The following is a 228410-nucleotide window of genomic DNA, read 5'->3' as shown; positions in this document are numbered from 1 at the left end:
TGTTGCGCACGCCGATCGCGGTCCGCGGCCACAACATGACAACGATCGCCGATTTCGAGGTCAGGGCCGGCGATGTCGTGCCGTTCGTGCTGAGCTACCAGGTGTCGCATCGTCCGGTGCCGCCGCCGGTCGACGCGGTTCAGGCACTCGTCGACACCGAGGCATTCTGGACGGAATGGTCGAGCCGCAGCAGCTACCATGGCAAGCGGCGTGAACTGGTGCAGCGTTCGCTGATCACGCTGAAGGCGCTGACCTTCGCGCCGACCGGCGGCATTGTCGCCGCGCCCACCGCATCATTGCCGGAAAAGATCGGTGGTGCGCGCAATTGGGACTATCGCTTCTGCTGGTTGCGGGATGCGACCTTCACGCTGTTCTCGCTGATGAACAGCGGCTACTACGCCGAAGCCGGCGAGTGGCACAACTGGCTGCTGCGGTCGGTGGCGGGATCGCCCGCCGACCTGCAGATCATGTACAGCATTACCGGCCGGAGGCGGCTGTTGGAATGGGAGGCCGACTGGCTGCCGGGTTACGAGGGCTCGAAACCGGTGCGGTTCGGTAATGCCGCGCACGCACAGCTGCAGCTCGACGTCTACGGCGAGCTGCTCGACACCTTCCATCATGCCCGCAAGGCCGAGGTCGAGCTCGACGGCGGCACCTGGGCGCTCGAATGTGCCATCCTCGATCATGTCGCCGATGTCTGGACCGAGCCTGACAGCGGCATCTGGGAGATCCGCGGACCGGGGCGGCACTATGTGTTCTCCAAGGTGATGTGCTGGGTGGCATTCGACCGCGGCATCAAGAGCGCGGAAGCCTTCGGCTTCGAGGCGCCGCTGGATCGCTGGAAGATGCTGCGCGCCCGCATCCATGCCGACATCTGCGCCAACGGTTTCGATCGAGATACCGGCACCTTCGTCGTCGCCTATGGCGCAACGACCCTGGACGCCAGCCTGCTGCTGCTGCCGGCGGTGGGCTTCCTGCCCGCGACCGATCCGCGGATGGCTGCGACGATCGCGGCGATCGAACGACACCTGATGCGCGACGGCTTCGTGCTGCGCCACGATCCCCGTGAGCCGCGGCCTGACGAGACCGAGCCGGTCGAAGGCGCATTCCTCGCCTGCACCTTATGGCTTGCGGACACCTATGTGATGCGCGGCGACATTGAACAGGCGCGCGAGCTGCTGCTGCGCGTCGCGGCGGTTGCCAACGACGTCGGCCTGATCTCGGAACAATATGATCCGGTGGTGCGGCGGCAGACCGGCAACTTCCCGCAGGCTCTGACCCATATTGCGCTGATCAACACCGCCCACAACATCTATGAGGCGGTGCACTCGACCAAGAGGCCGGCGATGCAGCGGCCAGGTTGAGGTCGTCACTCCTCGTGACGAGGAGGCGTTCACTCGCCGATGTGCAAAATCTCGTCCATCGCTCTGGCAAAACCGTCTTCGGTGTTGGTCGCGGTGATGCGGCCGGCCTTGGCCTTGACCGCATCGCTGGCATTGCCCATGGCGAACGACAGCCCGCTGACGCCAAACATCGGCACATCGTTGGGCATGTCGCCGATGGTCGCGATGCGCGCGGGCGGCAGGCCGAGCCGGGCCCCGAGTGCGGTGACGAAGGTGCCCTTGTCGCGGTCGGGGGGCGTGATATCCAGATAATAGTTCTGCGAGCGTGCCACATGCGCGTGCGCGCCGATCAAGGCCTGCAGCTCAGCCTCGCCTTCGGCCAGCTTGGCATAGTCATTGCTGACGCCGACGATCTTGCAGGCCTGATCGACGAAGGGGGTGCTGTCGGCGACGAAACGCGGCGCGGTGCGGATGGCATGCTGCTCGCGCGGGACGTAGCGGTCGTCGTCGCGATGCGCGATCCATTCGCGGTTGGTGAACAGCCAGATATCGAAGCCTTTGCGGGCGAGAAACGAAAGACTCTGCCGGGCGGCGTCCGGCGGCACCACGTGCTGCTCGATGACCGTGAGATCCGGGGCGACGATGGACGAGCCGTTGAACGGTCCGATCGGCAGTTGCAGGTCGAGTTCCGTGATCAGCGCCTGCATGCCGTAGCTCGGGCGGCTGCTGGTCAGCGAAAAGCCGATGCCGCGCTGGCGCAGGGCTGCGACCGCGGCCCGCGCCGCCGGTGTGATGCGCTTGTCGGGGGTGACCAGCGTGCCGTCGATATCCGAGACCACGAGAGCGATAGGCAAGGCAGCAGTCATGACGGTGCGCTTTCGGTTAAATCGAGCCTGCGGATGATATCGTCGACGACTGTCTCGACGCTTGCGTCGATGCCGACAGTGATCGCCGGCTCGTCCGACGTCGGCTCCTCGAGCGTGGCGAACTGGCTGTCGAGCAGGGAGGACGGCATGAAATGATCACGCCGCGCGGCGAGGCGCCCGGCGATCAGCGCCTGAGAACCCCTGAGGTAGACGATCCGCACGTCACGGCGGCCATGCACCAGCAGATCGCGATAGGCGCGCTTCAGCGCCGAACAGGCGATGATCAGTGGGCCATCCGCCGCCGCATGATGGTCGATCGCGGCAGCGATGGCGCGCAGCCACGGCCAGCGATCCTCGTCGGTCAGCGGAATCCCGGCGTGCATCTTGGTGATGTTGGCCTGCGGATGGAAGCTGTCGGCGTCGGCACAGGTCAGCCCGGTGCGCTGTGCGAGCGCGGAGGCGACGGTGCTCTTGCCCGAGCCGGACACCCCCATCAGGATGATGGCGGCGAGGGTGTCAGGCGACGAAGTGGTCATTGATCATCGTTCAGGTTGAGAGGCCTGGCGGCCCGGTCGATCAGCCAGAGCGTTTCGCCGTCGGCGGCGTGGGCGTGGCTGGCCGGCAAGTCGGCGCCGGACAGGATTTGCTGCAGAATAGCCTGCTTGTCAGGTCCGGCTACCAGAAACAGCATCTCGTGGGTCGAGGCAAGGCCGGGCAGCGTCAGGCTGACACGCGGCACGAACGGCGCGACATTGGCGCGGGGCACACCGACCACCCGGCGAATGCGCTCGGTGAGCGCGGCGTGGTCGTTGGGAAAGAGCGACGCTACATGGCCATCCGGGCCGATGCCGAGCAGTACGAGATCGAACAGCGGCCGTCCGGTGCGCTGACCGGCCTGAAAGGTCATCAGAGTGTGTTCGTAGCCGTTCGCGGCGTCGCCGGGGGTCGCAGCATCCGTGGGAACCGGATGGACGGTGCCCGGGGCCGCACAGGCGTCGAGGAAAGCGCGCCGCGCCATGCCGATATTGCTCAAGGGATCGTCCGGCGGCACGAAGCGCTCGTCGCCGACGAACCAGTGCACCTGCGGCCAGGGAATTTGCGCGCGCCAGCGCGGCGTCGCCAGCAATTCATACAGCCGTTTCGGTGTCGAGCCGCCGGTGAGGCAGATGGCCACCGGGGCGGTGCTGGCCGCGATGCGGTCCACCAGCCGCTGCGCCGCGGCTTCGGCCAATGCCGCCGCGTCCGGTTGCACGATCACGCGGTGGGGCATCGACGTCATTCGCCGTTGAGCCGGCGCCAGCGGCGGCCGTCGCGCTCGATCAGGCCGTGCGCTTCACGCGGGCCGTCGGTGCCCGCACGATACAGCGCAAGCCCGTCACCGCCCGCCTGCTGCCAGGCATCGAGAAACGGCTGCACCGCCTGCCAGCCCGCTTCGACGCTATCGGCGCGTTGGAACAGGATATTGTCGCCGATCATGCAGTCATAGATCAGCGTCTCGTAGCCGGTGCTCGGCGCCGCCTTGAAGTAATCCTTGTACTTGAACCGCATCTCGACGCCGTCGATGGCCACCGTGGGACCAGGTACCTTGGTGTTGAACTGCAGTGTGATGCCTTCAGTCGGCTCGATGCCGATCACGAGATAGTTTTGCGACAGCCGCTCGACCTCGGTGGCGCGGAACATGGCGAACGGCGCCTGCTTGAAGCGGATCGCGACCTCGGTGCGCTTGGTGGTCAGCGCCTTGCCAGTGCGCAGGTAGAATGGCACGCCAGCCCACCGCCAATTGTCGATGGTCAGCTTCATCGCCGCATAGGTCTCGGTAATGCTGGCCGGATCGACGTCGGGAGTGCTGCGATAGTCGGCGATCTGCCGGTCGCCGCTGCGTCCGGCGACATACTGGCCGCGCACCGAGTTGTGCAGTGCCTCTTCCGGCGACTGGATCTGGATCGCCGACAGCACCTCGCCCTTTTCCGAACGCACCGAATGAGCGTCGAAGCGTGATGGCGGCTCCATGGTCACCAGCGACAACAGCTGAAACAGGTGATTGGGCACCATGTCGCGCATCGCGCCGGTCGCGTCGTAGAAGCTGCCGCGGCTGCCGACATCGATCACTTCGGAGACCGTGATCTGCACATGGTCGATATGGTTGCGATTCCAGATCGGCTCGAACATGCCGTTGGCGAAGCGGAACACCAGGATGTTCTGCACCGTCTCTTTTCCGAGATAGTGGTCGATCCGGTAGATCTGGTGCTCGTCAGTGATTCGCAGCAGGTCGTGGTTGAGTTGCTGCGCCGACGCAAGATCGGTGCCGAACGGCTTCTCCACCACCAGGCGGCGCCAGCCGCCGTTCTGTTCCTTGAGGAGGCCGGTGCGGCTGAGCTCCTCGCCGATCAGCTTGAAGGCGGTTGGCGGCACCGCCATGTAGAACAGCACGTTGCGGATGCCGCGCTTGGCGATGTCCTCGAGGTGCACCTTGAGACGATCGAACGAGCCATGGTCGCGTGGATCGGCATGCACGCTGGTGACGCAGTCGAACAGCTTGCCCGCGATGTCCTTGTCGATGGGGCGGGTCGCGAATTTCTGCAGGGCGCCCAGCAGGTCGTCACGCAGCGAGCGGCTCTGCATTTCGGTGCGGGTGACGCCTACGACACAGAACTGGTCCGGCAGCAGGCCGGCTTCGGCGAGGTTGTAGAGCGCGGGCGTCACCAGGCGGTGGGCGAGGTCGCCGGTGACGCCAAAGATGACGAAACAGCAGGGGTCCGGAATTTTCGGCTTCGCCGTCGTGTCTGAACTCATGATGGTCCTGGTCGGCCTCGCAGGCTGGGGAATATGCGGATCTCAGGTGGATTTCGGCGGCTCGACATGGCCGCCGAAGCCGTGGCGCATGGCGGACAGCACCTTCTCGGCGAAGGTATGATCCTTGCGCGAGCGGAAGCGGGCGTAGAGCGCCGCGGTGATCGCCTCGGCCGGAACAGCCTCGCTGATCGCCGCCTCGATGGTCCAGCGACCTTCGCCGGAGTCTTCGACAAAGCCCGAATAGGCATCGAGCGCCGGATTGCCGGCGAGCGCGGTCGCGGTCAGGTCCAGAAGCCACGACGTGATGACGCTGCCGCGTCGCCAGACCTCGGCGACGTCGGCGAGGTCGAGGTCGAGGCGGTGCTCGGCGGGAAGGGCGTCGATGCCGGCGTTCTTCAGGATATCGAAGCCTTCGGCATAGGCCTGCATCACGCCGTACTCGATGCCGTTGTGGATCATCTTGACGAAATGGCCGGCGCCGCTTGGTCCGGCGTGGAGATAACCCTGCTCGACGCGTGGATCGCGGCCGTTGCGGCCCGGCGTGCGCGGGATCGTGCCGGCGCCCGGCGCGAGCGTCGCGAAGATCGGATCGAGGCGGTCGACGATCACCTTTTCGCCGCCTATCATCATGCAGTAGCCGCGCTCCAGCCCCCAGACGCCGCCGCTGGTGCCGACGTCGACATAGTGCAGGCCCTTGTCCTTGAGCGCCTTGGCGCGGCGGATGTCGTCCTGCCAGAAGGTGTTGCCGCCGTCGATGATGACATCGCCCGGCGCCAGCGCCGCACTGAGCGTGGCGATGGTGGTTTCGGTGATCGTGCCCGCGGGCAGCATCACCCACACCACCCGCGGCGCCCGCAGTTTTTTCACGAGATCTTCGAGCGATGCGCTGGCGGTGGCGCCGGCGGCGGCGAGATCGCCGACCGCCTTGGGGTTCTGGTCATACACCACCACCTGGTGCTGGCCCTTGGTGATGAGGCGGCGCGTGATATTGCCGCCCATGCGTCCGAGCCCGACGAGGCCGATCTGCATCTTGACTATCCTCGTTACGACAGTGCGGCGTCGATGGCGGCACGGATGGTGGCGAGCCCCTTGGCGAGGTCGCCCTTGACGTGCAGTCGTAACGCCCGCCGGCCGCGCTCGGTAAGCACGTCGAAGTCGCCGCGCGCCTGCGCCGCCTTGATGACGCCGAAGCTCGCCTTATGGCCGGGCACTGCAAGGTCCGCCGCGTCGTCCGCGGTGATCTGCAGAAATACCCCGCTGTCCGGCCCGCCCTTGTAGGCTTGGCCGGTCGAGTGCAGGAAGCGCGGGCCGAAGCCGACGCAGGTCGCGACATGCTTGCGGTCACGGACCGCCATGCGCAGGTCATGTGCGGCATCGAGGTGAGCGGTATCGCGGTCGAGATAGGCGAGCAGGGCGGCGTAGTCGCCGGGCCGGATCCGGCCGAGATGCGCCTTGAGCCAGGAGTGCAGGCTGCCGTCGGCACCGGCCTTGCGCAGCGCCGCGGCGTTGGCCTCGTCGGTATAAACGGCGATCGCGCCGTCGGTAATGACGGCGGCCTCGGCCGGAAGAGCGCCGCTCCGATCGAACGCCGCGATCAACTCGCGGGTCTTGATCTTGGCGGCCTCGACGTCGGGCTGGTCGAATGGGTTGATGCCGATGACCGCGCCGGCGACCGCAGTCGCAATCTCGAAGCGGAAGAACTCCTGGCCGATGTGCAGGGGATCGGTGACGGTGATCCGCACCACCGGATGGCCGGCGTTTTCGAGCGCCGCGAGTGCCGCCTCGCGGGCGCTGTCGTCCTTCAGGCTGAGATCGACGAAGATGCGGTCGTGGCCGTAGACCTCGGGTGCACCGAGCGTTTCGCCGTCGAGCGGGATCAGCGCCTTGCCATTCTTGCCGGTGGATTCGGCCACCAGTTGCTCGACCCAGGCGCTGAAATCGGCGATCGCCGCCGACGCTGTGAGCGTAACCTTGTCGCGGCCCTGCTGCGCCGCGGCACCAAGCGCGAGGCCGAGCTGCACGCCGGGATTCTCGTCCGGCGGCACGTCCGGCCCGCAGGCGCGCACCATGCCGGCGGCGGCGCTGAGGAAGCGGCCGAGGTCGAGGCCCGTGGCGGCCGCCGGCCCGAGGCCGAACGGCGACAGCACCGAATAGCGGCCGCCGATGCTGGGATCGCCGTGGAAGATATGGGCGAAGCCGCGGGCCTTCGCGGTTGTCTCCAGTGACGATCCCGGATCGGTCACGGCCACGAAATGCTGGCCGGCTTTATCGCCGCGCACCTCGCCGACACGGGCGAAGAAATAGTCCATCAGCACGTTCGGCTCAGTCGTACCGCCGGACTTGCTGGCGACGATGAACAGTGTGGTGGCGAGCTTGACCGCAGCTTCCGTCCGCCGGATCTGGGCCGGATCGGTCGAATCCAGCGTGGTGAGGCGCGGGAACCCGTCGGCGTGGCCGAACGTGGTCGCGATCACCTCCGGTCCGAGGCTCGATCCGCCCATGCCGAGCACGACGGCGTCGGTGAAGCCCTGCTGTTTCACCCATTGCGCGAACGCTTGATAGCTCGACAGCGCTGCCTCGCCGTGTGCGGCGGCGTCGAGCCAGCCGAGCCACCTGCCTTCGTCCTGGCCGGTCCACAACGCAGCGTCCCGCGCCCACAGGCGGCGGATCAGGCCGCCCGCCCGCCACGCGTCGGCAAGCTTCCTGAACGGCACTTCGACGTCGGCGGCGAGGCGGATCGACTGGCCGTCGATGCGCGCGGACAGCAGTGCCGCGCGCTTGTGGGCGACCGCGCCGAGCAGCTTGTCGAAGGCCTCGGCGAACAGCGTCACCCCCTCCTCGACCAGGCGGTCCGTGATCGCCTCCAGCGAGATCCCGGCCCGCGCCAGTTCAGCGAGCACATGCTCAGCGTCCGGCACGTTCTCTTCCAGGCTGTCGCGCAGTTGGCCATGGTCGCGGAAGGCGTCGAGGGTTGCCGGCGGCACGGTGTTGACGGTGTCCTGGCCGATCAGCTCCTCGACATATAGCACGTCGCTGTAGGCCTTGTTCTTGGTGCCGGTCGAGGCCCACAGCAGGCGCTGCACCCGCGCGCCCTTGTCGGCGAGCCTGGCCCAGCGCTCGGTTCCGATCACGTTCTTGTAATGCTGGTAGGCGAGCTTGGCGTTGGCGATCGCCACCTTGCCCTTGAGCGCTTGGAGCGCGGCCTTCTTGTCGGCGTCGTTGGCCGCAGCGATCTTGTCATCCAGGTCCTTGTCAACCGCGGTGTCGATGCGGCTGACAAAGAAGCTCGCGACGCTGGCGATCTTCTTCGGATCGCCTCCGCCAGCAACCCACTTCTCGAGGCCGGCGATATAGGCGTCGAGCACGCTGGCGTAGAGCTGCTGTGAGAACAGCAGGGTGACGTTGACGTTGATGCCCTGGCCGATCAGCGCCTCGATCGCCGGCAGGCCTTCCGGGGTGCCAGGCACCTTGATCATCAGGTTGTCGCGGCGCACCGCGCGCCACAGCCGTTCGGCTTCGGCAATGGTGCCGGCGGTGTCACGGGCGAGATAGGGCGACACTTCGAGGCTGACATAGCCGTCGTCGCCATGGAGCGCGTCATAGACCGGACGCAGCACGTCGGCGGCGCGCTGGATGTCCTCGACGGCGAGGGTCTCGTAGAGATCGCCGACGGAGCGGTCGTGCTCCCTGAGGAGGCCGGCGATGCTGTCGTCATATTCGGTGCTGCCGGCGATGGCTTTCTCGAAGATCGACGGGTTCGAGGTCACGCCGCGGACGCCGTCCTGGTCGATCAGGCCCTTGAGGTCCCCCTTGGCGATGAAGTTGCGGGCCAGGAAGTCGAGCCAGATCGCCTGGCCATGCTGGTGGAGCGCTTTGATGGGATTCATGATGCCTGTCTGTTGAGCTGGCAGGAGGGCGCCGATGCCCGGGGAGGGTAACGCCGGGAACCCGGAAAGTATCCCGAGTTTGAAGACCTTATCGACGTTTTTATGAACAGAAGGCGACAACGGGCGAAAACGCGCCGTGGCATTTGGTCCGCTACGGGCCAGTTGGACTGGAAATGGCTGTTTGAGAGCGAAAACGCGGCCGCTCAGGCCTGTTCGTAGTCCCGCGGCGCGGCGGGGAGATCCTCAGCCTGGACCAGCTCAAGGCTTTTTTCGATCTTGGACAGGACCGCCTCGAACTGCCGCAGTTCCGCCGGGGACAGCGCGGCCAGGATCTCACGCTCCCGGTTCAGGAGCCGCGGGATCAGGCCCTGGTAGAGGGTCTCGCCCTCCCGGGAGAGCTGCAGGGCGTATTCGCGCCGGTCGATCGGGTTTTCGATCCGTTCGATGAGACCCTTCTCGAGCAGGCTCGTCACCGCGCGGCTGATGGTGGATTTGTGGGTGCTGGTGTGCTGCACGATGAACTGGGCGGTGCACGGCTCCTCGCGAAAGCCGAGGGTCGCGATCACCCGCCATTCCGGCACCTCGATGCCGTAGCGGTCGCGGTATTCGCTCGACAGCGCGGTGCTGATTGCCGCCGACAACCGGTTCATCCGGAACGGGACGAATTTGAGAAGGTCGAGCTTGGTCATGACCACGATCTCACTGCAAGCGGCCCCTCCTGATCGTCTCGGGCGACGGGAGGGCCTGAAGCGGGTTCCGCAGCATCAGTCGCACGACGATCCCGATTCGTCTTGAATCAGGCCAAACTTCTGGAACCAATTCGAAGTTGGTTCCGGATGGCTGTCAAGCGACCGTGCACATCGCGCCTTGACCAGTTGACGGCTGCCGCAAGCGAAGCGTATATAGTTGCATATGAGACTAATTTAATGTCCGGCGTCCGGGAACGCCAGCACAATCACCATAATTAGAATGAAACGAGCGGGAGGGCGTGATGACCGGCGGTGCAGCGACCCAATTCGGCTATCTGCGACATGCGGACCAGGAGCGTCCGGCCGCGGCGATTGCCCATCATCCGGTGGTCGTGGTCGGGGCGGGCCCGGTCGGTTTGTCGCTTGCGATTGATCTCGCCGAGCGTGGCCATCCCGTTGTGCTGCTCGACGATGCCGACCGGATCGGTGAGGGCTCCCGCGCCATCTGCTTCTCCAAGCGTGCACTGGAATACTGGGACCGGCTCGGTGTCGGCAGCCGCATGGTCGACAAAGGCGTGGTGTGGAGCGTCGGCAAGATTTTTCACGGCGCCGCCCAGCTCTATCAGTTCAACCTGCTGCCCGAGGACGGCCACAAGATGCCGGCCTTCATCAACCTGCAGCAGTTCTATGCGGAAGCCTATCTGGTCGAACGCGCCGCCCAGCTTCCCGGCATCAGCCTGCGCTGGCGCAACAAGGTCACGGCGCTCGAGCAGCGCAACGACCATGTGGTGCTGACCATCGAGACGCCGGAGGGGCCCTATCGCCTGTCCGCTTCGCATCTCATCGCCTGCGACGGCGCGCGCTCGTCGCTGCGCGGCATGGTCGGGGCGGAGTTTTCGGGCAAGGTATTCGAGGACCAGTTCCTGATTGCCGACGTCAAGATGGCCGCGGATTTCCCGACCGAGCGCTGGTTTTGGTTCGATCCGCCGTTCCATGCCGGTCGTTCGGCGCTGCTGCATCGCCAGCCCGACAATGTCTGGCGCATCGACCTGCAGCTCAGCCCTGATGCCGATCCCATCGTCGAGCGTCGTCCCGAGAACGTCCGTCCGCGCATCGCGCGCATGCTCGGCCACGACAATTTCGAGTTCGAGTGGATTTCGCTCTACAAATTCCAGTGCCGGCGCATGGACCGCTTTGTCCACGGCCGGGTGATTTTCGCCGGCGACTCCGCGCATCAGGTGTCGCCATTCGGTGCACGCGGCGCCAATTCCGGGCTGGAGGATGCGGAGAACCTCGCCTGGAAGCTGTCGCGGGTGCTCGACGGACGCGCGCCGGAAGCACTGCTCGACACCTATCACACCGAGCGTAGCGCGGCGGCCGACGAGAACATTCGCGAATCGACCCGTGCCACTGATTTCATGGCGCCGGCCTCGCGCGAGGAAGAGCGGCTGCGCCGCGCAGTGCTGGCGCTCGCCAAGGACACCGATTTCGGCAAGCGCATGGTCAATGGCGGTCGCCTGTCGGTGCCCTCGGTGTACGATACGCCGCTGTCGACGCCGGATGCCGATGCCTGGAATGGCGGTGTCGTCCCCGGAATGTCGATGCGTGATGCGCCGCTGGTCGCGCGCGCCGGCGGCACGTCGTATCTGACGGATGCCTTCATTGCGCAGGGGCGTCGTTTCACATTGCTGGAGTTTGCCAACGGCGCGGCCGCGCCGGCCCCCGACGGCGTCGGCGTGATCCGTATTGGCGCCGATGAAGCGCTGATCGACCAGGCCGGGCTTGCGAAAACGCGCTATGATGCCGCTCCCGGAACGGCCTATCTGCTGCGCCCCGACGGCTATGTGGCCGCGCGCTTCCGCCACCCGACCCGCGCAGCACTTGACGCGGCATTGTCGCGTGCGGCCGGCGCCAACTGAGAGGTCCGATCATGGCTGTGTCGACCACTTCCAATTTCGCCAGGCCGGACGATGCATTCCGGCTGATTGTGGAGGCCCATCGCGGCCTCAGCGACGAGGACAGCGCGACGCTCGATGCGGCGCTGGTGCTCGTACTCGCCAATCACATCGGCGATATCGATGTGCTGCGTGATGCCATCACGCTGGCCAAGCGCGGCGTTGCCCACCCGGCAGCGCCGCAGTCGTAAAACCAAGACTTCAAGACGACGCGTAGACAGGAACAACCGACGATGAGCGCCAAAGGCTTTGCCTCCACCAACGATCTTTCGGAAAAGAAGGTTACCTTCTCGGAGATCGGCACCGATCTCTATGCCTTCACGGCGGAGGGCGACCCCAACACGGCGGTGATCGTCGGCGACGACGGCTGCCTCGTGTTCGATGCCCAGGCGACCCCGGCGATGGCCAGAAGCGTGGTCGAACGCGTTCGCACCGTCACCGACAAGCCGATCAAGTATGTCGTGCTGTCGCACTATCACGCTGTGCGTGTGCTCGGCGCCTCGGCCTACAATGCCGAAGGCATCGTAGCCTCGCAGGAAACCTATCGCCTGATCCAGGAGCGCGGCCAGCAGGACTGGGATTCCGAATACGGCCGCTTCCCGCGCCTGTTCCGCGATGCCGAGAGCATTCCCGGCCTGACCTGGCCGACGCTGGCGTTCGAGGGCGAGATGTCGATCTTCCTCGGCAAGCGCGAAGTCAAGCTGATGCAGCTCGGCGCCGGCCACACCTCCGGTGACATCGTCGCATGGGTGCCCGATGCCGAGGTGATGTTCTCCGGCGACCTGATCGAATATCACTCCGCCTGCTACTGCGGCGACGCGCATCTGCGCGAGTGGCCGATGACCCTCAACGAGATCCGCGAATTCAATCCCAAGGCGATCGCGCCGGGTCGCGGCGATGCGTTGCAGGGCACTGCGACCTGCCGCGAAGCCATTGCCATGACCCGCGACTTCGTCACCTCGCTGTATGGCGCGGCCGAGACCTCGGTCGCCAAGGGCCGCTCGCTCAAGGAGAGCATGGCGGCGACCCGCGAAGTAATGGATCCGAAGTTCTCGAGCTTCGCCATCTACGAGCACTGCCTGCCGTTCAATGTGTCCCGCGCCTATGACGAAGCGTCGGGCATCGACGATCCGGTGATCTGGACCGCCGAGCGTGACCGCGAGATGTGGGCAGCCCTGCAGGGAGAGTGACCATGAATTACAACGCAGCTCCTGATGCGATTGCCAGGTCGGTGAGCAACATCACGCCGGGCTACATGTCCGGCTTCGGCAACAGCTTCGAGACCGAAGCGCTGCCCGGCGCGCTGCCGATCGGCCGCAACTCGCCGCAGCGTGCCGCCTACGGGCTCTATGCCGAGCAGCTCTCCGGCTCGCCGTTCACGGCGCCGCGCGGCACCAACGAGCGATCCTGGCTGTACCGCATTCGCCCGTCGGTCCTGCACTCCGGCCGCTTCAGGAAGGTCGATGGCGGGCTGTGGCGGACCGCGCCGTGCTTCGAGACGGAGATGCCGATCGGCCAGCTGCGCTGGGATCCGACTCCGATCCCGTCGACGGAGCTGACCTTCATCGACGGCGTGCAGACCATGACCACCGCCGGCGACGCCAACACCCAGGCGGGCATGGCGGCGCACGTCTACCTGATCACCAAGTCGATGGTCGACCAGCACTTCTACAATGCCGACGGCGAGATGATGTTTGTGCTGCAGCAGGGCAAGCTGCGCTTCGTCACTGAGTTCGGTGTGATCGATGCCGAGCCGGCCGAGATCGTGGTGATCCCGCGCGGTGTCAAGTTCCGCGTCGAGCTCAATGGCGGTCCGGCGCGCGGCTATCTCTGCGAGAACTACGGCGGCGCATTCACGTTGCCGGAGCGTGGCCCGATCGGTGCCAACTGTCTCGCCAACGCCCGCGACTTCCTCACCCCGGTCGCGGCCTATGAGGACAAGGACACCCCGACCGAGCTGTTCGTGAAGTGGGGTGGTGCGCTGTGGGCGACCACGCTGCCGCATTCGCCGATCGATGTCGTCGGCTGGCATGGCAACTACGCGCCCTACAAGTACGACCTGCGCACCTTCTCGCCGGTCGGTGCGATTGCGTTCGATCATCCGGATCCGTCGATCTTCACGGTGCTGACCTCGCCGTCGGAGACCGCCGGCACCGCCAACATCGACTTCGTGATCTTCCCGGAGCGCTGGATGGTCGCGGAGAACACCTTCCGTCCGCCGTGGTACCACATGAACATCATGTCGGAGTTCATGGGCCTGATCTACGGCGTCTACGACGCCAAGCCCCAGGGCTTCACGCCGGGCGGCATGAGCCTGCATAACTGCATGCTGCCGCACGGCCCGGATCGTGACGCCTTCGAGCACGCCAGCAACGGCGAGCTCAAGCCGGTGAAGCTGACGGGCACCATGGCGTTCATGTTCGAGACGCGTTTCCCGCAGCGGGTCACGGCGCATGCCGCCTCCTCCGCCACCCTGCAGGACGATTATGCCGACTGCTGGAAGGGCCTCGAGAAGAAGTTCGACCCGACCAAGCCGTAACCTTCGATCCAGTCCCCGCCGCGTGTCCGCGTGGCGGGGCTGTTCGCTTTTCATCCGGTGCCAGATGTCCGACCACGCCACGCTTTATGGCTACTACCGCTCGACCGCGGCCTACCGCGTTCGCATCGCCCTCGGCCTCAAGGGGCTGAGCGCCGACAACAAGTTCATCCATCTGCGCAAGGGCGAGCAGACCGGGCCGGAGTATCTCAAGGTCAATCCGGCCGGCCTCGTGCCGTACTGGATCGACGGCAGCTTCCATCTCGCCCAGTCGCTCGCGATCATCGAGTATCTCGACGAGACCCATCCCGAGCCGCCGCTGCTGCCGGGCAATGCCGAGCAGCGTGCCATCGCCCGCGAGATCGCGCTTACCGTCGCCAGCGACATCCATCCGATCGGCAACCTGCGGGTGCTCAACCGCCTGAATCAGATCGGCGTCGACGAGCCGACCCGTAATGCCTGGTCGCAGCACTGGATCAAGCTTGGCTTCGACGCCATCGAAGCGCGGCTCCGGGAGCTGCCTGGGCCGTTCGCGCTCGGGGATCGTCCGACGCTCGCCGACATCTGCATCGTGCCGCAGGTGTTCAACGCCCGCCGCTTCGGCCTCGATCTCGCGCCCTATGAGCGCATCCGCGGCATCGATGCCGCCTCTGCCAAGCTCGAAGCCTTCGCTGCTGCCGAACCCGGCCGCCAGGCCGACGCCGAATAACCCTCCGTTCTGTCGAAAGCACTCCGATGAGCCATCCCAACGATCCCAAGCTCCGTTCCTTCGTCGACGTCGATCCGGCGTCCGATTTCCCGATCCAGAACCTGCCGTACGGTGTGTTCTCGACCAAGGCCGACGCCGCACCCCGTGTCGGTGTCGCTATCGGCGATCAGGTGCTCGACCTTGCGGCGCTGGAAGCCGCAGGCGTCCTGACGGCGAGCACCGCCAAGGGCGTGTTCGCGCAGCCGTCGATCAACGCCTTCATGGCGCTTGGTCCTGCGGTGTGGAGCAAGACCCGCGCCCGCATCAGCGAGCTGCTGCGCCACGACAATGCGGAGCTGCGTGACAACGCCGAGCTGCGCAAGCGCGCGCTGCATCCGCGTCGCGACGTGCAGCTCTATCTGCCGCTCGCGGTCGCCGGCTTCACCGACTTCTACTCGTCGAAGGAGCACGCCACCAATGTCGGCGCCATGTTCCGCGACAAGTCGAACCCGCTGCTGCCGAACTGGCTGCACATTCCGATCGGCTACAATGGCCGCGCGTCCACGGTGGTGGTGAGCGGCACGCCGGTGCGCCGCCCGCACGGCCAGCTCAAGCCGCCGACCGCCGAAGTGCCGAGCTTCGGCCCCTGCAAGCGCCTCGATTTCGAGCTCGAGATGGGCGTCGTGGTCGGCCAGCCCTCCGAGATGGGCAAGCGCCTCTCGGAAGCCGAGGCCGAGGCGATGATTTTCGGCTTCACGCTGCTCAACGACTGGAGCGCCCGCGACATCCAGCAGTGGGAGTATGTGCCGCTCGGCCCGTTCCAGGCCAAGGCGTTCGCCACCTCGATCAGCCCGTGGATCGTCACCCGCGAGGCGCTGGAGCCGTTCCGCGTCCACGGCCCGGCGCAGGATCCCAAGCCGCTGCCCTACCTGCAGCAGGCCGGCGCCAACAACTACGACCTCACCCTCGACGTCACGCTGCGGACCGCCAAGATGGCGGCGCCGCAGCGCATCTGCCGCACCAACTTCAAGTACATGTACTGGTCGTCGGTGCAGCAGCTCGTCCATCATGCCTCGTCCGGTTGCGCCATGAATGTCGGCGATCTGCTCGGTTCGGGCACGATCAGCGGCGCGGAAAAGGATCAGCGCGGCAGCCTGCTCGAAATCAGCTGGGGCGGCGCCGAGCCGCTCGACGTCGGCGGCGAGCGCCGCACGTTCATCGAGGACGGCGATTCCCTTGCCATCACCGGCTTCTGCCAGGGCGACGGCTATCGCGTCGGCTTTGGTGAGGTCGAAGGCACCATCCTGCCTGCGGCCTGATCGCAGTACCGGCGGTCGCCGGTGCCTCGTCCGGTGCGGTGACGACACAATCGGCCACGCTGGATCCGGACAGATTGTCAATTCCTCCGCCGCAGATACACTTTGCGGCGGGAGGAGGCGCGCCCGTGACGACGGGCCGTCGAGGCGATCATGTTCGATGGACACGATCCTTTTCTCGTCGCGCTCTCGGTGGGGATCGCGATCCTGGGCGGCTATACCGGTTTCAGCCTTGCGGCACGCATTCGCGCCGTTCCGGGCGCGAGCCGTCGCCTGCTGCTGGCCGGTGCCGCCGGCTTTTTCGCCGTAGGTATCTGGACCATGCATTTCATCGGCATCCTGGCGGCGCCGATGCCGGCCGACACGGTCTATCTCGTCCTGCCGACGGTCATCTCGTTCCTGATCTGCGCCCTGGTGGTCGGCGTCTCGCTGTTCTTCGTCAGTATCGGCGAGCCGACCCTGCCGCGGCTCGCGTCGTCGGCGGTTTTGCTCGGTGCCGGCATCGCCAGCATGCACTATGTCGGCATTCACGGCCTCGCCGGGCGTTTTACCATCATCCATGACCTGCCGATGATCGTGCTGTCGGTGCTGATTGCGGTGCTGGCCGCCTATGGCGGGCTGCGCGCCTTTCTTGCACGACAGGAGGGGGTCCGCCTGGCGGCGAGTGCGGTGGCCTTTGGCATCGCGGTATCGGGCATGCACTACACCGCCATGATGGGCATGCATTTCGCGCCCGCGGCCGGTGGCGACCACCACATGGGCGGGCTCGCCGTGTCGCAACAATGGCTGGCTGTGATCGTCTCGGTGCTGAGCTTCGTCATTGCCGGCGGCTTCCTGCTGTCGCTCGTGCCGGACCCGCGCGGGCGTGCCGTGGACGCAGCGGCTGGAGCGGTCTCCGAGGGCGGGATCGGCCTGTCCGTCGGCACGGAGGTTACGGAACGCAGTCCCGCGGTGCAGCGCCTGATGCCGACCCCGCTCGGTGGGATCGGTCAGCCACGGATCGCGCCGGTGTCTCGCGTACCGGTCGAGGGGGCGGAGGGGACCCACCTGATCGATGTCGCAGAGGTCCGCGGACTGCGCGCCAACGCCCACTACACCCTCGTCCACGACGGAACGCGCGAGCGGATGTGTGTGTGGTCGATCTCGGAAGCGGAGGCGCAGCTCGACCCCATGCAGTTCGTCCGCGTGCATCGCAGCCACATCGTCGCCATTGCCCATGTCACCTTCGTGCGCAAGGAAGGTGACGGCGCCGTTGTCGAGCTCGATGGTGCGGTGCCGCACCGCGTGCCGGTCAGCCGTGCCAAGCTCGCCGAGCTGAAGGCGATGCTGGGGCTCGCCGGTCGTCGCGGCGTCTCCCATCCGCTGTCCGAAGCCCAGACAGGTCATAAAGGCTGACGCATTTCGTGCGCATAGCCCGTCATTCGTGGGAATTCCGGCCCTTCGTGCGGCTCTGACCGCTGTCGTCTTGCACGCCGCAGCCGTGAGGGGGAGCCTTTGTGCAGCGTCTGCGTGCCCCCCGCGAACAAGACGGATGGAGGACGTTCATGATCCCTGGCCCGTTCAGCTACCACCGGCCGGCGAGCATCGCCGACGCGGTGAAACTGCTGTCGTTGCTCGGCAGCGAAGCCCGTCCGCTCGCCGGCGGCCACAGCCTGATCCCGATGATGAAGCTGCGGCTCGCCACCCCCGAGCATCTTATCGACCTCCATGGCATCGCCACTCTAAGGGGCATCCGGCGCGACGCCGGTGCGGTCGTCATCGGGGCCATGACCACCCAGCACGATCTGCTCGCTTCGGCCCTGATCGGCGAAGCCCTGCCCATCCTGCATGAAGCCGCGCAGCTGATAGCCGATCCGCAGGTGCGCTATCTCGGGACCGTCGGCGGCAATGTCGCTAATGGCGATCCCGGCAACGACATGCCGGCGCTGATGATGACCCTGGGGGCGAGCTACCGCCTGGAGGGCGCGCAGGGCGCCCGAGACGTTCCGGCCGCCGAGTTCTATCAGGGGGCCTATTTCACCGCGCTGGAGCCGGGCGAGATCCTCACCGCGATCACTGTACCCGTGCCGCCAGCCGGACATGGCTCCGCCTACGAGAAGCTCAAGCGCAAGGTCGGCGACTATGCCACCGCCGCCGCAGCGGTCGTGCTCACCATGGCCGGTGGCAAGGTCGCAACCTGTGCCATCGGGCTCACCAACCTGTCGGAGACGCCGCTGCTCGCCGACGACGCGGCAAAGGCGGTGATAGGGACGAGCCTCGATGGGGCCGCACTGGCGAACGCCGCGGCGGCGGCGCGGGCGATCATGACCCCGGCAGCCGATGCCCGCGGCCCTGCCGAATACCGTAAGCATGTCGGCGGCATCATGGTGATGCGGGCGCTGCAGCGCGCCGCCGCCCGCGCGCGCTGAGGGAGGATACGATGGCGAAGACCCACGTCACGATGAAGGTCAATGGCACCGAGGTCGAAGGCCTCGTCGAGCCGCGCACCCTGCTGGTGCATTTCATCCGCGAGCAGCTCCAGCTGACCGGAACCCATATTGGCTGCGAAACCACCCACTGCGGTGCCTGTACGGTCGACTTCAACGGCATGTCCGTGAAGAGCTGCACCGTGTTCGCGGTCCAGGCCGACGGCGCCGATCTCACCACCATCGAGGGGATGGCCAGCGCCGACGGCTCGCTGTCGGCGCTGCAGGAAGGTTTTCGCATGATGCACGGCCTGCAGTGCGGCTACTGCACGCCGGGCATGATCCTGCGGGCGCATCGCCTGCTGCAGGAAAACCCGGCGCCGACCGAGGCGGAGATCCGCATAGGCATCTCCGGCAACATCTGCCGGTGCACCGGCTACCAGAACATCGTCAAGGCGATCCAGTACGCCGCGGCGAAGATCAACGGCACGGAATTCCGGGAGGCTGCAGAATGAACGACATGACTCCCACGCGGGAAGAACGCGAAGCCCGGCTCGAAGGCATGGGCTGCAAGCGCAAGCGGGTCGAGGATATCCGCTTCACCCAGGGTAAGGGCAACTACGTCGACGACGTCAAGCTGCCGGGCATGCTGCATGGCGATTTCGTGCGCTCGCCGCACGCCCATGCACGGGTCAAGGCGATCCGGACGGAGGAGGCGCTCAAGGTGCCGGGCGTGCTGGCGGTGATCACGGCCGAGACGCTGAAAACGGTCAATCTCGCCTGGATGCCGACGCTCGCCGGTGATGTGCAGATGGTGCTGGCCGACGGCAAGGTGCTGTTCCAGAACCAGGAGGTTGCCTTCGTCGTCGCCACCGATCGCTATGCCGCCGACGACGGCATCGGCAAGGTCGAGGTCGACTACGAGCCGCTGCCGGTGCTGGTCGATCCGTTCAAGGCGATGGATGCGAATGCGCCGGTGCTGCGCGAGGATCTCGCCGGCAAGACCTCCGGCGCGCACGGCCCGCGCAAGCATCACAACCATATTTTTGAATGGACGGTCGGCGACAAGGACCTGACCGACGCCGCCTTCCGCAAGGCCGATGTCACCATCAAGGAGCTGATCTCCTATCACCGCACCCATCCGTCGCCGCTGGAAACCTGCCAGTGCGTGTGCTCGTTCGACAAGATCAAGGGCGAACTGACGATCTGGGGCACCTTCCAGGCGCCGCACGTCATCCGCACGGTGGTGTCGCTGATCGCCAAGCTGCCGGAGCAGAAGATCCATGTCATCTCGCCGGATATTGGCGGCGGCTTCGGCAACAAGGTCGGCGCCTATCCCGGCTATATCTGCGCGGCAGTCGCCTCGATCGTGACCGGCAAGCCGGTGAAATGGGTCGAGGACCGCATCGAAAACCTCACGGCGACCTCGTTCGCCCGCGACTACCACATGACGACGGAGATCGCGGCGACGAAGGACGGCAAGGTGACGGGGCTGCGTGTCCATGTCCTCGCCGATCACGGCGCGTTCGACGCCTGCGCCGATCCGTCGAAGTGGCCCGCGGGCTTCTTCAACATCGTCACCGGCTCCTATGATTTTCCGGTCGCGCACCTGGCGGTGGACGGCATCTACACCAACAAGGCGCCGGGCGGGGTGGCCTATCGCTGCTCGTTCCGTGTCACCGAGGCCGCCTACTGCATCGAGCGGGGCATGGACATCCTGGCGCAGAAGCTTGGCATGGATCCGGCCGAGCTACGGCTGAAGAACTTCGTGAAGCCGGAGCAGTTTCCCTATCACTCGGCGCTCGGCTGGGAATATGACTCCGGCGATTACCACACCGCGATGCGCAAGGCGCTGGAGACCACGCACTATGCCGATCTGCGTAAGGAGCAGGCGGAAAAGCGCGCGGCGTTTCAGCGCGGCGAGACGCGCGAGATCATGGGCATCGGGGTGTCGTTCTTCACCGAGATCGTCGGCGCGGGACCGTCGAAGAACTGCGACATTCTCGGGATCGCCATGTTCGACTCCTGCGAGATCCGCCTGCATCCGACGGGCGCGGGCATCGCGCGCATGGGCACCAAGAGCCAAGGGCAGGGCCACGCGACGACATGGGCCCAGATCATCGCCACGGAGATCGGCATTCCCGCCGACAACATCATGGTCGAGGAGGGCAATACCGACACCGCGCCCTATGGGCTCGGGACCTACGGGTCGCGCTCGACGCCGGTCGCCGGCGCAGCCATCGCCATGGCCGCACGCAAGATCAAGGCCAAGGCGCAGATGATCGCCGCCTACAAGCTCGAGGTTCACGAGGACGATCTGGAGTGGGACATCGACGGCTTCCGCATCAAGGGCCTGCCGGAGAAGTCGATCACCATGAAGGACATCTGCTGGGCGGCGTATAACTCGGTGCCGCCGGGCATGGAGCCTGGCCTCGAGGCGGTGAGTTATTATGATCCGCCGAACATGACCTATCCGTTCGGCGCCTATATCTGTGTCATGGACATCGACATCGATACCGGCGTCTACAAGGTCCGCCGCTTCTATGCGCTCGACGATTGCGGCACGCGCATCAATCCGATGATCATCGAGGGCCAGGTCCATGGCGGCCTGACGGAGGCGTTCGCCATCGCGATGGGGCAGGAGATCCGCTACGACGATGGCGGCAATGTCGTCACCGGCTCGTTCATGGATTTCTTCATGCCGACTGCGGTGGAGACGCCGCACTGGGAGACCGACTTCACCGTCACGCCGTCGCCGCACCACCCGATCGGCGCCAAGGGTGTCGGCGAAAGCCCCAATGTCGGCGGCGTGCCGGCATTCTCCAACGCCGTCAACGACGCGTTCTCGTTCCTTGGCAGCACCCATATCCAGATGCCGCACGATTTCTGGCGCAACTGGCGGGCGGCGGAGCGGCTCGGAGTGTTCGCGACGTCATGAAACAGCAGCAGCGGATCGCGGAGCGTCTGGCGGCCACCGGCTATATCGCCGATGGCGAGCTGGCGACTGCGATCGCGCTGATGCAGTTGTTGTCGCGCCCACTGCTGCTGGAGGGCGAGGCGGGCGTGGGCAAGACCGAGGTCGCCAAGGCGCTCGCGGCCGTGCACGACACCGAGCTGATCCGCCTGCAGTGCTATGAAGGGCTGGATCAGTCGGCGGCGCTCTATGAGTGGAACTACCAGCGCCAGTTGCTGGCGATCGAGGCCCATCGCGGTGTCGGTGGGGCCAGTGTCGAGGACGCGATCTTCTCGGAAAAGTATCTGCTCGAGCGCCCCCTGCTCGCGGCGATCCGCCACGAGCAGCCGGTGGTGCTGCTGATCGACGAGATCGACCGGGCCGATGACGAGTTCGAGGCGTTCCTGCTCGAGTTGCTGTCGGATTTCCAGGTCTCGATCCCGGAACTTGGCACCGTCAAGGCGCGCACGATTCCCCATGTGGTGCTGACTTCGAACGCCACCCGCGAACTGTCGGACGCGCTGCGCCGGCGCTGCCTCTATCATTATCTCGACTACCCGGACGTCGACCGCGAGGCGCGCATCATCCTCGCCCGGGTTCCAGGCGCCAGCGCCGCGCTGGCCCTGCAAATCGCCCGGATGGTTGATGGCGTGCGCAGGGAGGACCTGCGCAAGGTGCCGGGCGTCGCCGAGACGCTGGACTGGGCTGCGGCGCTGGTCGGACTCGACGTCCGCGATCTGCGCGACGCGCCCGAAACGGTTCACGAGACACTGATGTGCCTGTTGAAGACCCGCGAGGACAAGGCCGCCTTCCGGCCTGAAGTCACCGCACGGCTGCTGGGAAAGGTCGCATGAGCTGCTGCGGCACACCCTGTACGGCGGAGGAGATGCGCGACGCCTCGCGTGCGATGGCGCAAACACTCGCCGCCTTCCTGCGCACGCTGCGCGACAATGCCTTCACTGTCGGCCTGCAGGAGGGACAGGACGCCGCGGCGCTGGTGGCGGCGGGCTATGCCGAACGGCCGGGGCTGCTGCGCTCGGCGTTCAAGCACCTGTTCTCGGCGCGCAAGGCGGACTGGGATCGCTTCGACGGTCTGTTCGACGCGTTCTGGCTCGGGCAGCGGGTGCGTTCGCGGTCGCTGGCGACGGGGCCGGCGAAGCCTGCGAACAATCCGTCGCTCAAGAGCCTCGATTCCGCGGCGCGGATGCAGGCCGGCGGATCGGCACCGGTCGATCAGATGGCCGGAGACGATGGGACCGCACCGCCGGCGGGTGGGGAAGGGCGCAGCGAGGGTGCGACCCGCGGCGAGACGCTGGCGGAGGTCGATTTTCGCCACATGGCCGATCCGGAGCAGATCGAGGCCGCCCATGCAGTAGCGGCGAAGCTCGCGCGTGCGATGCGCACCCGCCTGACGCGCCGCGATCGGGTGCGCAGCCGCGGCCGGCGGCTCGATCTGCGCCGCACCATTCATCACAGCATCGGCCGCGGCGGCGTGCCGATCGAGCTGATGCGGCGGCAACGCAAGACCAAGCCGCTGCGTCTGGTGATTTTGCTCGATGCTTCCGGCTCGATGAATCTGTACACCGGGATCTTCCTGCGCTTCGTCCACGGCGTGCTCGACGCGTTTCGCGAGGCCGAGGCCTTTCTGTTCCACACCCGTCTCGCGCATGTCTCCGACGCGATGAAGGAGCGCGATCCGGCGCGCGCGCTCGATCGCCTGGCGATGATGGCGCAAGGCACCGGGGGTGGCACACGGATCGGAGAATGCCTGCAGACATTCAACCGCAGCCATGCGGCACGGGTGATCCACGGACGGACCTGCGTGATGATCGTCTCGGACGGCTATGAGACCGGCGACGCGGTGCTGCTCGGCCGCGAGATGGCGGCGCTCGGCCGGCGTTGCCGCCGCATCGTCTGGCTCAATCCGATGCTGGGCTGGAAGGATTATGCACCGGAGGCCGCAGGCATGAAGGCGGCGCTGCCGCATGTCGACCTGTTTGCGCCGGCCCACACGCTCAACAGTCTCGCCGATCTCGAGCCCTATCTCGCGGCGCTGTGATGGAGGCGGTGATGACCGTCCATGGCGAAGTGATGGATCTGGTGGCCCGCCTGCAGGCGGCGGAGGAAGCGTTCGTGCTCGCGACCGTGGTGCGTACCGTCTCGGTGACCGCAGCGAAGGCCGGCGCCAAGGCTGTGATCCGTCCGGACGGGACCATCGTGGCGGGCTGGATCGGCGGCGGCTGCGCTCGCGGCGCCGTCCTGAAAGCGGCGCGCGACGCGCTTGCCGACGGCGAGCCGCGCATGGTGTCGGTGCAGCCGGAAAACCTGCTGGCGGAGCTCGGCGTGCAGCCCGGCGAAAGCCGCGACGGCGTGCGCTTCGCCAGCAACATGTGTCCCAGCAAGGGCACCATGGACATCTTCGTCGAGCCGATGCTGCCGCATCCGGCACTGGTCATCATCGGCGCAAGTCCGGTGGCGCTGGCGCTTGCTGTCCAGGCGGGCAGCCTTGGCTATCATGTGACCGTCGCGGCTCCGGCGGCCGATCTCACCGAGATTCCGGATGCCGATGTCGTGGTCGATGGTTACAGGCCGGAGCATCTGCATGCGGCGAAGCGTTTCGTCGTTGTTTCGACGCAGGGGAAGGGTGACGAGGCGGCGCTGCGGGCGGCGCTGTCGATCGACGCGTCCTACCACGCCTTTGTCGGCAGTCGCCGCAAGATGGCCGCGCTGCGTGATAAGTTGATGGCGGCGGGGAGCACGGCCGGCCTGCTAGACCAGGTCAGAGCTCCGGCCGGGCTCGATCTCGGCGCGATCACGCCGGAAGAGATCGCGATGTCGATCATGGCGGAGATCACGCTCACACGTCGCCGTGGCCAGCGTGCCTCCGTGTTCACTTCAGGTGCGCGAGATAGTGGGCCAATGCCTTGATCTGGTCCTCGCTCAGCGGGTAGGCCACCTCGGCCATTGCCGCCATGGCGCCACCGGAGCGGACGCCGCTCTTGTAGTCCATCAGCGCCTTGAGCAAGTAGTCCTCGCGCTGGCGGGCGAGCCGCGCCACCGCCTTGGTGCCGGCGAAGTTGTCGGTATGGCAGGAGGCGCAACGGTTTTGCGCCGCGATCTTCGCCCCTGTTTCCGACAGCGCCGGATTGTCGTCGGCGGGCGGCGACGCGGGCGGCTCGAGAGCGGCGAAATGGCCGGCGAGGTTGCGGATATCCTCGTTGCTGAGATCGGCTGCGACTGGCGACATCTGTTCACTCTTGCGCGTGCCGGCGCGGAAGAACACCAACTGCCATTGCAGGTACTGATCGGGCTGGCCGGCGAGCGAAGGGGTGTTGGGCAGCACGGACATGCCGTCCTTGCTGTGGCAGCTTTCGCACAGCGGCAGCTTGTCCTGGATGGCAGTGTCGGCGGCCGCGGCCGGTGCGACGACACTGAGCAGCAGCAACGTGGAGACGGCGGAGAGGACGTGGAGATGCATGACGGCAGGTCCTGTCTGGCAACAACGAAGCGCCGCGGCTCCCGTAGAGAGCCGCGGCGGTCGGGTGTGGATCACATCACTTGCTGTAGCTGATGCGATAGATCGCGCCCGCCCAGTCGTCGGCGACCAGGATCGAGCCGTCCTTCGCCAGGATGATGTCGTCGGGACGGCCGAGATAGCTCTGGTCGCCGTTGATCCACCCGGAGGCGAACACCTCCTCCTTGGCGTTCTTGCCATTGACGTCGGCGGTGACCACCACGATCCGGCCGCCCTGGTATCTGTGGCGATTCCATGAGCCGTGCTCGGCGATGAACATGGCGTTCTTGTACTTCGCCGGAAACTGATCGCCGGTGTAGAACTTCATGCCGAGCGGCGCGACGTGATTGCCGAGCTTGAAGGCCGGTGGTGAAAACTCCGCACACTTGTGCCCCATGGCGAACTTCGGATCGGGAATGTCGCCCTGGTGGCAGTAGGGATAGCCGAAGTGCTCGCCGAGCTTGTTGATCACATTGAGCTTGTCGCTGGGGCTGTCGTCGCCCAGCCAGTCGCGCGCATTCTCCGTGAACCAGTACTTGCCGCTGCGCGGATCGATGTCGCCGCCGACGCTGTTGCGCACGCCGAGTGCCACGATCTCCGCATTGCCGGTCTTGGGATCGACGCGGCGGATCTGCGACAGGCTGGTTGGCGGGATGCCGATATTGAATGGAGGTCCAAACGGGATGTAGAACCAGCCGTCCTTGTCGGTGACGAGATACTTCCAGCCATGGGCTGCGTATGACGGCATGTCGTCATATACCACCTTGCCTTCCGGCATCTTGTCGAGGTTGGCCTCCGCATTGTCGTAGCGGATCAGCTTGTCGATATCGATGACATAGAGCGCGCCATCCTTGAAGGCGAGGCCGGTCGGCATCTTCAGGCCTTTGAGGATGGTCTTGACCGTCTTCTTGCCGCCGTTGTCGGTGATGGCATAGACATTGCCAAGCCCGAACGAACCGACGAACAGCGTGCCCTTGTCGCCCCAGGCCATCTGCCGCGCGGCCAATACGCCGCTGGCATAGACCTCGATCTTGAAGCCCGGCGGTAGCTTGATTTTGGTGATGAGGTCGGCGAGCTCCTTGTCGGACGCGCCGGTCGGCGGACCGGACGGCGGTGCCAGCCCCTTCTGTCCTTCGGTTTCGTCGCCCAGGAACCAGTCATCCGGTGGATGAGTCCAGAATTCCTTGGTGCCGGATTGGTAGCTCTTCAGTCCGGCGGCGCTGGCCGCGCCGCTCATCACGATCATCGAAACGAGTGTGAGGGTCGAAAACAGCCGAGTGGGTTTGGAAACCATCGTTTCACTCCTCAGCAGCACGCAAGGCTGCGTTCTTGTTCGATCGAGCGATCTTCTTTGGCCTCGACGAGGCAGCGCATTATATCACGCGGAACATGGTGGGGCCGCGCTCAAATTGTCTTCCATGTGATCGACGCGCCGCAGCGTGATTTGCTGCGATCGCAAAACGAGATGCAGCGCGCGCAAGCCGCATGCACCCGCGGAGCAGGGCTCGGTTGGCGCTGCAGCAACGCCGGGATCCGAATGAACAGGAATGGAAACAATAAGTTTCAGCTGTTTCTATTTCATCGCTGCGGGTTGGCTTCTACATCATTGCCGACAGGTGAAGCCGCCGGCAATGCGGCAGGTGATATGGAGCGATTCCGATGATCGAGCGCAAACCCTTCGATACGCTGGGCGGTGGCGACCATGGCTGGCTCAAGGCCAAGCATCATTTTTCGTTCGGCGACCACTATGATCCGAACAATCTTGGCATCGGGTCGCTGCGGGTCTGGAACGACGACGAGATCGCGCCGAACTCGGGCTTCCCGCCGCACCCCCATGCCAACATGGAGATCATCACCTATGTGCGCGAGGGTGCGATTACCCATCGCGACAGCCTCGGCAACACCGGACGCACCGAAGCCGGGGACGTCCAGGTGATGAGCGCGGGATCTGGCATTCGCCATGCCGAGTACAATCTGGAAACGAAGACGACCAAGATCTTCCAGATCTGGATCATCCCGACACAGACCGGCGGCCAGCCAGCCTGGGGAGCCAAGCCGTTTCCCAAGGCCGATCGCTCCGGGCGCTTCGTGACGTTGGCGAGCGGCTTTGCCGATGACAAGGATGCGCTGCCGATCCGGTCGCAGGCTCGCGTGCTCGGCGCCACCCTCAGGGCCGGCGAGACCACGACCTATCCGATCGGTGCCGAACGGCATGGCTATCTCGTGCCGTCGTCGGGCGTGGTCGAGGTCAACGGCGAGCGGGTCGAGGCGCGTGACGGCGTCGCCATCCGCCAGGAGGACGTGGTAACGGTCAAGGCGCTCGCCGATGCGGAGATCGTGCTGGTCGACGCGGCGTAAAGGCGGCGGAGGATGCCCTCCGCCAGCCGCCGCTGAGCCGTATCACACCCGCATCTGGATCAGCTCGTTGCGTGCGAACAGGTCGGCGATCCAGTCGACGAACACGCGCAGCTTGTTGCTGAGGTGGCGGTTCGGCGGATACACCACATAGATGTTGGCCGGCTCCGAGCTCCACTCCTGCAGGATGCGCACCAGCTTTCCGGCCTCGATGTATTTGTGCAGCATGAACATCGGCGCCTGAACGATGCCAAGTCCCGCGGTCGCTGCCGTCACATAGGCGAGGCTGTCGTTGACAGCGATCAGGTGCGGCCCGGTGGTCTCGAAGGTCTCGCCGTTGGCGGCGAAATCGAGCGGCGAAATGCGGCCGGAGCGCGGATGGAAATAGTTCACGATATGGTGGCCGCTCTTCAGCTCGGACGGATGCCGCGGCTCGCCATGGCGTGCAAGGTAGGACGGCGCGGCACAGGTCACGAAGGTCATCTCGGCGATGCGTCGCGCGATCAATGACTGGTCGCTGAGGTTGCCGCCGCGGATCACGCAGTCGACATTCTCCCCGATGAGGTCGACAGGCCGGTCGGTGACCCCGAGATCGATCTGGATCTCGGGGTAACGGGCATAGAAGTCGGGCAACGCCGGAATGATCACCAGGACCGCGAGTGAGGTGCCGACGTCGACGCGGAGGCGGCCTTTGGCATGGGCTTGTGACAGCGCCATGCTGCCGTCGAGCTCGTCGAGTTCGCCCAGCAGCCGGACCACGCGTTCGTAATAGGCAGCGCCGTCCGGGGTCACCGTCACCCGGCGGGTGGTACGGTTGAGCAGCTTGGTGCTGACATGGGTCTCCAGCGACTGGATCAGCTTGGTGACGGTGGGCTTGGGCATCCGCAGGGATTCGGCAGCTTGGCTGAAGGTGCCGGCCTCGACCACCCGGATGAACGCGCGCATGGCGGCGAGTTGATCCATTTGAGGGCCTTTCAGTGATGCGATCGCACGAACGTCCGGCCGCGGGGGCCCGCGACATCTGGTTTCGTTTTTGTGCAGCGCAAAAAAATTTTCTTCTGTTGGGTCTTCTGAGTGAGTGATTATTCATATGCAGAAATAATGAAATCACAAGACGCGCACTTATTCTTGAAAAGATAGTCATTAGTTCCCCGCAACGTTTGCGAGCTTCCGCAGCGCAATAGCTGCAGTGCGAACGGGGGAATTTGGGCCATGGCCACCGGCTGGAGCGATACCGCAATCGAGACGGGAGAGACCGGCGACCTGCCGGTCCGCGTCTACCGCGATTCCAGGGTGCAGGGGTCGGCGCCGCTGGTGTTTCACCTCCATGGCGGTGCCTTCAGCGCCGGGACGCTGCAGACCTGCGACATCGTGCCGGAGCTGCTGGCCGAGGCCGGTGCTGTGGTGGTGTCGGCGGACTATCCCCTGGCGCCCCTGCATCGCTTTCCCGAGGCGCTGCGCACCCTGTTCGGCTCGCTGACGACGCTGCGCAGGACCCGTGCCCGCTGGGCCGGCCGGCTGTCGCGGCTGTTCGTCGCTGGCGAGGAGGCGGGTGGCAACCTTGCTGCATCGTTGGCACTGATGGCGCGCGATCAGCGTGCGCCGGAGCTTGCGGGCCAGATCCTGCTGTCGCCGATGCTCGACCCGTGCCTCGCCACCACCTCGATCCGCAGCGCCGATGTCGGCCCGGCCGGCTGCAAATGGTCGGTCGGCTGGCAGAACTATCTGGGATCGCCCGAGATCGCCGCGCATCCCTATGCCGCACCGTCGCAGTCGAGCAGGCTTGCCGGGCTGCCGTCGACCCTGATGGTGACGGCGCAGGACGATCCGATGCGCGACGAAAGCCTGAGCTATGCGGCGCGGCTGCGGGAAGCGGGTGTCGCGGTGCGTGAGCACGTGCTGTCTGCGCCGACGGCATGGCCCGATGCGCTGTGCAGCGATGTTGTCGACTCGCGCGACTGGGCGGCAGGGCTGCGCGGTCAATTCAAGGAATTCCTCGCGGACTTTGCGGCCCCGCCGCGCCGGTCCGCGTCTCGTCAACTGGTTGAAGTCTGAACTGCAGGGGTTAAGTCATGTCGTTTTCCTCCCAATATCGCGCGGTTGCCTTGGGGACCGTGTTTGCCGGCGCGCTGATCAGCGCAGGGGTGGTGTTCGCGCTGCAAGACAGCCCGGCGAAGGCCAATAACTCCGCCGCAGCGGCTGTGCCGGCCGTGCCCGTGTCCGTCGCGACCGTCGAGCAGCGCAGCGCGCCGACCTGGGACGAGTTCTCCGGACGGCTCGAGGCGGTGGAGCGTGTCGAGGTCCGTCCGCGCGTTGCCGGCGTGATCGAAGCCGTGCACTTCCGTGAGGGCGCGCTCGTCAAGCAGGGTGACCTTCTGTTCAGCATCGATCCTGCGCCCTACGCGGCGGAGGTCGAGCGCAACAAGGCTCAGGTGCTCGCCATTCAGGCGCGCATCGCGATGACCAGAAACGACCTCGAGCGCGGCCAGCAGCTGTGGGATTCTCGCACGATTTCCCAGCGCGATCTCGATCAGCGTCTCAACGCCCAGCGCGAGGCGGAGGCGAACCTGCGGGCGGCGGAAGCCGCACTGACCGCGGCGCAGCTCAACCTCGACTACACCAGCGTCAAGGCGCCGGTGGCCGGCCGGGTCGGGAAGATCGAGATCACCGTCGGCAATCTCGTCGCCGCAGGCCCCGGGTCGCCGGTGCTGACCTCGCTGGTGTCGATCAACCCGATCTACGCGAGCTTCAATGCCGACGAGCGCGTGGTGATGCGGGCGCTGAAGGCGCAGCCCGCCGGCCCCAATGGCCTCGTGGCGCTGGACCGCATTCCGGTGCAGATGGGCACGGTGCTGAGCGACGGCACGCCGTTCGCAGGTCACCTGCAGCTGATCGACAACCAGGTCGATGCGCGCAGCGGCACGGTGCGGGTGCGCGCGGTGTTCGACAACGCCGACGGCAAGCTGATGCCGGGCCAGTTCGCCCGCGTCCGCATGGGCCACGCCGAATCCCAGCAGGCGCTGGTGATCAGCGAGCGGGCGATCGGCACCGACCAGGACAAGAAGTTCGTCATGGTCATCGGCGCCGACAACAAGGCGAACTACCGCGAGGTGAAGCTCGGCGAGACGTCGGAGGGCCTGCGCATGATCGCCGGCGGCCTCAAGGCTGGTGAGCGCATCGTGGTCAACGGCCTGCAGCGGGTGAAGCCGGGCAGTGTCGTCGAGCCGACCCAGGTGTCCATGGATGGATCCGGTGAGCGCTCCGCGGACGCGGCGGCGGGGGCGTCGGTGCGATAAGCGCGCCGTCTCCTTTTCTTCCAACAGATCGAGCCTGAGATAACGAACCGCAGCACGGCTGCGTGGGGCGAGCCATGAATATTTCCCGTTTCTTCATCGACCGGCCGATTTTCGCCGGCGTGTTGTCCATCCTCATCTTTCTCGCCGGCCTGCTGGCGATGCGGGTGATGCCGATTTCCGAATATCCGGAGGTGGCGCCGCCCTCGGTGGTGGTGCGGGCGCAATATCCCGGTGCCAACCCCAAGGTCATCGCCGAGACCGTGTCGACGCCGATCGAGGAGCAGATCAACGGCGTCGAGGGCATGCTCTACATGAGCAGCCAGGCCACGACCGACGGCCTGATGACCCTGACCGTGACCTTCAAGCTCGGTACCGACCCGGACAAGGCGCAGCAACTGGTGCAGAACCGCGTCTCCCAGGCGGAGCCGCGGTTGCCGGAGGACGTTCGCCGCCTCGGCATCACCACCATCAAGAGTGCACCAGACCTGACGATGGTGGTTCACCTGCTGTCGCCCAACGATCGCTACGACATGACGTACCTGCGCAACTACGCGGTGCTCAACGTCAAGGACCGTCTCGCGCGCATCAACGGCGTCGGCCAGGTGCAGTTGTTCGGCTCCGGCGACTATTCCATGCGCATCTGGCTCGACCCGCAGAAGGTTGCCGAGCACGGCCTGTCCGCCAGCGACGTGGTGCGCGAGATCCGCGCCCAGAACGTCCAGGCGGCGGCCGGCGTGGTCGGCGCATCGCCGGGCCTGCCAAGCATCGACTTCCAGTTGCCTGTGAACGCGCAAGGCCGCCTGCAGACCGAGCAGGAGTTCGGTGACATCATCGTCAAGGGCGGCGCCAACGGCGAGGTGACGCGGCTGCGCGACATCGCCCGGATCGAGCTCGGCGCCTCGGAATATGCGCTGCGCTCGCTGCTCGACAACAAGTCGGCGGTCGCGATCCCGATATTCCAGGCGCCCGGTTCGAACGCCATCCAGATCTCGGACGAGGTCCGCAAGACCATGGCCGAGCTCCAGAAGAACATGCCGGAAGGGGTCGACTACAAGATCGTCTACGATCCGACGCAGTTCGTCCGGGCGTCGATCGAGGCGGTGATCCACACCCTGCTCGAGGCCGTCGCGCTGGTCGTGCTGGTGGTGATCATGTTCCTGCAGACCTGGCGTGCCTCGATCATCCCGCTGCTGGCCGTGCCGGTGTCGATCATCGGCACCTTCGCGGTGATGTACCTGTTCGGATTCTCGATTAACGCACTCAGCCTGTTCGGCCTCGTGCTGGCGATCGGTATCGTCGTCGACGACGCCATCGTCGTCGTCGAGAACGTCGAGCGCAATATCGAGGAGGGCCTGTCGCCACGCGAAGCGACCTACCGCGCGATGCGCGAGGTGTCGGGGCCGATCATCGCCATCGCGCTGGTACTGGTGGCGGTATTCGTGCCGCTCGCCTTCATCACCGGCCTCACCGGCCAGTTCTACCGCCAGTTCGCGCTGACCATCGCGATCTCGACGGTGATCTCGGCGATCAACTCGCTGACGTTGTCGCCTGCGCTCGCGGCCCAGTTGCTCAAGGGCCATGATGAACCCAAGGACGTGCTGACGCGGCTGATGGACCGTTCCCTCGGCTGGTTCTTCCGCGGCTTCAACGCCGCCTTCGGCTGGCTCGGCAACTCCTACAGCGGTGGCGTCAAGGGCGTGATCTCGCGCAAGGCGGTGATGATGGGCGTCTACCTCGCCCTCGTCGGCGTCACCTGGGGGCTGTTCAAGTCGGTGCCCGGCGGCTTTGTGCCGGGCCAGGACAAGCAGTATCTGGTCGGCTTCGCCCAGTTGCCGGACGGCGCGACGCTCGACCGGACCGAGGACGTGATCCGCCGCATGAGCGAGATCGCGCTCAAGGAGCCGGGCGTGGAGAGCGCCATCGCGTTCCCGGGTCTGTCGATCAACGGCTTCACCAACTCCTCGAACGCCGGCATCGTGTTCGTGTCGTTGAAGCCGTTCGACGAGCGGCGCAGTCCGGCACTGAGCGGCGGCGGGATCGCCAAGAGCCTGAACGGCAAGTTCGCCACCATCCAGGAGGCGTTCATCGCCATGTTCCCGCCGCCGCCGGTCCAGGGCCTCGGCACCATCGGCGGCTTCAAGCTGCAGATCGAGGACCGGGCAGGTCTCGGCTACGAGGCGCTCAACGACGCCACCAAGGCGTTTCTCGCCAAGGCGGCGCAGGCGCCGGAGATCGCGGGGCTGTTCTCCAGCTACCAGATCAACACGCCACAGCTCTACGCCGACATCGACCGTACCCGCGCGCGGCAGCTCGGCGTGCCGGTGACGGACGTGTTCGACACCCTGCAGATCTACTTGGGCTCGCTCTACGTGAACGACTTCAACAAGTTCGGGCGAACCTACACGGTGCGGGTACAGGCCGACGCCAAGTTCCGCTCGCGTGCCGATGATATCGGCGAGCTCAAGGTTCGCTCGACTTCCGGCGACATGATCCCGCTCGCGACGCTGCTGCGGGTGAAGTCCAGCGCGGGCCCGGAACGGGCCATGCGCTACAACGGCTTCCTGACCGCCGATATCAATGGCGGCGCCGCGCAGGGCTATTCGTCCGGCGAGGCGCAGGCCGCGATCCAGCGCATCGCCGACGAGACCCTGCCCAAGGGCGTCGGCTTTGAGTGGACCGAGCTGACCTACCAGGAGGTGCTGGCGGGCAACTCGGCGATCCTCGTGTTCCCGCTTGCGCTGCTGCTGGTGTTCCTGGTGCTGGCGGCGCAGTACGAAAGCCTGACGCTGYCGCTCTCGATCATCATGATCGTGCCGATGGGACTGATGGCGGCGATGTTCGGTGTCTGGGTATCCGACGGCGACAACAACGTCTTTACCCAGATCGGCCTCATCGTGCTGGTCGGCCTGTCGGCGAAGAACGCGATCCTGATCGTCGAGTTCGCCCGCGAGCTCGAGTTCGCGGGGCGCACGCCGGTGGCTGCCGCCATCGAGGCGAGCCGCATGCGGCTGCGTCCCATCCTGATGACGTCGATGGCGTTCATCATGGGTGTGGTGCCGCTGGTGACGTCGACCGGCGCCGGCGCCGAGATGCGCCATGCGATGGGCGTTGCGGTGTTCTCGGGCATGATAGGCGTCACCGCGTTCGGCATCTTCCTGACGCCTGTGTTCTATGTGCTGCTGCGCCGCGCCACCGGCAACAAGCCGCTCAAGCTCCATGGCGAGATCCCGCACGGCTCGGAGCTCGGCAGCAACCCCCACAACCCGATCGGCCAGGCCGCAGAGTAGCGTATTTGCGCCAGGTCGATCCGATGACGGCCCGTGCCCCCTCACGGGCCGTCATTGTTTTGGGGGCAACGCGTGCGGCGGCTATCGCCCGGCGATGCATGATGCGTTCCTCCTCATGGTGAGGAGGCGCGCCAGCGCCGTCTCGAACCATGAGGCCAGCGCACGGGCTCTCATCCTTCGAGACGCGGGCGAAGTCCGCTCCTCAGGATGAGGAGAGAGCTTCGCCGAAAGTGCCTCAGATTGCTGCGCTACCGCACCATGCACGGCCGCTTGTTGTCGAACTTCCAGCCGGGGATCAGGAACTGCATGGCGATGGCGTCGTCGCGGGCGCCTAAGCCATGCTTCTTGTAGAGTTCGTGCGCGGCCTCGATCTCTGCCATGTCGATCTCGATGCCGAAGCCCGGACGATCGGGCACAGCGACCTGCCCGCCCACGATCTTCAGCGGCTCCCTGGTCAGGCGCTGGCCGTCCTGCCAGATCCAGTGGGTGTCGATGGCGGTGATGCGGCCGGGGGCTGCGGCCGCGGCGTGGGTGAACATCGCCAGCGACACGTCGAAGTGGTTGTTGGAGTGCGAGCCCCAGGTCAGGCCGTGGTCGCGGCAGGTCTGCGCGACGCGGACCGCACCCTGCATGGTCCAGAAGTGCGGATCGGCGAGCGGAATATCAACGGACTGCAGCGCCAGCGCGTGGGTCATCTGCCGCCAGTCGGTCGCGATCATGTTGGTCGCGGTCGGCAGGCCGGTGGCACGGCGGAACTCGGCCATGATCTCACGGCCGGAGAAGCCGGCCTCGGCGCCGCACGGATCCTCGGCGTAGGCGAGGATGCCGTGCATGTCCTTGCACAGCCGGATCGCCTCCGCCAGCGACCACGCGCCGTTGGGGTCGAGGGTGATGCGGGCGCGCGGGAAGGCCTCCGCCAGCGCGTGGATCGCCGTAATTTCCTCGTCACCGGCGAACACGCCGCCCTTCAGCTTGAAGTCCTGGAAGCCGTAGCGGGCGTAGGCTGCTTCGGCGAGGCGGACGATCGCCTCCGGTGTAATCGCTTCCTCATGGCGCAGGCGGCCCCAGTCGTCGGCAGCGCTGGGCTCCTCGCGATAAGGCAGGTTGGTCTTGCGGCGGTCGCCGACATAGAACAGATAGCCGAGCATCTCGACCTTGTCGCGCTGCTGGCCTTCGCCCAGCAGCGCTGCGACCGGCACGCCGAGATGCTGGCCGAGCAGGTCGAGCAGCGCCGCCTCGACGGCCGTGACGGCATGGATCGCAATCCGCAGGTCGAAGGTCTGCAGGCCGCGGCCGCCGGCGTCACGGTCGGCGAAGCTGCGACGCATGGTGTTCAGCACGGCGTTGAAGCGGCCGATCGGCTGGCCCACCACCAGGTCGCGGGCGTCTTCAAGCGTCTGGCGGATGCTCTCGCCGCCCGGCACTTCGCCAACTCCGGTGTGGCCGGCACTGTCGGTCAGGATCACGATGTTGCGGGTGAAGAAGGGGGCATGGGCGCCGCTGAGGTTCAGCAGCATGCCGTCGTGCCCGGCGACGGGAACGACTTTCATGTCGCGGACGACAGGAGATCCCGTCACGATGGTGGTTGGCGTCGTCATGGCATCATCCGTGTTCAGGCGGGAAGTCGGCTGACCAGCGTGGTCAGCTCGGCCATCTCGGCGGCGTCGAGGTCGATCAGCGGCGGTCGCACCGGACCGGAGTCGCGGCCGATCACCCGCATGCCTGCCTTGATGATCGAGACCGCATAGCCCCTCTTGCGATTGCGGATCGCGACCAGCGGCAGGATGAAGTCGCGCAGGCCCGCCTGCACGGCCGCGCGGTCGCCACGGCGCACCGCGGCATAGAAGCGGGTCGAGAAGCCCGGCACGAAGTTGAACACCGCGGACGAATACGTCGTCACGCCCATGTCGAGATAGGGCAGGGCGAAGGTCTCGGCCGTCGGCAGGCCGCCGATATAGGTGAGGCGGTCGCCAATCTTGCTGTGGACGCGGGTCATCAGCTCGATGTCGCCGATGCCGTCCTTGTAGCCGACGAGATTGGGGCAGCGCTCGCACAGCCGAGCCAGCGTGTGCTCGTTCACGATCGCATTGTCGCGGTTGTAGACGATGATGCCGAGCCTGGTTGCCGCGCATACCGCCTCGATATGGGCGGCAAGGCCGTCCTGCTCCGAGTGGGTGAGATACGGCGGCAACAACAGGATGCCATCGGCGCCGGCGCGTTCGGCCGCCGCCGCCATGTCCTTCGCGATCGCGGTGCCATAGCCGGCGCCGGCCAGCACCGGCACGCGCCCGCGGGTCTCGTCGACCGCGACCGTGACCACGCGCTCGACCTCAGCAGGCGTCAAAGAGAAGAACTCGCCGGTGCCGCCGGCGGCGAACAGGCCGGCGACGTCATAGCCGCACAGCCAGTCCATGTTGGCGCGGTACTGGACCTCGTCGAACGAATAGTCGGCGCGGAACGGGGTCACGGGAAACGACAGCAGCCCATCGCCGATCCGGTGCGCCATCTCGTTCGGGGTCATCTTGCTCATGCGCGGATCGTCCTTGTCGTCATGGTTTTCGTCTTCGTCATTTCAGCACCATCCGGGGCAGCCAAAGCGACAGCTCGGGAAGATAAGTCACCAGCATCAGCACCGCGAACATCACCCCATAGAACGGCCAGATCTTGCGCATCACCTGCTCGATACTGACCTTGCCGACCGCGCAGCCCACGAACAGGATGGAGCCGACCGGCGGATGGCACAGGCCGATGCCGAGATTGAGCATCATGATCATGCCGAAGTGCACGGGGTCGACGCCGAAATTCACCATCACCGGCAGCAGGATCGGCGTGGCGATCAGGATCGACGGCGCCATGTCCACCAGCGTGCCCAGCACCAGCAGCAGGATGTTGATCAGGAACAGGATGACGTACTTGTTGCTGGAGATCGACAGGAAGAACGCGGTGATCTTCGCCGGCATCTGGTTCAGCGCCATGACGTAGCCGACGCTGGAGGCGCAGGCGATCAGCGTCATCACCATGGCGACCGTGCGTAGCGTCCGGTGCAGCAGCACCGGCAGGTCCTTCCAGCGGTAGTCACGGTAGATGAACATGGTGACGAAGAACGCCCACACGCAGGCCACCGCGCCGGCCTCGATCGCGGTGAACACGCCGCCGAGGATGCCGCCGAGAATGATTACCAGAGTGATCAGGCCCCAGGCGGCGTCTACTGTGATCCTGACGGCGTCCTTGATCTCGACCACGTCGCCCTGGGGATGGTTATCGCGATAGGCGATCACCAGGCAGAGGATGATCAGCGAGAAGCCGAGCAGCAGGCCGGGGAACACGCCGGCCATGAACAGCGCCGAGATCGAGATGGTGCCGCCGGTGGCCAGCGAGTACAGCACGGCGTTGTGGCTCGGCGGCACCAGCAGAGCCTGCACCGAGGAGGTGATGGTGAGGTTGGTGGCGAATACCCGGGGATAGCCGGTCTTCTCCATCTGCGGGATCATCACCGAACCGATCGCCGAGGTGTCGGCGACCGCGGAGCCGGAGATGCCGCTCAGGAAGGTGGTGGCAACGACGTTGACGATGGACAGGCCGCCGCGCAGCCGGGTATAGCCGACCAGCACGTTAGCGAAGGCGACGAGGCGCTTGGCCATGCCGCCTTCCGCCATGATGGCGCCGGCCAGCACGAAGAACGGGATGGTCAGCATCGCGACCTTGCTGACACCGTCGGAGATTTTCAGCATCACGGCTTCGAGCGGAATGCCGAGCGAGATCGCGCCGACGATCGCCGCGGTGGCGAGCGCATAGGCGATCGGCATGCCGATCAGGAAGCAGAAGATCATGGTGGCGAGGAGAACGAAGATATCCATGACGGCAATGTCCTGTCAGTGCGCCGAGACGTGGCCGTCGTCATGGGCGACCGGATCCGGCGGCGTGCCGATCAGCAGGCGCTCGATGATGAACAGCAGCAGGCAGACGCCGCCGATCGGGATCGGCAGGTAGGTCACGCCCACGGACAGCGACGGAAAGTCGGGAATGGAGTTGTGCCAGGTGACTTCAACCAGGCGCGCCCCCCAGATGGTCATGAACAGTGCGATCCCGGCCATCATCAACTGGGTGATCAGGTCGGCGAGCACGCGCAACCGTGGCGGCAGCATGTCGGCGAAGAACGACAGGTTCATGTGGACATGAAAGCGGTAGCCAGCGGCGGCGCCGATGAAGGTCAGCACGATCGTAAGCAGCACGGCAGTCGCCTCCGGCCAAGAGGCGGCGCTGTTGAGCGCGTAGCGGGTGAACACCGCCCAGGGGATCACGGCGGAGATCATCACCATCGCAATGCAGCCGACCAGCACGCATGCGTAGTAGAGCAAATCCATCGCCCGGCGAAACAGGTGGGCCATCATGCATCTCCCTGCCGCGCCGGGCTGCGGCCCGGCCGGCGTCGGACTAGTGTGGTGGATCTGACATTCGCTTCAGAATTGCCGCGAGTTCTTCAAGCGAATGTCAGATCCAAAACCACACGAGAAATTTATATTTGCTCGTGTCCCTATGGTTCTAACATTCGCAAAAGAGTCTGCCGCAAAGGGATGCGAATGTTAGAACCGGGACACTAGTGATCGGTCACGGTGCGGGCGGAGCTTCCGCCCGCCTGGTTTACTCGGCCTGGATGCGCTTGATCATCTCGGCGTATTTCGGGCCGTACTTGTCCCACACCGGCTTCACCGCGTCCTGGAATGGCTTCTTGTCGGCCACCTCGATGATCTGGCTGCCGGCCGCCTTCGCCTTCTCCATCGCCTGCTGTTCGTACTTGTTCCACAGCACGCGTTCCTCAGCCTGGGCTTCGCGCGCGAATTTCTTGATCAGGTCCTGGTCGTCCTTGGACAGCGTGGTCCAGACCCGCTTGGAGAACACCAGCATTTCCGGCACGATCAGGTGCTCGGTGAGGGTGTAGTACTTGGCGACGGTGTAGTGATTGTCGAACACGTAGCTCGGCGGGTTGTTTTCTGCGCCGTCAATGACCCCGGTCTGCAGCGAGTTGAACACCTGATCGTAGCCCATGGCGACGCCGTTGGCCCCCAGCGCGTTCGCCATGTCGACGAACATCGGATTGCCGATGACGCGGACCTTGAGGCCGTGCATGTCGGCGAGTGTCTTGATCGGGTGCTTGGTGTTGTAGAAGCTGCGTGCGCCCGCATCCATCCAGCATAGGCCGACGAGATTGGCGTTGGCGTTGTTGGTGACCTTGTCGAGCAGCTCCTGGCCGATGGCGCCGTCGAGCACCTTCTGCATGTGTGCGGTATTGCGGCACAGGAAGGGAATGTTGAGGACGTTGAGGTCGTCGACCACCGGGCCGAGCGCGCCGACGCTGACGCGCACCATCTGGATGGCGCCGAGCTGGGTCTGCTCGATGGTCTCCTTCTCGCCGCCGAGCGTCATCGACGCGAACATCTGCACCGACAGGCGGCCATTGGTGGCGGCTTCCAGCTTCTTGCCGAGAGCTTCGGTCGCGGCGACCGTCGGGTAGCCGGCCGGGTGCACGTCGGAGGCCTTGAAGGCCATTTTGCCTTGCGCGCGCGACGGCGACAGGCCGGCACCGATCCCGAGACCGGCTGCACCGAGGCCGGCGCCAAGCTTGATGAACTCACGGCGTTTCATGGCGTGTTCTCCCTTGTGTTGGCGTGCGGCCATTGTTTGACCTGTTCTGTGCACGTCGCAGTCGCGTGCGGCGCGTCGGGGATTGCGCAGGGCGCGCAACGCTGTTGCCCGGGCCGCCGGCCTGTGTTATCCAACTTGTACGATGACCAGACAAGAACCGTCAAGCCCTTCGACGTCCGCTTCACCCGCCCGCAGTGGCGCCGACGCGCTGCTGCGACCAGTGCAGCCGATGCGCAGCCTGAGTGATGAGGTGTGCAACCGCCTTGCCGAGGAGATTACCTCCGGCAAGCTGAAGGGCGGAGAGAAGCTGCCGTCCGAGCAGGAGATGATGACGGCGATGGGCGTCAGCCGCACCGTGATCCGCGAGGCGGTTGCTGCGCTGCGGGCGCGGGGCCTGGTGGTGACGCGGCAGGGTGCGGGTGCGTTCGTCAATCCCGATCCCAGTCGCCAGCCTTATGTGATCGATCCCGACGGACTGGGCTCGCTCACCGGTGTGATCGAGGTGCTGGAATTGCGCATGGCGGTGGAGGCGGAAGCCGCGGCCATCGCCAGTGAGCGCGCCACGCTCCGGCAGATCAAGGACATTCGCGCCGCCCATGAAGAGCTCAATCGGGTGATCGAACGTGGCGACCGCGGCATCCGCGAGGACCTCGCCTTTCACCGTGCCATCGCGGTGGCGACCCACAACAACCGCTTTGTCGAGTTCCTCGAATATCTCGGGCGGCTGATCATCCCCCGGCAAAGCATCCGCTCGTTCGAGGGCGAGCCGGAGGAGATGCGCCGCTACCTGCAGCGCATCGAGAGTGAGCACGACGCGATCCTGCAGGCGATCGAGGCGCGTTCCCCGAAGAAGGCGCGGGACGCCATGCGCAAGCATCTGTTGAATTCGCGCGAACGATATCGTCAGCTCGCCTCGGCAAACGAGACGCGCTGACCGCGAACCCATCATCTGGGATCAGTGACGAGAGGAAACACCCATGCGTATTCTGTTGACCGGCGCGGCCGGAGGAGTCGGGGCGCGGCTGCGCAAGCTGCTGCCGGCCATTTATCCGGACCTCGTGCTCAGCGATCTCAGGCGCCCGGACGACCTGTCGGCGAGCGAGACCTTCGTCACCGCCGATCTCGCCGATCTTGATCAGGTGAAGAAGGCGGTCGCGGGCATCGACGGCATCATCCATCTCGGCGGCTTCTCCGTCGAAGGACCCTGGGAGACCATCCTCAACGCCAACATCATCGGCACCTACAACCTGTTCGAGGCGGCTCGGCTCGCCGGCGTCAAGCGCGTAGTGTTCGCCTCGTCGAACCACGCCATGGGCTTCCATCCGCGCGGCGAGACCATCGGCACGGAAGCGATCATCCGGCCCGATACCCGCTATGGCGTCAGCAAGGCGTTCGGCGAGGCGCTCGGCGCGTTCTATGCCTTCAAGCATGATATCGGCGTGCTCTCGATCCGTATCGGCAATGTCGGCGAGGAGCCGCTCGACGAGCGGCGGCTGGCGATCTGGCTGAAGACCGAGGATCTGGTGTCGCTGATCCGCATCGGGCTCGAGCGCGCAGGTCTGATCTATGAGGTGGTGTACGGCATGTCCGACAACAAGCGGGCGTGGTGGGACAATGCGCGAGCGCTCGAGCTCGGCTACCGGCCGACCGGTCGCTCGGAAGATTACGCGGCGGGCATTCTGGCGGCGCAGCAGCCGAAGAACGACCCCGTCGGCGACTTCTTCCAGGGCGGGCCGTTCTGCACGGATGAATTCGCCGGCGACCTCTCGAAGATCAAGCAGGCCTGAAACGGGCGAACGGGAACGCCATGCAACACGCGCCATTCACCATAGCGAAGCTCGATGCCTATGCGCTGCGCATTCCGTTCGGCGATTTCGTCGCCGGTCCGCGCACCACGCCGCAGGGCTGGCGCGATTTCGATATGGTGCTGGTGCGGGCCGAGAGCAGCGACGGCGTGGTCGGCTGGGGCGAGTGCTTCGCCTACAGCTGCCTGCGGCCGGTGTGGACTGCGGTGCAGGACATGGTGTTCCCGCTGGTCGCTGGCCGGGAGGTCAGAAACATCGCCGACCTCAACGCCGAGCTGCAGTTCAAGCTGCATATCTTCGGCCGCTACGGCATCACCATGTTCGCCATTTCAGGGCTGGACATGGCGCTGTGGGACATTGCCGCACGCCAGCAGGGCCGCTCGCTGGCCGACCTGATCGGCGGTCGCCGGCGCGATCGCGTGTCGGCCTATGCCAGCCTCGTGCGCTATGGCGAGGGGCGGCTCACGCGTGAGATCGCGGCCCGCGCCGCCGCCGAAGGCTACCGCGAGATCAAGCTCCACGAGATCGCGTTCGATCCGATCGCCGCCGCGCGCGATGCGGTCGGGCCGCAGATCAGGCTGATGACCGATGTCAACTGCAGCTGGAGCGTGTCGGAGGCCGAGGCGATCCTGCCGAGGCTGAGGGCGCTCGACCTGCTCTGGGTCGAGGAGCCGGTGTTTCCGCCGGAGGACTTTGCCACCATCGGCAGGCTGCAGCGCTTCGGCGTGCCGCTCTCCGCCGGCGAGAACGCCTGCACCGCGGTGGAATTCGCCCGGCTGACCGAAGCCGTGACTTATCCGCAGCCCAGCGTCACCAAGGTCGGGGGGATCACCGAGTTTCTGAAAGTGGTCGCGCTGGTGCGGGCCGCCGGCAAGACGGCGATGCCGCACTCGCCGTATTTCGGTCCCGGCTATGCCGCGACGCTGCAGCTCGCCGCGCTGCAGGCCGATCCCGGGCTGTTCGAATTCCTGTACGTAACGCCGGAGGCCTGGCTCGATCCGGCACTCGCGCGGCCGAGAGACGGCCTGCTCGACGTGCCCTCGGCGCCCGGGCTCGGCTTCACCCCAGATCCCGCGCTGCTCCGCCGCTTTCAGGCGCACTGAGCCGCGCATCACCACTTTTCCGGGAGATCCTCATGCAACGCCCCCTGACCGGACGTCCGCCCAAGCTCCAGTACAAGGGGCTGTGCGACACCCACATCCATATCTACGACAGCCGCTATCCGGTGTTGCCGGGCACGCCGTCGCCGCCGGATGCCAGCGTCGCCGATTACAAGCAGCTGATGACCTGGCTCGGCATCGAGCGCGTGGTGGTGGTGCAGCCCAACGCCTATGGTGACGACAATCGCTGCACAATGGAGGCAGTGAAGGAAATCGGCCCCGCGGCGCGCGCGGTGGTGGTGGTCAAGCCGGGGGTCAGCGACGACGAGATGGTGCGGCTGACCCGCGAGGGCGCGCGCGGCATCCGCTTCATGTCGCTGCTCGGCGGCACGCTATCATGGCCGCAGATGGACGAGATGGGGCGGCGCGCCCACGAGCACGGCTGGCACGCGCTGGTGCAGCTCAACGGCCGCGACCTGCCGCAGTATGAGGCGCAGATCCGGCGGCTGCCCGGGCCCTTCATCATCGACCATATCGGCAAATTCATCGATCCAGTGCCGCCGGATCATGAGAGCTTCAAGACGCTGCTGCGCCTGCTCGACACCGGCCGCTGCTATGTGAAACTGGCCGCAGCCTATGAGTTCTCGAAATCGCCTGCGCCGCATTTCGAGGATGTCGCCGCCCTGGCCAAGGCTCTGATCCGCCATGCGCCGGAGCGCATGATCTGGGCGAGCAACTGGCCGCATGCCCAGGCGCATGTCGTCGGCTACCCGGACGACGTCAACAATCTCGATCTGCTGCTCGACTGGGCGCCGGACGCCGCCGTGCGCGAACGCATCCTGGTGACAACCCCGGCGGAACTCTACGGGTTCTGATTGGAGCGCAGCCGCCTCCGCCGCCTGATAGGTCACGGGAATGCCAATTGACCGCGGCGCGGGCGCCGTGACAGCTTGGCAAAGCCCCATGGGGCAGTGGCCAACGGCACGGTGTGACAGGAGGAGCCTGGCGATGACGGCGCAGGACTCGCGAGGCGATGCGGCAGCTGCGCGGGCACGGCCGCCTCTGCAGCAATTCCTGATCGATGGTCACGCACGGTTCGCCGGCGACCAGCGCGGCGAGGCCGCCTCCTACATCCCGGAGCTGTCCAAGGCCGACCCCGATCATTTCGGCGTCAGCGTCGCCACCATCGACGGCCATCTCTACGAGGTCGGCGACAGCCTTGTGCCGTTCACGATCCAGTCGATCTCCAAGCCGTTCGTGTTCGCGCTGGCGTTGGATAGCCTCGGTCCGGCGGTGGTCGAAGCCGTGATCGGCGTCGAGCCGAGCGGCGATGCCTTCAATTCCATCCGCCTCAACGCCGACAACAAGCCGTTCAACGCCATGGTCAATGCCGGCGCGATCACCTGCTCGGGGCTGATCGTGGCAGCCAAGGGCGAGGGCGCCTTTGAATTCATCCGGCGTGGCCTCAACCGCTTCGCCGGCCGCGAACTCGGTGTTGACGAGGCGGTGTACCAGTCGGAACGCGTGACCGGCGATCGCAACCGTGCCATCGGCTATTTGCTGCGCAACGCCACGGTGATCGGCGGCGACGTCGGGGCCGTGCTCGACGTCTACTTCCGGCAATGCGCGATTTTGGTGACGGCGCGAGATCTCGCCGTGATGGCGGCGACGCTCGCCAACCGCGGCCTCAATCCGTTGACCGGGGAGCAGGTGGTCGCGCCCTATGCGGTTGCCCGCACGCTGTCGATCATGACGACGGCCGGGATGTACGACTATGCCGGCGCCTGGATCTATCGGGTCGGGATCCCGGCCAAGAGCGGCGTCGGGGGCGGCATCCTCGCCGCGCTGCCGTCGCAGTTCGGCTTCGGCAGCTTCTCGCCGCGCCTCGATCCGCACGGCAACAGCGTGCGCGGCATCGCCCTGTGCGAACTGCTGTCGACGCATTTCGATCTGCATATGCTCAACCGCAACGGCAACTCGCGCACCAGCGTGATCGCCGACTACGACATCGGCCGGGGCGAATCGCGGCGCAACCGCCGCGCCGAGCAGCGGCGGATTCTCGAAGCGCACCAGGACGAGGTGCGCATCATCGAGCTGGTCGGCTCGCTGTCTTTCGTGACGGTGGACTACATCTCGCGCCAGATGATCGGCAAGCCATTGCCGCAGATCCTGGTGATTGACTTCCGCCGTGTCGCCGACGTCTCCAGCGCCGCGGCGAGGCTGCTGGCCGACGGCCTGCGCGAGCTGGAACAGCGCCATGTCACCACCGTGCTGTCCGGGCTCGCGGAAACGTCGCTGACCTGGGAGGCGATCAGCCGCTGGACCGAAGGCATGACAAAGGTTCGCAACTTCGTGGTGCTCGACGAGGCAATCGAGTGGGCGGAGGACCAGATCGTTCATCGCTATGGCGGGCGCGTTGCGGAGGCCGACTCTGTGCCGATGGCCGAGCAGGCGCTGCTGGCGGATCTGTCCGAGGACGGCATTGCCGCGCTTACCGAGCTCGGCAGGGAGCGCCATTTCCAGGCGGGTGAAACCCTGATCCACGCCGGCGAACCCGGGACATCGCTGTTCCTGTTGCGGAGTGGAGAGGTCAGCGTCCGCCTGCCGAGCGGGGTGCGGCTTGCAGTGCTGGCCGGGGGCATGGTGGTCGGCGAGATGGCGCTGCTGGGCGACCGGCGTGCCGCCGATGTGTTCGCCGATACCGTCGTCAGCTGCATCGAGATTCCGATCGAGGACTTTCGCGAGTTTACCGAGCGTTATCCGTCCGTCGGACGGCAGATCATGCATAACCTCGCCGCCCTGCTGGCCGGTCGGCTGCGCAAGGCGAATGCCAAGGTGGATCTGCTGAGCGCGGATTAGGCGCTTCGCAATCCATGCGTGACCTCGATGGCTTGGCCTTGCTGGGCGCAGCGTCCATCATCATATTCCCGCTGCGATCAATCCATGCATGTCCAACCACCGGTTGACGAACAGTTTTTCATCTGTTGACGTGGTTCCGGCGCTTGTCGTCTCGATCAGGCGGACCACAACGAAACAGGCTAGGCCATGACCGGTTCCCACGACCATTCTCATCCGCACGATCACCATGATCATGATGACCACGATCACGGTGATCACGACCGCTGGAAGCATGATGGCGTGCGGGTCATTCCGGGCAATCAGCTCGATCCCAATGTGCCGTCCACGGCGGGGATGGACCGCAAAGCCGCGATCAACTTCGCGCGCGTCGGCGCGCAGAAGCTGTGGGCCGGGACGGTGACGATCAAGCCGGATGCCAAGACCGGCGCGCACCATCATGGCCATCTCGAGAGCATCATCTATGTGGTGCGTGGCAAGGCGCGGATGCGCTGGGGCGAGCACCTGCAGTTCACCGCGGAAGCCGGGCCCGGCGATTTCATCTTCGTGCCGCCCTATGTGCCGCACCAGGAGATCAATGCCAGCCCCGACGAGGTGCTGGAGTGCGTCCTGGTGCGCAGCGACGGCGAGGCGGTCGCGATCAATCTCGACATCGAGCCGGTGGAGAAGCCGGAAACCGTGCTGTGGGTCGATCCGGTGCATCCCGATCCGGCGCAGCGCTAGCCGGCCGCCGCGCGGGATGGCGCGCACAGCTATGCGGGACACGACATGAAAACCATCAGGCTGGGAGCAGGCGCCGGCTATGCCGGGGATCGGATCGAGCCGGCGGTCGAACTCGCCGAACACGGCGACATCGGCTATCTGGTGTTCGAATGTCTCGCCGAACGGACCATCGCGCTGGCGCAGCAGGCGCGCCTGAAGGATCCCGCCGGCGGCTATGATCCGCTGCTGCGCGAGCGAATGAAGGCGGTGCTGCCGATCTGCCAGGCGAAAGGCATCCGGATCGTCACCAACATGGGGGCGGCCAATCCGGTGGCCGCCGCGGAGCAGACCCGGGAGGTTGCCCGCGCGCTCGGCCTCTCTGGCATGAAGATCGCGGCCGTGACGGGCGACGATGTGCTCGAGGTGATCAAGGCGGGCGATTATCGCATCGAGGAGACCGGCGGCGCCGTCAGCGACCTCGGCAATCGCATCGTGTCGGCGAATGCCTATCTCGGCGCCGCGCCGATCCGCGACGCCCTCGCAGGGGGCGCCGATGTCGTGATCACCGGCCGCGTCGCCGATCCCGCGCTGTTTCTCGGCCCGCTGCTGTACGAGTTCGGATGGAAGCTCGACGACTGGGATGCGCTGGGGCGTGGCACCGTCGCCGGCCATCTGCTCGAATGCGCCGGCCAGATCACCGGCGGCTACTTCGCCGATCCCGGCGTCAAGGATGTCGCCGGTCTTGGCCGGCTCGGTTTTCCGATCGGCGAGGTCGGCGCCGACGGCAGTCTTGTCGTCACCAAGGTCGATGGCTCCGGGGGCGCGGTGACGCTTGCGACCTGCAAGGAGCAGCTGATCTACGAAATCCACGATCCCGCCCGCTATTTTCAGCCGGATGTGGTGGCGGATTTCTCCGATGTGTCGATGCATGTCGTCGGGCCGGACCGTGTCCGGGTCGAGGGCGGCCGCGGCGCGCCGAAGACGGGCCTGCTCAAGGCTTCGATCGGCTATCTCGATTCCTATGTCGGCGAAGGTCAGATCTCCTATGCCGGGCCCGGCGCCGTGGCCCGTGGTCGCCTCGCCCTCGATATCGTGCGCGAGCGTTTGGCGCTGACCGGCGTCACCACCTCGGAAACGCGCTTCGAGCTGATCGGCGTCAATGCGCTGCACGGCGATGCGCTGTCCGGGCAGGGCGAGCCCTATGAGGTGCGGCTGCGCGTGGTCGGCCGCACCGACAGCCTCCGCGAGGCGATGCGGATCGGCAACGAGGTCGAGACGCTCTACACCAATGGACCGGCCGGTGGCGGTGGAGTGACCAAATCGGCGCGCGAGGTGATCGGCGTGGTTTCGGCGCTGGTGCCGGAAGCGCTGGTGTCGCCGGCAATCCGAGTGCTGGAGGCCTGACCATGAAGCTCCGCGCCATTGCCCATGCGCGCACCGGCGACAAGGGTAACACTTCGAACATTTCGCTCATCGCGTTCGACGAGGCGGACTTTCGGCGGCTGCAGACCCATGTCACGGCGGAGCGCGTGAGAGCGCACTTCGCCGAACTCGTGCAGGGCGATGTGGTGCGCTACGAGCTGCCGAAGCTCGGCGCGCTGAATTTCGTGCTCGCCGGCGCGCTTGGCGGCGGCGTCACGCGCTCGCTCGCGCTCGACGCTCATGGCAAGGGCCTGAGCTCGGCGCTGCTCGATATGGAGATCCCGGACGAAGGATGACGCCTGGTGCGCAAGCTGGGTGGTTAGAATATGAAGTGGTTAGACCCGTTTCACGCTAGCCAGCATGATGTGCATGCCAGTGTCTTGCGATTTCGGCACGGGTCGCAACCCACACGCGCGGCTTTTTCGCGACATGGTCGAGAAACCGTGCCAAGGCAGCCGTTCGGCCGGGGCGCCCCGCAATTCGGCAATGCAAACCAACCGACATCATTTTCGGCTGTCCCCTTCGCCCCTCGTCATACAGGACATCGAAGGTGTCTGTCAGATAGGACAGAAACTGATCTCCCGAATTGAAACCTTGTGGGGATACGAAACGCATGTCATTCGCGTCGAGGGTATAGGGAACGATCAGGTGGCGTTTGCCGTGGCGATGAACCCAGTAGGGCAGATCATCGCAATAGGAGTCTGAAGAGTAGAGCAGCCTGCCGTCGTTCATCACGATATCGAGGGTCTGCTCGGAGAGACGGCCGGTATACCATCCGAGAGGACGTGATCCGCTCGTCTGTTCGTGGATATCCAGCGCGGCCCGGAAATGTGTTTCTTCCTCGGCGCGGTCGAAGTCCTTGTAGTCGATCCACCGCAGGCCATGCGAGGCAACCTCCCATCCGGCCTCGACCATCGCTTTCACCGCGGCCGGGTTGGCGGCCATGGCCGTAGCCACGCCGAAAACCGTCAGCGGCACGTTGCGTTCCTTCATCAACCGCAGAAGCCGCCAGAATCCAGCCCGCGAGCCGTATTCGTAAAGCGACTCGATATTGAGGTTGCGCTTCCCGACATAGGGCGCGATCCCGACGAGTTCGGATAGATAGGCCTCCGACGCCGCATCGCCATATATCGGCGAGTTTTCGCCACCCTCCTCGTAGTTGAGCACAATCTGAAGGGCGAGATAGGCGTCGCCGGGCCATCGCGGGTCGGGCAGCGTTTCGCCATATCCAATCATGTCGCGATGAGAGCTCATCGGTCCCGAAGTCTTCGGCATCGGTGTCAATTCCGCAGCTTCGGGGCGCTGCCGGTGAAATCGATCCACGGATTTGTTCCCAGAATATCGGCGCCGGCAATGCTTCGGTCATCGTAGCGCATGCGGAAGCTCTGCGGTCCGATCGCATAGGCCACGGTCAGCCCATCAGGCGCATTGAGGAATGCAGCATGTGGAACGAGGCCGGCGTAGCTGACACGAACGGCCCTGCCGCCGACGCGCAGAGGGCCGACGGTCAGCTTCACTGGTTCGCCGTCCGGCAGCCGGAAAAACCAGATCCAGGGACCGCCGGATACGACGGTCATCAGTTCATCGAGCCCGAAGCCGTCATCCGACGTATTGACGTGGAATTTGCCGTATTTGGCCTGGGCGACAGGCATGACATCGGTTGGAATGGCCTTCATGTCGAACAGTTTGGGATAAGGCGTATCGCCGACGTCGGATGTCGCCAGATAGCCGCCGCGATGAGCCTCCGGCTGACGGCCGGCTTCGGCAATTGCCTGCAGCAACTGTCCGCGATGCAGGGCGAACAACGCCATGACGCGCTGGCCTTCATCTTCAGTCAGCTTTCGCGTCTTGGAGGCCGCGATGTACGGCGCCGCGTCCGCGGGAATCGGCGCCAGGCTGATGTGCGTGCCGATCGTGGCGAGGACCTTGTTGACCTTGTCGATGCCCACCGTCGCCGGCTTGCCGTCGAGGTACGACAGCTTCAGGAGCTCTTCCTCCTCGTTCGCGCGAGCGATCGCGGGAACAAGAGCGGACGCAATGAACGACGCCGCAATTAGGTTGAACAACGATTTCATCATGATGATGTCCTTCCGTTGGCGGGCGAAGCCGCTGTGGCCACCTCTGTGAGGCGACATAGAAAATCGATCCCGAAGGGAATGGCCGCATCGGCAAAATCGAATGTTGGCGCGTGAAGCGGGGAGCTTGGTCCATTGCCGATGAAAGCAAAGGCCCCCGGCCGTTCAGCCAGGAAGTACGCGAAGTCTTCGGACGCGAGAATCGGCCTCGCCGAGCTGTCGACGGCCTGATCTCCGACCACTGAGCGAGCAGCTCCGACGGCTAGCGATACTTTTTCCGGATCGTTGATGGTGACCGGATATTCACGCCGATAGCTGACGGTCGCCTCGACGCCGAACCCCGCCGCAACCTGCGGCACCATCCGGCGCAGCTCCAGTTCGATACCCTGCCGCGCCGCTTCGTTCAAAGCCCGGACAGTGCCCCTGATCGTCGCCTTGGCCGGCATGACATTTTCCCGCTCACCGGCCTGGAAGCAGGTCAGCGACACCACCGCCGGCTCGATCGGGTCGCGCGTGCGGGACGTGATCCGCTGCACGGCCTGCACGATGGCGGCCCCAGCCAGAACCACATCGTCCGCCAGGTGAGGCGCGCCGGGATGACCGCCCCGGCCATCCAGGTCGATCGCGATGAGGTCGGAGGAGGCCATCAGTGCTCCCGGCCGGGTCGCAAAATGACCGATGGGGAGCGCCGGCATCGCATGGAGGCCGTAGATCTCCGCGATCCCGAAGCGATCGAGCACACCATCGTCGATCATTGCCTTCGCCCCGGCGCCGCCTTCCTCGGCAGGCTGGAAAACGAGCGCGATCGTGCCGGAAAAGGCACGGGTCGCGGCAAGGCGCCAAGCGGCGCCGAGCAGCATCGCCATATGCCCGTCGTGGCCGCACGCATGCATTCGTCCCGGCGTGCGAGAGGCGTAGGACAGACCCGTCTGCTCGTGGATCGGCAGCGCGTCCATGTCGGCGCGCAGGCCCACGACACGGTCGGACGGACTGCGTCCATGGATCAGTGCGACAATTCCGCAGCGCCCGATCCCGGTTTCGAGAACGTCGACACCTGCTTCCGCGAGGCGTTCGGCGATGAAGCGCGTTGTGTCCGGCAGGTCATAGAGAATTTCAGGATGAGCATGGAGATGGCGGCGCCAGCCGATGGCGCGTTCGATATCCTCAGTCATGGGGCGCACCACCAGCCCGCGCGCGGAATTCTGCCTCGATGCAGCCCCGATCGCATCCAGACATCAGCAGAAGGGCCATGAGCAGCCGGGCCTTGAGGCCGCAAAGCTCCCCGGCGTGCAGCAGGCCTGCGGAGAGGAGGTCGACTTCGGAGCCGGGGTAGGTGTACGTGTTCCGAAGGACAGGTCCGCTCGAGCAACGGCTGGCGAGAACGACAGGCATCTGTGTGGCCAGCTCGCGTATCGCCGACATCATCGCCGCGGAGACATGCCCGCCGCCCGCTCCTTCGATGACAAGGCTGCCATAGCCGAGATCGGGCAGGCACCTCAGCAAGCGATCATCCTCGCCCATGGCAAAGCGGAACAGGGCGACCGGTCGCTCTCGTGCGAGATCAACGGAAAGGATGGCCGGTGAACGTTCCGTGCGACCGTGAAAACGCACCTGGCCTTCAACCACGGCCCCGACAGCTGCCCGACCAACGGACTGAAAGGCCGACAGACTGACCGTGTGGATCTTGCGGACGAATCTCGCAGCATGAATCTCCCCGCAAAAGACCGCGAGCGTCCCGCGTCCGTGGCTTCCATCGTCCGCGGCGACGCGCAGCGCGTCCGCAATATTCGCCGGGCCATCGGCCCCCGGCGCATCACTGCCCCTCATCGCCCCCGTCACCACCACGGGGTGAGTTTCGGGAATCAGGCAGTCGAGGAGAAAGGCCGTTTCCTCCAGGGTGTCCGTGCCCTGGACGATAACGGCGCCGTCGTATCCCTCGGCGAACCGATCGCGCAGGCCCCGCGCGACGTTGATGATCTCAGCGAGACTTAATGAGGCGCTGGGCAGCATCGCTGGTGACCACGTCTCGATGTCCGCCAGGGATGCAATCTCCGGCGATCGATGCAGGAGATCGTCCGCCGAGAGTTTCGGCAGGAGCCCCGACGACGTTGTCTTGACCATGGTAATGGTTCCACCGAGTGAAACCAGCAGGATGCGTTTTTTCATGATCATCGCCGTGTGATATGGCTGGACGTGCGGCTGCGTTATGAGGCGCTCGTCACCGCTTCGACCTCGACGAAGCGAGCAACCGCGCGATGTCCTTCAACCTCCATAGGGGTACCCATGTTCGCGGACATGCGGCGGAAGCGTTCAAGGATCGGCCGCGACGCTTCCTCACTCGCGATGAGATTGGGCATGCCCTGGGCATCGCATTCCGTGGCGCGAAACTCGATCGACCGCACGCCGGCCTCGCCGAATTCGATGCGGCACACCAGCGACCACGGATCGATCTGGGAGAATATCTCCTTCTGAACAGGTGTGGCGTTAGCCCAGTCCTGCTGCGCGACATGGTTGCCGAGGCTGTAAAGGATCGGCCGTCCGCGATGGGTCTCGAGCCCTGCCGGACTGTGAGGGTGGTTGCCCAGGACCATGTCGGCGCCGGCATCGATGATCGCGTGGCCGAGAGGGCGCTGATATTCCGCCTGCGGGTCGCCGCGTCCGTAACCCCAATGAACGCTGACGACGAGATGATCGACGCTCGGACGCAGCTCGCGGATGGTTTTCACCAGGCTTTCCAGATCCTCGGGCCGCACACGACTGCGCATCTTCAGCGGAGCTCCGGGCTCGGTGGCGAGCATGACCGGATGAAATTCGGCCCATTGATCGACTCTGAGCGGGGCGATGCCCGGACGCTGGTCGGTCGCCGCATAGTCCGGCGGCAGAAGGCAGGAGACCGCGAGAAAGCCGATGCGGCGCCCCGCGATGTCGCGCACGACCGGCGCCATGGCCTCGTCAACGGTGCGGCCACCTCCGACCGGCGTGATCCCGGCGCCGCGCAGATGGTCGAGCGTCTCCAGGAACGCCTCGGGACCAAAGTCGCAGGTGTGGTTGGTGGCAACCGTCATGATCCCAAATCCCGCCCGGCCGAGATCCCCAGCGATTGCGGGATCGGAGAGATAGGCGATGGGCGCGTCGGTTCTGTAGCCCTTGCGCGCGAACTGCACTTCGCACGACCCCCAGACGAGATCGGAACGCCGAAGGTATTCCAGTGTGCGTTCGTAACTGGGGTGGGCGATCCCCCCTTCGTTGAAGAGCTTGTGTCTGATGACGATGTCGCCAGCCGCCGCCAGCACCGGATAACGATCCATTGAATGTCTCATGTTTTTTTGATGTTTCAATAGAAGGGCAATTTATGGTCGAAAATCAAGAGCAATTCTCGGAGTTGTGCCCAGTTGGCGTTGCTCTTGTGAGTGGCAATGATCGTAAAGTTGACTAAATGAAACTTTTTTGATGTTTTATAACTTGGGCGCGCTGGAGCGTCCCCAAAGACCGACGTCACCAGGGGAAGGAAGCCAAGGATGAGCAGTGTTGCCGATTGTGCCGCCGTCACGGGCGCGGCTGACCATGTCGGCCCGATTTATCGGAAGATCGCCGTTCGACTGATCCCGATCCTGATGCTGCTTTGGGTCCTTGCATGGATCGATCGCGTCAATGTCAGCTTCGCCAAACTCCAGATGATGGACGAGCTGGGCTTCAGCGATGCCGTCTATGGATTGGGCGCCGGGATCTTCTACATCGGCTATCTGCTGTTCGAAGTTCCGAGCAATCTGTTGCTGCAGAAGATCGGTGCACGCGGCACTATCGCGCGGATAGCGATCGGGTGGGGCATCACCTGCACGCTGATGGCGCTGGTCGCAACGCCTGCGACATTCTATGTGCTGCGCTTCTCGCTTGGTGCCTTTGAGGCCGGCTTTTTTCCCGGCGTCATCCTCTACCTGACGCTCTGGTTCCCGAGCGATCGAAGGGCCAAGGTGTTCGGCATCTTCATGTCTTCGGTGGCGCTGTCGGGCGTCATCGGCGGGCCGCTCGCGGGCCTGATCATGAGCGTGCTCCACACCCATCTCACGCTCTCGGGATGGCAATGGCTCTTCATCATCGAGGGGGTGCCGACGATCCTGATCGGCATCTTCTGTCTTTTCTATCTCACCAATCGGCTCGAGGAGGCGCACTGGCTCTCGCCCGAGGAGCGCGCAGCCGTTGCCGCGGATCTCAAGCGCGATCGCGATCTCCTCGGAAGCCGGGAGAATGCTTTCGGCTCGGTGCTTCGTGACCGGCGCCTGTGGGCTTTCACGTCCATCTATTTCTGTGTGATCGTCGCAAACGCCACCGTCGCCTTCTGGGGCCCGACCGTCATCCGGGAGGCGGGCATTGCCGATATTTCGGCCATCGGGTGGATCGTATCCGGGGCATCCCTGCTCGGATCGGCCTGCATGATCCTGAACGGATTTATAGCGGATCGAACCAAGCGCCCGCTGATTCTGTGCGTGCTGTCCCTTGTGGCTGCGAGCGTCGCGCTGTGCACTATGGCGATTTTCCTCCACAGCTCGGCGAGGATCACCATCGTCGCCTTCGCCTTTGCATTGGCAGGCGCCTATGGGGCGATCCCCGTCTTCTGGCAGATGCCCAATCGCCTCTTCGCGGGCGCCGCGGCGGCAGGCGGCATCGCCGTGATCAACTCGTTCGGCAACCTCGGCGGCTTCCTTGCGCCTTACGGCCTGGGGATGACGGCGAGCCAGACCGGCGACATTTCCGGAGGCCTGATGGCTGTCAGTCTCGTCACGCTGATCGCCGCCCTCGGAGTTGCGGTCACCCGGCGATTTTTCACCCCGGGCGCCGTATGATGGCGCCGAATCCGAACCCAGCCTTCGCTCCGGATTCGCCGTTGTCGCTAGAGTTCTGGCGACCACGCTTCACTGAGGGAAACGGGTCAGATCATTCGATGAACAACAGCAAGGCGGGCGCCAAACTTTCGCTGGGGGAGCGTGTCTACGAGGATTTGCGCATTGCGATCACCCTTGGCGAGATCCCTCAGGGCCAGGTTTTCAATGAGGCGGATCTGATCGCACGATACAAGGTCAGCACCTCTCCGCTGCGCGAGGCATTGACCAGACTTCGGCAGGATGGGCTGGTCAAGGTCATTCCGAGGCGGGGCTACGCGGTCGTCGAACTGACCCTTCGCGACTTTCACGAACTCGTCCAAATGCGCATGATCAACGAAGGGGCCGCAGCGGAACTTGCGGCCCCGCGGATCACCGACCAGCACATCCGCGAGATGCAGCGCCTGTCATCCGTATCCCTCGCGATTGGAAACACGCAGAGCTATCGGAATTTCATGCAGGCCAACCAGGCCTTTCATGAATTGATCGCGTCGATTTCCGAAAATTCGCGCCTCGTGAAGGCAACGAAGCAGACATTCGATGAAATTCAGCGGGTTCTTTTTGCCGGGCTGAGCGAGATCGAAGACGGCGATCTCAAGCATGATCACGACGACATCATCGCGGCCCTCGCAAGGCGGGATGGGCCGGCGGCGCGCAAGGCCGTCATCGAACACATCAAGCAATCCCGGGACCGTGTCGTGCAACGGATGCTGCGCCACGACCGGCCGTTGGAGAACATCAGCCTGGCGGACTGATGCCGTTGGAGTTCGGGCCGTCGCGCTCAGACGCCGTCCGGCTTCGGTGGATGGATGAAGCGCCACGGGCTGCTCTCGGAATCGCGGGGGACCTCGATCGAGATCAGGGTGGGTCCGCCATCCGCCAGCGCTTTTTCCAGCGCCGGACGAAACGCCTCCGGGGAGCTGACCTTGGCCGCGCCGACGCCGAACGACTCCGCCAGCTTGACGAAATCCGGATTGACGAGGTCCGCTGCCACCACGCGGCCGTCGAACACCGTCTTCTGGTCGCGCCGCACGTTGCCATAGGCGCTGTTGTTGAACACCAGCGTGACCACGCCGATCTTGTACTGCACGGCGGTTGCGAGTTCCTGCACGCCGAACATGAAACCGCCGTCGCCGGTGATCGCGACCACGGGCTTGTCCGGGTTGGCGACCTTGGCGCCGAGCGCGGTCGGGAAGCCCGAGCCGAGCGTGCCCTGGTAGCCGGAGGAGATGAAGGTGCGCGGCTTGTAGATCGGCAGGCCGTACCACGAGGCGAAACCAACCTGGGACAGCTCGTCGGTGACGATGCCGTCGTGCGGCAGCACATCGCGCAGCACGTTGAGGTAGTCCATCTGCGGCTGCACGGACTGGATCTGCTGCTGCGCGGCGAGGGTGGCCTCGCGGATTCTGTCACGTCGGCCGCCCTGCCTGGCGTACCCCTGTTTGCGCACGGCGGCGAGCAGGGCATTGGTGCCGTCACGGGCGTCCGAGACGATGCCGACGTCGGCGGTGAAGCGCCGCATCTCGACCGCATCGATATCGATGCGGACGGATTTCTGGCCGGCGGGTCGATACGGCCAGCGCCATGACGGCAGCTCAAGGCGCGTGCCGATGCCGATGATCACGTCGGTCTGCGGCCACAGGCCGTAGGCGGCGGCCATGGTGAGGCCGAGCTCGTGGGCGTTGCTGACAATGCCGCGGCCGCTGCGGAAGGCGACCACCGGGGCGTCGATCAACTCGGCGAGCTCGAGAATCTCGTCAGCGGCGTGGATCGCGCCGGCGCCGACAAAGATCATCGGCGCCTTGCTGCCGGCGATCAGTTTCGCGGCCGCCTGGACGTGGTCCGGGTCGGGCTCGGGCGAGGGCAGCGGCGCAAGCGGCGCCAGTGGGGAGGCCGCCGCGCGCTGGGTGAACACATCCCAGGGCATTTCGACCGAGGCGGGGCCCCGTCGTCCCGACATCATCTCCTGAAACGCGCGGGCGATGGTGGCGGGCGCCGCGCCGGGATGTTCGACCCGCTCGGCCCATTTGACGAAGCTGCGCAACGTTGCGAGCTGGTCCGGCATCTCATGCAGATGGCCGCGCCCCTTGCCGAGGAACTGGGTCGGCACCTGGCCGGTGAGGCAGAGTACAGGTTCGTTGCAGCCGAACGCGGTGAGCATGGCGGCAGAGGCGTTGAGCACCCCCGGGCCGGGGACGACGCTGAACACGCCGGGCTTGCCGCTGGCGCGGGCATAGCCGAAGGCCATGTAGCCGCAGGCCTGCTCATGGCGGGCGCCGATCACCTTCAGGCGCGGCTCCGCGCGCTTGAAGGCATCGAACAGGCCGTAGATCTGGGCACCGGGCAGGCCGAAGACGGTGTCGACATCGTGTGAAAGGAGACCATCAACAATGGCCTCGCCACCTGTCCGCACCGTCATCGCCTGTTCCTTCCCGTTTCTTGCCTGCTTTATGTCTGCTCGTCGATGACGCCGTTGCGCAGCGTACCGATGTTGTCAGCCTCGACCTCGATCACATCGCCGGGCTTCAGATACCGCGGTGGATCGAACCGCGCCCCCGCGCCCGTCGGCGTTCCCGTGACAATGATGTCGCCGGGCACCAGGGTCGTGAACGTCGAGATGTAGTTGATGAGGTAGCGGAAGCCGAAAATCAAGCGGCTGGTGCGGTCATCCTGCCGCAACTCGCCGTTGACTTTCGTCGTGAGACGCACGTCGGCGATCTGGGCCTCTCCGGTGAAGGGAACGATCCAGGGACCGAGGCTGCCGGTGGAGTCGAAGTTCTTGCCCTGCGTCACGTTGAACTTGGCATGCCGCACCCAGTCGCGGATGGTGCCCTCGTTGCAGAGCGTGACGGCCGCGACGTGGTCGAGGGCGTCCTTCTCGGCGATGTGACGGCCGGCCTTGCCGATGACCAGCACCAGCTCGCCCTCGTAGTCGAGCTGCGGCGACGCCTTCGGGCGCACCAGCGGCGCACCGTGGCCGACAAATGACCGCGGCGTGCGCATGAACATGCTCGGATATTTCGGTGCGTCCTGGCCGTCCTTGTATTCGGCGTTGCGGTCCGGATAGTTGACGCCGATGCAGATGATCTTTTCGGGCGCCGGAATCGGCGGCCGCAGGCTGGCGTCGGAGAGCTTGAGGTCGGCGCTCGCGCCGACGGCTGCGTCGGCGAGGCGGGGCAGCGCATCTGCTGCGATCACCTCGCGCAGGGTCGGATACTCGTGTCCGAAACGCGACGAGAGATCGACGATGTTATCGTCGATCACCGCGCCATAGCGTTCCGAACCGTCCTTGAGATAGGTGGCAAAGCGGACGGCCTGGGTCATGTGTCCGTCCCGTCAGCTTGCGACGATGACGTCGGCGACGAACAGCGGGTCGTGCACCTCCTGGCCGGTGAAGGCGGAGCCTTCTTCGAACCATGAGCGCGGCGCCGGGGCGCCCCACAGGGTCTGGCGGCGGGGATCGCGCAGCGACCAGCGCAGCGGCTCATGGTCGTAGTCCATGGTCTGGTAGTCGCTGGTGTACAGCTCGAGGCGATGGCCAGCCGGGTCGCGGACATAGAGGAAGAACGCGTTGGCGATGCCGTGACGGCCCGGGCCGCGCTCGAGGTTCTCCAGGTAGCCGCCGCTCGCCATGACGTCGCACAGATGCAGGATGTTCATCGCGGTCGGCACCCAGTAGGCGAAGTGATGCAGGCGCGGGCCGCGGCCGTTGGTGATGGCGAAGTCGTGCACGTTGCCCTTGCGATGCATCCAGGCCGCGGCGATGCGGCCGTTCGGGCCGTCCTCCTCGGCGTATTCGGTCAGGCGGAAGCCGAGCCGAGCGTAGAAATCCACCGTGGCCTGCACATTGTGCGAGAACACGTTGAAGTGGTCGAAGCGCTGCGGGTGGCAGCCCTTGTAGAGGTCGTAGCGGCGCAGCAGGTGCGGACGCTTCTCCATCGTGACGTAGAGTTCGATCGGATAGCCGAGCGGGTCGGTGAAGTGGAGCGTGCGGCCCTGGAACGGCTGCTCGACGAAGGTCGCGGTGATGCCGTTTTCCTTGAGGAATTCGGCGGCCTTGTCGAGGTCCTGCTCGGTGCCGACCTTGAAGCCCATGCGGTTGCAGGCCGCGGTCTTGGCTTTGCGCAGCACCAGCGAGTGGTGCTGATGCTCCTCGCTGCCACGCAGGTACACGGTGTCGCTGTCGGCGTCTTCGACGTGAAGGCCGATGGCGTTCTCGTAGAACGCGCGGGTGGCGGCAAGATCGGGCACGTCCAGCACCACGTGGCTGCAGCGCAGCACGTTGAACGGCGGTTGGAACGTATGCTGGGGAACGGGCATGGTCGTGTTTCCTCTTGTCAGAATGGTGTCAGGCTTATTGAACGCCGAGCCGCTGGATCTTGTGCGTGCCGCGCGCAAGGCTGACGTGTTTGGTTTCCATGTAGAATTCGAACGAGTAGTCGCCGCCGTCGCGGCCGATGCCAGAGGCCTTCATGCCGCCGAACGGCGTCGGCAGGTGACGGACATTCTCGGAGTTGAGCCAGATCATGCCGGCTTCGAGCTCGTCGGCGACACGCAGCGCCCGGCCCATGTCACGGGTCCAGACATAGCCGGTGAGGCCGTACTGCACGCTGTTGGCGATCTCGATCGCCTGGGTCTCGTCCTTGAACGGGATCACGGTCAGGAAGGGGCCGAACACCTCTTCCTGGGCGACCCGCATCGCACTGGTGGCGCCGGTGACCAGGGTCGGCTGCACATAGTGGCCGCCGCCGGGGCCGTCATGGGGCTTGCCGCCGACCGCGATGGTGGCGCCGTCCTGGCGAGCGATGTCGAAATAGGAGCAGACCTTGGCGAAATGGCGTTCATGGATCAGCGGCCCGATCTCGGTCGCCGGATCGAGCGGGTGGCCGATCTTCAGCGCCCGCACCCGGGCGGCGAGCTTGTCGTTGAAGGCGTCGGCGATGCTCTCGTGCACCAGGAGACGGCTCGACGAAGTGCAGCGCTCGCCGTTCAGCGAGTAGATCATGAACACGACGGCGTCGAGCGCGCGCTCGAGGTCGGCGTCGTCGAACACGATCACCGGGTTCTTGCCGCCGAGTTCGAAATGCACCCGCTTCAGCGTCGGTGCGCCCTGCATCATTATGGCCGAACCGGTCGAACTCTCGCCGACGAAGGCGATCGCCTTGATGGCCGGATGCTGGGTCAGCGATTTGCCGGCGTCCTCGCCGAAGCCGTGCACGGTGTTGAAGACGCCGTCGGGAATGCCGACCTCGTGGGCGATGCGGACCAGCAGGTCGGCGGTGACCGGCGACCATTCCGCCGGCTTGTGCACCACGGTGCAGCCCGCGGCGAGAGCCGGTGCGATCTTCCAGGTCGACAGCATGAACGGCGTGTTCCATGGCGTGATCACGCCGACCGGGCCGATCGGCACGCGGGTGGAGATGTTCCAGTGCTCCTCGCTCGGCAGGTTCTTGCCGTCACGCGCCTCCGGCGCGCGATCGGCGAAGAAGCGGAAGTTCTCGGCCGCGCGCAGCGCTGCCTTGGCCATGAAGCGGTGCGCCTGTCCGGTGTCGATGCATTCCAGCACCGCGATGTCGTCGGCGCGCGCCTCGATGGCGTCGGCAAGCTTGTGCAGCAGCTTCTTGCGCTTCTCGGGCGCGAGCGCGCGCCAGGAGCGGAACGCCTTTTCCGCGGCCCTGGCAGCCGTGTCGATGTCGGTCGCATCACCGCGGGCGACGGTCGCGAGCTTGGCGTTGTCGATCGGGGAGTGGGTCTCGAAGGTTCGCCCCGACGCAGCCGGGACCGACTTGCCGTCGATGAAATGCGAGATGCCGTCGGCGCGCAGCTTCTCGAGCAGAGGTCTGGCGCGCTCGAGATTGGCGGCGAGGGTGACGTCGGATGCTTTAGCCATGGGTTGCCTCGGCCTTCAGGTGATCGTGGATGTTGTTTCGCTTCCAGCTGGTTTCGTTCAGGATCTCGACGATGTCGAATGACAGCGCGAACCGGCTCGACGCGAATACCGGGTCGAGATACGTCGACAGCGCTTCGAAGATCTCCGCACCGGCGCGCTTGCGGGTCGGCAGGTCGCGGCCCTGGCCGAGGCGCAGCACCATGGCGAGGAAGCCATGCTGCGGATCGCCGTCGGCGACCGCATAGTCGTCGCACCGGATGGCGCGGACGCGGATGCCGCCGAGCGGAAAGACGCCCGTGTCGGCCGCGGCGCGGCGGACGAGCTCGACCACCGCGCCGATGTCGACGCGATCGGTGAGATTGGCTGAATATTCGATGGTGAAATGCGGCATGGCCAGCGCTCCGTCAGGCTGTCTAAGCGAAGTAGCAGCTCACCGACCCATAGGCGCCGAAGTCGGCCTGGATGGTGTCGCCCTTGCGGGTCTCGATCGGGCGGATGAACGATCCCGCCAGCACGACCTGGCCGGGTTCCAGCGCCAGGCCGAGCGGGGCGAGGCGTTTCGCCAGCCACACGATGCCGTTGGCGGGATGGTTGAGCACGCCGGCGGCGAGTCCGGTTTCCTCAAGCTGGCCATTACGGTAGCACAGCGCGCCGATCCAGCGCAGGTCCGTGTCGAGCGGGCGCAGCGGCCGGCCGCCGAGCACGATGCCGGCGTTGGCGGCATTGTCGGCGATGGTGTCGTAGATCTTGCGGGTGGCTTTGGTCTCCGCGTCGACACGCTCGATCCGGGTATCGAGGATCTCCAGCGCCGGAACCACGAAGTCGGTGGCGTTGAGCACGTCGAAGATGGTGCAGTCGGGGCCGGCGAGGCGGTGCTTCATCACGAAGGCGAGTTCCGCTTCGACACGGGTAGCGATGAAGCGCTCGGTCGGCACCAGGCCGCCATCATTGAAGAACATGTCATCGAACAGCACGCCGGAATCCGGCTCGTCGATGTTCAGGGCACTCTGCATCGCCTTGGAGGTCAGGCCGATCTTGTGGCCGCGGATCTTGGCGCCGGCAGCGACCTTGAGGTCGACGAGGGCTGTCTGCACCGCATAGGCGTCGGCGATGGTCATGCCCGGGTGCTCGATCGACAGCTGGCGGATCTGCTTGCGGCCCTTCTCGGCCTCGAACAGGCGCTTGGCCGCATCTTTGATGGCATCCTCAGTCAATTTCATTGGAAAACGCTGCCTCCCGATCATTTTCAAAACTATTTAACATGTTAAGTTGATGAGATCAACGCGGTTGTCACGAAATCTCGCCGCGGCCTAGTGTGGTGGATCTGACATTCGCTTCAGAATCGCCGCGAGTTCTTCGAGCGAATGTCAGATCCAAAACCACACTAGAATCTGATATTTGCTAGTGTCCCTAAGGTTCTAACATTCGCAAAAGAGCCTGCTGCAAGGGGATGCGAATGTTAGAACCGGGACACTAGTGGCCGGAATGTCACGCCGCATGATAGATGATTGAGAATGACAGAGAATCTGCGGACCATGACGCGCGGCAAATCCGGCTCGGCTGGGCCTATGGGGGAGGCTGCCAAGGTGGCCGGAAAAAAAACCTCCGGCGCAGCCGGCAAGACGCCGCGCAAGCCGCCGATGCGCGACTTTTCCCGGTCACTGCCGATGGCGCTGCTGCGCTCTCGCGAGGCGGTGATGCGCCAGTTCCGCCCCTCGTTGCGCGACCATGGCCTCACCGAGCAGCAGTGGCGCATCCTGCGGGCGCTGACCTCGATCGAGCAGATGGAGGTCAGCGAGCTGGCGCGCGCGACCTACCTGCTGGGACCGAGCCTGTCGCGGATCCTGCGGGATCTCGAGGCGCGCCAGTTGGTCCAGCGTCGCTCGCCGGAGAGCGACCTGCGCCGGGGTATCGTCTCGCTCACCCCGGCCGGGATCGCGCTGATCGATGTGGTGGCGCCGATTTCCGAGGCGATCTACGCCGAAATCACCCGCCGTTATGGCGCCAAGAAGCTTGAGGCCCTGCACGAGATGCTGCGGGAGCTCGAGGGTGAGTTGCTGGCGATCGCCGTCAAGAACGGCGCCGACGCGGACGGCGAGGACTAGCCGGATCGCCGCCGGCGGGTGCCGGCAGATCGGTCATCGTCTGCGAATGCTTTAGGCATAAAATATCTATTGACCTCGCGCGCGTCCCGGCCAAATCTGGTGGCACTGGTGTGGTGGATCTGACATTCGCTTCAGTCTCGCCGCGAGTCCTCCAAGCGAATGTCAGATGCAAAACCACGCTAGAATCTTACACTTGCTAGTGTCCCTCCGGTTCTAGCATTCGCAAAAGAGCCCGCTGCAAAGTGATGCGAATGTTAAACCGGGACACTCGTCCGATGGAGACGCATGCATGGCTCGCGCCCCGGTTTATTACGGCGACTACCTCAAGCTCGATCGGCTGCTGTCGTCCCAGGAGCCGGAGAGCGTGAAAGCCGGCATCGATGCTCATGACGAGATGCTGTTCATCATCGTCCATCAGGCCTACGAGCTGTGGTTCAAGCAGATCCTGCATGAGCTCGACCGGATCGAGGCGGATTTCGGCACCATTCCCGTCACTGATGACGCCATGGGGCGGGTGGTGCACGGCCTCAACCGTATTCACGAGATCCTCAAGCTCGTGGTCGGCCAGCTCGACGTGCTGGAGACCATGACACCATTCGATTTCCTCGATTTCCGCGATCTGTTGATGCCGGCCTCTGGCTTTCAGTCGCTCCAGTTCCGCCTGATCGAGACGCGGCTTGGCCTTTCGCCCGCAACACGCGTGCCGTTCGACGACAAGGCGATCGACGAGCGGCTGTCGGACCGTGACCGCGTCGCGTTCCGCGCTGCCGGCGACAAGCCATCGCTGTTCGATCTGCTCGACCAGTGGCTCGCCCGCACTCCGTTCCTCGATTGGGGCGGCGCCACCTTCCGCGACGCCTATCGTACGGCGGTGGAGAAGCATCTCGCCCGTGACGCCGAGATGGTGCGCAACGATCCGGCGATCCCGCCGGAGAAGCGTGAGCGTGACCTCAAGAACATCGAGCGCGCGATCGCCTCGTTCTCGGCGATCTTTTCCGCGTCCGATGACAATGGCGGCTGGCGGTTGTCGGCACCTGCCGTGCAGGCGGCGCTGTTCATCACGCTCTACCGCGACAAGCCGGCGGTACAGCAGCCGTTCCGCCTGCTGGCGGCGCTGATGGACATCGACGAGACCATGACGCTGTGGCGCTACCGTCACGCGCTGATGGTCGAGCGCATGATCGGGGTCAAGATCGGCACCGGTGGCTCCTCCGGCCATGCCTATCTGCGGACCACGGCGGAGCGGCACCGCATCTTCGGCGACCTGTTCCGTCTGTCGAGCTTCCTCATTCCACGCTCGGCGGTGCCGGAGCTGCCGGCGCAGATCCAGGCCCGCATGGGCTTTGTCATTTCGTCATGACCGGTCCGCTGCTCGATTTCACCGCGCACTTCTCCCGCTTCCGCGCGGCCGCGCCGGAGCGGATCAATCTCGCCTGCCACAGCCATCATGACTGGCCCGATGTCACCTATGCGGCGCAGCAGCGCTGCTGGCAGGACGCGGCGCGACTCGCCGGCGACAAATGGGGCCTCATGTTCGGCGAGCTCATTCCGCAGGTGCAGGCGCACCTTGCGCGCCACCTGTGCCTGCCGGATCCGGCGACGATCGCGTTCGCGCCCAACACCCACGAGTTCCTGCGCCGGCTGCTGTCGTGCTTCCCGGCGGGACGCGCGGTCCGCATCCTGACCAGCGACGCAGAATTTCACACCGCGCGGCGCCAGCTCGACCGGCTCGCCGAGGACGGCGTCGTTACCGTGACGCGCGTGCCGGCCGAGCCGCTTGCGACCTTCGCCGAACGCTTTCACGCGGCCTGCGCCGCGGGCGATCATGATCTCGTGTTCGTCAGCCAGGTGTTCTTCAGTTCGGCAGCGACCTGCGGTGATCTTGCCGCGCTCGCCGCGGCGCTGCCTTCGCCGGACAGCTATCTGGTGATCGACGGCTATCACGGCTTCATGGCGCGGCCGACGGATCTTTCGGGGATTGCCGAGCGCGCCTTCTATCTCGCCGGCGGCTACAAATACGCCATGGCCGGCGAGGGTGCCTGCTTCCTGCACTGTCCGCCCGGCTATGGCGCGCGGCCGCGCGACACCGGCTGGTTCGCCGACTTCGGCGCGCTGGCGGCGCCGCCCGGCAAGTCGGTCGGCTATCCCCTCGATGCCGGGCGTTTTCTCGGCGCGACCTTCGACCCCTCGGGCCTCTACCGGATGGCGGCGGTGTTCGATTGGCTGGCGGCGGAGGCGATTGCCGCCGAACAGGTCCATGGCCACGCGCGCGCGCTGATGGCGCATTTCCTCGACGCGCTCGAACCGCGTGCGATCGCGGGCCTGCGCCGCGCCGACCTGATCACGCCGTTCGGTCCCGGTGCCGCCCACGGCAATTTCCTCACCTTCCGCACCGCGCGCGCCGGCGAGATCGAGACCAGGCTCGCTGCGGTCGGCGTGCACTGCGACCATCGCGGCGACCGTCTCCGATTCGGCTTCGGACTGTGCACCGCGGCGACGGATGTCGAACGCGCGATCGCGCGAATCGGCTCAGCGCTCGGGGCCTGAAGCCGCGGTGCGCGCCGGGCCCCTGCCGAAAATCAAAGGTTGAAATCCCTGCGATGTTTCGCCACGGTCGGCGGCAAGCGCATGGCACGGGGAGGTGCCGTGCTGAACAACGTCATGGGTTGGGGAGGATTTATGAGCGAAGCATCCGCACATCTGCGCGCGGCCAGTGGGGGCCAGAGCGCCATTGAAACATCGACCATGCAGGCGATCTCCTGGCGGGTCGTGCCGTTTCTGATTCTGGCCTATTTCTTTTCCTATCTCGATCGCGTCAATCTCGGCTTTGCCGCACTGACGATGAACGAGGAGCTGAAGTTTTCCCCAGTGGTCTTCAGCTTCGGCGCCGGCATCTTCTTCTTCGGCTACTTCCTGTTCGAGGTGCCCAGCAACATCATCCTGCACAAGGTTGGCGCCAGCCGCTGGATCGCCCGCATCATGGTGACCTGGGGCATCATCTCGGCGCTGATGGCGATCGTCAGCGGCACCACCAGCTTCTACATTCTGCGGTTCCTGCTCGGCGTCGCCGAGGCCGGCTTCTTCCCGGGCATCATCCTGTACCTGACCTACTGGTACCCGGCGCAGTACCGCGCCCGCATCCTCGCCGGCTTCGCCATCGCAGTGCCGGTGTCCACGGTGATCGGCGCGCCGATCTCGGGTTTCCTGCTCGGCCTTGATGGCGTCGCCGGACTCAAGGGCTGGCAGTGGCTGTTCATCCTCGAGGGTATTCCCTCGATCCTGCTTGGCATCGTCAGCTGGTTCTATTTGACGGACCGCCCCGCCGCGGCCACATGGCTTTCGGCCGAGCAGAAGCAGTGGCTCGCCGGGCGCCTTGCCAGCGAGGAGGCGGCGAAGGGCGGCGCCGAGCACATGACGATCGGGGAGGCGTTGACCTCGCMGCGGGTGCTGGTGCTGAGCCTCGTGTATTTTGGCTTCGTCGGCGCGCTGTACGGCATGCAGTTCTGGCTGCCCCAGATCGTCAAGGCGTTCGGGCTCTCCAACCTGCAGACCGGCTTCGTCACGGCGATTCCGTATCTGTTCGGCGCCATTGCCATGGTGCTGTGGGGCGCCCATTCCGACCGCACCCGCGAGCGGGTCTGGCACGTCGCATTGCCGTTGTTCCTGACGGCCGTAGCGCTCGCGGCCTCCAGCTATCTGACCGATCCGACCCTCACCATGATCGTCCTCACCATCGCGGCGATCGGCGTGTTCTGCACCTTCGCGCTGTTCTGGACGTTGCCGACCGCCTTCCTCAGCGGCACGGCGGCGGCCGGTGCGATCGCCCTGATCAACTCGATCGGCAATCTTGCCGGCTTCGGCGGGCCGTACCTGATCGGCTATGTCAAGGAGAGCACCGGAAGCACGTCCTGGGGGCTGTTCGTGCTGGCGGTGCTGCCGCTGGTGGCCGGCATCCTGGTGCTGCTGCTCAAGCACGACAGCCGGACGGAATTCGCGGCCGCGACGGAGCCGCGCTAAACAAGGGGAGTCCTGTTCTCCCGGAGGCCCGCGCGATCCCCTCGCGCGGGCCTTTTCGTTGGTCGCTTTACTAATGACTAATTATTGTTCACTGACGAATATTGACATTCATCAGTAGTCAAGTAGCCTGAGGCGACCAGTCTCGGGAGCGACAGATGTTTGGTGCAGCCATTTTTTCACGCCCATTCAAGGCGTTATCCGCAGTTTCCCTCGCCGCCCTGGCATTGACCCTGGCCGGCTGCAACGACAAGCCGGCGGAGCAGGCGGCCGTGGGCCGCCCGGTGCTGGTGGCTACCGTCCATTATGAGTCCGAGGTTCCCGAGCGCAGCTTTGTCGGCACCATCCGCCCCCGGGTCGAGAGCGACCTGGGTTTCCGCGTTGCCGGCAAGGTGGCGAAGCGTCTGGTCGAGGTCGGCCAGCAGGTCGAGGCCGGGCAGCCGCTGGCGGTGCTCGACGAGGTCGACCTGCGGCTCCAGGCCGAGCAGGCCGACGCCGAATACCGCGCCGCCACCGGCGTGGTGGCGCAGGCCGTGGCGGCCGAGACTCGCGCCAAGGATCTTCGCACCAAGGGCTGGTCGACCGATGCCCAGCTCGACCAGTCGAAGGCCGCGGCCGACGAGGCCCGTGCCCGGCTGACCCGTGCGGAGCGCTCGGTCGAACTGACCCGCAACGCGCTATCCTACACCACGCTCACCGCGGACGCCCGCGGCGTCGTCACGGCGACCCTGGTCGAGCCGGGGCAGGTGGTGGCGTCAGGGCAGGCGGCGATCCGTGTCGCCCGATCCGCTGAAAAGGAGGCGGTTGTCGCCATCCCCGAGACCCTGGTGGCGCGCGCCCGGGACGGTGTCGCCCAGGTGTCGCTGTGGTCGGAGCCGGGCAAGCAGTACACGGCGAAATTGCGCGAACTGGCGCCGATGGCGGACGCCGCGACCCGCACCTATCTCGCCAAGTTCTCGCTGCCCGGGGCAGGAGATGCCGTGCAGCTCGGTATGACCGCGACGCTGTCCTTGTCGGACGCCGATCGCGAGCGTGTCGCGCGGGTGCCGCTCTCTGCGTTGTTCAACCAGGGCGCAGGCCCCGCGCTCTATGTGGTCGATCGTGACACCGGTGCGGTGACGCTGCAGCTGGTCACGGTGAAATCTTACGAGACCAACGACGTGGTGATCACCGGCGGCGTTGCTGAAGGCGCGCGCGTCGTCGCCATGGGTGTGCAGAAGCTCGATCCGGCCCAGAAGGTTCGGGTCGTGGCGTCGCTGTCATTCTGAGCGGGGAGGGGACCATGCGACGTTTCAATCTGTCCGCCTGGGCTGTCGCGCATCCCGCCCTGGTGCTGTTCTTTATCGTGGCGCTCGGCGTCGCGGGCTTCTTCTCCTATGAGCGGCTCGGCCGCGCCGAGGATCCGTCCTTCACCATCAAGCTTGCGGTGGTGACCGCCATCTGGCCCGGCGCCACCGCCGGCGAGATGCAGGCGCAGGTCGCCGACACCATCGAGAAAAAGCTGCAGGAGCTGCCGTATTTCGACAAGGTGACCACCTACACCAAGCCGTCCTTCACGGCGATGCAGGTGGCGTTCAAGGACAACACGCCGGCCAAGGATGTGCAGCAGCTGTTCTACCAGCTGCGCAAGAAGCTGGTGGACATTCAGGGCGATCTGCCCGCCGGGTTGATCGGCCCGAATGTCAATGACGAGTACGGCGACGTCGACTCCATCCTCTACATGATGACCGGCGATGGCGCGAGCTATGCCCAGCTCAAGACCATCGCCGAGGGTATGCGCCAGCGCCTGCTCAAGGTGCCGAACGTCACCAAGGTCAACCTGTACGGTGTGCAGGATCAGAAGATCTACGTCGAGTTCTCCCATGCCAAGCTCGCCACCCTCGGCATCACGCCGCAGGCGATCTTCGATTCGCTGGCACGGCAGAATGCGGTCAGCCCGGGCGGCGTGGTCGAGACTTCGTCGCAGCGCGTGCCGCTGCGGGTGACCGGCGCGCTCGACGGCGCCAAGGCGGTGGCCGAGACTCCGGTGGAGAGCAACGGCCGCGTGTTCCGGCTCGGCGACATCGCCACCGTGACCCGCGGTTATGAAGATCCGTCCGACTACAAAGTTCGGCAGAAGGGCAAGCCCGCGCTCGGCATCGGTGTGGTGATGGCCAAGGGCGCCAACATCCTGGAGCTCGGCGAGGCCGTCAAGGCCGCCACCGCGGAATTCATGGCGGCGGTGCCGCAGGGCATCGATGTCGAGCAGATCGCCGACCAGCCCGAGGTGGTCGATCACGCGGTCACCGAGTTCGTCCATTCCTTCATCGAAGCGCTCGCCATCGTGCTGTTCGTCAGCTTTCTTGCGCTCGGCTGGCGCACCGGCATCGTGGTCGCGCTGTCGGTGCCGCTGGTGCTGGCGATCGTGTTCGTCGTCATGAACGCGATGGGGCTCGACCTGCATCGCATCACCCTCGGTGCGTTGATCATCGCGCTCGGCCTGCTGGTCGACGACGCCATCATCGCGGTCGAGATGATGGTGGTGAAGATGGAGCAGGGCTGGGATCGCTTCAAGGCGGCGTCGTTCGCCTGGGAATCCACCGCGTTTCCGATGCTGACCGGCACGCTGGTGACCGCGGCCGGCTTCCTGCCGATCGGCTTCGCCAATTCGTCGGTCGGCGAGTATGCCGGCGGCATCTTCTGGATCGTCGCCATCGCGCTTGTGGCGTCATGGTTCGTCGCGGTGATCTTCACACCCTATATCGGTGTCAAACTGCTGCCCGATTTCGCCAAAGCGGCGAAGGGCGGGGCGCATCACGCCGATCCGCATGCGATCTACGAGACGCGGATGTACCGCGCCCTGCGCCGTGTCATCGAGTGGTGCGTGCGCTGGCGAGGCACCGTGGTGCTGTCCACCATCGGCGTGTTCGTGCTGTCGATCGTCGGTTTCGGCGCGGTGCAGCAGCAGTTCTTCCCGCTGTCTGAGCGGCCCGAGTTGTTCTTTCAGTTGCGCCTGCCGGAAGGCACCGCCTTCGGTGTCACCGAGAAGTCGGTGGAGAGGGCGGAATCCCTGCTGAAGGGCGATCCCGACATCGCCACCTACACCGCCTATATCGGACAGGGTTCGCCGCGCTTCTGGCTCGGTCTCAATCCGCAGTTGCCCAACGAATCCTTCGCCGAGATCGTGATCGTGTCGAAGGACGTGAAGGCGCGTGAGCGGATCAAGGCGCGGCTGGAGAAGGTGGTCGCGGAAGGCGCATTGTCGGAGGCGCGTGTGCGGGTCGATCGGTTCAATTTCGGCCCGCCCGTCGGCTTCCCGGTCCAGTTCCGCGTCGTCGGCCCTGACGCCGGCGTGGTGCGCGACGTCGCCTACCAGGTGCGTGATGTGATGCGCAGCAACGACAAGGTGGTCGATGCGCATCTCGACTGGAACGAGAAGACGCCGTACCTCAAGCTGGTGGTCGATCAGGAGCGCGCGCGCGCGCTCGGGCTCACCCCCCAGGACATCTCGCAGGCGACGCAGATGCTGATCTCCGGCGCGCCGGTCACGACCGTGCGCGATGGTATCGAGAAAGTCGGCGTGGTGGCGCGTGCGGTGAAGTCGGAGCGGCTCGATCTCGGCCATATCGCCGATCTGTCGATCTACTCCCGCAATGGCATCGCAGTGCCGTTGTCGCAGATCGCCAAGATCGAGTATGCCCATGAGGAGCCGATCCTGTGGCGGCGCAACCGCGACATGGCGATCACCGTGCGCTCCGACATCGTTGATGGTGTGCAGGCGCCCGACGTCACCAATGCGATCTGGCCGAAGCTTGCCAAGATCCGCGCCAGCCTGCCGCCGGCCTATCGCATCGACATGGGCGGAGCGATTGAGGAATCGGCCAAGGGCAATGCCTCGATCTTCGTGCTGTTCCCGCTGATGGTGATCGTGATGCTCACGCTGCTGATGATCCAGCTGCAGAGCTTCTCGCGTCTTGCGCTGGTGTTCCTTACCGCGCCGCTCGGCATTGTCGGCGCCGCGCTCGGGCTACTGGTGGCGAATCAGCCATTCGGCTTCGTGGCGCTGCTGGGCCTCATCGCGCTGGCGGGTATGATCATGCGCAACACGGTGATTCTGGTCGACCAGATCGAGAGCGACGTGGCGCATGGCATGACCCGCCGGGAGGCCATTGTGGAGGCGACCGTCCGGCGCGCCCGGCCGGTGGTGCTGACCGCGCTCGCCGCCATCCTGGCGATGATCCCGCTATCGCGCTCCGCGTTCTGGGGGCCGATGGCGATCACCATCATGGGCGGCCTGTTCGTCGCCACCTTCCTGACCCTGCTGTTCCTACCTGGGCTGTACGCGCTCTGGTTCCGCAAGAGCCTGGAGCAGAGCGGCCCGGTGGCGCCGGCCACGGCCGCTCCGCCGCTCGCGGGGGACGCCCATGCGCAGCCGGTCTATCCTGTTGCGGCGGAATGAGAACTGCCCCATGTTAAGGAATATCTATTGGGGCTGAACACGTTGCGCCGCCGAGTTCGGCGGCCTCGAGGAGGACGAAGCACAACAATGGTCATGGTCGCCGACAGCAGTGAGACGGACACCCCCGCGCGCATTCTTGTCGCCGCGGAACGGTTGTTTCGCGAGATCGGCTACCAGAAGACCACGGTCGCCGACATCGCCAAGGCTCTGCGCATGAGCCCGGCGAACGTCTACCGCTTCTTCGACTCCAAGCGGGCGATCCACGAGGCGGTGGCGCGCCGGCTGATGGGCGAGGTCGAGATTGCCGCAACCGCGATCGCGTTCGAGGATCTGGAGCCGGTCAGCCGGCTGCGGCGGCTGCTCGCGTCCATCCATCATATGAACGTCGAGCGCTACACCGGTGACGAGAAGATCCACCAGATGGTCGCGATGGCCATGGAGGAGGACTGGCAGGTCTGCAACGCGCATTTCGAGCGGCTGACCGGCATCATCGGCAAGGTGATCGACGACGGCGTCAAGCAGGGCGTGTTCGCGGCGCCCGACCTCGCGCTCGCCGCGATGACGACCGCGACAGCGATGAGCCGCTTCTTCCATCCGCAGATGATCGCCCAGTGCGCCCACAAGCCGGGCCCGACACTCGAGCAGATGATTGATTTTGTCATCGCAGCGTTGACGCCGCGACATCCTGCTTGATTGAGTGGCCGCGAGCGCCGTATGGCGTGGCAGGCATGACCTAGCAGCGGATGGCAGCGATGAGCGAGCGGGATTTCCACGTCTACGAGCCGAAGCAGGGTCATGGCCTCAGGCACGATCCGTTCAACGCGATCATCGGGCCGCGCCCCATCGGATGGATCTCGTCCCGCGACAAGGACGGTCAGGTCAATCTCGCACCCTACAGCTTCTTCAACGCCTTCAATTACAAGCCACCGATCATCGGCTTTTCCAGCATCGGCTCCAAGGATTCGGTGCGCAATGTCATGGAGACCGGCGAGTTCGTGTGGAATCTGGCCACCAAGGAACTGGCCGGGCAGATGAACGCCAGCTCCGCCCAGGTGCCGCATGGCGTTGATGAGTTCACCCTGGCCGGGCTGACCCCGGTCCCCGGGCGCTTCGTCAATGTCCCGCGAGTGGGGGAAAGCCGTGCGGCCATGGAGTGCAAGGTGCTCCAGGTCATCCAGTTGCAGGATAAGGAAGGTAACAAGGTCCCGAGCTGGCTGACGCTCGGCGAGGTGGTGGCGGTTTATATCGACCGTGCGCTGATCCGGGATGGCGTCTATCAGACCGCCGAGGCGCACCCCATCCTGCGCGCCGGGCGGATGGGGGACTATGCCGAAATCACGCCGGAGATCATGTTCGAGATGCTGCGGCCGGACTGATCCCCTTGCATGGAACCGGTGTAGCCGTCCGATCGTTAACAGCGGACGGGCGGGTTCATGTCATTTTGCTCAATTCTCACCGCAAGTTGTAAGGGCGAGGACATTACGGTCGGCACGCTGCGCCGCGCCGCCGGCGCGGGATTCCGCCCGGGTTCCCGCACGCTGCCCTGCACCCCCATCCAAGGGACATCATCATGACGTCGTCAACGTTTCGTCGCGACTGGCTCACGAAGCCGATCTTCTCCTGGGCGCGCAAGGTGATGCCGGAAATGTCCGATACCGAGCGGGAGGCGCTCGAAGCCGGTGATGTGTGGTGGGATGCGGACCTGTTCACCGGTACCCCGGACTGGCAGAAGCTGCTGGCTTACCCCCAGGCCAGGCTCTCCGCCGAGGAAGAGGCCTTCCTGAACGGCCCGGTCGACGAGCTCTGCGCCATGCTCGACGACTGGACCATCACTTGGGACCTGCGCGACCTGCCGCCGCAGGTGTGGGACTTCGTCAAGCGCCACAAGTTCTTCGGCATGATCATCCCGAAGGAATATGGCGGCCTCGGCTTCTCGCCCTATGCCCACTCCGAGGTGGTGCGCAAGATCTCGACGCGCTCCGTTGCGGCGGCGGTCACGGTGATGGTGCCGAACTCGCTGGGGCCCGGCGAGCTGCTGATGCGCTTTGGCACTGCGGAGCAGCGCGAGCGCTGGCTGCCGCGCCTCGCCGACGGGCGCGAGATTCCCTGTTTCGGCCTCACCAGCCCGCAAGCTGGCTCAGACGCGGCCTCGATGGTCGACCGCGGCGTGGTCTGCAAGGGCGTGTTCGAGGGGCGCGAGGTGCTCGGGCTGCGGCTCAACTGGCACAAGCGCTATATCACCCTCGGGCCGGTGGCGACGCTGCTCGGCCTCGCCTTCAAGGCGTATGACCCTGACCACCTGCTCGGTCCGACCGAGGAGCTCGGCATCACCGTCGCCCTGATCCCGACCGGTCTGCCGGGCGTGGAGATTGGCCATCGCCACCTGCCGTCGATGCAGGTGTTCCAGAACGGCCCGAACTGGGGCCGCGATGTATTCGTGCCGCTCGACTTCATCATCGGCGGCCAGGAGCGCATCGGCGAGGGCTGGAAGATGCTGATGACGGCGCTTGCAGCCGGGCGCGGCATCTCGCTGCCGTCGCTGTCGGCGGCAGCCGCGGCCTATTGCGCCCGCACCAGCGGCGCCTATGCGCGCATCCGCGAGCAGTTCAACGTGGCAATCGGCAAGTTCGAGGGCATCGAGGAACCGCTCGCCCGCATCGCCGGCACCGCCTATCTGCTCGATGGCGCGCGCCGCCTGACCTGTGCGGCACTCAACGAGGGGCATCATCCCGCGGTGATTTCCGGCATCATGAAGCTGCATGCCACCGAGCGCATGCGCATCGCCATCGACGACGCCATGGATATCCATGGCGGCAAGGCGGTGATCGATGGTCCGCAGAACTATCTTAGCAATCTCTATCGCGCAGTGCCGGTCGGCATCACGGTGGAGGGCGCCAACATCCTGACCCGCAACCTGATCGTGTTCGGGCAGGGCGCGATCCGCGCCCATCCCTATCTGCTCAACGAGATGACGGCGCTTGCCGATGACAATGCGGCGCGGGGCCTCGATGCCTTCGACAAGGCGCTCTGGGGCCATGTCGGCCATGCCGTCGCCAATACCTTCCGGGCGCTGGGCCGCAGCTGGACCGGCGGGGCGTTCGCGCCGGCGCCCGACGCCGGCCCGGCGACGCCGTTCTATCGCCAGCTGTCGCGCCATGCGGCAGCGTTCGCGTTGTGCGCCGACATGGCGCTGCTGACCCTCGGCGGCGCGCTCAAGCGCAAGGAGATGCTGTCGGCGCGGTTCGGCGACATCCTGTCGGAGCTGTATCTGCTCTCCGCGGCGCTGAAACGCTGGGAGGACGAGGGGCGTCAGGAGGCGGATTTCGCGGCGCTGGAATGGTGCATGGCGAGCGGGCTGAAGACCATCGAGACCCGCTTCGCTGAGATCCTGGCCAATCTGCCGAACCGCTTCGTCGCCTTCGCGCTCAGGCTGATCGTCCAGCCGTTCGGCGCCCGCGCGGTTGGCCCGTCGGATGGCGTGGTGCATCGGCTCGCCCAGCTCATCCTCGAGCCGTCGGCGGCGCGTGAGCGGCTGACCCCGAACATCTCCCACATCGACGACGACCGTGGCGTCGCACGGCTCGAGAAGGCGTTCGCGCTGGTCACCGCCAATGACGACATCGTCAAGAAGATGCGCTCGGCGCGCATCCGCGATCCCGGCGAGGCGCTGCGCAATGGCATCATCACCGCGGCCGAGGCCGAGCGCCTTGCCGCCGCCCGTGACGCGGTCGCCAGGGTGGTCGAAGTCGACGATTTTGCACCGGAGGTCTTGTCATCCATGAGCGCGCGGTTGCACGATCGCCGTGACATGAACTTCAACACACGAGCGGCAAGCTGATGACACGCCCGGTCTATATCGTCGACGGAAGCCGAACCCCGTTCCTCAAGGCCCGCAGCGGGCCGGGGCCGTTCACACCGGTCGATCTTGCCGTGCAATGCGGCCGGCCGCTGCTGGCGCGCCAGCCATTCGCGCCGGACGCTTTCGACCAGGTCATCCTCGGCTGCGTCAATGTCATTGCCGACGAGATGAACCCGGCCCGTGTCGCGGCGCTGCGCCTCGGAATGGGCGAGAAGATGGTCGCGTTCACGGTACAGATCAACTGCGGCTCCGGCATGCAGTCGATCGACACGGCCTATCGTTATATCCAGCAGGGCAAGGGTGACCTGATCCTTGCCGGGGGCGCCGAGGCGCTCAGCCACGCGCCGCTGGTCTGGTCGCAGAAGGGCGTGCGCTGGTTCGCCGGGCTCGCCACCGCCAAGGGCGCGCTGGCGAAGCTCGCGGCGCTGGCGAAGGCGCGCCCGGCCACGTTCAAGCCGATCATTGGGCTCGAGCGCGGCCTCACCGATCCCATCACCGACCTCAACATGGGCCAGACCGCCGAAGTGGTCGGGCATCTGTTCGGCATCACCCGCGCTGATGCCGATGCCTATGCGGTGGAGAGCCACAAGCGCCTCGCACGCGCCCAGGAGCAGGGCTGGCTGAAAGGCGAGGTCGAGACCGCGTTCGATCGTCAGGGCCGCTTCTACGACCACGACGACGGCGTGCGCCCCGACTCCAGCGTCGAGAAACTTGCCGCCCTCAAGCCCGCGTTCGAGCGGCCGTGGGGGCAGGTGACCCCCGGCAACTCCTCGCAGATCACCGATGGCGCCAGCTGGATCATCCTCGCGTCCGAGGATGCCGTGCGCAAGCACGCTCTGACGCCGAAAGCCGTGATCGTCGACAGCGCCTGGGCGGCGCTCGATCCGTCGATCATGGGCCTCGGTCCGGTGCTGTCCGCCACCGCGCTGCTCAAGCGCAACAATCTCACGCTGCAGGACGTGGAGACCTGGGAATTGAATGAAGCCTTCGCCACCCAGGTGCTTGGCTGCCTTGCGGCCTGGAGGGACGATACGTTCTGCCGCAAGGTGCTCGGCCTCGATGGTGCGGCCGGCGCCATCGATCGGGACCGGCTGAATGTCGATGGCGGCGCCATCAGTCTTGGCCACCCGGTCGGCACGTCGGGCAACCGTATCGTGCTGCATCTGGTCAACGCCATGAAACGGCTGGGCACCAAACGTGGTGTCGCCACGGAATGCATTGGTGGCGGCCTCGGCGGCGCCATGCTGATCGAGACGGTGTGAGCATGAGCATGGACAGCCGGATCCTGGACGTTCTTTCCGACCGTGTGCTCGAGCTCGGGCCGACGCCTGCGGCCGACAGCGCCTATCGCCATTTCCACCTGACGCGCGATGACGACGGCATCGCCTGGCTGCTGTTCGATCGCGCCGGCGCCAGCGCCAACTCGCTGTCGGCGGAGGTGATGGAGGAACTCGACAAGGCGATCACGGCGCTGGAGGCCGAGCGGCCGGCGGGTCTTGTGATCCGCTCCGCCAAACCCTCCGGATTCATCGCGGGCGCAGACATCAACGAGTTCCGCGGCGCCAGCGATGCGCACCAGGTCGAGATCGAAATGGTGCGCGCCCATGCGGTGGTTTATCGGCTGGAGGCCCTGCGCCTGCCGACGGTCGCCGTGGTGCACGGCTTCTGCCTTGGCGGCGGGCTCGAGATCGCGCTCGCCTGCAATATGCGCATCGCCATCGACAATGCACGGTTCGGCTTTCCCGAGGTCATGCTTGGCCTGCATCCCGGCCTTGGCGGCCCGGCGCGGCTGACCGAACTGATCAGCCCGGCCGAGGCGATGAGCCTGATGCTGACCGGCAAGACCATCGATGCCCGCCGCGCGAAGTCGCTTGGCCTCGTCGATGCGGTGACGCAGGAGCGCCATGTCCGCAATGCGGCGAGGGACGCCGTGTTCGGCCGCCTCAAGCGGGCGAAGCCCGGCCCGCTGAATGCAGTGATGAATTTTGCGCCGGTGCGCGGGCTGCTCGCCAGCCGGATGCGCTCCGAAGCCGCCAAGGCGGCCCCGCGCGAGCACTATCCGGCGCCTTACGCGCTGATCGATCTGTGGGAAAAGCACGGCGGCGACAAGGTCGCGATGCTGGCGAACGAACGCACGTCGTTCGCCCGGCTGATGGTGACGCCGACCGCACAGAACCTGATCCGGGTGTTCTTCCTGCGTGAACGCATGAAGAAGCTGGCCGGCGGAGGCAATGAGGTCAGGCATGTGCATGTCATCGGTGCGGGCGCCATGGGCGGCGACATCGCCGCCTGGTGTGCGCATCAGGGCCTGCGGGTGACGCTGGCCGACATGAAGGCCGAGCCGATCGCCGGCGCGGTCAAGCGCGCGGCCGATCTCTTCGGCAAGATCGTCCGCAAGCCGGTCGATGTGCGCGATGCGCTCGACCGCTTGATCCCCGACATGGCCGGGGAGGGCGTGCGCGCCGCCGACCTCGTCATCGAGGCGGTGCCGGAGCGGCTCGACCTCAAGCAGAAGGTCTACGCCGCGCTGGAGCCGCGGATGAAGCCGACCGCCATTCTCGCCACCAACACCTCCAGCATTCCGTTGCAGGACCTGCGCACCACGCTGGCTTCGCCGCAACGGCTGGTCGGCCTGCACTTCTTCAATCCGGTGTCGCGGCTGCAACTCGTCGAGGTGGTCAGCCATGATGCGGTCGATCCGCAGGTGCTCGCCGCCGCGAAGGCGTTCGTCGGCGCGATTGACCGTCTGCCGCTGTCGGTGAAGAGTTCGCCGGGCTTTCTGGTCAACCGGGCACTGACGCCGTACATGCTCGAAGCCATGGTGATGCTGGACGAGAAGATCGACAAGGCGACCATCGACGCGGCCGCGGAACGGTTCGGGATGCCGATGGGGCCGATCGAGCTCGCCGATCAGGTCGGCCTCGACATCTGCCTGGCGGTCGGCGACATGCTGCGCACGCGCATGGGCGACAGCCTGCCGGCGGCACCGGACTGGCTTCGAGAGAAGGTGGCCAAGGGCGACCTCGGCCGCAAGACCGGCAAGGGGTTTTACGACTGGAAGGACGGCAAGGCGCAGAAGACCCCGGCGATCGCGCAGCCCACCACCGAGATGACCGACCGCCTGATCCTGCCGATGTCCAATGTCTGCGTCGCCTGTCTGCGTGAGGGCATCGTCGACGATCCAGACGTGGTCGACGGCGCCATGATCTTCGGCACCGGCTATGCCCCGTTCCGCGGCGGCCCGCTGAATTATGCGCGCACCCGCGGGGTTGCCGATGTGATGGCGACATTGCAAGGTCTCGCCAACCGCTTTGGCGACCGCTTCAAGCCGGACGCCGGTTGGGACGATTTCAGGGCCACGAAAGCAGGGACCGGATCCATATCATGAGTGACACCTCTTCCGCCCATGCTGCCCCGCCGCCAGCGGCGCCGGGCGGCGAGCTCTGCATCCGCACGCTGGCGATGCCGGCGGACACCAACCAGAACGGCGACATCTTCGGCGGCTGGCTGCTCAGCCAGATGGATGTCGCCGGTGGCATCATGGCGTCGAAGATCGCCAGGCAGCGCACGGTCACGGTGTCGATCGACGCCATGACCTTCCGCAAGCCGGTTTATGTCGGCGACGTGGTCTCGGTGCACTGTTCGATGATCCGGATCGGCCGAACCTCGATCACGATCCATGTCGCGGCCTGGGTGACGCGACGCAAGGAGAGCAGCACGATCCTGGTGACTGACGGCAACTTCACCTATGTAGCGATCGACGAGACTGGCCACCCGCAAGTGATCGCGCGCGATCCGGCAGAGGTCAGCCCCGCAGCGCCTTGAGGGTACCGCGTGAAGATTTCGGGCTGGCAAGCATGTCGGCGATGGTCATGGTGTCGAGAATGTCCGACATGGCGTCGCGCACTTTCGCCATGGTCAGCCGCACGCTGCATGCCTTGACGTCGCGGCAGTCACGGCAGGGTTGATAGGCGGTGCGGCTGGCGCAGGCGATCGGCGCCAGCGGACCGTCCAGCGCACGGATCACGTTGCCGACCTTGATCGCCGCGGCCTTGCGCGCCAGTGCATAGCCGCCGCCCGGGCCCTTCTTGCTCTGGACCACGCCGGCGTTGCGCAGGTCACCGAGGATCGCGTCCAGGAATTTCTTCGGGATGTTGTTGCATTTGGCGATGTCGCTGGCCTGGGCGGTTTCACCGGGATCGAGCGCCGCCAGATGCACGAGAGCCTTCAAGCCGTATTTTCCCTTCGCCGTCAGCATGCCGCACAACCCGTTCCTTGGAAGATTCTATCGTCACGAAGTGATCGACTAAAATAATCAACCTTCCATAGCGACCTTCATAGAATAATTCCAGCGCGATGTTGTGGATTCGACGGCTTTCCCTAGCAATCTGATCGGCTTAGCCCCCCCGGGCAGCGACGCGGTTCGAAGCAGTGCCGGCCGGCTGGCAAATCGTCTTCCAATTCCCGTTCCCTGTTTGGAAAAATCGTGCGCCATGCGTGGCGTCGGCAGCACGGGTGTCGTTTTCTTCGTCAAATACTTGATCAAGTTGATGGATTACTCACATCTTTCATCGGGATTTGTCTGGAGATCGTCATGAAACGCCGTCGTCTGTTGCAATTGCTGGCCGCCTCCGCCGCCGCTGTGGCGTCGCTGGCGCCGGCGACGTTGTTTGCCGCGCCGGCGTCGCAGGAGATCCGGATAGGGTTTCAGAAATACGGCAAGCTGGTGCTGCTCAAGAGCAGGGGCGCGCTGGAGCCGAAGCTGAAGGCGCTCGGCTACAGCGTGACCTGGACCGAGTTTCCGTCCGGCCCGCCGCTTCTGGAGGCGATCAATGTCGGTGCCATCGACTTCGGCAACACTGGCGAGGCGCCGCCGGTGTTCGCCCAGGCCGCCGGCGTGCCGCTGCGCTACGTTGCCTATGAGCCGCCAGCGCCGAAGGGCGAGGCGATCCTGGTGCCCAAGGCCAGCGCGCTGAAGAACGTCGCCGACCTCAAGGGCAAGCGCGTTGCGCTCAACAAGGGCTCCAACGTCCACTTCCTGCTGGTCAAGGCGCTGGAGAAGGCCGGCGTCAACTATGCGGACATCACCCCGGTGTTCCTGGCGCCAGCGGACGCGCGCGCCGCGTTCGAGCGCGGCTCGGTCGATGCCTGGGCGATCTGGGATCCCTACCAGGCAGCGGCGGAGGCTTCGCTCGAAGCCCGTGTGCTGTCAGACGGCACTGACACCGTGCCGAACACCCAGTTCTATCTGGCGTCGCAGAAATTCCTCGAGACCGACCCGAAGGTGCTCGATGCGCTGCTCGACAGTTTGCGTGAGGTCGATGCCTGGGCGAAGTCCGATATCCATGCCGTTGCCGAGCAGCTCAGCCCGTCCGTCGGCCTGCCGGTGCCGGTGCTCGAGGTGGCGCTGAAGCGCCAGGGTTACGGCATCAAGCCGATCGACACCCAGGTGCTGGCCGAGCAGCAGAAGCTGGCCGACACGTTCCATCAGCTCGGGCTGATCCCCAAGCCCATCACTGTTTCCGATATCGCTCGAAAGTCCGGCTCATGACCGTCGCTCCGTCTCCCACCGCCAATGTCCTCTGGTTCCTGCCGACCCACGGCGATGGTCGCTATCTCGGCACCACCACGGGGGGGCGTCACGTCAGTCTGTCCTATCTGCGCCAGATCGCCCAGGCGGCCGACGAGCTCGGCTATTACGGCGTGCTGCTGCCGACCGGGCGCTCCTGCGAGGATTCCTGGATCGTGGCCTCGGCGCTGGTGCCGCTGACCCGCCGCCTGCGCTATCTCGTGGCGGTGCGGCCGGGCCTGCAGTCGCCGAGCGTTGCCGCACGCATGACCGCGACGCTCGACCGCATCTCGGACGGCCGGCTGCTGATCAACGTCGTCACCGGCGGCGATCCCGTCGAGAACAAGGGGGACGGCATCTTCCTCAAGCACGACGAGCGCTATGAGGTCACCCGCGAATTCCTGTCGGTCTACCGCGACCTGCTGGCAGAAAAGACCGTCGACTTCAAAGGCAAGCACCTTTCCATCGAAGACGGACGGCTGCTGTTTCCGCCGCACCAGGCCGGCGGCCCGCCGCTCTATTTCGGCGGTTCGTCCGATGCCGGCATCGATGTCGCCGTCGACACTGTCGACAAGTATCTGACCTGGGGCGAGCCGCCGGCAGCGGTGGCGGAGAAGATCAACCATGTCAACGCGGTGGCGCAGCAGCGCGGCCGCAAGGTGTCGTTCGGCATCCGCCTGCACGTCATCGTGCGCGAGACCAATGCGGAAGCATGGAAGGCGGCGGACGAATTGATCCAGCACGTCAGCGACGACACCATCGCGTCGGCCCAGAAGATTTTCGCCCGAATGGATTCGGTCGGTCAGCAGCGCATGGCGCAACTGCATGGCGGCCGGCGCGACAAGCTCGAGATCAGCCCGAACCTGTGGGCCGGTGTCGGCCTCGTCCGCGGCGGCGCCGGCACGGCGTTGGTCGGTGATCCGGAGACGGTCGCAGCGCGCATCAAGGAGTATCAGGCGCTGGGCATCGATACTTTCATCCTGTCGGGCTATCCGCACCTCGAGGAAGCGTATCGCTTCGCTGAGCTGGTGTTCCCGCTGCTGTCGCTGAACAGCGCGGCGAACGTGACGCCGCTGCGGGTCAACACCGGCCCGTTCGGCGAGACCATCGCCAACGAGCATCGGCCTCTTCACAAGCAGGCGTCGCAGTCATGAGTCTGATTGATTCCCTGCCGCGGCTCGACGGCCTCACGCAATGGATCGTGCCGCTGCTGATCATCGCGATCTGGCAGGCGGCGAGTGTCGCGGGCTGGATCTCGACGCGGGTACTGCCGGCGCCGAGCGACGTCGCGCTGGCGGGGTGGAAACTGCTGCTGTCCGGTGAGCTCGCCCGCAATATCTGGGTGAGCTTCTGGCGCGCGGCGATCGGCTTCCTGATCGGCGGCGGCATTGGCTTCGCCTTCGGCCTTGCCAATGGCCTGTCGCGGCTCAGCAACCGCCTGACCGATACCACGCTGCAGATGGTGCGCAATGTGCCCCATCTCGCGTTGATACCACTGGTGATCCTGTGGTTCGGCATCGACGAGGCCGCCAAGCTGTTCCTGGTGGCGCTCGGTGTGTTCTTCCCGATCTACCTCAACACCCTGCACGGTATCAAAACCGTCGATCCGCAGCTGATCGAGATGGGGCGCAGCTACGGCATGAGCGATGGTGAGCTGTTCCGCCGGGTCATTTTCCCCGGTGCGCTGCCCTCGATCTTTGTCGGCCTGCGCTTTGCGCTCGGCATCATGTGGCTGACCCTGATCGTTGCCGAGACCATCGCGGCGTCGTCCGGCCTCGGCTACATGGCGATGCAGGCGCGTGAATTCATGCTGATCGACGTGGTGGTGCTGAGCATCCTGATCTACGCACTGCTCGGCAAACTCGCCGACAGCGCTTCGCGGTTGCTCGAGCGGTTGACGCTGACATGGCATCCGGCGTTCCAGAAACAGTGAGGATGGTGATGCAGCAACCGCTTCGTTTTGCCCCGGCGTCAGCGCGCGCCATCGATGGCGCGGGCCTTCTGCGCGAGGCCGAGGTCGCTCGCGCGGCCGTGCCATCGACCGCGCGCGGGCTGCCGATCACGCTGCGCGGGGTGCGCAAGGCGTTCGGCGATCATGAGGTGCTGCGCGGCATCGACCTGCACATTCCCGCCGGGCAGTTCGTCGCCATCGTGGGCCGCAGCGGCTGCGGCAAGAGCACGCTGCTGCGACTGATCGCGGGGCTCGACAGCGCCGATGCCGGCAGCATCACCTTTGGCGAGCAGGACAACGCCAAGGCCCAGGTGCGGATGATGTTCCAGGAGCCGCGGCTGCTGCCCTGGGCGCGCGTGCTTGGCAATGTCGAGGTCGGCCTCGGCGCCGACCGGCGCTCGCCGGACGCACGCCAACAGGCCGAGCGCGCCTTGCATGAGGTTGAACTCGATGCCAAGCGTGACCAGTGGCCGGCGGTGCTGTCGGGGGGCCAGAAGCAGCGCGTTGCGCTGGCGCGGGCTCTTGTCAGCCGCCCGCGCGTGCTGGCGTTTGACGAACCTCTGGGCGCCCTCGACGCGCTGACGCGAATCACCATGCAACGGCTGCTGGAGAGGGTGTGGTCGGATCAGAGCTTCACCGGAATTCTCGTCACCCACGACGTCGCCGAAGCCGTCGCGGTCGCCGATCGCGTTCTTGTGCTCGAGGACGGGCGCATCGCCAACGATATCCAGATTGATCTGAAGCGGCCGCGCAGCCGCGGATCGGCGGCGGTCGCCGCGCTCGAGGAAACCATTCTGCGCGACCTGCTGCAGGATGCAGCCGACGACAAGTCATCACAGGTGCCCCTATGAATTCGCTCGTTCGCATCGTCCAGACCGATCTCGATGTTTCCGCCGCGAGCTTCCGCAATGCCATGCGCCAGCTCGCCGGCGGCGTCAGCGTGATCACGGTCGGGCGCGATCAGGACATCTCCGGCATGACGGTGACCTCGGTGACGTCGCTGTCGGCGGAGCCGCCGAGCCTTCTGGTCTGCATCAACCGCTCGTCGTCATCCTGGCCGCTGTTCGAGAAGTACGGCGCGTTCGCCGTCAACATCTTGCATGCGGACCAGCAGCACATTGCCGACCGCTTCACCGGACGGGGCGGCGCCACGGGCGCTGCGCGTTTCGAGGGCGCACAGTGGTCGACGCTGGCGACCGGCGTGCCGGTGCTCGCCGATGGCCTTGCGGCGCTCGATTGCCGGATCGAAGAGGTGATCCATCGTCATTCCCATGCGATCGTGATCGGTCGTGTCGAGGCGGTACGGGTCGCCGGCAAGACGGCGGCGCTGACGTACTGGCAGGGCGAATATGTGGCGATCGACCGCGACGAGGATGCGGTGCGTCTCGCCGCTGTCAGCCTGCCGGTGGGAACCTACGCGAAACCTTGATGTTGGCGTCATCGCGTTGTCGCGCAACGCGATTAGAGGGGCGGCACGGAACATGATCCGGATTCGGAAGCGTGAAAACAGCCGGTGGCGTCGCCTGGATTCGACATGTCTCCTGCCGCGGTTCTCTCCGCGGCATCTCTCGGCTGCGACGGGCTGTTGTCGCTGCCGGCACTGAACCTTTTCGTCTTTTCAGTGTTAGTGCGCAGGAGCGCTGGTGTCATGCCGGCGACGGGAGTGCCATGTCTGACAGCTACATCATCGAAGTGAGTTCCGAAACGGCTGGAATCGTTGTCCGCGACAAGTCCGGTTACCGGTTCTTCGCGGCCACCCACGACTTCAATTCTCTCGAAGGCCGCTACTTCCGCAGCGCGCGGGAGGCGGAACGTGCCGCCACACGGTTCAAGCAGGACCGCAGCGAGGGCGGTCGCGCCGGCGCAACGGCGGCTTGAGGCCGCCGCGGGGGACGGCAGGTCGCGGCTTCCCCGAAATCGCGAGTTGACCCCATTGGGGAACATGGATCACCATGTGACGCTTTTTGCGTCATGTGGTGATCGCTGTGGCCGGACTGACCCATCGCCAATCGGAAATTCTCAATATCGCCCGCTCGGTCGGACGCGTCACGGTCGAGGACCTGGCGCGACGATTCGAGGTATCGGCCCAGACGATCCGCAAGGATCTGAACGACCTCTGCGACCGCCGCTCGATGACCCGGGTGCATGGTGGCGCCATCATCGCGTCCGGCGTCGAGAACCTCGCCTATGAGGCGCGCCGGTTTGTCGCAGCGGATGAGAAGAAGGCGATCGGGATTGCTGCCGCTGCCCAGATTCCCAACGGCTGCTCGCTGTTCATCAATATCGGCACCACCACTGAGGAGGTGGCGAGCGCGCTGGTCTCTCACGAGGACCTGCTGGTCATCACCAACAACCTCAATGTCGCGATGCTGCTCTATCGCCACCCCCGTATCGAAGTGATCGTGGCCGGCGGCAATGTCCGCCGGGCGGACGGCGCCGTGATCGGCTCGGCGGCCATCGACCTGATCGGCCAGTTCAAGGTCGATTACGCCATCATCGGCGCCTCCGCGATCGACGAGGAGGGCGCGCTGCTCGACTTCGACTATCGCGAGGTGCAGGCGGCGCAGGCCATCATCGCCAATGCCCGCAGCGTCATGCTGGTATCGGATTCCACCAAGTTCGAGCGGAGCGCGCCGGTGCGCATCGCCCATATCGGCCAGATCCAGACCTTCGTCACCGATACCGGCATTCCGCCACGCTTCCGCGCCATGTGCCAGGAGCGCGGCATCGAGGTGATCGAGACCCGGCCCAGGGGGGGTGGTGAGGACAAGGGCGAGGCGGATGATGGCGCGGTCGCGACCGTGGCACGGCTCCCCACAGCCAGCTGATGCTTTCGATAATCTTTCGCTTGCTTTCGTTTTTGGGAATGGTTTAATCCGAACCCGAAAGCGAAATCGCCTCGCCCAGAGGCGAGCGCCGGGGGAAGCGTCTCGTGGATCAGGTCTTCGACCTCGCTATCATTGGCGGTGGGATCAATGGCTGCGGCATCGCGCGGGATGCCGTGGGGCGCGGGAATTCAGTTTTCCTTTGCGAAATGAACGACTTGGCGAGCGGGACGTCGTCCTGGTCGACCAAGCTCATCCATGGCGGCCTGCGCTATCTCGAATATTACGAATTCCGCCTGGTGCGCGAAGCGCTGATGGAGCGCGAGGTGCTGTGGCAGATCGCGCCCCACATCATTCGTCCGCTGCGTTTCGTTTTGCCCCATCACCGTGGCTTGCGGCCGGCCTGGCTGCTGCGGCTCGGGCTGTTCCTTTATGATCATCTCGGCGGCCGCAAGCTGCTGCCCCCGGCGCGCTCGGTCGATCTGCGGCGCGACGAGGTTGGCCTGCCGCTCGCGCCCGGCCGCTTCCAGCGTGGCTTCGAATATTCCGACTGCTTCGTCGACGATGCGCGTCTCGTGCTGCTCAACGCGCTGGACGCCGCCGAGCGCGGCGCCGTCATCCGCACGCGCACCCGCGCCACCGCGGCGCGGCGGACCGCCGATGGCTGGGAGGTCACCGTGCAGGACCTGCTGACCGGGGCGCAAGACACGATTCGCGCCCGCGCGCTGGTCAACGCCGCCGGTCCCTGGGTCGAGGAAGTGCTGTCACAGCGTGCCGGTGTCAACGCCAAGGCCAAGGTGCGCCTGGTGCAGGGCTCGCACATCGTGGTGCGCCGGCTCTATGCCCACGACCGTGCCTATATCTTCCAGAACGAGGACGGCCGCATCGTCTTCGCCATTCCCTACCAGAACGACTTCACGCTGATCGGCACCACGGACCGCGACTACGACGGCGATCCGGCCAAGGTGAAGATCAGCGATGAGGAAGTCCGTTATCTGTGCGAAGCTGTCAGCGAGTACTTCGCCAAGCCGGTGACGCCGGAGGATGTCGTGTGGACCTATTCCGGCGTGCGGCCGCTGTATGACGACGGCGCCAGTGACGCCAAGGCTGCGACGCGGGACTACGTGTTCGAGCTCGATACCCCGGGCGGGGCGCCGCTGCTGTCGATTTTCGGCGGCAAGATCACCACCTACCGCCGCCTTGCCGAGGAAGCGCTGGAGCACATCGCGGCCTTCCTGCCCGGCACCAAGGCGAAGGAAGGCTGGACCGCCCGCGCGGCGTTGCCCGGCGGCGATCTCGACGTTTCGGCGATTCCGGCGCTCACCAACGAACTGCTGCGGGAATACGCCTTCCTGACCCGGACCCACGCCGAACGTCTCGCCCATGCCTATGGCAGTCGCGCCAAGCAGGTGTTGGGCCGGGCGAAGTCTGCTGCCGATCTCGGCCGCTCGTTCGGCGCGACGCTCACCGAAAGCGAGGTACGCTATCTGATGACCGTGGAATGGGCGCGCACCGCGGAGGACGTGGTGTGGCGGCGCTCCAAGCTCGGCCTGCGCCTGTCGGCGGAGGAAGTGGCGGAGCTCGACCGCTGGATGGCGGCGCAACGCGCCGCCGAGCCGTCGCTGCGGGAAGCGGGAGCGCGGCCGTGAGCATCACCCTCGACCATGTCGCGCGCGAGGTGAACGGCGTCCCCTATATCCGCGACGTGTCGCTGACGCTCGAGCGCGGCACCCTCAGCGTGTTGCTGGGCCCGACGCTCGCCGGCAAGACCTCGCTGATGCGCCTCCTGGCCGGGCTCGACAAGCCGAGCCATGGCCGTGTGCTGGTGGATGACAAGGATGTCACCGGTTTCGACGTGCGCAAGCGCTCGGTGGCGATGGTCTACCAGCAGTTCATCAACTATCCGTCGCTGACGGTGTATGAGAACATCGCCTCGCCGTTGCGCGTGCAGGGGCGCCCGCGCGAGGAGATCGAGCAGCGCGTGCGCGAGGCGTCGCGGCTGTTGAAGCTCGATCCCTATCTGTCGCGCACGCCGCTGCAGCTCTCCGGCGGCCAGCAGCAGCGCACCGCGATCGCGCGGGCGCTGGTCAAGGGCGCCGACCTCGTGCTGCTCGACGAGCCGCTCGCCAACCTCGACTACAAGCTGCGCGAGGAGCTGCGCACCGAGCTGCCGCGCATTTTCGAGGCGTCGGGCGCGATCTTCGTCTACGCCACCACCGAGCCGTCGGAAGCGTTGCTGCTCGGTGGCAACACCATCTGCATGTGGGAAGGGCAGGCGCTGCAGATGGGCGCGACGCCGAGGGTTTACCGTCAGCCGGACACGCTGCGCGTCGCGCAGGTGTTCTCCGATCCGCCGCTCAACACCATCGGCATCGAGAAGAGCGGCTCAAAGGTCGTCTATGACGGGCGCGTGGAGGCGCCGGCCAGCGGCCTCTATGCTTCGCTCGGCGATGGCGCCTACCGGGTCGGCTTCCGCGCCCACCAGCTCGAGGTGGCGAACGGCGCCGCCGGCCAGCACGCCTTCGCGACCGAAGTGATCCTGACCGAAATCACCGGATCGGAGAGCTTCGTGCATCTGCGCCAGCCGGGCATCGACTGGGTGGCCGTGCTGTCGGGAGTGCATGAATTCCAGCCAGGCGATCACCTGCAGGCGGCGCTCAGCCCCGACGATGTCTTCGTGTTTGATCCTTCCGGGCGCCTCGTGGCCGCCCCGGCGTCGATGTGAGGTTTGCATCATGGCCCGCATCGATCTGGTCGATCTGGCGAAATCCTACGGTGGCAATGACGCGCCGGTCGAATCCTATGCGCTCAAGCCGCTGTCGATGACCTGGCGGCAGGGCGGCGCCTATGCATTGCTCGGCCCGTCCGGCTGCGGCAAGACCACGCTTCTGAACATCATTTCGGGGATCGTCGCGCCGTCCCGCGGCAAGGTGCTGTTCGACGGCGCCGACATGACGGTGCTGCCGACCCAGAAACGCAACATCGCCCAGGTGTTCCAGTTTCCGGTGATCTACGACACCATGACGGTGGGCGAGAATCTCGCCTTCCCGCTCAAGAATCGCGGTGTGCCGCGCGCCCAGATCGAGGCGCGGGTCGCCGAGATCGCAAGGCTGCTCGACCTCACGCCGGACCTGAACCGCAAGGCCCAGCGGCTCACCGCCGACGCCAAGCAGAAGATATCGCTGGGACGCGGCCTCGTGCGCTCCGACGTCGCCGCGGTGCTGTTCGACGAGCCGCTCACCGTGATCGACCCGCACCTGAAGTGGGAGCTGCGCTCGAAACTCAAGGCGCTGCACAACGCGCTCGATCTCACCATGATCTACGTCACCCATGACCAGACCGAGGCGCTGACCTTTGCCGATACGGTGGTGGTGATGCATGACGGCCGGGTGGTGCAGAGCGGCACGCCGCAGGAGCTGTTCGACAAGCCTGCCCATACCTTCGTCGGCTATTTCATCGGCTCGCCGGGCATGAATATCCTGCCGGCGCAGGTCGATGGCCGTGCGGCGCGGATCAACGGCCATGTCATCGCGCTTGAGCGCAGCTATCCGACGCTGCCGGCCGGCGCCCGGATCGAGATCGGCGTGCGGCCGGAGTTCGTCACCGTGGCGCAGCCGGCATCCGAGCTGCTGTCCGCGCAGGTCGAGCGTGTCGACGATCTCGGGCGAGCCCGTTTCGCCCGGGTGCGGATCGGGGAGCAGAAGCTCGCCGCACGGGTGCCCAACGGCTTTTCCATCCAGGGCGATATGGTGGGCCTGGTGTTCGATCCGGCCCGCGTTCATGTCTATGCCGACAGCCAGTTGGTCGAGGGAGCGGTCTGATGGAGAAAACCGTCAACCAGAAAGCCTGGCTGCTGGTGCTGCCCGTCTTCCTCATCGTTGCGTTCTCGGCCGTGCTGCCGTTGATGACGGTGGTGAACTATTCGGTGCAGGACACCTTCGGCAACAACCAGTTCTTCTGGAACGGGATCGGCTGGTTCAAGGAACTGCTCGATCCTTCGACCGACCTCGGTGGCCGTTTCCTCGCCTCGCTGTGGCGCAACCTGATCTTCTCGGCGATCATTCTCGCCATCGAGATTCCGCTCGGCATCGTCGTCGCGCTGTCGATGCCGCGCGACGGCTGGCGGGTTGCGGCCTGTCTCGTGATCCTCGCCTTGCCGCTGCTGATCCCGTGGAACGTGGTCGGCACCATCTGGCAGGTGTTCGGCCGGCCCGATATCGGGCTGATGGGATACACGCTCAACCAGATCGGCGTGAACTACAACTATGTCTCCAACGAGCTGGATGCCTGGGCAACCGTGATCGTGATGGATGTCTGGCACTGGACGAGCCTTGTGGCGCTGCTGTGCTACGCCGGCCTGAAGTCGATCCCCGACGCCTACTATCAGGCTGCGCAGATCGACGGCGCGTCGCGCTGGGCGGTGTTCACCGCCATCCAGCTGCCGAAGATGCACCGTGTTCTGCTGATCGCGGTGCTGTTGCGCTTCATGGACAGCTTCATGATCTACACGGAGCCGTTCGTGGTCACCGGCGGCGGCCCCGGCAATTCGACGACGTTCGTGTCCATCGAGCTCGTCAAGATCGCGCTGGGACAGTTCGACCTCGGCAAGGCCGCGGCACTGTCGCTGGTTTACAATCTGATCGTCCTGATCGTCTGCTGGGTATTCTACACGGTGATGACCAACGCCGGTGTCGAGCACCAGGCCAAAACGGGAGAGGCGTGATGATGCAGACCATTCCCGGGCGCCGCCTCATCATGCTCGCGTTCCTGGTGTTCCTGTTGCTGCCGATCTACTGGCTGGTCAACATGAGCTTCAAGACCAATGCCGAGATCGTCTCGACCATGACGCTGTGGCCGCACCAGCCGACGATCGAGAACTACATGCGGATATTCACCGACGAGAGCTGGTATTCCGGCTACATCAACTCGCTGAAGTATGTGGTGATCAATACCGTCATCTCGATCTCGTTTGCCCTGCCGGCGGCCTACGCGTTCTCGCGCTACCGGTTCCTTGGCGACAAGCATCTGTTCTTCTGGCTTTTGTCCAACCGCATGGCGCCGCCGGCGGTGTTCGCGCTGCCGTTCTTCAACCTGTATTCGGCGATCAACCTATTCGATACGCCGTGGGCGGTGGCGCTGGCGCACTGCCTTTTCAACGTGCCGCTGGCGGTGTGGATCCTGGAAGGATTCGTCTCAAGCGTGCCGCGCGAGATCGACGAAACCGCATTCCTCGATGGCTACTCTTTCCCCCGTTTCTTCCTCAAGATCCTGGTGCCGCTGATCGCGAGCGGCATCGGCGTCGCGGCGTTCTTCTGCTTCATGTTCTCGTGGGTCGAATTGTTGCTGGCGCGCACGCTGACGTCGGTCAACGCCAAGCCGATCGCCGCGACCATGACCCGCACGGTGTCGGCGGCCGGCATGGACTGGGGGCTGCTGGCGGCAGCCGGCGTGCTGACCATCATTCCGGGCGCGCTGGTGATCTGGTTCGTCCGCAACTACATCGCGCGCGGCTTCGCGCTGGGACGGGTGTGAGGGGGCGGCGATGGAGAATTTCGCATGGATGGCCTGGACCTGGCCGACCGCCACCTTCTTCATGCTGCTGGCGGCGACGCTCGGCGTGATGACCTGGCTTGGTGCTGCCTATCCCGAGGCCGAGCGGATCGGGGTGCTGCGCATCCCGACCACCCGCGGAGATCGGCTGTTCATCTCGCTGATCGTCGCGGCTGTCATTCATTTGCTGTGGATCGGCGTGGTCGGTACCAATCCGATCCTGACGCTGCCGATCGATGAAGGAGTCGAGGTGTCGAGCCTGTGGCTCGCGACCGTCATTTCGCTGCTCTCTGCCGGTGTCATTTTTCGCACCGTCTGAGCCGCGAAACGTTGCACATGATCCGGGTCCGAAGAGCCGCGTCAGTGGCTCGACGAACATCGGGTGATGTCGAAGAGGAGGAAGGGCTGCCTTCTCGGTTTTGGGGGCCGCTCCACAAGTCCGGGACTGAAGCCGGGATTGAAACGTCAGTCGCTTGAAGGAGGAAACCAAATGCGAAACATGACGAAGACTCGTCTGATGACGATGACAAGCGCGGCGGCGATGATTGTCGCGTCCGCCACGCTGCTGTCGCCCGCCCGCGCGGACGATGCTGCTGCCCAGAAGTGGATCGACGGTGAATTCCAGCCGTCGACCTTGTCCAAGGCGGAGCAGCTCAAGGAACTGCAGTGGTTCGCCAAGGCCGCCGCGCCGTTCAAGGGCATGGAAATCAACATCGTGTCGGAAACCCTGACCGTGCACGAGTATGAGTCCAAGGTGCTCGCCAAGGCGTTCGAGGAAGTCACCGGCATCAAGGTCAAGCACGATATCATCCAGGAAGGTGACGTCGTCGAAAAGATCCAGACCCAGATGCAGTCGGGCAAGAACGTCTATGACGGCTGGATCAACGACTCCGATTTCATCGGCACTCACTTCCGCTACGGCCAGGCGGTCGATCTGACCGACTGGATGGCCAAGGACGGCAAGGACGTCACCGATCCGATGCTGGACGTCAACGACTTCATCGGCAAGTCGTTCACCACGGCGCCGAACGGCCATCTCTACCAGCTGCCGGACCAGCAGTTCGCCAACCTCTACTGGTTCCGCTACGACTGGTTCACCAATCCGGACTACAAGGCCAAGTTCAAGGCCAAGTACGGCTATGATCTCGGCGTGCCCGTGAACTGGTCGGCCTATGAAGACATCGCCGAGTTCTTCACCAACGACATCAAGGAGATCAACGGCGTCAAGGTCTATGGCCATATGGATTATGGCAAGAAGGACCCGTCGCTTGGCTGGCGTTTCACCGACGCCTGGCTGTCGATGGCCGGCAACGGCGACAAGGGCCTGCCGAACGGTCTGCCGGTCGACGAGTGGGGCATTCGCATGGAAGGCTGCCGCCCGGTCGGCTCCTCGGTCGAGCGCGGTGGCGACGTCAACGGCCCCGCTTCGGTCTACTCGATCGTCAAGTATCTCGACTGGATGAAGAAGTATGCCCCGCCGCAGGCCCAGGGCATGACTTTCTCCGAGTCCGGTCCGGTACCGTCGCAGGGCAACATCGCTCAGCAGATCTTCTGGTACACCGCCTTCACCGCCGACATGGTGAAGCCCGGCCTGCCGGTCATGAATGCCGACGGCACGCCGAAGTGGCGCATGGCGCCGTCGCCGCATGGCTCGTACTGGAAGGATGGCATGAAGCTCGGCTACCAGGACGTGGGTTCGCTCACGCTTCTGAAGTCGACCCCGGTCGACCGCCGCAAGGCGGCCTGGCTCTACCAGCAGTTCATCGTCTCCAAGACGGTCAGCCTGAAGAAGAGCCATGTCGGTCTCACCTTCATCCGTGAATCCGACATCTGGGACAAGAGCTTCACCGAGCGGGCGCCGAAGCTCGGTGGCCTGATCGAGTTCTACCGCTCGCCGGCGCGCGTGCAGTGGACCCCGACCGGCAACAACGTGCCGGACTATCCGAAGCTCGCCCAGCTGTGGTGGCAGAACATCGGCGACGCGGCGTCGGGCGCGAAGACCCCGCAGCAGGCGATGGACTCGCTGGCTGCGGCCCAGGACTCGGTCATGGAGCGGCTCGAGAAGTCGGGCGTGCAGGGCGCCTGCGGTCCGAAGCTCAATCCGAAGCAGACCGCGGAATACTGGTTCGCCAAGTCGGAGAAGGACGGCAACATCGCTCCGCAGCGCAAGCTCGCGAATGAGAAGCCGAAGGGTGAAACCGTCGACTACGACACGCTGATCAAGTCGTGGCCGGCCTCGCCGCCGAAGCGCGCCGAAGCCAAGTAAGCGGACGCGATCCGAACTCGTTCCTCCATCGGACGAGGACCACACTGAAAGGCCGGGAGTAATCCCGGCCTTTTCTTTTGCTTCATCGTTGCGAAGCTGCTCTGAGCCTCAAGGCGATGCCACAAACAAGTTGACCGGGCCCCGCGGGGCCCGGCCATGTTTCTGAGACGTTTTGGTGCGACGTTTCGAGCGTCTCGGCGAGCCGGCTTACTCTGCGGCTTCGAGCGTCGGATAGTCGGTGTAACCCTTGGCGCCGCCGCCGTAGAACGTCGCCTTGTCCGGCTCGTTGAGTGGTGCGCCCTTCTTGAGGCGGGCGACGAGGTCCGGATTGGAGATGAACGGCTTGCCGAAGGCGATGAGATCGGCTTCGTCGGCGGCGAGCACCTTCTGGGCGAGCTCCAGCGTGTAGCCATTATTGGCGATGTAGGTGCCCTTGAAGCGCTTGCGCAGCGACTGGTAGTCGAATGGCGCGTTGTCACGCGGGCCACCGGTCGCGCCCTCGACCACGTGGATGTAGACGAGGTTGAGCGCACTGAGACGATCGACGATGTGGTCGAACAGCGGCTGTGGATTGCTGTCGGAGACGTCGTTGGCGGGGGTCACCGGCGAGATGCGGATGCCGGTGCGGTCGGCGCCGATCTCAGTGGCGACGGCATGGGACACTTCCAGCATGAGCCGCGCACGATTCTGGATCGATCCGCCATAGGCGTCGGTGCGCTTGTTGGTGCCGTCCTTGGCGAACTGGTCGAGCAGGTAGCCATTGGCGCCATGGATCTCGACACCGTCGAAGCCGGCGGCGATGGCATTCGCGGCTCCCTTGCGGAAGCTCTCGACGATACCCGGAATTTCTTCAGGCGCGAGCGCGCGCGGTTCGGAAACGTCGGCGAAAGCGCCGCCGACAAAGGTCTTGGTCTTGGCACGCAGCGCCGACGGAGCGACCGGTGCACCGCCCTCGGGCTGCAGCGACACGTGGGAGACGCGGCCAACATGCCAGAGCTGAAGGAAGATGTGGCCGCCACGGGCGTGGACCTCATCGGTGACCTTGCGCCAGCCGGCGATCTGCTCGGGAGAATAGATCCCGGGGGTGTCCTGATAGCCCTGGCCCTGCTGCGAGATCTGGCTCGCTTCGGTGACCAGCAGTCCTGCGGACGCGCGCTGGCCGTAGTAATCGACGGCGAGCGGATTGGGCACGAATCCGTCGACCGCCCGGTTGCGCGTCAACGGCGCCATCACCGTGCGGTTCGACAGGGTGATGCGGCCGAGCTTGTAAGGTTCAAACAGTTTCGAGGTGCTCATCGCGGGCGGGTTCCTGGTTGGCGATGCCAACAAAGTTGTGCATTGCGAGAGTAAAACACAAGCGCAGAAATGCGATGCAGCAATGCTGCGGGGCCCGGCAGGAGCGCGGTTCGGCGGGAGCAGCAGAATCTACTGCAAAAGCGGCCAGCGAGAGGCGATTCGTTGCGACCGGGCCGGCAACATGAAAAGACTGCCCTGTTGCCGGCTCCCGAGGTCAGATTCCCGTGTTGATGAAATCGGAGACCAGCTGGATCTGGTCCGGCACGTTGAGCGCCGGGGCATGGCCGCAACCAGCGATGGTGACGACACGACAGCGCGGATTGCGGATCGCCATCTTCTCGGCGTCCTCGGGCAGCAACAGGTCGGAGGTCTCACCGCGCAGACACAGCATGTCGCAGGTCAGGCGATCCCAGTTGTCCCACTGCTCCTCATTGGTGTCGAAGTGCCGCTTGATCAGCGGATCGAAATGGGTGGTGACACCGCCATCGGGCAGGCGGCGCACCGAGGTCTCGGTCATGCGGCGCCACTGCGCGTCGGTCAGGAAGCCGTAGGGCTTGTAGATCTGTCGGAAGTAGGTTTCGAGGTCGCTGACCCGCTCGAAGCGCGGCGGTGCGCCGGCATAGGAGCGGATACGGTCGAGCGCAGCCTGGGCCACGATCGGGCCCATGTCGTTGAGCACGAAACGGCGGATTCGGCCCTGCAGCGCGCCGGAGGCGGCGCGGATGCCGATGATCGCCCCCATCGAGGTGCCGATCCAGTCGACGGTGGCGAAACCGAGCTTGTCGACCAGTTCGGTCGCCTGCCGGGCGTAAAACGGCGTCCCATATTCGGTCTCGTCCGGCGTCCACTGGCTGAGGCCGCGGCCGATGGTGTCGGGCACGATGATGTGGCGGCTGTCGGCGAGCGCGATGGCAAGGTCGTCGAAGTCGCGGCCGGTGCGGGCAACCCCATGCCACAGGATCAGCGGCGGCTTGCCCGGCGTGCCCCATTCGACATAGTGCACTTCGCGGTCGCAGAGCGTGATGTAATGGGAACGGGGCGAGGTCATTTGGACGAAGCTCCTCGGAGACGGCCGACGATGCCGGTCGGAAAGAAGTAGACGCTGGCGATGAACAAGAGTCCCAGCCACAGCAGCCAGCGGTCGGGATGCAGGAGGCCGGGCAGCAGCGGCAGGCCGGCATCGGCGGCGGCGGACGATGCCGCGCCCATCAGCGCCTGCAGGTAGTTCTGCGCCAGGATGAAGATCACGGCGCCGATCAGCGCGCCATAGATCGTGCCCATGCCGCCGATCACCACCATCAGCAGGATGTCCAGCATGATGGCGAACGACAGCGAGGTGTCGGGTCCGGCGTAGCGCAGCCACAGCGCGTTGAGTGCGCCGGCGCCGGCGGCGACGAGGGCGGCGATGCAGTTGGCCCAGGTCAGGTGGAAGACGGTGCGATACCCCAGCGCCTCGGCGCGGAAGCGGTTTTCGCGGATCGCCTGCAGCACGCGGCCGAATGGCGAATTCACGATGCGCAGCAGACTGAGGATCATGGCGGCCGCGCCGACGAACACGATGTAGTAGGTCAGCGTGCGGCCGTTCACCGTGACGCCGAACAGGTCCTTGATGAACACGGTGCCGGGGCGCAGCAGCTCGGGCAGCTGGAAGCTGCGGCCGTCCTCGCCGCCGGTCAGCCATGACAGCTGCGAGGCCAGCACCAGGAAGGCGGAGGCGACCGCGAGCGTGATCATGGCGAAGAAGATCGCCTGCACCCGCAGCGAGAACAGGCCGATGCCGAGCGCGAGCAGCGCGGCGAGCGGCAGGCCGATCACAAGGCCGGCGCCGACGGCGGCCCAGGTTGGGCCGAGTGCATAGAGCGCGATGGCAATGGCGTAGCTGCCGATGCCGTAGAACATGGTGTGGGCGAACGACACCGAGCCGGTGTAGCCGAGCAGCAGGTCATAGGATGCGACCAGCGCGGCGAACACGCAGATCTTGGTGGCGACGTTGAGCGCCTTGGCACCCGGGAAGATGAAGGGCGCCAGCGCCAGCACCACGACGATGGCGAGGAGTAGCAGGCTGAGAATGCGGCTGCGGGGAGGATCGCCGGACAGGATCATCATCGGGTGGTCACCGGATAGAGGCCGCGCGGCCGCCACATCAGGATGGCGACCATCAGCAGGATGTTGGAGACGAGCGCGAGCTTTGGCAGCAGGAAGCCGCCATAGTTGGCGACCATCGCCACCAGGATCGCGCCGATGAAGCAACCGCCGACCGAGCCGAGGCCGCCGATGATCACCACGATGAAGATCAGCACCATCAGGTCGGCGCCCATCGAGGCGTGGATCTGCTCGCGGTAGAGCCCCCACATCACGCCGCCGAGGCCGGCGAGCGCCGAGCCGACCATGAACACACCGAGGAACAGGCGCTTGATGCGATAGCCCAGCGCTTCCACCATTTCGCGGTTCTCGACGCCGGCGCGGATCAGGAGACCGATCTTGCTGCGATTGAGCACGAGCTGCATGCCGACGAAGACGATGAGGCCCACGACCATCGCCAGCACGCGGTACCTGGCAATAGCGATATCGCCGACGATGAACGAGCCGCGCAGCGCTGTCGGCAGCGGCAGCGGGATCTGCGCCGGGCCGGCGATCGCATAGAGCGCCTGTTCGGCGACGATGAGGCCGCCCATGGTGATCAGGATCTGTTTGAGGTGGTTGCCATACACCGGCAGGATCAGCACGCGCTCGAACACCAGGCCGAGCGCACCAGACACTCCCATCGCCAGCACGGCGGCAGGCAGCAGCGCAGCGAGGTTGCTCCACAGCGAATCAGCCTGCAGCCAGGGCGCGAGCGGCCCGAGAATCAGCACCGCGACATAGGCGCCGACCGCGATGAAGGCGCCGTGGCCGAAGTTGAGGACGTCCATCAGGCCGAACACCAGCGTCAGGCCGGAGGCCATGATGAAAATCATCATGCCCATGGCGAGGCTGGCAACGGTGAGCGTGACCCACGACGAGGTCGAGCCGATCAGCGGCAGCATCGCGAGCGCGAGGGCGATCGGCAGCAGCACCGGGATGAAATCGCGCGGCGGTTTCGGCAGGACGTCGTCGGCAGTTGTGTCGGTCATTATTGATGTGCCTCCAGGCTGAGGCCGAGGAAACGTTCCTGCAGCGCGGTATCGGCGGCGAGCGCGGCCATCTCGCCGCGATGGACGATGCGACCGTTGTCCATGACGGCGACGTCGTCGCCGAGCTGCTGCGCGACACGGAAGTTCTGTTCCACCAGCAGGATGGTGGCGCCGCGGCGCTTGATCTCGGCGAGACAGTCGATCAGCGCCACCACGATGGCGGGCGCAAGGCCCTTGGTGGGCTCGTCGATCAGCAGCAGCTTGCGCGGCTCGATGATGGCGCGGGCGATCGACAGCATCTGCTTCTGCCCGCCGGACAGCGTGCCGGCACGCGACAGCCAGAACTTCTTGAGCGCCGGGAAGAACTGGAAAATCCAGGTGAGCTGGGCCTCGTCCAGCGGGCCGTTGCGCGCGGCGAGGATCAGGTTCTCCTTCACCGTAAGGTCGGAGAACACCGCCATGGTCTCGGGCACATAACCGACGCCGCTGCTGGCGATCTCGGGTGTCGGCCGGCTTTCGATGCGCGTGCCGCCGAGGGTGACGCTGCCGCTGGACGCGGGCCATAGCCCCATGATGGTGCGCAGCGTCGTGGTCTTGCCGGCGCCGTTGCGGCCGAGCAGCATGGTGACGCGGCCGCTGGCGACGGCGAGGTCGACGCCCTGCAGGATGTGGTAGCGGCCGATATGGGTGTGGATGCCGGCGAGGGTGAGAAGATCGGTCATGCCGCGCTCTTTCCGGGCGCGATGCCCAAATAGGCCTCCTGCACGATCGGCGAGGCGATCACCTCGGCCGGCGGGCCATCGGCGACGAGACGGCCGTTGTGCAGCACGATGATGCGGTCGGCGAGCGAGCGCACCACGTCCATCTTGTGCTCGACGAGGAGAATGATCTTGCTTTTGTCCTGCTTCAGCCGCGCGATCAGGTCCAGCACCACGGGGACCTCGTCGACGCTCATGCCGGCGGTCGGTTCGTCGAACATGAAGACCTTCGGCTCCAGCGCCATCATCAGCGCGACCTCGAGCTTGCGTTGGTCGCCGTGGGACAGCGCGGTGGCGGCGACGCCGCGGCGGCTGCCGAGGGCGACACTGTCGAGGATGGTGTCGGCGCGGGCGATCAGATCGCCGCGCTTCATCCAGGGCCGCAGCATGTCGTAGTGAATGCCGCTCGCGGCCTGCACCGCGAGGCGCACGTTCTCCTCGACGGTCAGGTTGGGAAACAGGTTGGTGAGCTGGAAGGCGCGACCGAGGCCGGCACGGGTGCGCAGCGGTGCGGAGAATTTGGTGATGTCGGCGCCGCCCAGCAGCACCTGGCCCTCGCTCGCGGGCAACTGGCCGGAGATCAGGTTGAAGTAGGTGGTCTTGCCGGCACCGTTCGGCCCGACGATGGCGGTCAGCTCGCCCGGGCGGAAACTGCAGCTCACATGGTCGACCGCGACATGGCCGCCGAAGCGGATGGTGAGGTCGCGCGTTTCGAGGGTGAGGGTCATGGCGGCGCTGTCGTCCGATGGCTCGTTGTCTCAATTCCTCATGGTGAGGAGGCGCGAAAGCGCCGTCTCGAACCATGAGGCCACTCACGGTGCCGGCCTCATCCTTCGAGACGCCCGCTGTGCGGGCTCCTCAGGATGAGGGGAGGAGTTCCGGTTCTGCAAACCCGGCGTCATGCGCGGGCGTGATCCGCGCATCCACGTCTTGCATGCGGTCCGGCAAGGAAGACGTGGATGGCCGGGAGACCTTGGTCATGGCGATCCGTCGAAGACGGATCGCGCTGCCCGGCCATGACGGGGCGATGTGTGCTTACCGCTTGTTCTTGATCGGGATGGTCATGTCCTCGATCTTGAGCTCGCGCACCGGCTCGTTGACGGCCCAGGCGAGGTTCGGATCGACCTTGACCTTGAAGTGGTACATGCTCTGCAGTGCCTGATGATCTTCCTTGCGGAACACCATCTTGCCCTTGGGCGTGTCGAACTCCATGCCTTCCATCGCCGCGATCAGTTTCTCGGTGTCGGTGGACTTGGCCTTCTCGACGGCGGTGACCACGGCCATCGCCGCGGCAAAGCCGCCCGCGGTGAAGAAGTCCGGCGGCGCGTTGAAGCGCTTCTGGTGCTCGGCGACGAACCAGTCGTTGATCGGGTTCTTGGGGATCGCATAGTAGTAATAGGTCGCGCCTTCCATGTCCGGCAGGCGCTTGTAGGCAGCGAGCGCGGGCAGGATGTTGCCGCCAGTGGACAGCTCGATGCCGTAGCGCTTCGGGTCCATGTCCTGCAGCTTGGTCAAGGGATCGCCGGCGCCGGCCCAGATCACCCAGATGATCTTGCGGCCGGGCTTGTCCTTCAGCGTATCGAACAGGCGCTGGGCGGCGGCGGTGAAGTCGGTGGTGTTGGTCGGGACGTATTCTTCGGTCGCGAGCGTCGCACCGGTCTTGGCCAGGGCTTCCTTGAAGGCGGCGACGCCGTCACGGCCGAAAGCATAGTCCTGCGCCAGCGTTGCGATGGTGACGCCGGGCTTGCCGATCGCCACCGCGTTGGCGATGGCGTCCTGCGACGAGTTGCGCGCCGTGCGGAAGATGTACTTGTTCCACTTCTCGCCGGTGATCTGGTCGGCGACCGCCGGCTCGACGATCAGGATCTTCTTGTTCTCTTCCGCCACGGGGAGGTCGGCGAGCGCCGCGGCCGAGGAGGTGGTGCCGATGGCGATATCCGCCTTGTCGTCCTGGTAGGCTTCGGCGAGAGCGGCCTTGGAGAGGTCCGGCTTGCCCTGGTCGTCCTTGGTGATGATGACGATCTTCCGGCCATCCACCGCCATGGTGTTCTTGGTGGCGTATTCAAAGCCCATGCGCAGGCCTGTCTCGGTCTGCTTGGCATAGGCTTCGAGCGGGCCGGTCTTGCCGTAGATCAGCGCGATCTTGAGGTCGTCGGCGTGGGCCGCGCCGGCCGCGGCGCCGATCAGGGTGCCGGCCAGAAATATCGTCCGCAGGATGGTCATTTTCTCCCTCCAGTTACGCTCGAATGTCCTTAACTTGACACTTGATTCATGTTTCATGTTTCGGCTATGCGTATCGGGTCGAGGGAACGCCGTCAAGCGACCGGGATCGCGGGATGGAAAAAATCAACACCGACGGGGCAGCAGCGTCCCGCGCATTGTGGACGAGTCATAAAACCCGATGGTGACGGCGAGCGATGCGTCCCCGGAGTCCGATCCGGCGCCCAATCCGGTGCCGAAGACCAGCCGTGGCGAGCGGACACGCCAGCGCATTCTCGCCGCGGCGGAGCGGCAGATCGGCGAGCGCGGCTTCGCCGACACGTCGGTCGTGTCCATTACTCAGGAAGCCGAAGTCGCGCAGGGCACCTTCTATGTGTACTTCCGCACCAAGGAGGACGTGCTGCGTGAGCTGGTGCTGCGCATGGGGCGTCGCCTGCGCCGCTCGCTGACCCTCGCCACCTCCGGCATCGACGATCGCCTCGAGGTCGAGCGCCGCGGCGTCCATGCTTTCTTTGATTTCGTCCGCAAGAATCCGAACCTCTATCGTGTCGTGGCGGAATCGCAGTTCGTCGACGAAGCTGCCTACCGCCGCTACTACAACGACTTCGCCGCGGCCTACCGGACGGCGATGGAAGCGGCCGCGGCACGCGGCCAGATCTCGCCGGGCGACGCCGAGGTGCGGGCCTGGGCTCTGATGGGGGTGTGCGACCTTGCCGGCCGCCGCTATGCGCTGTGGGAGACCAAGGCCTCGTTCGAGGAAGCGGCCGAGGCGACGTACGATTTCATCGCCCATGGGCTTGCGCCGCGGTAGCGGTGATCGCGGTCATGTTCGAGGGACCGGCGCCCTTTCATGTGGTTCGGGACTCGCCGCACCCAATGGGGCACTGCCGCGCTTGATCCGGCAATCCATTTGGCTCGCAGAACAACGAAGATTCCGAGCTGGATCATCGGGTCCCGGCGCTGCGCGCGACGGCCCGGTGATGACGCTGAAAACAAAGCGTGGCACCGAGCCGTATTCGTCACCGCATCGCGCTGCCGCCACGCAGCCGCGCCAGCAGCTCCGCCGTCGGCCAGGAGTCCGCCGGCAGGCCGAACTTGATCTGCATCGCCTTCACCGCGCTGCGGCTCTGTTGGCCCAGCACGCCGTCGACCTTGCCGACATTGAAGCCCTGCCGCGTGAGGATCTGCTGCATCTCGCGGATCTCGGCGAACGGCAATTGGGCGACCGGCGCAGCCGGCTTGCGCATCGGCGCCGCGCCGGCGATGCGGGTGGCGAGGTACGCGGCGGTGGTCGAATAGATCAGCGAGTTGTTCCACTCGGTGTAGGCGGCGAAGTTGGCATAGGCGAGAAACGCCGGTCCTGAGCGTCCCATCGGCAGCAGCAGCGACGCCGGCAGCGCGTCGTTCGGCAGCGGGCGACCGTCGGCATAGGTCACGCCCCATTGCGCCCACTGCGACCGCGGATGTTTGACGGTGAGGTCGGCTTGATCCCAAGGCACGTTGGCGGAAACCCGCACCTCCTGCAGCCAGGGTTCGCCACGCCGCCACTTCAGTCCGGTGGCGATGTAGTTGGCTGTCGAGCCGATGACGTCGGCCGCACTGTGCAGCAGGTCGCGCCGGCCGTCGCCGTCATAATCCACCGCGTAGTTGACGTAGTGCGACGGCAGAAACTGTGTCTGCCCGAGCTCGCCGGCCCATGATCCGATCATCTCCGAAGGCGTGAGGTCGCCGCGGTCGATGATCTTGAGCGCCGAGATGGTTTCGTCGTGGAACATCTGCGCCCGGCGGCAGTCGTAAGCCAGCGACACCAGCGAGCGCAGCGTCGGCAGGTTGCCCATGTTGACGCCGAAATCACTCTCCAGGCCCCAGAACGCCGCGATCACCGCCGGCGGCACGCCATATTCCTTCTCCGCGCGGGCGAACGCCTGCGCGTGGCTGCGGATCATCGCCTGCCCCTGCTGCATGCGGTAGGTCGCCGCCATACGGCCGGCGAATTCGGTGAAGATCTGGCCGAACACGCGCTGGCCGCGGTCGCGATTGACGATGCCCTGGTCGTAGACGAGGCTTGGCGCGGCTGCCGCGATGGCACGCTGCGATACGCCGGCCTGGGCTGCGTCCTGCTTGAGCTGTTCGACAAAGCGGCCAAAGCTCATGCCGCCATGGCAGCTGGCGCCGTTCTGTGCCGCGGCCGGCCGTGCTCCCAGTACGATGACCGAAAGCGTGAGGATGAGGAGAGAACGGATCATGTCAGCAGTCACACCGTCGGAGCGTTAAGAGGCGGGGAGCAGGGCGGCGGCGTGCACTATATCGAGTGGCCCTTCTTGCGCAATTCGTCGATCATCTTCTGTCGGATGTCGGCTCCGATCGACTGACCGATCTTCTGGCCGAGCACCATCGTCTGCTGCATCACCAGCGGGTTCTTTGCCAGGAACTTCTGTCCGGCCGGCGTGCGATAGAACGCCGTGGCGGCACGCAGTTCGTCGGCGGTGAAATTGCTGACATAGACCGCTACGACAGCGTTCGCGAACTCGTCCAGATGGGCCGCCATGCCCTGCATCAGGATCGGGGTGATGGCGTCGAAATCGCGTTCGACATTGGGGCGGTTCTGCACGATGGCCGGCTTCATGGTCTTGATGAGGGCCGGCATCACCGCCATGAATTGATCGGTGAGCTTCATGGTGCTGACCAGCTCGCGCGCTGCGGCCTCGGTATCCGGCGTTGGCGTCTGGCCATGCGCCGATGACAGCGAGACGACAAGGGCGGTGAGCAGAGCCAGCATGGCGGCAAAGGATCTCGACATCAAACGTTCCCCTGGTGTTTCGAATGCTGCCGCTATCCGGCAGGTCTTGAAATATCCTGATGTGACTGAATGTCACCGCCGGAGCAGCAAGAGATCAACATCTTCCGTCACTCCAACATAAGCGCGCCGATTTATCTACCCTGCGGGACAAATTTAGATTTCCATTTGGTCGACTTGCACGTGCGTTGCCCTACACTTTTGCCGACTTCATCGCCTGCAATCATCCCTTCATTCGAGAATCGATCATGCCGAAGACGGCGCGTCTGCTGTTGTTGTTCCTGTTTGCTGTTCTGAATGCGTCGAGCCCCGTGGCCGCGCGCGATGCTGCCAAGGCCGAGATCAAGGTCGGCTTCGTGCCCGGTCCCTATGTCGACGGCTTCAAGGCCGGCATCGAGCCGGAACTGAAGAAGAAGGGCTATACGGTGCGCTACTACGAGTTTTCGACCGGGCTGGAGGCGAACACCGCGGTGTTTCGCAACGATATCGACGCCAACATCATGCAGCACACGGTGTTCCTCAACGCCTACAACGCGCGCAACGGCACCGATCTCGCCGGGATCGTCCAGGTGCCGACGCCGCCGATGGGGCTGTATTCGAAGAAGCATTCGCGCGATGCGGCGGTAAAGCCGGGCATGACGGTCGCGGTGCCGAACGATCCGGTTAACCTGCAGCGCGCACTGTGGATCCTGCGCGACCTCAAGTGGATCGAGATCAAGGACAACAATCCGGTCGATGTCACCGAACTCGACGTCATCAAGAACCCCAGCGGCATCAAGATCGTGCCGCTCGAGAATGCCCAGGCGCCGCGCGCTCTCGACGACGTCGACTATGCTGCGGTGCAGGGAAATTTCGCCATCTACAGCGGCCTGAAGCTGACCGAGGCAATTGCCCTCGAGAAGATGGGCGCGCCCTACATCAATGTCGTCGCCGTGCGCCGCGGCAACGCCGATGCGGAGTGGGCGGGCGACATCGTCGCCGCCTATCATTCCGACGGCTTCAAGCAGACGATCCGGGCCGACCGCTTCCACGACGGCTTCACCCTGCCGGACTATTTTCGCTGACTCGTGCTCCCCGCAGCCCTAGCGTCCGGCGAACAGCGCGAAAGGCTCCTCGACGGTGCGCTGCAGGTGGCTGCGGTAGAGGGCGTAATGCGGATCTGCGGGGGTGATGCGGCCGAAGCTCGCATCGGCGACGTGCCGGAGCGGCAGCAGTGCGATCGGCGCGGCGATCGGTGTCAGCAACGAGCCGCGGCCGGCGAGCAGCGTCGTGATGATGCCGTACATCTCGCCGACGATGGTCGGGCGCGACACCGTGATCAGTCGGTGCTGGCCGTGGCGGTTGGTGACGAGATAGACATGGCCCGACTGGTTCGGCACCGCGACCTCGCCGAACTGGGTGTAGGCCGCGTCGGTGCGCTCGCCTTCGCGGAACAGGAGACAGGATGACGCGGCATCCCAGGCGATGTCGGTAAGGTAGGAGTAGATCAGCTCGGCGTCGCCGCCGAATGACGGCCGCACCGTGACATACTGCCCCTCGATCCAGTCGACGGAGCGCCGCGAATACGCGCCGAGATGGTCGGGCGCGACGTCGCCGTTGGCCGGCGGCGGCGCAGCCCTGGCCTCCTGGGCCATCGCCTGGCGCAGCGACAGTCCGAGCGCCTGTTCGAGGCGCACGGTGGTGGCGAGGGTGAACGGGCGTTGGCCGCCGAGCGCCTTCTCCAAGGTGGAGAGGCTGATTTTCGCAAGCTCTGCGAGCTGCTGGCGCGACAGGCGGCGGCGTGCGAGCTCCTCGCGCACCAGCGCTGCGACGGCGCGGCTCTGCTGCGCCGACAGTTCGTTGTCAGTCATCGCCATGCCCTGATCCCCGAATCCGGCGGAGATTCTATCAGACACACAAATCAGCACAAACCCGCATAAACCCGCCAGCCGTCTGTGCAGCCCCGCACCGCGCCACGGCGGAACTATCCGGATCATCACGCTCGCGGCGCGGCGGCAGCCATGGACAACTGCATGCGACTATGTTGCTCACGGAATGCACGCCATGACGCTCCACAATAATGTCGCCATCCTTCATCTCCCGAGCGCTGCCGCTGCGGTGGTCCGGCGCGGACGCGTTCCGCGGATGGGCGCCGCCATGCTGGCCGGGCTCGCGGCACTCTTCCTTGGCTTTCAGCCCGGCCGCTCGGCGCAAAGCCCGATGCCGGTGGCCATGAAGCCCGGTGATGTCCACGCGGGCTCACTGCTGCTCAAGCGCGGCGACGACAGTTACGCCGAGGCCGTGCGCCTCGGTCTCGACGTCGAGCTTGTCGTGTCCGGTCCGACGGTGCGTGCGCGGGTCACCCAGGCCTTCCGCAATCCGACAAAGTACTGGGTCGAGGCCGTATATGCCTATCCGCTGCCGAACGCCGGCGCAGTTGATACCCTGAAGATGGTGGTCGGCGACCGTGTCATCGTCGGCAACGTCAAGGAGCGGGTACAGGCGCGCGCGGTGTACGAGCAGGCGAAGCGCGAGGGCCACAAGGCCGCGCTGGTCGAGCAGGAGCGCCCCAACATCTTCACCAATGCGGTGGCCAACATCGGCCCCGGCGAAACCGTGCTGGTGCAGATCGAGTACCAGGAGCCGGTGCGCCAGTCCGGCGACGAGTTCTCGCTGCGCGTGCCGCTGGTGATCGGCCCGCGCTACAATCCTGCGCCGGTGGCGCAGAGCGTCGACCTGCGTCCCGACGGGGGCGGCTGGGGCGCGGCGACGAACTCCGCAGGCGATCAGGCCCCGCCGTCGCCGCAAGCTCTCGATCCAGCGGTCAGCGCGCCGGTCAATCCCACCACCATCACCGTGCGCTTGCAGGCGGGCTTTCCCCTCGGCGCAGTGGAGAGCGCCCATCACGAGGTGACGATGGACGCCCCGGACGACGCGACTCGCATCATCACGCTCAAGGAGGGCGCCGTGCCCGCAGATCGCGACTTCGAACTGACCTGGGCTCCTGCGGCAGGCCGCACCCCGTCGGTCGGTCTGTTCCGTGAGCATGTCGGTAACGCCGATTATCTGTTGGCGTTCGTCACGCCGCCGGCGCTGACCCAGGCCGAGCAGCACCCGCTGCCGCGTGAGGTGATCTTCGTCATCGACAATTCCGGATCGATGGGCGGCATCTCGATCGTGCAGGCCAAGGCGAGCCTGCTCTATGCGCTCGGCCGGCTGCAGCCGAACGATCGGTTCAACGTCATTCGCTTCGATCACACCATGGACCAGCTCTTCCCTGACGCAGTGCGTGCCGATGCCGGTCATCTCGGTCAGGCGAAGGCGTTTGTCTATGCGCTGCAGGCGGCGGGTGGCACCGAGATGGTGCCGGCGATGGCCGCTGCACTGACCGATCGTGCCGCGGGTGAGGCCGACCACGTCCGGCAGGTCGTCTTCCTCACCGACGGTGCGATCGGCAACGAACAGCAGCTGTTTGACACCATCAGCCAGATGCGTGGCCGTTCGCGGGTCTTCATGGTCGGCATCGGCTCGGCGCCCAACAGCTACCTGATGACGCGGGCGGCGGAACTCGGCCGTGGCACCTTCACCCACATCGGGTCCGTCGCCGAGGTCGAGGACCGCATGCGGGAGCTTTTCGCCAAGTTGGAGAATCCCGCGGTCACCGGGCTGACCGCAACCTTCTCCGATGCGGTGGCCGACATCACGCCGATGGCGATTCCCGACGTCTATCGCGGTGAGCCGCTGGTGCTTGCCGCGCGGATCGACCGTCTTGTCGGCAATCTCCAGATCAGGGGACGTGTCGGCGATCGCCCCTGGAGCGTAACACTGCCGCTCGCCAATGCGGCCGAGGGCAGGGGCCTGTCGAAAGTGTGGGCGCGGCGCAAGATCGCCGACGCGGAGATCGCCCGTACGCTGCGTCAGATCAAGCCGGAGGATGCGGACATGGCGATCCTGTCGCTGGCCCTCGAGCACCAGCTGGTGTCGCGCCTCACCAGTCTCGTTGCGGTGGACCAGACGCCGAGCCGTCCCGACGGCGCGCCGCTGACCCTCGCCGAGCTGCCGATCAACCTGCCGGCGGGCTGGGACTTCGCCAAGGTATTCGGTGAGCGCGCGCGGCGTCCGTCGCAGCCGGCCGGGCGCCGCGCCGATGCCGGTGCCGTCCGCCTGGCGGATGCGCGTCCGCTGCTTCCCGCGCCGCCAAGCGCCGTGAAGTTGCCGCAGACCGCGACGCCCGCGGAGCTCGATATGATCGCCGGCAGCGTGCTGCTCATGCTCAGTCTGTGCCTCGTGGTCCGCCGCCAGCGTTTCGCCCACTGACGACGGATATCGGAAGGAGGAGTGTCCCCGCCTCCTGCCACGGCGCGCGCGGTGCCCCGGCCGCGCGCGCCTGTTCTAGTCCCGACGTCATTCCGGACGCCGCTTGGCGGCGCCCCGGAATGACGTCGGTGATGGATGGACATGTCGACATGGAGACGACCACATGACCTCCGCTACGATCACGGCTGCGGCGCGCAGGAGTTGGAAGGCGGCGATGACCATGCGCCGGCTGGTGGCCGCGTTGTTCGCGCTCGCGGGGCTCGCCCTCGTCGGCAACGGTCTCTGGATCCATGCCAAGGCGCTGCTGGCGCAGGTGCTGCTGGAGCGCGCGTTCGCGACGACGGTGGCGACAGGGCAGGTGACCCGACCATGGCCGTGGGCCGACACCTGGCCGGTGGCGCGGCTGACGGTGCCGCGCCTCGGCGCCAGCGTCATCGTGCTGGCCGGCAGCAGCGGCCAGGCGCTGGCGTTCGGCCCCGGACATGTCGAGCGGACGCCGGACGCCGGCGAGCGCGGTGTTGCGGTCTATGCCGCGCACCGCGACACCCACTTCGCCTTCCTGAGGGATGTGAGGCCCGGCGATGTCATCGTGGTGACGCGTGGCGATGGCCGCGTCTTCCGTTACCACGCCGACGCTGCGACCGTCGTGCGCTTCGATGCCACCGGTATCGATCCGCTGGCGTCCGGCTACGCGCTGGCGCTGTCGACATGCTGGCCGTTCGATGCCGTTGCGCCCGGCCCCCTGCGCTACCTGCTGCATGCCACGCTGGAGATGGATGCGGTGCACTGAGCACCGAAGCTACTGCGACGATTCCCGCGCGATCAGTGTTGGTGCCGGGCCCTTGCGCGACAGGTCGGCCGTCGTGCCCGCCATGACGTCGAGCAGCAGGTGCACGGCGGCGGCTGCGACCGCGTCGAGATGCAGGTTCACCGCGGTGAGCTGCGGCCGGCTCTCGCGGGCGCGCAGGCCGTCATAGCGCGTCGCGATGCGCAGGCTCTCGGGCACCCTGCGGCCGAGATCGTGCGCCGCCTGCAGCGCGCCTGTGGCGAAGGCATCGACCGGCACGCACAGCGCGTCGATGTCCGGATCCTCCGTCAGCAGCCGCAGGCAGGCGGTGCGGGCCGCCGCGGCGCCGGCAGTTTCGTCGAGCTGCAGCAGCCGCTTCGGCATGCGGTGACGACGGATGAAAGCGTCGTAGGCCGCTTCGGTCTCGCGGTAGGAGTTGCGTGGCTGTGCGCCGACGATGAGCGCGGTGCGGCGGCTGCCGCGTTCGCGCAGATGGTCGAGCATCAGCTGTGCCGTCAGCGTCGATTGCAGGTCCACGAAGGGCTGCTCCGGCGCGCCCGGCTGGCGGCCGATGCTGACCACGGGGATGTCGCGGGTGCGCAGCCGTGCGACTTCCGGATCGTCCGCAAGCGGCTCGACCACGATGACGCCGCTGACATCGAGCTGCTCGATCGGCGCGCGATTGCTCTCCACCGGCGGCACCAGCACCAGCGCGACACCGCGCTCCAGCGCCACCGCAGCGGCGGCTGCGGCGACTTCCATGAGGAAACCGAGCCGCGACGGGCCTGCCGCGATGGCGAACGGCATCGAGGAGAGGATGGCGATGGTGGCGGCGCGGCCGGTGCGCAGCCGCTGCGCCCGCACGTCCGGCGTGTAGCCGAGCCGGGCCACAGCCGCGATCACCTTCTCACGGGTGGCGTCGTCGACCGGCCGGGTGCGGTTGAGCACGTTGGAGACCGTGCCGGGCGAGACACCCGCGGCCTTGGCGACGTCGACGATTCGGGGGCGGCGCTTGAGCATGGCGGGCCTTCGGCTTGGGATTCGCAGGCTTATAATGCCATTTTGCCCGGCAAAAGCTTCCTCGATCAGCAGCGATCGCCGGGAGAATGGGCAACAAGGCGGTTGACAGCGTCCCCCAATATAGCTCATTTTTATCGTATTAAATCGATTTAATGAATTCATCGGCCGATCGTCTGCCGCGGAACGCGGGGGCGGCGTCCATTCCGGGAGGAATGATGATGGCGGTAAAGACCCTTCCTGTTGACGAGGTGCTTCCGTTGCGGCGTCTGGTGCTGCTCGGTCTGCAGCATGTGCTGGTGATGGCGGCGTCGCCGATCACCTCGGTATTCCTGGTGGCGCGGGCGCTCGATTTCTCGCCGGCGCTGACGCTGAACCTGATCAGCGCCACCTTCCTGGTGTGCGGCATCGGCACGCTGCTGCAGAGCTTTGGCCCGCTCAGGATCGGGGCGCGGCTGCCGTTCATCATGGTGCCGGGCGGCGCGCCGGTGGTGATCTTCCTGACCACGGCGCAGCAGACCGATCTGCAGACGGCGGTCGGCGCGGTGCTGCTCACCGGCCTGTTCTACTTCCTGGTGCTGCCGGTGTTCGCGCGCTGCCTGCGCTTCTTTCCCAAGATCGTGATCGGCACCATGCTGCTGCTGGTCGCGATCAACCTCGTCAAGGTCTATGGCGGCATCGTCACCGGCGCGCCCAACTCGCCGAACTTCGCCGCGCCGTCGAACGTGCTGCTGGCGCTGGCTACCGTGGCTTTCACCCTGCTGTTCGCGCGTCTGTTCCACGGCCTGCTCGGCCAGCTCGCGGTGCTGTTCGGCCTCCTCGCCGGCACCGCTGTCGCCGCGCTTGCCGGGCTGATGTCGTTCGGCTCGGTGTGGTCGGGTGACATGCTCAGCGTGCCCTCGCTGTTTCCGTTCGGCGTGCCCAAGTTCGACCTCGTCGCGGCAATCCCGCTGCTGGTGTTCAGCGTCATCTCCATGGCCGAGGCGACGGGGCAGACCGTGGCGATCGCCGAGGCGGTGGACAAGGACATCGACGTGCGCACCGAGGTGCCCAAGACCATCCGCGGCGACGCCCTGGTGTCGCTGCTCGGCGGTTGTCTCGGCACGTCGCTGATCATCACCTCCGGCGAGAACATCGGCGTCGTGCGCGCCACCGGGGTACGCTCGCGCTATGTCACGGCGGCGAGCGGCGTCATTCTCATCGCGCTGGCGCTGTTCGCGCCGCTCGGCCGGCTGATCAATGCCATTCCCGGCGCGGTGGTCGGCGGCACGGCGGTGATCGTGTTCTGCATCATCGCGGTGATGGGCATCGATCAGTTGCGCAAGGTCGACCTGCGTGACCACGGCAACCTGTTCACGCTTGCTGCCGGCCTCGCCATGGGCCTGCTGCCGATCCTCGTCAACGGCGTCTACAGCAAGTTCCCGTTCTATGTGCAGATGGTGCTGGGCAACGGCCTCGCCGCCGGCACCATCACCGCGGTGCTGCTCAACATCGCCTTCAACATGTCGCGGACGTCGCAGCCGACGCCCGTCGCCGCCGATGCGGCGCCGGCCGACGTCTCGCCGGCGTGACAGGCCGATAGCCGGGAAGGCCCTGACCATGACCGATCTTGCTCCTTATCTGCTGCAGGCCGACCAACTGCTGCTGGCGCCGGGGCAGCTGATGCTGCCCGACGGGCCGGTCGCCGGCCATGCCGTGGTGATCGCCGACGGCGTCTTCCGCGACGTCGGTCCGGCCGACGCACTGGCCGCGCGGTACCCGCATCTGAAAGCCATCGAGCTGCCGGGCATGCTGCTGATGCCGGGCTTCATCGACGCCCACCACCATCTCACCCAGACTTTCGGCAAGGCGCTGGCGTTCGGTGAGCCGTCGGAAATCTTCCGTCGCATCTGGGTGCCGATGGAGGGCGTGCTCGACGAGGAGATGGTCTACCTCTCCAGCAAGGCGGCCGCGCTGGAATCCCTGCGCGGCGGCTTCACCACGGTGGTCGACGCCGGCACGCGGGCCGAAGGCGATGCGTCGGCGGTGGCGCGCGCGACGGCGGAGGCAGGGCTGCGCTGTGTGCTCGGCTTCATCTGCAACGACCTCGGCCGCGATGCCGCAGCGGTGATGAAGCAGGCACACGCCCATCTGGCGCGCTGGCACGGCCATGCGCTGGTCCATCCCTCGCTCGCGGTGTCGATCCCGGAGGTCGCGACCGACGGCATGCTGCGCGATGTGTCGGCGCTGTCGGCCGAGGCGGGGGTCGTGTTCCAGACCCATGTCAACGAGCATCTGGTGGCGGTGGAGCGCTCGCTGGTCGACCGTGGTCTGCGCCCGATCGAGCATTTGCATCACATCGGCGCGCTCGGCCCGCAGATGCTGCTCGCCCATGCAACGCTGATCACCCCGGCCGAACTCGCCATGCTGCGCAGCACCGATGCGGCGGTCGCCTACAATCCGGTGGCGTCGGCGTGGAAGGGCAACGCGGTCGCGCCCGCGGTGCTGATGGACGCCATGGGCATCCGCTTCGGTCTCGGCACCGACGGCACCCGCAGCGACGCCTTCCGCCTGCTCGATGCCGCGGAAGCCGCGCAGCGCTACGCCTTCGGCCTGTCGATCGGCGATTCGTCCTGCGGCGGGGGCTGGACCTGGCTCGACCACGCCTGTGGCGCGGGCGCCGCGGCGATCGGGCTCGGCGCGGTCACCGGACAGATTGCGCCGGGGCTCGCCGCCGACTGCCTGCTCATCGATATCGAGACGCCGGAGTTCGCGCCATCGTGGGATTTGACCTGGGAGCTGGTGCGGTTCGGCAACCGTGACCAGATCGTCGCGGTCATGGTCGGTGGCCAGTTGCGGCTGTGGGAAGGCTGGCCGGTGGACTGGGACGGCCGCGCGCTGATGCGCGAGGTCACGGCCGCGGCGCAGCGCACGGTGGCGCGGGCGCCGATCAGGCGCGTGCACCCGACCTCCGGCCGCCACCGCGCGGCCACCACGGCACGGAGCGGGGTGTGAGCCTCGGTCTGCTTGCACTGATCGCCGTGGTGGTCGCGGTCGCCGGCTTCGTACAGGCGGCGATCGGCGTCGGCTTCGCGCTCATCGTCGCGCCGGTGATGGCCCTGGTTGCGCCGACATTTCTGCCTGGCGGATTGTTGCTGCTGATGCTGCCGCTCAACGCCTTCGTCGCCTGGCGCGAGCGTCGTGCGGTGGACTGGTTCGGCACCGGCTGGATCACCGCCGGGCGTACCGCCGGCACCTTCGCCGGCTACTGGATCCTGGTCGCGGTGTCGTCGGCGTTGCTCAACCTGCTGGTCGGCGCCGCCACGTTGCTGGCGGCGGTTGCCTCGCTGCTGGCGCCGAAGTTCGCACCCTCCCGCCCCGCCTTCCTGGCCGCGGGCCTGGTCACCGGGGTTACCGAAACAGCGACCGGGATCGGCGGTCCGCCGCTGGCGCTGGTCTACCAGCACCACAGTGCCGCGCAGCTGCGCGCCAATGTCGCGTTGTGCTTCCTGATCGGCGAGGTTTTCTCGCTGCTGTTGCTCGCCGCGAGCGGGCGGCTGGCGTGGTGGCAGGCCGGCGCATCACTGCTGCTGCTGCCGGCGCTGGTGCTGGGGATCGCCTGCAGCCGCTTTGCGCATGCGCTGCTCGATCGGCAGCGCCTGCGGCTGTTCGTGCTTGGCTTTGCTATCGTATCCGGACTTGTCCTGATCGTGCATCGTTAGACGATTCAGGGGCTGCCGGACGGTCGTTGACGTTGACAACCGTACAGCCTTCGGCGTTGCCGTTGCAGAATCCCAGCGCATCCTCGCGCGCCTGCTCGGGCGAGCGGCGGCCGCTGGCCCAGCCGAAATGCGAGCCGCTGACGGCGAATGCCTTGTTGGGACCGCTATCGAGATAGTTGCTGAACGCGGTGCGGCCACCGGCACCGAGGCTCGCAGGTGGCGGCACATTCGGCCGCGTCACCGCGATCGGGGTGGCGCGCAGCGTGAGGTTGTTGGTGCCGAGGAAGCTGTCGACGATCGGCGCCCAGATGGCGCGGCCCTCCGTGGCGCCGAACAGCTCGTGGCCGTCGGTGCCGAAGGCGGGCGTCTGCACGAAGGTGGCGTGGCCACCGGCCGTGTTGAAGGCGGCTGTGAGCCGCGCTGTCAGCTGCGGTCCGAAGAAATGGTCGTTCTCGGCCGACACCCACAGCAGCGGCACGCGCGATGTCTTGCCGTACTGGGCGTACGCGGCGATCAGCTGATCCTCCCCGCACACCTTGTCCGGCCCCGACGAGCCGCGGCCCGGCGCGAAGCTGAGCGCGGCCACCAGGCCTTGCGGGGCCATGGAGGTCAGCGCCACCGTGGCAAAGCCGCCGGCGGAGACGCCGACGCTGATCCAGCGGCCCTTGCTGACATAAGACTGCTCGCCCATGGCATGGGCCACCGCGGCGATGTCGCTGGCGCCGGCAAGTCCCGCCGTGGCGTAGTCAGGGCGGGAGCAGGAGCCGTAGGTCTCGGCCCAGCCGCCCTGAGACAGGCCGTAGCCGCGGCGCATGAAAGACACCGCCGTCCAGCCCCGCCGCGCGAACATGCTTGCCGGCCCCCACATCCGGAACGGTGACATGTTGGGCCGGTCGTTGCCGTCTCGCGGCGAGCCGTGGTTGATGATCGCGAGCGGATGCGGCGCGCCGTCGTCCGGGCGCACCACCATGGCCTCCAGCTCGACCGTGCCGGCGCCGGGAATCGCCGTGCGAAGCGTCAGCGGCTCGGTGCGCAGGCCGTCTGCGCCGGCCGGCGCGGCGACAATGAGCGGCACGAGCAGGGCGAGCCCCGCGAGCGGCCGGATGTGCGAGAACGTCCCCATGAAGTGCCCCGTTGGTTGCCATGGCCTGGCCGGCCCTGCTGCGGTGTGATGATGCCCGTCCTCGCGGAAGAATTCCACTGTGCAGACATCCGGATCGGGGACGGGGCGCGTCTGCGGCGAGATGAATCAGCCTCCTGCCTTGCGCGGCTGTCACCGCGCCGTCATGCTGCGGCCCGATCGGCGGACAACGTCGACGATAACGTCCTGGGAGGTTTCATGAAAGTCTTCGGTTGCGCCGCCGCGTCGCTGGCGCTCGCCCTGTCGGTTGGTCTTGGCGCGGTCGCGCAGGCGCAGCAGCCCGCAGCGCCGATCAAGATCGGCGTGCTCACGGATTTCAACTCGGTCTATTCCGACATCGGCGGCGCCGGCAATGTCGAAGGCGCGAGGATGGCGATCGAGGACTTCAAGGGCACCGTGCTGGGCCGGCCGATCGAGATGATCAGCGCCGACGCGCAGAACAAGGCCGATGTCGCTGCCGCGATCACCCGCAAATGGTACGAGAGCGAAGGCGTCGACATGATCATCGACATGCCGACCTCGGCAACGGCGCTCGCCGGCATGGAAATGTCGAAGCAATTCCAGAAGATCATGATCATCACGGATGCCGCGAGCTCCGACATCACCGGCAAGTCCTGCTCGCCCTACACGGCGCACTGGACCTACGACACCTATTCCAACGCCCACACCGTCGGCAGCGCCATCGTCAGGCAGGGCGGCGACAGCTGGTTCTTCATCACCGCCGACTACCTGTTTGGCCACTCGATCGAGCGCGACGTCAGCGAGGTGGTGAAGGTGGCGGGCGGCAAGGTGCTGGGCAGCGCCCGTGCGCCGCTCAACACGCCGGACTTCTCCTCCTTCCTGCTGCAGGCCCAGGCCTCCAAAGCCAAGATCATCGGCCTTGCCAATGCCGGTGGCGACACCATCAACACCATCAAGCAGGCCTCGGAATTTGGCATCGTCGCCGGCGGCCAGAACCTCGCCGGCATCGTGATGTTCATTTCCGACATCCACAGCCTCGGGCTCAAGCTCGCCCAGGGGCTGATCGTCACCGAGGCCTATTACTGGGACCAGAACGAGCGCACCCGCGCCTTCGGCAAGCGCTTCTTCGAGCGCATGAAGCGGATGCCGACCATGAACCAGGCGGCGACCTACAGCGGCACGCTGCACTATCTCAAGGCGGTGCAGGCCGCCGGCACCACCGAGACCAGGGCCGTGCTGGCGAAGATGCGCGAAATCCCGGTGCGCGACGCCTTCACCGACAACGGCTACCTGCGCGAGGATGGCCGCATGGTGCACAGCATGCTGCTGCTGCAGGTCAAGAAGCCGGAAGAATCCAAGGCGCCATGGGACTACTACAAGATCCTTGCCGAGGTGCCGGGCGATGAGGCGTTCCGCCCGCTCAAGGACGGCGGCTGTCCGCTGGTGAAGTGACGGCGGCCTAGGCTGTGCATGATGTCAGGGCAGGGCTAGGGCCCTGCCTCGGCGTCGCGCCGCAGCCGGCTGTGTCGCCGGCCATAGACGGCGTAGATCGCAAGGCCGGCGGCTAGCCACACGGCGAGCCGCACCCAGGTGTCGAGCGGCAGGCCGATCATCAGGAACAGCGACGTGAGTGCGCCGGCGGGGGCGACCAGCCAGATCGCCGGCGCCCGGAACGGGCGCGGCAGCGTCGGCTCGGTGAGGCGCAGCACCAGCACGCCGATCGAGACCACGACGAACGCGAACAGCGTGCCGATGCTGACGAGTTCGCCGACGAGACCGATCGGCAGCAGGCCGGCCAGCACAGTGACGACGGCGCCGGTGGCGATGGTCGCGATATAGGGCGTGTGCAGCCGCGGATGAATTTTGGCCGCGATGGCCGGCAGCAGGCCGTCATGGGCCATGGCGCGGAAGATGCGCGGCTGCGCCAGCAGCATCAGCAGGATCACCGAGGTCAGGCCGAAGATGATGCCGAGCTTGATGAACGGGGCGAGCCAGCGCACTCCGGCGGCATCGATCCCCACGGCGATCGGGTCCGGCACGTTGAGGCGGTCGAACGGCACGATGCCGGTCAGCACATAGCCCACCGCCATGTAGAGGCCCGTGCAGATCACCAGCGAGCCGAGGATGCCGATCGGCACGTCGCGGGTCGGGGCCTTTGCCTCCTGTACGGCGGTCGAGAGCGCGTCGAAGCCGATATAGGCGAAGAACACGACCGCGGCGCCGCGCACCACGCCGGACCAGCCGAACACGCCAAAACCCTGCGCCGGCGGGATGTAGGCGCCGGCCGGGTTGCTCGCCGTCACCCAGTTCGCGCTGCTCACCGCCGGTGCGGCAAGGGTGAGGAACAGTGCGATCACCACGAGCTTGAGCACCACCATGACGCCACTGAACCGCGCCGACTGCCTGGCGCCGCCGACCAGCAGCGCGCTGATGCCGACGATGACGATCATCGCCGGAAGATTGACGATCGCGCCGGTCGCCGACCAGCTATGGGTTGCTGCGTCGTAGGCGAGTGGCGCCGCCGCGAAACGGTCGGGAATGGCAAGGCCGAGATCGCGGGTGAAGCTCACGACATAGCCCGACCAGCCGATGGCGACGGCGATCGCGCCCACGGCGTATTCCAGGATCAGGTCCCAGCCGATGATCCAGGCGACGAGCTCGCCCAGGGTTGCGTAGGCATAGGTGTAGGCGCTGCCGCTGACCGGCACCGCAGCGGCCATCTCGGCGTAGCACAGCCCGGCGAAGGCGCAGGCCACCGCGCCGAGCAGGTACGACAGCGTCACCGCAGGCCCCGCATTGGTCGCGGCGGCATGTCCGGTGAGCACGAAGATGCCGGCGCCGATGATGCCGCCGACGCCGAGGGCGATCAGGTTGAGGGCGGTGAGGGTGCGCCGCAACGGCCTGACCGCGGCGTCGGGGTCGTGGCCCCAGGCCTCGCGTTCGAGAGCGGCGGTGGATTTGCAGGTCCAGATCGTGGTCATGGCCGAAACCGTGCGCATCCTCTGGGTGAGAGGATAACGCAGCGGCGCGGTTTTGGTTGGCGCAATTTTGGCGCTGCGCTGCCGCATTGGCAGGCGTAGCTGCCAACGCGGCTGGTCGCGGGCGTTTAAGCTTTCGCGCTGTAGTCGTAGAAGCCCTTGCCGGTCTTGCGGCCGAGGTGACCGGCGTCGACCATTTCCTTGAGCAGCGGGGCCGCACGGTACTTCGGATCGTTGAAGCCCTTGTAGAACACGTCCATCACCGACAGCATGGTGTCGAGGCCGATCATGTCGGCGAGCGCGAGCGGGCCGATCGGGTGGTTGCAGCCGAGCTTCATGCCCTCGTCGATGTCGGCCGCCGTCGCCAGCCCTTCCTGCAGCGCGAAGATCGCCTCGTTGATCATCGGGCACAGGATGCGGTTGACGGCGAAGCCGGGGCTGTTCTTGGCGGTGATCGACACCTTGCCGATGCGCTTGGCGAATGCTTCCGCCTTGGCGTGAGTGGCGTCGGAGGTCTGCAGGCCGCGGATCAGCTCGAGCAACGCCATCATCGGCACCGGGTTGAAGAAGTGCAGGCCGATGAAGCGGTCGGGGCGGTCGGTCGCCGCGGCGAGCTTGGTGATCGAGATCGACGAGGTGTTGGTGGCGACCAGCGCCTCCGGTTTCAGCGTCGCGCAGAGGTCCTTGAGGATCTTGACCTTGAGCTCCTCGTTCTCGGTCGCCGCCTCGATGACGAGGTCGCAGGTGGCGAGCTTGCTCTTGTCGGTGGTCGCGGTGATGCGGGCGAGCGCGGCATCGCGGTCGGCGACGGTGAGCTTGTCCTTCTTGATCAGCCGCACCAAGCTGCCGTCCACCGCCGCCACGCCGCGCTGCACCGCCGCGTCGGAGATGTCGACCATCACCACGTTGAGGCCGGCCACGGCGCACACCTGGGCGATGCCGTTGCCCATGGTTCCGGCGCCGATGATGCCAATGGTGTCCGTCATGAGTGTCTCCTTCTGGTGTCGTCCGGTTGGGGTGATCGAGCTGAAGCCACGATCTGGACCGTGGCGTGCCGGCTGTCTCACTACTCCGGGGCGGCGTCGAAGGCAAAGTGTGGCAGCCGCCGGTGGCGCGGGATGCCGTCCGGTTCCCGATCAATCCCTGGGTCTGCGCCGCCGGCCGGAGCGCTTGCGCGGGGTGGCCGGTCATTCCCGGCGAACGGCACAAGAGTAGCGCGGGACGCCCCCGCCGGTCTCACCACTGGTAGCGCAGGGTGCCCTTGCCGCCATAGGAGCGGCTGATCTCGGAGAACTCGCCCTCGAAGGTTGCGGCGACGGAGAAGCCGTTTGTCCAGGACAGTTCTGCGGCCGCGGTGGTCAGCGCCGCGTTCTGCGCCTGTGCCGCGCCATTGACCACGAAGGACGCGCCTGGCAGCGTCTGGAAAGTCGCCGCGATGCTGCGGTCGGGGTTGAAGTCGTGCACCCAGTAGGCGCGGCCGCGCAGCGTCAACAGCGCGGTGGTCAGCGCGAAGGAGCGGTCGACGCGCACGCCGAGTTCGGTGCGGGTGTCGGTGACCCCCTTCGCGCCGTAAGCGAGCGCGAAGCTGCCGGCGCCGGCCTGGGTCTGCTCGACATAGGCCGGCAGGTTGTAGGCGGTGGCCTGCACCGCTGCGTAAGGCGTCAGGCCGAACCACGGCGTCGCGATGCGGCGGCCGCCTTCGATGCGGCCCGAGAAGGCGTTGGCGTTGAAGCGGGCCTGCAGGCGATCGGCGCCGGCGAGCGTCACGGTGCGGTCGGTGGTGATGTCCTGCCAGCCATAGGCGAAGGCGGCGGTGAGATAGCTCGTGCCCATGGTATGACGCACGAATGCACCGGCCTGGAACAGGTCGGAGCGGCCGCTGCCGCTGCCGGCGACGCTGAAGCTGGTGCCGCCGCCGGCCAGCGCGAAGCCGACCAGCGTATCGCGCGACAGCCGATAATCAGCGCCGACCATGCCGCCGCCGATCCGGCTGGTGGTCGAGCCGCTGCCGATCACGGCGTTGCCGTCGGTGGTCTGGCTGCCGCCAAAGCCGCCGGCCCACACGTTCCAGCGCGCGGCGAACGGTTCGGCTGTCGGTGCCGCCTTGGTGATCATGGCGTAGGCGTCGCGCGTCGCCGCCGTGCGGCCAAGAGCGTTGCTGTCGGCAAAGGCGATGGGACCTCCCGATCCGCCGTCGAAGCCGGCGCCGCCATGGTCGAGCAGCCCGCCGAGGAAGGCGTTCATCGCATTGAACGTCGTCTGCTGCGAACCTGTTGCGCTCTCGCCGGTGGCCTGCGTGAATGACGCGGCCGGGGCGCCGAACAGGGCACCGAGGCCGCCGCTCGCTCCGCCTGCGTTGAGGGCGGCGTCGAGCGTGTAGGCGACGGCCTGCTGGTTGCGGTTCAGTCCCGGCGTCGACGCCAGCTGGGAGGTCAGCGTCAACAGCACGTCGGTGTTGGTATAACTCAGCCGGCCGCTCATGCCGGCGAAAGGGATCACCAGCGATGCAAAGGTGGTGTCGTTGAGGCCGCCCGGGGCGGTCAGGATGGTATAAGGCTTGCCGAAGCGATAGTTCGCCGTCGGCGACGACACCTTCACGGTGCCGTCGAGGACGGCATCACCGTTGCTGAGGCTGCCGGGCACGATCCGCACGAGGTCGCTGCCACTGGCCGACACCTTCACCGCCAGGGTGCTGCAGGCGCAGAACATCACGCGGTCGTTGACGGTCAGTGTGCCGATCGTGTTACCGACGCCTGGCGCCAGCGTGCCAGTGTCGAGCAGGGTGAACGGCACGCGGCCGGTGCCGCCGAGCGTGCCGCCGGTGCCGACCAGCACCACGCCGGACGATGAAATGTCGCCGGTGACGATCAGTTGGCCGCCGTTGACAAAAGTGACGCCGGTGTAGCCCTGCGTGGTCGAGAACACCGTGGTGCCGGCTTCGACGTCGACATTGCCGCTGCCGCTCAGCGGCGTGGTGAAGGCATAGTTCGCGTTCGTATGGTTGAACACGATGGTGCCGTTGCCCGAGCCGAAGTCGATGCCGGGGGCCGCAATGGTGCCGGCGCCGGTCGGCGTCGCGCCAATGGCGGCGCCGATGTTGATGGTGCTGGTCGTGCCGACGGCGATCGCGTGGGTGGTGGTGACGTTGCCGCCATTCGACACGGTCAGCGTGCCCGTGCCGCTGCCGCCCAGCGTCAGTGTATCGGCCTTGAATTGCGATCCGGCGCCGTCGACCGTGATCGCGCTGTTGCCGCCGCCACCGGCGAGGGTCGCGGTGCCCACGGTCGCCGTGCCGCGATGGGTGATGGCGAGGGTGCCGGAGCCGCCGTTGCGCCCGAGCTGCAATTCCGCGCCCGCGGCGTTCAGGCTCGAGCCGGCGCCATCGATCGAAAGGGTACCTGATCCGTTGACGCCGACATCGAGAATGGTTGCGCTCGACAGCGCCTTGATCTGGCCGCCATTGCTGATCTGGGTGTTTCCTGTCCCCATGTATCCCGTCGCCAGGCTGTTGGCGATCGCAAGGATCGATCCGGCGCCGTCGACGGTCAGCGCGCCGGTGGAGCCGGGGGTCGCGCCGACGAAGAGGCTGCCCACAGCGGCCTGGCCGCCGCTCGCAATGGTCATCGTGCCGGAGGCGCCCTGGTACATGCCGACGTAGATGACGCCGATGCCGGCCTGGCCGCCGCTGCCGATGGTCACGGTGCCGCTGGAGCCTGCGGAGAAGCCGACATACATGGCGGAGGCCGTGGCCTGGCCGCCGTTGGTGACATTGAGTGTGCCGGTGCCGTAGTTGCCGACGGTCAATGACCATTGGGACGTGAAGGTCGATCCCGCGCCGCTGACGTTGACGGTGCCGACGCCGCCGGCCGATTCGCCGATCGATATCCCGAACTGACCGCCGCCGGATACGCTGCCGCCATGGGTGATGTTCAATGTGCCGGTGCCAGCGTCGCCGACAATGATGTAGTTCTGCGGCGAGACCGTCGTTCCCTGGCCGTCGACCGTCACCGTGCCATTGGCGCCGGCGGAGGTGCCGATGACGAGCTGCGACGACCACAATGTCGCACCGTTGGTGAAGCTGGCGGTACCGGTGCCGCCTGTACCGACGTGGAGGTCGTTGTTCAAATAGATGTGCGAGGTCGGTCCATCGACGGTCAGCTGACCGGTCGATCCGGCATTGGCGCCGACCAACATGTAGGTGCCCGTCAGGCCGGCGCTGCCGCGGATCGCGAGCGTGCCACTGCCGTCATAGCCGAGATAAACGTTGTTGGCGGTCACAATGGCGGTGTTTGTGCCATCGAGTGTCAGCAGACCGCTCGATCCGGCATTGCGCCCGATATAGATGCGGCCGGCGGGGAGCAGTTGCGATCCGCCTGTGATGGCGAGGGTGCCGGTCGCGCTGTTGCCGACGGTGAGCTCTCCAGCGGTCGCCGTTCCGCCGTGGCCGATCGTCGCCGTATGCGGCGTTGTCGTATTGATGGTGACGTTGTCGCCACCGGTCGGGACCGCGCTGCCGCTCCAGTTGGAGCCGGTGAACCAGTCGCCGGACGTCGCGCCGATCCAGGTCTGGTCCGCGGTGGCGGGCGATGCGATCGCAAGGCTCGCAAGCGCCGAGCCGCCCAGCCAGGCGGCATACCACCGCCTACAGCCCGCCCGCGGTTTCGCCGCCCGTCCGCCCCCAACGCCCATCATATCCCCGCGCAACCGACGCATGTCCTTGAGCGGTTTTGCAGAATTCCGGGCAGTGTGTCGTCTCACTCAGCGCAAAACGATGATTTCTGGTGCGGAGTCACCGTAAAGTCACGGCGGTGGGATGTGGCGGAGCACGCCTCACAGCTCCCTCGCATTGCTGAACGCAAAGCTCGACATCCGCCGGGTGGTCTCGTCGAGGATCAGGGTGCGGGTCAGCGGCGGTTCGGCGCGCTGGGCGCAGTTTTCCCGCTCGCATAGCCGGCAGTTGACGCCGATCGGCGTGCCCTGCGCTTTCTCGAGGTCCATGCCGACCGCATAGATGAGCTTCGAGGCGTAGCGGATGTCGCAGCCGAGCCCGATGGCGAAGCGCGGCTGCAGGTGCGGGTGGGGCGCCACCGGGCGGCGCAGGGTCTGTGCGATCGAGAAATAGCGGCTGCCGTCGGGCATCTCGACGATCTGGCGCAGCAGGCGGTCCGGCGTGTCGAAGGTTGAGTGCACGTTCCACAACGGGCAGGTGCCGCCGAACTTCGAGAACGGGAAGGTGCCGGACGAGAAGCGCTTGGAGACGTTGCCGGCGTTGTCGACGCGCAGCAGGAAGAACGGAATGCCGCGCGCGTTCGGGCGCTGCAGGGTGGTCAGGCGGTGGCACACCTGCTCGAAGCTGGCGCCAAAGCGTTGCGCGATCACATGGACGTCGTAGCCCAGTGTCTCGGCCGCGCCGTGCACCTCCTGATAGGGCATCATCGCGGCGGCGGCGAAGTAGTTGGCGAGCGTGATGCGGTAGAGCCGCCGCGCGGTGTCGTCGAGCGGCCCGGCGCGGCCGACGATCGCCTCCAGCACGGGGCCGAACTCCGACAGCGCCGTCTGGAAGGCGAGATGGAACGAGCGGCTCGGCAGGTCGACGAGCTCCGACAGCAGCAGTTGCCGGCGATGACGGTCGAAGCGGCGCAGCGTCTCGCGCATCACGTCGATCGGCATGATGCGCACGGTGATCGAGTGCTTCTCGCGCAGCCGCGCGCCGAGCGCGGCGAACAGCTCCTGCGCCGTGGCGCCGAGCGCGTCGCGCAGGCCTTCGGCCGCCTGCTCCAGTTCGGGAAAGTAGTTGCGGTTGGCCTCGATGAGGTCGCGCACCCGCTCGATCGGGTTGGCCTCGTAGCGCGGGCCTTCGTCGCGTTCGGCGAACTGCGCCGCCGCCAGCGTCTCGCCGCGGCGCGCCTCGGCGTAGGCGGCGTAGAGCCGCTGCAGCGCATGGGTGACGCCGGGGCACAGCTCGGCGAGGTCGCGCAGCTCCTGCTTGGGCAGGTCGATCTGGCGGAACAGCGGGTCGGAGAAGATCTCGTTGAGTTCGGCGAAGAAGCGGTCCTCGTCTGCGGAGGCGAGGTCGCGCAGGTCGAGGTCGTAGGTTTCCGCGAGGCGCAGCAGGATCTGCGCCGTCACCGGGCGCTGGTTGCGCTCGATCAGGTTGACATAGCTCGGCGAGATGCCGAGCCCTTCGGCGATCTGGGTCTGCGACAGCCCCAGCTGCTGGCGGATCCGCCGGAAGCGGGGGCCCACGAACAGCTTTTTCCCGGAATCCGCGGCCATGCCGTCACCTCGACCTGTCAAAGGCTGTAAATTTTACAAAATTTACAATATTACTTTTGTTACAAGTGTGAATGTTACATCACATCACTGTTCGATATCAAGGTATCTGGCGCCGCTTTCGGATTCAGCGTTATCTACAGATCAGATTTCGCGGCGCTTTGTCACGAATGTCGCAGGGAACCAAGAGGAGTACGACCATGCACGGTACGCATTTCTGGGTGGTGGGCGGTGAATTCCGGTCGCTGAACTTCCACACGCTGGTGCATGGAAGCGCGCAGGTCGAAGGTCCGTTCCCGTCGCGCCGCGAGGCCGAGGACGCCTGGCGCACGCTGTCGGAGCAGAACCGGCATCGCTGCAACGTTCGCTTCTCGATCGTGGAAGAGCCGCGCCGCGCCATGGCCTGATCAGGGCTTCGCCTCCGGCCTGGCCGGGGCTCAAGAAACGACCAAGGAGGCACGGCCTCGCCCGGTCCCGCGGGCGGGGCCGTTCTTGTTCATGGCCCGGCATGGCCCGCGGCGTGCCTGGGCCGGATGCCCGGAAAAGGCGCTGTCATCTCATTTTAGGACAGGGATTTCAGACGATTGGCTGTTTCCCGGCCCTTTGCCGGGCCGATGGTTACTGGTAGGTTAAGCGTCCAGGGCGAATGCAGGCTAAAGGACCGCGAGCGTGCCAAACCTCGAGAGCGACATGACGGGCGAGACACGGCAGACCCGGCTGCGCGACGCTCTGCGCAGGGCCCGGATCGAAGCCGCCGACCGCACCGCGGTGGTGGTCGAGCTGCGCGATGCCGAAGTCGCGCGGCTCGAGATTCTCAACGATGCGCTGGATCCGCTGTTTTCCGAGATTCCCGACGAGGTCGATCTGTTCGATCGCGGCATCAGCCGCGGCGACACGCCGCGGCTGTGGGTCGATGTCGTCGCCCATGTGGTGATGGGGCGCGACAAACGGCTCTATCGCTTCGTTCAGGACACCCGCTTCGGCCGCATCGTGCTGGCCGAATCGCTGGAGGTGAAGGCGATCGTGGACGCGGTGACCGACTATGTCGCCCGCCGCATGATCGAGCGCGAGCATGCGCTGGTCACCATGCCGTTGCCGGGCCATGCCGAGCCGGCGCTGGCGCTCGACACCGGCGCAGCTCTGCCGGGGACCGCTGCAGCCCGCCCGAAGCGCAGGAATGTATGGGTGTTCGTGCTCGGCTTTCTTGCCGGCATGGCGGTGCTGTTCGGCATCGCGCTGCTCGCCGCCCTGCAAAGCGTGTGAACGGAAAGCCGTCCTACAGCAGCACGTCCTTGCGCAGCACTGTGATGCCGTCGTGCCGCAGGCCGCGGGTCGTCATCTCCACATGCCAGCCGGCATTGCCGCGCGTGATCGCGAACAGGTTGTAGGCCGCGGGCTCGCGATGGCTGCCGGCCGCGACTGAGGCCGACGGCACGCCGATCACCGGAATGCGCGTCAGCGGGCCGTCGACGTAGGTTACGGCATGGCGGTGGTCGTGGCCGTGCAGCACGAGGTCGACGCCATGGCGGCGGAGCAGGGTGCGCAGCGCCGCGGAATCGGTCAGCCGCGCATGCCGGCGATGCGGCGCCGATTGCAGCGGATGGTGCAGCAGCAGCACGCGAAAATTGCCGTCATCGGCGAGGCTGCCGAGCAGCGCGTCGAGCGCGGCGATCTGGGTGCGGCCGAGGCGTCCGGTGGCGCGGAAGGGCGCGGTCGGCACCGCGGTGGTGAGGCCGATCAGCGTCAGCGGGCCGCGCCGCCGCACGAAGGGAAAGTGTGCAGCATCCGCGTCGTCGCCGCGCATGTAGTCGCCCCACGCCCGCGCCACATGGGCGGCGGCGGCGGCGACATAAGCATCGTGGTTGCCCGGCACCAGCGTGACGTCATCGGTGCTGCCGACCGAGCGCAGCCATTCGGCCGCGCGCATGATTTCAGCCGGCAGCGCGATGTTGACGAGATCACCGGTAACGGCGACATGGTCCGGCCGGCGCGCCTTGAGATCGGCGATCAGCGCATCGATCACCTCGCTGCGATGCACCCGGTGGCGGTTGCGCGTCCAGTTGACGTAGCCGATCACCCGCTTGCCCGCGAGTTCACCGAGCGTCGGGCGGGGCATCGGCGGCAGGTGCGGATCGGACAGGTGCGCGAGCGTGAAGGTGGTCATCGGCGGACCCGTTGATCGAGAGGCGCATGGCGGTGGCGGTCGGTTGCCGGTCGGCCGCGACGCCAGCCATCCCTGGAACTCGTGCCGATCCCGGGCAAGGTTTTGACAACACCGGCAGGACGATGCAAGGCCTGTCAGGCGCCATGCGACGCGTGGGCGCGGAAGGGGACATCGGGACGCCGACGCCATGAACCTGCAACCGTTGCGCACGGCGCTCGAGCCGGCGATCCGCCGTGTCTTGCATCTGTACTGGCGCTTCGCCCGTGGCATGACGCTCGGCGTGCGCGCGCTGGTCGTGGATGCGGATGGCCGCGTGTTTCTGGTGCAGCACTCCTATGTCGCGGGCTGGCACCTGCCGGGTGGCGGGGTCGAGGTCGGCGAGACCTGCAATGAGGCGCTCACGCGCGAGTTGTGGGAGGAGGGCCAGATCGAGATCACGGGCCCCCCGACGCTGCATGGGGTGTTTTTCAACCGCCGGATTTCCCGGCGCGATCATGTCGCGGTCTATGTGGTGCGCGCGTTCCGTCAGGCTGGCCTGCCGGCGCCGAACCACGAGATCATCGCCTGCGGCTTCTACGCGCTCGATGCGCTTCCGGACGACACCACCCGCGGCACCCGGCGGCGGATCGCCGAAGTGCTGGAGAACGCGCCGACGTCGCCAGACTGGAGCTGAACGCGGTTCGCCAGGCCCATCTCCGCCATGGACCGCCCCGGCGCCAGATGCTATGCGGCGCAGCCATGAGCGACCTGTCCCTGACCATCCTGCCGGAAACCGCCAACGACGCCACGGCCATCGAGCGGTTGCACGAGCGCACCTTCGGCCCGGGCCGGTTCGTGCTCAGCGCCTACCGGCTGCGCGAGCATGTTGGCCACCGCCTCAGCCTGTCCTTCACCGCGCATATCGGCACGCTGCTGGTCGGTTCGGTGCGGCAGTTGCCGATCTGCATCGGCGACACCCCGGCGCTGCTGCTCGGACCGCTGACGGTCGAGCCGCCATTCCGCGACCGCGGCGTCGGCAAGGCGCTGCTGGCGCGGGCGCTGCAGGACGCCAAGGCCGCCGGCCACCGCCTGGTGGTGCTGGTGGGGGATGCCGCCTACTACACCAAGGCCGGCTTCAAGCCGATCCCGAAGGGCCGTGCCATCATGCCGGGGCCGGTCGACACAAGGCGCCTTCTGGTGGCCGAGCTGGTCGAGGGCGCCTTCGAGGGCGTCAGCGGCGCGATCCGCCCCGACTGGAGCGCGCCGGAAGCGATTGGCTGACGCTGGCGTCACGACCGTTTGCCGCTTCCCTCCGACGTCACCTCCTCATTCTGAGGAGCGGCGCAAGCCGCGTCTCGAAGGATGAGGCCACGGCGTCGCATCTCAAGGCCTTTCCCGCATCCCACCGTCATTCCGGACGCCGCGCAGCGGCGATCCGGAATCTCGGCCGCACCACGAGATTTTGTCGCAGAGATTTCGGGTTCGTCGCTGCGCGACGCCCCGGAATGACGCACAAAAAGATCGGGCGTCATGGTTCGAGACGGCGCTTACGCGCCTCCTCACCATGACGGTTTCCGCGCTCCGAAGCGCGCGGCCATCACCACCTGGTGTTGGCGAACACGCGGATGTTCATGCCGGGCAGCAGCACCTCGTCCTTGGTGTAGGAAACGTGGTCGCGGATATCCTGGTTGAGCAGGTTGTCGCCGATCACGCCGATCGTGTACTCCGACAGGCCGAAGCCGCTGTGCGGCAGCTTCTCGGTGTAGCTGAGCTCCGCGCGCAGCCGGTCGTAGCCCGGGGTCGGCGTCTCGACGCCGCCGGTCTGGTTCTGCGCGAAGGCGTGCAGCAGGTTGACCTTGGCCAGCCAGTTGGTGTTGCGCCAGTAGGCGCCGCCGCCGAGGCGTTGCGGTGGAATGCGCGGCACGTTGTTGCCGTCGGTGAAGGTGGCGCGCACGATATCGTACTGGCCCTCGACGCCGAACAGGCCGCTGGCGATCGGCATCACGTCGTACTGGAACTGGAATTCGCCGCCACGGAAGGTGGCGTCGCGCTGCGAGTAGATCGCCTGCTTGCCCTCGTTGCCGGGATCGCCGTTACCGCAGGACGCGAAATCGCTGCCGCACATCAGGCCGGTCAGGTTGCGGAAGATGAAGCCGTTGAAGCGGGTGTAGTAGGCGGTGGCCTCGAACCGGAACGGCCCGGTGGCGCGGCGCAGCCCCAGTTCGACCGACTTCGCCGCCTCGATTGTCAGGTTGGGATTGCCGATGTCGAACGTGCCGGTGGCGTCGTGGGCGCCGCGCGAGAACAGCTCGGCCGGCTTCGGCGCGCGTTCGGTGTATTGCGCGGTGAGGCTGGCGACGAGATCCCACGGCAGGTTCTGGATCAGGCCGATGCTCACGCTTTTCGGCGTGTAGTTCGGATTGCGCTGCACGGTCGGCCGATCGATGCCGTCGGGGATGAAGTCTGCCGGGAAGTCCGGCGTCATGCCGCTGAGGCTGACATGCTCGATGCGGCCCGCGACCTGCGCCTTGGTGGTGTCGCTGAACCTGAACTCGTTGAACATGTAGCCGGCGACGCGGCTGTTGTGGTTGGGGTCCCACAGGCCGTTGAACTGCGTGCCCGGATTGTCCGGGCTCGGCGCGGTCAGCTCCTGGTGGCCAGCCTGCACGCCGATCGCGGTGGTGAGGCTCGCAAAACGCAGGTTGAAGGGCGCAAGCTGCACCTCGAGGCGGCCTTCCTGCTCCTTGTTGGTGAAGGTCTGGCGCAAGCCGTCGGAGGTCGGATCTGCGGGATCGGCGAGCCCGAGCTCGTTGTGGCGATAGTCCGTGGCGCCGATCCAGAAGCGGATCGCGTCGATCAGCGGCGAGTCCGGACGGTACTCGCCCTTCGACAGGATCTTGGTCTGATGTGCGTTGATGCGGGTGTTGTGGTTGGAGCCGTCGATGCCCGGGATATGGTAGAGGGCGTTGTTCTGGATCACCGCGAGGCCGACGAAGCCGCCGTCGAAGAAGTAGGAGCCGCCGAGCGATCCGCCCTCCGAGCGTGCCGCTGAATTGGGCTGGCGGCCGTTGAACGGCCGGCCCGGTTCGAACCGGTATGGATAGCTCGGCACGCCGTAGTCCTCGCTCGAACGCAGGTAGCCGTCGGCATGGATGGCGACGTTGTTGCCGCCGGCATCGAGCAGCATCGCGCCCTCGCGGCCGAGATTGACGCTGGAGAAACCGCTGCGAGTTTCGAAGCTGACGCAGGGGGCGGAGGCGGCGAGCGGCGCCTTCATCGGCATGCCGTAGGACTGGAACGGCTGCGCGCAGGGCATCGCGTCGGGAATGCGGTTGTTGGTGGCGCTGACCACGCCGCCGATCGACTGCGAGCCGTAGCGCAGCGTCGCCGGGCCACGGATCACCTCCACCTGATTGGTGGTCAGGGGATCGATCGGCACGAAGTGATCCTCGCCGAGGTCGGATGCGCCGCCGCCGCCGATGCCGTTCTCGGCGATGCCGACACGGTTGACGTCGAGGCCGCGGATGATCGGCCGGCTCGAGGCGCCGGGCGCGAACGATGAGCCGGTGATGCCGGGCTTGTCGAGCAGCAGGTCGCCGAGGGTGGAGGCGCCGTTGCGGCGGATTTCCTCGTTCGGCACCACGGTGACGGTGGCGAACTGGTCGGTGACGATCGGCAGCGCGCCGCGCGTGGGCGGCTCGGCCTGCGGTGCCGCTGGGGCGGGGGCGGCGGCCTGCTGGACGGGATGGGACGCGCGCGCCGGACGGTGGGGCCCCGTGCCGGTGCCGGATGCCGTATGCACCGGGCGCCGCCGCACGATCGGGCTCGGCGACTGCACGACGATTTCGGGCAGGGCGGTGGAGCTGGACGATGGCGCCGCCGTAGGCGCGGGCGGTGCTGCCGACGGAGCAGGGCTGGCGCTCTGGGATGAGGCGGTGGAGGTGGCGGCGGCGAGCACGGCAAGTGCCGAGCCGCCGAGGAAAAGAGCGCGGGTGGTGGGCGAGCGAAGCATGATGTGATTCCTGATGATGCCGTCGCGCGCCCGTTGTCACGGGCTGCGGAAGGACGGCTTGCGGCTCGCGGAATGCGAGCGGACCGTGGCTGGGGGACGTCCGCAAACTGTGCGGCGCGAGCCCTGCGATCAGATCGGTGTCAGGAACGGGGTGGGGCGCGGGAGCGGAAGGCCGCACCGCTCGCCCGGGCAAGGTCGATGTCGCGCGCGCGCGGTGCCGGTGCGACGATGAACGCAACCGGCAGCGCCGGGGCCGGCGGCGTCGCCGCGAGCACGGTGCCGGCCATCGCCACGGTGGCGCAGATGGCGCAGGCGTCCGCGGCCGGATTGTCGCGATTGGAGGCTGGGCCGGCAGGGATGGATGCTGCGGTCTGCCCGCTGGTGGCTGTCAGCGGGGTGGCATGGGCGAGGCCGTCGGCGTGGAAGTGCCCGAACGACAGCACGAGCTGGATCGCCAGCGCCAACAGCGCCAGCATCGCTCCCTGTCTCGTTCGCGATCGCACCCAGGTCATGTCACGCCCCCACGGCGACGGGTCGGCCAGCGGCTGACCTCGCTCGCGGTGTTATAATATAACATCGCTCGCCCGGCAGGGGGCTGTCAACGGTGCTGCCCACCGGCGCTGCCGCTTGTCGGGAGGATGGTGGATTTCGGCCACACCGCCGGGATTGGGAGGGGCGCTCGGCAGGCCGCGCCCTCACAGATGCTCGGCGCGGCCGGACAGGTGGCTGTTGCGCTGGATGGTGAAGCCGCCGCTGGCCGGATCGCGGGTCCAGATTTCCACCGTTCCGGTCCGGCGCCAGATCAGGGTGACGACGCCGGCGCGCTCGAACCAGTGCCCGCTGGCGATGGCGGCGGCCTCCGGCAGGGGCGATGTCGTCGTCTTCGGCGCGGTGCGCGCCATCCGTGTCCGGCCATCAGACAGCACATCGTAGAACAGCGTCTCGCTGCCGAACGTGACCTTCCACCAGCCGGCGATCGTGCGCGCGGTGGTGGCGCCGACCACGCCGTCGTCGCTGGTGAAATGGATCAGGGTGTACTTGTAGCCGTCCTTCAGGAACCAGCGGTCCTCGATGTCGGACAGGCCCGGGAAACGGGACATCGAATGGCAGGTGATGCGGCCGGGATCGTCCGGATCGAGCTTGCCGGCGAACATGGTCGAGTGGGTATAGCGGATCTGGCCGTAGTCACCGTGCGGGCTGACATTGAAGTAGCCGAGCATGTCGCCGTTCTTGAAGATGCCGGTGTCGATCACGCGCTGCGCGGCCTCCCGGTCGACGCGGTCGCACAGGGTTCTGGTGTCGGCGCGTTCCTGCAGCGCCATGACGAGGCCGTGCACGCCACGCTGGTTGACATTGACGCCGCCGGCCTGCAGGCACCGCGACAGGAAATGGGCGCAGTCGGCAAGGCCGGCCCAGTCGTTGATCAGCTTCTCCTCAGTGCCCTTCCGGAACACCGCCTTCTCCGAGATGGCGCCAGTCACGTCGGTGTAGCGCACGAACATCGCTTCCCAGCCCTCCGCAGCGGGCGCCCTGAGTTCCCGCCGTTTGTGCGCGATGGTGAGAACGTCATTGTCGAGGCAGAGCAGGCCGTCGTCGCAGGGGATGGTCCAGTGCTTCCTGGCGAAGGCGATGGCTTTGGCGCGATCGAGGGACATGAGCGTCTCCGGGATGACGTGATCTCACTTGGTCCAGCGGCTGACGCCGGCCAGACGATCGATCGCGGCGGCGATCTCGCTGAGGCGCGAGGCGACGGGGCCGGTGCAGCCGACATTGTGCTGCACCGTCTTGTGGCGGCCGTCGACGTTCAGCGTCAGCGCGGCGGTCGGCGCATCGTCCTGGCGCGCGACGCAGTCGCCGGGATCGCGGCCGTAGGCCTCCTTGAGGGCGAAGAAGTCGAGCGCCTCAAGCTCCCTTGCGATCTGATGAACCGCATCGGGCTGCACGCGCGCGGTGGCGCGGCCGGCCTTGTGCACGAAATGCCCGCCGACATAGACGACATGGCCGGCGCCATCGAGGGTGAGGCGATAGACCGCGCAGCGCGCCTCGCAGGGGCCGCGCTCCAGCGTGATCATGATGCCGTGCTGCGCCACTGGGCTGAGCGCACGTGCGGCGGCGATGTCACAGGTCAGGGATGCGGCAAGCACGAGCCGCGCGATCGCGGACGGATTCATGGCTGCTTCCGGCTGTGTCGTGCAAGCGCGCACGGCGTAACCTGCGCTCGTCCGACCATGGGTCCGTCGATTGGTCGCGATCCGCGGCGGCGAGGTTCAGGGCCCGCGCGTGCCGCGGCACGGGTGTGGCGCTATCGCCCCTCTCGCACCCAGGTCGCGGCAAAGGCGCCGATCAGCAGCAGCAGTCCGATGAGGCCGGCGAACACCGGCAGCACGCCGATGCCCTTGACCACGCTGGCGTCGCGCATCCGCACGCCCAGCCAGCCGTCGCCCTGGAATGAGGTCGCCGAGCGCACCGGCACGATGCGCGGCAAATCGATGCCGGACGCATCCGCAATGCGGCGCGTGTCGCCGCCGGTCGCGCGTGTCAGCGGCGCCAGCGTCTCGGTGGTTGAGGTGACCTCGGAAAATTCCCGGGGATTGACCGGGCCGACATTGATCAGCGCCTTCAGCGTGCCGTCGGTCGCCTGCCACAGGCCGAGTTCGCCGGCGTCGGTGGTGGCGCGCCACTGGCCGGGATCGCCGGCGGTCAGGTTGAGCGTACGCGTGGCGCCGGAGGGCGAGGTGACGGTGACCGGCGCGGCGCTGTCCGCCATGGTCTGTCGTGTCACCTGAAGCTCGCGGCCATGCACGGCGAGCCGCAGCGCTTCCTCGTCGAGCTCGGGTTGCTTCATCAGCCAGTGCGAGATACGGCGCAGCAGGTCGAGATGCGGGCCGCCACCCTCATAGCCGCGTGCCCACAGCCAGATATGGTCGGACAGGATCAGCGCGACACGGCCTTCGCCCTGGCGCGACAGCACCAGCAGCGGTTTGTTGTCGGCGCCTTCCATCAGCGCCGGTGAGGTGACGTTGCGGGTGTCGACTAGGCGGAAGAACCGGCTCCAGTGCGGCGGCTCGCTGGCCGAGCCGTCGAGGCCGCGCGTCACCGGATGGCGTTTGCCGACATCGGTGAGCCGCGCGATAAAGGCTTTCTCGGTGACGCCGACCGGCTCGGCCGGCAGCACGGTGTCGAGCGGCGTGCGCCAGATGCTGGTGGTCGAGGCATAGTCCGGCCCGGCCGACACCAGCACCGCGCCGCCGTTGCGCACATAGCGTGCGATGTTGTCGAAATAGGAGATCGGCAGCACGCCCTGGCGGGCGTAGCGGTCGAAGATGATCAGCTGGAACTCGTTGATCTTCTGCTGGAACAGCTCGCGCGTCGGAAATGCGATCAGCGACAGTTCGTTGATCGGCGTGCCGTCCTGCTTCTCCGGCGGCCGCAGGATGGTGAAATGCACGAGATCGACGCTGGCGTCGGACTTCAGCAGGTTGCGCCAGGTGCGCTCGCCGGAATGCGGCTCGCCGGACACCAAAAGCACGCGCAGCTTGTCGCGCACGCCGTCGATCGACACCACGGCGCGGTTGTTGACCGGCGTCAGTTCGCCAGGGAGCGGCGTCGCCTCGATCTCGATGATGTTGGGGCCGGCATGAGGAATGTCGATGCCGAGGCTGACGGTCTGGCCGCTCATGACCTGGCGCTCGCTGAGCACCTCGCCGTCGCGGCGCACGGTGACGCGCGCCTGCTGGCCGGCCACGCCCTGGTCGTCGAGGCGGTAGGTGACGGTCTGCTGCTGGCCGACGATGCCGAAGCGCGGCGCTGCCACGATCGCGATGCGGCGATCGCGCTCGTCCTTGCGGCCGGTGATCAGCGCATGCAGCGGCGCGGAAAACCCGATTGCCGCGGCATTCGCCGGGATGTCGTGGACGCGGCCGTCGGTGATCAGGAACGCGCCGGCGACACGGTCGGTCGGCACGTCCGACAGCGCCGAGGTCAGCGCACCGAACAGCTTGGTGCCGTCGGTCTCGCCGTCGGCCTGGCCGGCCTCGACCACGCGCACCTCGAGGCCCTTGACCTGCTTGAGCCGGTCGACCAGCGCCGTGCGCGCTGCCTCGGTCTCCTTCGCGCGGTCACCGAATGTCTGGCTCGGGCTCCTGTCGATCACCACGGCGGCGACGGAGGACAGCGGCTCGCGCTCCTCGCGGGTGAACGAGGGATTGGCGAGCGCGAGCAGGATCAAGGCCAGCGCCGCGACACGGATCGCGGCGCCGCGGGCGCGCGCGAGCAGCAGCAGGGCCGCGATCACGACAATGGCGCCGAGCCCGATCCAGAGCACGGTCGTCGGAACCAGCGGTGCGAAGGCGATGCCGTACTGCATGTTGCTCCTGTTGCGTCATGCGCCGACGCAGATCTATTTCCGGCTCATCTGTCCTCCTCATGGTGAGGGGGCGCGAAGCGCCGTCTCGAACCATGAGGCCCGAACGTCGCGTTCGGCCTCACGGGCCTCATCCTTCGAGACGCCCGCTGTGCGGGCTCCTCAGGATGAGGAGATAGTCCGCCGCGAAGCCGCGGCTCATTACTGCCCCAGCCGCTCGATCAGCGCCGGTACGTGCACCTGGTCGGCCTTGTAGTTGCCGGTCAGGGTGTACATCACGATGTTGACGCCGGCGCGGAAGGCGAATTCGCGCTGGCGCGGCTCGCCCGGCGTCAGCGGCAGCATCGGCTGGCCATCCGGGCGCATCGCCCAGGCGCCGGCGAGGTCGTTCGAGGTGATGATGATGGGCGAGACACCGTCGCCGCCACGGGCCGGCCGCGCGTTGCTGTCATCCTCGTCCTCGCGCGGCAGCGCCTCGACCCAGGTCTGGCCGCTGTTGAAGCGGCCGGGGAAGTCGCGCAGCAGGTAGAATGTCTTGGTCAGCACATGCTCGCGCGGCACCGGCTCGAGCTCGGGGATGTCGAGCGACGAGAGAATGGTGCGCAGCGCCTGCATGCCCGGCGTCTGCGCTTCGCCGCCTGCGCCCGGCGGCGCCTCGATGGCGTCGCGGGTGTCGAACAGCACCGTGCCGCCCTGCTTCATGTAGGCGTCGAGCCTGTTGAGCGCATCCTGCGACGGCTTCGGCGCGCCCGGCAGCACCGGCCAGTACACCAGCGGATAGAACGCGAGTTCGTCCTTCGCCGGATCGACCGCGATCGGCTCGCCGGCCTCCAGCGCGGTGCGCTGCGCCAGGAACAGGGTCAGGCCGGCCATGCCGGCCTTGACGATGCCGTCGACGTCGTCGTTGCCGGTGACGACATAGGCAAGGCGGGTCTGCGACACCGCGCGGATCGCGGCGTCGTCGCCGCTCGCGTTTGCGGCGGGGGGAGGGGCAGCCCTGATCCTGTCCTGCGCCATGGCGGAGTGGTTGGCCGCGGGTATCAATGTCAGCAATGTCGCAGCGAGAAGCGCTGCGGTTGCCGGACGCCGGCGCAGCAGCGCCGCGAGCCCGCCGCCGAGCAGCGCGACGATGACTGCATCGATCAGGAACAGCGCCAGCGCCGCCGACAGCATCAGCCCACGCAGGTCGCGCGGTTCGGTGTTGGTGTAGGCCGTGCGCTGCGCCTTGAGCGCGGACGTATCGAGCATGGCGATCCGGTCGGCGGCCGCCAGCGTATTGACCGCGACCGGACCTTCCGGCGGGCCATAGAAGCCGGGCGGATGGTCGAAGGTGGCGCGGTCGCGGAAATCCGCGGCGATTGGCTTGGCGGTCGCCGGCGGCGGGCCGAAGGCGCCGAAGCCGTCGAGCACCCGGAGCGGCGGCACGGCGTCCTTGGCGGCCGCGTCGGTTGCGGCTCCGGGGCCCGGATTGGCGGTGTAGCCGGAGAGGTCGACGATCCGCCGCAGCATCTCGACAAAGGCGCCGGACAGCGGCAGGTCCGACCAGCGCATGTCGGCGCTGACATGGAACAGCACCACCATGCCCTTGCCGCGCCGCTCGCCTGTGACCAGCGGCGTGCCGTCGGCGAGCGAGGCCCAGCTGCGAGTGGCGAGCGACGGGTCGGGCTCGGCGAGCACCTGGCGGTTGACGGTGACGTCCGCGGGCACGGCGACACCGGCAAACGGCCCGTCGGCGGCGAAGGCGGAGAGATGCTGCGGCTTCTCCCAGGTCAGGCTGCCGCCGAGCGTGCGGCCGCCGCGGCGCAGCTTCACCGGCACGAGGTCGTCGTCGCCGGCGGCGAGGCGCGGACCGGCGAAGCGCACCAGCACGCCGCCCTGGTCGAGCCAGCCATTGAGACGGTCGCGGATTTCGGGCGACAGCGTGCCGACATCGGCGAGGATCAGCATCGGCAGCTTCTGGTCTAGGAACTGGCCGATGGCTTGCGCCGGCGCGCCGCGCTCGCCGAGCCGCACATCGGCGAACGGCGCCAGCGCCCGCGTCAGATAGAAGGTCGAAGCCAGCAGCGGCTGCGCGGTGTCGCTGGTGGCGCCACTGACGACGCCGATGGCACGACGGCGCCAGCGCTTGTCGAGCAGTTGCACCGCGCCGGCGGAATGTTCGCCGGAGATCTCGAGGCGGGCGATGTCGTTGCGCAGCTCCACCGGCAGATCGAACGATGCCTCGGTGTCCTGATCCTGCGCCGACAGCACGAAGCGCGTCTCGCCGATCGGCGCGCCCTTCTGGTCGAGCGCGCGCACGATGCCCGCGTCTGCGCCGCCGCTGCGGGCGCGCAGCACCTTGACGGTCATTTTCGCAGCTGCATTCTCGGCCGCGGCCAGCGCGTGCGCCGGCGGCACGCCGCCTTCGACGATGGTCAGGCTGCGATCGCCGATGGCCTTGCCGAGACCGGCGACGAAGTCGCTGCCGCGGCCGGTGTCGACGCCATCCGACAGCCAGACGATGTCGGCGTTGCCGGTGGTGGCAAGGAAGCGCTGGACGGCCGGCAGCGTCTCGACGCGCTCGACCGCATAGGGTTTTGGCGCGAGCTGGCGCAGCGCCACGCGGGCGGTGCCGCCGGTCATCAGCGTGATGTCGCGCGCGGGCTCCGACAGCGGCACCAGTGCCACCGCACGGCGGTCGCCATCGGCATTGGCGATAAGTTCGTCAGCGGCACGCATGCGTGCGTCCCAGCTCGCAGCGGCGCTCCAGCCGTCGTCGATCAGCAGCACCAGCGGCGCGCTGCTGCGGCCGACGCCGGTCTGCGGATTCCAGGTCGGGCCGGCCGCGGCAAGGATCACGAGCGCGGCTGCGGCGAGCCGCAGCAGCGTCAGCCACCACGGTGTGCGCGACGGCGTCTCCTCCTTCGGAGCGATGTCGAACAGCAGGCGGGTCGGCGGGAAGTCGATGCGCCGGGGCCGCGGCGGCATCACCCGCAGCAGCCACCACAGCACCGGCAGGCTGACCAGTCCGATGAGCAGCAACGGTTCAGCGAAGGACAGAGGCAGGCCACCGATCATGCGCTGCGCCCCGCGGTGAGGGGCGTGCCGGTTCTGCCGGCGCTCAGGCTGCCGTGCAGCACCAGCAGCAGGTCGGCCGCCGAGCGACTGGTGGTGTGGGTCGAGAACAGCCAGCCGAGGCGATCGGTCTCGGCGCGGATCTCGGCGCGATGGCGCGCGATGCGCAGGACATAGTCGTTCGCCCAGGTCTCGGCGCGGCCGGCAGTGATCTCGCCGCCGCCTTCGGGCTCGACGAACATCACGCGCCCGGAATAGGGGAAGCTCTCCTCCGCCGGATCGACGATCTGCAGCAGCGTGCCATGGGCGCCGGAGGCAGAGAGGCCGGCGAGCATGGTGCGGATCTCGCTGATCGGCGACCAGAAGTCCGACAGCACCAGAATTTCCGACAGCGGCGAGGGCACGAATGACGGCGGCAGGCTGAGGCGGTCCGATCGGTCGTGCAGGATCGCCTGCGCCATCTTGTCGATGATGCTGCGGCTCGCGCTCGGCGCCATCAGGCCGGGGATGCCGACCCGCTCGCCGCCCGCGACCAGCAATTCGGCGAGCGCGAAACTGACGATCAGGCCGCGCTCGAGCTTGCTGTCGCGCGCCGTCTTCGATGCGAACGCCATCGAGGCCGAGCGGTCGGGCCACAGCCAGACGGTATGCGCGGCCTCCCACTCATGCTCGCGGACATAAAGATGGTCGTCGCGGGCCGAGCGGCGCCAGTCGACGTTCTGCGCCGGCTCGCCGGTGGTGAAGCGGCGGTATTGCCAGAAGCTTTCGCCGGGGCCGGCGCGGCGGCGGCCGTGCAGGCCATGGATGACATTGGCGGCGATGCGGCGCGCTTCCAGCACGAGACGCGGCAATGAAGCCGCGAGCGTGCGGCTCTCGCCGTCGGCACGGCGGACCGCAAGTGTCTCCTGGCTGGTGCGCTCCGCCATCAGCCGATCCGTGCCTTGAGCTGCCCAATCACATCGGTGATGGTCTGGCCTTCGGCGCGGGCCGCGAAGGTCAGCGCCATGCGGTGCTTGAGCACCGGCTCGGCGAGGTCGAGCACGTCATCGATCGAGGGCGCGAGGCGGCCGTCGAGCAGCGCCCGGGCACGTACCGCCAGCATCAGGGCCTGGCTCGCGCGCGGGCCGGGGCCCCAGGCGATCAGCTTGCCGGTCGGGCCGCTGTCCGGGCCGGGACGCGCCGAGCGCACCAGCGACAGGATCGCCTCCACCACCGAATCGCCGACCGGCAGGCGGCGCACCAGCCGCTGCGCGGCGATCAGGGCGTCCGGCGTCATCGCCGCCCTGGCCTGGGTCTCCTCCGCGCCGGTGGTCTCGAACAGGATGCGGCGCTCGGCGTCGCGGTCCGGATAGTCGACGTCGATCTCCATCAGGAAGCGGTCGAGCTGTGCCTCCGGCAGCGGATAGGTGCCTTCCTGCTCCAGCGGGTTCTGCGTCGCCAGCACATGGAAGGGCTTTGGCAGGTCGTGTCGCGCGCCGGCGACGGTGACATGCTGCTCCTGCATCGCCTGCAGCAGCGCCGACTGGGTGCGCGGGCTGGCACGGTTGATCTCGTCGGCCATCAGGAGCTGCGCGAACACCGGACCGGCGATAAAGCGGAACGAGCGCCGGCCACTGGTGCTCTCGTCCAGCACCTCGGAGCCGAGGATATCGGACGGCATCAGGTCGGGGGTGAACTGGATGCGCTTGGCATCGAGCCCGAGCGTGACGCCGAGCGTCTCGACCAGCTTGGTCTTGGCAAGGCCGGGGACGCCGATCAGCAGCGCATGTCCGCCGGACAGGATGGTCACCAGCGTGTTCTCGACCACGCGGTCCTGGCCGAAGATCACGGTCGCGATCGCCTCCTTGGCAGCGCGAATCTGCCCCGCCACCTGTTCCGCAGAGCGGACGATCACGTCCTCCAGTTTCTCAGCGCTGTCTGCCATCGTCTTCTCCTGTGGATCGCACGGCCGTCGGTCCGTTGCCCTCAGCCTGTCGGGGCTGCCAGGGACGAAACGCCGGGGAGAAAACCCCTGCTGCGCGATCGCCGCTCTCGGACTGTCCCATTCCGGCTTCCATGCTAGACTTCCCAAAAGACCATGTATGTCCTTGAATTAAGCTTTCCCCACCTTATCGGTAGAGGTGGGGCGAGCCGATCACGAGTTGGAGACCGTGCCGCATGCTTTCGGGTGGCGTCGTTCAGGTTGCATCGTTCCGTTCTGTCTCAATTCGATCCGTATCAGCCCGGTTTACATCCGGTAATTTTGCATCGATCGTGGTTGCATCTATCGTGCCACAATGACCGGACGAGCGTCGGGGCAAACCATGGCGAAGCAAGGGCAGACGGCGAGGCCGCAGGTCGGCAATGCGCTGGAGGAGATTGCCGGTGCCGCCCGCACCGCCGGCGCGCGGGGGCTGCCGCCGGTGCATTTGTGGAATCCGCCCTTCTGCGGCGACCTCGACATCCGGATCGCGCGTGACGGCACCTGGTTCTACCTCGGCACGCCGATCGGGCGCCCGGCCCTGGTGCGGCTGTTCTCGACCGTGCTGAAGCGCGAAGGCGACAAGCACTTTCTGGTCACGCCGGTGGAAAAGGTCGGCATCCGGGTCGACGACGTGCCGTTTCTCGCCGTCGAGATGCAGCGCGAGGGCGCGGGGGCCGAGGCCGTTCTTCACTTCCGGACCAATGTGGACGACTGGGTGCGCTGTGACACCGACCATGCGCTGCGTTTCGAAAGCGCGGCGGACGGCGGGCTGACGCCCTACCTGCATGTGCGCAGCGGATTGTGGGCACGGGTGACGCGCGCCGTCTATTACGATCTGGTGGAGCTCGGCGAGGAGCGAATCGTCGATGGTCATGCCAAATTCGGCGTGGCATCGACAGGCGCCTTCTTTGCGATGGCCGATGCGGAGCAGGCGAGAGGCGTGACTTGACCGAGCCGTTACTGAAGTGGGATGCGTCTGCCGACATCTCTTCGGCGGATTTTTTCCGACGAGCGAAGGCGCGTCTGTCGTTCGATGTGCCGCCGGGGCTGACCGATGCCGCCATCATTCCGCCGAGCGGCGATCATGGCACCGATCACATGCTGCGGATCGTCGCGCAGGAGCGCCCGATCCGTCCCGCCGCCGTGCTGATCGGCGTCGTCGAGCGTGACCAGCCGACCGTGCTGCTGACCCAGCGCGCCGCCCACCTCAACGATCATGCCGGTCAGATCTCGTTTCCCGGCGGCAAGATCGACCCGACCGATGCGACCCCGCTCGACGCGGCCCTGCGCGAGGCCGAGGAGGAGATCGGCCTGGAACGGTCTTTTGTCACGCCGGTCGGCTATCTCGATCTCTACGCCACCGGGTTCGGCTTCCGCATCCTGCCGACGGTGGCGCGGGTGCGTCCCGGCTTCGAGCTGCGTGTCAATGCCGATGAAGTCGACGAGGTGTTCGAGGTGCCGCTGGCGTTCCTGATGGATCCTATCAACCATCAGATGCACAGCAAGGAGTGGCGCGGCGTGATGCGGTCGTACTACGCCATGCCGTTCGCCGAACGCTACATCTGGGGCGCAACCGCAGGCATCCTGCGGGTGCTGTATGAGCGGATCATCGTGTAGTGTGCAGCTCCGGATCCAGCGAGATGTCCAAACCTGCAGGCCCGGAAGGCTGTGTCCGGGCCGGCGGCGTCGCGGACACCGGGGCGCCGTCATGATTCGGCCGCTCCTGACCGAAATCGGCATCTTCCTGATTCCGTTCGCGGTCTACGCCGTATTCCTGATCGCGACTCGTGCCGGGTTGTTGACCGCCGCGTCATGGCCGAGCGCCGTCGTGGCGCGGCTATTGATCGGCGCCTTGCTGCTCACCATCGTCAGCCTGGTTCTGCTCGCGAATTTTTCCGGTGCGCCGCCGGGCTCGACCTATGTGCCTGCGCACATGGAGAACGGAAAGCTGGTGCCGGGGACGTACCAATGACCGAGCCCCTGCTGCATGATGCGCCGTGGTTGCGCGGCGGGCCTGCGCGGCGCCTGCTCGTCCTATTGAACGGCGATGGCGAGGAAGCCCGGGTGGTTGGCGGCGCCGTGCGCGACGCGTTGCTCGATCGTCCGATCGGTGATGTCGATATCGCCACCACGGCCGTGCCGCAGGAGGTGGTGCGGCGCGTGACCGCGGCGGGCTTCAAGGCGGTGCCGACCGGCATCGAGCACGGGACGGTGACGGTTGTCGCCGACGGGCATCCGTTCGAGATCACGACGCTGCGCGAGGACGTCGAGACCTATGGCCGCAAGGCCAGGGTGGTGTTCGGGCGCGACTGGGCGCGCGACGCGCAGCGCCGCGACTTCACCATCAACGCGCTGTCGGCTACCGTCGATGGCGTGGTGCACGACTATGCCGGCGGCCTCGCCGATATTGCGGCCCGGCGGGTACGCTTCATCGGTGAGCCGGAGGCGCGCATCGCCGAGGACTATCTGCGGGTGCTGCGCTTCTTCCGCATCGCGGCGGCCTATGGCGAAGGCGAGCTCGACCGCGCGGGCCTGATCGCCTGCACCCGGGCGCGCGCAGGCCTCGCAACACTGTCGGCCGAGCGCGTGCGCATGGAAATGCTCAAGCTCGTCGTCGCGCCACGCGCCGCCGAGGTGCTGGTGACCATGGGCGATGGCGGACTGCTGCTGGCGCTGCTCGGCAGCGTCACCTATCACGGCGCCTTCGCGACGATGGTGACGGCGGAGGCGGCGCTGCAGCGCGCGCCCGATCCGATGCTCCGCCTTGGCGCGCTCGCCGTCGCGGTGACGGAAGATGCCCGGCGGGTGGCGCAGCGGCTGCGATTGTCGAACGCGGAAGCCAAGCAGCTGGACTCGATGGGGCATCGCTGGTGGCGGCTGCGCGGCATGGACGACGCGCTCGCCAAGCGGCGGCTGTACCGGCTCGGGGTGCGGAATTATCGCGACCGCATCATGTTGGCGTGGGCGCGCGCCGGCCGGACCTCGGACGAGGCGCGCTGGATCGAGCTCGCGACGCTGCCCGACCGCTGGACCGCGCCGAAGTTTCCGATCCGGGCCGCCGACATGATCGCCCGCGGCATCGGCGAGGGGCCGGCGCTCGGCCACATCCTGACGCTGGCGGAGGATGCCTGGCTCGCCAGTGATTTCGCATCCGATCCCGACAGCCTGACGCGGATCGCGGACGAGACCGTGGCGCGCTTCCGCCGCGAGCACCGGTTGTGACGTGCAGATGCGGCGGGTGACGCCGCCTACGGCCACTTTACCTCGGGCGGCATCGACGACAGGATCGAATCGACATTGCCGCCGGTCTTGAGGCCGAAGATGGTGCCGCGATCGTACAGCAGGTTGAACTCGACATAGCGGCCGCGCCGCACCAGTTGCTCCTGCCGGTCGGCGTCGGTCCACGGCGCCGCGACGTTGCGCCGGACCAGTTGCGGGTAGATCGCGAGGAAGGCGCGCCCGACATCCTGCGTGAAGGCGAAGTCGGCATCCCAGCTGCCGCTGTCGAGCCAGTCGTAGAAGATGCCACCGATGCCGCGCGCTTCCTTGCGGTGCGGCAGGTAGAAATACTCGTCGCACCAGTTCTTGAACTTGTCGTAGGGCGCCACCGCCGGATGGGCGTGGCAGGCATCGCGCAGCGCGCTATGGAATGCGACGGTGTCGGCGTCCTCCTGGGTGCGCCGGCGGTCGAGTACCGGTGTGAGGTCGGCGCCGCCGCCGAACCACGCCTTGGTGGTCACCACGAAGCGGGTGTTCATGTGGACGGCCGGCACATGCGGGCTGCGCAGATGGGCGATCAGGGAGATGCCCGACGCCCAGAAGCGGGGATCGTCGGCCGCGCCGGGGATCTGGGCGCGGAACTCGGGGGCGAACTCACCATGCACGGTCGAGCAGTGCACGCCGACCTTCTCGAACAGGCGGCCGCGCATCATCGACATCACGCCGCCGCCGCCGGGGGCGCCGCTGTGATCGGTGCGCTGCCATGGCGTGCGGACGAAGCGGGCCGGGGCCTGCGGAAACAGCTCGGCCGGGGCCTCGTCCTCGAGCTGCTCGAACGCGGTGCAGATCTGGTCGCGCAGGCTCTCGAACCAGGTTCGCGCCGTCTGCTTGCGCTGCTCGATCTCCGACATGTCCATGCGCCCCTCACTGGTCATCTGTTTCACCGGCCCTGCGGGCCGAAATAGCTGCAGCTCTCGCCGCAGCTGTCACGGTGGACGCTGACCCGGACCACGGGACCTGCGTCCTGCACCCGCTCCCAGATGAAGCGTGTGAGGTTTTCCAGTGTCGGGATCCCCAGTGCCTCGATCCGGTTCAGCAACTTGTGGTCGAGCAGCGCCCGGACCTCGGCGATCCGGCGCTCCAGCAGGCCGAGATCCATCACCATGCCGGTCACCGGGTCCGGCGTGCCGCGGATCACCACTTCGGCGCGAAACGAGTGGCCGTGGATTTCCTCGGCGATGGCCTCGAGCGTCGTGCCGGACAGCGCATGGGCCGCCTCGAAATGGAACGACTTGGTCAATTCCCACATCGGTTCGATCAATCCCTATCTGATGCCGAGGGCCTTGTGCGTCTGCACGCTCAGGCGCCACAGCGGATGCGCGAGGCAGTAGGCGATGGCCCGCGCGGTGTTGTCAGCGACGTCTGGGCCGTCCATCGGCTGCAGCGAGAACCGCTCGAAGGCGAGGCCGGCGAAATCCTCGGGGGGCGCGCCCTCCTGCGGATAGACGAGCTTCAGTTCGTGGCCGGCGCGGACCCGCAAGGGGGCGCCGGCCTTCGGGCTGACACAAACCCAGTCGAGGCCGGACGGCGGGGCGATCGTGCCGTTGGTCTCCACCGCAATGGTGAAGTGCCGCGCATGGAGGGCGTCGATCAGCGCCGGGTCGATCTGCAGCATCGGCTCCCCGCCGGTCAAGACCACGTAGCGGTGGGTGTCGGGGCCGTTCCAGGTCGCCGCGATGGTGTCCGCCAGCGCATCCGCCGTGGCGTAGCGGCCGCCGAGCGTGCCATCCGTGCCGACAAAGTCGGTGTCGCAGAACCGGCAGGTCGCCTCGGAGCGGTCCTGTTCCCGGCCGGTCCACAGGTTGCAGCCCGCGAAGCGGCAGAACACCGAGGTCCGCCCGGCATGGGCGCCTTCGCCCTGCAGGGTCAGAAAGATTTCCTTGACCGCATAGCTCATGTCTCGTGTCCCGGTTCTAACATCTGGGGTCCTTCACCGGTCTGCCGCAGGGCCTCCCCCAATGCCATGGCGACTGCCATAGCCACGTTGATCGACCGCAGCCCGGGCGCGATCGGGATCCGCAGCCGGGCGTCGGCGGCCGCCGTCACCTCGTCCGGCACGCCGGCCGATTCCCGCCCGAACAGCAGAATGTCGCCCGGGGCGAAGCGGTGGGCGAGGTAGGGCTCCGAGCCCTTGGTGCTGAACAGCACCAGCCGGCCCCCGTCCTGCTCCCGCCAGGCGGCAAATTCGCTCCAGGAAACATGGCGCTGGATCGTCACCTGATCGAGATAGTCCATGCCGGATCGCCGGAAATGGTAGTCGCTGACCGGGAAGCCGGCCGGCTCGATGATATGGGCCTCCACCGCAAGGCAGGCGCACAGCCGCAGAATCGTTCCGGTGTTCTGCGGAATGTCGGGTTGAAACAGTGCGATCCGCATCGGGGAGAGACCTCTGGCGGATGACAGAACCGCAACAAAAATCCGGTTTTCGTGCATCGCGCGGGAGACTGCCGATAGCGGGCTTGCGCTCTCCGGGCAAGGGTGCCAATAGAACGATTCTGGATTGCATGTTCCGTCCGGTTTCGGCCGGTTGGCGGGGGGTGTGGTCCTGCTGCCGCGGGGAGACCCGCGGACCGGCGACCACCCGGATCGCTCGCTTGCATGCGTTCCCGGGGACGGTTCCGCCGGCTGCAGACCAGAAAGGGTTTGGGAACGTGACGACCTCGACTTCGGCGGAGCCGACCCGCCGCGATTTCCTTTATGTCGCAACCGGAGCCGTGGCGGCCGTTGGGGCCGTTGCAACGGCTTGGCCCCTCATCTCCCAGATGAATCCGGATGCCTCGACCATCGCCGCCGGTGCGCCGATCGATGTCGATCTGTCGCCGATCGCGCAAGGGCAGGCGATCAAGGTGTTCTGGCGCGGCAAGCCGATCTACATCATGAACCGCACCAAGAAGCAGGTCGAAGAGGCCCGCGCGGTGCCGGTTTCGAGCCTGCCGGATCCGCAGTCCGATCAGGCGCGGGTCAAGGAAGGCCATGAGCAGTGGCTGGTGGTGATCGGCATCTGCACCCACCTCGGCTGCATCCCGATCGCTCACGAAGGCAACTACGACGGCTTCTTCTGTCCGTGCCACGGTTCGCAGTACGACTCCTCGGGTCGTATCCGCCAGGGACCGGCGCCGGCCAACCTGCCGCTGCCGCCCTACGCCTTCCTTTCGGACAGCAAAATCAAGATTGGCTGAGCCCTCTGCGGCCGACGCCTCGCATCACCTTTCTCAGGATCGCATCATGAGCGGACCCTCCGACTACAACCCGCAGAACGCAGTTTTGAAGTGGATCGAACGGCGCCTGCCGATCGGTGGCCTGGTCCACTCCTCGTTCGTTGCCTACCCGACGCCGCGCAACCTGAACTACTGGTGGACGTTCGGCGCCATCCTTTCGATGATGCTGGGCGTGCAGATCATCACCGGGATCATCCTGGCGATGCACTACACCCCGCATGCCGACCTCGCCTTCAAGTCGGTCGAGGGCATCATGCGCGATGTCAACTTCGGCTGGCTGCTGCGCTACCTGCACTCGAACGGCGCGTCGATGTTCTTCATCGCCGTCTACGTGCACATGTTCCGCGGCCTCTATTACGGGTCGTACAAGGAGCCGCGCGAGGTCCTCTGGATCCTCGGCGTCATCATCTACCTGCTGATGATGGCCACCGGCTTCATGGGCTACGTGCTGCCGTGGGGCCAGATGAGCTTCTGGGGCGCCACCGTCATCACCAACCTGTTCTCGGCCATTCCCTATGTCGGCGAGAGCATCGTCACCCTGCTGTGGGGCGGCTATTCGGTCGGCAACCCGACGCTGAACCGCTTCTTCTCGCTGCACTACCTGCTGCCGTTCGTGATCGCCGGCGTCGTTGTGCTGCACATCTGGGCGCTGCATGTCGTCGGCCAGAACAACCCGGCCGGTGTCGAGCCGCAGACCGAGAAGGACACGGTGCCGTTCACGCCGTATGCGACCATCAAGGACGCGTTCGGCATGTCCTGCTTCCTGCTGTTCTATGCCTGGTTCCTGTTCTACACGCCGAACTTCCTGGGTGACCCGGACAACTACATCGTCGCCAACCCCGGCGTGACCCCGGCCCACATCGTGCCGGAATGGTACTACCTGCCATTCTACGCCATCCTGCGCTCGATCCCGAGCAAGCTCGGCGGCGTCGTCGCGATGTTCAGCGCCATCCTGGTGCTGGCGTTCCTGCCCTGGCTCGATGGCGCCAAGGCGCGCTCGTCGCGCTACCGGCCGCTGGCGAAGCAGTTCTTCTGGATCTTCGTGGCGGTCTGCCTGGTGCTGGGCTGGCTTGGCGCGCAGCCGCCGGAAGGCATCTACGTGATCGCCGGCCGCATCTTCACCGCGTACTACTTCTTCCACTTCCTGGTGCTGCTGCCGATCCTCAGCCGCATCGAGACGGCGCGTCCGCTGCCGAACTCGATCGCCGATGACGTGCTCAGCAAGGGCAAGCTGAAGACAGCGGCGTCGGTGCTCGCGATCTTCGGCCTCGCCGGCCTGCTGCTGCTGGGCGCCGCCGGCAACTCGCGCGCCGAGGACGCCCACAGCCAGCCGACCCCGCCGTCGCTCAAGTGGTCGTTCGCCGGCCCGTTCGGCAAGTTCGACCAGGGGCAGCTGCAGCGCGGTCTCAAGGTCTACAAGGAAGTCTGCTCGGCCTGCCACTCGCTGAACTACATCGCGTTCCGCAACATCGCGGATCCCGGTGGCCCGGGCTACAACGAAGCCCAGGCGGCGAGCCTCGCCTCCGAGTACAAGATCAAGGACGGCCCGAACGACCAGGGCGAGATGTTCGAGCGTCCCGGCCGTCCGGCGGACTACTTCCCGGCGCCGTTCCCGAACGACCAGGCGGCCCGCGCCGCCAATGGCGGGGCGCTGCCGCCTGACCTGTCGCTGATGGCCAAGGCGCGCGGTTATGAGCGCGGCTTCCCGCAGTTCCTGATCGACCTGGTGATGCAGTTCCAGGAAAAGGGCCCGAACTACATCGCTGCCCTGCTGCAGGGCTACGAGGAGGCGCCGAAGGGCTTCGCCCTGCCGGCTGGCTCGAACTACAACAAGTACTTCCCGGGCCACGCGCTCGGTATGCCGAAGCCGCTCAGCGACGGCCAGGTGACCTATGACGACGGCTCGCCGCAGACCGTGCAGCAGTACGCCACCGACGTCGCCGCCTTCCTGATGTGGACCGCCGAGCCGAAGCTCGAGGCCCGCAAGAAGCTCGGCCTGCAGGTGATGATCTTCTTGCTGGTGCTGTCGACCCTGCTGTACTTCACCAAGCGCAAGGTCTGGGCCAACGCCCACTGACATCGGCGCTTCGTTGTGCATGAGATCGTGAAAAGGGCTCCCCGCGGGGAGCCCTTTTTTCATTCCGGCACGCGTCGCGTTGACGGGCGCGCCATGCAGCTCCCCGCCGCGCTTGGCCATTCGGCGATTGCACGCGCGGGCCGGCGGCGGCATGCTGCGCGCGCCGCAGCGCTCCTCATGCGCCGCTCAATTCAAGTCCCCTTTTCAAATCCCCCTGGAGGAAGACATGGGAACAACCATCTCGTTCAAACGGCCCGATGGAAAAGAGGTGAAGGGTTACCTTGCCAATGCTTCGCGCGGCAATGCGCCTGGCGTGGTCGTCATCCAGGAGTGGTGGGGCCTGTCGGAGAACATCAAGGGCCTGACCGATCGCTTTGCGCTCGCCGGTTTCGATGCGCTCGCGCCCGATCTCTACAATGGCGTGCTCGTGCCGTATCACGACACTGAAGCCGCCAATAAGGAAATGGGCTCGCTGGACTTCCTCGACGCCACCGAGCAGACGGTGCGGGGCGCGGTGCAGTATCTCAAGCGCAATGGCGCCAAGGTCGGCCTCACCGGCTTCTGCCTCGGCGGCGCGGTCACCATCATCGGTGCGGCGCGGATTCCCGAACTCAGCGCTGCCGTCTGCTTCTACGGCATTCCGCCGGAGCAGGCGGCGAAGCCCGCCGATATCAAGGTGCCGCTGCAGGGCCACTTCGCCAGCAAGGACGACTGGTGCACGCCGCAGGTGGTGGATGCGTTCGAGAGCGGGCTGAAGGCGGCGGGCAAGGCGGCCGAGTTCTTCCGTTATGATGCCGACCATGCGTTCGTGAACGAGCAGCGCGCTGCGGTTCATGACCGCGAGGCCGCGGAGCTGGCGTGGGGCCGCGCGACCGCGTTCTTCAGCAAGCATCTGGCGTGATGGGGTCAGCCTGACCGGAGCCGGTCGCCGATGTTGATCGTGAATCTGCAGCAGCGACCGGAATTCTTTGCCATTGTGGCGGACCGGATCTGGACAGCCTGGTGGCAACGCCATGGTGTGCCGCGCGACCATATCGCCGCGCGGCTTCGGGAAAACATGATCGCCAGAACTCTCCCGCTTGCGCTGGTGGCGCACGATGGTCCGACGTTCCTGGGAACGGCTTCGGTGATCGCCTCCGATCTCGACGATCGTCCGCACTACACGCCCTGGGTTGCGGCCGTATGGGTCGAGCCGGATCGCCGCGGCAGCGGCATCGGCGCGGCGCTTGTCGCGGCCGCGGCTGAGGCGGCATTCGGGTCTGGCGCAGCGCAGGTCTATCTCGCCGCCCGTCCGGCGCTCCGGACCTGGTATGAGGGCCTGGGCTGGGGCGTTGTCGAGGAGGGTGTGGGTCCTCTAGAACTCTCCGTGTTCAGGAGGTTACGGGACGTCTGATCCGCAGGCCGCGACCGGCCAGGGAAGGGCAGGCGGATGCCTTTTGAGCGCCTGGCGCCCGGTTTTCGCCCTTGACGCCCCCGCGCTGCCGTGGTGATTTGCGCCCCATGAACACCGTCGCCCGCCCATCCCGTCTTTGGTGGCCCACCTTTTAAAGGTGGCCGGTGCGATTTATTTCCACGTTTTCGCAATCGTTCAGGCCGTCATCGCAGTGCGACGGCCTTTTGTTCGTGTGTTCTGCATGGCGCGCCTTCCAAGACCCTGAGAGGACTCCATGAACAGAACGATTTTCTCGCTCCCCGCCCAGAGCACCTACCGCACCGCCGGCGGCCTCGAGGTCACACGGGTGGTCGCGCATTTCACCGGCGGCGCGGCCCTCGACCGCCTGATCGAGAAGCTCGATCATCGCCGCGGCGTCGTCCTGTCGTCCGGCACCACGGTGCCGGGCCGTTACGAGAGCTTCGACCTCGGCTTTGCCGATCCGCCGTTGCGGCTGGAGACCACCGGCTTCAACTTCTTGCTCCACGCCCTCAACGCCCGCGGCAAGGTGCTGATCGCCTTTCTCGCCGACACGCTGAACGAGCCCTGCGTGGTGTTCTCCGAGCGCAGCGCGACGCGGCTTGCCGGCCATATCGTGCGCGGCGACGCACCGCTCGAGGAAGAGCAGCGCACCCGCCGCGCCAGCGTGATGTCGCTGGTGCGCGCCATTGTCGGCGCGCTGGGCGAGACCGCCGATCCGCTGCATGGCCTGTTCGGCGCCTTCGCCTATGATCTCGTGTTCCAGATCGAGGACCTCGAGCAGAAGCGTGCGCGCGAGGCCGACCAGCGCGACATCGTGCTGTACATTCCCGACGAGCTGCTGGTCTATGACCGCGCCACCGGCCGCGGCGTGACGCTGACCTATGATTTCACCTGGAAGGACAAGGCGACCGCCGGCCTCGACCGCGAGACCCCGGACAGCGTCTATCTGAAGACGCCGCGCCAGGGCTTTGCCGATCACGCGCCCGGCGCCTACCAGGCGACGGTGCAGAAGGCGCGCGAGGCCTTTGCCCGCGGCGACCTGTTCGAGGCGGTGCCGGGCCAGCTGTTCGGCGAGCCCTGCGAGCGCTCGCCAGCCGAGGTGTTCCAGCGGCTGTGCAAGATCAATCCGTCGCCCTATGGCGCGCTGATGAATCTCGGCGACGGCGAATTCCTCGTGGCGGCTTCGCCGGAAATGTTCGTGCGTTCCGATGGCCGGCGTGTCGAGACCTGCCCGATCTCCGGTACCATCGCCCGTGGCGTCGATGCCATCGGTGACGCCGAGCAGATCCGCCAGCTCCTGAACTCGGAGAAGGACGAGTTCGAGCTCAACATGTGCACGGACGTCGATCGCAACGACAAGGCGCGGGTGTGCGTGCCCGGCACCATCAAGGTGCTGGCGCGGCGGCAGATCGAGACCTATTCGAAGCTGTTCCACACCGTCGACCATGTCGAGGGTATCCTGCGTCCGGGCTTCGATGCGCTCGATGCGTTTCTCACCCACGCCTGGGCGGTGACGGTGACCGGCGCGCCGAAGCTGTGGGCGATGCAGTTCGTCGAAGACAACGAGCGCTCGCCGCGCCGCTGGTACGCCGGCGCGATCGGCGGTGTCGGTTTCGACGGCGGCATCAATACCGGCATCACCATCCGCACCATTCGCATGAAGGACGGCCTCGCCGAGGTGCGGGTCGGCGCCACGCTGCTGTTCGACTCCGATCCGGTGGCCGAGGAGAAGGAGTGCCAGACCAAGGCGGCGGCACTGTTCCAGGCGCTCCGTGGCGATGCGCCGAAGCCGCTGTCGGCATCCGCCCCCGATGCGGCCGGCTCCGGCAAGAGGGTATTGCTGATCGATCACGAAGACTCCTTCGTGCACATGCTGGCGGACTACTTCCGCCAGGTCGGCGCCGAAGTCAGCGTCACGCGTCACGGCCATGCGCTGGAAATGCTCGACCGGCAGGCCTATGATCTGCTGGTGCTGTCGCCAGGGCCGGGGCGTCCGGAGGATTTCAACATCGCGCGCACGCTCGACGCGGCGCTCTGCAAGAAGCTGCCGGTGTTCGGCGTCTGTCTCGGCGTGCAGGCGATCGGCGAATATTTCGGCGGCGTGCTCGGCCAGCTCACCCAGCCCGCGCACGGCCGTCCCTCGCGCATCCGGGTGCAGGGCGGTACGCTGATGCACGGCCTGCCGAACGAGATCGTGGTCGGACGCTATCACTCGCTGTATGTCGAGCGTGACAGCATGCCCGAGGTGCTGCAGGTGACCGCCGCCACCGACGACGGTGTGGCGATGGCGATCGAGCACAAGACGCTGCCGATCGGAGGCGTCCAGTTTCACCCGGAATCGCTGATGTCGCTGGGCGGCGAGGTCGGGCTTCGTATCGTGGAAAATGCATTCCGGCTCGGTGCGCCGCACCGGGCCTCTTGAGAGGCAACGAATTCGTATGAGCGATCTGAAGTCGGTGGTTCGCACCATCCCTGACTATCCCAAGCCGGGGGTCATGTTCAGGGACATCACCACGCTGCTCGGTGACGCGCGGTCGTTCCGCCGCGCCGTCGACGAACTGGTGCAGCCCTGGGCCGGCTCCAAGATCGACAAGATCGCCGGTATCGAGGCGCGCGGCTTCATCATCGGCGGCGCGGTGGCGCACCAGCTTTCGGCCGGCTTCGTGCCGATCCGCAAGAAGGGCAAGCTGCCGCACGCCACCGTGCGGATCGCCTATTCGCTGGAGTACGGCGTCGACGAGATGGAGGTGCATGCCGATGCCATCCATCCCGGCGAGCGCGTGATCCTGATCGACGATCTCATTGCCACCGGCGGCACCGCCGAGGGCGCCGTGAAACTGATGCGCCAGATCGGCGCCGAGGTGGTCGCGGCCTGTTTCATCGTCGACCTGCCGGAGCTCGGCGGCGCCGACAAGCTGCGCGCCATGAACGTGCCGGTGCGTACGCTGATGGCGTTCGAGGGCCACTGAGCCGCCTGGCAGCGCGTCCGCGGGCGCGGGCCGAGCGGTCATTGGCCGCAGCCGTTCCGACCTCCCGCCCCGTCCGGATGGCTGCCACCGGCGCCGCCTGTGCTAAGGTCCGCACAGGCGGGCTGCTTCTGGTTGCCTCGGTGATCTCTGCCGACCGGAGCGGATGAGGCGCGACAGGTGGCGAGACCATGATTTCTGCGGACTATCTCAAGCGGATCGCGGCCTGGTCGCGCGCACTGAGCGAGCCTGAGCTCGAGCGCGCCCGCGCCGGCATCACCGAGAAGTCGTACAAGGCCAACGAATTCATCTGCTTGCGCGGCGATCGCTTCGACTACTGGACCGGCGTCGTCTCCGGTCTCGTCAAGATGGGCACGGTGTCGCGTGAAGGAAAGGCCATCGGCTTTACCGGCGTCACCGCCGGCGCCTGGATCGGCGAGGGCACCATGCTCAAGGACGAGTTGCGGCGCTATGATCTCGTGGCGTTGCGCGACACCCGCCTTGCGATGATGGACCGCGCGACCTTCCTGTGGCTGTTCGAGAACAGCGTCGCGTTCAACCGCTTCCTCGTCGGCCAGCTCAATGAGCGGCTCGGCCAGTTCATCGGCCTGCTCGAGTACGACCGCATGCTCGACGCCACCGCGCGCCTCGCCCGCTGCATCGCCTCGCTGTTCAATCCCATCCTCTATCCGGATGTCACCCGGCATCTCGAAATCACCCAGGAAGAGGTCGGTTCGCTCTCGGGCATGTCCCGGCAGAACGCCAACCAGAGCCTCAAGGTGCTGGAGAAGGAAGGCCTGCTGCGGCTCGAATATGGCGGCATCACCATCCTCGATCTCGACGGCCTGCGCGGCTACGGCGAGTAGTGCGCCGCCGGGATGGCCCGGCGGCTCATCGGGACTGCTCGCGGTATTCCGCGAGCAAGGCCGGAAACTGCTCCATCGCCGGATACTTGTCGAAGCTGTGGACGGCCGACGTCGTGGCCCAGGGCAGCTTCTCGCAGATATAGGTTTCGATGAACGGGTGGAATGATCGCGCGTCATCGAGCATGGTGGCGCGGACATTGACGAAATCGCCCATGCCCTCGGGGCGGGTGAACAACCAGCTCATGCAGTAATCGCAAAAGAAATGGCGCGTCGGACCATGCAGGCCGCCGATCACCGGCTCGCCCGCGGTCACCGTGAATGCCGCGCTCGGATAGAGTGCGCTGAGCGAAAAGGCGCTGGCTGTCATCCGCTGGCAGCCCGTGCAATGACAGGCCATGGTCATCAGCCGCGCACCTTTCACCGCGAAACGGAGCCGTCCGCAGCGGCAGCCGCCGTCATGGGAGTCGTTCCATCCGGTCATCGTTTGCCTCCATCGCGTCTTGCGTCGATCGCAGCGCGATCGGCGCTGCTTTGCATGGCCACGCTACATCCGATAGCGGTGCAGGTGCAGCTCGATGTCGCGAAAGGCGATATAGCTGCGCCTGATCCACTGGTTGAGCTCCGACGAGCTGTCGGTGTCCTGCCGCAGGAATCCGGTGAACGAGAAGTTGCGGCGGTCGACATAGGTTTTCAGGAACGGTGGCAGCGCGCGGATATGCAACGTGTCGAGGCCGTCATAGGATGCCGGCGGCTCGCCGTGCAACACCTGCTCGTTGTCGACCGGCACGATGGCGGCCGTCGGAAACGTGCGCCGCAGCCGCGCGAAGTTGGCGCCCGACATGCGGTCGGAATCGGCGATGAACATCACGATCACATCGACGCCGCGCCGGCTCGCCTCCTTGATGAAGCCGATTTCCTCGCTCATCCTGAAGAACTCGTCATAGGCGTGGAAGCCGAGATCGACCACCTTGCCGATATCGTCGTTGATGATCAGGCGATCCATCAGCTGCATCTTGCCGAAGGTGTTCATCACGTCTGCCGTCTCGGTGACGTCCGGCAGGAAGTCGATCAGCGATGGTTCCTTTTCGTTGATGTCGAACGCCACCACCTCGCGCTGCTGCAGCAGCAGGAATTCGGTGAGCAGGCGCGACAGCAGCGTCTTGCCGACGAAGGGGCGGGTCGCGCAGACGATATAGACGGGCGTGCGGCTCATCAGTGCGGCAAATCGATAGGAGATGGCGCCCCGCGTGGCGGGACGCTGAAGGTCCTGCAAGCGAAACAATCGCAGGCACAACCGCGGCGCGCAAGGCCGCCGCGGGCGATGGCGTGCGGTCCGGCGTGGGCGCTCCGCGGGGAGCGCCGCGCCGTTACTCCGCCTTGCGCGGGGTGGCGGCGGAGCCGACCAGGTCGGTCAGCTTGATGCGGTCGAACTCGCTCCAGACGTTGCCGAGCCAGTGGCGGACATAGCCACGCAGCACGAACGAGTAGTTGGCGGCCTCGTCATTGTGGCCCTTGTTGGCGACAAACTTGAGGAATGGCACCGAGGAGACCTCGACCTGCTCGTAAGCCATCTCGTTGAGCTTTGGGATGGTGAGTTCGGTGGCGTCCTTGATGCGGTGGAAATAGGAGTTGTAGGTCGCCTGGTCCCACTCGAAGAAGCTGGTGTTGTTGATGAAGTTCTTCACCAGGAAGTACTTGGCGCCGTTCATGAAGGTCGCGGTCTCGGCGATCTCCTCGAGCGAGGCGATCGACGGGCCGAGGATATGGAACACGGCGAAGGTGATCTGGCCGGACTTCGCGGCATCGAGAAAACCGATATCGCGCAGCGAGGCGAGGGCGGGCGACAGCAGGCCTGCGCGCACGTCGATCACGGTGACCGAGGCGCCGGCGGTGTTGAGCGTATCGAAGATCTTCATCTGGTCCGAGGTCGTCGTCATGTCGACGATCTCGGTGATGGCGGGATGGAAGCGTTTCAGGGTGCCGCGGGGCGACTCGGTGTCGAACGCCCGGGTCGGAATGTTGTTGGCGCTGAAATAGTCGAGAACCGCACGCGACACGGTGGTCTTGCCGACCCCACCCTTGTCCGCGCCCACCACGATCACTGCCGGCTTAGTCATGAGATCCCCTTGCCCCAAACCATGCTGATCCGCGCGAGAGCGGATCGTCCCTGTCTGCATTGGGGCGGACCATGGCAGAAACAAGGGAGAATTCAATTCCTCAACGGTCCCGCAGGGCGGATAGCCCCAAATTCATGCGGTTCTGACCAGGGGTGTCCGCCGGAGTTATCCCCAGGGCCCGGCAGGCTTGTTCCAGGGGCCGGCCGGCGCCCCGGATGGCGGCTCTGGGCTGCCCCATGGGCCCGCCGGCGGTACAGACGGGCGGTCGGACGGGGTGTCCTGCGCGGAACCAGCGCTGGTCGGTTGTGCTTGAGCCTCGGCTCCCGTGTCCGCCGGCGGCAGCGCGAGCGGACCCGGATCGTGTCCTCCCGCGAACTGCACCAGCTTCTGGACCCGCGATTCGACCGACGGATGGGTCGCGAACAGGTCGGCAAAGCCCTGGCGCGGGTTGTCGACGCACATTTCCATCACCGCCGAGGTCGCGCCCGGCAGCTCGCCGCGGTTCTCGATCTTGCGCAGCGCCGAGATCATCGCGTCCGGGTTCTTGGTCAGCTCCACGGAGCCGGCGTCCGCAAGGTACTCGCGTGACCGCGACAGTGCGAAGCGCACCACAAGCGACATCAGCCAGGCAAGAGCGATCAGCGCGACCGCGAGGATGATGACGACGATCGCTCCGCCGCCGCCCTTGCGGTCGCCATCGGATGACGAGGACGACGAGGAGCCGCGACCGCCGCCGATCCGGATCCCCGAATTGAAGAAGATGCGGAAGAACAGCTCGGCAAAGAAGCCGACCACGCCGGCGATGATCACGGCGATCACCATCAGCTGCACATCGCCATTGCGGATATGGGTCAACTCGTGGCCGAGCACGGCCTCGACTTCCTGGTCGTCGAGCGCGCGCAGCAGGCCGGAGGTGACGGTGACCGAATACTGCTTGCGGTTGAGGCCGGTGGCGAACGCGTTCAGCGCGTCGCTGTCCATGATCTTCAGCTTCGGCATCGGGATGCCGCGCGAGATGCAGAGGTTTTCGAGCAGGTTATAGAGCCGTGGCTGGTCCTGCCGCGTCACGTCGCGGCCGCCGGTGACGGCATCGATGATCGATTGGTGGAAGAAATAGGCGACCACGATCCAGGCGGCCGAGCCGAGCGTCGCGAGCGGCAGCGCCTTGATCAGGTCGCGTGCGGCGGCGGCAAGATAGTAGTCCACCGTGCCGCCGCTATCGGCCATGACTTCGCCGATCAGCGCGCCGGCGAACACCATCACGTAGATCAGCAGGAACAGGCCGCCGAGCAGCAGCATCGAACGGAATTTGTTCGATGCGATGTGCGTGTAGAGACCGTAGGCGGCCATGGGATGCGGCCCCGCGAGAACGGCGTCAGAACTTCACGGCCGGGGCCTGGTCCATCTGTACCCGGTTTTCGCCGAGGTCGAAGAAGTCCTTGCGAGTGAATCCGAGCATGCCGGCGAACAGCACGGCGGGCATCTGCTGGATGCCGGTGTTGTATTCCTGCACGGCGTTGTTGAAGAAGCGGCGGCTGGCCGCCAGCTTGTTCTCGATGTCCGACAACTCGCTCTGCAACTGCTGGAAATTGGCGTTGGCCTTGAGGTCCGGATAGGCCTCCGACAGGGCGATCAGGCGGCCGAGCGCGCCGGACAGCTGGGCCTCGGCGGCCGAGACCTGCGCCGGTCCCTGGGCCGACAGCGCCGTGTTGCGGGCCTTGACCACGTCGTCCAGCGTGCCGCGCTCATGGGCGGCATAGCCCTTCACGGTCTCGACCAGGTTCGGAATCAGGTCGTGGCGCTGCTTGAGCTGCACGTCGATGTCGGCAAACGCCTGGCCGACCCGCTGGCTCAGGGCGACGAGGCGGTTGTAGGCGCCGAATGCGAGGAAAGCGAGGACGACGATAACGCCGAGAACGATCCAGCCGGTCGACATGGGATAGGGGCTCCTGGGTGAACTGAGGGGTCGCGCGGGCGCAACCTAGACGAAAACGGTGCCGCAGGGCAGGGGCGCCCCGCGCATCATGTCCGCTTTAGTCGTTCAGAAGCCTGGATTCGTTCACGCTTTGCAAACACCGACGGATGGAGCCGCCAGCAGGGCAGGGCCTGGTTTGGAGCTCGGCTCAGGGCTTGGCGATGTGCCAGACCCCGTTGAAGCCGTCGCCGGTGGTGTCGCCGGGGGCCTTGTCGTCTTTCCAGGTGTAGAGCGGCCGGCCCTTGTAGGCCCACATCTGGCTGCCGTCGCCGCGGGCGACGACGCTCCAGTCACCGGAGGCCTTGGCGTCCGCCGCGGCCGCCAGCGGCGGCCAGTTCTGGGTGCAGGCGCCGTTGCAGTTCGACTTGCCGGCGGCATCCTTGTCGAACACATAGAGCGTCATGCCCTTCGCATCCACCAGCGCCTTGCCCTTGGCGGTATCGGCGGTCTTGGCGGGGGTGGTCTGGGCCCAGGCGGTCCCCGAGACGAGCAGCGTCAGCAGTGCGGCCGCGGTGAAGGCTCTCGACATGTGATGAAGCTCCCTGTCATGGACGGCGGGGCGCTCGGTGCCCGCGTTACAAACGCGCCCGCGGCGTCAATATTCCGCGGCCGGGTCCGCTTTCTTTCGAATTTGTGACAAGTCCCGGCGGGCAAGACCTGCCATATTGCGCTTCCCTCATGCGATATTTTGCGCGAGGTTACGCCCATGACCGAGACAAAAGCGCTGTTTGATGTTCTGCGGCAGACCGCCGAAGCACGCTCCGTGGACGCAATCGAGCGCGTGGTGCGCGACGGTTCCGATCGCGATCTCTGCCGGATCAACGCCCTCGACTTCGCCAGGCGCGAGGACATTGATGTCGAGCATGTGATCGCGGCGTTTCTGCATGCGTCGCGCATCGGCCTGTTCGACCTGTCCTGGAATATGCTGTGTCCCGGTTGCGGCGGGGTGCTCGACGCCGGCGCGACGCTCAAGACCTTCGATCACGACCGCTACAACTGCGCGCTGTGCGCGGCGGCCTATGAGCCGACCCTCGACGAGATGGTCGAGGTCACCTTCACGGTCAATCCGCGGGTGCGCCGGATCGTGGCCCATGATCCGGATACGCTGCCCTATATCGAGTATTGCCGGCAGGTGTTCTGGAGTTCAGGCATCGACCTGCCGGAGGATCTCGAAAGTCATTTCGACGAGTTCGCGATCGAGGTGCTGGAGCTGCCGCCCGGCGAGAAGGCGCTGCTGTCGCTGCAGCTGCCGAGCGAATTCATCATTGTGTTCGATCCCGTCACCCACGCCACCCAGTTCATCGACGTCAAGGGCGAGCCGACACGGGAGCGGCAGTCGCTGACGCTGGTGTTCAACCAGGTGCAGGCACCCACCGGCACCGCGGAGATGCGGCCGGGGCCGCTGCGGCTCAGCCTGGAGAACCGAACCAGTCGCCGCGTGCTGCCCGGCGTATGGGTCGCCAATCAGGTGATGCATGACATGATCGGCCACCGCAAACCGTTCCTGACGGCGAAGCGGCTTTTGACCAATCAGACCTTCCGCGACATCTACCGCACCGACACGCTCGACGTCGACCAGCGGCTCAAGATCACCAGTCTCACGTTCCTGTTCACCGATCTCAAGGGCTCGACGGAGCTCTACGAGCGTGTCGGCGATCTCGTCGCTTACGATCTCGTGCGCCAGCACTTCAGCGTGCTCTATCGCATCGTCGCCTCCGAGGCCGGCGCGGTGGTGAAGACCATCGGTGATGCGGTGATGGCGACATTCCCGACGCCGGACCGGGCGCTGGCGGCGGCGCTACGCATGCGCGAGGCGATGCAGGAAATCAATGACCAGCGCGGCGGCGAGGACCTGCTGCTCAAGATCGGCATTCACGAGGGGCCGTGTCTCGCGGTCACCTTCAACGACCGGCAGGATTATTTCGGGCAGACCGTCAACATGGCGGCGCGGGTGCAGGGGCTGGCGAAGTCGCGTTCGATCTTCGCGACCAGGTCGATCGTGGCGGACAGCGGTGCCATCAAGATACTGGAGAAGTCCGGCCTGCAACCGGTCGAGCAGCGCGCAGCGCTGCGCGGCATCACCGACGACGCGCTGGTCTACGAGATTCCGTAGCGCGCGTCATCGGTGGCCTGATGTCTTGTGAAGCGTGGGCGTGACGTCGGTCAGGCCCGCACGCCCTTGAACGGAAAGCTGCCCATCGGACCGATGCCCATCTCGCCGGCGATGGAGTCGCCGTCGACCTTGCCGGAGAACGCCAGGGTGAGCGGCATCGGATTGGTGATGTCGAGCTTCCACGACACGTCGTTGCCGTTCACAGCGCCGTCGAAGATCTCGGCCGAATTGCCCTCTGCCGACTGATTGCCCGTCAGGGTACCGCCGTCACTCTTCAGGGTGAGCGTGGCCTGACGCTCGCCCATCGGCGTGCTCATGGTGATATTCCAGTTTCCGTCGACGGACATGTGTCTTTCCCTTTGCAGAGCTGCGGGCTGTGGCGTTGGCGGAGGGACATGGGCCCTGCCATCGCCGCGCAGCATAGGTGTTCGGCCGCGCTTGGCAATGCGCCAGAGCGACCCGCCGCAACCTTTTTGATCTGCGTCAGGTTTCGAAGTCGACCGCGTCGCCCCAGCGCCAGCGTTTCGCCGCCGCATAGGTGGGCTTGTCGCGGCGCGCGATCCTGGCGATCGCTGCCCGGCCATCGGCCTGGCACAGCTTGGCCGCGATCTCGACCTTGCCGGTCAGCGGCTGCGCCAGCACCCGCGCCGCGAGGGGCGCCGGTGGCGTGCGCGCGAGCGCGACATAGCTGAACTTTTCGTCCTCGAACGGCAGCTCCACACCCTTGACCTGCATGTGGCCGCGCGAGCGAGCGAGGCGCTGGACGAAATGACACCAGTCGGGAGGCGCGAGCGGGCAAGGCAGGTCGTGAGGGCAGGGCGCGACGACATGGGCGCCGGCGGCGATCAGGCGCTGACGTAGCGCCGCGATCCGGGCGTGGCCGGCGGGGGTGCCGGGTTCGATCACCAGCAGCAGGTCGCACGTGCGTGCCCACAGGGCGTCGGCAAGGTCTGTCTGCTCGCGTTCGGTCAGCTCGCCGATCACATAGCTTGCGATCACGAGGTCGGCTTTCTCGGCATCCGTCAGCATCTTGCCGGCATCGCCGGCCCGATAGCGCAGTCCGCCGAACACGGGTAGGTCCTGCGCCAGTGCCAGCGCCAGTTTGCGCAAGGACGGATTGGCGTCGATCAGGGAAAAATCGCCAAGGCTGGAAAAGGCCTCTGCCGCAGCAAAGGTCGCGGTGCCGGGGCCCGCGCCGACGTCGAGCAGGCGAACCGGCCGGCGTTCGGGATCGCGCGCGATCACCTGCTGCAGGCAGGCGGTGACCGCGGCGTAGGTCGCCGGCATGCGCGCGAAGGCGTAGGCCAGCGCGTCGTTGTCATCACGGATCCCGGCCGAGCCGCCGCCGCTGCGATAGGCGTTGGAGATCGCGGCGGCGCGCGCGGCGATGGTGCTGCGCGGCCGTCCCTGGGAGAGCCGGTCGAGGGCGGCCGTGAGAGCGGGAGGCAGCGCCATGCCGCATCGCCTCCCGCGCAGCGCTTACGCCACGTTCTTGTCGAGGATCTGCACCGCGCCTTCGAGGTCGACCGAGACGAGCTGCGACACGCCGCGCTCGGCCATGGTGACGCCGAACAGCCGGTTCATGCGTGCCATGGTGATCGGGTTGTGGGTGATGATGATGAAGCGCGTCTCGGTGGTGCTCACCATCTCATGCAGCAGGGTGCAGAACCGCTCGACGTTGTGGTCGTCGAGCGGCGCGTCGACTTCGTCCAGCACGCAGATCGGCGACGGGTTGGTGAGGAACACGGCGAAGATCAGCGCCATCGCGGTCAGCGCCTGCTCGCCGCCCGACAGCAGCGACAGCGATTGCGGCTTCTTGCCCGGCGGCTTGGCGATGATCTCGAGGCCGGCTTCCAGCGGATCGTCGCTCTCGATCAGGTGCAGCGCGGCTTCGCCGCCGCCGAACAGTTCGGTGAACAGCCGCTTGAAGTGACCGTTGACGATCTCGAACGAGCCGAGCAGGCGCTCGCGCGCCTCCTTGTTGAGGCTCTGGATGCCCTGGCGCAGCCGCTTGATGGCTTCGACGAGGTCGTCGCGTTCGGTGGTCAGGGTGCCGTGCTGGGTCTCGACCTCGCGCAGCTCTTCCTCGGCACGCAGGTTGACGGCGCCGAGGCGCTCGCGGTCGCGGCGCAGCCGCTCCAGGTCGCCCTCGATCTCGGCGACCGGCGGCAGCTCGGTCTCCGGAGTGATTTCGGCCATCGCCGCGACGCCCTGCGGCTCGATCTCCAGCATGTCGCGGATTTCGCGCTCGGTGTCCTCGAGGCGGCGGCGGGCGCCTTCCATGCGCTCTTCGGCGCGGGCGGTGCCCTCGCGGGCGCTCGACAGCGCCTCCAGCGACAGGCGCGCTGCGCGATCGGTTTCCGACATCATGTTTTCGGCTTCGGCCAATGCGTCGGCCGCGGTGCGGCGCCCGGCCTCGGCCAGCTCGATCTCGCTGATCAGCGCGCGGCGCTTCTGCTCGAACACATCGGGGGCGTTCTCGAGCTCGAGACGCTCGGCGCTGACCTCGGCGATGCGGGTTTCGATGGTCTCGATCTGCGAGCCGGCGCCTTCCTTGCGGCTCTGCCACTCGGTGCGCTCGGCGATGATCGCCTGCACGCGGCGGTCGGCGAGCTCGGCCTCGCGCGCCAGCGCCTGAGCCTCGGCGCGCACCTGCGCGGCGAGGCGGCGATGGGCCTCCATGTCGTCGCGCACGGCGGCCAGCCGCGCTTCGGTCTCGCCGCCGACGGGAATCTCTTCGAGCGAGATGGTCGCCGATTCGAGCGAGGCGAACGCCTCCTCGCGGTCGGTCTGCAGGCGGGTGCGCGCCTCGTCGAGCGCGGACTTGCGCGCCGCGTGGCGGTTGATCTCGCGCTCGGCGGCAGCGTGGCGCTCGCGCGTGGCATCGGTTTCGCGCTGCGCGGCGCGCCAGGCATCGCGGGCGGCGGTTTCGGCGAAGGCGGCGGCCTTGAGCTCCTGCTCGGCGTTCTCCAGCGCCTCGCGCTTGGCGGCGGCGTCGAAGCGCGCGTCCTCCAGCTCGGCCTCGATCTCGGTCAGGCGGGCGCGCTGGGCGAGGCGGCGGGCCGCGCCGGTCGGCGCGTGTGCCGTGGCGACAAAACCGTCCCAGCGCCAGACGTCGCCTTCCAGCGTCACCAGACGCTGGCCAGTCTTGAGCTGGCTGGCGAGTTCGGCGCCGCGTTCCTTGGCGACGACGCCGATCTGGGCGAGGCGGCGCGCCAGCTCAGCCGGGGCGCTGACATGGGCGGCGAGCGGGTCTGCGCCTTCCGGCAGGGCCGGGTCGCCTTCGAGCACGCCGATCTCGGTCCAGCGCATCGGTGACGACGGATCGACCGGCGCGTCGAGATCGTCGCCGAGCACGGCGCCGAGCGCCTTCTCATAGCCCTTGGTGACGGTGACGCCGTCGATGATCGGCGGCCACAGGTTCTTGGTTTCGCCGTCGAGCAGCTTGGAAATGGTGCGCGCTTCGGTCTCCAGGCGCTGGACGCGCTTGTCGGCCTCGACCAGCGGCGAGCGCGAGGCTTCCAGCGTCTGGCGCGCCACCACATGGGCGGTCTCGCTCTCGCGGCTGGCCATCTCGGCGGCGGCAAGCGACTGCTGCGCGGTCTCGATCGCCGCGGCCAGCGCGTCGACGTCGCCGAACACGCCGGTTTCCTGGGCGAGACGCGCGATCTCGGCCTCGACGCCGGCGATCTCCTGTTCGAAACGGGAGACGCGGGTCTGATGGGTGCGGACGTTGGCTTCGAGCTGGGTGCGCTTGGCGCTGATGTCGGCGACCGCGGTGGTCAGCTCGGCGAAGGCGCGCTCGGCGGTGGCCAGCGTTGCGTCGGCTTCGGCGACGCGCTCGTCGGCGCCGCTGCGCTTCTCGACGCGCGCCTTGATCTCTTCCTTGAGCACCGCGTCTTCGGCGTCGAGGCGTTCCAGCGCGACGTCGGCGTCGGTCGACTGGCGCTGCTCGCGGGCGATGTCGGCGGTGAGCTGGGCAACGCGACGGTCGAGCTCGGTGATGCGTTCCTTGGCGCGCTCTTCCTCGCGGTCGAGCAGCTCGCGGGCGTTGGTCAGGCGCTGCAGGCCGGCAGCCGCGCGCGCTTCGGCATCGCGCAGGTGCGGCATTTCGGAGGCGCGGATCGCCTGGATGCGGGCGGCTTCCGCCTGATGGCGGGTGCGCTCGGCCATCTCGCGCACCGCGATGTCGTGGACATGCACGGATTCGTTGACGTCGGCGTGGGCCTGCATCCAGCGCAGGTGGAACAGCATGGCCTCGGCCTTGCGCACCTTGGCTGCGACCTCGCGGAAGCGAATCGCCTGGCGGGCCTGGCGCTTGAGGCCGTCGATCTGGCCGGTGAGCTGGCCGACCACGTCCTCGACGCGGGTGAGGTTGGTTTCTGCAGCCTTCAGGCGCAGCTCGGCCTCGTGGCGTCGGGCGTGCAGGCCGGCGACGCCGGCGGCGTCTTCCAGCACGCGGCGGCGCTGCTCGGGCTTGGCCTGGATGATCTCGCCGATCTTGCCCTGGTGGACGAGGGCGGGCGAGCGCGCGCCGGTGGCGGCGTCAGCGAACAGAATCTGCACGTCGCGGGCGCGCACGTCGCGGCCGTTGATGCGGTAGTTGGAGCCGGCCTCGCGCTCGATGCGGCGGGTGATCTCGAGAATGTCCTGGTCGTTCATCGCCGACGGCGCGGTGCGCTGCGTGTTGTCGATGGTCATCGACACTTCGGCATGATTACGCGACGGCCGGTTGCCCGAGCCGGAGAAGATCACCGAGTCCATGTCGGCGGCGCGCAGCGATTTGTGCGACGTCTCGCCCATCACCCAGCGCAGCGCTTCCACAAGATTGGACTTGCCGCAGCCGTTCGGTCCGACCACGCCGGTGAGGCCTGGCTCGATATGGAAATCCGTCGACTCGACGAAAGACTTGAAACCGTGAAGGCGAAGGCGAGTGAGTTTCATGGACACTGTGCTCTGTTGGCAGGTCGGTCAAATCTCCTGCCGGGCCAAGGCGATAGTGTGCCTGAGCCCTAGTTTAGCTGAGTCGGGGACCGCCGCTTGCATCGGCCGACAATGACGAGGCCGCGGGGCGAGGGCAACCGGCGGCCGTGCAATCCCGAGGCTTTTCCCAAGCCTTTTATCCACAAATTTTCAGCTATTTAGTGCAGGTTTTGAGTGACGGCGAGCACTTTCGGCGCAAGGAACCTGTGTGTTCCATGCGCGCTGCAGTACGGGTGCCGGCAAGTTCCTGCACTGGAACTTCTGTCCGCATAACAAAAGCGCGGCCCGGCGGGCCGCGCTGCGATTAGTGTGAAGTTCGGATTCGCGATCAGGCCTTCAGCAGCGGGTCGATCAGCTTCTGGAAGCCCTCGAACGACGTCTCGCCCTTCACCAGGGTGCCGTTGACGAAAAAGCTCGGGGTCGAATTGACCTTCAGCTTGTCGGTGGCGTGATCCTGCGTCGCCTTGATGCCGTCGAGGATGGCCTGGTCCTTGAGACAGGCGTTGAAGGCCTCGTCGCTGAGGCCGGCCTGCTTGCCGATCCGCTTCAGCGGCTCGATCGGGTTCTTCACCACCCAGTCCGTCTGCTGCTTGAACAGCACGTCGACCACGGCGAAGTATTTCTGCGCATCGTTCTTGGCGATGCAGCGCGCCATCATCGAGCCAGCAGCCGCGACGAGATCGAGCGGGAATTCGCGGAAGATGAACCGCACCTTGCCGGTGTCAATGTAGGCGGCCTTGAGCTTGGGGAACACCTCGGTGGTGAACGCCGCACAGTGCGGGCAGGTCATCGAGGCGTACTCGACGATGGTGACGGAGGCGTTCTCCGGTCCCAGCGCCATGTCGCCGAGCGGGCTCGGCTTGGCGACGTCGGCGGCGGATTGGCTCTGGGCGAAGGCGGAGCCGATCAGGCGCAGCGGCGACAGGCCGGCCAGCGCGACGAGGCCGGTCATGGACAGGAGGGCGGAAAAGGTGCGGCGCGTGAGGATCAAGGGACGTCTCCTGGAGCGGCGGTCAGTCGGGATCGGCGGTTCGCGGTGTTCGCTAGCTTGAAACCGCAATTGTGGCAATGGCGCGCCGGGATGCTGAACGAAAGCCCGGCCTCACTTCCGCTTGATCGCGGCGCCGAGCCGGGCGAGCGCCGTGCGCAGGTTCTCGTCCTCGACCGCGTCCAGGGTGGCGGCGACCTGCGCGACCTCCCGGGCGTCCGGGGGCGGCGGCCGTTTTGGCCGGGACGGCCGGGACAGCGGCGCCTGGCGCAGCGCCAGCCGGCCGATCGCGTTCCAGCCGAAGAAGCGGTTGACCCGCTGCAGGATCACGTCGGAGGTGTGCTGGATCTCCAGCGCCATCGGCCCCTCGACCCGCAACACCAGGGTGGCCGGCTCCGGCGGCCGGCCTTCGACCTGCCGCGGCCACTGGATCTTGAGGGGCTGGGAGTGGCGCGCGATCTCGACGCCGGCGATCTCCCCCCAGCGGGTCACCAGTTCGCGCGAGGCGAAGCCCTGCTTGGCGAACACGTCGTTGATGGCCCGGCCGGCGAGGACGGACAGGGGTTTGGCGGTGATGGGGCCGGGCTTGTTCATCGAGGGGCGAGCCGGATACATAACGGCATGAGCTTATCAGGTGCCGCGGCGCGGCGAAAGAAACCGCAACCGGCTGCGGGCGCCCCCGATCGGGCGGCGGCCGTGCTTGCCTGGTACGACCGCCATCGCCGCCGGCTGCCCTGGCGGGCGTTGCCGGGGGAGGCCGCCGATCCCTACCGGGTCTGGCTGTCCGAGATCATGCTGCAGCAGACCACGGTGCGGGCGGTCGGCCCCTATTTCGAGAAATTCACCGCGCGCTGGCCGACGGTCGCGGACCTTGGGGCGGCGAGCCTCGACGACGTCCTGCGGCTGTGGGCGGGGCTCGGCTACTACTCGCGGGCCCGCAACCTGCATGCCTGCGCGGTCGCGCTGCTGCGTGACCATGGCGGGGTGTTTCCCGACAGCGAGGAGGGATTACGGGCGCTGCCCGGCATCGGCCCGTACACCGCGGCAGCGATCGCCGCGATCGCGTTCGACATCCGCACCATGCCGGTCGACGGCAACATCGAGCGGGTGGTGTCGCGGCTGTTTGCGGTCGAGGAGGCACTGCCCAAATCCAAGCCGCGGATCCAGGAGCTGGCGGCGACGCTGCTCGGGCCGTCCCGTGCCGGCGACAGCGCCCAGGCGCTGATGGATCTCGGCGCGACCATCTGCACACCCAAGAAGCCGGCATGCGCACTCTGTCCGCTGAACGACGGATGTCTGGCATTGACCCGTGCCGATCAGGAGAGTTTTCCTCGCAAGGCGCCGAAGAAGAGCGGGGAGTTGCGCCGCGGCGCCGCCTTCGTGGTCCGGCGCGGCGATGAGCTGCTGGTCCGCACCCGCTCGCCGAAGGGACTGCTTGGCGGCATGACCGAGGTGCCGACCTCGCAGTGGCGGGCCGGGCTCGAGGATGCCGTCGCCCTGAAGGAGGCGCCTCCGCTGAAAGGGGCATCACGCTGGCGTCGCAAGGTCGGCGTGGTCAATCATGTGTTCACGCATTTTCCGCTCGAGCTTGCGGTCTATACGGCCGAGGTGCCATCGCGCACCCGCGCGCCGGACGGCATGCGCTGGGTGCCGATCGCCACGCTTGCGGACGAAGCGCTGCCCAACGTGATGCGCAAGGTGGTCGCACACGGGCTCGGCGACGACGCGTGATCCTGCTGCAGGCGCAGCGGGGCAGGGCAACTTTCTCGAGAACCACAGGGATGGAGCCGTCATGATTGTCGAACTGGTGACCTTCAAGCTTCCCGAGGGCTGGACCCGCGAGCAGGAGCTCGACGCGGTGCGGGCCATCGTGCCGAAGTGGACTGCCAACACCGAACTGGTGCGCAAGCATTTCCTCTGGGGGCTCGGCGAGGACGCCGGCACGGGCGCCGGCTTTTATATCTGGCCGTCGATCGAGGCTGCCCAGCACGCCCATAACGACGCGTGGCGTGCAGCCGTGAAGCATCGCACCGGCCATGAGCCGACCCTGCGTTATTTCGATCTGATGACGATCGTGGACAATGAGCATGGTGCGGTCACCGAATGGTCCGCCGATGGCGAGGCCCGCCGGACCCACGGCAGGTGAGGGGCTCTCCCACCGGGCCGATCAGGCGCTGGCTCGGCCTGATCTATGGAGGCGATCTCGACGGCTCGAGCGATCGGGCCAACTCCCGCGTCGCGGCTGGGATGCTGGCGGAGCATCCTGATCTCGTCGGCGAGGACCCGGGCCTCGCCTGCGCCATCGGCGACGAGGCGGCGTTGTGCCGCGCGATAACGGCCGATCCCGCATGGGGCAATCGCTCGAGCGGGCCGTTGGCGCTGCCGCCGCTCATCGCCGTCACCCATTCCAGCCTGCTACAACTGCCGGAATTCCGCGACCGCCTGCACGGTTGCGCGCAGCTGCTGCTCGCCGCTGGCGCGGATCCGAACCAGCGCGTCGGCAACCGCTGGCCGCCGGCGTCGCTGCGTGCGCCTGACGATCGCAATCCGCTGTCGGCGCTCTACGGTGCGGCCGGCAAGAACCACGACGTCGCGCTGACGCAGATGCTGCTCGACGCTGGCGCCGATCCGAACGACGGTGAATCGCTCTACCACTCTTTGGAGAGCCCGGCCTGCACCCGCCTCTTGCTGGAGCACGGCGCGCGGGTCGTCGGCAGCAATGCGCTCTATCGTGCGCTCGACCTCGAGAGCAGCGAGCCGCTCGAACTGCTGCTGCAGCACGGCGGAGATCCCAACGAGCCGGCGGGCAATGCGCCGCTGACCGACTGGGGCACGCCGCTGCTGTGGGCGATCCGCCGTCGCCGCTCTGTCCGTCATGTTGCCACGCTCTTGAGCGCCGGTGCAGATCCCGGTGTGCGCTCGGCGGCCGGCATCGGTGCCTACAGCCTCGCGCTGCAGTTCGGCCTGCCGGCGGTCGCGCAGTTGCTGCGTGCCGCTGGCGCAGCGGATGCAATGTCGGAGGATGAGCTGTTCGTCGCAGCATGCGCGCGCGGCGACGCGAACGAGGCGCGGCGCATCCAGGCGCGGCGGCCGGACCTGCCGACGGCGCTCTCGGAGGCACAGCTGCGGTTGCTACCCGATATGGCCGGGGAAGGCGGCGACGACGGCGCGCGGCTGATGGTCGAGCTGGGCTGGCCGATCGCCGTGCGCGGTGGGGACTGGAGCGCGTCCGCGCTCAATCTCGCGGTGTTTCGTGGCAACGTCGAACTGACGCGCTTTCTGCTGGCGCATGGCGCGACATGGACCGAGCAGCATGGCTTCGGCGATGATGTCTCCGGCACGCTGAGCTGGGCGTCGTGCAACGAGCCGGTCGATGGCGGCGATTGGGCCGGCTGCGCCCGTGCGTTGCTCGATCACGGTATGCCGCCGGCGGCGCCCGATCCCGAGGACCCGGACATGATCCTGATCGCGGGGCGCAGCAAGCGTTTTTCCGACGAGGTGCGTGAGGTGCTGCTGATGGCGCGCGATCAGGCCTGAGATTCGCGACGCGCCGTCAGTGCCGGCGTTCGAGGCAGGTGGCGAGGTCCTGGTCCGGCGCTTCCGTGAAGCTGTCGCGGCGGACCGCCACCTCGCTCATCCGGTCGAGGCGGAACACGCGGAAGTCGCCGCGCTGTGGACACCAGGCGATCAGCAGTCAGCCATGGGCGTAGGTAGTGGGCGCGAAGGCCCTTGGTGCACCGCCGCGGCGGGTCTCCGCTCCCTGAGCGCGTGCGACGTCACAGCGAGCGCATCATGACCACCGAGCAGATCTCGAAGCCCGAGCGCTCGAAGAAATGGTGAGCGCGTTCGTTGTGCACGCCGCTCTCGAGAAACAGACGGCGGATGCGGCGCTCGCGGGCCTCCGCGGCGATCCACTCGATCACCGTGGTCCCGATGCCCTTGGCGCGCTCGGACGGCGCGACGATCAGATCCTCGACCGTGGCGAACGGGATCGGAGCATCGGTTGCAAAGGTGACCAGCGCCAGGGCGACGAGCCCATCGTCGGTTTCCGTGACCAGAACGGGCTGATGGCTTCCGGCTCCGATCCCGTGCTGATCGCGGGTCAGGCGCGGCTGAAGCTCGGCACGAATGACGTCCGGGAGCTTGTCGCGCCAGCGTGTCGGCGCGATTGCGCGTCGGCCCTGCAGTTCGCTGTGGGAGATATAAGCCGGAGTCACATGGCTGGCGAAGAATTCGGCGAGTTCCTGCGCGCGCGCCGGCTCGTCACACCATCTGATATCGAGACGCATCTGCGGCTCCTGCTGCTGGACGAAGGGAGCGATCCGCGCCGCTCATGAAAATGTCCGTGGCATCCCCTCAGCAAACGAACTGGTCGGAAGACAAAAAACAGGTCAAAAAAATGAGGTCAGAAAAATCGCGGTCTGGTCGAGGGCATAAGTCTATTCTACCGTGCGGCGAGTGCAATGGAAAATCACGCGTCCGCCCGACAGCATCGTGCGCTGAAGTCGCTCGTCGAATGATCAGCGTAGAGCCGGCTCTCGGCGTCCGGCCGGAGCAAGATCCAGGCGAACGCTAGCCTGCTCGCGGCACGACCGGTGGCTTGGCGTTGAGGGCTTCGACCTGGAAGCCGGCGACGCGCTTGTAATTGTTGGCGATCTCCTCGAGCTCCTGCTGCGACAGCACGTCGGTGACGACGTTGTACCCCTGCGGTGCCCGCTCCTCGACAAGCTGCATCACCTGCTCCGGACCGTTGCGCCGGTTCAGCTTGACGAGTTCCGTGGTGGCGGGGCGGCGCTCGGCTTCATAGGCCGCCAGCGCCGCATGGCTCTCGCCATGCTGCAGGATTTCCCGCGTCAGCACGCGGGCGTCGAGGATCGCCTGCGAGGCGCCATTGGAGCCGATCGGGTACATCGGATGCGCGGCGTCACCGAGCAGGGTGACACGGCCGAAGGTCCAGCGATCGAGCGGATCGCGATCGACCAGCGGATATTCATAGGCGTGCGGGCAGTTGCGGATCAGGCCCGGCAGATCGAGCCAGTCGAACCGCCAATCCTCGAACCAGGGCAGGAATTCGTCGAGCCGGGCGGAGCGGTTATAGTCCTCGCGCCGCCACTGGTAATCTGGATCGAGCAGCCGTTCGGCGACCCAGTTGATCTGGAACTTGCCGTTGCTGTCGGCGCTGCTGGTGATGGGGTAACAGACGAATTTCAGGCGCTCGTGCCCGGCCATGATCATGGTGCGCCCGGACAGGAAGGCATCGGCGGTGGTGATGCCGCGCCACAGGATACGGCCGTTCCACAGCGGCGCGCCCTCCTGTGGATAGAGCTTCTCGCGCACCGCCGAGTGGATGCCGTCGGCGGCGATCAGCAATGTCCCTTCATAACTGCCGGTGTCCGCGCCGGTCGCACGATCGATGAAGCGCGCGCGGACGCCGTCGCCGGTCTCGGCGAATTCGGCGAGGTGATGGCGCGTCAACACCGCATGGCGGCCAAGCCGCTCGATGACGGTGTCGAGCAGGATCTGCTGCAGGATGCCGCGGTGGATCGAGAATTGCGGCCAGCGATAGCCGGCCTCGAGTCCGCGCGGTTCCGACCAGATCGGCTGGCCACGTTTGGAGAAATAGGCGAGCTCCCGGGTGCGCACGCCGAACAGGTCCAGCCGGTCCGCAAGGCCAAGCTCGGTCAGCTCGCGCACCGCGTGGGGCAGCACGTTGATGCCCACGCCGAGCGGGCGCAACTCCGGCACGCTCTCGAATATCTTCGCCTCAATGCCGATCTGATGCAGGCTGAGCGCAAGCGTCAGACCGCCGATGCCGCCGCCTGCAATGAGAACCGTCATGGGGAGCAACTCCTGGTGGGATAGGGCCTCTTGGCATGACCGGGCGAGGCGGGCAACGACGAAAAAATTCTGGCGCAGTGCAACATGAAGACGCGCATCATGCGTCAATGTTCAGCAGGGCAAGTCGTTCGGCAGGCCTACATTGCCCCATGTTCGACGCGTAATCTGCGAGGTGACCATCCACGATTCCTTCGCCCCTCACAGCCGGAACCAGCCGCCATGAGCAAGCCCAAGCCGATCGACTATGCCGATGCCTCGCCGCCGGTGCGCGCCGTGTTCGACGACATCATGACCACCCGCAATGTCGAGGACGTCAACAATTTTTGGAAGTACCTCGCCAATGATCCGGTCACGCTGAAGCGGACCTGGGAGAGCCTCAAGGAGGTGATGGCCCCTGGCGCGCTCGATCCGCTGGTCAAGGAGATGATCTATGTCGCGGTCAGTGTCACCAACGGCTGCGGCTACTGCATCGCCAGCCACAGCGCCTCAGCGGCCAAGGCCGGCATGACGCCGGCACAGTTCGGTGAGCTGATGGCGGTGGTCGGCATGGCGAACGCGACCAACCGCCTCGTGAACGGCTATCGCGTGCCGATCGATCTAGCGTTCGAGACATGACGTCCAGGTATCCCGCTTTGCAAGTTCGCGGCACCTCGTGTTCAGCAAACGAGGCCTAGCGCGCGCGAGCGGTCCATTCGCCGCGTGGCAGCGCCTCCATCGCTTGGCCGATGTCGAGGATGCGGCGGCGTAGCCAGATCGATCCGGGATCGACCTGGGCGCGTGTCGGATAGAACATGAACTGCTCGTCGATGCCCGGTTCGAGCGGCGGCTTGACGGTCACAAGCCCGAGCGGCTGTGCCAGCGCCGCGATCAGGCGGCGCGGCACGAAGGCGACAAGATCGCTGCGCGCCGTCATGTGCAGCGCCTCGATGTAGCCGGGCACGACCAGTGCGATGGTGCGTTCGATACCCTTGTCGCGCAGCCATGTGTCGATCAGGTCCTCGCGCTGGCCGCGCCCGACCACCGCGACATGCCGCGCGGCGAGGAACGTGTCGAGGCGCTTCAGCCGTGCGCGCAGCGGATGATCCCACCGTACCGCGAGGGCGTCGCTGTCGGTGTAGAGCCTCTGGCGGTGGAAGCCCTTGAAGGCGTCGCCGATGCAGATCACGAGATCGATGGTGCGCGCGAATTCCGGCGTCATGATCGCGGGGCCGCGCCACGGCGCAACCTCCAGCCGCACCCGCGGCGCCTCGACCGCGAGGCGGTCGAGCAGGCGTGGCAGCAGCAGCTCCACCGCGATGTCCGGCATCATGATACGAAAGCGCCGCTCGCTGTGCGCGGCGTCGAAGCCCTCGGCGACGAACAGCCCGCGGACCTGATCGAGCGTCTGTGACAGTGGCGCCCGCAGCGCCTGTGCTCGCGGCGTCAGCTCCATGCGAGGCCCGACCCGCACCAGCAGCGGATCGCCCACGAGGTCGCGCAGCCGGCGCAATGCGTGGCTCGCCGCCGGCGCGACAGCCCGATCCGCAGCGCGGCGCGGCTGACGCTTCCTTCCGACAACAGGGCGTCGAGCGCCACCAGCAGGTTGAGGTCGAGCGAGGCCAAATTCATGGACGGAATATAGTTCATATAATGCATCGATTGGAAGAATGGCGATCGGCCGCTCAGACTGCGGGCGATCGAGGCATGGCGGACGCGCGGGATCGACTGGGCGTGCGCCGTGTGCTGGACGGCCAATAAGGAAACCATCATGACGACAACGGACATCAGGCAAACACTTCAGGCCATTTTCGATGGCCTCGCCAAGCGCGACGGCACGCTGTTCATCGACACCATGGCCGACGACATCATCTGGACGATCATCGGCAACAACTCGTGGTCGGGCGTCTTTCGCGGCAAGGAGGAGGTGCTGCGCGACCTTCTGATGCCGCTGCGCGCCTTGCTGGCGGAGCGATCGAGGACGGTGGCGTCGCGCATCATCGTCGATGGCGATTTTGCCGCAGTCGAAGCGCGTGGCCACAACGTCACGAAGACCGGCCGGCGCTACGACAACCAGTACTGTTTCACGTTTCGCTTCGCCGGCGACAGAATCGCGGAGGTGACCGAGTATTCCGATACTGAGCTGATCGTCAGCGCGCTGGGAGATCGCATGGCCGTGATGGCCGCAAAAGCGGACTGAGCCCGAGGGCCGCAAGCCGGGCCGATGTCGGTGAGAAATCCGGCATTGGCGCGTTTGGGATGCTGCTCATTTCCATGATTCGTTCCATCAAGCGCCAGCACCGGACGATTCTTCAAAATCGGCCGGTTCCGTGCTACGACATGTCGCGGGGCTGGACGCCGACGCGTTGGCCGGCGGGGGATATATGGTCTCCCGTGAAATGTCCCCGTGATTTCGAGCGGTAGAAACAAGACCCGAATGCCTGACAAGTTCCCTGAGACGTCCGCGGCCGACGAGCACGATGACATCATCTATCCGTCCGCCATTCCCTTCGTCCTCGTCCACCTGGCCTGCTTCGCTGCGATCTGGACCGGCGTGACATGGCAGTCCATCGCCATCTGCGTCGGGCTCTACTGGTTGCGCATCTTTGCGATCGGGGCGGGCTATCATCGCTATTTTTCGCACCGATCCTATGCGACCAGCCGGGTCTTCCAGTTCATCCTGGCGTTTCTCGCCCAGACCACAACCCAGAAGAGCGTGCTGTGGTGGGCGGCCAAGCACCGGCATCATCACCTGTTCTCCGATACCGAGAGCGACGTGCACTCGCCCCGCCAGAAGGGGTTCTTCTATAGCCATGTCGGCTGGATCTTCGCGCGCCGGCACGACACCACGGACCTGATCAAGGTCGATGATCTGGCGCGTTATCCGGAACTGATGTGGCTGCACCGGCTGGAGCAGCTGCCGGCGATTGTCCTGGGAACGCTGTGCTTCCTGATCGGCGGATGGTCCGGCCTTGTGGTCGGCTTCTTCTGGAGCACGGTGCTGGTCTACCACGCGACGTTCTGCATCAATTCGCTGGCCCACGTGCATGGCAGGAAGCGCTACGTGACAGGCGACGATTCCCGCAACAACTGGCTGCTGGCGCTGTTCACCATGGGCGAGGGCTGGCACAACAATCACCACGCCTATCAGAGCAGCGTCCGGCAGGGCTTCAAGTGGTGGGAGGTCGATCCGACCTACTACATCCTCCGCGCGCTGTCCTGGGTTGGCGTGGTCTGGGACCTGAAGGCGCCGCCGGAACAGGTGCTGCGCAACGAGCAGCAGCTGGGCTCCCGGGTCATCAACCGCGCGGCCGAGCAGCTGGCGGCGCGGTTCAATTCGGAGCGGCTCGCCGCGACCATCGCCGCGGGGCTGCACGGTCCCGATCTGACCGCGTTGCAGGATGCGCTCGCCCGCGCCCGGGATCGCACGACCCAGGTGCTGGCGACGTGGCATCTGCCGCACATGCCGAGCCGCGAGGAATTCATGGCGGAAGCGAAGGTGATGTTCGCCAAGACCCGGTCGCTGGACGACATCATCAATCGCGCCTACGAGATCGTCCTTGCCTCGGTCGGCACCCACCTCGCGGCCGCGGCGCAAGCGAGGTCGTAATCGCATCGCAATCACGCGGGCACGGGGAGCTTTCCTTCGCCCGCCGAAACCGGTTCTGACAGGAAACCTGGCGCCGTAATCCGGCGCCAGGTTTTTTTCGTTTCGGGTCTTGGCAGGTGAGTCGGAAAATAAGGGATCTTTGTCATTTCGGACATCGGCGGGATCGGCGATGCTGGGGATCAAATCCGAAGCAAGGTCTCGTTCGAATGACACCCAGCACGCGCAATGCCTTTGTCCTCGCTGTTTGCCAGGGGTTGTTCACGGCGGCGCTGTCGATCGACCTCACGCTCACCGGGCTGACGGGCTACCAGCTCGCCTCGGACAAGTCGCTGGCGACGCTGCCGTTCGCCCTCATCACGGTTGCCGGGGCGATCGCGACATGGTTCGCGTCGCAGTTGATGCAGCGTATCGGGCGCAGATGGGGTTTCATTGTCGGCGCCCTGACGTGCGCGGCTGGCGGGCTGTTGTCGGTGTGGTCGATTGTCCATGCCGACTTCTGGATGTTTTGCCTCGGCACCGCCGCAGTCGGCGTCTTCCAGGCCTTCGCGCAGTACTACCGGCTGGCAGCCGCGGATGCCGTTGGCACGGATCTCAAGGCGCGGGCGATTTCGACCGTTCTGGTCGGCGGCGTTATCGCCGCGGTTCTGGGGCCGGCGCTCGCGGCATGGAGCAAGAGTCTCCTTCCGGTGCTGTTCGCGGGGGCCTATCTGATGGTCTTCGGCCTTGGACTTCTCTCCGCCGTCGTTCTGCTGGTCGGGTATCGCGATGCGGAGCCTGTGCATGCCGATATCGTCACTTCGGATCTTCCGGCACGTCCGGTGACGACCGTGATGATGCAGCCGATTTCGCTGGCGGCGATCGCCAACAACGTGGTCGGCGGCGCCGTGATGATGCTGGTGATGACGGCCGCGCCGTTGGCGGCAGTCGCATGCCATCACAGCATCGATGACGGCGCCAACATCATTCAATGGCATCTCGTCGGCATGTATGCCCCGTCACTGTTCGCGGGCTATCTGATCCGGAAGTTCGGCCTGCCTTCCATCCTGTTCGCCGGAATGGCGCTCAGCGCCGCGTGCAGTGTGGTGGCGGTTGCCTCGGTCACGCTGGTCGCGTTCTACGTCGCGCTGTTCTGCCTCGGCGTTGGCTGGAACTTCATGTTCGTCGGCGGGACGACGCTGCTGGCACAATCCTATCGGCCGGCCGAGCGGGCGCGCGTGCAGGGAACGGCCGAGATGATTCGCTTCGTGGCAACGGCCATCGCGTCGCTGTGCTCCGGACCGCTGCTGGAACGATATGGCTGGGCCGATCTCAACATCGTCGTTTTGCCGATGATTGTGATCGCGGCCGCGATGACGTGGGTGTGGGTTCGCGCGGAGCGGCGCGAACGCGCGTCGTTCGCTGCCGCGTAGCGCCTGAAGCTGTTCCCGCCGCCGCGGTACCGACAAGAAAAATGCCCGCGGCGCGCGCGGGCATTGGGAGCATGGTATCAGGATGATCGGGACGGCGATGTCAGCCGGCCGCCGCCATCTCGCTGCGAATCTCGGCACGCAGTTCGTCGATCAGGCGCAGGCCCTTCTTGGTCTCGATGTGCCAGAACGTCCAGCCGTTGCAGGCTTGTGCGCCCTGCGCCAGCGCGCCGATGCGATGGATCGAGCCGACCTTGCCGTCGAGCATGACGGCGCCGTCGGCGCGTACCAGCGCGCCATACTTTTTCTTGGCATCGACGAGCTTGGTGCCCGGCGAGATCATGCCACGCTCGATCAGCTCGGAGAACGCCACGCGCGGCGCTTCGCGTGCGGTCATGAACGGGGCGAGCGTCGCCTCGGGCAGCGGCTCGATGGCGGCGATGCGCTTCTCCGCCGCTGCGGCATAGGTGCGTTCGCGCTCGAAGCCGATGTAGTTGCGGCCGAAGCGCTTGGCGACCGCGCCGGTGGTGCCGGTGCCGTTGAACGGATCGATGACGAGATCGCCGGGCTTCGACGACGACAGCAGCACGCGGGCGAGCAGGCCTTCGGGCTTCTGGGTCGGGTGGATCTTCTTGCCGTCGGCGCCCTTGAGACGCTCTTCGCCGGTGCACAGCGGGATCAGCCAGTCGGAGCGCACCTGCACGTCCTCGTTGGCCGACTTCAGCGCTTCGTAGTTGAAGGTGTAACCCTTGGCGTTCTCGTCGCGCGCGGCCCAGATCATGGTTTCGTGCGCGTTGGTGAAACGCCGGCCGCGGAAGTTCGGCATCGGGTTGCTCTTGCGCCAGACGATATCGTTCAGGAGCCAGAAGCCCAGATCCTGCATGATCGCGCCGACGCGGAAAATGTTGTGATAGGAGCCGATCACCCACAGCGTCGCCGACGGCTTCATGATGCGGCGGCAGGCGAGCAGCCAGGCACGCGTGAAGTCGTCGTAGGCACTGAACGAGGCGAACTTGTCCCACTCGTCGGTGACGGCGTCGACATGGGAGTCGTCGGGACGCCGCAGATCACCTCGAAGCTGGAGGTTGTACGGCGGATCGGCGAACACCAGGTCGACCGAACCGGCCGGCAGCTTTGACATTTCGGCGACGCAATCGCCGACGATGATGCGGGACGACGGCGAAGATTCAAAATGAGTGCGGGGCGCCTTTGCAGACGCCCCGCGACGCGACACACCCATGACTCAAACTCTGACTCAGGCGACGCAGCCGGCGACGCGGGACCAACAAACCAGCTATCCACACCATGGCGCTCCAAGGTAAAAAACGACTTAACCGTAGGCAGCTTCTTCCGTGTGCCGCGCGTGTGGCGCGTATTTTTTGTGACGCGAGGTGTGCGACGTGACTTGCGCGTGCGTAAATGCTGCCGGAACCGGGGCGAATCGCCGGATGATCAAGCCGTGCGCCGCGGCATGGCCGCGCATGCGACAAGACGCGTTGCGGCCACTAGGCAATTTTTGCCGGGCGCGCTAATTGTTAAGTGATCGGACATGGTGCGGCCTGGCCGCGTCGTCTCGCGGCGGTTCGCTGCAGGACCAGCAATGAAGGAGATGCCTGATGCGCTACGATGACTTTCGTCGCAGCGACAACATCGACGACCGCCGGGACGGGGATGGTGGTGGCGGGTTCGGCGGTGGCGGAGGCGGCTTTGGTCTTCCGATCGGCGGGGGCGGCGGGCTCGGCATCGGAACCGTGATCGTGCTCGGCCTGATCGGCTGGGCCGTCGGTATCGATCCGCGCATCCTGATCGGCGGCGCCGAGATTCTCTCCGGCGGCAGCCAGCAGGCTCCGAGCTATCAGGCCGACCGCAGGTCGGCGCCAGCGAAGAGCGGCGCGCCCAAGGACGAAATGGGCAGCATGATCGCCGGCGTGCTCGGCGAGATCGACGACCGATGGACCGAGATCTTCCAGGCGAGCGGCCAGACCTACACCGGCCCGCGCATCGTGCTGTTCCGCAATGCCACCAATGGCGGCCGCTGCGGCATGGCGCAATCGGCGATGGGGCCGTTCTACTGCCCGCCGGACCGGCAGATCTTCCTCGACACCGGCTTCTTCCGYGAGGTCGAGACCCGTTTCCACGGCTGCTCCGGCAGCGCCTGCAAGTTCACGGCGGCCTATATCATCGCCCACGAGGCCGGCCATCATATCCAGAACCTGCTCGGCGTCCTGCCACGCGTCACCCGGCTGCAGCAGCAGGCCGGCAGCAAGGCGGAAGCCAATGCGCTGCAGGTCAAGGTCGAGCTGCAGGCGGACTGCCTGTCCGGCGTGTGGGTCAACCGCGAGCAGAAGAAGCGCAACTTCCTCGACCCCGGCGACATCGACGCCGCGCTGACCACCGCATCGGCGATCGGCGACGATACGCTGCAGCGCCAGGCCACCGGTCGCGTGGTGCCGGACTCGTTCACCCACGGCTCGGCCGAGCAGCGCAAGCGCTGGTTCATGACCGGCTACCAGCAGGGCTCGATACAGGCCTGCAACACCTTCGCCGCGAACAACCTGTAACGCTGCGAGGGCGGCCATGGCTGCGACCGACGACACCAAGCCGTTCGTGCCGCTCAATATCGCGGTGCTGACGGTGTCCGATAGCCGGACGCTCGACGACGACAAGTCCGGCGCGACGCTGCAGGAGCGTCTCATCGCCGCGGGGCATCGCCTCGCGGCGCGCGATATCGTGCCCGACGATGTCGCTGAGATCCGCGGCCGGGTGAAGGGCTGGATCGCCGATCCCGGAGTGGACGTCATTATCACCACCGGCGGTACGGGTTTCACCGGCCGCGATGTCACGCCGGAGGCGGTCGAGCCGCTGTTCGAGAAGCGGATGGACGGTTTCTCCATTGCCTTCCACATGCTGAGCCATGCCAAGATCGGTGCCTCGACGATCCAGAGCCGGGCCACCGCCGGCGTTGCGGGTGCGACCTATATCTTCTGCCTGCCTGGATCGCCCGGCGCCTGCCGGGACGGCTGGGACGGCATTCTCGCCGCCCAGCTCGACTACCGCACGCGCCCCTGCAACTTTGTCGAGATCATGCCCCGCCTCGATGAGCATCTGAAACGCGGCAAGGCGAGGGGCTGATAAAAAGGCTGAAAGCCTGAGTCTCGTCGTGCATTGACGCGACGAAGGCGCGTAGCCCGGATGAGCGTCGCGATATTCGGGATTGACGTCCAAGGGCGTAGCGCCGGGTGTCGCTACGCTTGTCCCAGCTACAGCTTCAGTTTTGTGAACCCGAGCCCTGTGACCCACACGAGAATGTCGCGCAGCCAGCGCCCCGCCTGCCGATAGGCGACGACACGCAGCGCCTGCGCACGCGTTCTCTGGGCGGCGATCAGCTCGTGCGTCACGCGCGGTTGTCGCCCGCGACGCATCGGCGTCATGGCTGGCGTCCGGATAGCGCGAGCTCCCAGGTCTCGCCAACGAGATCATGGCCGAAGCTGTGGTGCGGTTCGACGCCGACCCGTACGAAGCCCGCGTCGCTGTAGATCCGCCGGGCTGCCAGAAGGATATCCTGCGTCCACAGTGTCATCTTGCGATAGCCGCGTGCACGGGCGAAGCCGATGCATTCGTCCACCAGCCGCTTGCCGAGCCCGAGGCCGCGCGCGGCGGGGTCGACCAGCAGCAGCCGCAGCTTCGCCACCTCGTCCGATTGCCGCACCACGAACACCGCCCCCAGCCGCTCGCCGTCGCGCTCGGCGATCCAGCAGTGCTCGCGGGCAGGATCGAAGTTTTTCACGAAGCTTGCGACGATCTCGGCGCACAGCGCCTCGTAGGAGATGTCCCAGCCATATTCGCGGGCATAAACGGCGCCGTTCTGCTGCACCACCCAGCCCATGTCGCCGGGCTGATGGGGGCGCAGCTCGATGGCAACGGCGCGTTTTTCGTCGGCATGCAGGATGCGCTCGATGCGCGCCATCGCGCCGACGAGCTCGGCCCGGTCGTGGAGCGCGAGTGGCTGCAGCAGCTCGCCGACGGCTGCGCGTGAGCGGCCGTCGAGCGTGGCAAAGGCCGCGTGGCCCTTGGCGGTGAGGACCATGCCGTGCTGGCGGCGATCGGAGGCGAGCGGCGTGCGGGTGATCAGTGCCTCATCGGTGAAGCGCTGCACGATGCGGCTGAGATAGCCGGCATCGAGGCCGAGCTCGGCGCCGATGATCTTGGCGGTGAGGTCATCGCGGTGGGCCAGCTCGAACAGCACTCGCGCTTCGGTCAGCGAGTAGGGGCTCTGCAGCAGGTGCTGGTCGAGCACCCCGATGGTGGCGGTGTAGCGCCGGTTGAAGCGGCGGATCGCAGCCACCTGTGTATCGAGGGCGGTTTGGGAGGAGAGGCTGGAAGAAGCATCGGGCATGACGGCACGGTCCAACTCGGAAGAAGGACAGTGTCGACAAGTAATATGACTTAGTCAAATAATTATTTTGACCAAGTCAATTAAATCATCCGGCCGGAACGAAGATTCGCGTCCGCAGCAGCGCCCGGCCCGAGCGGCCGAGGTGGGCGAGCAGGCGGGCCTCCGCCCGCCGCGCCGTTGGCGAGTAGCCGCCGAGCCGGTCGTAATGGCTGCGTGCGATCAGGAGGCCCTGCTCGGCGAGCGGGCCGGACAGGATACGGGTGAGCTGCCGCAGCCGCGCGCCCAGCGACAACTCCGCATAGGGCGAGCGCGCGTAACGGAACACGCCGGCGCGTGGTTTGCCGCTCAGCGCAACGGTCTGGATGAACTGCGAGGTCTCATCGATCCAGCCGTGGTCGAGCACGGCGCCGGGGTGCAGGAACATCAGCCAGTCTGAACGCGCCTGATGGGCTCCGGCCGCCAGCGCTTCCGCGCGTGTGCCCGTGGCGGCGAGGAAGTTGCAACCGGCGACGTCAGCTACCCGGGCGATGGTGTCGCTGCCGGAACGGTCGACCAGCAGCACTTCGCGAATGACCCCGGCGGCGGCGCCCGGCACCAGCGCGGCCAGCGTGGCGACGACGGGGGGCTCGCTGCCCTCGGTCGGAATAATGACACTCAGCATGAGGCGTTGTGGTCCCGCGCTCTGTTCCCGGCACTGCAGCCTTATCATCTTGCTGTCATGAAATCAGCTCTCTGGTTCCGCGCTTCACTTAATCCCTTGGCCAGATGCTTTCGGTTCGGAGACGCTCGCGTTCGCCCAGAGCGTGCTGCGAGGAGACGGCGGGATAACCGCATTTTGTTCTTGTTTTGTTCAAAGCGCCCACCTACATTGGCGACATGAGCCAGGTCTCCCGCGCCAAAACGTCTCGTACCGCGTCGCTCCCGCCGGTGTCGGTGTCCTCCCCGCCGCCGGTGGGAGCTGTGGCGCCGTTCGGCGAGCCGGAAGCGCTCGTCGACAAGCAGCGTCGCCGCGGTCGCGGCGCGCAGTCCAACACCAGCGGCCGCTATGAGGCGGAAGCGCGTGTCGCCTTCGACGATGGCTGGCAGAGCCTGGAAGATCTGCCCGCATTCAAGACCTCCGTCAGCGTCGATACCGCGCGCAAGGTGATCACCCGCAACGATTCGCCCGACATCGGCTTCGACCGTTCCATTAATCCCTATCGTGGCTGCGAGCACGGCTGTGTCTACTGCTTCGCGCGGCCGACCCATGCCTATATGGGGCTGTCGCCGGGTCTCGATTTCGAATCGAAGCTGTTCGCCAAGCCGGACGCGCCGAGCCTGCTGGAGAAGGAGCTGGCGACGGCGGATTACGAGCCGCGCATGATCGCGATCGGCACCAACACCGATCCCTATCAGCCGATCGAGCGCGAGCACCAGATCATGCGCGGCATCCTCGAGGTGCTGGAGCGCGCCGGCCATCCGGTCGGCATCGTCACCAAGTCGGCGCTGGTGATGCGCGACATCGACATCCTGTCGCGGATGGCCAAGCGTAATCTGGTCAAGGTCGCGCTGTCGGTCACCACCATGGATCCGAAGCTCGCGCGCACCATGGAGCCGCGGGCGGCGACGCCGGCACGGCGGCTGGAAGCATTACGGGCGCTCTCGGAGGCCGGCGTGCCGACCACGGTGATGGTCGCGCCGATCATCCCGGCGCTGAACGACAACGAGATCGAGCGTATCCTCGACGCCGCCGCTCACGCCGGCGTGAAGGAGGCGAGCTATGTGCTGCTGCGCCTGCCGCTCGAGGTGCGCGACCTGTTCCGTGAGTGGCTGATCGCCAACTATCCCGATCGCTATCGCCACATCTTCACGCTGATCCGTGACATGCGCGGTGGTCGCGACTACGACTCGCAGTGGAACACGCGCATGAAGGGCACCGGGCCGCTGGCCTGGATGATCGGGCGCCGCTTCGAGATCGCATGCGGCAAGGTCGGCATGAACAAGCGCCGTGCCCGGTTGACAACAGAGCATTTTGCTCGGCCCAAGCGCGGTGGCCAGCAACTAGGCCTGTTCGATTGAGTTAAGTCAGGAAGAGAGTCAAAATGTCTGATCGTCCATCCGCCCCGCAGGCGCGTTTCACCGTGGTCACGCTCGGCGTTGCCGATGTCGGCCGCGGCGCGGCGTTCTACGCGGCGCTGGGCTTCACGCGCAAGCTCAGGGTGACCGGCGACAACGTCGCCTTCTTCGAGACCGGTGGATCGGTGCTCGCGCTCTACCCCTGGGACAGTCTTGCGCGGGATGCCGCGCTGCCTGAAGCGCCACGCCCGGCGGCGTTTCGCGGCACGACGCTGGCGTGGAATTGCCGCAGCGAGGCGGAGGTCGACGACGTGCTGGCGTTCGCCCTGGCACACGGCGCGTCTCTTCTGAAGGCGGCACATCGCACCGACTATGGCGGGTATTCCGGCTATTTCGCCGATCCGGACGGCCACCCCTGGGAAGTCGTGGTCGCGCCGGGCATCGAGGTCGGCGATGATCGCCGGGTGCATCTCGCCGACTGATGGACCTGCGCGGCTGTCGCGGATCAGGCCTTGGTTGACAGGTTGAGCCCCGCGGCGCCGGCGACGATCAGCGCGATGAACAGCACCTGCGTCATGGTGAGCGGCTGGCGCAGGAACAGCCAGCCGGTCATCGAGATCAGCAGGATGCCGACCCCCGACCAGATCGCATAGGCGACGCCGACCGGAATGCGTGTCAGCACATGCGACATCGTCCAGAAGCAACCGGCGAAGATCAGGATTGCGATGAGGCCGTAGAGCGGCCGGCTGAAGCCGTCGGATTTGGTCAGCAGGGTCGTCGCCGTGACCTCGGCGATGATGCAGAGACCCAGCAGTCCCCACGGGCTGGTAAGCGTGTTCAGCAAACCGTTCATGTCATTCCCATCGTGGTGGCAGCGCGCGGCGCCATGCCTGCAATCTGAAGGTGAGGCCGGTCGCAGCTAGCATCGCAACACGACCGCAGCATGATGGAACATGCTGCTGGTCCCGCGGCTGTGTGAGTTCGTGTGGAAGCCGCCGAGAATGCGACGGGCCTCGGCCGCCATATGCCGGAATTGCGGGCATTCCGTGGATTTCCGGGTTGCGTGCACGGACATGTGGTCGCAGCATCGCGGCCATGATTCGGAGCAAGGCGCAGCGCAAGCCGAAGGCGGACGGCGAGGCCGATGGAACCGCGGACGCCGCGTCGCCGCGCGCCAAGGCGATCGTGAAGTCCGAGGCCGTTGCAAAGCCCAAGACCCTGGCAAAGCCCAAGACCCTGGCAAAGCCCAAGACCTTGGTGAAGCCCAAGACCTTGGTGAAGCCCAAGTCAACAGCGAAGACCAGGCCGGCCGCCGCGGCGCCGCCCAGCTTTCGCCGCGAGCGCGCATTGCTGAAGCGCGGTATCTGGCCGATCGCCGGCTGTGACGAGGTCGGGCGCGGCCCGCTGGCCGGGCCGGTGGTGGCGGCCGCGGTGATTCTCGATCCGGACCGGATTCCGAAAGGCCTCGACGATTCCAAGCGGCTGAGTCGCGAGCGGCGCGAGGCACTGTTCGAGGAGATCTGCGCCACCGCGTCATTCTCGGTGGCGGTGGCGCCGCCGTCGCGGATCGAGCGCGACAATATCCTGCGGGCGTCGCTGTGGGCGTTGGCACGTTCGGTCCATGCGCTGCCGCAGGCGCCGCAGCATGTGTTCGTCGACGGCCGTGATCGCATCGATGTGCCCTGCGGCTGCGACGCGGTGATCGGCGGCGATGGCCTCGTGGTCTCTATCGCCGCCGCCTCGATCGTCGCCAAGGTGGTGCGCGACCGCCTGATGGGCAAGCTCGCGGAAGAGCATCCGGGGTATGGTTTCGAACAGCACATGGGTTATGGCGTGCCGCTGCATCTTGCGGCATTGAACGAACTCGGCCCGACCGCCCACCATCGCCGCCTGTTCGCCCCCGTGGCAGCCGCCTGGCGCAAGCATGGCGGCGACGACCTGCGGGAGGAGGCCCCGGCGCCCGATGCCCAGGCCGACCTGTTCGACGCCTGCGAGAGTGCCAGGAACGTTGCCTGACCGGCCGCGGCGGCTTATCACTGGCGGTATTCGCCAGATTGCCCCGCCACCGGTTCGCCCGCATGCGTTTCACCTCCCTGATCGTCGAACTGGTCCGCGCGCGCCCCAAATTGATCTTCTGGATCGTGGTGCTGGCGCAGGCGGCGCTGTGGCTGCTGCTGCCGACGCTGCTGTATCGCAGTCCGCCGGGCGACGTCGCGACGCTGCTGGTGTTCGGGCGCGAGCACCAGGTCGGGACCGATATCGGCCCGCCGCTGGCGTTCTGGCTCGCCGACATCGCCTTCCGTGCCGCGGGGCATCATGTCGTCGGCGTCTATCTGCTGTCGCAGGCCTGTTTCGTCGTCACCATGTGGGCGCTGTTCGAACTCGGCGCCGCGGTGGTCGGCCGCCAGCAGGCCGTGCTCGCGGTGATGCTGACCGCGACCTTCGGGGTGTTCAGCTTTCCCGGCGTCGAATTCGGTCCCCAGGTGCTGGCGCGGCCGCTGTGGGCACTGGTGCTGCTGCATGGTTTCCGGGTGACGGGACAGGGCCGCGGCAACGCCTGGTTCGCGTTGTCGATCGAGGCCGGCCTGTTGCTGCTGACCACCCACGCGGCGATCGTGCTGCTGGCGCTGCTGCTCGGCTTCATGTTGGCGACTGCGCGCGGCCGCCGCGCGCTCGCCTCGCTCGATCCGTGGTTCGCGCTGATCGTGATCGTGGTGCTGGTGCTGCCCTATCTGATGTGGCTGGTACGCGCCAACTCGCTACACCTGCCGCCGCTGCCGCCACTGCAGGAGGCCGGCGCGCGCGCCACGCGCTGGGGTGAATTGCTGCTCGGCCTGGTGCTGGCGATGGCGGGCATTGCGATCCTCGCCATCTTCAACGCCCGGCGCTGGTCGCAGAAGCCGGACGATGCCCCTGCCATCTTCCGTCCGCCGGTCGATCCGTTCGCTCGCCAATATGTGCTGTTCTTCGCTTGTGCCCCGGCGCTGGTGCTGACGCTTCTCACCGCCCTGTTCGGCTTTGCGCAGATCACCGGCGGTGCGGGCACGGTGCTGCTGCCGGCCGGGCTCGCCGCAATCCTGTTCGCTGGCGACCTCATTCCGTTGCGGCGGCAGGAGGTGCTGCGCACGGTGTGGGCCGCGATTATTGCCGCCCCTGCAGCGGCGACGCTGCTGTTCGTGCTGTTGCAGCCCTGGGCTGGTGTCGAGGTGCCAACCTCGCTGCCGGCGGCGGAGATCGGCCGCTTCTTCGGTGAGAGCTTCGAGCGGCGCACCGGGCAGCCGCTGCGTGCAGTTGCCGGCGATCCGCAGCTTGCCTCGTTGATCGCGCTTGGTGCTGCGCGTCAGCCGCACCTGTTCCTCGACGCCATGCCCGAGCGCACGCCGTGGCTGAGCGATGCGAAATTCGCGGCGACCGGCGGCATCGTGGTGTGGCGCGCCGCCGACACCGCCGGCACGCCGCCCGAGGATATCGCGAGGCGCTTTCCCGGCATCGCGCCGGAAGTGCCGCGCGCGTTCGAGCGCACCGTCAATGGCCGCCTGCCGCAGTTGCGGGTCGGCTGGGGAATCGTGCGGCCGAAATCGTCCTGACGGGGCAGGACTTCAGCAGGTCTTCAGGCTTGGACAGTCCCTCGTCGCGCCCGCGCGGTGATGATCAGAACCGCCAGAGCCAGTGCAACCGGTGGGAACACGACGGCCGTGACCGTCGGCCAGCCGTAATTCGTCAGCAATTGGCCTGACGAGAACGACCCGATCGCCATCATCCCGAACACCAGGAAATCGTTGAACGCCTGCACCTTGTTGCGCTCCTGGGGGCGGTGGGTCTCGACAACCAGCGCGGACGCGCCGACGAAGGCGAAATTCCACCCCAGCCCGACCACGATCAGCGTCACCCAGAAATGCAGCGCGGTGATGCCGGAATGGCCGATGGCCGCGGCGAGCGCTTCGAGCAGCAACCCGGCCGCCACCACCCGCGGCGCGCCGAAGCGCGCGATCAGCGTGCCGGTGACGAAGCTCGGCGCATACATCGCCACCACGTGCCACTGGATGCCGAAATTGGAATCGCTGACGCTCAGGCCACAGAACTTCATCGCCAGCGGCGCCGAGGTCATCAGCAGGTTCATCATGGTGTAGGCGACCGTGCCGCACAGCGCCGCGGCGACGAATCGCGGCTGCCGTGCGATCGTCACGAGCGGCCGGCCATCGGCGAGGTCGGTCGCGGCCGGCGGCGGTGCATCGACGCCGGCCAGCACCGCCATCGCCACCAGTGCGATCACCATCTGGGCGACGAAGCTGGCCGCGAACAGGAACGGCGGCCAGATATCCATGGTCCACTGCACGAGCTGCGGACCGAGCACGCCGGCGAACACGCCGCCCGCCATCACCCAGGAGATCGCTTTCGGCCGGTAGGACGCGCTGGCGCCGTCGGCCGCGGCGAAACGATAGGACTGCGCCACCGCGGCATAGAGGCCGCCGAGGAACGTGGCAAAGCAGAACAGGGCGAAGGAGCCGCGCAGGATCGCGACCGCGGCGATGAGACCGCACAGCGCACCGCAGCCGGTGCCGAGCATGAATGCGACACGCCGGCCGAAGGCGCGGGAGATCGCGCCCGTCGGCAGCGTGCCGCAGGCCATGCCGACGACATAGATCGTGAGTGGCAGTGTCGCCAGCGACGTGCTCGGCGCCAGCGTCGCGCCGATGATCGAGCCGGTGGCGAAGATCACCGCGGCATTGGCGCCGGTGAGCGATTGGGCGATGGCCAGCCGCAGCACATTGGCGCGCGCCCGGGCGTCGTCACAGGCCTCGTCGACGGCGATTGCGGTCATTTCTTCTTCGATTCCGGCAAACTAAGGGAAATTGTTCCCTTTATGACGGAAGATGGAGGTGAATTCTATCGATTTTGCCGTCTGGGATAGCAGCTATGTCCCGCCGTGCGGTTTACGCTACCGCGAACGGGCCCCTGGACTGCATGCCCAGTGGATAAGATGCCGTCAGGAACCGGCCGACCAGCCATAGGCCTCGTCGAGATGCTCGAACTCGGACAGCCCGACGATGGCGCTGTACTCCTGATAGCTCACCATGTCGGTGGCGCGGGCGCGCGGGGTGCCGTCGCGCTTGAGCACCGCCAGCGTGTCGGCGATCGCCTTGACCGCGGAGAACAGCGTCGACACCGCGTAGAAGGCAAGCTGGAACCCCATCTGCTCGAGGTCTCGCGCGGTCAGGGCGGTGGTCTCGTTGCCGTCGACGATGCTGACCACTTTCGGGCCCTCGATCGCCTTGGCCACCGTCTCGACCTCGGCGATGGTCTTGATGCCGTCGACGAACACCAGGTCGACGCCTGTGTCCTGGTACATCCTGGCGCGCCGGATCGCTTCCGCCGCGCCGGCGGCCGGCAGCGCGTCGGTGCGCGCGATGATCAGCATGTCGCTGTCGCCGCGCGCCGCGAGCGCACAGCGCAGCCGTCGCACGTTTTCTTCCGCCGGGATCAGGCGCACGCCCGCGAGCTGGCCGCAGCGCTTCGGCAACTGCTGGTCTTCGAGATGGATCGCCGCGACGCCGGCCTGCAGATATTCCTGCACGGTCCGGGTGATGTTCGCCGGGCCGCCATAACCGGTGTCGGCGTCGGCGATCACCGGGATGGATACCGCGCGCGTCATGTCGCGGGCATGGGTGGTCATCTCGGTCTGGCTCAGCAGGCCGAGATCGGGCAGGCCGAGCCGGCTCGCGGTGGCGCCGAAGCCGGTCATGTAGATCGCGGGAAAGCCGGCCTGCTGCACAAGGCGCGCGGTGAGGGCGTCGGGGGCTCCCGGCGCCTGGATGATTCGTCCCTGGCCGAGCAGGGTTTTCAGCGCACGCGCCTGTGTCATGGTGGAGCCTGTTGTCTGATGCGAATGATGATCGTGCGAATAGAGCCTGCTGTTTACCGCCCGCCGGAGACGTCCAGCACCACGCCGGTGATGTAGGCGGAGGCCGGCGACAGCAGCCACACCGCAGCGTCGGCGACCTCGGCGGCGGTACCGAGCCGCTTCAGAGGAATGACGTCGGCCATGGCGGCGATCTGCTTGGGGTCGGCAAACACGTCGTTCTGGATCTCGGTGTCGATCACCCCGGGTGCGAGCGCGTTGACCCGCACGGCCGGCGCCAGTTCCTTGGCGAGCGCGACGGTGAAGCTCGACATCGCGCCCTTGGTGGTGGCGTAGGCGATGCTGCCGACCATGCCGCCGGTGCGCGCGGCGATCGACGACAGGCCGACGATCGAGCGCTGCGGCTTGTCGCTGGTGTGGCGGCAGAATGCGCTCGAGACATAGAATGCGCTCTTGAGGTTGACCGCGAGGACGCGTTCGAGCTCGGCGGCGTCGAGCTCGCGCACCGTCATGCGGCGGCCGATGATGCCCGCATTGTTCACGACATGGTCGATCGGGCCGAGCCTGGAGGCGACCTCGGCAGCGGCTGTGTCCACCGCGGCCTTGTCGGAGACGTCGACATGACGCGTCAGCACCTGGGCGCCGTAGGTCCGCGCAAGCTCCGCGAGACGGTCATCGCGCAGATCCCACACCGCGAGCTTCGCGCCCGCCGCGAGCAGCTTCTCGGTAACCGCACGGCCGATGCCGGAGGCGCCGCCGGTGACGAGCACAACGCGGTCACGGAAAAAGGCGGTGTCGGCAGCAGGTGCAGTCATGGCGTCCTCGTGTCGTGATGGGCCGGGCAACGACGGCGGAACCGTTGCAAGGCGAAACTAGGGTTCTAGTTTATGTATGCTACTTGCGTGGGGGGATGTCCATGGCTATAGGGGCATGGCAAGCCCCGCATCGGTGACGGGGCCGGGATAAACGGGGGGACCATGGCGGATGTCATCGGCGCACAGGTTGCGCACAGCAGCGCGGATGTGCGCGATCGCACCATCGGCAAGCTGAACACACGGATCGTGCTGTTCTGCTTCATCTGCTTCATCATCAATTATCTCGACCGGGTGAACATCGGCTTCGCCGCGCTGCACATGAACAAGGACGTCGGCCTGACGCCCTATATGTTCGGGCTCGGCGCCGGCATCTTCTTCATCGGCTACATGGCGTTCGAGATCCCCAGCAACATGATGCTGCATCGCTTGGGTTCGCGAATCTGGATCGCCCGCATCATGGTGACCTGGGGCATCGTGTCCTGCGCCATGGCCTATGTGCAGGGCGCGACCTCGTTCTATGTGCTGCGCTTCCTGCTCGGCGTCGCCGAGGCCGGCTTCGCGCCTGGCGTGCTGCTCTACCTGACGTTCTGGTTTCCCGCGAAGGAGCGCGGACGCGCCACCGCGTCGTTCATGGCCGCAACCGTGCTGTCGATCGTGATCGGGGCGCCGCTGTCCGCCTGGCTGATCGATGCCGGCGACGGCTTGCTCGGCTTTCGCGGCTGGCAGGTGATGTTCCTGCTCGAAGGTTTGCCGGCCATCCTGCTCGGCGTCTTCACCTTCTTCTATCTCGTCGATCGTCCGGAGACCGATACGCGCTGGCTGCAGGACGACGAGCGGCAGTGGTTGCTGGCGCAGCTCAAGGCGGAGCACGCCGCGGGCGCCGTCGATAGCCGCCACCGGCTCGGCGAGATCTTCAGCGACTATCGCGTCTGGCTGCTGACGCTGGTCTACATGTTCAACGGCATCGCGGTGTACGGCGTCATCATGTGGCTGCCGCAGATCGTCAAGAGCCTCGGCAACCTGACGACGCTGCAGACCGGCGTGGTGTCGGCGATCCCGTTCGTGTTCGCGGCGATCGGGCTCGTGGTGATCGCCAAGAGCTCCGACCGCACTGGCGAGCGCAAGATCCATACCGCGATCGCCGGCCTGTTCGGCGGCCTGTTCCTGGCGGCGAGCACGTTCGCGCCGAGCCCGCTGGTCGGCCTGATGCTGCTGTGCGCCTGCGCGTTCTTCCTGTGGTCGTATCTCGGCGTGTTCTGGACGCTGCCGACCCAGTTCCTGTCGGGCGCAGCCGCGGCGGGGGGCCTTGCCGCGATCAACGGCTTTGCGCAGCTCGGCGGCTTCACCGGCCCCTACCTCGTGGGCTGGGTGAAGTCGGCGACCGACAGCTTCCAGCTCGCGCTGCTGGCGCTGGCGATCTTCCCGATCCTCGGCTTCTTCCTCTGCATCAGTCTCAAGGCGCGGCGGGACTGAGGGATCGCCCCATGGCGCTTTCAGTCCGGCGCTATCGGTCAGGCCGACAGCTGGGATAGCATGGCGCCATGGGGAAGAAGCCTGACAGCAAGGCGCCGACACTGGCGCACACGATCGCGGAGCGGATACGCGCCGCGATCGTCGATGCCGAGTTCGAATTCGGCGAGGGCCTGTCCGAGGACACGCTGGCCGCGGCGTTCGAGGTCAGCCGCACGCCGGTGCGCGAGGCGCTCAATATCCTGCAGATGCAGGACCTCGTGCACATCGTCCCCAAGTCCGGCACCTATGTCTTCACGCCGAAGCCCGAGGACATCGCCGAGCTGTGCGACCATCGCGCCGGCCTCGAGGTGCAGGCGGTGCGGCTCGCGCTCGCCGGCGGCAAGACCACCGAGCTGGTGCGGGCGCTGCGCGCTGCACTGGAGCGGATGTCGGATGCGATTCGCCGCGACGACCTGCAGGAATACGGGCGGGCCGACACCGATTTTCACCTCGCGTTCTTCGCCGCCTGCCGCAACCGCTATCTCGAGCGGGCCTACGGCCAGATCCTCGGCCGCGTCGCCGCGCTGCGCACCCATCTTGCGATCAAGGCCGAAGGCGAGCCGGAGCGTTCTTTTCGCGATCACCAGACCATGATCCGGCTGATCGGCGCCAAGGACACCGCGCGGCTGTCACGCCTGCTGGTTGCCCATATCCTGCGCACCAAGGCCAACTACCTCAACGCGTTCCGGACCATGCCGCCCGGCGGTCCGTCCGGCCGCGCGCTGCGCCTGCGCAAGCGGCTGTTCGAGCAGGGGTGATACGCCCGGTCGCTTCTCACGACGGCGTTCGATGAGCTGCAGCATTGAGGCGTGATGCGGCTCGATATTCTCAGCGTCATCCCCGGGGCCGCTGCGCAGCCGCGCGACCCGAGGATCCAGCTTCGGGCTGGTTTCCCGACAAGAATCAACGGGCCCGGTGATGATGCCGAGGATGTGGAGACACCGTGCCTCAGGCCAGCATTCACTCGCCTCACGCCGGCGTCAGTGCCTTGCGGATGGCGCGCAGGTCCTGCCAGGATAGGCGCTTATAGGACGGCGAGCGCAGCAGGTAGGCCGGGTGGAAGGTCGGCATGGCGCGGATGGTGCGCCGGCCGGTGTCATAATCGATCCACTTGCCGCGGGTGCGCATGATGCCCTCGCGCGTCCGCAGCAGCGTCTGGGTCGACGGGTTGCCCATCGTCACCAGGATATCGGGATCGACCAGCTCGATCTGGCGCTGGATGAAGGGCAGGCAGATCTGGGTTTCCTGCGGCGTCGGCGTGCGGTTGCCCGGCGGCCGCCAGGGAATGACATTGGCGATGTAGACCTTGGTGCGGTCGAGGCCGATCGCGCCGATCATCAGGTCGAGCAGCTTGCCGGAGCGGCCGACGAAGGGCAGGCCCTCGATGTCCTCGTCGCGGCCGGGCGCTTCGCCGACGAACATGATGCGCGCTTTCGGATTGCCGTCGGCGAACACCAGCCGCGTCGCGGTGAATTTCAGCGCGCAGCCGTCGAAGGTTTCCAGCAGCGCCCGCAGTTCCTCCAGCGTGGTCGCGGTACGCGCGGCCTCGCGGGCCGAGGTGATGGCGATGTCCGGCGCCGGTGCGGCGTCGCCGCGCGCCATGGGCGCCGCGGCCGGCATGGCCGGGGCGATCGGCGCGGATGGACGCAGCGCGGGCCGCTGGGCCGTCGGCGCCATCTCGTTCACCGTCTCCTCGGCGAGCCGGTCGATCGGCGTGTCCGACAGCGCGCAGTCCACCCCGGCCTCGAGATAGAAGGCGAGCAGGTCGTGAACGGTTGGCAGCGGTTCGGGCAGCATTGCTATCGTGGGAGAGGGGCGCGCGGGCCCGGGAGGGACCTGGGCGCCATGTTAGATCGGAAAGCAGGGCGGTGATACGCCCCATGTGGCATACAAGCGCCCCGCCGGTCCATAGGTGGCGGCTGAAGGGGCGTCCGGCCGTGAGGACTAGGGGTTGTCGGCGGCCGAAAAATCGGAAACAACAGGCTTGGAAACGTTCTTAATCAGGGTATCCGAGATCACAGCATGAGCACCGAGCCGCTGCCGCCGCGCGAATCCATGGAATTCGACGTCGTGATCGTCGGAGCGGGCCCGTCTGGCCTCACCACCGCGATCCGCCTCAAGCAGCTCAACCCCGACCTCAGCGTCGTCGTGGTCGAAAAAGGCTCGGAAGTCGGCGCCCACATCCTGTCGGGTGCGGTGATCGATCCCGCCGGCCTCGACAAGCTGGTGCCCGACTGGCGCGAGGATGCCGACTGCCCGCTGAAGACCCAGGTCAAGGACGACCACTTCTACTGGACGACGTCCAGCCTCAAGATTCGCCTGCCGAACTTCCTGATGCCGCCGCTGATGGACAACCATCATTGCTACATCGGCTCGCTCGGCAACGTCTGCCGCTGGCTCGCGACCAAAGCCGAGGCGCTGGGCGTCGAGATCTATCCCGGCTTCGCGGCGACCGAAGTGATCTATGGCGAGCACGGTGAAGTGCGCGGCATCGCCACCGGCGACATGGGCATCGGCCGCGACGGCGAGCCCAAGGCGTCCTTTACCCGTGGCATGGAATTGCTCGGCAAGTACACGCTGTTTGCCGAAGGCGCCCGCGGCTCGCTGTCCAAGCAGCTGATCGCCAAATTCGCCCTCGACGCCAAGAGCGAGCCGCCGAAATTCGGCATCGGCCTCAAGGAGGTCTGGCAGATCGATCCTGCCAAGCACAAGAAGGGCCTGATCCAGCATTCGTTCGGCTGGCCGCTCAACAATTCCACCGGCGGCGGCTCGTTCCTGTACCACTACGACGACAATCTCGTCGCCGTCGGCTTCGTCGTCCACCTCAACTATGCCGATCCCTATCTGTCGCCGTTCGACGAGTTCCAGCGCTTCAAGACCCATCCGCTGGTGCGCGACGTGTTCGAGGGCGGCAAGCGCCTCGCCTATGGCGCCCGCGCCATCACTGAAGGCGGCTATCAGTCGGTGCCGCGGCTGTCGTTCGCCGGCGGCGCGCTGATCGGCTGCGCCGCGGGCTTCGTCAACGTGCCGCGCATCAAGGGCGTCCACAACGCCATGGGCTCGGGTCTCCTCGCGGCGGAGCATGTCGCCGCGGCGCTCGCCGCCGGCCGTGCCAACGACGAATTGTCCGAATACGAGAACGCCTGGCGATCCTCGCCGGTCGGCCAGGATCTTTACAAGGTCCGCAACGTCAAGCCGCTGTGGTCGAAGTTCGGCACCCTGCTGGGCGCGCCGCTCGGCGCCATCGACATGTGGACCAACACGCTGTTCGGCTTCTCGCTGTTCGGCACCCAGGCCCACGCCAAGCCGGATCGCGCCACGCTCGACCAGGCCAGGGTGCATAGCCCGGTGCCGGCGGCCAAGGCCGATGGCAAACTCACCTTCGACAAGCTCTCCTCGGTGTTCCTGTCCAACACCAACCATGAGGAGGATCAGCCGATCCACCTGAAGGTGAGGGATATGACCCTGCAGCGGACATCCGAGCACGATGTGTTCGCCGGTCCCTCCAACCGCTATTGCCCGGCCGGCGTCTATGAATGGGTGGAAGAGGGCAGCGAACCCCGATTCGTCATCAACGCCCAGAACTGCGTCCATTGCAAAACCTGCGACATCAAGGACCCGAACGGCAACATCACCTGGGTTCCGCCGGAGGGCGGCGGCGGGCCCAACTATCAGGCGATGTGAGGTTTCTCGCCTCCGATCACGACATTGTGGGCGACGCGTCCGGCGACGACTGGTTGCCGGGCGCCTTGTTTGTGACCGGCTTCAGGAATTTATGCTGGCTTCGCCGTGTCGGACGCATGCCCAATCCTGTCGCAGCGACATCGGCCACGATCCCGCCACACTGCGAGGGCCATCGTCTCCTGCATGTTCTTGCGATGGCGCAGCAAAAGCGCCATTGTCGCGACATGGCGCGTCGGGTGGCGCGCAACGACAACGGATCGGGCCGTTGCGAACGGTCGTGAAGGCTGTCATTGCACAATCCGCTGATGCCCGAACCCGTCCATCAAAATCTGGGATCTAGTCTTGGAGCCAGGCGAGCCGTGATGAAGTTCATTCGTTTCAATCGTCTGGCGATTGCCGCCGTCACCGTGACCGCGCTCGCTGCGGGCCCACTGACGGCTCAGGCGCAGGACGCCCTCAAGCCGGAGACCGCCAAGGGCGACGCCGCGAAGGCGGCCGCGGCGGCCTTTCCGACCAGCCGTGATCTGATGACGATGACCACTGCCGGCAGCTATCTCGCCGCGCGCCATGCCAGCGTCGAGCGCGACGCGGGCTCCGCCGCGGCGTTCTACCGCTCGGCGCTGCGCTCCGACCCAAAGAACAACGAACTGCTCGACCGCGCCTTCATCTCGTCCCTCGCCGAGGGTGATATCGACGAGGCGGTCAAGCTCGGCGAACGCATTCTGGTCATCGACAAGAACAACCGCGTGGCGCGCCTCGTGGTCGGCGTGCGCGACCTCAAGCTGAAGCGCTATGGCGCCGCCCAGCAGAACATCAACCAGTCGGTGCGCGGGCCGATCACCGATCTCGTCGCGGCATTGCTGTCCGGCTGGGCGCAGTACGGCGCCGGCAACACCCAGGCCGCGGTCGCCAGCATCGACAAGCTGCAGGGTCCGGAGTGGTACCCGCTGTTCAAGGACTTCCATACCGGCATGCTGCTCGACCTCGCCGGCAAATCGAAGGACGCCGGCGTGCGCCTCGAGCGCGCCTACAGGCTCGACGATTCGGCCCTGCGCGTGGCGGAAGCCTATGCGCACTGGCTGTCGCGGGCGAAGGACCCGGCGGCCGCCGCCGCGATCTATGAGGCTTTCGACAAGAAGCTCGCCCGCCATCCGCTGGTGGTCGACGCCCTGCGCGAGACCAAGGCCGGCAAGAAGCTGCCGCCGCTGGCCGATTCGCCCCAGGCCGGCGCCGCGGAGGCGCTGTATGGCATCGGCGCGTCGCTGACCCGCCGCGGCGGCGAAGACCTCGCGCTGGTCTATCTGCAGCTTGCGCTCTATCTCGAGCCGCGCCACGCGCTGGCGCTGCTGTCGCTCGCCGACCTCTATGAATCGGTGAAGAAGCCGCAGATGGCGATCAAGGTCTATGAGCGCGTGCCGGCCAACTCGCCGCTCAAGCGTAACGCCCAGATCCAGCTTGCCACCGATCTCGACGCCGCCGACCGCGGCGACGAGGCCATCAAGATTCTCAAGGAGACCATCGCGCAGGATCCGAAGGATGTCGAAGCCGTGATGGCGCTCGGCAACATCGAGCGCTCGCGCAAGAAGTTCGAAGACTGCGCCACCACCTACTCGCAGGGCATCGATCTCACCACCGACAAGCCGAACTGGGTGCTGTTCTACTTCCGCGGCATCTGCGAGGAGCGCTCCAGGCAGTGGCCGAAGGCCGAGGCCGATCTGAAGAAGGCGCTGGAGATGCAGCCTGACCAGGCGCATGTCCTCAACTATCTCGGCTATTCCTGGATCGACCAGGGCACCAACCTCGACGAGGCGATGAAGATGATCCGCCGCGCCGTCGAGCAGCGCCCGGATGACGGCTACATCGTTGACTCGCTGGGCTGGGCGTACTTCCGCATCGGCAACTACGAGGATGCGGTGAAGACGCTGGAGCGCGCCGTCGACCTCAAGCCCGAGGATCCGACCATCAACGATCACCTCGGCGATGCCTACTGGCGGGTCGGCCGCAAGCTCGAGGCGGGCTTCCAGTGGGCTCATGCCCGTGACCTGAAGCCCGATCCCGAGGAGCTGCCCAAGATCGAGGCCAAGATCAAGAATGGCCTGCCCGACGATGCGTCGCCGGCAGCGGCCTCCGCCGACAAGGACAAGAAGGACGACAAGGGCGGCTGACAGTCCGCCCCGGGCCCTTCCTGAACAAGCACGTTTCCCTTGGCTGGAAAATGCTCTAGGGCATGCCGGACGGGCCGCGTCCGGCTCGCTTGGGAACTGGTTCGTCATGATGCCGCTGACTGAGAGCGCGCGCGCAAAGGTCAATCTCACGCTCCGGGTGCTGGGGCGCCGCCCCGATGGCTACCATGAGCTCGAGAGCGTGGTGGCGTTCGCCGGCGCGGCCGACGGCCTGACCCTCGCACCAGCCTCCGAGGCCAGCCTCACCGTCACCGGCCCGCGTGCCGCCGAGTGCGGCGCGCTCAGCGACAATCTCGTGTTCCGTGCAGCCCGGGCGCTCGGCGAGCGCGTTGCCGGGTTGAAGTCGGGACATTTCACTCTCGACAAGCATCTGCCGGCCGCGGCCGGCATCGGTGGCGGTTCGGCGGATGCGGCCGCGGCCCTGCGGTTGCTCGCGACCAGCAACAATCTCACTGCCGACGATGCGCGGATCATGGCGGTGGCGCGCGCCACCGGCGCCGACATTCCGGTCTGTATCGCCTCGCGGGCCTGCATCATGACAGGGGTCGGGGAGACCATCACGCCGATCGATTTGCCGCCGCTGCCCTGCGTGCTGGTCAACCCGCGCGTGCCGGTGGCGACCAAGGACGTCTTTGCTGCGCTCGGGCTCAAGCCGGGCCAGCTGCGCACCGGCTTCTCGGAAGTGCTGGAGGCGATCGCCTGGCCGCCCGCTGGAGCCGGCGCCGACGCCTGGCTTGACGCGCTGATCGGCGGCATCAACGACCTCGAGGCGCCGGCGATCCGCATCCAGCCGGTGATCGCCGACGTTCTGGAAGCACTGCATGCGACCCACGGCGTGCGGCTCGCGCGCATGTCGGGCTCGGGGGCGACCTGCTTCGGCATCTATTCCACCGCCGGCGAAGCCAGCGCTGCCGCAGCCGCGATCCGCGGCGACCATCCGCAGTGGTGGGTCGAGGCCAGCGTCCTGAGCTGAGCAAACGGCTGCTTCAGCGCTCCGGCCACGTCCAGCGCGCGTGCCCATTGAGCAGGGCGGGGCGATCCGGATCGTCGCCGGCGAGGCCGGTCTCGCCGAAATCCTTGCGCAGCTCGATCATCGCAATGGCGTAGCTGAGGTCCTCGGCGCCGAAGCCGAGCCGCAGTTGCATCGGCTTCTTTCGTATGGTGCCCTGCACCGGATGTTTGCGGGCGCGCACCTCGCGCGAGATCGTTTCAGGCCCTGCCCAGAACGTCGACTGCACGCCGCCCTCGCGCGCCAGCGAGCCGACGAGCTGCCCCTGTGCCGTTTCCGCCAACAGCCGCAGGCCGCGATAGAGGCTCGACTTGCCGCTGCCGTTCGGGCCGGTCACCACGTTGAGACGGTCGAGCGGAATGGCGAGGTCACGGATCGAGCGGTAGTTCGAGATCGCGAGGGTCTGCAGCATGTCTCGCTCCCGGGGACTGCGGCGCGCACCACCGCCGGTGTCCGGCGGCGGTGGATCGGAGGAGCGATCAGGCGGACGTCAGTGCGAGCGCGCGAGGCAGAAGGCGACGACCTGCTCGAGCGCGGTCTTCATCGGCGACGACGGGAACAGCGCCAGCGCATCGACCGCCATGGCGCCATAGTGATGGGCGCGGGTGAGGGTGTCTTCCAGCGTGCGGTGCTTGGCCATCAGGCCGATGGCATGATCGAGGTCGCCGTCGCCGATCTCGCCGCGCTCCAGCGTGCGGATCCAGAACGCGCGCTCGACATCGCTGCCGCGTCGGAACGCCAGCACCACCGGCAGGGTGATCTTGCCTTCGCGGAAATCGTCGCCGACGTTCTTGCCGAGCTTGGCGGCCTTGCCGCCGTAATCGAGGACGTCGTCGACCAGCTGGAAGGCGATGCCGAGATTCATGCCGACCGAGCGGCAGGCGGTCTGTTCCGCTTTGGGGCGGTTGGCGACCACCGGCCCGACCTCGCAGGCGGCGGCGAACAGCTCGGCGGTCTTGCCGCGGATGACCGCGAGGTATTCGTCCTCGGTGGTGGCGGTGTTCTTGGCGGCGGCGAGCTGGGCGACCTCGCCCTCGGCGATGGTTGCGGCGGCGGCCGACAGAATGTCCAGCGCGCGCAGCGAGCCGACCTCGACCATCATCCGGAACGCCTGGCCCAGCAGGAAGTCGCCGACCAGCACGCTGGCCTCGTTGCCCCACACCATGCGGGCGGACAGCTTGCCGCGCCGCAGCTCGCTCTCGTCGACGACGTCGTCGTGCAGCAATGTGGCGGTGTGCATGAACTCGACCGCGGCGGCGAGCTTGATGTGGCCATCGCCGGAATAGCCGGCGAGCTGGGCCATGGCGAGGGTCAGCATCGGCCGCAACCGCTTGCCCCCCGAGGAGATCAGGTGGTTGGCGACCTCCGGGATCATGGTGACTTCGGAGCCGGTCCGCGACAGGATGGTGCTGTTGACCCGTTCCATGTCGGAGGCGACAAGGGCCACCAGTTCATCTATCGACCCCGTCGAGGGACTCTCGAAAGGAACAATCACCGCCACGCCGGATCTCCAGGAGTTTTGAAGCTCATATCTGGCGGGAATCTGCCGCATTGCGGCGAGGGCGTCAAATCCCATGGCCCCTCAATACCATATCGATCACCAAGGGGGCGGCGGCGTGCGGGAATTGTTGCGGACCAATGACATGGTGCTGGTTTCGGCGGTGGAGGCGCTGCTCGACGGGGCCGGGATCGGCCATCTCGTGCTCGACCAGAACATGAGCATTATCGAAGGTTCGCTCGGGGTGCTGCCGCGCCGGCTGCTGGTCGCCGAGGACGATCTGCGGGCGGCCCGGCGGCTCCTCACCGAAGCGGGCCTTGCGCACGAGCTGCGGGCCGATGACTGAGGCCGAAATTCTCACGGACGACGCTTTTCTCGGCGGCAGGCTGCTGCTGCGCCAGCGCCGGCGCGGCCACCGGTCAGGCCACGATGCGGTCCTGCTGGCGGCGGCGACGGCGGCCCGTGCCGGCGACCGGGCGGTGGATTTCGGGGCCGGTGTCGGGGCGGCTGGGCTCGCCCTTGCCCGCCGGGTCGGCGGGCTCGACCTGACGCTGGTGGAGATCGATCCGGGGCTTGCCGGGCTGGCGCGGCACAATGCCGCCGTCAATGCGCTGTCCGCCCGGGTGCTGGAACTCGATGTGACGGCTGGCGCCGCAGCATTCGCAGCCGCCGGACTGCCGGCTGACGGCGCTGACGTGGTGCTGATGAATCCGCCATTCAACGATCCCGCCCGGCATCGCCGGTCGCCGGATGCCGCGCGGGGGCTCGCGCATCACGCCGAGACCGGAACGCTCGAGGCCTGGGTGCATGCTGCCCGTCGCGTGCTCAGGCCCGGCGGCGTGCTGACGCTGATCTGGCGGGCGGACGCGTTGACCGAGGTGATGGCGGCGCTGGAGCGCGGCTTCGGCAGCCTGTGTCTCCTGCCGGTGCATCCGGATCCCGCCTCACCCGCAATCCGGATTGTGGTGCGGGCGGTGAAAGGCGGGCGCGCGCCGCTGCAGCTCCTTGCAGGAATTGCGCTCCATGATGACGCAGGACAGCCGCATCCGGCGGTGCAGGCGGTGATGCGCGGCGAGCGGCCGCTCGCACTCGGCAGCGTGTGACGGCTGACTATTGCGGCAGCGTCTCTGACCGGGATTCAGGCAGGGAGGTCATCCGGATGGCGGTCAGCAGCGCGCCCATCAGCATCAAGAGAAGATAGATTTTCATCTCTGCACCATCGCTCGCCCATTGCATCCTATGGCGTTGCATCGGTGAGGCGCGATCAAGTCTCGCATCCGCTGGATCACGAAACCGGTATCGCATCGCCGACACTCGCCGCTTCCTAAGCAAGAAGCGTTCCAATGGTTAAGGTGCAGTTACCCGTCGAGAAAAAATCGGTGGAGAGAGTCTCGGTGCTTCACCAGGTGATCCGAAGGCCGCCGGAGCCGGCATACTGGCTGCGGCTGTTTGAGAGTTCGCCGGTGAAATTGGCCTGCAGCAGGACCGCGCGGGTCAGCGCCAGCCGCAGGCCGGCATCGACCTGCACCGCATCCGGCGCGACGCGCGGGCCGAACACCGTGAATGTCGATGCCGGCAAAGCGATGAACGATGCATCCTGGCTGCGATCCGGCCGGAACTCGTGAACCCATGCCACGCGTGCCGATGGCGTCAGCGTTCGTCCGGCGCCGAGATCGAGGATGGTGTCGAGCTGGATGCCGAGGAAGGTGGGCAGCGAGGTGACCGTCACCGGTGCATAGGACAGGCCGAGCAAGCCCGGGGCGCCGCTGCCCAGCACCACGCTGGTCTCGTTGCGCGCCCGCTGCCACAGCGTTGCGGGGGCGATGGCGGCGAACGGTGCCACGGTGATGCCGCTCCACGCGATGGGACGCGCGATCTCGAGCCGGCCGCCGACGAGCTCGCTGGAGAAGTTGGCGCGGGCCACCTCGGCTGGGCCGACACCGGCAATGACGCGGGAGGTCGTGTTGTCGAAGGTCGCGACATCGAGTGCCGCGGTCACGCGGAACGTGTTCCAGTCGCCGCGCACGAACACCGCCGCCTGGACGGTGTCGAGGTCGCCGGTGGTGGCACGGGGCGCCGAGGCAAACGAGAACCGGCCGCCGCTGAGCGCTACGCCGACCAGCCATTGCGGATCGACCCGGTAGCTGAGGCTGGCGAGCGCTGCGCCGCCGCTCGCGGTCTGGTCGGCGCTGCCGGTCGCCGCATTGCCGCGGCTGGTGAGGCCACCACCGAAGCCCCCTGCGGAGAACCGCCAGCGCCAGGCCTCGTCGAGGTCGGGGGCCTTGGCGAAGCGTTGTAACGCCGGATGCATCGGCTGGGGCGATGCATAGCCGAGCGCCTCCGGGCCGCCGCTGGTCGCGGCGAACGCGGCCGTGATGTCGGTCATCAGCGCGTTCATGAACATCGCGTTCGCCAGCAGCGCGGTCTGCTGGGTGGCGATGGTGCCTTCGCCGGACATCTGGTCGAGCGCGCCGAGCGAGCTGCTCGTCAGCAGGCTGCCGTAGAATGTCGCGAGCGCGCCGGTCAGGGTGGTCGAATAGCCGCGCTCCAGCGCCGTTCCGACCGCGCGCTGGTTGACCGTCTCGCCGGGGACGGCGCCGAACGGAAGCCGCGTCAGCACGAGGTCGACAGCGTTGATGCCGGTGCCGAGCGACGGATCGTTGACGTAGTTGGCCACGGCCGTGAAGAACAAGGGCGCGGACGCGACCACCGCGCCGAAGCGCGTGCCGTTGAGGTCACCGCCGGTGCAGCCGCAATTGGCGACGACGCTGTGATAGACCGTCACCGGATCGTACAGCCCCGGCTGCAGCACCGCGCGCAAGGTGCCGCCGAGGTGCGGGGTGGCGGCACTGAGTCCGTCGCTCAGGCCGTCGCGGTTGACGCGCAATTCCAGCGTGCCGGTCGAACTCTGCACGAAGCTGGCATCGATGAAATGCCAGTAGGTCGAGTTCGTCGCGCGGCCGAGCGGCGTGTCCGGGCTGCTGATGGCGATGACGCCGTTGTTGACGAGCGTGGTGCCGGGGATCGGCCCGCCGAGCTGGATGACGCCGTCAAGCCTGCCATTGTTGATGAACGTGGCCGTTCCCGAGAACGCCCCGCCGTAGAGGCTGTAACCGCCCGATCGAATGGTGCCGTTGTTGATGAAGGTGCCGCCCGACGTGAGCACGCCGGCGCCGCCGATACCGGCCGTGATCAGGCCGTTGTTGATGATGGTGCTGATATCCTGGGCAGCGATGCCTGCGCCGCCCGCGCCGGCCATGATCTGGCCGTTATTGGTCACCGACCCGCGGCCGGCCAGCGCGATGGCGAAGCCGCGGTCAGCGGCGGCGATCGTGCCATTGTTGGTGATGGTGTTGCTGTCCTGTGCGAGCACCCCGGCGAACAGGCCGGTGATGATGCCGCCATTGGTCAGCGTGTTGTTGTTGCCGAGCAGGATCCCGTAGGCATTCGTTCCGGTGATCACGCCGTTGTTGACGATGGTGTTGAAGTCCTGCGCGGCGATGCCGATGAAGTTGCCGCTGACCGCCCCGGCATTGGTGATGCCGTTGCCGTTGCCGACGTTGATGCCGAGATCGCCGGAGCCGCCGATGGTCCCGGTGTTGACAATGGTGTTGTGGTCGGTGGCCTGAATGCCGCCACCTGAACCGGTGACGACGCCGTTGTTGGTGATGGTGTTGCTGGCGGTGAGATTGATGCCGAAGCCGGCTGTGGCAGGTGCGATCAGCGCGTTCGGAGCGACCGTCACGGTGACATGGTCTTCCAGGCCGCTGCCCACCCCGTTGGTGTCGAGCCCGGTACAGGTAACGATGTCGCCGCTGCTGACAGGGGAAGGTGCGCAGGCTGCGGCCGCAGGGGGGACGGAGAGGACCTCACCCAGCGCCATGATCGCGCCGAGCCCAGCAAACAACTGAAGACCCGCGCGGCATCTTGCCGCCAGGACGCCCCCGATCCACACTGACGCAACCCCCGCGACGCAAACTGCCGCACATCATTGAAATTGCCATCTGGAGCCTAGAGGGATGGTGGGGTGGTGACAAGCCGCGTCGCTGTGACTATTTCAGGAGCATGAGCCAGTCAGACCCCTCCCATCCCCAACCCGGACTTGCCGGTTTCGCGCGGCACCTGCTTGCCCGCAGCCGACGCCTGTTGCCTGCGCGTCTGCGCGGCGACCAGCCGGTGGTCCCCGTCGTGCGCCTCGGTGGCGTGATCGGCGCGGTGACGCCGCTGCGCCAGGGCCTGACGCTCGCAGGCGTCGCGCGCACGCTGGAGCGCGCGTTTGCGACCCGACATGCCAAGGCGGTGGCGCTGATGATCAACTCGCCCGGCGGCTCGCCGGTGCAGTCGCGCCAGATCTTCCTGCGCATCCGCCAGCTCGCTGCCGAGAAGAAGCTGCCGGTGCTGGCGTTCGTCGAGGACGTTGCGGCCTCCGGCGGCTACATGATCGCCTGCGCGGCCGACGAGATCTTTGTCGATCCCTCCTCCATCCTGGGATCGATCGGCGTGGTCGGCGGCTCGTTCGGCTTTGAGGGGCTGATCAAGAAGATCGGCGTCGAGCGCCGGCTCTATACGGCGGGCGCGCACAAGGCGACGCTCGATCCGTTCCTGCCGGAGAACCCCGAGGATGTGGAGCGGCTCAAGGCGATCCAGCGCGAAATCCACGGGGTGTTCATCGCGCTGGTCAAGGACAGCCGCGGGGCCCGCCTGACCGGCGGCGACGACTATCTCTTTACCGGCGAATACTGGGCCGGCGGACGGGCGGTCGAGCTCGGCCTCGCGGACGCCGTCGGCGATCTGCGGGCGACGCTGCGGGCCCGCTTCGGCGACAAGGTGCAGACCCCGCTGATCGCGCCGGCGAGCGGCCCGCTCGCAGGGCTGCTTGGACGGCGTGCGCCGGGTGCGACGGCCCTGTTCGGCGGTGCTGAGCTGCCCGAGGAGCTGATCTCGGCGCTGGAAGCCCGGGCAGTCTGGGCGCGTTACGGATTTTAGTCCTGTGCGGCAAGGTGTCCGGGACAAACCGGGCACCTTGCCACAATCGCGACACGCCGCTGCGGAACAAAAGGGGTCTTGAGCGAGGACAGATCAATGCCGCCGCTGCTGCTGGTTCTTGTCGGTGCCCTGGGTGGGACTGCGCTGGTGCGTTGGGGCTTGCGGGAAGCCCGCCGGATCAATGATGAGCTCGATCGCGTGCGCGCCGTGCATATGGCAGAAGCCCGCCCCGAGCCGGTCCGTCGGCTGCGGCGCGATCCGGTGACCGGCGCTTACTGGCCAGAGTGAGCCGCGGCGAATCTGCGCTTCGGGTGCGCCTTCTTATGGTGGGGCTCAACTCAATTGAGTCTGCAAGACACCCGATACCTCCGAAAGACGTGATACCTCCAGAAGACTTGATGCTTCCAGAAGACTTGCGCCGGCTCGAAGGTGGGGCATCACCTTGGCCGGCGGCATGTCGTGGAGGTTTTGGGGGAGAGGCTTGGCGGAGTGGTGGTCGCTGGTTCTCAGCGCCGCTGACGGAGCACCGTGACGCGAACCCGGTTGTCGCGCGTCTGCCGACGCGCCACGGCAAACAGCGACAGCGCCATCACACATGCAGCGATCAGGTCAAGGCTCGGCATCGGAGTGCTCCGTTTCTTCGCTTCGTCCGGTTGGTCGCGGCGACGTCGTCACCGGTTCAAGCTGACCAGCGGCTTGTCATGGCCATCAGCCTAGGGCGGCGATCCCTAACAAAATCCGAGGCTCGATCTGCGGACCTCGACGGCGGTTAGGACGCGCTTGCAAGGGTCGTTCAATTTTTCTGAATCGCGCGCAGTCGCCGCCGCTGCTGCCGCTCGGCGTGCAGGAACGGCGAGGCCGCGACCAGGGTCGCGGCCACCACGAGAAAGACCGTCGCAGCGGCAAGTAGCATGGTGGTATCCCCCCAAAAGGAACGGGTGGAGAGGCCGTCGGATCGCGAATCGAAGGGTTAATCCCCGCTGCCCGACGTATACGCCGTCCCGGGCCGAGGGGTTTCTGGCCGGGCCGCCTTGATTCCAGTTATCCACGTCGATACGGTCCGCCGCGTTCCGACACGGTGAGCCAAACCTTAAGACGATCATGGAAAAACTGCCCGATCACATGCGGCCCGAGCGCTCCTTCCAGGGCCTGATCCTGACCCTGCAGCGGTTCTGGGCCGATCATGGCTGCGTGATTCTGCAGCCCTACGATATGGAAGTCGGGGCGGGCACCTTCCATCCGGCGACCACTCTGCGCGCGCTGGGGCCACGGTCGTGGAACGCGGCCTATGTGCAGCCCTCGCGGCGTCCCAAGGACGGTCGTTATGGCGAGAACCCCAACAGGTTGCAGCACTATTATCAGTTCCAGGTGATCCTGAAGCCGTCGCCGCCGGACATCCAGGACCTCTATCTCAAGTCGCTGGCGGCGATTGGCGTCGATGCCGCCCTGCACGACATCCGCTTCGTCGAGGACGACTGGGAGAGCCCGACGCTTGGCGCGTGGGGGCTCGGCTGGGAGTGCTGGTGCGACGGCATGGAGGTGTCGCAGTTCACTTATTTCCAACAGGTCGCCGGCGTCGAATGTTCGCCGGTCGCGGGCGAATTGACCTATGGCCTCGAGCGCCTCGCGATGTACGTCCAGGGCGTCGACCGTGTCTACGACCTCAACTTCAACGGCCGCGAGGGCGCCGACAAGGTGACCTATGGCGACATCTTCCTGCAGGCGGAGCGCGAGTACTCGCGGCACAATTTCGAGCACTCCGACACCGCGATGCTGTTCGAACAGTTCAAGATGGCGGAGAGCGCCTGCCGCAAATATCTCGACGCCGGCTGGCAGGACGGCAAGCGGGAGCGTCACCTGATGGCGCTGCCGGCATATGACCAGTGCATCAAGGCAAGCCACGTGTTCAATCTTCTCGACGCCCGCGGCGTGATCTCGGTCACCGAGCGGCAAAGCTACATCCTGCGTGTCCGCGAGCTGGCGAAGGCCTGCGGCGAAGCCTGGATCGCCACTGAAGCGGGCGGAGCGTAAGCGATGCCCGATCTTCTGCTCGAACTGTTCTCCGAAGAGATCCCCGCGCGCATGCAGGCCAAGGCGGCGGAGGATCTGCGCCGCATGGTCACCGACAAGCTGGTGGCCGAGGGCCTTGTCTATGAGGGCGCGAAAGCCTTCGTGACGCCGCGCCGTCTCGCGCTCACCGTGCACGGCGTGCCGGCGCGCCAGCCCGACCTCAAGGAAGAGCGCAAGGGCCCGCGCGTCGGCGCCCCCGACGCCGCGATCCAGGGCTTCCTCAAGAGCGCCGGCCTTGCCTCGCTGGATGAGGCCAAGATCGAGAAGGATGCCAAGAAGGGTGAGTTCTATGTCGCGCTGATCGAGAAGCCGGGCCGCCCGGCGATCGAGGTGCTGGCGGAATTCCTCCCCGTCATCGTGCGCACCTTCCCGTGGCCGAAGTCGATGCGCTGGGGCACGCGCTCGGCGAAGCCCGGTGCGCTGTCCTGGGTGCGGCCGCTGCATTCGATCATCGCGACCTTCGGCCCGGAGACCGAAGATCCCGACGTCGTCGCGTTCTCCGTCGACGGCATCGAGGCCGGCCAGGTCACGCGCGGCCATCGCTTCATGGCGCCTGCGGATTTCAGCGTGCGCCGTTTCGCCGACTACGAAGCCAAGCTGCACGATGCCAAGGTGATGCTCGATCCGCAGCGTCGCCGGGACACCATCCTGGAGGACGCCAAGGAGCTCGCCTTCGCGCAGGGCTTCGAGCTCGTCGAGGATCAGGTGCTACTGGACGAGGTGGCCGGTCTCGTCGAGTGGCCGGTGGTGCTGATGGGATCGTTCGATCCGGCGTTCCTCGCGATCCCGGACGAAGTGATCCGCGCCACCATCCGCAACAACCAGAAGTGTTTTGTGGTGCGCGACCCGAACACCGGCAAGCTCGCGCCGAAGTTCATCCTGATCGCCAATATCGAGGCGAGCGACGGCGGCAGCGCCATCGTCGCCGGCAACGAGCGGGTCATCCGCGCGCGGCTGTCGGACGCCAAGTTCTTCTACGAGACCGACCTCAAGACCAGGCTCGACGCGCGGCTGCCGAAGTTCGAGCAGATCGTGTTCCACGAGAAGCTCGGCACCCAGGCGGCGCGCATCGCTCGCATCGAGCGGCTCGCGGTCGAGCTTGCGCCCGAGGTCAGAGCGGACGTGGCCAAGGTCGGGCGTGCAGCGCAGCTCGCCAAGGCCGACCTGCTCACCGAGGTCGTCGGCGAATTCCCCGAGGTCCAGGGCCTCATGGGCCGCTACTACGCGCTGGCCCAGGGCGAGGACGCCTCCGTCGCCGCCGCCATCGAGGATCACTACAAGCCGCAGGGCCCGAACGATCGCGTGCCGACGGATTCCGTCGCGGTTGCGATCGCGCTCGCCGACAAGCTCGATACGCTGGTCGGGTTCTGGGCGATCGACGAGAAGCCGACCGGCAGCAAGGATCCGTTCGCGCTGCGCCGTGCGGCGCTGGGCGTGATCCGTCTTGTGCTCGACAACGCGTTGCGCTTGCCGGTGCGCAAGGCTGCGGCTTCTGCCATCGCGGGCCTGAAACTGTCCGATCCGCGCCATGCCGGCGTCGATGCGCAGACGCTGCCTGACGACCTGCTGGCGTTCTTCGCCGATCGTCTCAAGGTCCAGTTGCGCGATCAGGGCGCGCGCCACGATCTCGTCGATGCGGTGTTCGCGCTTGGTGGCCAGGACGATCTCCTGCTGGTCGTGCGCCGCGTCGAGGCGCTCGGCAAGTTCCTCGACAGCGACGACGGCAAGAATCTGCTCGCCGGCGTCAAGCGCGCGGCCAACATCCTGCGCATCGAGGAGAAGAAGGACGGCAAGGCGTATGACGGTGCGCCCGATGCATCGCTCTACCGCCTCGACGAGGAGAAGGCGCTCGCCGCCGCCATCGGCACCGCGACGGCCGACGCCAGTGCGGCCGTGGCGACGGAAGACTTTGCCGCGGCGATGACCGCGATGGCGAAGCTGCGGCCGGCGGTCGATGCGTTCTTCGACAAGGTCAAGGTCAACGACGACGACGCCAAGGTGCGCGAGAACCGCCTCAAGCTGCTCAACCAGATCCGCGCGGCGACCCGTGCGGTGGCGGATTTCTCGAAGATCCAGGACTGATTGCATCGACTGATCCCGTCGCCTCGTCCAGAGGCGACGGCGTCATGCCGGCGTGATCCATGCGGGCCGTGCGCATCAGGGCCGCGTCCCTCGCTCTGAGGAAAATCGGCAGACTATGGCATCACGGCCTCCGCTTTCGGGGAGGCCATGGTCATGGACCGCGACACGCTCACCGCCTATGACGCCGCTGCCGCGGCGTTCGCCCGCGACTGGCACGAGCAGCCGCCGCCGACCGATCTGCAGGCGCTGGTCCGCCGCTTCTTCGTGCCGGGCCTGACGGCGGACGTCGGCTGCGGCTCCGGCCGCGAGGTGGCGTGGCTCGCCGCCAACGGCTTTCCGGCGCGGGGCTTCGACGCCTCAGATGGACTGCTCGCCGAGGCGCGGCTGCGCTATCCGGATCTCTCATTCGCTCATGCCGAGCTGCCTGACCTGACCGGGATTGCACCGGCAAGCTTCGACAACGTGTTGTGCGAGACCGTGATCATGCACCTGCCGCACGAGGCGATCGCGCCGGCGGTGCGGCGGCTGCTCGATGTCGTCCGGCCGGCAGGGGTGCTCTATCTCAGCTGGCGCGTGACGCCGAACGACGACCTGCGCGATGCCCATGGCCGGCTGTATGCGGCCTTCGATGCCAACCTTGTGCGGGCCGAACTCGCGACCGCTGAGCTCATGCTGGACGAGGAGGTGGTCAGCGCCTCGTCGGGCAAAACCATCCACCGTATCGTCGCCCGCAAGACGCGCTGACTGGTGCGCCGGTATCATTTTATGGGAATTGCCGGCGACGCTCGAAATAAGCGGAAATATCTGGAAATGTTTACGTCTTGTTAACCATGCGGGCCGATGGTCGGCGGCAGGCAACGGTTTGTTAATAAATGGCCGTCCGCCGCCTGCGCCAATGCAAGGAAGCGCCGATGACCTCGGTCAACAACGGCCTCAACCCCTACGCCCAGTACGGTTCGGCCTATGCGCGCGCGGTTGCGACGCCGTCGCTCGCGACGACCCTCAACAACGATGCGGCCGACGGCACGCCGCCGCTCGGCGGCAACCTGCTGGCTGGCAACGCTGCAACCACGCTGACCCTTTCGGAGAGCGCCCGCGCCAAGCTCGCCGATGCCGGCAAGCTGCCGGATTTCGCGTCGGTTGCGGCCACCGCGCGCACCACGCTCGATCAGCTCTATGCCGCGGCCAAGGTCAAGGGACCGATCGTCGACGGCAAGACCACCATCAGCCTGTCGGGTCTCGACCGTCGCGCGCTGTTCGCGATCGCGACCAACAATGGCGGCAAGTTCTCGCCCGACGAACAGGCGGTGGCCAGCAATGAATTGAAGACGCGTTTCAATGCCGCGATGGCGCCGGCGGCCGCGACCACGCGCCTGACCGGCGACTACAGCGTCAGCTACAAGGCCGCGCTCGATTATCTCGAAGCGGCGAGCCCCGAGGAGAAAGCGACCGCGACCTGGGCCGCCCAGCACGACGCCGTGCTCAAGGGCATCAAGGCGACCCAGCAGGCGCCGACCAAGGCGCCAAGCGGCATCGCCAATGATCCCGTCGCCGACTATCTGGCGCAGAAGCCGGGCACCGGCAGCCGCCCGACGCGCGACTTCAACAGCATCGCCCGCGACGCGCGTGCCATCCTCGACGCACAGAAGGCCGATGCGGCCAAGAACCACAAGGATCTGGTTTTCACTGCCGGCCGCAAGGCCGGTCAGCTCGCCGACCTGTCGTCGCTCGACAACCGCGCGCTGTCGGCGATCACCCTCAATCAGGGCAAGCAGTTCTCCGGCGAGGAGATGCAGGCGGCCAAGAGGGAGCTGGACACCCGCACGCGCGCCTCGGTGCTGAGTGCGCTGAAGCAGAGCCAGTCGAGCGGCGATCCGCGCCAGCTCAGCCTCGGCATCCTCAAAAGCTATTCGGCGATGAGCGCCGAAGAGCGGCAGGCCACCAACTGGACGCCGGAATTCCAGGATCTTGCGTTGAAGAACTACAAGTCGACGGCATCGCTGCTGTCGATCCTGCACGGCTGATCCGCGGCGCAGGCATGAGCGGCGATCTGCGCGGCGAGCGCGGACGATCGCTGCAGGCAACGGCATCCTGCTTCGCAACGCCTCCTGCCTCGGCATGAATGATCGCGGTCGTCGCCGCCATCCGCCGAGGTTGTCGTCGAAAGGGGTGTTCCCGATCCTGTGGATTCATTGCGTCGTTGTCTGGCGGCTGGAACAAGCGCTGCGGCGTCTGGCTTGCGTGCGGTGAGCAGCGTTCGGATGATGGCAACGCGCCATGTGCTGGAGGCGTCTTTGCCTCGCGGCTAAGATCGCCGCGATTCGCCAGTCCTTGAACGGATTGTTGGCCGTTCCTTTGGCTGTTCCCTGGACGTCACGCCCGCCGGAGACTCTCAATGACCATCACCACCGCGCACATTCCCGCCATCGTCGCCCTCATTGCGGGCATTCTTATCCTGGTGATGCCGCGGCTCCTGAACTTCATTGTCGCGATCTACCTGATTTTCATCGGTCTGGTCGGGCTTGGCGTTCTGCGCGCGCTTCACCTCTGAAACGCGCCAAAATCGGCCACAAAACGGCCGAAAGTCACATCGAATCACGGGCCTGATGTCCCCGGCATGGCTTGCATGCCTGGGTCAATCCGTGTTGTAAGGCGCGTGCTGTTGTCCCTCTCATGCTGACGTTTGGAAGCCATGGCCAAAGCTGCATCAAAGATCAAAACCGCCCCAGCGAAATCAAGGACATCCGCTGCCCCATCGGCGCGGGCCGCCAAGCCCAAGGCGACGGCGAAGGCGCAGTCCCGCCCGGTCGCGAAGCCGGCCGGAAAGGCCGTGGCCAAGTCAGTCGTCAAGTCTGTGGCGCCGAAGTCCTCAGCCAAGTCGGCGGCTAAGGCGGTCACCGCGAAAACGGCGAAATCGAAGGTTGTGAAGCCGGCTGCGGGCAAGTCCGCGGCGGTCAAGCCCGTTCCAGTCAAGCCAGCGTCCAGCAAGCCGGCGGCCGTCAAGGCCGGCAAGTGGGTCTACACCTTCGGCAACGGCAAGGCGGAGGGCCAGGCGGGCCTCAAGGAACTGCTCGGCGGCAAGGGCGCGAACCTCGCCGAGATGGCCAATCTCGGCCTGCCGGTCCCTCCTGGCTTCACCATTCCGACCTCGGTCTGCACCTACTTTTACGCGAACGACAAGACCTATCCGAAAGAGCTGAAGGCGCAGGTCGAGGCCGCGCTGGTCCACGTCAGCAAGATCACCGGCAAGGGCTTCGGCGATACCCGCAATCCGCTCCTGGTCTCGGTGCGCTCGGGCGCCCGCGCCTCGATGCCGGGCATGATGGACACCGTGCTCAACCTCGGCCTCAATGACGAGACCGTCGAGGCGCTGGCGCACAAGTCGGGCGATCGCCGTTTCGCCTACGACAGCTATCGCCGCTTCATCACCATGTATTCCGACGTGGTGCTCGGCTTCGAGCATCACCACTTCGAGGACATCCTCGACAGCTACAAGGACAGCAAGGGCTACAGCCTCGACACCGATCTCACGGCCGAGGACTGGGTCGACCTCGTCGGTAAATACAAGGACGCCGTCGCGCGCGAGACCGGGCATGACTTCCCGCAGGATCCGCATGCCCAGCTGTGGGGCGCGATCGGCGCGGTGTTCTCGTCCTGGATGAACGCGCGCGCGGTGACCTATCGCCGCCTGCACGACATTCCGGAATCGTGGGGCACCGCGGTCAACGTCCAGGCCATGGTGTTCGGCAACATGGGTGACACCTCGGCGACCGGCGTCGCCTTCACCCGCAACCCGTCGACCGGCGAGAGCAAGCTCTATGGCGAGTTCCTGATCAATGCCCAGGGCGAGGACGTCGTCGCCGGCATCCGCACGCCGCAGGACATCACCGAGGAGGCGAAGCAGGAGTCTGGCTCCGACAAGCCGTCGATGGAAACGGCGATGCCCGACGCCTACACCGAGCTCACCCGCATCTGCGCCCAGCTCGAGAAGCACTACCGTGACATGCAGGACATGGAATTCACGGTCGAGCAGGGCAAGCTGTGGATGCTGCAGACCCGCAATGGCAAGCGCACCGCCAAGGCGGCGCTGCGCATCGCCGTCGAGCTCGCCAGCGAAGGCCTGATCAACAAGAAGGAAGCGGTGCTGCGGGTCGATCCTGCCTCGCTCGACCAGTTGCTGCATCCGACCATCGATCCCGGCGCTGCGCGTGACGTCATCGCCACCGGCCTGCCGGCATCGCCCGGCGCCGCCGCCGGCGAGATCGTGTTCTCGTCGGATGAAGCGGCCAAGCTGCAGGCCGATGGCCGCAAGGTCATCCTGGTGCGCATCGAGACCAGCCCTGAGGACATCCACGGCATGCATGCCGCGGAAGGCATCCTCACCACCCGCGGCGGCATGACCTCGCACGCGGCGGTGGTTGCGCGCGGCATGGGCAAGCCCTGCGTCTCGGGCTGCGGCTCGATCCGCATCGACTATGGCCGCGGCACGATGACGGTGGGCAACCGTACCTTCAAGGCAGGCGACGTCATCACCATCGACGGCGCCATGGGCCAGGTGCTCGCCGGCCGCATGCCGATGATCGAGCCGGAGCTGTCCGGCGAATTCGGCACGCTGATGGGCTGGGCGGACGAAGTGCGCAAGCTCAAGGTGCGCGCCAATGCCGACACCCCGGTCGATGCGCGCACCGCCGTGCGTTTCGGCACTGAGGGCATTGGCCTGTGCCGCACCGAGCACATGTTCTTCGAGGAGACGCGCATCCGCACGGTGCGCGAGATGATCCTCGCCGAGGACGAGCAGGCGCGTCGCGCGGCACTCGCCAAGCTGCTGCCGATGCAGCGCGCCGACTTCGTCGACCTGTTCGAGATCATGAAGGGGCTGCCGGTCACCATCCGTCTGCTCGATCCGCCGCTGCACGAGTTCCTGCCGCACACCCAGGCGGAGATCGAGGAAGTGGCGCGGGCGATGAACGCCGATCCGCGTCGGCTCGCCGACCGCGTGCGCGAGCTGTCGGAGTTCAACCCGATGCTCGGCTTCCGCGGCTGCCGTCTTGCGATCGCCTATCCGGAGATTGCCGAGATGCAGGCGCGCGCCATCTTCGAGGCGGCGGATGTCGCCGCCAAGCGCACCGGCAAGCCGGTGGGTATCGAGGTGATGGTGCCGCTGATCGCCACCAAGGCGGAGTTCGACCTGATCAAGGGCCGGATCGACGCCACGGCCGAGGCGGTGACGCGCGAGACCGGCGCCAAGCTGGTCTACCAGACCGGCACCATGATCGAGCTGCCGCGCGCCTGCCTGATGGCCGGCGAGGTTGCGCAGACCGCCGAGTTCTTCTCGTTCGGTACCAACGACCTGACCCAGACCACGTTCGGCATCAGCCGCGACGACGCTGCCGGCTTCCTCGGCACCTACATCGCGCGCGGCATTGTCCAGATCGATCCGTTCATCTCGATCGATCAGGACGGCGTCGGCGAGCTGGTGAAGATCGCCGTGCAGCGCGGCCGCAAGACCCGCCCCGGCATCAAGATGGGCATCTGCGGCGAACATGGCGGCGATCCGACCTCGATCGCGTTCTGTCATCAGGTCGGGCTCGACTATGTGTCATGCTCGCCCTACCGCGTGCCGATCGCGCGGCTCGCGGCGGCGCAGGCCGCCCTCGGCAAGACCGCGGCGAGCCAGGCGTAAGCCACACCCATCGACGACATCCGATCGCGCCGGCAGATTTGCCGGCGCGATTTTTTTCTGCACGCATGGAGTGGCGTAGACGTGCGGGCCTGACGTCATCCCGTCGCACGCTTCGAGCGGGTCGAAGTGAACCACGCGGCGAGCCGGCGGCCGCAGCCCCCGTCTCGAACGATGAGGCCAAGGCATCACCGCGCGCTGGTCGCGCGCCGCCATGTCCGATTGCTCGGCGGCGCAGCATAAGATTTCGTCAACCATGCGCGTTGACCGGATCTTTACCAGTTTTGCCGACGCGGGATTCACCAATTTCAGCGATCGCCAGATGCGAAACTTCCGCGTAGCTTGCGTGTTGCGCGGATGCATCGCCGATTAACCGGCTCGCAACTTTAATTCGATACCAACGATTTTGGTCGAATTGCATGCAACTGGCTGCAGCACGACCGTGTGAGTTGCGTAGAGCGTACCGATGTCTGTGTTGCGTAACGGGCCGAAGGGCGCACGCGGTGTGCCCTTCGGTCTCAGCCTCTGCCTCTTCGCTCTGCTGCCGAGCGAAATTGGCCTTCAGGATCTCGCAGCGCTGCTTGCGCGCCAGCCCGGCGTCGCGGAGCGCTCGCAGCGTCACATCGCCTCGACCGTCGCTCCGATCCAGGTCGCGACCTTCAGTTTCCCGCGGCCGATCGGCACCGCGATCCCGCACACGACACCCGTTCGCCTCACCAGCCTCGACAGCGAGAGCAGCGATATCACCGCGGCGATCACCCGTGGCCCGCTTGGCCAGGATCTGCGCTGGCCGCGGCCGTCCGATTTTCCGGTCGTCGACCGCGCGCTGAAGGGGGATCGTCTGGTGGTGACGGCGCCGGAGCAGGAGCCGGAGAGCCGGACGCCGCCGCTCGAGGATCCCGCGAGTTTCAACAGCTCGGTGATGGGCGCCAAGACCGCAGAGACCGCTCCCGCGTCCGCGAGCGAGCCGGTGCCGCTCGATGAGGAATTGCAGGCCGCGCTGAAAGCGCCGCCGCTGCCGCAGTACGACGCGGCTCAGTCGCCGGATGGCCGCGCGGCAGGTCTGGCCGACGCGCCGGATGCGGTGGAGTCACCGCCGTCGACCGATGGCTTCTCGGTGAAGACTGCGTCGCTGTTCTTCGGCAATGGCGCCATGGGCGTGCCGAGCGGCGCACTCGAGCGCTGGCAGCCCGGCGAGGAGCCGGTGGTGGTGCTGCCGCAGGCCGATCCCGACCTCAAGTCGAACCTCGTGGGGCCGGTGAAGCCGGACGACGCCAAGCCGGCCGATGGCAAGCCGGCGGACCCGAAGGCCGCGGACGGCAAGGGCGGCGAGACCAGCATCGGCAAGGGCGTGGCGACCACCGAGCCGAAGCGGCAGAAGACGCCGGCCGAGCGCCTCAATCTCAGCGAGAAGGCCCGCGCCAAGGCGGAGAAGTGTCTGGCGGAAGCGGTGTATTTCGAGGCGCGCGGCGAGCAGGTGCGCGGCCAGATCGCGGTTGCCCAGGTGGTGCTGAACCGCGTGTTCTCGGGTTTCTATCCGACCACCGTGTGCGGTGTCGTCTACCAGAACGCCCACCGCCATCTCGCCTGCCAGTTCACCTTTGCCTGCGATGACGTCGCCGACGTGGTGCGCGAGCCGGATATGTGGGTGCGTGCCAAGAAGATCGCCAAGGCCACCATGGAGGGGCAGCTGTGGCTGCCCGAGGTCGGCAAGTCGACCCACTATCATGCCTACTGGGTGCGCCCGTCCTGGGTGCACGAAATGAAGAAGATGTACAAATACGGTGTGCACACCTTCTATCGGCCGCGGGCGTGGGGCGACGGCAGCGATGCGCCGACCTGGGGCAATGCCAAGGAGACCGCCGCGATCTCCGCCAAGCTCTGAACGGAGATCGCGCGGGGCGGGATCCGCCGCGCTCAACCGCCCTGCGCCGTCTTGCCGCCGTCGATGATGAACTGCCCACCGGTGAGATAGGGGTGATCGTCGGACGCCAGCGTCAGCGCGAACGCCGCGACCTCCTCCGGCGTCGCGACGCGCTGCAGCCCCGGCACATTCGACTTCGCCCACTGCGATATGCCGACCTTCCAGGCTGCGTCCGGTACGTTCTCCATGCCGACGAGACGCCGAATCAACGGCGTGTCCGTGGTGCCCGGCACCAGCGTGTTGATGCGGATGCCCTGCTGGGCGTAGTCGAGCGCGGCGGCCTGTACGAGACCGACCAGTGCGCGCTTCGCCGCCGCATAGGCGCCACGCTTGGCAGTGGTCGCAACGGCGTTCGAGGACGACGTCACCACGATGTTGCCGCCGCCCGCCTTCAGCATTTGCGGGATCTGGTACTTCATGCACAGGAACACGCCGCGCAGGTCGGTGGCGATGACATCGTCGAACTCGGCAGTCGTGTAGAGATGCAGCGGGTGTTCGATCGAGATGCCGGCATTGTTGAAGGCGACGTCGATCCGGCCGTGGCCATCGATGGTGCGGTCGACGAGCGCCTTGATGTCGTCCTCGCTGCGCACGTCGGCGCGAATGAACTGGGCGACGCCGCCAGCCGCCTTGACCTCGGCCTCGACCTCATGGCCGCGTGCCTCGTCGCGGCCGCAGAACACGACGCGGCCGCCTTCGGCGGCAAACTGCTTCACCGCTGCGCGGCCGATGCCCGAGGTGCCGCCGGTGACCATCACGATCTTGCCGTCGAAGCGGCGGCGGCCGCTCGGCTTCTGCTGCGGCAGGTTCGAGGCCTGGCCGAGCGCCACGCCGCCGGCGAGGCCGCCGACCGCGCCGGCGACGACGCCGAGCGCGGCGCCGCCCAGCACCGCGCGGCGCCTGACGGGGGAAGCTGTGGTAACGTTCGCAGTAGTGGTCATGACGGTCTCCTTGTGGGCGGCACCGAGGTGCGCTCAATCTTAACACTGTTAAGATCACTAGCGCGCGATCTGAACACTGTCAAGATGATGGGCGACGTATGCGAGAGGCCGTGGCGTGACAGGCAAGAAGGCAGTTGGCGGACGAAAAGCGTCACCGCGGCCGCGATCCGCTCCCGAGGCGGGCTATCATCACGGCGATCTGCAGGAGGCGTTGATCACCGCGGCGGAGGCGATCCTCGCCGAGGGCGGCGCCGAAGGGTTCACCCTGCGCGAGGCGGCGCGTCGCGCCGGAGTGTCGCCGGCGGCGCCGTCGCATCACTTCGGCAATGCGCCGGGGCTGCTGACCGAGGTCGCGATCCGCGGCTACGATGCGCTGACGCGCGCGCTGGCGGAGGCGGCCGCAATCGATGCGCCCGTGCGCGAGCGGCTGCGGGCGCAAGGCGAAGCCTATGTGTGCTTCGCGCTCGACCATCCCGGCCGTTTCCAGATGATGTTCAGCAACCGGCGGCTGCTGGCGGACGAACCGCGGCTGCATGCGGCGGCGAAGGCGGCCTACATGGAGCTGGAGGCGGTGATGGAGCAACTGCCCGGCGGCGGGCCGGTGGCGGCGCGGCAGGTCGACATCGCCGCCCGCGCGGCCTGGTCGGTGGTGCACGGCTTCGCCAAGCTCGCGCTTGAAGGCAAGTTCGGCGCTGCCGATACCGCCGCGGGGCGCAGCGCGATCCGAACCGGGCTGCGCGAGGTGCTGGACTATCTGTGGCCTCCGCCGCCGCGGCGCTGATCAGGTCGCGATATCGATGGCGACATCGAAGTTCGGCGCCGAATGGGTCAGCGCGCCGCTCGAGATGTAGTCGACACCAGTCGCGGCGATCGCCGCGATCGACTGTGCGGTGACGCCGCCCGAGACCTCCAGCGCCACGCGTCCGGCGGTCAGCGCCGCCGCCTCGCGCAAGGTCGGCACGTCCATGTTGTCGAGCAGCACGGCGTCGGCGAGGCTGCAGTCCAGCACCTCGCGCAGCTGCGCGAGGGTATCGACCTCGATCTCGATCTTCATCAGATGCCCGGCCATCGCGCGGGCCCGCGTCAGTGCCGCGCGGATGCCGCCGGCGACCGCGATATGGTTGTCCTTGATCAGGATGGCATCGTCGAGCCCGAAGCGGTGGTTGGAGCCGCCGCCGCAGCGCACGGCGTATTTCTCCAGTGCACGCAGGCCCGGCGTGGTCTTGCGGGTGCAGCAGATCCGCGCCCGCGTGCCGGCGGTGTGGCCGACATAGGCCGCGGTCTGGGTGGCAACGCCCGACAGCCGGCCGGCGAAGTTCAGCGCCGTGCGTTCGCCGCTGAGTATCGCCCGCGCCGGGCCGGTGAGGGTCAGCAGCGTCGTGCCGGCAGCGACCGTCGCGCCGTCGCGGGCATGCGCGGTGATCTCGACGCGGTCCGACAGGGCGCGGAACACGGCTATGGCGAGCGGCAGGCCCGCGATCACGCCGGACTGCCGCGCCACGAACAACGCGCGGGCCGTTGTCGCTTCGGGAATGGTGGCGATGGAGGTGACGTCACCAGCGCGGCCGAGATCCTCGTCGAGGGCGCGATGGACGGCGGCGTCGATGGCGAGCGGGGACAGGAAGGCATCGGGAGCGAGCAGGGTGGCTGGAGCGATCATGACATGGTCCTCGGGATCGGTTGTCGATGGGTCAGGCGGTGAGGGCGGGCGCAACGTGCCCTGCCTCGTCCTGCAGCGCGGCGGCGATGTCGCGCGCTGCCGTCAGCGTGGTCATGGTGCGGCGACCGAGCGCCGCCGTGGTGTCGGGATGGTCGGCGCGGTAATGCGCGCCGCGGCTTTCGCGGCGGTTCCATGCGGCGCTTGCCACCAGCAGCGCGGTCGTCGCCATGTTGCGCAGCGCCGCGGTCCGCGCACCGGCCTCGATGTCGGCGAGGGTGCGCACGGCGGCACTGAGGCCGTCATGGTCGCGGATGACGCCGACCTGTGCGGCCATGACGCGGCGCAGGCGGTCCTTGCCGGAATGAACCGGCGGCGCGTGCGCTTCGTCCGGCACGAAGCGCGGCAACCTGGCCCTCGGCAGCGTCTGTCCGGCGATGTCGTCGGCGATACGGCCGGCATACACCACCGCTTCCAGCAGCGAGTTCGACGCCAGGCGGTTGGCGCCATGGGCGCCGGTCGACGACACCTCGCCGCCGGCCCACAGATGGGTCAGCGAGGCGCGGCCGCGCGCATCCACCGCGATACCGCCCATGTGGTAGTGCACGGCCGGCGCCACCGGGATCGGCATGGTCGCGGGATCAAGGCCCGCGGCCACGCAGCTCGCATGCACTGTGGGAAAGCGATCGGCGAAGCGCGCGCCGAGTGCCGTGCGGGCGTCCAGAAAGGCACCGCGGCCGGCGGCGATCTCGGCGAACACGCCGCGCGCGACAATGTCGCGTGGCGCGAGCTCGGCGAGCGGATGCAGCGCCGCCATGAAGCGCTCGCCACGATCGTTGATCAGCGTGGCGCCTTCGCCGCGCAGAGCTTCGGTCGCGAGCGGCGCCGGATCGCGGCCGACCATGATCGCGGTCGGGTGGAACTGGACGAACTCGGGATCGGCGATGATCGCGCCGGCGCGTGCGGCGATGGCGAGGCCCTGGCCGCGCGCCTCCACCGGATTGGTGGTGACCGCATAGAGGTGGCCGATGCCGCCGGTGGCGAGCACGACCGCGCTCGCCGCGATGGTAAGTGGCGCGTACTGGTCGCCCGTTTCGTGCAGCACGAGCCCGGTCACGACGCCGTCGTGGGTCAGCAGGTGCTCGGCCGTGTAGCCTTCGAGCGCACGGATCGAGGGCGTGGCGCGGACGGCGGCGACCAGCGCTGCCATGATCGCCGCGCCGGCCATGTCGCCGCGGACATGCACGATGCGCCGCGCCGAATGCGCCGCCTCCTGGCCGACCGCGAGGCGGCCGTCGGCGTCGCGGTCGAACGGCACGCCATAGCGCAGCAGCTCTTCGATCCGCGCTGGCGCTTCACGCGCGATGCCGAGGGCGATATCGGCCTCGACGAGGCCGCCGCCCACCGCCACGGTGTCGGCGGCATGCGCCTCGGCGCTGTCGCCCGCGGCGATGGCGGCGGCGATGCCGCCCTGCGCCCAGGCGGTCGATGCGCCCTGGCCGAGCGGTGCGGCGGTGATCACGGTCACCGGCCGCGGCGCCAGCTTGAGTGCACAAAACAGGCCGGCGAGCCCGCCGCCGACGATGACGATATCGTCGATGTGCCGACGATGGGTGTTGGAAGCCGTCATGGACATTGGTCCTTGCGATTGCGGTGATGAATACCGATCCGTCATCCTGAGGTGCGCGCGGAGCGCGCCTCGATGAATCGCGATCAGCTCTTCAGATGGATCATCCACTCCACTGATTGCCGCGCCCGCGCGGCGATCGCCGGATCGATGGTGACCTCCTCGGTGAGGTTGATGAGGCTGTCGAGAATCTTCGGCAGCGTGATCCGCTTCATGTGCGGGCACAGGTTGCAGGGCCGCACGAACTCGACGTCGGGCAGCTCCGCTTTGACGTTGTCGGCCATCGAGCACTCGGTGACCATGATGATGCGCTTGGGTCTGCGGGTGCGCACCCAGTCGATCATGTGCGCGGTCGAGCCGGTGAAGTCGGCCTCCGCGATCACGTCCGGCGGGCATTCCGGATGGGCGATGATCTGCACCGCCGGGTCGATTGCGCGGTAGCTGCGCAGCTCATCGCCGGTGAAGCGTTCGTGCACTTCGCAGGCGCCCTTCCAGGCGATGATCTGGACCTTGGAATGCGCAGCGACGTAGCGGGCGAGATACTGGTCCGGCAGGAAGATCACGCGCTCGGCGTTCAGGCTCTCCACCACAGCGATCGCGTTCGACGACGTGCAGCAGATGTCGACTTCCGCCTTCACGTCCGCCGATGTGTTGACATAGGCGACCACGGGCACGCCGGGGAATCTGTCGCGCAGCAGCCGCACGTCTTCGGCGGTGATGGCTTCCGCCAGCGAGCAGCCGGCGCGGGAATCCGGGATCAGCACCGTCTTCTCCGGATTGAGGATCTTCGAGGTCTCCGCCATGAAGTGCACGCCGCACTGGACGATGATGTCGGCCTTCACTTTGGTTGCGTCGCGTGCCAGCTGCAGCGAGTCGCCGACGACGTCGGCGACGCAGTGGAAGATCTCCGGCGCCTGGTAGTTGTGGGCGAGAATGACCGCGTTGCGCTCACGCTTCAGTTCGTTGATGGCGTGGATGGTCGGCGCCATGGTTGGCCATTCCACCGGCGGGATCACGGTTCGCACCCGCTCGTAGAGGTGTGCGGTCGCGCGCTCGACTTCCGGCGTCCAGGCGAGGGGCGGCGTGGACAGCGGGCGATCGGCGAGGGCGCCGCGGCTGCGCCGGCGTTGGAGCGGAGCGGTCCCCAGATCGTCAGGGCCGAGAAGGGTGGTGATCGGCATGTGGCGTCTCCCGAAACGGCCCTTGATATGCTCTATTTGAGTATATTGAGGGCCCAAGAAGTCCGGCCGCGAGGCCGGTGATGGGTTGTGGCTGACGGTGATGGTCCCGTCCGAGGACAGGATCGGTTACTTATTCTCCAAATGAGCAAAAGAAATATATCATGCGTCTATCATTTTGGCCAGACCGGTCGCTTGCCAAAATCTGCACAGCCGGTGGAATGAATTTGCATCGCTGCGATGCGGCGGGACGATTCGATCTCCCGGCGTGATCGCTTTATGTTCATGCAGCCGCATCTTTCAGGCCGTGACGCTTCATCACGATCGCGGCCAGCTTCCGGGGGAATGCCATGTCAGCCGACGCCGTCTCCGTCACCCAGCGTTCGTGGCGCTCGCCCCTGCTGATCATCGCCTGTGGCGGTCTGATCGGCATGCTCACCTTCGGGCCGCGCTCGACCTTCGGCTTCTTCATCCAGCCGATGAGTCACGATCTCGGCTGGGGCCGCGACGTGTTCGCCTTCGCGCTCGCCGTGCAGAACCTGTTGTGGGGCCTCGGCCAGCCGTTCGCCGGCGCGGTCGCAGACCGCTTCGGCACGCTGCGGGTGCTGTCGGTCGGCGCGCTGATGTATGCGGCCGGCCTGCTGCTGATGCGCTATGCCGGCTCGCCCTCGGTGCTGACGCTGTCGACCGGCGTGCTGATCGGCTTCGGCCTGTCCGGCTGCTCGTTCAACCTGGTACTCGCCGCGTTCAGCAAGCTGGTGCCGCCGCACAAGCGCAACCTTGCGCTCGGTGTCGGCACCGCTGCGGGGTCGTTCGGCCAGTTTCTGTTCGCCCCCGTCAGTGTGGCGCTGATCGATCATATCGGCTGGCCGGCGACGCTGACCGCGTTTGCGGTGCTGATGTTGTTCGTGGTGCCGCTGTCGTTCGCGGTGGCGACGCCGCCGGCGGCCAGCGTCGACGCGCCGGCCGAGGACAGGCAGTCCTTCACCCAGGCGCTGAGCGAGGCGTTCGGCCATCGTTCCTATGTGCTGCTGGTGCTCGGTTTCTTCACCTGCGGTTTCCAGCTCGCGTTTGTCACCGCGCACTTGCCGGCCTATCTCGTCGATCGCGGCATGCCGGCGCAGACCGGCGGCTGGGTGCTCGCGGTGATCGGCCTGTTCAACATGATCGGCTCGATCAGCGTCGGCTGGCTCGCCGGGTATTTTCCGAGGCGCTACATCCTGTCGACGATCTATTTCGTGCGTGCGCTGTCGGTGGTCGCCTTCATCTCGCTGCCGATGACCACGGCCTCCGCGATCGTGTTCGGCATGGTCACCGGCTTGACCTGGCTGTCCACGGTGCCGCCGACGTCGTCGCTGATCAGCCTGATGTTCGGCACGCGCTGGCTCGCCACGCTCTATGGTTTTGCGTTTGTCAGCCACCAGGTCGGCGGTTTCCTCGGTGCGTGGCTCGGCGGTCTCGCCTTCAATTATTACGGGTCGTATAACGTGGTGTGGTGGCTGTCGGTCGTCTTCGGCGTGCTGTCGGCCCTGATCAATCTGCCGATCGTGGAGAAGCCGGTGCTGCGCGCCGCGGTGCAGCCGGCGTAGGGACGGGCGTCTGCGCCGGGGTGGGCCGGCCATCGCTCGGGGTGACGTTGATTTGGAAACGGGGAGTTCGTCGTGGGTACGTTCAAGGCCATCCGTATCGACAAGGCTGACAAGGGCACGACCGCCGCACTGACGCAGTTCGACGATGCCGACCTGATGGAGGGCGACGTCACCGTCGCGGTGGAGTGGTCGACCATCAACTACAAGGATGGCCTTGCGATCAGCGGCAAGGCGCCGGTGGTGCGCCGCTTTCCGATGATCGCCGGCATCGATTTCGCCGGCACCGTGATCGCCTCGGGCAATCCGCAGTGGACCGCCGGCGACAAGGTCATCGGCAATGGCTGGGGTATGGGCGAGACCCATCTCGGCGCCTATGCCGAAAAGGTCCGCGTCAAGGGCGACTGGCTGGTGCGGCTGCCGGACGGCATGACCACGCGCGACGCCATGGCCATCGGCACCGCCGGCTACACCGCGATGCTGTCGGTGCTGGCGCTGGAGAAGCACGGCCTCACACCCAAGCGTGGTGCCATCATCGTCACCGGCGCCGCCGGCGGCGTCGGCTCGGTGGCCATCGCCATTCTTGCCAAGCTCGGCTTCCATGTCATCGCGTCCACCGGCCGGACCTCCGAGGAGCAGTACCTGCGCAGCCTCGGCGCCGCCGAAATCCTCGACCGCAACGAGCTCACCGGCGCGGCGAAGCCGCTCGCTAAGGAGTTGTGGGCGGGGGGCATCGACAGTGTCGGCTCGACCACGCTCGCCAATCTCCTGTCGATGACCAAGTACGGCGGCGCCATTGCCGCTTGCGGCCTCGCGGCGGGTATGGACCTGCCGACCTCGGTCGCGCCGTTCATTTTGCGGGGAGTGTGCCTTTTGGGCATCGATTCCGTGATGTGTCCGATCGAGACCCGAAGGCGCGCCTGGAGCCGCCTCGCGAGCGATCTGGATCGGTCGAAACTCGCTGAAATCACTCAGGAAATCAGCCTTGACGAGGTGCTGTCCACGGCGCCCTCGATCCTCGCCGGTCAGGTTCGCGGCCGGCTGGTCGTGAAAATCATGTGAAACGTTCAGACTTTACCAACCATCGTGCGCCAATGTTGCCACGGTTGGTATGGTAAGCAGCGGGTTAAGGCAGGCCATGGCGCGGCTTTCGGCGCGGTCGCCGGCAAACCCGATGAGTTGGAGTTGCATCATGTTGGCGCGTTTGATTGCTGGATCGCTCGTTGCTGCCAGTGTGGTCGTTCCGGCGATCGCCGAAGAAATGACCCCCGAACAGGCCCGGCAATTCGTCGCTAACAAGCTGTTCTCCTTCACCTGCTTCGATGGCTCGAAGGGATCGGGCCGCATCTACAGCGATGGTTCGGTCGCCGGCTCCATCCAGTTCGGCGGTTCGGGTCCGGTCCGCTACGCACGGCTGCCGGTCAATACCATCCAGGTCCGTCCCAATTCGGTGTGCGCCTCACTCAAGGGACTGCCGTTCGAGCCCTGCTTCAACCTCACCAAGAACGACGAGGCCTCGTTCCGCGGCTCGGTGTCCGGCATGGGCTTCGCGTACTGCGAATTCCACAAGCACGGCAACTCCATGATCATGGCGCGCGCGCAGATCCGCCCCCGCCGCCTGCATCCAACCGAGCCGACCCGTTCGGCGGACGCGACGCCGCGGGCTGAAGTGCAGGCCGAGCCGGTGAAGGCCGAACCCGCGCTGGAGCTGCGCCGCTCGACCGAGTGAGCGCCGCGTCGGGCGCTTTCTTCCGTTCACGGCTGCCCGGTACCGCAGGCCTCCCTGCGATGTAAGACACGCGCAAGCGATTGCGCCGTGGCCCGTGCGCAACGTGCGGCTGCTGTTTCTTCATCGTCACAGTCGTGCGCAATCATGGTGCTCGGCCGCATTCCGGTGCGGTTCGGTGGACCTGCCTGTGTTGACAGAATGTCGCAGTTGGCCCATCAGGGCGGTGGGCATCCTATCCACCCGGGAGGATAGGCGTCGTCCGCAGGGGATGATGCGCGCGATGTCGTGGTCGTGTTCCACGGCCTGTCGAGAGGGGCTCGTCCTCGCGCGCAAGGGGGCAGGCCAACCATGTTCGATGCAGTCGCTGATCGTGGACCATCGGATCCCGTCGCATCATGTTTGTCACGCAGATGTCATAAATCGTGGAGCGTGACGGACGGTCGCTCGAACGTGCGCATGGTGCGCGTGGCTCGCGCCACGATCCCGTCTTTTGCTGCGCTCTGGCTGATGGCGTCTGCCACGCCGGGCATTGCCGCGGACTGGCCCGTCATGCCGGTGAAGGCGCCGATCGCCGCGGCGGGCTTCGACTGGAGCGGCTGGTATGTCGGCGGCCATGTCGGCTTCACGCGAGGCGACTCGAACTGGAGTGCCGCGCCGACCGGTGCCGGCGCGCCGGTGAATGGGACCTTCGACCTGCCGTTTCATTTCGACGTGATGGCCGGAACGGGCAGCTACGTAGCCGGCCTGCAGGCCGGCTACAACTACGTCTCGCGATCGCGCGTGCTGCTCGGCGTCGAAGCCGATCTGACATTCCCCAATTCCGATGTGCTGGTGCCTTATTCGGTGCGCGGCAGCCAGCTCGTTGCGACGCCGCTGCTCGGTGCGGTGAGCTATGGTGAAGCCGTGATTCATTACGGCAGCGCCCGTGCCCGCGTCGGTTATGTGTTCGATCAATTCCTGTTGTATGGCACGGCCGGCTTCGCCTGGACCTACGATCAGGTCACGCGCACCCAGGTCGCCGGAACATCGCCCAACGGAATCGCGACGCCTGGCACCGTAGACAACGCATTGCTGTGGCGGTTCGGCTGGGCGGCCGGTGCCGGCATCGAGCTGCCGATCGACAAGAACTGGAGCGCCAAGGCCGAGTATCTCGCCACCGGCTTTGGCCGCAAGGGCGCCGTGTTTCCCGCCGGTGCCGAAGGTTATGCGGCCGATCTGACGCTGCAGAGCATTCGCTTCGGCCTGAACTACCATCTCGGCGACACGTCGCGGCTTCCGGATCTGCTGATCAAGGGACCGACGGCGCTCGAGACCGACTGGTTCGCGGTCCACGGCCAGTTCACCTACACCAACCAGTATGCGCCGCGTTTCCGCGCGCCCTACAGTGGCCCCAACAGCTTGGATGGCGGCATCGGCCGCGAGACCGCCGACCTCACCCTGTTTGCCGGCATCCGCTTGTGGCAGGGCGCCGAGGCTTGGATCAATCCCGAGATCGACCAGGGTCTCGGCCTCAGCAGCTCGCTCGGCGTCGCCGGTTTCCCGAGTGCCGAAGCCTACAAGGTCGGCGCCGACTATCCCTACCTGCGGCTGCACCGTGCGTTCCTGCGCCAGACCATCAATCTCGGCGGCGAGGTGCAGCAGCTCGATGCCGGACCCAACCAGTTTTCCGGATCGCAGACCTCGGACCGGCTGGTGTTCACGGTCGGCAAGTTCAGCGTCGGCGATGTCTTCGACACCAACCGGTACGCGCATGACCCGCGCAGCGACTTCCTGAACTGGGCGATCGTCGATACCGGCACGTTCGACTATGCCGCGGACGCGTGGGCCTATTCGGTCGGCGCTACCGCCGAGTGGTACCAGGGCCCGTGGACGCTGCGCTTCGGTCTGTTCGACCTGTCGATCGCGCCGAACCAGACGGCGCTCGACTCCCGCTTCGAGCAGTTCCAGTGGGTCGGCGAGCTGGAGCGGCGCTACACCATCCTCGACCAGCCCGGCAAGGTCGCGGTTACAGGCTTCCTGACACGTGGACGAATGGGTAGTTTCGCCGACGCCATCCAGCTCGCCATGGTGACGGGCGGCCCTGCCGACATCACGGCGGTGCGCCGTTATGCCAGCCGCGGCGGTATCAGCATGAATCTGGAGCAGCAGCTTGTGCCGAACGTCGGTCTGTTCGTCCGCGCCGGCATCGCTGACGGCCGGCGCGAGCCCTATGAGTTCACTGATATCGACCGCACCGTCGCGGCGGGTCTCTCGCTGTCGGGCAAGCAGTGGGGGCGCGACGGCGATACCTTCGGTATCGCCGGGGTGGTCAACGGCATCACGACCGTGCATCAGGCGTTCCTCAACGCCGGTGGTCTCGGCATCCTGGTCGGCGACGGCATGCTGCCGAATCCGGGCTCCGAGAAGATCATCGAGGCCTACTACAGCTTCCCGGTGTTCGCCGCGAAACTGACGCTGGACTATCAGTACATCGTCAACCCCGCCTACAACCGTGACCGCGGTCCGGTCTCTGTGCTCGGCGCCCGCTTCCATTCGCAGTTCTGAAGCGCCTGCGCAGGCCGTGACGGATCATGAATCCCTCGGCGTCATGCCGACGGATCAGTGACCGAACTGCCTGCCGTCCCAATGCAGCGTGGCCTGGCAGGCATCACCGCAATGCACGGTGAGCGCGGTGGCGCCGGCGGCCTGATCCAGATCGATCTCCCTGGCATAACCACGCCAGACCTCGCGGACCTCGACCGGTCCGCTCGCGATGTAGACATGGTGCAGGCAGCTGTCGCCGCGGCACAGTGCGGCGCGGTTGTTGCAGTGAACCTGATCGAGATGCAGCGAGACGAACGTTCCGCCATGAGCGCCGGGCAGGTAGCGCACATATCCGGTCCGCACCAGAAGCTGCTCGTCGCCGCAGGCCTTCTGCGCGGCACGAAGCGTGCGCTCCACGGCCGGCGGCAGCTGCTTCAGCCGTTCGACAGGAAGTGGCGTCCAGTCGCTGTGGGGGCCCGCGAAGCTGAACGCAAACGCGTTCGATGCCGACGCGAGCAACAGTGACGTCGTCAACGCAATGATCGTCTTTATCATGTTGACCAACCTCCGTTCGAATCCGTCTGGCGCTGTCATTCGGCGCACGTGACTCGGGTCAGGCGGTGCAGCACACTACCACGACTCGCCGCCTGTCGCGAGTTGCGGTCGAAACACCGGACGCCGGCTCGGCACGCGCGCAGCAGTGCTGCTCAGAATGCGCCAGTCGCAGCGATGACCTCGGGGGTCTGCGGCGGCTCGAACACGCAGGCGCGCCAGTCGCGCGATGGACAATCGGCAGGCCAGTTTCCGCCAAGCGCCATGAACAATGCGGCGACGTCCGAAAGGCGGGTCGCTTCCGCCTGCACCCGCGCGATCGCGGCGTTGAAGTAGGTCTGCTGGGCGTTGAGGACAATCACCTGGTTGATCAGGCCGAGCGTGAGCTGCTTCTGGATCAGCTCGAGGCTGGCCTTGGCGGCGATCTCCGCCTTGATCGCGGCCTGCACCGCGGGCGCGTCGGTCTGCAGGCTGCGCAGCGCGTCGGTGACGTTCTGCATCGCGGTGATCACCGCCTGGCGGTACAGCGCTTCCGACTGCTCCAGCGCCGCTTCCGCAGCCTTCTGCTTGTGGTACAGCGTCATGCCGTCGAACACCGTGTGGCTGGCGCTCGCCGCCACCGTGTAGAACAGCGTCCCCGGCGTCATCAGCTCGGCGAACTTGAACGCGGCGGCGCCCGGGTTGGCCGACAGCGTGATGTTCGGCAGCCGCGCGGCGATCGCGACGCCGACAAGGGCGCTCGACGAATGCAGTGCCGCTTCCGCGGCGCGCACGTCGGGGCGCTGGCGCACCATGGTCGAGGGCAGGCTGACCGGCAGGTTGGCCGGCAGCGTCAGCCGCCGCAGGTCGAACTTCTGCAGCACTTCGTCGGCAGAGAACTGGCCGGCGAGCGCGGTCAGCAGGTCGCGCTGCACCGCGAGTTGCTTCTGCAGCGGCGGCAGGGTTTGCTCAACCTGGGCGAGCGCGGCCTCCTGGGTCAGCACATCAACCGCTGCGATATGGCCGAGCTCGAACTGGCTCTTGAGAATGCCGAGAATGTCGCGGGCGATCTTGATGATGCGCTCGGTGGCGGCGATCTGGCCGCGCAACGAGGCTTCCTGGATCGCCGCGGTAACGACGTTGGCGGTCAGGGTCAGGTACGCCGCCTCGAGCTGGTACTGGGCCTGCTCGGTCTGGGCATCGAGGCTTTCGACGTTGCGCAGGTTCTGGCCCCAGATGTCCGGCGTGAAGCTGACGTTGAGCTGCGCGGTGTGCAGCGTGTAGCGGGTCTGCGGCGTCACTTCCGGGTCGACCGTGCCGTTGGCGGACTGCTGCAGGTCGGACGGGGTGTAGTT

Annotated in this window: 203 protein-coding genes and 1 pseudogene (1 of these 204 running past the window's edge); 112 read left to right on the top strand and 92 right to left on the bottom strand. The window is 66.5% G+C overall.

Annotation, left to right across the window (positions count from 1 at the left end):
* Positions 1–1364, top strand: the 3' portion of a protein-coding gene (locus AB4Z37_RS01020; RefSeq protein ID WP_441514816.1) for a glycoside hydrolase family 15 protein. The gene continues 442 nt to the left of window position 1, outside the view; only the last 1364 of its 1806 coding nucleotides appear in the window; the start codon falls outside the window, past its left edge; the stop codon is at positions 1362–1364.
* A 29-nt stretch (positions 1365–1393) separates the two neighbouring features.
* On the opposite strand, the gene AB4Z37_RS01015 is transcribed toward AB4Z37_RS01020, so the two are convergent.
* From AB4Z37_RS01015 to AB4Z37_RS00985, 7 genes are all read right to left on the bottom strand, one after another.
* Positions 1394–2197, bottom strand: coding sequence for a Cof-type HAD-IIB family hydrolase (locus tag AB4Z37_RS01015; RefSeq protein WP_441514815.1), 804 nt, complete (start codon positions 2195–2197; stop codon positions 1394–1396).
* Between the two features lie 8 nt (positions 2198–2205).
* Positions 2206–2745 carry a gluconokinase gene (locus AB4Z37_RS01010; RefSeq protein ID WP_441514814.1) on the bottom strand — a complete coding sequence of 180 codons (540 nt, stop codon included), beginning with the start codon at positions 2743–2745 and terminating at the stop codon, positions 2206–2208.
* Positions 2742–3488 carry a 6-phosphogluconolactonase gene (pgl, locus tag AB4Z37_RS01005; protein WP_441514813.1) on the bottom strand — a complete coding sequence of 249 codons (747 nt, stop codon included), beginning with the start codon at positions 3486–3488 and terminating at the stop codon, positions 2742–2744. The genes AB4Z37_RS01010 and pgl overlap by 4 nt, the downstream gene beginning before the upstream one ends.
* On the bottom strand, positions 3485–5002 hold the full coding sequence (gene zwf, locus AB4Z37_RS01000) for a glucose-6-phosphate dehydrogenase (protein WP_441514812.1): 1518 nt from the start codon (positions 5000–5002) through the stop codon (positions 3485–3487). The genes pgl and zwf overlap by 4 nt, the downstream gene beginning before the upstream one ends.
* Before the next feature lie 42 nt (positions 5003–5044).
* On the bottom strand, positions 5045–6031 hold the full coding sequence (gene gnd / locus AB4Z37_RS00995) for a phosphogluconate dehydrogenase (NAD(+)-dependent, decarboxylating) (protein ID WP_441514811.1): 987 nt from the start codon (positions 6029–6031) through the stop codon (positions 5045–5047).
* A 14-nt stretch (positions 6032–6045) separates the two neighbouring features.
* Positions 6046–8889, bottom strand: coding sequence for a bifunctional transaldolase/phosoglucose isomerase (locus AB4Z37_RS00990; protein ID WP_441514810.1), 2844 nt, complete (start codon positions 8887–8889; stop codon positions 6046–6048).
* 203 nt (positions 8890–9092) lie between these two features.
* A complete protein-coding gene (locus tag AB4Z37_RS00985; RefSeq protein ID WP_441514809.1) occupies positions 9093–9578 on the bottom strand; it encodes a MarR family winged helix-turn-helix transcriptional regulator in 486 nt (161 codons plus the stop codon).
* A gap of 302 nt (positions 9579–9880) precedes the next feature.
* Here AB4Z37_RS00985 and AB4Z37_RS00980 point away from each other — a divergent pair, with 302 nt between their 5' ends.
* The 13 genes from AB4Z37_RS00980 to AB4Z37_RS00920 all read left to right on the top strand — a co-directional run bounded on the left by AB4Z37_RS00980 (position 9881) and on the right by AB4Z37_RS00920 (position 24359).
* On the top strand, positions 9881–11497 hold the full coding sequence (locus tag AB4Z37_RS00980; protein ID WP_441514808.1) for an FAD-dependent oxidoreductase: 1617 nt from the start codon (positions 9881–9883) through the stop codon (positions 11495–11497).
* Between the two features lie 11 nt (positions 11498–11508).
* Positions 11509–11724 (top strand): DUF2783 domain-containing protein, encoded by a 216-nt coding sequence (locus AB4Z37_RS00975; RefSeq protein WP_441514807.1) that lies wholly within the window; start codon positions 11509–11511, stop codon positions 11722–11724.
* Positions 11725–11766: 42 nt separating this feature from the next.
* A complete protein-coding gene (locus AB4Z37_RS00970; protein ID WP_441514806.1) occupies positions 11767–12723 on the top strand; it encodes an MBL fold metallo-hydrolase in 957 nt (318 codons plus the stop codon).
* A gap of 2 nt (positions 12724–12725) precedes the next feature.
* Positions 12726–14072, top strand: coding sequence for a homogentisate 1,2-dioxygenase (gene hmgA, locus AB4Z37_RS00965; protein ID WP_441514805.1), 1347 nt, complete (start codon positions 12726–12728; stop codon positions 14070–14072).
* 64 nt (positions 14073–14136) lie between these two features.
* A complete protein-coding gene (gene maiA, locus AB4Z37_RS00960) occupies positions 14137–14778 on the top strand; it encodes a maleylacetoacetate isomerase (RefSeq protein WP_441514804.1) in 642 nt (213 codons plus the stop codon).
* A gap of 26 nt (positions 14779–14804) precedes the next feature.
* The gene (gene fahA, locus AB4Z37_RS00955) at positions 14805–16076 is read left to right on the top strand and encodes a fumarylacetoacetase (protein ID WP_441514803.1); all 1272 of its coding nucleotides are present in this window, start codon (positions 14805–14807) and stop codon (positions 16074–16076) included.
* A gap of 150 nt (positions 16077–16226) precedes the next feature.
* Positions 16227–17468, top strand: a complete 1242-nt coding sequence (locus AB4Z37_RS00950; RefSeq protein ID WP_441514802.1) for an MHYT domain-containing protein — start codon at positions 16227–16229, stop codon at positions 17466–17468.
* Between the two features lie 149 nt (positions 17469–17617).
* On the top strand, positions 17618–18481 hold the full coding sequence (locus AB4Z37_RS00945) for an FAD binding domain-containing protein (protein WP_441514801.1): 864 nt from the start codon (positions 17618–17620) through the stop codon (positions 18479–18481).
* Between the two features lie 11 nt (positions 18482–18492).
* Positions 18493–18993: a 2Fe-2S iron-sulfur cluster-binding protein gene (locus AB4Z37_RS00940; RefSeq protein ID WP_441514800.1), complete on the top strand. Its 501-nt coding sequence runs from the start codon at positions 18493–18495 to the stop codon at positions 18991–18993.
* A complete protein-coding gene (locus tag AB4Z37_RS00935; protein WP_441514799.1) occupies positions 18990–21416 on the top strand; it encodes an aerobic carbon-monoxide dehydrogenase large subunit in 2427 nt (808 codons plus the stop codon). The genes AB4Z37_RS00940 and AB4Z37_RS00935 overlap by 4 nt, the downstream gene beginning before the upstream one ends.
* Positions 21413–22285 (top strand): AAA family ATPase, encoded by an 873-nt coding sequence (locus tag AB4Z37_RS00930; protein WP_441514798.1) that lies wholly within the window; start codon positions 21413–21415, stop codon positions 22283–22285. The genes AB4Z37_RS00935 and AB4Z37_RS00930 overlap by 4 nt, the downstream gene beginning before the upstream one ends.
* Positions 22282–23490 (top strand): vWA domain-containing protein, encoded by a 1209-nt coding sequence (locus tag AB4Z37_RS00925; RefSeq protein ID WP_441514797.1) that lies wholly within the window; start codon positions 22282–22284, stop codon positions 23488–23490. The genes AB4Z37_RS00930 and AB4Z37_RS00925 overlap by 4 nt, the downstream gene beginning before the upstream one ends.
* 11 nt (positions 23491–23501) lie before the next feature.
* On the top strand, positions 23502–24359 hold the full coding sequence (locus AB4Z37_RS00920; RefSeq protein ID WP_441514796.1) for an XdhC family protein: 858 nt from the start codon (positions 23502–23504) through the stop codon (positions 24357–24359).
* Here AB4Z37_RS00920 and AB4Z37_RS00915 read toward each other — a convergent pair.
* The gene (locus tag AB4Z37_RS00915; protein ID WP_441514795.1) at positions 24322–24909 is read right to left on the bottom strand and encodes a c-type cytochrome; all 588 of its coding nucleotides are present in this window, start codon (positions 24907–24909) and stop codon (positions 24322–24324) included. The genes AB4Z37_RS00920 and AB4Z37_RS00915 overlap by 38 nt on opposite strands.
* A 76-nt stretch (positions 24910–24985) precedes the next feature.
* Entirely contained in the window at positions 24986–26191 is a 1206-nt protein-coding gene (locus AB4Z37_RS00910; RefSeq protein WP_441515229.1) for a PQQ-dependent sugar dehydrogenase, read from the bottom strand.
* Between the two features lie 413 nt (positions 26192–26604).
* Between AB4Z37_RS00910 and AB4Z37_RS00905 the strand changes: the two genes are divergently transcribed.
* Positions 26605–27303, top strand: coding sequence for a pirin family protein (locus AB4Z37_RS00905; protein WP_441514794.1), 699 nt, complete (start codon positions 26605–26607; stop codon positions 27301–27303).
* 42 nt (positions 27304–27345) lie between these two features.
* On the opposite strand, the gene AB4Z37_RS00900 is transcribed toward AB4Z37_RS00905, so the two are convergent.
* Complete coding sequence (locus AB4Z37_RS00900) at positions 27346–28263, bottom strand: LysR family transcriptional regulator (RefSeq protein WP_441514793.1); 918 nt, start codon at positions 28261–28263, stop codon at positions 27346–27348.
* Between the two features lie 249 nt (positions 28264–28512).
* Between AB4Z37_RS00900 and AB4Z37_RS00895 the strand changes: the two genes are divergently transcribed.
* The 3 genes from AB4Z37_RS00895 (at position 28513) to AB4Z37_RS00885 (ending at position 33883) form a co-directional block, all read left to right on the top strand.
* On the top strand, positions 28513–29355 hold the full coding sequence (locus AB4Z37_RS00895; RefSeq protein ID WP_441514792.1) for an alpha/beta hydrolase: 843 nt from the start codon (positions 28513–28515) through the stop codon (positions 29353–29355).
* 17 nt (positions 29356–29372) lie between these two features.
* Positions 29373–30596 (top strand): efflux RND transporter periplasmic adaptor subunit, encoded by a 1224-nt coding sequence (locus AB4Z37_RS00890; protein ID WP_441514791.1) that lies wholly within the window; start codon positions 29373–29375, stop codon positions 30594–30596.
* Between the two features lie 74 nt (positions 30597–30670).
* A complete protein-coding gene (locus tag AB4Z37_RS00885; protein ID WP_441514790.1) occupies positions 30671–33883 on the top strand; it encodes an efflux RND transporter permease subunit in 3213 nt (1070 codons plus the stop codon).
* A gap of 248 nt (positions 33884–34131) precedes the next feature.
* On the opposite strand, the gene gudD is transcribed toward AB4Z37_RS00885, so the two are convergent.
* The 5 genes from gudD to AB4Z37_RS00860 form a co-directional block, all read right to left on the bottom strand.
* Positions 34132–35481 (bottom strand): glucarate dehydratase, encoded by a 1350-nt coding sequence (gene gudD / locus AB4Z37_RS00880; protein ID WP_441514789.1) that lies wholly within the window; start codon positions 35479–35481, stop codon positions 34132–34134.
* A 14-nt stretch (positions 35482–35495) separates the two neighbouring features.
* Positions 35496–36413 (bottom strand): 5-dehydro-4-deoxyglucarate dehydratase, encoded by a 918-nt coding sequence (gene kdgD, locus AB4Z37_RS00875; protein WP_441514788.1) that lies wholly within the window; start codon positions 36411–36413, stop codon positions 35496–35498.
* A 37-nt stretch (positions 36414–36450) separates the two neighbouring features.
* Positions 36451–37740 (bottom strand): TRAP transporter large permease, encoded by a 1290-nt coding sequence (locus AB4Z37_RS00870; RefSeq protein WP_441514787.1) that lies wholly within the window; start codon positions 37738–37740, stop codon positions 36451–36453.
* A gap of 15 nt (positions 37741–37755) precedes the next feature.
* Complete coding sequence (locus tag AB4Z37_RS00865) at positions 37756–38271, bottom strand: TRAP transporter small permease (RefSeq protein WP_441514786.1); 516 nt, start codon at positions 38269–38271, stop codon at positions 37756–37758.
* Positions 38272–38524: 253 nt separating this feature from the next.
* A complete protein-coding gene (locus AB4Z37_RS00860) occupies positions 38525–39526 on the bottom strand; it encodes a TRAP transporter substrate-binding protein (protein ID WP_441514785.1) in 1002 nt (333 codons plus the stop codon).
* A gap of 229 nt (positions 39527–39755) precedes the next feature.
* Between AB4Z37_RS00860 and AB4Z37_RS00855 the strand changes: the two genes are divergently transcribed.
* The 5 genes from AB4Z37_RS00855 to glsA all read left to right on the top strand — a co-directional run bounded on the left by AB4Z37_RS00855 (position 39756) and on the right by glsA (position 45290).
* On the top strand, positions 39756–40460 hold the full coding sequence (locus AB4Z37_RS00855; protein WP_441514784.1) for a FadR/GntR family transcriptional regulator: 705 nt from the start codon (positions 39756–39758) through the stop codon (positions 40458–40460).
* Between the two features lie 43 nt (positions 40461–40503).
* The gene (locus AB4Z37_RS00850; RefSeq protein WP_441514783.1) at positions 40504–41313 is read left to right on the top strand and encodes an NAD-dependent epimerase/dehydratase family protein; all 810 of its coding nucleotides are present in this window, start codon (positions 40504–40506) and stop codon (positions 41311–41313) included.
* Between the two features lie 20 nt (positions 41314–41333).
* Entirely contained in the window at positions 41334–42434 is a 1101-nt protein-coding gene (locus AB4Z37_RS00845) for a mandelate racemase/muconate lactonizing enzyme family protein (RefSeq protein WP_441514782.1), read from the top strand.
* A 32-nt stretch (positions 42435–42466) separates the two neighbouring features.
* Positions 42467–43306, top strand: a complete 840-nt coding sequence (locus AB4Z37_RS00840) for an amidohydrolase family protein (protein WP_441514781.1) — start codon at positions 42467–42469, stop codon at positions 43304–43306.
* 133 nt (positions 43307–43439) lie between these two features.
* On the top strand, positions 43440–45290 hold the full coding sequence (glsA, locus tag AB4Z37_RS00835) for a glutaminase A (RefSeq protein ID WP_441514780.1): 1851 nt from the start codon (positions 43440–43442) through the stop codon (positions 45288–45290).
* Between the two features lie 60 nt (positions 45291–45350).
* On the opposite strand, the gene AB4Z37_RS00830 is transcribed toward glsA, so the two are convergent.
* Complete coding sequence (locus tag AB4Z37_RS00830; protein WP_441515255.1) at positions 45351–45563, bottom strand: hypothetical protein; 213 nt, start codon at positions 45561–45563, stop codon at positions 45351–45353.
* Here AB4Z37_RS00830 and AB4Z37_RS00825 point away from each other — a divergent pair.
* From AB4Z37_RS00825 to AB4Z37_RS00815, 3 genes are read left to right on the top strand one after another with little or no spacing between them, the layout of a single operon-like run.
* Complete coding sequence (locus tag AB4Z37_RS00825) at positions 45477–46010, top strand: cupin domain-containing protein (RefSeq protein ID WP_441514779.1); 534 nt, start codon at positions 45477–45479, stop codon at positions 46008–46010. The two genes, AB4Z37_RS00830 and AB4Z37_RS00825, sit on opposite strands and share 87 nt — an antisense overlap.
* A gap of 45 nt (positions 46011–46055) precedes the next feature.
* Positions 46056–47393 (top strand): acyclic terpene utilization AtuA family protein, encoded by a 1338-nt coding sequence (locus AB4Z37_RS00820; protein WP_441514778.1) that lies wholly within the window; start codon positions 46056–46058, stop codon positions 47391–47393.
* A gap of 2 nt (positions 47394–47395) precedes the next feature.
* A complete protein-coding gene (locus tag AB4Z37_RS00815) occupies positions 47396–47707 on the top strand; it encodes an AtuA-related protein (RefSeq protein WP_441514777.1) in 312 nt (103 codons plus the stop codon).
* Positions 47708–47762: 55 nt separating this feature from the next.
* Here AB4Z37_RS00815 and puuE read toward each other — a convergent pair whose 3' ends face one another.
* Genes puuE through AB4Z37_RS00790 form a run of 5 tightly spaced genes read right to left on the bottom strand, consistent with a single transcriptional unit; the run spans position 47763 to position 52794 of the window.
* Complete coding sequence (gene puuE, locus AB4Z37_RS00810) at positions 47763–48734, bottom strand: allantoinase PuuE (protein WP_441514776.1); 972 nt, start codon at positions 48732–48734, stop codon at positions 47763–47765.
* On the bottom strand, positions 48692–49489 hold the full coding sequence (locus AB4Z37_RS00805; protein ID WP_441514775.1) for a hypothetical protein: 798 nt from the start codon (positions 49487–49489) through the stop codon (positions 48692–48694). Before AB4Z37_RS00805 ends, puuE begins: the two co-directional genes overlap by 43 nt.
* Entirely contained in the window at positions 49486–50658 is a 1173-nt protein-coding gene (locus tag AB4Z37_RS00800) for an amidohydrolase (RefSeq protein WP_441514774.1), read from the bottom strand. The genes AB4Z37_RS00805 and AB4Z37_RS00800 overlap by 4 nt, the downstream gene beginning before the upstream one ends.
* On the bottom strand, positions 50651–51652 hold the full coding sequence (locus AB4Z37_RS00795) for an asparaginase (protein WP_441514773.1): 1002 nt from the start codon (positions 51650–51652) through the stop codon (positions 50651–50653). The genes AB4Z37_RS00800 and AB4Z37_RS00795 overlap by 8 nt, the downstream gene beginning before the upstream one ends.
* Positions 51653–51690: 38 nt before the next feature.
* The gene (locus AB4Z37_RS00790) at positions 51691–52794 is read right to left on the bottom strand and encodes a CapA family protein (RefSeq protein ID WP_441514772.1); all 1104 of its coding nucleotides are present in this window, start codon (positions 52792–52794) and stop codon (positions 51691–51693) included.
* Positions 52795–53004: 210 nt separating this feature from the next.
* Between AB4Z37_RS00790 and AB4Z37_RS00785 the strand changes: the two genes are divergently transcribed.
* Both AB4Z37_RS00785 and AB4Z37_RS00780 read left to right on the top strand, forming a co-directional pair.
* Positions 53005–54327, top strand: a complete 1323-nt coding sequence (locus AB4Z37_RS00785; RefSeq protein WP_441514771.1) for an MFS transporter — start codon at positions 53005–53007, stop codon at positions 54325–54327.
* A 98-nt stretch (positions 54328–54425) separates the two neighbouring features.
* Positions 54426–55118: a GntR family transcriptional regulator gene (locus AB4Z37_RS00780; RefSeq protein WP_441514770.1), complete on the top strand. Its 693-nt coding sequence runs from the start codon at positions 54426–54428 to the stop codon at positions 55116–55118.
* Positions 55119–55144: 26 nt separating this feature from the next.
* Here the strand turns inward: AB4Z37_RS00780 and AB4Z37_RS00775 are convergent, their stop codons facing one another.
* Genes AB4Z37_RS00775 through hpaH form a run of 6 tightly spaced genes read right to left on the bottom strand, consistent with a single transcriptional unit; the run spans position 55145 to position 61473 of the window.
* Positions 55145–56782, bottom strand: a complete 1638-nt coding sequence (locus tag AB4Z37_RS00775; protein ID WP_441514769.1) for a thiamine pyrophosphate-dependent enzyme — start codon at positions 56780–56782, stop codon at positions 55145–55147.
* Between the two features lie 29 nt (positions 56783–56811).
* Positions 56812–57687: a fumarylacetoacetate hydrolase family protein gene (locus AB4Z37_RS00770; protein WP_441514768.1), complete on the bottom strand. Its 876-nt coding sequence runs from the start codon at positions 57685–57687 to the stop codon at positions 56812–56814.
* Positions 57688–57699: 12 nt separating this feature from the next.
* Entirely contained in the window at positions 57700–58683 is a 984-nt protein-coding gene (gene hpaD / locus AB4Z37_RS00765; RefSeq protein WP_441514767.1) for a 3,4-dihydroxyphenylacetate 2,3-dioxygenase, read from the bottom strand.
* A gap of 34 nt (positions 58684–58717) precedes the next feature.
* A complete protein-coding gene (gene hpaE / locus AB4Z37_RS00760) occupies positions 58718–60253 on the bottom strand; it encodes a 5-carboxymethyl-2-hydroxymuconate semialdehyde dehydrogenase (protein WP_441514766.1) in 1536 nt (511 codons plus the stop codon).
* Positions 60246–60644, bottom strand: a complete 399-nt coding sequence (locus tag AB4Z37_RS00755; protein WP_441514765.1) for a 5-carboxymethyl-2-hydroxymuconate Delta-isomerase — start codon at positions 60642–60644, stop codon at positions 60246–60248. Before AB4Z37_RS00755 ends, hpaE begins: the two co-directional genes overlap by 8 nt.
* Positions 60645–60666: 22 nt before the next feature.
* Complete coding sequence (hpaH, locus tag AB4Z37_RS00750; RefSeq protein WP_441514764.1) at positions 60667–61473, bottom strand: 2-oxo-hept-4-ene-1,7-dioate hydratase; 807 nt, start codon at positions 61471–61473, stop codon at positions 60667–60669.
* 348 nt (positions 61474–61821) lie between these two features.
* On the opposite strand from hpaH, the gene hpaR reads away from it, so the two are divergent.
* The 12 genes from hpaR (at position 61822) to AB4Z37_RS00690 (ending at position 78494) form a co-directional block, all read left to right on the top strand.
* A complete protein-coding gene (gene hpaR, locus AB4Z37_RS00745; RefSeq protein WP_441515228.1) occupies positions 61822–62358 on the top strand; it encodes a homoprotocatechuate degradation operon regulator HpaR in 537 nt (178 codons plus the stop codon).
* 289 nt (positions 62359–62647) lie between these two features.
* Positions 62648–63718 carry a tryptophan 2,3-dioxygenase family protein gene (locus tag AB4Z37_RS00740; RefSeq protein ID WP_441514763.1) on the top strand — a complete coding sequence of 357 codons (1071 nt, stop codon included), beginning with the start codon at positions 62648–62650 and terminating at the stop codon, positions 63716–63718.
* Positions 63715–64905, top strand: a complete 1191-nt coding sequence (locus AB4Z37_RS00735; protein ID WP_441514762.1) for an aminotransferase class V-fold PLP-dependent enzyme — start codon at positions 63715–63717, stop codon at positions 64903–64905. Before AB4Z37_RS00740 ends, AB4Z37_RS00735 begins: the two co-directional genes overlap by 4 nt.
* Before the next feature lie 132 nt (positions 64906–65037).
* On the top strand, positions 65038–66375 hold the full coding sequence (locus AB4Z37_RS00730; protein WP_441514761.1) for an MFS transporter: 1338 nt from the start codon (positions 65038–65040) through the stop codon (positions 66373–66375).
* A gap of 155 nt (positions 66376–66530) precedes the next feature.
* Positions 66531–67640, top strand: a complete 1110-nt coding sequence (locus tag AB4Z37_RS00725; RefSeq protein ID WP_441514760.1) for an efflux RND transporter periplasmic adaptor subunit — start codon at positions 66531–66533, stop codon at positions 67638–67640.
* 14 nt (positions 67641–67654) lie between these two features.
* A complete protein-coding gene (locus tag AB4Z37_RS00720) occupies positions 67655–70810 on the top strand; it encodes an efflux RND transporter permease subunit (protein WP_441514759.1) in 3156 nt (1051 codons plus the stop codon).
* Between the two features lie 87 nt (positions 70811–70897).
* Positions 70898–71503, top strand: coding sequence for a TetR/AcrR family transcriptional regulator (locus tag AB4Z37_RS00715; RefSeq protein ID WP_441514758.1), 606 nt, complete (start codon positions 70898–70900; stop codon positions 71501–71503).
* A gap of 59 nt (positions 71504–71562) precedes the next feature.
* Positions 71563–72186, top strand: coding sequence for a flavin reductase family protein (locus tag AB4Z37_RS00710; protein ID WP_441514757.1), 624 nt, complete (start codon positions 71563–71565; stop codon positions 72184–72186).
* A 194-nt stretch (positions 72187–72380) separates the two neighbouring features.
* Positions 72381–74648 (top strand): acyl-CoA dehydrogenase, encoded by a 2268-nt coding sequence (locus tag AB4Z37_RS00705; protein WP_441514756.1) that lies wholly within the window; start codon positions 72381–72383, stop codon positions 74646–74648.
* Positions 74648–75931: an acetyl-CoA C-acetyltransferase gene (locus AB4Z37_RS00700; RefSeq protein WP_441514755.1), complete on the top strand. Its 1284-nt coding sequence runs from the start codon at positions 74648–74650 to the stop codon at positions 75929–75931. The genes AB4Z37_RS00705 and AB4Z37_RS00700 overlap by 1 nt, the downstream gene beginning before the upstream one ends.
* A gap of 8 nt (positions 75932–75939) precedes the next feature.
* The gene (locus tag AB4Z37_RS00695) at positions 75940–78057 is read left to right on the top strand and encodes a 3-hydroxyacyl-CoA dehydrogenase NAD-binding domain-containing protein (RefSeq protein WP_441514754.1); all 2118 of its coding nucleotides are present in this window, start codon (positions 75940–75942) and stop codon (positions 78055–78057) included.
* Entirely contained in the window at positions 78054–78494 is a 441-nt protein-coding gene (locus tag AB4Z37_RS00690) for an acyl-CoA thioesterase (protein WP_441514753.1), read from the top strand. Before AB4Z37_RS00695 ends, AB4Z37_RS00690 begins: the two co-directional genes overlap by 4 nt.
* Here AB4Z37_RS00690 and AB4Z37_RS00685 read toward each other — a convergent pair.
* Positions 78475–78927 carry an RrF2 family transcriptional regulator gene (locus AB4Z37_RS00685; RefSeq protein WP_441514752.1) on the bottom strand — a complete coding sequence of 151 codons (453 nt, stop codon included), beginning with the start codon at positions 78925–78927 and terminating at the stop codon, positions 78475–78477. The two genes, AB4Z37_RS00690 and AB4Z37_RS00685, sit on opposite strands and share 20 nt — an antisense overlap.
* 336 nt (positions 78928–79263) lie before the next feature.
* Here AB4Z37_RS00685 and AB4Z37_RS00680 point away from each other — a divergent pair, with 336 nt between their 5' ends.
* The 14 genes from AB4Z37_RS00680 to AB4Z37_RS00615 all read left to right on the top strand — a co-directional run bounded on the left by AB4Z37_RS00680 (position 79264) and on the right by AB4Z37_RS00615 (position 92830).
* Entirely contained in the window at positions 79264–80220 is a 957-nt protein-coding gene (locus AB4Z37_RS00680; RefSeq protein ID WP_441514751.1) for a sulfonate ABC transporter substrate-binding protein, read from the top strand.
* Positions 80217–81392, top strand: coding sequence for an FMNH2-dependent alkanesulfonate monooxygenase (gene ssuD / locus AB4Z37_RS00675; protein ID WP_441514750.1), 1176 nt, complete (start codon positions 80217–80219; stop codon positions 81390–81392). The genes AB4Z37_RS00680 and ssuD overlap by 4 nt, the downstream gene beginning before the upstream one ends.
* Positions 81389–82171, top strand: coding sequence for an aliphatic sulfonate ABC transporter permease SsuC (ssuC, locus tag AB4Z37_RS00670; protein ID WP_441514749.1), 783 nt, complete (start codon positions 81389–81391; stop codon positions 82169–82171). The genes ssuD and ssuC overlap by 4 nt, the downstream gene beginning before the upstream one ends.
* A gap of 8 nt (positions 82172–82179) precedes the next feature.
* Positions 82180–83040: an ATP-binding cassette domain-containing protein gene (locus tag AB4Z37_RS00665; protein WP_441514748.1), complete on the top strand. Its 861-nt coding sequence runs from the start codon at positions 82180–82182 to the stop codon at positions 83038–83040.
* Positions 83037–83618 carry a flavin reductase family protein gene (locus tag AB4Z37_RS00660; RefSeq protein ID WP_441514747.1) on the top strand — a complete coding sequence of 194 codons (582 nt, stop codon included), beginning with the start codon at positions 83037–83039 and terminating at the stop codon, positions 83616–83618. Before AB4Z37_RS00665 ends, AB4Z37_RS00660 begins: the two co-directional genes overlap by 4 nt.
* A gap of 239 nt (positions 83619–83857) precedes the next feature.
* Positions 83858–84067 (top strand): hypothetical protein, encoded by a 210-nt coding sequence (locus AB4Z37_RS00655; RefSeq protein ID WP_441514746.1) that lies wholly within the window; start codon positions 83858–83860, stop codon positions 84065–84067.
* A 107-nt stretch (positions 84068–84174) separates the two neighbouring features.
* On the top strand, positions 84175–85017 hold the full coding sequence (locus AB4Z37_RS00650; protein ID WP_441514745.1) for a DeoR/GlpR family DNA-binding transcription regulator: 843 nt from the start codon (positions 84175–84177) through the stop codon (positions 85015–85017).
* A gap of 104 nt (positions 85018–85121) precedes the next feature.
* The gene (gene glpD / locus AB4Z37_RS00645) at positions 85122–86663 is read left to right on the top strand and encodes a glycerol-3-phosphate dehydrogenase (RefSeq protein WP_441514744.1); all 1542 of its coding nucleotides are present in this window, start codon (positions 85122–85124) and stop codon (positions 86661–86663) included.
* Complete coding sequence (locus AB4Z37_RS00640; protein ID WP_441514743.1) at positions 86660–87739, top strand: ABC transporter ATP-binding protein; 1080 nt, start codon at positions 86660–86662, stop codon at positions 87737–87739. Before glpD ends, AB4Z37_RS00640 begins: the two co-directional genes overlap by 4 nt.
* 10 nt (positions 87740–87749) lie before the next feature.
* Complete coding sequence (locus AB4Z37_RS00635) at positions 87750–88835, top strand: ABC transporter ATP-binding protein (protein WP_441514742.1); 1086 nt, start codon at positions 87750–87752, stop codon at positions 88833–88835.
* Positions 88835–89737, top strand: coding sequence for a carbohydrate ABC transporter permease (locus tag AB4Z37_RS00630; RefSeq protein ID WP_441514741.1), 903 nt, complete (start codon positions 88835–88837; stop codon positions 89735–89737). The genes AB4Z37_RS00635 and AB4Z37_RS00630 overlap by 1 nt, the downstream gene beginning before the upstream one ends.
* A 2-nt stretch (positions 89738–89739) precedes the next feature.
* Positions 89740–90546 (top strand): carbohydrate ABC transporter permease, encoded by an 807-nt coding sequence (locus AB4Z37_RS00625; protein WP_441515227.1) that lies wholly within the window; start codon positions 89740–89742, stop codon positions 90544–90546.
* A 10-nt stretch (positions 90547–90556) separates the two neighbouring features.
* Complete coding sequence (locus AB4Z37_RS00620; protein WP_441514740.1) at positions 90557–90883, top strand: DUF2160 domain-containing protein; 327 nt, start codon at positions 90557–90559, stop codon at positions 90881–90883.
* Between the two features lie 171 nt (positions 90884–91054).
* A complete protein-coding gene (locus AB4Z37_RS00615) occupies positions 91055–92830 on the top strand; it encodes an ABC transporter substrate-binding protein (protein WP_441514739.1) in 1776 nt (591 codons plus the stop codon).
* 207 nt (positions 92831–93037) lie between these two features.
* Here the strand turns inward: AB4Z37_RS00615 and AB4Z37_RS00610 are convergent, their stop codons facing one another.
* The 7 genes from AB4Z37_RS00610 to AB4Z37_RS00580 all read right to left on the bottom strand — a co-directional run bounded on the left by AB4Z37_RS00610 (position 93038) and on the right by AB4Z37_RS00580 (position 100220).
* On the bottom strand, positions 93038–94126 hold the full coding sequence (locus AB4Z37_RS00610; RefSeq protein ID WP_441514738.1) for an alkene reductase: 1089 nt from the start codon (positions 94124–94126) through the stop codon (positions 93038–93040).
* Positions 94127–94340: 214 nt separating this feature from the next.
* Positions 94341–95174 carry an alpha/beta fold hydrolase gene (locus AB4Z37_RS00605; protein WP_441514737.1) on the bottom strand — a complete coding sequence of 278 codons (834 nt, stop codon included), beginning with the start codon at positions 95172–95174 and terminating at the stop codon, positions 94341–94343.
* Entirely contained in the window at positions 95171–96232 is a 1062-nt protein-coding gene (locus tag AB4Z37_RS00600) for a branched-chain amino acid ABC transporter permease (protein WP_441514736.1), read from the bottom strand. The genes AB4Z37_RS00605 and AB4Z37_RS00600 overlap by 4 nt, the downstream gene beginning before the upstream one ends.
* The gene (locus AB4Z37_RS00595; protein ID WP_441514735.1) at positions 96229–97239 is read right to left on the bottom strand and encodes a branched-chain amino acid ABC transporter permease; all 1011 of its coding nucleotides are present in this window, start codon (positions 97237–97239) and stop codon (positions 96229–96231) included. Before AB4Z37_RS00595 ends, AB4Z37_RS00600 begins: the two co-directional genes overlap by 4 nt.
* Entirely contained in the window at positions 97239–97961 is a 723-nt protein-coding gene (locus AB4Z37_RS00590) for an ABC transporter ATP-binding protein (RefSeq protein ID WP_441514734.1), read from the bottom strand. The genes AB4Z37_RS00595 and AB4Z37_RS00590 overlap by 1 nt, the downstream gene beginning before the upstream one ends.
* Positions 97958–98725 (bottom strand): ABC transporter ATP-binding protein, encoded by a 768-nt coding sequence (locus AB4Z37_RS00585; protein WP_441514733.1) that lies wholly within the window; start codon positions 98723–98725, stop codon positions 97958–97960. Before AB4Z37_RS00585 ends, AB4Z37_RS00590 begins: the two co-directional genes overlap by 4 nt.
* Positions 98726–99032: 307 nt before the next feature.
* A complete protein-coding gene (locus tag AB4Z37_RS00580) occupies positions 99033–100220 on the bottom strand; it encodes a substrate-binding domain-containing protein (protein ID WP_441514732.1) in 1188 nt (395 codons plus the stop codon).
* Positions 100221–100398: 178 nt separating this feature from the next.
* Here AB4Z37_RS00580 and AB4Z37_RS00575 point away from each other — a divergent pair, with 178 nt between their 5' ends.
* Positions 100399–101028, top strand: a complete 630-nt coding sequence (locus AB4Z37_RS00575; protein WP_441514731.1) for a TetR/AcrR family transcriptional regulator — start codon at positions 100399–100401, stop codon at positions 101026–101028.
* A 208-nt stretch (positions 101029–101236) separates the two neighbouring features.
* Here the strand turns inward: AB4Z37_RS00575 and AB4Z37_RS00570 are convergent, their stop codons facing one another.
* Entirely contained in the window at positions 101237–102463 is a 1227-nt protein-coding gene (locus AB4Z37_RS00570) for a lytic murein transglycosylase (RefSeq protein ID WP_441514730.1), read from the bottom strand.
* A 56-nt stretch (positions 102464–102519) separates the two neighbouring features.
* Positions 102520–103017 (bottom strand): DUF2059 domain-containing protein, encoded by a 498-nt coding sequence (locus AB4Z37_RS00565; protein ID WP_441514729.1) that lies wholly within the window; start codon positions 103015–103017, stop codon positions 102520–102522.
* A 245-nt stretch (positions 103018–103262) separates the two neighbouring features.
* Here AB4Z37_RS00565 and AB4Z37_RS00560 point away from each other — a divergent pair, with 245 nt between their 5' ends.
* Positions 103263–104078 carry a MetQ/NlpA family ABC transporter substrate-binding protein gene (locus AB4Z37_RS00560; protein ID WP_441514728.1) on the top strand — a complete coding sequence of 272 codons (816 nt, stop codon included), beginning with the start codon at positions 103263–103265 and terminating at the stop codon, positions 104076–104078.
* A gap of 18 nt (positions 104079–104096) precedes the next feature.
* Here AB4Z37_RS00560 and AB4Z37_RS00555 read toward each other — a convergent pair whose 3' ends face one another.
* Positions 104097–104870: a helix-turn-helix domain-containing protein gene (locus AB4Z37_RS00555; RefSeq protein WP_441514727.1), complete on the bottom strand. Its 774-nt coding sequence runs from the start codon at positions 104868–104870 to the stop codon at positions 104097–104099.
* A 187-nt stretch (positions 104871–105057) separates the two neighbouring features.
* Between AB4Z37_RS00555 and AB4Z37_RS00550 the strand changes: the two genes are divergently transcribed.
* Both AB4Z37_RS00550 and AB4Z37_RS00545 read left to right on the top strand, forming a co-directional pair.
* Positions 105058–107310 carry a marine proteobacterial sortase target protein gene (locus tag AB4Z37_RS00550; protein WP_441514726.1) on the top strand — a complete coding sequence of 751 codons (2253 nt, stop codon included), beginning with the start codon at positions 105058–105060 and terminating at the stop codon, positions 107308–107310.
* 220 nt (positions 107311–107530) lie between these two features.
* A complete protein-coding gene (locus AB4Z37_RS00545) occupies positions 107531–108100 on the top strand; it encodes a class GN sortase (protein ID WP_441515226.1) in 570 nt (189 codons plus the stop codon).
* A 9-nt stretch (positions 108101–108109) separates the two neighbouring features.
* Here AB4Z37_RS00545 and AB4Z37_RS00540 read toward each other — a convergent pair whose 3' ends face one another.
* Positions 108110–109117, bottom strand: a complete 1008-nt coding sequence (locus tag AB4Z37_RS00540) for a substrate-binding domain-containing protein (protein ID WP_441514725.1) — start codon at positions 109115–109117, stop codon at positions 108110–108112.
* Between the two features lie 218 nt (positions 109118–109335).
* Here AB4Z37_RS00540 and AB4Z37_RS00535 point away from each other — a divergent pair, with 218 nt between their 5' ends.
* From AB4Z37_RS00535 to AB4Z37_RS00525, 3 genes are read left to right on the top strand one after another with little or no spacing between them, the layout of a single operon-like run.
* Positions 109336–110685 carry a uracil-xanthine permease family protein gene (locus tag AB4Z37_RS00535; RefSeq protein ID WP_441514724.1) on the top strand — a complete coding sequence of 450 codons (1350 nt, stop codon included), beginning with the start codon at positions 109336–109338 and terminating at the stop codon, positions 110683–110685.
* Positions 110686–110713: 28 nt separating this feature from the next.
* A complete protein-coding gene (locus tag AB4Z37_RS00530; RefSeq protein ID WP_441514723.1) occupies positions 110714–112108 on the top strand; it encodes an amidohydrolase family protein in 1395 nt (464 codons plus the stop codon).
* Positions 112105–112815: a sulfite exporter TauE/SafE family protein gene (locus tag AB4Z37_RS00525; RefSeq protein WP_441514722.1), complete on the top strand. Its 711-nt coding sequence runs from the start codon at positions 112105–112107 to the stop codon at positions 112813–112815. Before AB4Z37_RS00530 ends, AB4Z37_RS00525 begins: the two co-directional genes overlap by 4 nt.
* Here AB4Z37_RS00525 and AB4Z37_RS00520 read toward each other — a convergent pair.
* The gene (locus tag AB4Z37_RS00520; protein ID WP_441514721.1) at positions 112778–113938 is read right to left on the bottom strand and encodes an alpha/beta hydrolase family protein; all 1161 of its coding nucleotides are present in this window, start codon (positions 113936–113938) and stop codon (positions 112778–112780) included. The two genes, AB4Z37_RS00525 and AB4Z37_RS00520, sit on opposite strands and share 38 nt — an antisense overlap.
* A 216-nt stretch (positions 113939–114154) precedes the next feature.
* Between AB4Z37_RS00520 and AB4Z37_RS00515 the strand changes: the two genes are divergently transcribed.
* A complete protein-coding gene (locus AB4Z37_RS00515; RefSeq protein WP_441514720.1) occupies positions 114155–115369 on the top strand; it encodes an ABC transporter substrate-binding protein in 1215 nt (404 codons plus the stop codon).
* Positions 115370–115404: 35 nt separating this feature from the next.
* Here AB4Z37_RS00515 and AB4Z37_RS00510 read toward each other — a convergent pair whose 3' ends face one another.
* From AB4Z37_RS00510 to AB4Z37_RS00495, 4 genes are all read right to left on the bottom strand, one after another.
* A complete protein-coding gene (locus AB4Z37_RS00510) occupies positions 115405–116898 on the bottom strand; it encodes an amino acid permease (protein ID WP_441514719.1) in 1494 nt (497 codons plus the stop codon).
* Positions 116899–117023: 125 nt separating this feature from the next.
* The gene (locus AB4Z37_RS00505; RefSeq protein ID WP_441514718.1) at positions 117024–117881 is read right to left on the bottom strand and encodes a 3-hydroxybutyryl-CoA dehydrogenase; all 858 of its coding nucleotides are present in this window, start codon (positions 117879–117881) and stop codon (positions 117024–117026) included.
* A 250-nt stretch (positions 117882–118131) separates the two neighbouring features.
* Entirely contained in the window at positions 118132–121584 is a 3453-nt protein-coding gene (locus AB4Z37_RS00500) for an autotransporter outer membrane beta-barrel domain-containing protein (protein WP_441514717.1), read from the bottom strand.
* 141 nt (positions 121585–121725) lie between these two features.
* Positions 121726–123171: a helix-turn-helix domain-containing protein gene (locus AB4Z37_RS00495; RefSeq protein WP_441514716.1), complete on the bottom strand. Its 1446-nt coding sequence runs from the start codon at positions 123169–123171 to the stop codon at positions 121726–121728.
* Between the two features lie 197 nt (positions 123172–123368).
* Here AB4Z37_RS00495 and AB4Z37_RS00490 point away from each other — a divergent pair, with 197 nt between their 5' ends.
* Complete coding sequence (locus AB4Z37_RS00490; protein ID WP_441514715.1) at positions 123369–123575, top strand: DUF4170 domain-containing protein; 207 nt, start codon at positions 123369–123371, stop codon at positions 123573–123575.
* Between the two features lie 283 nt (positions 123576–123858).
* On the top strand, positions 123859–124431 hold the full coding sequence (locus tag AB4Z37_RS00485; protein WP_441514714.1) for a hypothetical protein: 573 nt from the start codon (positions 123859–123861) through the stop codon (positions 124429–124431).
* Positions 124432–124444: 13 nt separating this feature from the next.
* Here the strand turns inward: AB4Z37_RS00485 and AB4Z37_RS00480 are convergent, their stop codons facing one another.
* The gene (locus tag AB4Z37_RS00480) at positions 124445–125332 is read right to left on the bottom strand and encodes a metallophosphoesterase family protein (RefSeq protein ID WP_441514713.1); all 888 of its coding nucleotides are present in this window, start codon (positions 125330–125332) and stop codon (positions 124445–124447) included.
* Positions 125333–125519: 187 nt separating this feature from the next.
* Here AB4Z37_RS00480 and AB4Z37_RS00475 point away from each other — a divergent pair, with 187 nt between their 5' ends.
* Both AB4Z37_RS00475 and AB4Z37_RS00470 read left to right on the top strand, forming a co-directional pair.
* Positions 125520–126005 (top strand): NUDIX domain-containing protein, encoded by a 486-nt coding sequence (locus AB4Z37_RS00475; protein ID WP_441514712.1) that lies wholly within the window; start codon positions 125520–125522, stop codon positions 126003–126005.
* A 65-nt stretch (positions 126006–126070) separates the two neighbouring features.
* The gene (locus tag AB4Z37_RS00470; protein WP_441514711.1) at positions 126071–126592 is read left to right on the top strand and encodes a GNAT family N-acetyltransferase; all 522 of its coding nucleotides are present in this window, start codon (positions 126071–126073) and stop codon (positions 126590–126592) included.
* 316 nt (positions 126593–126908) lie between these two features.
* On the opposite strand, the gene AB4Z37_RS00465 is transcribed toward AB4Z37_RS00470, so the two are convergent.
* The 8 genes from AB4Z37_RS00465 to AB4Z37_RS00430 all read right to left on the bottom strand — a co-directional run bounded on the left by AB4Z37_RS00465 (position 126909) and on the right by AB4Z37_RS00430 (position 138664).
* Positions 126909–129323: a TonB-dependent receptor gene (locus tag AB4Z37_RS00465; protein WP_441514710.1), complete on the bottom strand. Its 2415-nt coding sequence runs from the start codon at positions 129321–129323 to the stop codon at positions 126909–126911.
* A gap of 140 nt (positions 129324–129463) precedes the next feature.
* On the bottom strand, positions 129464–129799 hold the full coding sequence (locus tag AB4Z37_RS00460; RefSeq protein WP_441514709.1) for a DUF2946 family protein: 336 nt from the start codon (positions 129797–129799) through the stop codon (positions 129464–129466).
* 219 nt (positions 129800–130018) lie between these two features.
* Complete coding sequence (locus AB4Z37_RS00455) at positions 130019–130978, bottom strand: hypothetical protein (protein WP_441514708.1); 960 nt, start codon at positions 130976–130978, stop codon at positions 130019–130021.
* Positions 130979–131002: 24 nt separating this feature from the next.
* Positions 131003–131494, bottom strand: a complete 492-nt coding sequence (locus AB4Z37_RS00450) for a DUF6438 domain-containing protein (protein ID WP_441514707.1) — start codon at positions 131492–131494, stop codon at positions 131003–131005.
* Positions 131495–131625: 131 nt separating this feature from the next.
* Complete coding sequence (locus AB4Z37_RS00445) at positions 131626–133689, bottom strand: hypothetical protein (protein WP_441514706.1); 2064 nt, start codon at positions 133687–133689, stop codon at positions 131626–131628.
* Positions 133690–133887: 198 nt separating this feature from the next.
* Positions 133888–136740: a DUF4159 domain-containing protein gene (locus AB4Z37_RS00440; protein WP_441515225.1), complete on the bottom strand. Its 2853-nt coding sequence runs from the start codon at positions 136738–136740 to the stop codon at positions 133888–133890.
* On the bottom strand, positions 136740–137666 hold the full coding sequence (locus AB4Z37_RS00435) for a DUF58 domain-containing protein (RefSeq protein WP_441514705.1): 927 nt from the start codon (positions 137664–137666) through the stop codon (positions 136740–136742). The genes AB4Z37_RS00440 and AB4Z37_RS00435 overlap by 1 nt, the downstream gene beginning before the upstream one ends.
* Positions 137666–138664 carry an AAA family ATPase gene (locus AB4Z37_RS00430; protein ID WP_441514704.1) on the bottom strand — a complete coding sequence of 333 codons (999 nt, stop codon included), beginning with the start codon at positions 138662–138664 and terminating at the stop codon, positions 137666–137668. Before AB4Z37_RS00430 ends, AB4Z37_RS00435 begins: the two co-directional genes overlap by 1 nt.
* 379 nt (positions 138665–139043) lie before the next feature.
* Here AB4Z37_RS00430 and AB4Z37_RS00425 point away from each other — a divergent pair, with 379 nt between their 5' ends.
* The 4 genes from AB4Z37_RS00425 to AB4Z37_RS00410 all read left to right on the top strand — a co-directional run bounded on the left by AB4Z37_RS00425 (position 139044) and on the right by AB4Z37_RS00410 (position 141925).
* Positions 139044–139652: a DUF1285 domain-containing protein gene (locus tag AB4Z37_RS00425; RefSeq protein WP_441514703.1), complete on the top strand. Its 609-nt coding sequence runs from the start codon at positions 139044–139046 to the stop codon at positions 139650–139652.
* The gene (locus AB4Z37_RS00420; RefSeq protein WP_441514702.1) at positions 139649–140320 is read left to right on the top strand and encodes a CoA pyrophosphatase; all 672 of its coding nucleotides are present in this window, start codon (positions 139649–139651) and stop codon (positions 140318–140320) included. The genes AB4Z37_RS00425 and AB4Z37_RS00420 overlap by 4 nt, the downstream gene beginning before the upstream one ends.
* A 91-nt stretch (positions 140321–140411) precedes the next feature.
* Positions 140412–140675, top strand: a complete 264-nt coding sequence (locus AB4Z37_RS00415; RefSeq protein ID WP_441514701.1) for a DUF6111 family protein — start codon at positions 140412–140414, stop codon at positions 140673–140675.
* Positions 140672–141925, top strand: a complete 1254-nt coding sequence (locus AB4Z37_RS00410; RefSeq protein WP_441514700.1) for a CCA tRNA nucleotidyltransferase — start codon at positions 140672–140674, stop codon at positions 141923–141925. Before AB4Z37_RS00415 ends, AB4Z37_RS00410 begins: the two co-directional genes overlap by 4 nt.
* 26 nt (positions 141926–141951) lie before the next feature.
* Here the strand turns inward: AB4Z37_RS00410 and hemF are convergent, their stop codons facing one another.
* Genes hemF through AB4Z37_RS00390 form a run of 4 tightly spaced genes read right to left on the bottom strand, consistent with a single transcriptional unit; the run spans position 141952 to position 144358 of the window.
* Complete coding sequence (gene hemF, locus AB4Z37_RS00405; RefSeq protein ID WP_441515224.1) at positions 141952–142839, bottom strand: oxygen-dependent coproporphyrinogen oxidase; 888 nt, start codon at positions 142837–142839, stop codon at positions 141952–141954.
* Between the two features lie 23 nt (positions 142840–142862).
* Entirely contained in the window at positions 142863–143231 is a 369-nt protein-coding gene (locus tag AB4Z37_RS00400; protein WP_441514699.1) for a 6-pyruvoyl trahydropterin synthase family protein, read from the bottom strand.
* A 15-nt stretch (positions 143232–143246) separates the two neighbouring features.
* Entirely contained in the window at positions 143247–143879 is a 633-nt protein-coding gene (gene queE, locus AB4Z37_RS00395) for a 7-carboxy-7-deazaguanine synthase (RefSeq protein WP_441514698.1), read from the bottom strand.
* The gene (locus tag AB4Z37_RS00390) at positions 143876–144358 is read right to left on the bottom strand and encodes a tRNA (cytidine(34)-2'-O)-methyltransferase (protein WP_441514697.1); all 483 of its coding nucleotides are present in this window, start codon (positions 144356–144358) and stop codon (positions 143876–143878) included. Before AB4Z37_RS00390 ends, queE begins: the two co-directional genes overlap by 4 nt.
* A gap of 275 nt (positions 144359–144633) precedes the next feature.
* Between AB4Z37_RS00390 and petA the strand changes: the two genes are divergently transcribed.
* The 7 genes from petA (at position 144634) to AB4Z37_RS00355 (ending at position 152523) form a co-directional block, all read left to right on the top strand.
* Positions 144634–145161: a ubiquinol-cytochrome c reductase iron-sulfur subunit gene (gene petA / locus AB4Z37_RS00385; RefSeq protein WP_441515223.1), complete on the top strand. Its 528-nt coding sequence runs from the start codon at positions 144634–144636 to the stop codon at positions 145159–145161.
* Positions 145162–145207: 46 nt separating this feature from the next.
* Positions 145208–147277 carry a cytochrome c1 gene (locus AB4Z37_RS00380; protein WP_441514696.1) on the top strand — a complete coding sequence of 690 codons (2070 nt, stop codon included), beginning with the start codon at positions 145208–145210 and terminating at the stop codon, positions 147275–147277.
* A gap of 226 nt (positions 147278–147503) precedes the next feature.
* Positions 147504–148178 (top strand): dienelactone hydrolase family protein, encoded by a 675-nt coding sequence (locus AB4Z37_RS00375; RefSeq protein WP_441514695.1) that lies wholly within the window; start codon positions 147504–147506, stop codon positions 148176–148178.
* A gap of 30 nt (positions 148179–148208) precedes the next feature.
* Positions 148209–148670, top strand: coding sequence for a GNAT family N-acetyltransferase (locus AB4Z37_RS00370; RefSeq protein WP_441514694.1), 462 nt, complete (start codon positions 148209–148211; stop codon positions 148668–148670).
* 274 nt (positions 148671–148944) lie between these two features.
* Positions 148945–151113, top strand: coding sequence for an anthranilate synthase component I (locus AB4Z37_RS00365; RefSeq protein WP_441514693.1), 2169 nt, complete (start codon positions 148945–148947; stop codon positions 151111–151113).
* A gap of 16 nt (positions 151114–151129) precedes the next feature.
* Complete coding sequence (locus AB4Z37_RS00360; RefSeq protein ID WP_441514692.1) at positions 151130–151660, top strand: adenine phosphoribosyltransferase; 531 nt, start codon at positions 151130–151132, stop codon at positions 151658–151660.
* A 188-nt stretch (positions 151661–151848) separates the two neighbouring features.
* A complete protein-coding gene (locus AB4Z37_RS00355) occupies positions 151849–152523 on the top strand; it encodes a Crp/Fnr family transcriptional regulator (RefSeq protein ID WP_441514691.1) in 675 nt (224 codons plus the stop codon).
* Positions 152524–152548: 25 nt separating this feature from the next.
* Here AB4Z37_RS00355 and AB4Z37_RS00350 read toward each other — a convergent pair whose 3' ends face one another.
* The 6 genes from AB4Z37_RS00350 to AB4Z37_RS00325 all read right to left on the bottom strand — a co-directional run bounded on the left by AB4Z37_RS00350 (position 152549) and on the right by AB4Z37_RS00325 (position 157144).
* Positions 152549–153004: a GFA family protein gene (locus AB4Z37_RS00350; RefSeq protein WP_441514690.1), complete on the bottom strand. Its 456-nt coding sequence runs from the start codon at positions 153002–153004 to the stop codon at positions 152549–152551.
* A 63-nt stretch (positions 153005–153067) separates the two neighbouring features.
* Positions 153068–153736, bottom strand: a complete 669-nt coding sequence (locus AB4Z37_RS00345; RefSeq protein WP_441514689.1) for a hypothetical protein — start codon at positions 153734–153736, stop codon at positions 153068–153070.
* A 154-nt stretch (positions 153737–153890) separates the two neighbouring features.
* Positions 153891–154640 carry a hypothetical protein gene (locus tag AB4Z37_RS00340; protein ID WP_441514688.1) on the bottom strand — a complete coding sequence of 250 codons (750 nt, stop codon included), beginning with the start codon at positions 154638–154640 and terminating at the stop codon, positions 153891–153893.
* A 165-nt stretch (positions 154641–154805) separates the two neighbouring features.
* Complete coding sequence (locus tag AB4Z37_RS00335) at positions 154806–155990, bottom strand: M48 family metalloprotease (protein ID WP_441514687.1); 1185 nt, start codon at positions 155988–155990, stop codon at positions 154806–154808.
* Positions 155991–156015: 25 nt separating this feature from the next.
* Complete coding sequence (locus AB4Z37_RS00330; RefSeq protein ID WP_441514686.1) at positions 156016–156576, bottom strand: LemA family protein; 561 nt, start codon at positions 156574–156576, stop codon at positions 156016–156018.
* A 187-nt stretch (positions 156577–156763) separates the two neighbouring features.
* Complete coding sequence (locus AB4Z37_RS00325; RefSeq protein ID WP_441514685.1) at positions 156764–157144, bottom strand: hypothetical protein; 381 nt, start codon at positions 157142–157144, stop codon at positions 156764–156766.
* A gap of 177 nt (positions 157145–157321) precedes the next feature.
* On the opposite strand from AB4Z37_RS00325, the gene AB4Z37_RS00320 reads away from it, so the two are divergent.
* Positions 157322–158728, top strand: a complete 1407-nt coding sequence (locus tag AB4Z37_RS00320; RefSeq protein ID WP_441514684.1) for an adenylate/guanylate cyclase domain-containing protein — start codon at positions 157322–157324, stop codon at positions 158726–158728.
* Positions 158729–158778: 50 nt separating this feature from the next.
* Here AB4Z37_RS00320 and AB4Z37_RS00315 read toward each other — a convergent pair whose 3' ends face one another.
* The 5 genes from AB4Z37_RS00315 to AB4Z37_RS00295 all read right to left on the bottom strand — a co-directional run bounded on the left by AB4Z37_RS00315 (position 158779) and on the right by AB4Z37_RS00295 (position 165293).
* Complete coding sequence (locus AB4Z37_RS00315) at positions 158779–159075, bottom strand: hypothetical protein (protein ID WP_441514683.1); 297 nt, start codon at positions 159073–159075, stop codon at positions 158779–158781.
* Positions 159076–159211: 136 nt separating this feature from the next.
* Complete coding sequence (locus AB4Z37_RS00310) at positions 159212–160183, bottom strand: small ribosomal subunit Rsm22 family protein (protein WP_441514682.1); 972 nt, start codon at positions 160181–160183, stop codon at positions 159212–159214.
* A gap of 24 nt (positions 160184–160207) precedes the next feature.
* Entirely contained in the window at positions 160208–163672 is a 3465-nt protein-coding gene (gene smc, locus AB4Z37_RS00305; protein ID WP_441514681.1) for a chromosome segregation protein SMC, read from the bottom strand.
* A gap of 367 nt (positions 163673–164039) precedes the next feature.
* Positions 164040–164702 carry a DsbA family protein gene (locus AB4Z37_RS00300; protein WP_441514680.1) on the bottom strand — a complete coding sequence of 221 codons (663 nt, stop codon included), beginning with the start codon at positions 164700–164702 and terminating at the stop codon, positions 164040–164042.
* A gap of 111 nt (positions 164703–164813) precedes the next feature.
* Positions 164814–165293 carry a DUF721 domain-containing protein gene (locus AB4Z37_RS00295; RefSeq protein WP_441514679.1) on the bottom strand — a complete coding sequence of 160 codons (480 nt, stop codon included), beginning with the start codon at positions 165291–165293 and terminating at the stop codon, positions 164814–164816.
* A 27-nt stretch (positions 165294–165320) separates the two neighbouring features.
* Here AB4Z37_RS00295 and mutY point away from each other — a divergent pair, with 27 nt between their 5' ends.
* From mutY to AB4Z37_RS00280, 3 genes are all read left to right on the top strand, one after another.
* A complete protein-coding gene (gene mutY / locus AB4Z37_RS00290; protein ID WP_441514678.1) occupies positions 165321–166430 on the top strand; it encodes an A/G-specific adenine glycosylase in 1110 nt (369 codons plus the stop codon).
* 61 nt (positions 166431–166491) lie between these two features.
* Positions 166492–166845, top strand: a complete 354-nt coding sequence (locus AB4Z37_RS00285) for a hypothetical protein (RefSeq protein ID WP_441514677.1) — start codon at positions 166492–166494, stop codon at positions 166843–166845.
* Positions 166842–168236, top strand: coding sequence for an ankyrin repeat domain-containing protein (locus AB4Z37_RS00280; RefSeq protein ID WP_441514676.1), 1395 nt, complete (start codon positions 166842–166844; stop codon positions 168234–168236). The genes AB4Z37_RS00285 and AB4Z37_RS00280 overlap by 4 nt, the downstream gene beginning before the upstream one ends.
* A 16-nt stretch (positions 168237–168252) precedes the next feature.
* Here AB4Z37_RS00280 and AB4Z37_RS00275 read toward each other — a convergent pair whose 3' ends face one another.
* The 3 genes from AB4Z37_RS00275 to AB4Z37_RS00265 all read right to left on the bottom strand — a co-directional run bounded on the left by AB4Z37_RS00275 (position 168253) and on the right by AB4Z37_RS00265 (position 170537).
* Positions 168253–168387, bottom strand: a complete 135-nt coding sequence (locus tag AB4Z37_RS00275; protein WP_441515222.1) for a WYL domain-containing protein — start codon at positions 168385–168387, stop codon at positions 168253–168255.
* 88 nt (positions 168388–168475) lie between these two features.
* Entirely contained in the window at positions 168476–168988 is a 513-nt protein-coding gene (locus AB4Z37_RS00270) for a GNAT family N-acetyltransferase (protein WP_441514675.1), read from the bottom strand.
* Positions 168989–169271: 283 nt separating this feature from the next.
* The gene (locus AB4Z37_RS00265; RefSeq protein ID WP_441514674.1) at positions 169272–170537 is read right to left on the bottom strand and encodes a flavin-dependent oxidoreductase; all 1266 of its coding nucleotides are present in this window, start codon (positions 170535–170537) and stop codon (positions 169272–169274) included.
* A 219-nt stretch (positions 170538–170756) separates the two neighbouring features.
* Between AB4Z37_RS00265 and AB4Z37_RS00260 the strand changes: the two genes are divergently transcribed.
* Positions 170757–171152 carry a carboxymuconolactone decarboxylase family protein gene (locus AB4Z37_RS00260; RefSeq protein WP_441514673.1) on the top strand — a complete coding sequence of 132 codons (396 nt, stop codon included), beginning with the start codon at positions 170757–170759 and terminating at the stop codon, positions 171150–171152.
* A 55-nt stretch (positions 171153–171207) separates the two neighbouring features.
* Here the strand turns inward: AB4Z37_RS00260 and AB4Z37_RS00255 are convergent.
* Positions 171208–172145, bottom strand: a pseudogene (locus AB4Z37_RS00255) (LysR family transcriptional regulator).
* A gap of 139 nt (positions 172146–172284) precedes the next feature.
* Between AB4Z37_RS00255 and AB4Z37_RS00250 the strand changes: the two are divergent.
* The 3 genes from AB4Z37_RS00250 to AB4Z37_RS00240 all read left to right on the top strand — a co-directional run bounded on the left by AB4Z37_RS00250 (position 172285) and on the right by AB4Z37_RS00240 (position 175532).
* On the top strand, positions 172285–172713 hold the full coding sequence (locus tag AB4Z37_RS00250) for a nuclear transport factor 2 family protein (RefSeq protein ID WP_441514672.1): 429 nt from the start codon (positions 172285–172287) through the stop codon (positions 172711–172713).
* A 237-nt stretch (positions 172714–172950) separates the two neighbouring features.
* Positions 172951–174123 (top strand): acyl-CoA desaturase, encoded by a 1173-nt coding sequence (locus AB4Z37_RS00245; protein ID WP_441514671.1) that lies wholly within the window; start codon positions 172951–172953, stop codon positions 174121–174123.
* Between the two features lie 206 nt (positions 174124–174329).
* Positions 174330–175532 (top strand): MFS transporter, encoded by a 1203-nt coding sequence (locus AB4Z37_RS00240; protein ID WP_441514670.1) that lies wholly within the window; start codon positions 174330–174332, stop codon positions 175530–175532.
* A gap of 100 nt (positions 175533–175632) precedes the next feature.
* Here AB4Z37_RS00240 and AB4Z37_RS00235 read toward each other — a convergent pair whose 3' ends face one another.
* Positions 175633–176769 (bottom strand): site-specific DNA-methyltransferase, encoded by a 1137-nt coding sequence (locus AB4Z37_RS00235; RefSeq protein WP_441514669.1) that lies wholly within the window; start codon positions 176767–176769, stop codon positions 175633–175635.
* Positions 176770–177145: 376 nt separating this feature from the next.
* On the opposite strand from AB4Z37_RS00235, the gene ypfJ reads away from it, so the two are divergent.
* Both ypfJ and moaB read left to right on the top strand, forming a co-directional pair.
* Positions 177146–178090, top strand: a complete 945-nt coding sequence (ypfJ, locus tag AB4Z37_RS00230) for a KPN_02809 family neutral zinc metallopeptidase (protein WP_441514668.1) — start codon at positions 177146–177148, stop codon at positions 178088–178090.
* A 16-nt stretch (positions 178091–178106) separates the two neighbouring features.
* Positions 178107–178661 (top strand): molybdenum cofactor biosynthesis protein B, encoded by a 555-nt coding sequence (gene moaB, locus AB4Z37_RS00225; protein ID WP_441514667.1) that lies wholly within the window; start codon positions 178107–178109, stop codon positions 178659–178661.
* Positions 178662–178789: 128 nt separating this feature from the next.
* On the opposite strand, the gene AB4Z37_RS00220 is transcribed toward moaB, so the two are convergent.
* The 3 genes from AB4Z37_RS00220 to AB4Z37_RS00210 all read right to left on the bottom strand — a co-directional run bounded on the left by AB4Z37_RS00220 (position 178790) and on the right by AB4Z37_RS00210 (position 180586).
* Positions 178790–178960 (bottom strand): hypothetical protein, encoded by a 171-nt coding sequence (locus AB4Z37_RS00220; RefSeq protein WP_441514666.1) that lies wholly within the window; start codon positions 178958–178960, stop codon positions 178790–178792.
* Positions 178957–179925, bottom strand: coding sequence for a bifunctional helix-turn-helix transcriptional regulator/GNAT family N-acetyltransferase (locus AB4Z37_RS00215; RefSeq protein ID WP_441514665.1), 969 nt, complete (start codon positions 179923–179925; stop codon positions 178957–178959). Before AB4Z37_RS00215 ends, AB4Z37_RS00220 begins: the two co-directional genes overlap by 4 nt.
* An 85-nt stretch (positions 179926–180010) precedes the next feature.
* A complete protein-coding gene (locus AB4Z37_RS00210) occupies positions 180011–180586 on the bottom strand; it encodes a glycosyl transferase (protein ID WP_441514664.1) in 576 nt (191 codons plus the stop codon).
* 215 nt (positions 180587–180801) lie between these two features.
* Here AB4Z37_RS00210 and AB4Z37_RS00205 point away from each other — a divergent pair, with 215 nt between their 5' ends.
* Both AB4Z37_RS00205 and AB4Z37_RS00200 read left to right on the top strand, forming a co-directional pair.
* Positions 180802–181983, top strand: coding sequence for a PA0069 family radical SAM protein (locus AB4Z37_RS00205; protein WP_441514663.1), 1182 nt, complete (start codon positions 180802–180804; stop codon positions 181981–181983).
* Positions 181984–182006: 23 nt separating this feature from the next.
* Complete coding sequence (locus AB4Z37_RS00200; RefSeq protein ID WP_441514662.1) at positions 182007–182462, top strand: VOC family protein; 456 nt, start codon at positions 182007–182009, stop codon at positions 182460–182462.
* Positions 182463–182485: 23 nt separating this feature from the next.
* Here the strand turns inward: AB4Z37_RS00200 and AB4Z37_RS00195 are convergent, their stop codons facing one another.
* Positions 182486–182833, bottom strand: a complete 348-nt coding sequence (locus AB4Z37_RS00195; RefSeq protein WP_441514661.1) for a DMT family transporter — start codon at positions 182831–182833, stop codon at positions 182486–182488.
* Positions 182834–183075: 242 nt separating this feature from the next.
* On the opposite strand from AB4Z37_RS00195, the gene AB4Z37_RS00190 reads away from it, so the two are divergent.
* Positions 183076–183996 (top strand): ribonuclease HII, encoded by a 921-nt coding sequence (locus AB4Z37_RS00190; protein ID WP_441514660.1) that lies wholly within the window; start codon positions 183076–183078, stop codon positions 183994–183996.
* Positions 183997–184058: 62 nt separating this feature from the next.
* A complete protein-coding gene (locus AB4Z37_RS00185) occupies positions 184059–185567 on the top strand; it encodes a glycosyltransferase family 39 protein (RefSeq protein ID WP_441514659.1) in 1509 nt (502 codons plus the stop codon).
* Between the two features lie 23 nt (positions 185568–185590).
* On the opposite strand, the gene AB4Z37_RS00180 is transcribed toward AB4Z37_RS00185, so the two are convergent.
* The 3 genes from AB4Z37_RS00180 to AB4Z37_RS00170 all read right to left on the bottom strand — a co-directional run bounded on the left by AB4Z37_RS00180 (position 185591) and on the right by AB4Z37_RS00170 (position 188655).
* Positions 185591–186802, bottom strand: a complete 1212-nt coding sequence (locus AB4Z37_RS00180; protein ID WP_441514658.1) for an MFS transporter — start codon at positions 186800–186802, stop codon at positions 185591–185593.
* Positions 186803–186967: 165 nt separating this feature from the next.
* Positions 186968–187843 carry an isocitrate lyase/PEP mutase family protein gene (locus tag AB4Z37_RS00175; RefSeq protein ID WP_441514657.1) on the bottom strand — a complete coding sequence of 292 codons (876 nt, stop codon included), beginning with the start codon at positions 187841–187843 and terminating at the stop codon, positions 186968–186970.
* A 53-nt stretch (positions 187844–187896) separates the two neighbouring features.
* The gene (locus AB4Z37_RS00170; RefSeq protein WP_441514656.1) at positions 187897–188655 is read right to left on the bottom strand and encodes an SDR family NAD(P)-dependent oxidoreductase; all 759 of its coding nucleotides are present in this window, start codon (positions 188653–188655) and stop codon (positions 187897–187899) included.
* Positions 188656–188817: 162 nt separating this feature from the next.
* On the opposite strand from AB4Z37_RS00170, the gene AB4Z37_RS00165 reads away from it, so the two are divergent.
* Complete coding sequence (locus tag AB4Z37_RS00165) at positions 188818–190128, top strand: MFS transporter (RefSeq protein WP_441514655.1); 1311 nt, start codon at positions 188818–188820, stop codon at positions 190126–190128.
* Between the two features lie 68 nt (positions 190129–190196).
* Positions 190197–190925, top strand: a complete 729-nt coding sequence (locus AB4Z37_RS00160; RefSeq protein WP_441514654.1) for a GntR family transcriptional regulator — start codon at positions 190197–190199, stop codon at positions 190923–190925.
* A gap of 211 nt (positions 190926–191136) precedes the next feature.
* On the opposite strand, the gene AB4Z37_RS00155 is transcribed toward AB4Z37_RS00160, so the two are convergent.
* Positions 191137–191964, bottom strand: a complete 828-nt coding sequence (locus AB4Z37_RS00155) for a uracil-DNA glycosylase (protein WP_441514653.1) — start codon at positions 191962–191964, stop codon at positions 191137–191139.
* Positions 191965–192189: 225 nt separating this feature from the next.
* Here AB4Z37_RS00155 and AB4Z37_RS00150 point away from each other — a divergent pair, with 225 nt between their 5' ends.
* The 3 genes from AB4Z37_RS00150 to AB4Z37_RS00140 all read left to right on the top strand — a co-directional run bounded on the left by AB4Z37_RS00150 (position 192190) and on the right by AB4Z37_RS00140 (position 197007).
* A complete protein-coding gene (locus tag AB4Z37_RS00150) occupies positions 192190–193851 on the top strand; it encodes an electron transfer flavoprotein-ubiquinone oxidoreductase (protein ID WP_441514652.1) in 1662 nt (553 codons plus the stop codon).
* Between the two features lie 362 nt (positions 193852–194213).
* On the top strand, positions 194214–196016 hold the full coding sequence (locus tag AB4Z37_RS00145; RefSeq protein ID WP_441514651.1) for a tetratricopeptide repeat protein: 1803 nt from the start codon (positions 194214–194216) through the stop codon (positions 196014–196016).
* Positions 196017–196122: 106 nt separating this feature from the next.
* Positions 196123–197007, top strand: coding sequence for a 4-(cytidine 5'-diphospho)-2-C-methyl-D-erythritol kinase (locus tag AB4Z37_RS00140; RefSeq protein ID WP_441514650.1), 885 nt, complete (start codon positions 196123–196125; stop codon positions 197005–197007).
* Positions 197008–197020: 13 nt separating this feature from the next.
* On the opposite strand, the gene AB4Z37_RS00135 is transcribed toward AB4Z37_RS00140, so the two are convergent.
* Both AB4Z37_RS00135 and AB4Z37_RS00130 read right to left on the bottom strand, forming a co-directional pair.
* A complete protein-coding gene (locus AB4Z37_RS00135; RefSeq protein ID WP_441514649.1) occupies positions 197021–197455 on the bottom strand; it encodes an AAA family ATPase in 435 nt (144 codons plus the stop codon).
* 78 nt (positions 197456–197533) lie between these two features.
* Complete coding sequence (locus AB4Z37_RS00130; protein WP_441514648.1) at positions 197534–198544, bottom strand: polyprenyl synthetase family protein; 1011 nt, start codon at positions 198542–198544, stop codon at positions 197534–197536.
* A 115-nt stretch (positions 198545–198659) separates the two neighbouring features.
* Here AB4Z37_RS00130 and AB4Z37_RS00125 point away from each other — a divergent pair, with 115 nt between their 5' ends.
* Positions 198660–198887 carry a putative signal transducing protein gene (locus AB4Z37_RS00125; protein ID WP_441514647.1) on the top strand — a complete coding sequence of 76 codons (228 nt, stop codon included), beginning with the start codon at positions 198660–198662 and terminating at the stop codon, positions 198885–198887.
* Positions 198880–199644: a tRNA1(Val) (adenine(37)-N6)-methyltransferase gene (locus AB4Z37_RS00120; protein WP_441514646.1), complete on the top strand. Its 765-nt coding sequence runs from the start codon at positions 198880–198882 to the stop codon at positions 199642–199644. Before AB4Z37_RS00125 ends, AB4Z37_RS00120 begins: the two co-directional genes overlap by 8 nt.
* 7 nt (positions 199645–199651) lie before the next feature.
* Here the strand turns inward: AB4Z37_RS00120 and AB4Z37_RS00115 are convergent, their stop codons facing one another.
* Complete coding sequence (locus tag AB4Z37_RS00115; RefSeq protein ID WP_441514645.1) at positions 199652–199855, bottom strand: hypothetical protein; 204 nt, start codon at positions 199853–199855, stop codon at positions 199652–199654.
* A gap of 85 nt (positions 199856–199940) precedes the next feature.
* A complete protein-coding gene (locus AB4Z37_RS00110) occupies positions 199941–202424 on the bottom strand; it encodes an autotransporter outer membrane beta-barrel domain-containing protein (RefSeq protein ID WP_441514644.1) in 2484 nt (827 codons plus the stop codon).
* A gap of 260 nt (positions 202425–202684) precedes the next feature.
* On the opposite strand from AB4Z37_RS00110, the gene AB4Z37_RS00105 reads away from it, so the two are divergent.
* The 8 genes from AB4Z37_RS00105 (at position 202685) to ppdK (ending at position 213362) form a co-directional block, all read left to right on the top strand.
* A complete protein-coding gene (locus AB4Z37_RS00105; RefSeq protein ID WP_441515221.1) occupies positions 202685–203527 on the top strand; it encodes a S49 family peptidase in 843 nt (280 codons plus the stop codon).
* Positions 203528–203623: 96 nt separating this feature from the next.
* Positions 203624–203815 (top strand): hypothetical protein, encoded by a 192-nt coding sequence (locus AB4Z37_RS00100; protein ID WP_393011632.1) that lies wholly within the window; start codon positions 203624–203626, stop codon positions 203813–203815.
* An 813-nt stretch (positions 203816–204628) separates the two neighbouring features.
* The gene (locus AB4Z37_RS00095; protein ID WP_441514643.1) at positions 204629–205558 is read left to right on the top strand and encodes a glycine--tRNA ligase subunit alpha; all 930 of its coding nucleotides are present in this window, start codon (positions 204629–204631) and stop codon (positions 205556–205558) included.
* 3 nt (positions 205559–205561) lie between these two features.
* Positions 205562–207679, top strand: a complete 2118-nt coding sequence (glyS, locus tag AB4Z37_RS00090; RefSeq protein ID WP_441514642.1) for a glycine--tRNA ligase subunit beta — start codon at positions 205562–205564, stop codon at positions 207677–207679.
* A gap of 153 nt (positions 207680–207832) precedes the next feature.
* Entirely contained in the window at positions 207833–208423 is a 591-nt protein-coding gene (locus AB4Z37_RS00085; protein ID WP_441514641.1) for a class I SAM-dependent methyltransferase, read from the top strand.
* A gap of 167 nt (positions 208424–208590) precedes the next feature.
* Positions 208591–209703 carry a hypothetical protein gene (locus AB4Z37_RS00080; protein ID WP_441514640.1) on the top strand — a complete coding sequence of 371 codons (1113 nt, stop codon included), beginning with the start codon at positions 208591–208593 and terminating at the stop codon, positions 209701–209703.
* A gap of 371 nt (positions 209704–210074) precedes the next feature.
* Positions 210075–210230 (top strand): DUF3096 domain-containing protein, encoded by a 156-nt coding sequence (locus AB4Z37_RS00075; protein WP_441514639.1) that lies wholly within the window; start codon positions 210075–210077, stop codon positions 210228–210230.
* A gap of 141 nt (positions 210231–210371) precedes the next feature.
* Positions 210372–213362 (top strand): pyruvate, phosphate dikinase, encoded by a 2991-nt coding sequence (gene ppdK, locus AB4Z37_RS00070; RefSeq protein WP_441514638.1) that lies wholly within the window; start codon positions 210372–210374, stop codon positions 213360–213362.
* 247 nt (positions 213363–213609) lie between these two features.
* Here ppdK and AB4Z37_RS00065 read toward each other — a convergent pair whose 3' ends face one another.
* Positions 213610–213780: a hypothetical protein gene (locus AB4Z37_RS00065; RefSeq protein WP_441514637.1), complete on the bottom strand. Its 171-nt coding sequence runs from the start codon at positions 213778–213780 to the stop codon at positions 213610–213612.
* A 45-nt stretch (positions 213781–213825) separates the two neighbouring features.
* Between AB4Z37_RS00065 and AB4Z37_RS00060 the strand changes: the two genes are divergently transcribed.
* Complete coding sequence (locus tag AB4Z37_RS00060) at positions 213826–215244, top strand: cell wall hydrolase (protein ID WP_441514636.1); 1419 nt, start codon at positions 213826–213828, stop codon at positions 215242–215244.
* A 32-nt stretch (positions 215245–215276) separates the two neighbouring features.
* On the opposite strand, the gene AB4Z37_RS00055 is transcribed toward AB4Z37_RS00060, so the two are convergent.
* Entirely contained in the window at positions 215277–216224 is a 948-nt protein-coding gene (locus AB4Z37_RS00055) for an SDR family NAD(P)-dependent oxidoreductase (protein WP_441514635.1), read from the bottom strand.
* 115 nt (positions 216225–216339) lie between these two features.
* Between AB4Z37_RS00055 and AB4Z37_RS00050 the strand changes: the two genes are divergently transcribed.
* Complete coding sequence (locus AB4Z37_RS00050; RefSeq protein WP_441514634.1) at positions 216340–217005, top strand: TetR/AcrR family transcriptional regulator; 666 nt, start codon at positions 216340–216342, stop codon at positions 217003–217005.
* Here AB4Z37_RS00050 and nadC read toward each other — a convergent pair whose 3' ends face one another.
* The 3 genes from nadC to nadA form a co-directional block, all read right to left on the bottom strand.
* On the bottom strand, positions 217006–217884 hold the full coding sequence (gene nadC / locus AB4Z37_RS00045) for a carboxylating nicotinate-nucleotide diphosphorylase (protein WP_441514633.1): 879 nt from the start codon (positions 217882–217884) through the stop codon (positions 217006–217008). It lies immediately after the preceding gene.
* 31 nt (positions 217885–217915) lie between these two features.
* On the bottom strand, positions 217916–219511 hold the full coding sequence (locus AB4Z37_RS00040) for an L-aspartate oxidase (protein WP_441514632.1): 1596 nt from the start codon (positions 219509–219511) through the stop codon (positions 217916–217918).
* A gap of 83 nt (positions 219512–219594) precedes the next feature.
* Positions 219595–220689: a quinolinate synthase NadA gene (nadA, locus tag AB4Z37_RS00035; RefSeq protein ID WP_441514631.1), complete on the bottom strand. Its 1095-nt coding sequence runs from the start codon at positions 220687–220689 to the stop codon at positions 219595–219597.
* A gap of 347 nt (positions 220690–221036) precedes the next feature.
* Between nadA and AB4Z37_RS00030 the strand changes: the two genes are divergently transcribed.
* From AB4Z37_RS00030 to AB4Z37_RS00015, 4 genes are all read left to right on the top strand, one after another.
* On the top strand, positions 221037–222275 hold the full coding sequence (locus AB4Z37_RS00030; protein WP_441514630.1) for an MFS transporter: 1239 nt from the start codon (positions 221037–221039) through the stop codon (positions 222273–222275).
* Positions 222276–222347: 72 nt separating this feature from the next.
* Positions 222348–223334 (top strand): acrylyl-CoA reductase (NADPH), encoded by a 987-nt coding sequence (acuI, locus tag AB4Z37_RS00025; protein WP_441514629.1) that lies wholly within the window; start codon positions 222348–222350, stop codon positions 223332–223334.
* A 130-nt stretch (positions 223335–223464) separates the two neighbouring features.
* The gene (locus AB4Z37_RS00020) at positions 223465–224001 is read left to right on the top strand and encodes a hypothetical protein (protein ID WP_441515220.1); all 537 of its coding nucleotides are present in this window, start codon (positions 223465–223467) and stop codon (positions 223999–224001) included.
* A 549-nt stretch (positions 224002–224550) separates the two neighbouring features.
* Positions 224551–226545, top strand: a complete 1995-nt coding sequence (locus AB4Z37_RS00015; protein WP_441515219.1) for a carbohydrate porin — start codon at positions 224551–224553, stop codon at positions 226543–226545.
* Between the two features lie 54 nt (positions 226546–226599).
* Here AB4Z37_RS00015 and AB4Z37_RS00010 read toward each other — a convergent pair whose 3' ends face one another.
* Positions 226600–227079 (bottom strand): hypothetical protein, encoded by a 480-nt coding sequence (locus tag AB4Z37_RS00010; RefSeq protein WP_211965873.1) that lies wholly within the window; start codon positions 227077–227079, stop codon positions 226600–226602.
* Positions 227080–227231: 152 nt separating this feature from the next.
* On the bottom strand, positions 227232–228410 hold a 1179-nt coding region (locus AB4Z37_RS00005; protein WP_441514628.1), incomplete at its 5' end, for an efflux transporter outer membrane subunit.

The sequence above is a fragment of the Bradyrhizobium sp. 2TAF24 genome (assembly GCF_052115025.1).
In the GTDB taxonomy this organism is placed as follows: Bacteria; Pseudomonadota; Alphaproteobacteria; order Rhizobiales; family Xanthobacteraceae; genus Bradyrhizobium_A.
The sequence above is the reverse complement of the archived record's forward strand: the minus strand, read 5'-3'. Positions and strand labels throughout refer to the sequence as shown.

Coding starts and splice junctions, on each gene's coding strand:
- AB4Z37_RS01010 (WP_441514814.1), bottom strand. CDS start 2,745: ATGACCACTTCGTCGCCTGACACCCTCGCCGCCATCATCCTGATGGGG.
- pgl (WP_441514813.1), bottom strand. CDS start 3,488: ATGACGTCGATGCCCCACCGCGTGATCGTGCAACCGGACGCGGCGGCA.
- zwf (WP_441514812.1), bottom strand. CDS start 5,002: ATGAGTTCAGACACGACGGCGAAGCCGAAAATTCCGGACCCCTGCTGT.
- gnd (WP_441514811.1), bottom strand. CDS start 6,031: ATGCAGATCGGCCTCGTCGGGCTCGGACGCATGGGCGGCAATATCACG.
- AB4Z37_RS00990 (WP_441514810.1), bottom strand. CDS start 8,889: ATGAATCCCATCAAAGCGCTCCACCAGCATGGCCAGGCGATCTGGCTC.
- AB4Z37_RS00985 (WP_441514809.1), bottom strand. CDS start 9,578: ATGACCAAGCTCGACCTTCTCAAATTCGTCCCGTTCCGGATGAACCGG.
- AB4Z37_RS00980 (WP_441514808.1), top strand. CDS start 9,881: ATGACCGGCGGTGCAGCGACCCAATTCGGCTATCTGCGACATGCGGAC.
- AB4Z37_RS00975 (WP_441514807.1), top strand. CDS start 11,509: ATGGCTGTGTCGACCACTTCCAATTTCGCCAGGCCGGACGATGCATTC.
- AB4Z37_RS00970 (WP_441514806.1), top strand. CDS start 11,767: ATGAGCGCCAAAGGCTTTGCCTCCACCAACGATCTTTCGGAAAAGAAG.
- hmgA (WP_441514805.1), top strand. CDS start 12,726: ATGAATTACAACGCAGCTCCTGATGCGATTGCCAGGTCGGTGAGCAAC.
- maiA (WP_441514804.1), top strand. CDS start 14,137: ATGTCCGACCACGCCACGCTTTATGGCTACTACCGCTCGACCGCGGCC.
- fahA (WP_441514803.1), top strand. CDS start 14,805: ATGAGCCATCCCAACGATCCCAAGCTCCGTTCCTTCGTCGACGTCGAT.
- AB4Z37_RS00950 (WP_441514802.1), top strand. CDS start 16,227: ATGTTCGATGGACACGATCCTTTTCTCGTCGCGCTCTCGGTGGGGATC.
- AB4Z37_RS00945 (WP_441514801.1), top strand. CDS start 17,618: ATGATCCCTGGCCCGTTCAGCTACCACCGGCCGGCGAGCATCGCCGAC.
- AB4Z37_RS00940 (WP_441514800.1), top strand. CDS start 18,493: ATGGCGAAGACCCACGTCACGATGAAGGTCAATGGCACCGAGGTCGAA.
- AB4Z37_RS00935 (WP_441514799.1), top strand. CDS start 18,990: ATGAACGACATGACTCCCACGCGGGAAGAACGCGAAGCCCGGCTCGAA.
- AB4Z37_RS00930 (WP_441514798.1), top strand. CDS start 21,413: ATGAAACAGCAGCAGCGGATCGCGGAGCGTCTGGCGGCCACCGGCTAT.
- AB4Z37_RS00925 (WP_441514797.1), top strand. CDS start 22,282: ATGAGCTGCTGCGGCACACCCTGTACGGCGGAGGAGATGCGCGACGCC.
- AB4Z37_RS00920 (WP_441514796.1), top strand. CDS start 23,502: ATGACCGTCCATGGCGAAGTGATGGATCTGGTGGCCCGCCTGCAGGCG.
- AB4Z37_RS00915 (WP_441514795.1), bottom strand. CDS start 24,909: ATGCATCTCCACGTCCTCTCCGCCGTCTCCACGTTGCTGCTGCTCAGT.
- AB4Z37_RS00910 (WP_441515229.1), bottom strand. CDS start 26,191: ATGATCGTGATGAGCGGCGCGGCCAGCGCCGCCGGACTGAAGAGCTAC.
- AB4Z37_RS00905 (WP_441514794.1), top strand. CDS start 26,605: ATGATCGAGCGCAAACCCTTCGATACGCTGGGCGGTGGCGACCATGGC.
- AB4Z37_RS00900 (WP_441514793.1), bottom strand. CDS start 28,263: ATGGATCAACTCGCCGCCATGCGCGCGTTCATCCGGGTGGTCGAGGCC.
- AB4Z37_RS00895 (WP_441514792.1), top strand. CDS start 28,513: ATGGCCACCGGCTGGAGCGATACCGCAATCGAGACGGGAGAGACCGGC.
- AB4Z37_RS00890 (WP_441514791.1), top strand. CDS start 29,373: ATGTCGTTTTCCTCCCAATATCGCGCGGTTGCCTTGGGGACCGTGTTT.
- gudD (WP_441514789.1), bottom strand. CDS start 35,481: ATGACGACGCCAACCACCATCGTGACGGGATCTCCTGTCGTCCGCGAC.
- kdgD (WP_441514788.1), bottom strand. CDS start 36,413: ATGAGCAAGATGACCCCGAACGAGATGGCGCACCGGATCGGCGATGGG.
- AB4Z37_RS00870 (WP_441514787.1), bottom strand. CDS start 37,740: ATGGATATCTTCGTTCTCCTCGCCACCATGATCTTCTGCTTCCTGATC.
- AB4Z37_RS00865 (WP_441514786.1), bottom strand. CDS start 38,271: ATGGCCCACCTGTTTCGCCGGGCGATGGATTTGCTCTACTACGCATGC.
- AB4Z37_RS00860 (WP_441514785.1), bottom strand. CDS start 39,526: ATGAAACGCCGTGAGTTCATCAAGCTTGGCGCCGGCCTCGGTGCAGCC.
- AB4Z37_RS00855 (WP_441514784.1), top strand. CDS start 39,756: ATGCGCAGCCTGAGTGATGAGGTGTGCAACCGCCTTGCCGAGGAGATT.
- AB4Z37_RS00850 (WP_441514783.1), top strand. CDS start 40,504: ATGCGTATTCTGTTGACCGGCGCGGCCGGAGGAGTCGGGGCGCGGCTG.
- AB4Z37_RS00845 (WP_441514782.1), top strand. CDS start 41,334: ATGCAACACGCGCCATTCACCATAGCGAAGCTCGATGCCTATGCGCTG.
- AB4Z37_RS00840 (WP_441514781.1), top strand. CDS start 42,467: ATGCAACGCCCCCTGACCGGACGTCCGCCCAAGCTCCAGTACAAGGGG.
- glsA (WP_441514780.1), top strand. CDS start 43,440: ATGACGGCGCAGGACTCGCGAGGCGATGCGGCAGCTGCGCGGGCACGG.
- AB4Z37_RS00825 (WP_441514779.1), top strand. CDS start 45,477: ATGACCGGTTCCCACGACCATTCTCATCCGCACGATCACCATGATCAT.
- AB4Z37_RS00830 (WP_441515255.1), bottom strand. CDS start 45,563: ATGCTTCCAGCGGTCGTGATCACCGTGATCGTGGTCATCATGATCATG.
- AB4Z37_RS00820 (WP_441514778.1), top strand. CDS start 46,056: ATGAAAACCATCAGGCTGGGAGCAGGCGCCGGCTATGCCGGGGATCGG.
- AB4Z37_RS00815 (WP_441514777.1), top strand. CDS start 47,396: ATGAAGCTCCGCGCCATTGCCCATGCGCGCACCGGCGACAAGGGTAAC.
- AB4Z37_RS00805 (WP_441514775.1), bottom strand. CDS start 49,489: ATGATGAAATCGTTGTTCAACCTAATTGCGGCGTCGTTCATTGCGTCC.
- AB4Z37_RS00800 (WP_441514774.1), bottom strand. CDS start 50,658: ATGACTGAGGATATCGAACGCGCCATCGGCTGGCGCCGCCATCTCCAT.
- AB4Z37_RS00795 (WP_441514773.1), bottom strand. CDS start 51,652: ATGAAAAAACGCATCCTGCTGGTTTCACTCGGTGGAACCATTACCATG.
- AB4Z37_RS00790 (WP_441514772.1), bottom strand. CDS start 52,794: ATGGATCGTTATCCGGTGCTGGCGGCGGCTGGCGACATCGTCATCAGA.
- AB4Z37_RS00785 (WP_441514771.1), top strand. CDS start 53,005: ATGAGCAGTGTTGCCGATTGTGCCGCCGTCACGGGCGCGGCTGACCAT.
- AB4Z37_RS00780 (WP_441514770.1), top strand. CDS start 54,426: ATGAACAACAGCAAGGCGGGCGCCAAACTTTCGCTGGGGGAGCGTGTC.
- AB4Z37_RS00775 (WP_441514769.1), bottom strand. CDS start 56,782: ATGACGGTGCGGACAGGTGGCGAGGCCATTGTTGATGGTCTCCTTTCA.
- AB4Z37_RS00770 (WP_441514768.1), bottom strand. CDS start 57,687: ATGACCCAGGCCGTCCGCTTTGCCACCTATCTCAAGGACGGTTCGGAA.
- hpaD (WP_441514767.1), bottom strand. CDS start 58,683: ATGCCCGTTCCCCAGCATACGTTCCAACCGCCGTTCAACGTGCTGCGC.
- hpaE (WP_441514766.1), bottom strand. CDS start 60,253: ATGGCTAAAGCATCCGACGTCACCCTCGCCGCCAATCTCGAGCGCGCC.
- AB4Z37_RS00755 (WP_441514765.1), bottom strand. CDS start 60,644: ATGCCGCATTTCACCATCGAATATTCAGCCAATCTCACCGATCGCGTC.
- hpaH (WP_441514764.1), bottom strand. CDS start 61,473: ATGAAATTGACTGAGGATGCCATCAAAGATGCGGCCAAGCGCCTGTTC.
- hpaR (WP_441515228.1), top strand. CDS start 61,822: ATGGGGGAGGCTGCCAAGGTGGCCGGAAAAAAAACCTCCGGCGCAGCC.
- AB4Z37_RS00740 (WP_441514763.1), top strand. CDS start 62,648: ATGGCTCGCGCCCCGGTTTATTACGGCGACTACCTCAAGCTCGATCGG.
- AB4Z37_RS00735 (WP_441514762.1), top strand. CDS start 63,715: ATGACCGGTCCGCTGCTCGATTTCACCGCGCACTTCTCCCGCTTCCGC.
- AB4Z37_RS00725 (WP_441514760.1), top strand. CDS start 66,531: ATGTTTGGTGCAGCCATTTTTTCACGCCCATTCAAGGCGTTATCCGCA.
- AB4Z37_RS00720 (WP_441514759.1), top strand. CDS start 67,655: ATGCGACGTTTCAATCTGTCCGCCTGGGCTGTCGCGCATCCCGCCCTG.
- AB4Z37_RS00715 (WP_441514758.1), top strand. CDS start 70,898: ATGGTCATGGTCGCCGACAGCAGTGAGACGGACACCCCCGCGCGCATT.
- AB4Z37_RS00710 (WP_441514757.1), top strand. CDS start 71,563: ATGAGCGAGCGGGATTTCCACGTCTACGAGCCGAAGCAGGGTCATGGC.
- AB4Z37_RS00705 (WP_441514756.1), top strand. CDS start 72,381: ATGACGTCGTCAACGTTTCGTCGCGACTGGCTCACGAAGCCGATCTTC.
- AB4Z37_RS00700 (WP_441514755.1), top strand. CDS start 74,648: ATGACACGCCCGGTCTATATCGTCGACGGAAGCCGAACCCCGTTCCTC.
- AB4Z37_RS00695 (WP_441514754.1), top strand. CDS start 75,940: ATGGACAGCCGGATCCTGGACGTTCTTTCCGACCGTGTGCTCGAGCTC.
- AB4Z37_RS00690 (WP_441514753.1), top strand. CDS start 78,054: ATGAGTGACACCTCTTCCGCCCATGCTGCCCCGCCGCCAGCGGCGCCG.
- AB4Z37_RS00685 (WP_441514752.1), bottom strand. CDS start 78,927: ATGCTGACGGCGAAGGGAAAATACGGCTTGAAGGCTCTCGTGCATCTG.
- AB4Z37_RS00680 (WP_441514751.1), top strand. CDS start 79,264: ATGAAACGCCGTCGTCTGTTGCAATTGCTGGCCGCCTCCGCCGCCGCT.
- ssuD (WP_441514750.1), top strand. CDS start 80,217: ATGACCGTCGCTCCGTCTCCCACCGCCAATGTCCTCTGGTTCCTGCCG.
- ssuC (WP_441514749.1), top strand. CDS start 81,389: ATGAGTCTGATTGATTCCCTGCCGCGGCTCGACGGCCTCACGCAATGG.
- AB4Z37_RS00665 (WP_441514748.1), top strand. CDS start 82,180: ATGCAGCAACCGCTTCGTTTTGCCCCGGCGTCAGCGCGCGCCATCGAT.
- AB4Z37_RS00660 (WP_441514747.1), top strand. CDS start 83,037: ATGAATTCGCTCGTTCGCATCGTCCAGACCGATCTCGATGTTTCCGCC.
- AB4Z37_RS00655 (WP_441514746.1), top strand. CDS start 83,858: ATGTCTGACAGCTACATCATCGAAGTGAGTTCCGAAACGGCTGGAATC.
- AB4Z37_RS00635 (WP_441514742.1), top strand. CDS start 87,750: ATGGCCCGCATCGATCTGGTCGATCTGGCGAAATCCTACGGTGGCAAT.
- AB4Z37_RS00630 (WP_441514741.1), top strand. CDS start 88,835: ATGGAGAAAACCGTCAACCAGAAAGCCTGGCTGCTGGTGCTGCCCGTC.
- AB4Z37_RS00625 (WP_441515227.1), top strand. CDS start 89,740: ATGCAGACCATTCCCGGGCGCCGCCTCATCATGCTCGCGTTCCTGGTG.
- AB4Z37_RS00620 (WP_441514740.1), top strand. CDS start 90,557: ATGGAGAATTTCGCATGGATGGCCTGGACCTGGCCGACCGCCACCTTC.
- AB4Z37_RS00615 (WP_441514739.1), top strand. CDS start 91,055: ATGCGAAACATGACGAAGACTCGTCTGATGACGATGACAAGCGCGGCG.
- AB4Z37_RS00610 (WP_441514738.1), bottom strand. CDS start 94,126: ATGAGCACCTCGAAACTGTTTGAACCTTACAAGCTCGGCCGCATCACC.
- AB4Z37_RS00605 (WP_441514737.1), bottom strand. CDS start 95,174: ATGACCTCGCCCCGTTCCCATTACATCACGCTCTGCGACCGCGAAGTG.
- AB4Z37_RS00600 (WP_441514736.1), bottom strand. CDS start 96,232: ATGATGATCCTGTCCGGCGATCCTCCCCGCAGCCGCATTCTCAGCCTG.
- AB4Z37_RS00595 (WP_441514735.1), bottom strand. CDS start 97,239: ATGACCGACACAACTGCCGACGACGTCCTGCCGAAACCGCCGCGCGAT.
- AB4Z37_RS00590 (WP_441514734.1), bottom strand. CDS start 97,961: ATGACCGATCTTCTCACCCTCGCCGGCATCCACACCCATATCGGCCGC.
- AB4Z37_RS00585 (WP_441514733.1), bottom strand. CDS start 98,725: ATGACCCTCACCCTCGAAACGCGCGACCTCACCATCCGCTTCGGCGGC.
- AB4Z37_RS00580 (WP_441514732.1), bottom strand. CDS start 100,220: ATGACCATCCTGCGGACGATATTTCTGGCCGGCACCCTGATCGGCGCC.
- AB4Z37_RS00575 (WP_441514731.1), top strand. CDS start 100,399: ATGGTGACGGCGAGCGATGCGTCCCCGGAGTCCGATCCGGCGCCCAAT.
- AB4Z37_RS00570 (WP_441514730.1), bottom strand. CDS start 102,463: ATGATCCGTTCTCTCCTCATCCTCACGCTTTCGGTCATCGTACTGGGA.
- AB4Z37_RS00565 (WP_441514729.1), bottom strand. CDS start 103,017: ATGTCGAGATCCTTTGCCGCCATGCTGGCTCTGCTCACCGCCCTTGTC.
- AB4Z37_RS00560 (WP_441514728.1), top strand. CDS start 103,263: ATGCCGAAGACGGCGCGTCTGCTGTTGTTGTTCCTGTTTGCTGTTCTG.
- AB4Z37_RS00555 (WP_441514727.1), bottom strand. CDS start 104,870: ATGGCGATGACTGACAACGAACTGTCGGCGCAGCAGAGCCGCGCCGTC.
- AB4Z37_RS00550 (WP_441514726.1), top strand. CDS start 105,058: ATGACGCTCCACAATAATGTCGCCATCCTTCATCTCCCGAGCGCTGCC.
- AB4Z37_RS00545 (WP_441515226.1), top strand. CDS start 107,531: ATGCGCCGGCTGGTGGCCGCGTTGTTCGCGCTCGCGGGGCTCGCCCTC.
- AB4Z37_RS00540 (WP_441514725.1), bottom strand. CDS start 109,117: ATGCTCAAGCGCCGCCCCCGAATCGTCGACGTCGCCAAGGCCGCGGGT.
- AB4Z37_RS00535 (WP_441514724.1), top strand. CDS start 109,336: ATGGCGGTAAAGACCCTTCCTGTTGACGAGGTGCTTCCGTTGCGGCGT.
- AB4Z37_RS00530 (WP_441514723.1), top strand. CDS start 110,714: ATGACCGATCTTGCTCCTTATCTGCTGCAGGCCGACCAACTGCTGCTG.
- AB4Z37_RS00520 (WP_441514721.1), bottom strand. CDS start 113,938: ATGGGGACGTTCTCGCACATCCGGCCGCTCGCGGGGCTCGCCCTGCTC.
- AB4Z37_RS00515 (WP_441514720.1), top strand. CDS start 114,155: ATGAAAGTCTTCGGTTGCGCCGCCGCGTCGCTGGCGCTCGCCCTGTCG.
- AB4Z37_RS00510 (WP_441514719.1), bottom strand. CDS start 116,898: ATGACCACGATCTGGACCTGCAAATCCACCGCCGCTCTCGAACGCGAG.
- AB4Z37_RS00505 (WP_441514718.1), bottom strand. CDS start 117,881: ATGACGGACACCATTGGCATCATCGGCGCCGGAACCATGGGCAACGGC.
- AB4Z37_RS00500 (WP_441514717.1), bottom strand. CDS start 121,584: ATGGGCGTTGGGGGCGGACGGGCGGCGAAACCGCGGGCGGGCTGTAGG.
- AB4Z37_RS00495 (WP_441514716.1), bottom strand. CDS start 123,171: ATGGCCGCGGATTCCGGGAAAAAGCTGTTCGTGGGCCCCCGCTTCCGG.
- AB4Z37_RS00490 (WP_441514715.1), top strand. CDS start 123,369: ATGCACGGTACGCATTTCTGGGTGGTGGGCGGTGAATTCCGGTCGCTG.
- AB4Z37_RS00485 (WP_441514714.1), top strand. CDS start 123,859: ATGACGGGCGAGACACGGCAGACCCGGCTGCGCGACGCTCTGCGCAGG.
- AB4Z37_RS00480 (WP_441514713.1), bottom strand. CDS start 125,332: ATGACCACCTTCACGCTCGCGCACCTGTCCGATCCGCACCTGCCGCCG.
- AB4Z37_RS00475 (WP_441514712.1), top strand. CDS start 125,520: ATGAACCTGCAACCGTTGCGCACGGCGCTCGAGCCGGCGATCCGCCGT.
- AB4Z37_RS00470 (WP_441514711.1), top strand. CDS start 126,071: ATGAGCGACCTGTCCCTGACCATCCTGCCGGAAACCGCCAACGACGCC.
- AB4Z37_RS00465 (WP_441514710.1), bottom strand. CDS start 129,323: ATGCTTCGCTCGCCCACCACCCGCGCTCTTTTCCTCGGCGGCTCGGCA.
- AB4Z37_RS00460 (WP_441514709.1), bottom strand. CDS start 129,799: ATGCTGGCGCTGTTGGCGCTGGCGATCCAGCTCGTGCTGTCGTTCGGG.
- AB4Z37_RS00455 (WP_441514708.1), bottom strand. CDS start 130,978: ATGTCCCTCGATCGCGCCAAAGCCATCGCCTTCGCCAGGAAGCACTGG.
- AB4Z37_RS00450 (WP_441514707.1), bottom strand. CDS start 131,494: ATGAATCCGTCCGCGATCGCGCGGCTCGTGCTTGCCGCATCCCTGACC.
- AB4Z37_RS00445 (WP_441514706.1), bottom strand. CDS start 133,689: ATGCAGTACGGCATCGCCTTCGCACCGCTGGTTCCGACGACCGTGCTC.
- AB4Z37_RS00435 (WP_441514705.1), bottom strand. CDS start 137,666: ATGGCGGAGCGCACCAGCCAGGAGACACTTGCGGTCCGCCGTGCCGAC.
- AB4Z37_RS00430 (WP_441514704.1), bottom strand. CDS start 138,664: ATGGCAGACAGCGCTGAGAAACTGGAGGACGTGATCGTCCGCTCTGCG.
- AB4Z37_RS00425 (WP_441514703.1), top strand. CDS start 139,044: ATGGCGAAGCAAGGGCAGACGGCGAGGCCGCAGGTCGGCAATGCGCTG.
- AB4Z37_RS00415 (WP_441514701.1), top strand. CDS start 140,412: ATGATTCGGCCGCTCCTGACCGAAATCGGCATCTTCCTGATTCCGTTC.
- AB4Z37_RS00410 (WP_441514700.1), top strand. CDS start 140,672: ATGACCGAGCCCCTGCTGCATGATGCGCCGTGGTTGCGCGGCGGGCCT.
- hemF (WP_441515224.1), bottom strand. CDS start 142,839: ATGGACATGTCGGAGATCGAGCAGCGCAAGCAGACGGCGCGAACCTGG.
- AB4Z37_RS00400 (WP_441514699.1), bottom strand. CDS start 143,231: ATGTGGGAATTGACCAAGTCGTTCCATTTCGAGGCGGCCCATGCGCTG.
- queE (WP_441514698.1), bottom strand. CDS start 143,879: ATGAGCTATGCGGTCAAGGAAATCTTTCTGACCCTGCAGGGCGAAGGC.
- AB4Z37_RS00390 (WP_441514697.1), bottom strand. CDS start 144,358: ATGCGGATCGCACTGTTTCAACCCGACATTCCGCAGAACACCGGAACG.
- AB4Z37_RS00380 (WP_441514696.1), top strand. CDS start 145,208: ATGAGCGGACCCTCCGACTACAACCCGCAGAACGCAGTTTTGAAGTGG.
- AB4Z37_RS00375 (WP_441514695.1), top strand. CDS start 147,504: ATGGGAACAACCATCTCGTTCAAACGGCCCGATGGAAAAGAGGTGAAG.
- AB4Z37_RS00370 (WP_441514694.1), top strand. CDS start 148,209: ATGTTGATCGTGAATCTGCAGCAGCGACCGGAATTCTTTGCCATTGTG.
- AB4Z37_RS00365 (WP_441514693.1), top strand. CDS start 148,945: ATGAACAGAACGATTTTCTCGCTCCCCGCCCAGAGCACCTACCGCACC.
- AB4Z37_RS00360 (WP_441514692.1), top strand. CDS start 151,130: ATGAGCGATCTGAAGTCGGTGGTTCGCACCATCCCTGACTATCCCAAG.
- AB4Z37_RS00355 (WP_441514691.1), top strand. CDS start 151,849: ATGATTTCTGCGGACTATCTCAAGCGGATCGCGGCCTGGTCGCGCGCA.
- AB4Z37_RS00350 (WP_441514690.1), bottom strand. CDS start 153,004: ATGACCGGATGGAACGACTCCCATGACGGCGGCTGCCGCTGCGGACGG.
- AB4Z37_RS00345 (WP_441514689.1), bottom strand. CDS start 153,736: ATGAGCCGCACGCCCGTCTATATCGTCTGCGCGACCCGCCCCTTCGTC.
- AB4Z37_RS00340 (WP_441514688.1), bottom strand. CDS start 154,640: ATGACTAAGCCGGCAGTGATCGTGGTGGGCGCGGACAAGGGTGGGGTC.
- AB4Z37_RS00335 (WP_441514687.1), bottom strand. CDS start 155,990: ATGGCCGCCTACGGTCTCTACACGCACATCGCATCGAACAAATTCCGT.
- AB4Z37_RS00330 (WP_441514686.1), bottom strand. CDS start 156,576: ATGTCGACCGGCTGGATCGTTCTCGGCGTTATCGTCGTCCTCGCTTTC.
- AB4Z37_RS00325 (WP_441514685.1), bottom strand. CDS start 157,144: ATGTCGAGAGCCTTCACCGCGGCCGCACTGCTGACGCTGCTCGTCTCG.
- AB4Z37_RS00320 (WP_441514684.1), top strand. CDS start 157,322: ATGACCGAGACAAAAGCGCTGTTTGATGTTCTGCGGCAGACCGCCGAA.
- AB4Z37_RS00315 (WP_441514683.1), bottom strand. CDS start 159,075: ATGTCCGTCGACGGAAACTGGAATATCACCATGAGCACGCCGATGGGC.
- AB4Z37_RS00310 (WP_441514682.1), bottom strand. CDS start 160,183: ATGGCGCTGCCTCCCGCTCTCACGGCCGCCCTCGACCGGCTCTCCCAG.
- smc (WP_441514681.1), bottom strand. CDS start 163,672: ATGAAACTCACTCGCCTTCGCCTTCACGGTTTCAAGTCTTTCGTCGAG.
- AB4Z37_RS00295 (WP_441514679.1), bottom strand. CDS start 165,293: ATGAACAAGCCCGGCCCCATCACCGCCAAACCCCTGTCCGTCCTCGCC.
- mutY (WP_441514678.1), top strand. CDS start 165,321: ATGAGCTTATCAGGTGCCGCGGCGCGGCGAAAGAAACCGCAACCGGCT.
- AB4Z37_RS00285 (WP_441514677.1), top strand. CDS start 166,492: ATGATTGTCGAACTGGTGACCTTCAAGCTTCCCGAGGGCTGGACCCGC.
- AB4Z37_RS00270 (WP_441514675.1), bottom strand. CDS start 168,988: ATGCGTCTCGATATCAGATGGTGTGACGAGCCGGCGCGCGCGCAGGAA.
- AB4Z37_RS00265 (WP_441514674.1), bottom strand. CDS start 170,537: ATGACGGTTCTCATTGCAGGCGGCGGCATCGGCGGTCTGACGCTTGCG.
- AB4Z37_RS00260 (WP_441514673.1), top strand. CDS start 170,757: ATGAGCAAGCCCAAGCCGATCGACTATGCCGATGCCTCGCCGCCGGTG.
- AB4Z37_RS00250 (WP_441514672.1), top strand. CDS start 172,285: ATGACGACAACGGACATCAGGCAAACACTTCAGGCCATTTTCGATGGC.
- AB4Z37_RS00245 (WP_441514671.1), top strand. CDS start 172,951: ATGCCTGACAAGTTCCCTGAGACGTCCGCGGCCGACGAGCACGATGAC.
- AB4Z37_RS00240 (WP_441514670.1), top strand. CDS start 174,330: ATGACACCCAGCACGCGCAATGCCTTTGTCCTCGCTGTTTGCCAGGGG.
- AB4Z37_RS00235 (WP_441514669.1), bottom strand. CDS start 176,769: ATGGGTGTGTCGCGTCGCGGGGCGTCTGCAAAGGCGCCCCGCACTCAT.
- moaB (WP_441514667.1), top strand. CDS start 178,107: ATGGCTGCGACCGACGACACCAAGCCGTTCGTGCCGCTCAATATCGCG.
- AB4Z37_RS00220 (WP_441514666.1), bottom strand. CDS start 178,960: ATGACGCCGATGCGTCGCGGGCGACAACCGCGCGTGACGCACGAGCTG.
- AB4Z37_RS00215 (WP_441514665.1), bottom strand. CDS start 179,925: ATGCCCGATGCTTCTTCCAGCCTCTCCTCCCAAACCGCCCTCGATACA.
- AB4Z37_RS00210 (WP_441514664.1), bottom strand. CDS start 180,586: ATGCTGAGTGTCATTATTCCGACCGAGGGCAGCGAGCCCCCCGTCGTC.
- AB4Z37_RS00205 (WP_441514663.1), top strand. CDS start 180,802: ATGAGCCAGGTCTCCCGCGCCAAAACGTCTCGTACCGCGTCGCTCCCG.
- AB4Z37_RS00200 (WP_441514662.1), top strand. CDS start 182,007: ATGTCTGATCGTCCATCCGCCCCGCAGGCGCGTTTCACCGTGGTCACG.
- AB4Z37_RS00195 (WP_441514661.1), bottom strand. CDS start 182,833: ATGAACGGTTTGCTGAACACGCTTACCAGCCCGTGGGGACTGCTGGGT.
- AB4Z37_RS00190 (WP_441514660.1), top strand. CDS start 183,076: ATGATTCGGAGCAAGGCGCAGCGCAAGCCGAAGGCGGACGGCGAGGCC.
- AB4Z37_RS00185 (WP_441514659.1), top strand. CDS start 184,059: ATGCGTTTCACCTCCCTGATCGTCGAACTGGTCCGCGCGCGCCCCAAA.
- AB4Z37_RS00180 (WP_441514658.1), bottom strand. CDS start 186,802: ATGACCGCAATCGCCGTCGACGAGGCCTGTGACGACGCCCGGGCGCGC.
- AB4Z37_RS00175 (WP_441514657.1), bottom strand. CDS start 187,843: ATGACACAGGCGCGTGCGCTGAAAACCCTGCTCGGCCAGGGACGAATC.
- AB4Z37_RS00170 (WP_441514656.1), bottom strand. CDS start 188,655: ATGACTGCACCTGCTGCCGACACCGCCTTTTTCCGTGACCGCGTTGTG.
- AB4Z37_RS00165 (WP_441514655.1), top strand. CDS start 188,818: ATGGCGGATGTCATCGGCGCACAGGTTGCGCACAGCAGCGCGGATGTG.
- AB4Z37_RS00160 (WP_441514654.1), top strand. CDS start 190,197: ATGGGGAAGAAGCCTGACAGCAAGGCGCCGACACTGGCGCACACGATC.
- AB4Z37_RS00155 (WP_441514653.1), bottom strand. CDS start 191,964: ATGCTGCCCGAACCGCTGCCAACCGTTCACGACCTGCTCGCCTTCTAT.
- AB4Z37_RS00150 (WP_441514652.1), top strand. CDS start 192,190: ATGAGCACCGAGCCGCTGCCGCCGCGCGAATCCATGGAATTCGACGTC.
- AB4Z37_RS00145 (WP_441514651.1), top strand. CDS start 194,214: ATGAAGTTCATTCGTTTCAATCGTCTGGCGATTGCCGCCGTCACCGTG.
- AB4Z37_RS00140 (WP_441514650.1), top strand. CDS start 196,123: ATGATGCCGCTGACTGAGAGCGCGCGCGCAAAGGTCAATCTCACGCTC.
- AB4Z37_RS00135 (WP_441514649.1), bottom strand. CDS start 197,455: ATGCTGCAGACCCTCGCGATCTCGAACTACCGCTCGATCCGTGACCTC.
- AB4Z37_RS00120 (WP_441514646.1), top strand. CDS start 198,880: ATGACTGAGGCCGAAATTCTCACGGACGACGCTTTTCTCGGCGGCAGG.
- AB4Z37_RS00110 (WP_441514644.1), bottom strand. CDS start 202,424: ATGGCGCTGGGTGAGGTCCTCTCCGTCCCCCCTGCGGCCGCAGCCTGC.
- AB4Z37_RS00100 (WP_393011632.1), top strand. CDS start 203,624: ATGCCGCCGCTGCTGCTGGTTCTTGTCGGTGCCCTGGGTGGGACTGCG.
- AB4Z37_RS00095 (WP_441514643.1), top strand. CDS start 204,629: ATGGAAAAACTGCCCGATCACATGCGGCCCGAGCGCTCCTTCCAGGGC.
- glyS (WP_441514642.1), top strand. CDS start 205,562: ATGCCCGATCTTCTGCTCGAACTGTTCTCCGAAGAGATCCCCGCGCGC.
- AB4Z37_RS00085 (WP_441514641.1), top strand. CDS start 207,833: ATGGACCGCGACACGCTCACCGCCTATGACGCCGCTGCCGCGGCGTTC.
- AB4Z37_RS00080 (WP_441514640.1), top strand. CDS start 208,591: ATGACCTCGGTCAACAACGGCCTCAACCCCTACGCCCAGTACGGTTCG.
- AB4Z37_RS00075 (WP_441514639.1), top strand. CDS start 210,075: ATGACCATCACCACCGCGCACATTCCCGCCATCGTCGCCCTCATTGCG.
- ppdK (WP_441514638.1), top strand. CDS start 210,372: ATGGCCAAAGCTGCATCAAAGATCAAAACCGCCCCAGCGAAATCAAGG.
- AB4Z37_RS00065 (WP_441514637.1), bottom strand. CDS start 213,780: ATGCAATTCGACCAAAATCGTTGGTATCGAATTAAAGTTGCGAGCCGG.
- AB4Z37_RS00060 (WP_441514636.1), top strand. CDS start 213,826: ATGTCTGTGTTGCGTAACGGGCCGAAGGGCGCACGCGGTGTGCCCTTC.
- AB4Z37_RS00055 (WP_441514635.1), bottom strand. CDS start 216,224: ATGACCACTACTGCGAACGTTACCACAGCTTCCCCCGTCAGGCGCCGC.
- nadC (WP_441514633.1), bottom strand. CDS start 217,884: ATGATCGCTCCAGCCACCCTGCTCGCTCCCGATGCCTTCCTGTCCCCG.
- AB4Z37_RS00040 (WP_441514632.1), bottom strand. CDS start 219,511: ATGACGGCTTCCAACACCCATCGTCGGCACATCGACGATATCGTCATC.
- nadA (WP_441514631.1), bottom strand. CDS start 220,689: ATGCCGATCACCACCCTTCTCGGCCCTGACGATCTGGGGACCGCTCCG.
- AB4Z37_RS00030 (WP_441514630.1), top strand. CDS start 221,037: ATGTCAGCCGACGCCGTCTCCGTCACCCAGCGTTCGTGGCGCTCGCCC.
- AB4Z37_RS00020 (WP_441515220.1), top strand. CDS start 223,465: ATGTTGGCGCGTTTGATTGCTGGATCGCTCGTTGCTGCCAGTGTGGTC.
- AB4Z37_RS00015 (WP_441515219.1), top strand. CDS start 224,551: ATGCCGGTGAAGGCGCCGATCGCCGCGGCGGGCTTCGACTGGAGCGGC.
- AB4Z37_RS00010 (WP_211965873.1), bottom strand. CDS start 227,079: ATGATAAAGACGATCATTGCGTTGACGACGTCACTGTTGCTCGCGTCG.